This is a genomic window from Ruegeria sp. BHSC223 (assembly GCF_059613025.1).
On the sequence record NZ_JBXWRR010000001.1, the window covers coordinates 109,184 to 332,235 of the forward strand.

Below are 223,052 nucleotides of genomic sequence, written 5' to 3' on the forward strand. Positions count from 1 at the left end.
GAGGTGCCTTTGACATGTTCGCCGTTGATATAGTGGGTCAGTTCCTGCATGGGATCTCCTCCGGATTGGCTGGCGGCACTTTAGGCTTGCGAAAATCCCGAGAAAAGAGGCAAGATTTCAAAAGCGTTTTGCAAGAATGCAACGACGAGGGCGGGATGGATCCACATTGGGACGATATGAAGGTGTTTCTGGCGGTTGCGCGCGAGGAGAGCCTGTCGGGCGCGGGGCGTCAGCTGAAACTGGATCCCGCCACCGTCGGGCGCCGCATCGCCCGGCTGGAGGCCGCCTATGACACGCCGCTTTTTGCCAAATCGCCGCAGGGTTACACGCTGACCGCGGCGGGTGAGCGGCTGCTGTCGCACGGCGAACAGGCCGAGGCGGCGATGCGCAGCGCCTCCGAGGCGCTGGCTGGCACCACCGAGGGGCTGACCGGTCAGATCCGCATCGGTGCGCCCGATGGCAGCGCCAACTACCTTTTGCCGCAGGTCTGCGCCCAGATCAGTGACGAGAATCCGGATCTGGATATCCAGATCCTCGCCCTGCCGCGTGTCATCAACCTGTCGCGGCGCGAAGCGGACATGGCCGTCACCGTCAGCGCGCCCACGGCGGGGCATCTGCTGGTGCAGAAGATCACCGATTACCGGCTGCATATGGTGGCCTCGCGCCGCTACCTGCGCACGCATCCCCCCATCGAGACGCTGGCCGATCTGCGCGGCCACCGGATGATCGGCTATATCCCCGACATGATCTTTGACCGCGAGCTGGATTACCTCAACGATATCGGCATCGAGCGGGTGGCGCTGGCCTCGAACTCGGTCTCGGTGCAGCTGCGCCAGGCCGGACACGGAACGGGCATCTGCGTGGCGCATGATTTCACCCTGCCGTTCCATGGCAATCTGCGGCGCATCCTGACCGATCAGGTCAGTCTGACGCGCTCTTTCTATCTGGTCCGGCATCAGGGCGACCAGCGCAGCGAGCGGCTTAACCGCTTTGCCGAGGCGCTGACGCAGGGGATCCGCGACGAGGTAGCACGGCTCGAGGCTGACGCCACGTCTTGACAGGGCGACGCAATGGCGCAACGCTTTTGAATATGAAGAGATATTTCGGAGGTGTTGCATATGCTCGTTCAGGCCATTCTCAAGTCCAAGGCCAGTGACGGGGTCGTGACCGTCAGCGCCGCGGCCACCGTGGCTGAGGCCGCCGCGATTCTGGCAGAGAAGCGTATCGGCACCGTGGTCGTCTCGGACGATGGCGAGACGGCGCTGGGGATCCTCTCCGAGCGTGATATCGTGCGCGAACTGGCCGCCAGTGGCAGCGGTTGTATGAGCGAAACGGTCAGCGCCTACATGACCAAGGATCTGGTGACATGTGGCCGTGATTCCAAGGTGCAGGATGTGCTGACCCAGATGACCGAGCGCCGCTTCCGCCACATGCCCGTGGTCGAGGAGGGCAAGCTGGTCGGCCTGGTCACCCTGGGCGACGTCGTCAAGGCGCAACTGGCTGAACTGGCGATGGAGAAGAACGCCCTCGAAGGCATGATCATGGGCCACTAATCGCAAACAACGCTTTGCCGCAGGTTGGAATGCTTGCACCTGCGGCAGAGATATGTTTGCTTGCGCAGCAAGATTGTTGCGCAGGAGGCCCAGATGAGAGTGGCTTTGTATCCCGGTACCTTTGATCCGATCACCCTGGGTCACGTCGATATCATCCGTCGCGCCGCTGCGCTGGTGGACAAACTGGTGATCGGGGTCGCGATCAACCGCGACAAGGGGCCGCTGTTCACGCTTGAAGAACGGGTCGCGATGATCGAGGCGGAATGCGCCGCGCTCAGCGCCGAGACCGGGACCGAGATCGTGGCGCATCCGTTCGAGAATCTGCTGATCGACTGCGCCCGCGACGTGGGCGCCCAGATCATCGTGCGCGGCCTGCGCGCGGTGGCGGATTTCGAATATGAATTCCAGATGGTCGGCATGAACCGCGCGCTGGATGACAGTGTCGAGACCGTGTTCCTGATGGCCGATGCCCGCCGCCAGGCGATTGCATCAAAGCTGGTGAAGGAAATCGCGCGGCTGGGTGGGGATGTGTCGAAATTCGTGCCTCCGCGGGTCAATGATGCCCTCAAGGAGCGGCTGGGCAGGGCGTAGGCGTTCCGCGCATTTCCACTTTGTCCTGATGATTTGAAGCGAAACGGCTGCAACCGGGCCAAACGGGCATCCGGATCGCAAAGCGGTTCGGCGCGCGCCCTATCGCCAGAAGGCCAGCCATTCGAGCAAATCGAAAAGCTTCTTGCCCAGAAACAGCATATGTTCGGTTCCGAACATGGCGAAATCCAGCATGACCGTGCCCAGCAGGATGACACCCAGCCATATGGAGATCTGATTTGTCATGATGTCCCGGCTCCGACAGAAACGCCCGCCCAGATAACCTGAGCGGGCGTCTTGTCTCAAGAGGGTCAGCGGAAATCAGCCCAGACGGCCCATCGCCACCGCCACATCGGCCATGCGCACCGAGAAACCCCACTCGTTGTCATACCAGGCCAGTACGCGCACCATGCGGTTTTCCACCACACGGGTCTGGTCGGGGGCAAAGATCGAGCTTTCGGGGGTGTGGTTGAAATCGGTTGAGACCAGCGGCGCGGGCTCGTATCCCAGCACGCCCTTCATCGGGCCACTGGCGGCGGCCTGAACGGCGGCGTTCACCTCGTCGGCGGTCACGTCGCGCCCCGCGCGGAAGGTCAGGTCGACAGCCGAGACATTGGGCGTGGGCACCCGGATCGCCGATCCGTCCAGCCGCCCCTTGAGGTTCGGCAGCACCTCACCCAGTGCCTTGGCGGCGCCGGTCGAGGTGGGGATCATCGACATCGCGGCGGCACGGGCGCGATAGAGGTCCTTGTGGCGGCGGTCCAGCGTCGGTTGGTCGCCGGTATAGGCGTGGATCGTGGTCATGATGCCGTGTTCGATGCCAAAGGCCTCGTCCAGCACCTTGGCCAGCGGCGCCAGGCAGTTGGTGGTGCAGGACCCGTTCGAGATCATGGTGTCGGCGGCGGTCAACTGGTCGTCGTTGACGCCGAACACGATGGTCTTGTCCACGTTCTTGCCGGGGGCGGACAGCAGCACCTTCTTGGCGCCGCGCTCCAGATGCACCTTGGCCTTGGCGCCATCGTTGAACTTGCCGGTGCATTCCAGCACCACGTCGCAGCCCGACCAGTCCAGCTCGTTCAGGTCATAGGTCGAGAACATCTGCATGTCGCCCCGGCCCAGGTTCATGGTGCCGTCGCCGATGGTGACCTCACCCGGAAAACGACCATGCACGCTGTCATACTTGATCAGGTGGGCAGCGGTTTCCAGCGGACCGGTGGCGTTGACCTTGATCACCTCGATATCGTCGCGGCCCGAGGCTGCGATATGCGACAGGGTGCACCGACCGATACGGCCAAATCCGTTGATACCAACCTTGATGGTCATTCCGAAACTCCGACAGACGTGATTTTGACCCGCCATATAGACGGCACTGTCCGAGGCAGAAAGGGTAAAACCGATTTATTTTGAGTGTGTTAGCGCAAACTTGGTCCGGTTGCGCTAACGCTTGCGGCCAACGGGCGATAAGATAGGGTGACCAGAACGCGGGCAGGATGAAAGGATGCAGGCATGAGCGGATTGCTGGCCCTTCTCGATGATGTGGCGGGAATTGCCAAGGTCGCGGCGGCCTCGGTCGACGATGTGGCGGCACAGGCGGCCAAGGCGGGCGCCAAGGCGGCGGGCGCGGTGATTGACGATGCGGCGGTGACGCCGAAATACGTGCACGGCTTTGCGCCGGCGCGGGAATTGCCGATCATCTGGAAGATCGCGCGCGGATCGATCCGCAACAAGTTGCTGATCCTGCTGCCTGCGGCGCTGATCCTCGCGAATTTCGCCCCCTGGCTGATCGCGCCGCTGTTGATGCTGGGCGGGGCCTATCTGTGTTTCGAGGGGGCGGAAAAGGTCTATCACCTGCTGGTGCCGCATGACACCAGCCATGTGTTCAAGGAGGACGAACCGGGCGACCCGCTGCATCTGGAAGAGGAAAAGGCCGCCGGGGCCATCAAGACCGATTTCATCCTGTCGGCCGAGATCATGACCATCATCCTCGCCGCCATTCCCGAAAGCGGTTTCTGGATGGAGGCGGCGACGCTTGCTGTGGCCGGGATCGGCATCACCGTGGCGGTCTATGGCTCGGTGGCACTGATCGTCAAGGCGGATGATGTCGGGCTTTATCTGGCTGAAAACGGACGGCTTGGCCCCACCCGCGCCTTTGGTCGGGGGCTGGTACGGGGGATGCCGGGCTTCATGCATCTGCTGACGGTGGTGGGCACGGCGGCGATGCTGTGGGTGGGCGGTTCCATCGTCATCCACGGGATGGAGGAACTGGGCTTTGGCTGGCTCGGCCACCATATCCATGACCTCGCCTATGCTGCCGGACATGCGGTGCCCGCAGGCTGGACCGGCGCGGTGGAATGGACCACCAAGGCGGCGCTGGACGGCATCTTTGGCCTGGCGCTTGGCTTTGTGCTGATCCCTCTGGCAACGCGTCTGATCGCGCCGCTTTGGCGCGTGGTCACCGGCAAGGGAGTGGATGCCAAGGGGCACTGAGTGCCCCTTGGACAGGGTTCAGGCCATATCCTCGCCTGCCATGATCCGGGCATAGATCTCGGGGTCGGTAATCCCTTCGGAACCGATCAGCAGCACGCGGGCGCTTTCATCCAGTCCGAGCGCGGCGCTGAGCGATGCATCGCTGCGCGCGGCGATGAGCGCAGCCAGCCCGGCGACGGCGCTTTCCCCGGCTTCGACCGCAGGGTCGTTCCCCAGCGGATGCGCCAGCAGCCGCACGGTCGGCGCCACCAGCGTATCGGGGATGGTCAGGTAATCGCGGGCCTCTTCGGCTAGGATCGCCCAAGCCAGCGGCGAGGGTTCGCCGCAGGACAGGCCCGCCATGATGGTCTCTTCGGCGATTTCGACGGCAGTGGCCGCCCCGGCGCGCGCACTTTCATAAAGACAGGCGGCGCGGTCGGGTTCGACAACAACGACACGCGGCGCCGCCTCGCCCCAATGCTGCACCAGCGCGGCGGTCACCCCGGCGGCCAGCCCGCCGACACCGCCTTGAAGAAAGACATGGGTGGGCGCCCGGTCCATCTCGCGGCAGATCTCGCGCACCATCACGCCATAGCCCGCCATCACGTCGCGCGGCGGATCGGTATAGCCGGGCCACGAGGTGTCGGAGACCACGAACCAGCCATGCGCCTCGGCCTCGTCCTTGGCCATGCGCACCGATGCGTCGTAATCGCCGTCGATGCGGATCACCTCGGCGCCCAGATCGCGCATCGCCTGGGCGCGGCCCTCGCTGACCTCGGCATGGATATAGATGCGACAGGGCGCGCCAAAGCGCTGACAGCCCCAGGCCAGCGAGCGGCCGTGGTTGCCATCGGTGGCGGAAACCAGCGTGATCCCGGCCACCGCGTCGCGATGCTTGCCCGCGCGGATGTCGGCCAGTTCGACCTGCGCGCCGGTGCGGCGGGCAATCTCGCGTTGCAACACGCCCAGGGCCGCATAGGCACCGCCAAGCGCCTTGAAACTGCCCAGGCCAAAGCGCGGGCCTTCGTGCTTGTAGCGGATCTCATCGACGCCGATCGCCTCGGCCAAGGCCGACAGCGCCACCAGCGGGGTCGGGGCGTAACCGTCCCATTGGGTGATCTCACCCTCGGCGGCGTCGAAATCCTGTGGCGACAGCACCCGGTGGGCGGCATCGCCCCGGGCGGGCGAACAAGAGACATGGCCCAGATGGGCGGCGGGCAGAAGGTCTTTCATTTTCAGTCCTTTCTTTGCGGCAGCCGGTCCCGCACTAGTGCCGCCCAGAAGGCGGCCCCGATCGGCAGCAGCGCGTCGTTGAAATCGTAATCCGAGGCATGCAGGGGCTGGGCAAGGGCGCCCTCGGTCCCATTGCCCATCAGCAGGAAGCAGCCGGGTACGGCGGCGGTGAAATGGGCGAAATCCTCGGAGAAACTCATCGGCTCACGGTTCCCCTCGGCCTCCAGCCCCGCCGCGCGGGCGGCGCGGCAGACCGCCTGAGCTGGTTCTGGCGCATTCATCGTCTCGACGAACTGGGTGTCGAAGGTGACCGCGACGCGAACCCCATGCGCCGCCGCCACGCCGCGCGCGATCTGCTCCATGAAACGCTGGATCTCGGCGCGATCCTGGGGCGCGCGGGCGCGAAAATCGCCCTTGAGCGTGGCATGACCCGGCAGCACGTTGCGCTGGCCATCGGTCAGGAATTCGGTCACCGAGATCACCGCGCCCGAGGCGGGCGCCAGCTTGCGCGCGACCACGGTTTGCAGCGCGGTCACCATCTCGGCCCCCACGGTGATCGCATCGACCCCGGCCTGCGGCATCGAGGCATGGCCGCCCTGTCCGGTGATGTCGATCTGAAACAGCGTCTCGCTGTTGCAGATCAGGCCCGGCCGGGTCGAGACATGGCCAAGCGGGGCGCCGGGCAGGTTGTGGATGGCATAGACCTCGTCGATGGGAAACCGCTCCAGAACGCCCTCGTCGATCATCGCGCGCGCGCCCAGCCCGTGCTCTTCGGCGGGCTGGAACAGGAACACCACGGTGCCGTCGAAATCGGCGGCGCGCGCAAGCTCCTCGGCGGCGCCCAGCAACATGGTCATATGCCCGTCATGGCCGCAGGCATGCATCACGCCGGGAGTGGTCGAGACATGGTCATGGCTGGCGGTCTCGGTGATCGGCAGCGCGTCCATGTCGGCGCGCAGCCCGATGGCGCGATTGCCGCTGCCCGCACGCAGCACGCCGACCACGCCCGCACCCTCGTACACCTCGATCCCGAGATCGCGCAGATGCGCGGCCACCACCGCCTTGGTCCGGGTCTCGGCCAGGCCAAGCTCGGGGTGGCGGTGCAGGTCGTGCCTGAGTTGCGTCAGCCGCGCGGCGAAATCCATCCTGTCGACTCCGGTTGGGGTTCTGACGCAGGATAGGCGGAATTTTTGCGTGTGTTACATCGTGCTTCGCAGGTTGCTGCTAAATTTTTTGCGCATATTGGCTGATGGTGATCTGGTTTTTGCGTTTTCAGATCCGCGAGAGCAGGTCACGCAGGACCGCGCCATAGCGGCGGGCGATTGCGTCCTCTGCCACATGCCGACCCGCGCGCACCTGATGGCGGCCCGCCGACCAGAGATCGGTCACCACCCGGTCGCCAGCGGCAAAGATCAGCCCGTCCAGCAACTGGCCCGGTTCCAGCCCGCAGAGCGCTGGCGCATTGCTGTCGATGGCGACCAGATCGGCCAGCGCGCCGGGCGCGATCTCTCCGGCCCCGCGGTCCAGCGCGCGGGCACCGCCGCGCACGGCCCCCAGATAGAGCGCCGCGCCCGTAGAGCCTTCGGCACCGGCCAGCACGTTGCGTTCGCGGTCGCGAAGCCGCTGGGAGTATTCCAGAAGCCGCAACTCTTCGGTAAGGGAAATCAATACGTTGGAATCCGATCCTACGCCAAATGCGCCGCCCGTTTCGAAATAGGGCACCCCGTTGAAGATGCCGTCACCCAGATTGGCCTCGGTGATCGGGCACAGGCCCGCAACCGCGCCGGTGGCCGCCATGGCGCGGGTCTCGGCATCGGTCATGTGGGTGGCGTGGATCAGGCACCAGCGCGGCCCGACCGCCGCGTTGTTAAGCAGCCAGTCGACCGGGCGGGCGTCATAGGCGGCCTCGATCTCTTCGACCTCGCGGGTCTGTTCGGCGATGTGGATATGCACCGGCCCGTCCGGGTGGCGTGCCGCGACCTCGGCCAGATCGGCGGCGGATACCGCGCGCAGCGAATGCGGCGCGATGCCGACACGGGCATCGGCGGGCAGGGTGCCTGCATGGGCGCGGACGCCTTCGACAAGGGTGCAATAGGCGTCAAGCTCGTTGCCGAAACGTAATTGCCCACCTGCCAGCGCGCGCCCGTCGGCGCCGCCATGGGTATAGAGGACCGGGAGCAAGGTCAGGCCGATGCCGGTTTCCGCCGCTGCCTGCACGATCCGGGCCGACATCTCGGCCCTGTCGTCATAGGGCCCGCCGCCGGGGCGGTGATGCAGGTAATGGAACTCGCCCACCGCCGCATAACCCGCCTTTTGCATCTCGACAAAGGTCTGGGCGGCAATCGCCGCCACATGCTCGGGCGTCAGCCGGTCGAGAAACCGGTACATCAGCTCGCGCCAGGTCCAGAAGCTTTCCCGGCCCCGGCTGCGATACTCGGTCATCCCCGCCATCGCCCGCTGAAAGCTATGGCTGTGCAGGTTGCCCGGCGCGGGCAACAGCGTGTCGACCCGTACATCGCCGGGTTTGGGCGCGCTGCCCGGCTCGACCGAGGCGATATGCAGCCCGTCAAACGTGACGCGGGCGTCCGACAGCCAGCCCTTGGGGCCAAGCAGGCGATTGGCGAAAACAGTCATCCGCGCGCGCCCTAATTACCCAGGATGCCCGGCAGGCGCAGGCCATGTTGGCGAGCGCAGTCGAGCGCGGTCTCATAGCCCGCATCGGCATGGCGCCAGACGCCGCTGGCCGGATCGTTCCACAGCACCCGTTCCAGCCGGCGGGCCGCCTCGGGCGTGCCATCGGCGCAGATCACCACGCCCGCATGTTGAGAAAAGCCCATGCCGACGCCGCCGCCGTGATGCAGGCTGACCCAAGTGGCGCCCGAGGCGGTGTTGACCAGCGCGTTCAACAGCGGCCAGTCGCTGACCGCGTCCGAGCCGTCGCGCATCGCTTCGGTCTCGCGGTTGGGCGAGGCGACCGAGCCGCTGTCGAGGTGGTCGCGCCCGATCACCACCGGTGCCTTCAACTCGCCACTGGCCACCATCTCGTTAAAGGCAAGGCCCGCCTTGTGCCGGTCGCCAAGGCCGATCCAGCAGATGCGCGCGGGCAGGCCCTGAAAGGCGATGCGCTCCTGTGCCATGTCCAGCCAGTTGTGCAGATGGGTGTTGTCGGGAAACAGTTCCTTCATCTTGGCGTCGGTCTTCAGGATATCCTCGGGGTCGCCCGACAGGGCGCACCAGCGGAACGGGCCGATCCCCTTGCAGAACAAGGGCCGGATATAGGCGGGGACAAAACCGGGAAAGGCAAAGGCATTTTCCAGCCCCTCATCCTGCGCCACCTGGCGGATGTTGTTGCCGTAGTCCAGCGTCGGCACGCCTGCGTTCCAGAAATCGACCATCGCGGCCACATGCTGTTTCATCGAGGCGCGGGCGGCTTTCTCCACCGCCTTGGGGTCGCTCTCGCGCTTGTCCTTCCACTGGGCCATGGTCCAGCCCAGCGGCAGGTAGCCGTTGATCGGGTCATGGGCGCTGGTCTGGTCGGTGACGATGTCGGGGCGCAGACCACCCGCCTGCATGCGGGCATGGATCTCGGGGAAAATCTCGGCGGCATTGCCCAAGAGCCCCACCGATTTCGCCTCGCCCGCCTGGGTCCAGCGATCGATCATGGCCAGCGCCTCGTCCAGCGTTTCGGCCTTTTCATCCAGGTACCTGGTGCGCAGGCGGAAATCGATGCTGTCGGGGTTGCATTCGACCGCCAGGCAGCAGGCACCCGCAAAGACGGCGGCCAGCGGCTGGGCCCCGCCCATGCCGCCCAGACCGCCGGTCAGGATCCAGCGGCCGGTCAGGTCGCCGCCGTAATGCTGGCGCCCGGCCTCGGCAAAGGTCTCATACGTGCCCTGAACGATGCCCTGGGTGCCGATATAGATCCAGGACCCGGCGGTCATCTGGCCGTACATCATCAGGCCCTTCTTATCGAGCGCGTTGAAGTGATCCCAGTTGGCCCAATGCGGCACCAGGTTGGAATTGGCGATCAGCACGCGGGGCGCGTCGGCATGGGTGCGCACCACCGCGACCGGCTTGCCGGATTGCACCACCAGCGTCTCGTCGGATTCGAGGTCTTTCAGCGTGGCGACGATGGTGTCGAAATCGCTCCATGTGCGGGCCGCGCGGCCGATGCCGCCATAAACCACCAGCTCATGCGGGTTCTCGGCCACATCCGGGTGCAGGTTGTTCATCAGCATCCGCATCGCGGCCTCGGTCTGCCAGCTCTTTGCGGTCCGCTCAGGTCCGGTGGGCGGATAGACGTCGCGGGTGTTCTTGCGGTCAAGCATGATCAGGCTCCTCTGGGGCTGCTCAGGCGCCCGGACAGCGCCAGTGTTTCGAGTTGGGTCAGGATTTCGGCCAGCACCGGGCGCAGGCGGTCGGCGCGCTCGGTCCGATAGGTCCAGGGCGCGGCCTCGTCCATATAGGCGCGCTGCGCGGTTTCCATCTGGATGGCATGTTGGCCGGTCTCGGGCTGCCCGTAATGGCGGGTGGTCCAGCCGCCCTTGAAGCGGCCGTTCAGAACGGTCTGATCCGGGTCGGCGGCGCGGCAGGTTTCAAGCGTCGCCACCTCGATCTCGGGGGCGCAGGTGGTGCCATTGTTGGTGCCGATATTGAATATCGGCAGGGTGCCCGCAAACAGGAACGGAATGTCGGACCGGATCGAATGGCAATCATAGAGCACCGCCACCCCGTGCCGGTCGCGAGCGCGCTCCAGCGCCTCGGCCAGCGCGGCGTGATAGGGGGCATGATAGGTGGCGCGGCGCTCTGCGATCTCGTCGGCCTCGGGCGCTTGCCCCGGCAGCCAGATGTCATGCCCGTCGAAATCGGTGGTGGGGCAGAGCGTGGTGGTGTTCTGTCCGGGATAGAGCGAGACGCCAGCGGGGTCGCGATTGGCGTCGATCACATAGCGATGCACGGTCGATTTGACGATGGTCTCGCCGGGCAGCAGACCGGCATAGAGCCGGTCGATATGCCAGTCGGTATCGCTCAGCCCCTGGCCGCGCGGGTTCAGCCGGGCGCGGATCGCATCGGGCACAAAGGTGCCACCATGCGGCATGCCCAGCACCACCGGGCCGTCGCCCCGGATCACCTCGACCGGCGTCATGGCCGCAGCCCGCCCATGTCGATCCCCACCGCATCGAGGAGCGTACCGACGCCGACCAGCCGCGCCGCGGTTTCGATCTCGGGCGCCATGTAACGGTCTTCCTCCAGACGGGGCACCTCGGCGCGCAGCCGCGCGACCGCAGCTTGCAGCGCGGTGCTGGTCTGCAAGGGCGCACGGAACTCGATGCCTTGCGCGGCGCAAAGCAGCTCGACGCCCAAGATGTAATGCAGGTTGTCGACCATCCGGCCCAGCCGCACCGCCCCATGCGCCGCCATGGAGACGTGATCCTCCTGATTGGCGCTGGTGGGGGTGCTGTCGGTGACGCAGGGATTGGCCAGATGCTTGTTCTCGCTCATCAGCGCGGCGGTGGTGACTTCGGCAATCATCAGGCCGGAATTCAGCCCCGGTTTCGGGGTCAGGAAAGGCGGCAGATCGAAACTCAGCGTCGGATCCACCATCAGAGCCACCCGGCGTTGCGCGATGGCGCCGATCTCGGACACCGCCAGTGCGATCAGATCGGCGGCAAAGCCCACCGGCTCGGCGTGGAAATTGCCGCCCGAGACGATCATGTCCGCCTCGGCCAGCACCAGCGGGTTGTCGGTGGCGGCATTGGCCTCGATCTCCAGCGTCTGGGCGGCCTGGCGCAGCACGTCCATGGCCGCACCGGTCACCTGCGGCTGGCAGCGGATGCAATAGGGGTCCTGCACCCGGGTGTCGCCCTCGCGATGGCTTTCGCGGATCTCCGAGCCGTCGAGCAGCGCCCGCATCCGGGCGGCGGCGTCGATCTGGCCGCGATGGCCGCGCAGCGCGTGGATTTCGGGTTGCAGGGGCGCGGTCGAGCCCATGATCGCATCGGTGGACAGCGCCGCCGTCACCAGCGAGGAAGTCGCCGCGCGCCAGGCACCGAACAGGCCCGCCAGCGCGAATGCGGTGGAAAACTGGGTGCCGTTGATAAAGGCCAGCCCCTCCTTTGGCCCCAGCGGAATGGGGGTCAGGCCGGCACGTGCCAATGCCTCGGCGCCGGGCAGGCGTTCGCCCTGGTATTCGGCCTCGCCTGCGCCGATGATCACCGCCGTCATATGGGCCAGCGGCGCCAGATCGCCCGAGGCCCCGACCGAGCCCTGCACCGGGATCACCGGGGTGACATCGCGCGCCAGCATCTCCTGAAGCAGCGTGATCAGCTCCCACCGCACGCCCGAGGCGCCACGCCCCAGCGACAGCAGCTTCAGCACCATCATCAGCCGGGCCATGCGGCGCGGGATCGGGGCGCCGACGCCGCAGCAATGGGACAGGATCAGGTTGCGTTGCAGAGTGGCGGTGTCCTGCGGTGCGACCTTGAGGCTGGCCAGTTTGCCAAATCCCGTATTCACGCCATAGACCGGCGCATCGCCCGCTGCCGCCGCCTGAATGCGCGCCGCCGCTGCCTCGACCGCCGGTCGGCAGGCGGGGTCGAGCCGCGCCGGGCTTTCGTCGAAATAGATCTGCGCCAGTTGCTCGAGCGTGGCAGAGCCGGGGGTGAGGGTGAGGGCGGTCACAAGGTGCCTCCGATGATGCGTTTGTAAAGCGGGTTGAACCCGATGCGATAGGCGAGTTCCGCCGGGTGGGCCACGTCCCAGACCGCCAGATCGGCGCGCTGGCCCGGGGCCAGCGTGCCCCGGTCGGTCATTCCCAGCGCGCGCGCGGCATTGCGGGTGGTGCCGACCAGCGCCTCTTCGGGCGTCAGGCGAAACAGGGTGCAGGCCATGTTCATCGCCAACAGTAGCGATGTCATCGGCGAGGAACCGGGATTGGCATCGGTCGAAACCGCCATCGGCACGCCATGTTCGCGCAACAGCGCAACGGGCGGCTTTTGCGTTTCGTTCAGGGTATAGAACGCGCCCGGCAAGATCACCGCCGTCATCCCGGCCCGTGCCATGGCCACCACGCCCTCCTCGTCGAGATACTCGATATGGTCGGCCGAGAGCGCGCCGTAAGAGGCGGCGAGCTTGGTCCCGCCCAGGTTGGACAGCTGTTCGGCATGCAGCTTTACCGGCAGGCCAAGATCGCGGGCCACGTCAAAGACGCGGGCGATCTGAGCAGGGTCAAAGGCGATGCCCTCACAGAACCCGTCCACCGCGTCCACCAGCCCCTCGGCATGGGCGGCGCGCAGGGCGGGGATTGCCACGGTGTCGATATAGGCATCCGCCCGTCCGGCATAGTCCGCAGGCACCGCATGGGCGCCGAGAAAGCTGGTGCGGATGGTCACGTCACGGTGCTGGCCGATCGCGCGGGCGGCGCGCAGCATGCGCAGTTCGGTCTCGGTGTCCAGCCCATAGCCGGATTTCACCTCGATCACCGCCACGCCCTCGGCGATCATCGCATCGACACGGGGCAGGGCGCTGGCGACCAGCTCCGCCTCGCTGGCATCCCGCGTGGCCGTCACGGTCGAGACGATGCCGCCGCCCGCGCGCGCGACCTCTTCATAGGTGGCCCCTTGCAGCCGCATTTCGAATTCCGAGGCCCGGTTGCCGCCATGCACGATATGGGTGTGACAGTCGATCAACGCGGGCGTCATCAGCCGCCCGCCCAGATCATGCGCGGGCAGGGCGGCGAACCGCGCGGGCAGGTCGGCACGTGGCCCTGCCCACAGGATATGCCCGGCCTCGGCCACCAGCGCGGCGTCGTGGATCAGCCCATAGGGCGCGGAGTCGCCCGCCATGGTCGCGAGGGTACAGTTCTGAAACAGGGCGATTGACATTGGGGCAGCCTGGTTGGTTTGTCCCCCTCACATGTATGAGTAATAGTTTTTTATGTCCAGTCATAATATGAGGCGCGAGCGCGCTTCTCACCCTTTTTGCGCTGTTCAGCACGCGCGCCAATTTGTATACGTAAATTCCTAATTGCGCAGATTTATAAGGGCGGGGCGATGGGCGAGGAGACGCGGGTCAGCTATCAGGAGATCAAAGCCCGCGTCCTGGCGGCGATCCGCGACAATACCTGGCCGCCGGGCGCGATGCTGCCGGGCGAGGTGGCGCTGGCCGAGGAATATGGCTGCGCGCGTGCGACCGTCAACCGGGCCATGCGCGAACTGGCCGAAGAGGGGATCGTCGAGCGCAAGCGCAAGGCGGGCACGCGGGTCAAGCTGGCTCCGGTCCGGCAGGCGCGTTTCGCGATCCCGGTGGTGCGCGAAGAGATCGAGAGCACAGGTGCCACCTATCGCTATGCGCTGGTCAGCCGCTCCGAAGAGGCCGCGCCGAACTGGCTCTGCGCGCAGTTGGGGCTGTCCGCACAGGACCGGGTCTTGCAACTGGTCTGCATGCACTACGCCGACGAGCGTCCCTTTCAGCTGGAACAGCGCTGGATCAACCTGAGTACGGTGCCGCAGGCAGAGCACAAGGATTTCTCGCAGACCGGACCCAATGAATGGCTGGTCAGCGAGGTGCCGTTCACCGATATCCGGCTCAGTTTCTCGGCCTGTCGGGGCAACCGCGAAACGGCCGAGTTTCTGGGCGGCAACGAGACCGACGCCCATTTCACGGTGGAGCGGGTGACCTGGTTGGGCGAGCGGCCGGTGACCTATGCCCGGCTGCTGTTCCATTCGGGCTATCGCATGACCACGATGTTATGACACGATACGACGATGGGATCTCGTCGGATTTCGTGCTAGCCGGAAGGCCGATGCCGCAATTCGATCAGAAAGCCGGACTGCCATGTCTCATCCCCTGGACGCCGCCGACCTGACCATACTGCGCAGCCTGCAAGAGGATTGCCGGCTGGGGCTGGAAGAGCTGGCGCATCGCTGCGCGCTGTCGGTGCCTTCGGTGCAGCGTCGGTTGAAGCGGCTGCGTGAGGCAGGCTTGATCGAAAAGGAAATCGCCGTTCTCGATCCGGCGGGGTTCGATTGGAAGATGACCTTTGTGGTGATGGTCGAACTGGAGCGGGAATCGCTTCAGCAGCTCGATCTGTTTCGCAAAAGGGCCAAGGTCGAGCCGCAGGTGCAGCAATGCTACTATGTCACCGGCGAGGCGGATTTCATCCTGATCTGCACCGCACGTGACATGCAGGATTTCGAGGCGCTGACCCATCGGTTGTTCTTCGAGGATTCGAATGTCCGGCGTTTCCGCACCTCGGTGGCGATGGACCGGACCAAGGTTTCGCTCAGCCTGCCGATCTGAGCGGCGCCGTTTTCTTGCAAAGAAAACGGGACGGAAAACAGATGTTTTCCGGGCCGGAATTTCCGCGAAATTCCGGCGGCGTTGCTCTACGAAAAAGGGGCGCGGTCACCCGCGCCCCTTCTGTCTTTTCCGGATCAGCCTCAGCCCAGCAGGTCCTTGACCTTCGCGACAGTTGCAGCGGCGGTGATGCCGAACTTCTCATAGAGCTCTTCGGCCGGGGCCGAGGCGCCAAAGCCGGTCATGCCGACAAAGCCCGCCTTGGCCTCGCGTCCGCGCTCGCCCAGCAGCCAGCGGTCCCAGCCGCCTGCACGAACCGCGGCCTCGATGCCGACGCGGACCGGGCCTGCGGGCAGGACGCGCTTGCGATAGGCTTCGTCCTGCTCGGCAAAAAGTTCCATGCAGGGCATCGACACCACGCGGGTGCCAATCCCTTCGGCCTCGAGCGCTGCGCGGGCCTGCATGGCGATCTCGACCTCGGAGCCAGTGGCGATCAGGATCACCTGACGCTTGCCCGCGCTTGCATCGGCCAGCACATAGGCGCCCTGCGCGCTGAGGTTCTTGGTCTTGTGCTCGGTGCGCAGTGTCGGCAGGTTCTGGCGCGTCAGCGACAGGACCGAGGGGCTCTGCTGGAAGGTTAGTGCAAGTTCCCAGGCCTCGGCGGTTTCCACCGTGTCGGCGGGGCGGAACACATAGGTGTTGGGGGTTGCGCGGCTGATCGCCAGATGCTCCACCGGCTGGTGGGTTGGACCATCCTCGCCCAGGCCGATCGAGTCATGCGTCATCACAAAGACCGACGGGATCTTCATCAGCGCGGCCAGGCGCATCGCCGGGCGGGCATAGTCGGTAAAGCACATGAAGGTACCGCCATAGGGGCGGATTCCACCATGCAGCGCCATGCCGTTCATCGCCGCCGCCATGCCATGTTCGCGAATACCCCAGTGGATATAGCGGCCCTTGCGGTTTTCCGGCAGGAAGATGCCCAGATCGGCGGTCTTGGTGTTGTTCGAGCCGGTCAGGTCGGCCGAGCCGCCGACAGTTTCGGTCATGATCGGGTTGACGACCTTCAGCACCTCTTCCGAGCTTTTGCGGGTGGCCCATTTGGGTTGCTCTTCGGACACCTGCTTTTTCAGGGCACGGATGGCGCCCGACAGTTTCTTGGGCGCCTCGAACGCATAGGCGCGGGTAAATTCGGCCTGCTTGCGCTCGCTCAGCTCGGCAAAGCGGGCCTGCCAGGCGGCGCGCTCGGCGGCGCCCCGGCTGCCGATGGCCTCCCAGGCGGATTTAACGTCCGCGGGCACCTCGAAGGGTCCATGCGCCCAGCCATAGGCCTCTTTCGCGGCCAGAAGCTGGCCCTGGTCGGTCAGCGCGCCATGACCCTTGGGGGTGTCCTGTGCCGCGTGGCCGAGCGCGATATGGGTCTTGCAGGCGATCATCGTGGGCTTTTTCGAACCCTTGGCCTGGGTCAGGGCAGCATCGATGGCGGCCGGGTCGTGACCGTCGATCTCGATCACATGCCAGCCCGAGGCGGCAAAGCGGCGGACCTGGTCGGTGCGGTCGGCGATATCGACGGTACCGTCGATGGTGATGTTGTTGTTGTCCCACAGGACGACCAGCTTGCTCAGCTCCAGACGCCCGGCAAGGCCGATGGCCTCCTGGCTGACGCCCTCCATCAGGCAGCCGTCACCGGCGATCACATAGGTGTAATGGTCGACGACCTTCTTGCCGTATTGCGCGCGCTGGATTTCCTCGGCGATGGCAAAGCCCACGGCGTTCGAGATGCCCTGACCCAGAGGGCCGGTGGTGGTTTCGATTCCCTTGGCCAGGAAATTCTCGGGGTGACCGGCGGTCTTGGCACCCATCTGGCGGAAGTTCTTGATCTCGTCCAGCGTGATCTCAGGATTGCCGGTGAGATAGAGCAGCGAATAGAGCAGCATCGAACCATGGCCCGCCGACAGGATGAACCGGTCGCGGTCGGGCCAGGTGGGGTTGGCGGCGTCGAATTTCAGGTGCTTTTCGAACAGCACGGTGGCGACATCGGCCATGCCCATCGGCATGCCGGAATGGCCGGAATTCGCCGCCGCGATGGCATCCAGCGTCAGGGCGCGGATGGCGGTGGCCTTGGTCCAGTGGTCGGGGTTCGCAGTGCGCAGCGCAATCAGGTCCACGAGGCTTTGTCCTTTGGGTTTCGGGCGGGTTTTGCGCTCAATACCACTCACCCCTCAAAGTTCAAGCCAAACAGGTTTTTTGTCGGAGACGCTACATCAGAAGCCGCCGACAAGTCGTTGAAAGCAAAGATGGGGGTATTTTCCCCGTCATTTGGTTAGACTACTGCTATCCATTCCGGCATCCGATTCGGTCGGCATCATTGCCGCGCCGTTCCGGGTCCGGAAAAGAGAAGCAAGAACAACACGCGCATCACGAGGGTGAGGGCATGAGCCAGATCGAGGAACTGCACAGCCGCATTTCGGTCGCGATGGAGCGGATCGGAGCCGGGGTCGAAGCCCTGGCGATGCCGCAAGAGGCAGCGCCGCCATCGGAATCCGTCGAAGCCGATAATGATCTGATCGCTGCGCTGGAAGACGAACGGCTCGCTAATGCGCAGTTGCAAGAGCGACTGAAGGCGATCAAGTCCAAATATGAGGTCGAAATCCAGGCGCTGCAAGCTGAGGCCGCAGCAGCGCCGATGCCCGTCGAGGATGAAGGCGAGCTTGACAGGCTGCGAGCGGATCTGGCCGAGGCCACCGCCAAGCTGGTGGCGGCCGAGGCGGCCCGGGCAGAGCTGGCCGAGGCCAAGGCGGCGCTGGAGGCCGAAGACCAGAGCACGCTGTTGCGCGCAGAGATCGACGCGCTCAAGGCCGAGCTCGACGCGGTCGAGGATGTTGAGGCGCTCAAGGCCGAGATCGAGGATCTGCGCTCCCAGGCCGGCAACAGCGCGGTCGAGGATGAACTGCGCACCGAGATCGAGGCTCTGAAATCCGAACTGGGCCAGTCCGAACGAGTCTCGGAGTTGAGCTCCGAGTTGGAGATGCTGCGCGCCGAACGGGTCAGCCATGGTGCGGCAATGTCGCGACTGGATGGCGATCTGCAACGGCTGCGCAAGGCCAATGATCAGCTGCGCAAGGCACTGTCGGATCTGCGCGCCGCCAACGAGGCCGGGGTGGGCGAGCCGCACCTGATCAATGCGGCGATGCTGGCCGAACTGGAGGCTCTGCGCGCTCAACGTGCCACCGATGCGGCCGAGGTTCAGGCGGTGCTGAGCAAACTGGGGCCGCTGCTGACGTCGGCGAACCTGGCGGAAGGAGAGGATGAATAATGCCCGAAGTGACAATTCATATCGGCGGCCGCGCCTTCGAGGTTTCCTGTCAGGAAGGCGAGGAGAGCTTTCTGCATTCGGCTGCCAAGATGCTGGATGACGAGGCGCAGGTGCTGTCGGACCAGATCGGGAGGATGCCCGAGGCTCGGATGCTGCTGATGGCCGGGCTGATGCTGGCCGACAAGACTGCCGCAGTCGAAGACAAGATCGGCGTAGTCGAAGCCCGGTTGGCCGAGCGCGAGGCCGAACTGGAAGCGCTGAAATCCGCACCCGCACCCGCGCCCGAGCGGGTTGAGGTGGCAGTGATCCCGCCCTCGGTCACCGATACTTTGGCGGAACTGGCGGCCCGCGCCGAGGCGCTGGCCGACCGGATCGAAGAAAAGACGGCGGGCTGAGGCCGGGCCAAGATATCGCGGATATCTTGTAAAAAGCGCCCCTTGGGGCGCTTTTTTGACAGGATTTCAGGGGAAATCCTGTTGGCAAAGTCTTTCCAAGACTTTGCTAGCGATTGCCGCAAGCGCGCTCAGGCGTTGGCGGCGCGAATCTTGTCGGCGGCGTCCTTGTCATAGGCGACACCGTTCTCTTCCAACAGCGTGTCCAGCTCGCCCGACAGGGTCATCTCGGTGATGATGTCGCAGCCGCCCACGAACTCGCCTTTGACATAAAGCTGCGGGATGGTCGGCCAGTCGGAATAATCCTTGATGCCCTGGCGGATCTCGTCATCGGCCAGCACGTTCACATCCTGATAGGCCACGCCCATGTAGTTGAGCACGCCGGCCACGCGGCTGGAAAACCCGCATTGCGGCATTTCCTTGGTGCCCTTCATGTAGAGCACCACATCGTTGGCTTTGACGGTTTCGTCGATACGGGTCTTTGCGTCGGTCATTGATGCGTTTCCTTCTGCGCCACGCGGGGTGGCAGAACTGTCTGTTTCCGGCGCCCAGCGCCTATTCGGGCGCCTTGGTGGTCAGGGCCAGCGCGTGCAGCTTGCCGCTGTCGATTTCGGGCTTCACCGCCGCGTTGACGGCACGCTGTTGCTGGATCCGGCTCTGGCCGCGAAAGCTTTCGTCCACCACTTCGGCGGCCCAGTGATTGCCGTCGCCTGCTAGGTCGGTGATGGTGATTTTTGCCTTGGGGAAGTTGGCGCGGATCAGCGCCTCGATTTCATGGGCTTCCATGGCCATGTTATATACTCCAGATGTCTTGCCCCCAGATGTAGAGCGCCGGACCGGGGCGCGCAAGTCACCCCCGCAGTTGCCACAGGAAAAGCGCGCCCCGGAGGCGCGCGTTGGGGCCGGGGCGCTTCTCAGGCGACCACGGCTGCAAAGCTGGTGCGGAAGGTGGCGGCCAAGTCCGCCAGCGGTGCCTCGGAGCCGCCGATGCGCACGGTGTCGCCGGTGAAGCGGCCGACCGAAGTGACCGTCACGCCCGCCTGCGCCGCCGCCGACATCAGCGCCTCGGCCTGATCGAAATTGCAGGCGACCAGATAGCGGGCCTGATCTTCGCCGAACAGGAATTCGGTCGGGGCCTCGTCCAGGTGGACGCCGACGCCGGCCGTTTCGGCAAGTTCAAACGCTGCCAGTGCCAGGCCGCCATCACCCAGATCGGTGCAGGCCTTGATCAGCGCGCGGTTGGCGCGGATGAACTCTCCGTTGCGGCGCTCGGCCTCCAGATCCACGTGGGGCGCATCGCCATCCTCGCGGTTGAACACTTCGGCCAACAGTGCCGATTGGCCCAGATGGCCGGTGGTCTCGCCGATCACCAGCGCCACATGGCCCTCGCGGACCTCCTTGCCGATGATCTCGTCGGTCGAGGCCAAGAGGCCCACGGCGCCGATCGTTGGGGTGGGCAGGATCGCGGTGCCATCGGTCTCGTTATAGAGCGAGACGTTACCCGAGACGATGGGCATGTCGAGCGCGGCACAGGCGGCGCCGATCCCCTTGATGGCGCCGACGAACTGGCCCATGATCTCGGGCTTTTCGGGATTACCGAAATTCAGGTTGTCGGTGGTGGCCAGCGGCAGCGCGCCCACGGCGGTCAGGTTGCGATAGGCCTCGGCCACCGCCTGTTTGCCACCCTCGATGGGGTTGGCGCGCACATAGCGGGGCGTCACGTCGCTGGTAAAGGCCAGTGCCTTGTCGGTGCCATGCACGCGCACGATTCCGGCGCCCAGACCCGGCGTGCGGGCGCTGTCGGCCATGACCATGGTGTCATATTGCTCATAGACCCACTGCTTGCCGCCATAGTTGGGCGAGGCCAGCAGCGCGCGCAGCCCGTCGACCGGGTCGATCTGGGGTACTTCGGCCAGCGGCTCGGCGGCCGGGGTCGGCACCCAGGGGCGGTCGTATTCCGGGGCGGTCGAAGAGAGTTTCGACAGCACCAGATCGGCTTTAACCTCTCCGTGATGCATGATGAGGAAGCGGTCTTCGGCGATGGTTTCGCCCACGATGGCGAAATCCAGATCCCATTTCTCGAACACGGCGCGGGCCTCGGCCTCAAGCTCGGGCTTCAATACCATCAGCATCCGTTCCTGGGATTCCGACAGCATCATTTCGTAGGCGGTCATGTTCTCTTCGCGCTGGGGCACGTTTTCCAGGTCCAGACGCACGCCCAGACCGCCCTTGTCGCCCATTTCCACCGCCGAACAGGTGAGGCCCGCGGCGCCCATGTCCTGGATCGAGATCACGGCGCCGGTCTGCATCAGCTCCAGCGTCGCCTCCATCAGGCGTTTCTCGGTGAACGGGTCGCCCACCTGCACGGTGGGGCGCTTTTCCTCGATCGTGTCGTCGAACTCGGCGCTGGCCATGGTGGCGCCGCCGACGCCGTCGCGCCCGGTCTTGGCACCGAGGTAGACCACCGGCATGCCGACACCCGAGGCGGCGGAGTAGAAGATCTTGTCGCTGTCGGCCAGACCGGCGGCAAAGGCGTTCACAAGGCAGTTGCCGTTATAGGCAGGGTGAAAGCGCACCTCGCCGCCCACACAGGGAACCCCGAAACAGTTGCCATAGCCGCCGATGCCCTCGACCACGCCATTGACCAGTTGCCGGGTCTTGGGGTGCGCGGGCTCGCCAAAGGAAAGCGCGTTCATCGAGGCAATGGGGCGTGCACCCATGGTAAACACGTCACGCAGGATGCCGCCCACGCCGGTGGCCGCGCCCTGGTAGGGCTCGATATAGGAGGGGTGGTTGTGGCTCTCCATCTTGAAGACCACCGCCTGACCGTCGCCGATATCGACCACGCCCGCGTTCTCGCCCGGACCACAGATCACCTGCGGACCGCTGGTGGGCAGGGTGCGCAGCCATTTCTTGGAGGATTTGTAGGAACAATGCTCGTTCCACATGGCCGAGAAGATGCCCAGCTCGGTAAAGGTCGGTTCGCGCCCGATGATCTCGAGGATCATGTCGTATTCCTCGGGCTTCAGCCCGTGCGCGGCGATCAGGTCCGGAGTGATTGCGGGCTCTTGCATCTGGTGTCGTTCCCCCGTGAAAGTTGAGATGCCTTTAGCGGATATCCGAAGGAGGGGGAAGAGGGGGACGCCGGTCAGACCCGCGACCTGTTCGCGCCTGCTCAGCGGATGAGGCCAACAGGTTTCGAAACCGGAGCGACGGCGCGCGGATTGCACTTGCGCGCTGTTTTGCGGATTTTGCGAACAAGCACAGCGGGCGCGGAGGAAAACCGGTTCTGCACTCTAACCTGCCCGGGGCGGCGGGCGGCGCACAGGGCAATCGTCCGTCGCGATACAAGGGTTGCCGATTGAAAAACGCAAAAGGCGAAACCGAGGGGGCTCGCCCTTTTTGCTTGAGTATCAAGCGATTGAATGGCTCCGGCGGTAGGCGTGCCGGATGCATTCAACCTGCGTCTATCCCTTTGGAAAGTCACAAGAAACCGAAAGGGCGGCCTCACATGTATCCCCGAAGGTGCCCCGAATGAATCCCCTCCGGGACTTTGATGGTCAAGCGGCAATTACGGCTGATCATTCACCTTTGGCCCGAGAGAGCTATGCCTTGAAAGCCTTCCATTGAGGCGAGCTACCAAGCAATGCGCAACGCGAGGTAGATTGTCTTGTGAAGACGTCTGCCTGTCGCTACTGTCATGCCATTGTTTTGAATGAAAAAGTGGGTTCAGTATGGAATTGGAAGGACTTACGTTCGAAAGCCGATCAGGACATCTCTTTATTCATTTCGACGTTTCAGAGCACTACCTCAAGCTTGAAACCTTTGTCGAAACCGCACAACGCGCTCAGCGCATTGTCCAAGCACTGGACGAGACGTTTTTTCAGGGTCAGCTCGAGTATGACCTGATAGTTCTTCCACCTGAACCCGGCACATTTCTGACGCGTCTCGCCATCACCGTCTGGGGAGGTGCCACTTCAATATTCTTGTTCATAGAGACGGACATCGGCAAAGCATACATCGAGGGCCTGACGGGCCATGAACCCGCACACTGGTCCCGCGAAATTGGAGAAGGCCACAAAGAACTTCTTGAAGACCTACAAGAAGTTGGAAATGGAACCAGTGCTAAGCCCCCGGATCGAGATGACCTGCAATGCAAGGTTGGTGCAGAAATCCTCACGGAAATGACACGGGGCGTTCTCGAAAAGGATAGCGCCGACCTCGAGCGCCTCGGAATGGAAGTTGGAAGTCTTCCGGAGGCGGTAGAGGCTCGAAACGAATTTTACGAAGCAGTCATATCCGACCCCGACGTTATGGGCATCGGCTTCACTCCAGAAAATGATTTCCCAGTCCCGCGAAGCTCGTTCCCCGAGAGGGCTGTGAAGGTCCGCAGACGAGAAGACGACGAAGAAGAAGTGCCGTGGAACGTCGAGATCGCGAACATCTTTGTAACGTCACCGAACTGGGACAAGGATGATCAGATTTTTCGCCAGTGGAAGGGTAAGGAGGCTTCGACACGCCGGGACTGCTTCTTCGTCATCGAGGATGAAGAATTCTGGCTTCATGTTCGCAAAAGGGACTTGCATGTAGAGGTTCTCGACAACCTTAAAGTCCAGTGGGCATTCCAAGCTGTGGGTTTGCGGAAGAAGAACCGTCGGGTTCTCAGAGTTCTTGAATTCAACGGAGAGGGTCTGGCCAAACCACTTGGCCCGGAGGCAATCCGAGCTATCCTCGGCGACTTCAATGACGAGAGAAACGAAGGTCGGCAAGGATCGCTCTTCTAGCCCTAAGAAGACAGCAGTTCGGCAGAGCTTCTCCGGCAGCCCCCCAAACCAAATCTTCCTCATGCCAAAAATTTGTCTGGCTGAGATAGATATAGGGCGAAAGGCTTTTCCCCCCGTGGGGGGCCAGTTCAGCATGCCATGAAGCCGTTGCAGGAAGCGGTCTTACCTGTGATGGTTCTAGACCGCCCTTCGACTTCGCGACCAACTGAGCATTCCCGATAGAGCAAGGCCTACTGGAATGGGAGATGGGGCGTCTTAAGGTGGAGGAGGGGTAGAGGTGCTTGAGGTCAATGGGGATACGCCTGCTGTAGACAAGTTTCCCCTTGTTGATGACGACGTCCGGTAGCTTCATCAGCAGTGCCATGATTGGATGTATCCCCGATGTATCCAGTAAAGTAGCCCTCGGGGGCACTGCAAGTCCTTGCTTTCAAGGACTTCAATGGGATAGCTCGAAGAAATTGGCTCCGGCGGTAGGGATCGAACCTACGACCAATTGATTAACAGTCAACTGCTCTACCGCTGAGCTACGCCGGAACGGTTCGCGCCGTATAGCAATCCCGATTCAGCGCGTCCAGAGGGGGAGGAGAAAATTCGTCGAATTTTCTCACGCGCTCAGCCGGGGCGGTTTTCCAGGGTGGATTCAATCAGCTCGTCGAAATCTGCGGCGTCGCGGATGGCGCCGATCTGTTCGGCGGTGACGGTGATCCCCCAGTTGCGGGCCATGGCGCGATAGCGGGGCTGGCGATGGGCCAGCGCCTGGGCATAGGTCCAGCGGATAAAGGCGTCGGGGTCAACTTCGTCGGGCGCGCAATCGTTCTCGGCCAGATAGGCCTCCCACACCCGGGACAGGAATTCCGGCTGATAGGACATCGGTTTGGGCGCCTTGTCGAAACGGCGGATCAGCTCGGCGGTATGAGCCTCGGACCCTTCGATCCAGATCATCAGCGTGTGCTTGGACAGCTCGCTCAGCACCTGGTCGCGCGGATCCTCGGGGTCGACCCATTCACAGATCGAGCCACCAGTGTCGCAGATGAAATGCGGATAGCCATAGAGCCGCTGCGCCCGGTCGATGAAATACTCGGTGTCGAGTAGGGCATAGATCTCGGCATGGCGGAACTGGTCTTGACGGCGGCGGTATTCGGCGATCGGCAGGCCGCCCTTTGCGGGGGCGCCGGGTTTGCCCAGGTAGGTCGAGACCGGGGTCAGGTTTTCAAACGAGATGTTCGAGCCGATATAGATCGAATCCGACATCAGGAGATCGCGCAGGAAGGGCACCTTCATCGCCTCGGCCTTGGCGTTGTCGGTGATGAACTCGCCCATGTAGCGGGTGCCGATGCGGTAGTCGATCGAGTAGTGGAACCAGTCGCCGTTGTCGCGCAACCGGTTCGAGACATGGGTCTTGCCCAGGCCCGACATGCCGAAAAAGAGCACTTTCTTGCGGCTGGCCTCGCGCCAGTCCCGAGCCGAGCCGTAGATCATCCCGCCCTCATCCTTGCTGTTCTGGCCCTTGCTAATGGGCGCGGCGGGCGGGGTCAATCGTGGCGGCGCGGGCGGCGGTTCAGCACCATCAGGCCAAGGGCCAGCAGGGCAAGGCCGCCAAAGGCATTGGCCGGCAGCGCCTCGGATCGTATCCAGGCACCCAGGCCAATAGCCACCGGCGGGATTACCAGCGTGACCAGCATCAGGTTCCCCGCACCCGCCATCGCCAGAACCCGGTAATAAAGCAGATAGGCCCCCGCCGTGGCGACCAGCGCGTAATATCCGATCGCCGCCCAGGTCACCGGTTGCAGCGAAAGGGTGACCGGCCCGTCGATCAGCAGCGCGGCAGGCAACAGGACCAGGCTCGACCCGGTCAACATTCCGGCAGCGGCCAGTTGCGGCGGCAACCCGCCCAGCCGGGCGCGGGCCCAGGCCCCGGCCAGTGCATAGGAAAGCGTGCCCGCCAGCACCGCCAGCTGCGCGGTCGAGCGCGGGTCGAACCGGGTCAGATGCTCTGGCCCGATGGCCACCACGACGCCGGCAAAGCCGATGCTCACCCCCAGCAGGCGCCGGGGCGTCAACCGCTCGTCGGCAAAGACCGCTGCCGCGACCAGCACGCCAAAGATCGCGGTGCTGGCATTCAGGATCGAGGTCAGCCCGGTCTCGATATGCAACTGGCCCCAGGCCATCAGGCCAAAGGGGATCACGTTGTTCAAAAGCCCCATCACCAGAAAGGCGCCCCAGATGCGGGGATCGCGCGGCAGCGCGATGCGGCTGGCCCAGACGACCAGCCACAACAGCAGGGCAGCCCAGAACGTCCGGTGCAGCACTGCCGTGACCACCGGCACCTCGTCCAGCGCGATGCGGATCGCCAGGAAGGACGCGCCCCAGATCAGGCCAAGCAGCAACAGCTCGGCCCAGGCGCGGGGGGACAGGGTTTTCTGATCGCTCATGCCCCGTTGTGCCCGACCCCGCGCCCCCGCGCGACCCGATTCCTGCGCCTTGATCAGTTCAGCGCATAGGTGATCTGGAACCCGACGCTCCAGGCGCTGTTGCCGGTAAAGCGGGCGCCGTTGTTGGTGGTGGCATCGCCCAGATCGGTATAGCGCACGCCACCCGAAATCTTGGCCTTGTCCAGCGAATAGGTGCCGCCCAGTCCGACGCTCCAGAACCCGTCGGTGGGGCCGAGATCGGACAGGCTGTCGCCCGAGCGCCGCTCGTATCCCAAAGTCACCGCGCCCGAGAAGGCCTCGGAGAATTTCCGCCCTATGCCCAGCGAATAGGTCACCGTATCGCTGTCGTAGTCGACCAGGTTGCTAAGCGGCGGATAATTGGGCGGGTTATAGACCAGCGCGGTCCAGTCGACCCAGCGCACGCTGCCAAAGAGAAGCGTGTCGGCGGCGATGCCGGTCTGGAAATCGAGGTTCACCGATTGCGGCGTGCTGATCGTGCTGGTCGAGGGCAGGGTGGCCACGAAGCCCGGCGGTGCGGGCGGCGGCGGGTTCAGGCTCTCGCTTTGTTGCAGGGTATGGTCGATGGCCGAGTTATAGGTCAGCGCCACCCGGGCAGCGATATCGGGTCGCTCCCATGCGACGCCCACGACATAGCCGTAATCGACCGGGCTGTCGGTGGTCACGCTATATCCGGCAGCGGCGGGAACGGTGACGCTGGCCTCGGCCCGCTGGGCGCGCAGGCCACCGATCACGCTCAGCCCCCGGTCAAAGCGATAGCGGAACACGGCGGTCAATGCGTCGGTATCGGCCTTGGCCCTGAGCACATCGCGGCGCCCGCCCGGAACCGGGTTTTGCGATAGCGGATAGGCGGCGTCATAGGTGATGTCGGCGCCAAAGGGCTGGTCATAGATCAGCGCGAAATCCAGCCGGTCGGTCAGCGCTTTCTTATAGGCGAAATGCGGCAGGACAAAGCTGTTGGCCACATTGCCCGAGGGCACACCGCCCAGGCTGCCGCTGACGCGTGGGTCGGTCCAGCCGAGGCGAAACTGGACCGCATCGCCCTCTTCAAAGAGGATGTTGATGCCCTGGCCTGACCGGTCAAGGCCGCCCGCCTGTGCCGCCACCGTCAGGGTGCACAAAGCCAGCGCACCCGAAAGCGCGTATCTCATTGATCTCTCCCAGATATCTCCGTCCCGCGCAGGTGAGTGGCTGCGGGGATTTCCCATTGTGGTGAGATCAAGTTATGGGGGTGTACAGATCGGTCAACTATTGACGATGGGTCAGCTCGCGCCGGATTGAGAGAGCGTTACCGCGCCGTGTTCCGGGTCTCGGCAAGGATATTGAGGTAGTTGCCGGCAAAGATCACCGCGGCGCCGACGAAAACCCAGATATCCAGTGCCTCGCCATAGAGCAGCATGCCGACCACGGCGATGGTGGGCAGGCGGGCAAAATCGATGGGGACGACCACGGTGGCGGGGGCAATGGCCAGCGCGTTGGTGATGCAGAAATGCGCCAGAAGACCGGCTAGCCCCACCAGCACCAGATAGGGCGCGGTGCCGAGCGTGGGCAGTGCAATCTGACCGTCATGGCCCGAGGCCACCAGCCCCAGCACCGCCTGCATGATCGTCAGCCAGAACATGATGCAGCCGATACTGGCAAGCCGTGTGAGCTTTTTTGTGGAAATCGTTGTCATGGCAAAGAAAATCGCCGACAGCGCCGCCGTGACAATGCCGATATTGAGACTGCTGGCTCCGGGGCGGGCAACGATCAGGATCCCGATGAAGCCGATCACCGCCGCGGCCACGCGCACCCGTGTCATTCGTTCACCCAAAAGCAGCGGTGACAGCAGGATAACCCAGAGCGGCTGGGTGAATTCCAGCGCAAAGACTTGCGCCAGCGGGATCACGGTGACGGCAAAGAACCACAGGTTCTGGCCGGTGAAATGCACCGCATTGCGCAGCGCGTGCAGACCCAGCGCGCGGGTGCTGACCTGATGCCATTTACCGCTGAAGGTGAGCGCCAGAGACACCACCAGCACGCCCACAAAGCTGCGATACATCATGATTTCGAATGTATCATGCACGGCGCTCAACTCGCGCCCGGCCACCGCCATCGCCGAGAACGAGGCGATGGCACCGGTCATCCACAGCGCGGCGCGGGCGATGGGGCTCATGCCGCTATCGGGCAGGCCGCGTGGGGGTCATGGTCACTCCCACTCGATGGTTCCCGGAGGTTTCGAGGTGATGTCATAGGTGCAGCGGTTGATGCCCTTGACCTCGTTGATAATCCGGGTCGCCGTTTCGCCCAGGAATTCGTGGCTGAACGGGTAGTAATCGGCGGTCATGCCATCGACCGACGTCACCGCCCGCAGGGCGCAGGCATAATCATAGGTGCGCCCGTCGCCCATGACGCCGACGGTACGGACTGGAAGGATCGCAACAAAGGCCTGCCAGATCTCGTCATAGAGCCCGTGTTTGCGGATCTGGTCGATATAGATCGCGTCGGCCTCGCGCAGGATCTCCAGCTTTTCGCGGGTGATCTCGCCGGGGCAGCGGATGGCCAGGCCCGGCCCGGGGAAGGGGTGGCGGCCGATGAAGCTTTGCGGCAGGCCCAGTTCGCGGCCCAGCGCGCGGACCTCGTCCTTGAACAGCTCGCGCAGCGGCTCGACCAGTTTCAGACCCATCTTTTCCGGCAAGCCGCCCACGTTGTGGTGGCTCTTGATCGTCACCGAGGGGCCACCCGAGAAGCTGACCGATTCGATCACGTCGGGGTACAGCGTGCCCTGGGCGAGGAACTCGGCGCCTTCGATGGTGTCGGCATGTTTCTGGAACACGTCGATGAAGAGTTTGCCGATGATCTTGCGCTTGGTTTCCGGGTCGGACTGGCCGTCAAGCTCGCCCAGGAACAGGTCGGATTCGTCGGCATGGATGAGCTGGATGTTGTAGTTGTCGCGGAACATGCCGACGACCTCGGCCGCCTCGTTCTTGCGCAACAGCCCGTGATCGACAAAGACGCAGGTGAGCTGGTCGCCGATCGCCTCGTGAATGAGGATCGCGGCGACGGAACTGTCGACACCACCCGAGAGGCCGCAGATGACTTTCTTGTCGCCCACCTGCTCGCGGATCTTGCGGATCATCTCTTCGCGATAGGCGCCCATGGTCCAGTCGCCCTTGAAGCCCGCCAGACGCACGAAGTTTTCGTAGAGCTTTGCGCCGTTCGGGGTGTGGTGCACCTCGGGGTGGAACTGCACCGCATAGAAATGCCGGCTGGTGTCGGCGGTGATGGCAAAGGGCGCGCCGGGAGAAGTGCCGTAGACCTCGAACCCGGGGGCGATTTCGGCGACGTGGTCGCCATGGCTCATCCAGACCTGTTCGCGACCGTCGGCGAACCAGCCGTCGAGAATGTCGAGCGTGCCCTTGGGCGTGACATAGGCGCGGCCAAACTCGGCGGTGCCGTGGCCGGATTCGACGCGGCCGCCGAGCTGGGTCATCATCGTCTGCTGGCCATAGCAGATCCCCAGGATCGGCACGCCATAGTCGAAGATCTCCTGCGGTGCGCGGGGGCTGCCCTCGCGCGTGACGCTGTCGGGTCCGCCCGAGAAGATCACCGCCCGTGGCGCCATTTCGCGCACGAAGTCCATGGTGACGTTCTGATAAGGGTGGATTTCGCAATAGACGTTCAGCTCGCGCAGGCGGCGGGCGATCAGCTGCGTTACCTGGCTGCCGAAGTCGATGATCAGAAGGCGGTCGTGGGATGTCTGGCTCATGTCAGGCTCTTAGGGCGCGGTCTGGCGTTGCGCAAGAGGTGGCGCCGGAAAACGGCGCGTTTTCCGGGCCGTTTTCCATATGGAAAACGGTGCCGCGCCGGATCGGCGTCGCGCGCTGTCGCTCAAAGGCGCGTTACATGTCGCTTTTCCCCCCAGAGCGCCGCAATCCACGTTCGAAATCGGCAAGCGCCTGATAAAAGACAGTCCACGCTAACCAATCACCCAGGGGATCAACCATGGAAGAGGCAATGACCCGGCGACGCGCCCGGGGCGGCGGTGGTGCCGCCCGCCGTGCCGAACGCTCGGCGGTTGTGATCGAGACCGCCAAATACATCGAACGTAACATCCCCAATTTCGAGGTGCTCAACGAAGAGGCGCTCGAAATCATCGAGGCGAATGCCGAGACGGTGCTGGCCGAGATCGGTGTCAACTTCGTCAACAACCCCGCAGCACTGGAGCGTTGGCGCGCGGCCGGGGCCGAGGTCGAGGATGAGCGGGTGCGCATCCCCCGCGGGCTGGCGCGCAAGCTTTGCTCCACCGCCCCCAGCCAGTTCACCCAGCATGCCCGTAATCCCGAGAAATCGGTGGTTATCGGCGGTCGCAATCTGGTTCTCGCACCGGTTTATGGCCCGCCCTTCGTGCGTGACGCACAAGGTGGGCGCCGCTATGCGACCATGGCCGATTTCGAGAAGTTCGTGAAGCTGGCCTATATGTCGAAATGGCTGCACCATTCCGGCGGCACCGTGTGCGAACCCACCGACATTCCGGTGAACAAGCGTCACCTGGACATGCTGATGGCGCATATGACGCTGAGCGACAAGCCGTTCATGGGGTCTGTCACCGCGCCGGAGCGGGCGCAGGATTCGGTCGAGATGTGCGAGATCCTGTTCGGCAAGGAATTCGTGCGCGACAACACGGTGATGACCTCGCTGGTCAACATCAACTCGCCGATGACCTTCGACGACATCATGATGGGCGCGCTCGAGGTCTATGCGGCCAGCAACCAGGCTTGCATCATCTCTCCGTTCATCGTCGGCGGCGCAATGGCTCCGGTGTCGGTGGCGGGTACGCTGACCCAGGTGCTGGCCGAGGTTCTGGCCGGTGTCGCCTATAGCCAGTTGATCCGCCCCGGCGCGCCGGTGATCTTTGGTGCCTTCGTGTCGTCGATCGACATGAATTCGGGCGCGCCCACCTTTGGAACGCCCGAGGCAAGCCTCGTCACCTATGGCGCCGGTCAGCTGGCGCGGCGTCTGGGCCTGCCGTTCCGCTCGGCGGGGTCGTTCTGCGGCTCGAAACTGCCTGATGCGCAGGCGGCCTATGAAACCGCCAACTCGCTCAACATGGGGTTGCTCTCGGGCGTGAACTTCATGCTGCATGCCTGCGGCTGGCTCGAAGGTGGCCTGGTGGCGGATTTCGAGAAATTCGTCATGGATGCCGATCAGTTGGGCGCATTGCACGGGTTGGCCAAGGGCGTTCCCGTCGATGCCGAGCATCAGGCGATGGGCGCAATCCGCGAGGTGGGGCCGGGCGGCCACTACCTTGGCTGTGCCCATACCCAGGCCAATTTCAAATCCGCCTTCTGGAAATCCGAACTGCTCGACTACAAGCCGTTCGAAACCTGGGAGGAAGAGGGCGCGCGCGACACCTATGCGCTGGCCTCGGGCCGGGTCGAGAAACTGTTGGGCGCCTATCAGCAGCCCGCACTCGACCCCGAGATCGCCGGTGCGCTGGCGGCCTATGTGGCCGAGAAGAAGGCCTCGATGCCCGACGCCTTCATGTAAGTTACGCGTCTTGCGGGGCGTGGCTGGTCTGCACCAGCTGCGCCTCGCCCATCATGGCGATCAGCAGGTCCACGTGCCGGGGCAGCGAATATCCCGCATCCTCTGCGCGCCGCTGCTCGTCCAGAACCCTTTCCAGCTCCAACAGCCGCATCAGCGCCGCCGCCGGGCGCGGCAGCTTGCCGTATCCAAGGATACGTTGCAGGTGGCGGTCGCGGTTGTATTCCGCCTGGCCAAAGCGTGCGGCGCGGATCAGCAGGCGCGGGCGGCGCAGTTGCGATACCATGGACATCAGGTCCTGCATGACATTTCCTTTCCCTAAACGATGTTCGCCACATTTCTGCCACAACCATTGCGGGTGTTGCTTTCATTTGGAAACTACCGTGCGCTGACTTCAGAACTGTTTATTCTTTCGAAACAATGATGGGCTGGTCAGCAGATATCTTAACGAACAAGTAACCAATGCAACCATAAGGTGTGTGCGCAACTCGGGGGATAACTGCTGGATAAAAGGGTCAGTCAATTTGCCTTTGAGGGTAGGACACGATGGGTAACTGGGCAGAAAACGCCGTCCCCGGCTGGGTTCCCGAAAGCGCGCAGCGCTATCTGGCACATACCGAGGCGGGGTTCTCGATCCGGGATCTGGCACGCGGGGCGGGGTGTCATGCCTCGACCGTGCTGCGCCAGATCCGGCGGGTTGAAATGCGGCGGGACGATCCCCTGGTGGACGCGGCGCTCGAAGCATTGGCGGCCACTCATTTCCCGCCGCTGAAACTCAGCAGATCGCCGGTTTCGCGCGGTGGCGACAAGCCAGAGGATACCGCCCCGATGACGAAGCCCGCCCAACAGATCGAGGAGACCCCAGACGCCGCCACCTTTGACCTCGAGGCCACGCGTATCCTGCGGCGGCTGTGCGAAAGCGGCGCGGTGCTGGCGGTGGCCGAGGATATGGACAAGGCCGTGGTGGTGCGCGACGACGGCAAGGGCGGCAATACCCGCACCGCCGTGGTCAGCTGCGCCATGGCGCAGGCGCTGGCGCTCAAGGACTGGATCGCCTGCGACAAGCCGGGCCGGATCAGCCGCTATTACCTGACCACCGCCGGGCGTGGCGCCCTGGGCCGGCTGCTGGCCGAGGCCGAGAACCGCGCCCGCGCCGCGCAGGACGGGTTCGCCGAGGCGCAAAGCCCCTTTGCGGCGCAACACCGGGTGATGGGGGAAAAAACCGTGGCGGGCGAGGCCGGTGAACGGCCGCGCCGGGTGCGCTACAACATGGCGGAAAGTCCCCTGATCGCGCTGGCCCGGCGCAAGGATCGTGATGGTCAGCCCTTTCTGGACGACACGCTGGTGCGCGCGGGCGAGCGGCTGCGCGAGGATTTCGAACTGGCGCAGATGGGGCCCAACATCGCGCAGAACTGGGACCGGTTCCTGACCGGCGGCGCGCGGGGCGGTTTCCAACCCGACAGCGGTGTCGGTCACGGCCCCGACGCTGCCCGCGACCGCGTGGCGCGCGCGCTGTCCGATCTGGGGCCAGGGCTGAGCGATGTGGCGCTGCGCTGCTGCTGCTACCTCGAAGGGCTGGAACTGGCCGAAAAACGCATGGGCTGGTCGGCGCGCTCGGGCAAGATCGTGCTGCGCATCGCCCTGCAACGGCTCAAGCGGCATTACGAGGAACAGAGCGGGCGCGACCGGCTGATCGGATAATCCCGGGTTGTTGCCGGGGGTGATTGCGATATGTTTCGCCTATGAGCTTCACCCTCCGGCAACTCCATTATTTCAAGGCCCTGGTCGAGCAGCGCAACTTTGGTCGCGCGGCCGAGGCCTGCCATGTCTCGCAACCCGCGCTGTCGGTTCAGATCCGCGCACTCGAAGAGGTTCTGGGCGGACCGCTGGTCGAGCGGCGCGCTCGCGACGTGGTGCTGACGCCGCTGGGGCGCAGCGTGCTGCCACTTGTCGATCAGGCGCTGGCCAGTGCCGACCGGCTTGACCGGTTCGCCCGCGATCAGGCGGGCGCGGCAAGCCTGTCTCTGGGCCTCATTCCCACCATGGCACCCTATCTGCTGCCCGGCGTGCTGGCGGAACTGAGGGCGCAGAACCTGTCCTTGCGGGTGCATGTGCGCGAGGCGCGCACCGAACAACTGTTGCAGGCGCTGCACAAGGGAGAGCTGGACGCGGCGGTGCTTGCCCTGCCGGTGTCGCAGGCGGGGCTGACATCGGTCGAGCTGTTTCGCGACCGGTTCCTGCTGGCCGGGTCCGAGGCCCGTCTGGCGCGTCTGGCTCAGGGGGCCGAGGCGCCGCGCCCCACCGATCTGCAACCCGCGCAGTTGATGCTGCTTGAGGATGGCCATTGCCTGACCGATCAGGCGCTCGAGGTCTGTGGCCATGACCGGGCGGCGGCCGGGATCAACATGGGCGCCTCGTCGTTGGCCACGCTGTCAAGACTGGTGGCCGAGGGATTCGGTCTCACCCTGATGCCGGAGCTGGCAGCGCGCTCGGAACTGGCCGCCGTGCCGGGGCTGCGGCTGCATCGGTTCCCGGCGCCGGAACCGGCCCGTACCGTTGGGCTGGTGCGGCGCAGCTCGACCTATCGGGCGCGCTGGTTCGACGATCTGGAGCGGATCATCCGGCAGGTGGGCGAGGGGATCGTGACCGAAGCGCGCAAGGCCCCTCCGCCGCAACCGGCGGAAGCGCTGGGTGCCGCGGGCTAGGCGCGTGTCAGCCCGTTCTTGTGCAGGATGCCAGCCAGAGCGCCACCCGCCAGCGGCGCAACCAGGAACAGCCACAGCTGCGCCAATGCCGCGCCGTCGAACAGGTTGCTGGCTATGGACCGGGCCGGATTGACCGAGACACCGGTGATGGCGATGCCCGCGATATGGATCAAGGTCAGGGTCAGGCCGATGGCCAGCCCGGCCACCGGGGTCGCATGCCCGTCCTGGGTCGCGCCAAGGATCACGGTCACAAAGAGGAAGGTCGCCACCACCTCGAAAATCAGTGCCGCCGCCAGGCCCTGCGGGCCGATCATGTTCTTGGCCATGGCCGGATCGCCGCTCATCGCGAGAATGACAAAGGCCGCCGCCAGCCCGCCCACGACCTGCGCCACCCAGTAGCCGATCATCTCGGGCATCGACATCCGCCCGGCCATGAAGGCGCCGATGCTGACCGCCGGGTTCAGATGCGCGCCCGAGATCGGGCCGATCCCATAGGCCATGGCCACCACCGCCAGACCAAAGGACAGGCTGATGCCCAGCGCGCCCACCTGATCGGCCATGAAGGTAATGGTCGAAAAACTCATGAAGACCAGCGTGAACGTGCCGATCACTTCTGCAATATTCTTTTTCATGTTCCCTCCCGTGGGGGTATTCCCCTGAATTGATATGCCGGCAGTTGCCGTGTCTTTTTGCCTTGTGAAAAAAATCTAACTCACCAGACGGGAAAAAAGTCAAAAAAATACCCGCGCAAGTCGCGCGGGTATCGAAAAATGTGTCGGGCCAGGGGTCAGGCGGCGATTTCGCTGTTTGTCGCGACAAGCCAATTCAGCACCGTTTCAGGCGACGAGACGCCATAGGGGTCCTCGGGGCAGTTGTCCATCAGACCGGGTTCTTCGAACCAGGCCTCGATCTTGCCGTCATTGACAATGGCCGCATAGCGCCATGAGCGCATGCCGAAACCCAGATTGTCCTTGTCCACCAGCATGCCCATCTTGCGGGTGAACTCGCCCGAGCCATCGGGGATCACGGTGACGTTCTTCAGCCCCTGCGCCTCGGCCCATTTGTTCATGACAAAGCTGTCATTCACGGACATGCAACAGATCGCGTCGATGCCCTGAGCCTGGAAATCAGCAAAGCCGTTTTCGAAACCCGGCAGCTGGTAGGTCGAGCAGGTGGGGGTGAAGGCGCCGGGCAGCGAAAAGAGCACCACGCGCTTGCCCGCGAAATAGTCGGCGGTGGTCATGTCCTGCCAGCGATAGGGGTTCGGGCCGCCGACGGCCTCGTCGCGCACGCGGGTGCGGAAGGTGACATTGGGAAGGGATGCTCCGGTCTTCATCAGACGATCTCCTTGGAATTTCAATAGGTCGGGCGACGGTTAGAGCGATTCCAAACCGGCTTCAACCGGGGAAATGCTGCGTGTGCAGCATCACGCCGTCCCGAGAATGCATGGCGGTCATGCAGCAGTGGCCTTACTTGTGACGCCGCGTTATGTTAGAGGGTGCCGCAACCGTTCCAGCCAAGGGAAACCGACCCGTGCGTGACCTGAAGATCCCCGAGCAGCGCCACCCTGAAAAGGCGCATCGCCCCGATCAGTCGCAACCCAAGAAACCGGACTGGATCCGGGTCAAGGCGCCGGGGGGCAAGGGCTATGCCGATACCCGCCGGATCATGCGCGACAACAACCTGGTCACCGTGTGTGAAGAGGCCGGATGCCCCAATGTCGGCGAATGCTGGAGCCAGGGCCACGCCACCATGATGATCATGGGCGAGATCTGTACGCGCGGCTGCACCTTTTGCAACATCGCCACCGGGCGCCCCGATGCGCTGGACGCGTTCGAACCGGGCCGGGTGGCGCATGCGGTCGAGAAACTGGGCCTGAACCATGTGGTGATCACCAGCGTCGACCGCGACGACCTGGACGATGGCGGGGCCGAGCATTTTGCCCAGACCATTCGTGCCATCCGGCATCGCAGCCCCTCGACCACGATCGAGATCCTGACACCCGATTTCCTGAAATGCGCGCCCGAAGTGCTGGAGGTTGTGGTTGCGGCGAAACCGGATGTGTTCAACCACAACCTGGAAACCGTGCCGGGCCTCTACCCCGAGGTGCGCCCCGGCGCGCGTTATTTCCATTCGCTGCGCCTGCTCCAGCGGGTCAAGGAACTGGACCCGTCGATCTTTACCAAATCCGGCATCATGGTCGGCCTGGGAGAGACCGAACAGCAGGTGCGCCAGGTGATGGACGACATGCGCGCCGCCGATATCGATTTCCTGACCATCGGCCAGTATCTGCAACCGACGCCGAAACACCACCGGGTCGACCGTTTCGTCACGCCCGAAGAATTCGCCTCTTATGAAAAGGCCGCCTATGGCAAGGGCTTCCTGATGGTTTCGGCAACGCCGCTGACGCGCTCGTCCTATCATGCGGGCGACGATTTTGCGCGGCTGCGGGATGCGCGGCAGAAAAAGCTCGGCCTGGCCTGACATCCGATGCGCCAGTCCTGACCGGCGCGGGCGCGGTCAGTTTGCGGGTAGCGCCTTGAGATAGGCGGCAATGGCCGCACGGTCCTCGGGCGGCAGTTGTGCGGTGTTCTGGATCACATCCGCCATGGCGCCGCCGGCGCTGTCGTAATCGGGGGTAAACCCGGTTTCCAGGTAATAGGCGATGTCCTCGGCGCTCCACTTCAGCGTCCCCGGCGTCAGGTCGGGAAACCGGCCCTTGCTGCCGGGAATCGGTCCGCCGGTCAGCCATTTGTCGCGCTGCAATCCGCCCAGCGCATCGCGCGGCGTGTGGCATTCGCCGCAATGTCCCAGCGCCTCGACCAGATAGCGCCCGCGTGCGATCTGGTCGTCGGCCGGGTCGGTCATCACCCAGCCCTTGCCCGTGTTGAGCTGTTTCCACATCCCCAGGCCCCGCCGGATGTTGAAGGGAAAGCCCACGTCATGCGCCCGGCTGGGCGTATCCGAGACGGGCAGGGTGATCAGATAGGCATAGAGATCGGCGATATCGCCCAGTTCCGCGTTGGCGTAGGAGACGAAAGGAAAGGCGGGGTAATAATGCTGCCCCTCGGGCGAGGTGCCGTGCATCATGGCATTGACCAGGTCCAGCAGGCTCCAGCCGCCGATCCCGTGTTCGGGTGAGGGCGAGATATTGGGTGCGTAGAACGTGCCGAAGGGGCTGGCAAAGCCTTCTCCCCCGGCCAGAACCAGCTTGGTTTCACCCTCGGCACCCGGCGCCGCATGGCACGAGGCGCAACCGGCAGCGGCAAAGACCAGCGCGCCACGCTGTGCATCGCCCGCGACACCTTCCAAACCGCCCTGAGCCAGGCGTTCGGGCCGGGTGAGCAGCCAGAACACCGCAAGGCCGGCAAGCGCCAGCACCGCACCGATGCGCAAGAGCTTCATCCGCGCCTCCGTCAGAAACAAGGAACCGGTCCCAGTCTAGCCGGGACCGGCGCGCGCGTCACTCTTCGGCGCGGAAGGGCTTGTGACACCCGCCGCAAGAGGCGCCAACCGGGCCGATGGCCCCGCGCAGCGCCTCGAGGTCGGTCCCGGCGGCGGCCTGCAGGGCCGCGACCGCTTCACCCATCGCCTGCGACTTGGCGCCGATATCCGAATCGGCGGCCCAGATTGCGGGAAGGGCGCGGGTCCCCTCGACCGAGGCATTGTCAGACCCGGCGGGCCAGGCGGTGGGCATCCAGATCGACTTGGCGGCGGCCAGGTTGTTGGCGGCCTGCGCGGCGGCTTCGGCGTCATATTCGGCTTCGCCCTTGGCCATGGCGCCAAGAATGCCCAGGTTGAAGGCATAGAGCGTCATCTGCGCCTGGCGGGCCTTGATTTCACGCGCGAATTCGCCCTGTGCGTGGCTACCGGCAAGGGCCAGCCCCCCCACGGCACACAGCGTGGCGGCGGCGATGGCGGTCTTGGTCTTTGCAAACATGTCCCGTCTCCGTTGCGAAAAAGATAATGACAACATCTCCAAGTGTACTTGTGTTAATCTTAGCGGATAGTCTGCATTTCTGGTTAAAGGGTCTTAAATCTTGCACAGATTGAACTGGGACGACCTGCAATTTGTCTTGGCGGTGGTCGAGGCGGGCAGTGTGGCGGGGGCGTCCCGGCAGATGGGGGTCAATCACGCCACCGTTCTGCGCCGGATCGCCGCCTTTGAGGAGAGTGTCGGCACCCAGGTGTTCGACCGGACCCCGCGTGGCTATGTTCTGAGACCCGATCGGTTGCGCCTGATCGCGGCAGCGCGCGAGGTGGGGCAGGCGGTGCAGTCGGTGCACCAGCTGGCGCAGGGGCTGGACGCGCCCCTGGCCGGTCACGTGCGGGTGACCTCGACCGATACGCTGTGCCAGAGCCTGCTGCCCGAGATCCTCGCCGATCTGCACCAGAGTGCGGGGGAATTGCGGCTGTCGCTTATCTCGACCAACAGCCATCTGAACCTGTCGCGGCTCGAGGCCGAATTGACCCTGCGCCCCGCGCCGGTGCTGCCCGAGGGTTTGGTTGGCGAAAGCCCGGTCAGCATGGCCTTTGCAGCCTATGTGGCACCGGGTTGCAATAACGCGGGCTGGCTCGGCTTTGACGGAGCGATGCGGAGGTCGCGACCCTGGGCCTGGCTGGAACCGCAACTGGAACCTGGCGCGGCAATCGGATCGGCCGACAGTTTCCTGGTGCTGCGCGAGATGGTGGCGCAGGGGCTGGGCCGGGCCTTGCTGCCCTGTTTCATCGCCCGCAACGATCCCCGATTGGTGCGGCTTGATGTCGGACTGCCACCCGAGACCGCAACCCCGATCTGGGTCGCCTGTCACGAGGAACTTGCGGATGTGCCGCGCCTGATCCGGGTCCGTGGCCTGCTCTGCCAGGCGCTGCGTGACCGGGCGGCGCAACTCGGCCCGTGAGCCGGGACCAAGAAAATTCGACGAATTTTCTTGGCCTGCGCCGCGCGCGAAGCGGGCCGTTTCAGCCTTCGGTAAAGCGCACCTTGCCGATGAAGGGCAGGTTGCGGTTGCGTTGGGCAAAGTCGATGCCATAGCCCACGACGAATTCATCGGGTATCTCGAAGCCGATCCAGTCGGAGCGGAAATCCACCTCGCGCCGGCTGGGTTTGTCCAGCAGGGCGATGGATTTCAGGCGTTTGGGCTGACGGCTGAGCAACAGATGCGTAACATGGTTCAGCGTGTGGCCGGTATCGACGATATCCTCGACCACCAGCACGTCGCGCCCCTCGATCGGGCTGCGCAGATCCTTGAGGATGCGCACCTCGCGGCTCGATTCCATCGCGTCGCCATAAGAGGAGGCTTCGAGGAAATCGACCTCGATCGGCAGGTCCAGTTCGCGCACCAGATCGGCGATGAACACGAAACTGCCGCGCAAAAGGCCCACCACGACCAGCTTGTCGGTATCGGCGAACTCGGTCTGGATCTCACGGCACAGCGCCTCGATCCGCGCCGCGATGGCCTTGGCCGAGATCATCTCGTCAATCACATAAGCGCGGTCAGTCATCGCAGCCCCCTTGATCTTTGGCGCGCAACATACGAAATCACGCGCCATTGTCACCAACAAATACCCAAGGACAGATGCCCACACATTCGGAAACACGTCGCCTGCCCTATACCGCCCAGCAGATGTACGATCTGGTTGCCGATGTGGCGAAATATCCGCAATTCCTGCCCTGGTGCGCCGCGGCCCGGATCCGCAGCATCACGCCGCAGGGTGCGGCGCAGGTGATGGAGGCCGATCTGGTGATCTCGTTCAAGGTTTTCCGCGAACGGTTCGGCAGCCGGGTGACCCTGTTTCCAAAGGATATGCGGATCGACACCCAATACCTGGACGGGCCGTTCAAATACCTGAAATCCGACTGGGCCTTTGCCGATGCACCCGAGGGGGGCTGCGACGTCTCCTTTCACGTGGATTTCGAGTTCAGGAACGCCATCCTGCAAGGGGTGATCGGTCTCGTGTTCAACGAGGCGATGCACCGGATCGTGCGCGCCTTCGAGGAACGGGCTCGGGCGCTTTACGGCTGAGCGATGCCCTCTTTACGCGGGTCCGTCCGGCGCTAGACTGCGCGTCATGCCAAATTTGACACGCGCCCTTGCCGATTTCGCCACCGGTTCCATCACCACGACGCCCGCCGCCCGGCTGGTCACGTCGCTGTCCGCGCTTGACTGGATCGCGGTCGGTCGGGCCGGGGTCGAGGAGCCGGTCTCGCGCATCCTGCGCGAGATGGTGCTGGAAGAAGGCGGAACCGGGCGCGCGCATCTGTTCGGTGGCGGCGCGGCCCCCCTGCGCGGCGCGGCGCTGGTCAACGGCACCGTGTCCCATGCGCTGGATTACGACGACACTCATTTCGCCCATATCGGCCACCCGTCGGTGGCGGTGTTTCCCGCCGTGCTGGCCATGGCGGAGGCGCGCGATGCCGCGATCGTTGAACTGTTGGAGGCGGCGCTGGTGGGTATGGAGCTCTCGGTGCGCGTGGGACTCTGGCTGGGGCGCGGGCATTATCAGGCAGGGTTTCATCAGACCGCCACCGCGGGCGCCTTTGGTGCCGCCGCCGCTGCCGGGCGGCTGGCCGGGCTGACGCCGGAGCGGATGGCGCTGGCGCTGGGGCTGACCGCCACCCGCGCCGCCGGTCTCAAGGCGCAGTTCGGCACCATGGGCAAACCCTATAACGCGGGTCTGGCGGCCGCGGCCGGGATCGAGGCAGTGGAACTGGTGCGGCGCGGCTTTGTCGCCAATCCGCAAGCGATGGAGGGTGAATACGGCTTTGGCGCCACCCATCACGGCGCGGGTGAGATGTCGGCGCTGGAGGGGCTGGGCGAAAGCTGGCTGTTCGAGCAGGTCAGCCACAAGTTCCATGCCTGCTGCCACGGGCTGCATGCGGCGCTGGAGGCGGCGCGCAGCCTGGATATCGCCGCGCCCGAGGTGGCCACATTGACGGTTCGCACCCATCCGCGCTGGCTGAACGTGTGCAACCAGCCCGCGCCCACCACCGGGCTGGGGGCCAAGTTCTCTTATGGCACCGTGCTGGCGATGCGGGCGCTGGGGCATGATACCGCGCGGCTTGACAGCTATAGCGATGCCATTTGCGCCGATCCCCGGCTGATCCAGCTGCGCGACAGGGTGGAGGTCATCGGCGACGAAAGCCTGAGCGAGACCCAGGCGCATCTGTCGCTCTTGCGCCGTGACGGTCAGCGACAGGAGGTGAGCCATGACCTGATGGCGCCACTGACGCTTGCCGAGCGCGAGGAACGCGTGCGCGCCAAGGCGGCCAAGCTGATCGGGGGCGGTGCCGCCGACGAGATCTGGGCCTTGCTGCGCACCGGCGGCGGGGCGGCTGATCTGGCGTCGCGTTTGACCGCTGGCTGAGGCGGTATCGCGCGTGCCGCGCGATGCCTCCGGCGGGGATATTTACAGCAAGAGGAAAAAGGGGGTCTTCAAGGGGAGAGGTTGAGGTACCGCCCAGAGAAAAGGCGGACCCCTTTTCAGAGATCCGCCTGAGCCCTTGAAGGGCGTCGGAACAGCCGAGGTGGGCTCAGCTGCTCATGTCATAGGCCCGCTCCCCATGCACGGAGAGGTCGAGCCCGTTTGTCTCGGTCTCGGCATCTACGCGAAGCGGAGTGATGAGCGCAACCACCTTGATCAACACGATGGTGACAACTGCCGTGAAGACACCCACGATGACCAGCCCGCCCAGCTGCGCGGCCCAGCTGCCGGCGCCGAGCACGGCGATCATGAGCGTGCCAAAGATGCCGCCGACCCCGTGCACGGCAAAGACGTCGAGCGTATCGTCGATCTTGAGCGTGTTGCGCACCAGGTTCACCGCCTCTTGACAGAGGATCCCCGCGACGGCGCCAATGAGCAGTGCTGCGGCCGGGCCGACAAAACCGCTGGCGGGCGTGATCGAGGCAAGACCTGCGATGGTGCCGGTGACGAGGCCGACCAGCGAGGCCTTGCCGTATTTGATCCGCTCCCACAGCGCCCAGCTGAGCGAGGCGGTGGCGGCCGAGATATGGGTGACGGTCAGCGCCATGGCGGCACCGCCATCGGCGGCCAGTTGCGAACCGCCGTTGAAACCGAACCAGCCCACCCACAGCATCGCCGCACCGATCATCACGAAACCGGGATTATGCGGCGGGGTGGTGCGGTTCCGACGCGGCCCCAGCACGACCGCGATGATCAGTGCGGCCAGACCGGCGGTTTCATGCACCACGATGCCGCCGGCGAAATCCTTGACGCCCGTCTCGCCAAAGATGCCGCCATCGGCCAGCATGCCGCCGCCCCAGATCCAATGCACCACCGGCGCATAACAAAGCAGCATCCAGAGGCCCGAGAAGGTGAGGACAAAGCCGAAGCCCACGCGCTCGACATAGGCGCCGACGATCAGGGCGGGGGTGATGATGGCGAATGTCATCTGGAAGGCAAAGAACAGGATCTCGGGCAGGGTGCCGCTAAGGCTGTCGGCAGTGACACCGGTCAGCATCACTTTGTCCAGCCCGCCCCAGAACCCCGATGAACCGCCGCCAAAGGCGATGGAGTAGCCAGCCACCAGCCAGAGCACGCTCATCAGACAGGCAATGGCGAAACAGTGCATGAAGACGCTCAGCACGTTGCGGGCGCGCACGAGGCCGCCATAGAACAGGGCCAGCCCCGGCAATGTCATGAAGAGGACCAGGGCCGTGGCCACGATGATCCAGGCGGTATCGGCTCCGTTCATGGGCCGCTCTCCTTTGCTGCGAATGCGAGTGGTGAGAGCGGTTGTGCGGATTTCAGGCGCGGGAAAAAGAGGCGGCCCGCCGGAAACCTGCCTGTTTTTGCCGCTTTTTTTCAAGTGATTAAAAAAGCGGCGCTTTGACCCCGGCTTTGCCGGTTCAGGCGGCGATCAGGGAAAGGCCGCGATCCAGCAACGCCAGGGCATGGTCGCGGGCGGCCGCGCGCACCTGGGCACGGCCCAACGCGCCGAATTCGACCGTTTCGCTGCTGGTGGCGATGCCATCGCCCGCCAGCGCGAAACAGACCCGACCCTCGGGCTTGAACTCGGACCCGCCGGGCCCTGCGATGCCGGTGATCGACACCGCCAGCGTGGCGCGAGAATGATCCAGCGCGCCCTCGGCCATTTCGCGCGCGACCTGTTCGGACACCGCGCCATGCGCGTCGATCGTGGCCTTGCGCACGCCCAGCATCTCTTGCTTGGCGCTGTTGGAATAGGTGACGAACCCGCGTTCGACCACGTCGGAACTGCCGGGAATGTCGGTCAGGGCGGCGATCACCATGCCGCCGGTGCAGCTTTCGGCGGTGGCGATCCTGGTGCCCTGTTTTCGGGCACGTTCCAGCAGGTCGGCAACAGTCATAGGCCCAATACTCCATGTGAAAACCCCGCCAGCAGCGCGGTGCCGATGGCGGCGAAAAGACCGGCGATGATATCGTCCAGCATCACCCCCGTCGGGTCGCCCCGGCGGTCGGCCCAGCCGACCGGGCCGGGTTTGGTGATGTCGAACAGGCGAAACAGGACAAAGGCCGCGATCCAGCCGGGCCAGAGTGCCGACATGTCGAGCCCGTGCAGCCAGGCGGGCAGGGACAGCGCCCAGAGCGCCAGGAACTGGCCCGCCACTTCGTCGATGACGATTTCCGAGGGGTCGTGATCGGCCTTACCCGCGGTCATTACCCGCGTTGCCCAGAGCCCGGCGAGATAGGCGCCCGCGGTGGCCAGCGCCAGCAGGGGAAAGCCGCCCAGCTGATGCAGGACCCAGGCCAGCGGCAGCGCGGCAAGCGACCCCCAGGTGCCCGGCGCGGGGCGCAGATAGCCGACGCCGCCGACGGTACCGATCAGCGATGCAACGCTCATGGTTTCACCAGACAGGCGGTGGCCAGCGCGGCGATCCCTTCTCCCCGGCCGGTGAAACCCAGCCGTTCGGATGTGGTGGCCTTGACCGAGATACGGGTTGCCTCCAGCCCCATGATGCGGGACATTTCCCGTTGCATTGCAAAGGCATGCGGGCCGATCTTTGGGTATTCGCAAACCAGCGTGCAGTCGATGTTCGAGACGGTGAAACCGCGCGCGCGCACCAGGTCGACCGCGTGACGCAGAAAGATCTCGCTGGCCGCGCCCTTCCATTGCGGGTCCGAAGGCGGAAAATGGCGGCCGATATCGCCCTCGGCCAGCGCGCCATAGAGGGCGTCGGTGACCGCATGCATGCCCACATCGGCATCGGAATGGCCCTGCAAACCCCGGTCGTGCGGCACCTTGATCCCGCAAAGGATTACGTGATCGCCCGGTCCGAACCGGTGCACGTCATATCCATTGCCAAGCCTTACATCCATGTCCTGCCTCAATATCCGTTCGGCGCGGGCGAAATCCTCGGCCCGCGTGATTTTCAGGTTGTCGGGGTCGCCCGGCACGATGGCCACGGTCAACCCGGCGGCGCGCGCCACCTCGACGTCATCCGCCGCAGCGCCCGGGTGGGCGGCATGGGCCGCGACGATGGCGTCATAGCGAAAGCCCTGCGGCGTCTGCGCGGCAAACAGCCCGTCACGGTCGCGGGTACCGGTCACCAGGCCCTCGGCCCCGGTCCAGAGCGCATCGGTCACCGCCAGTCCGGGCGCCGCGCCGGGATGGTTGTCGAGCGCATCGAGAACGGCGCTGATGGTGCTGGCGGAGACACAGGGCCGCGCCACGTCATGGATCAGCACCTTGGTGATACCCAGACCGTCCAGCGCCGCCAGCCCGTTCTGAACCGAGCCCGCACGATCGTCTCCGCCCGGCGCCAGGATCAGCGGGGTCTGCGCGAATTCCTTCCACGCATCGCGGTCATCGGGATGCAGCACCAGAACCACGTGACCGATCTGCGGGGCGGCAAAGCGTTCCAGCGTCCAGTCGGCCACCCGGCGCCCGGCCAGCGGGCGCCATTGTTTCGGCACGCCACCGCCCGCGCGGGTGCCGCGCCCGGCGGCAACGATGATGGCAGCTGTGGTCATGGCGGTCCTCGGGGCGCGGGTAGGCGGGTATTGCCCGATCTTTATGGGGTGACGCCTTCGCTGGCAATGACCCGTGGTGTAGCGATTAAAAATTAGGCAGATGCGTAATTGATGACCCTTGATTGGGTGCGATTCATTGTGCAATGGCCTTGGCTTCATTACCAAGACCTCAATTGCACAAGGATTAGGCACAGGTGACGCTGCATCTCGGAGACAAGACCCTGACCCCGCCGGTGATCCTGGCGCCGATGGCCGGAATCACCGACCGGCCCTTTCGTGACCTGGTGATGGAATTCGGCGCCGGCATGGTGGTGAGCGAGATGGTTGCCAGCCAGGAGATGGTTCAGGCCAAACCGGGCGTGCGCGAGCGGGCGGAACTGTCGGCGGATGTGGAAAACACCGCCGTGCAGCTTGCCGGGCGCGACACCCATTGGATCGCCGAGGCTGCCCGTCAGGTTGCCGACCGGGGCGCGCGGGTGATCGACATCAACATGGGGTGTCCGGCCAAGAAGGTGACCAACGGCTATTCCGGCTCGGCCCTGCTCAAGACCCCCGATCACGCATTGCGCCTGATCGAGGCGGTCGTGGGGGCCGTCGAGGTGCCGGTGACGCTCAAGACCCGGCTGGGCTGGGACGATACGCTGATGAACGCGCCTGATGTGGCGCGGCGCGCGGCGGATGCGGGGGTGCGCATGGTGACGATCCATGGCCGAACCCGTTGCCAGTTCTACAAGGGACGCGCCGATTGGGCGGCGATTGCGGCAGTGCGCGCGGCGGTCGATGTGCCGCTGATCGCCAATGGCGACATCACCTGCGCCGAGACGGCCCGGCAGGCGCTGGAGCGGTCTGGCGCCGACGGGGTCATGGTGGGGCGCGGTGCGCAAGGGCGACCCTGGCTGCTGGCGCAGATTTCCCATGCGCTCTATGGCACGCCCGCGCCCGAGGTGCCGCAGGGTGCGGCGCTCGCCGACATGGTGGCGCGCCACTATCAGGCGATGCTGGATTTCTATGGGCGTGACCTGGGCCTGCGCGTGGCGCGCAAGCATCTGGGATGGTACATGGACGAGGCCGCCACCCCGGCACCGCTGCGCAAACAGGTGCTGACGGCGCGCGACCCCGAGGCCGTGTTGCGCCTGCTGCCCGAGGTGCTGAGCGGCACGGCGGAGGCGGCGGCATGAGCGCTGAAAACGCCATCTGGGCCTCGCTGCCGGTGCCCGCCTTCCTGATCGACGCCGGCGACCGGATCGTCGACGTGAACTCTGCCGCCGAAGGGTTCCTGAACCTGTCGCGCAAGGCGGTGCTGGGCCAGCCGGTCTGGGATCAACTGGCCATCGACGCGCCGATCGAACCTGCGTTCGAGCGCGCCCGAGCCCAGGGTACACCGCTGTTCGTCAACGATATCGATGTCGGCTCGGGCAATCGGGCTCCGTTGCAATGCGCCATCCAGATCGCCCCCCTGATCGGCAGTCCCGGTGTGATGATGATGCTGCTCAGCCCGCGCGAACTGGCCGGGCGGATGACGCAGAGCCATTCGGTGAAATCGGCAGCGCAATCAGCCATCGGCATGGCCGAGATGCTGGCGCACGAGATCAAGAACCCGCTGGCGGGCATCACCGGCGCGGCGCAGCTTCTGAGCATGAACCTCGCGGCCGAAGACCTTGAACTCACGGATCTTATCGTGGCCGAAAGTCGCCGTATCGTAAAACTGCTGGAGCAGGTCGAACAATTCGGCAATCTCAGCGTGCCCGATTTCAAGCCGGTCAATATTCACGACGTGCTGGACCGGGCCCGCCGCTCGGCGCTGCTTGGCTTTGGCGCGCATATGAAGATCATCGAGGATTACGACCCCTCGCTGCCGCTGGCCTATGGCGACCCCGACCAGCTGTTGCAGGTGGTGTTGAACCTGCTGAAAAACGCCTCCGAGGCGGCGCCGGGTGGCGGCACCATCCGGCTGCATACCTATTTCGAACATTCCTTCCGTCTGCGCCGCAATGACGGCTCGGGCCATTCCCTGCCGCTTCAGGTCGAGGTGATCGACGACGGTCCGGGCCTGCCCGCAGAGATCCGCGCCGATATCTTCGATCCCTTTGTCTCGGGGCGCGAGAACGGCACCGGGCTGGGCCTGGCGCTGGTGAGCAAGATCATTTCCGACCATGACGGCTGGATCGCCGTCGATTCGGTCCCGGGCCGCACGGTGTTCCGCCTGTCGCTGCCCCGGGTGCCGAAGCAAAGCGGCGAAAAGGAGAGCAACTGATGGATGGCACGGTTCTGGTGGCCGACGACGACCGCACGATCCGCACGGTGCTGACCCAGGCGCTGACGCGGGCGGGGTGCAAGGTGCATGCGACCTCAAGCCTGACCACGCTGATGCGCTGGGTGGCCGAGGGCAAGGGCGATGTGGTGATCTCGGATGTGATCATGCCCGATGGCAACGGGCTGGAGATGCTCCCCAAGATCTCGCAGGACAGGCCCGGCCTGCCGGTGATCGTGATCTCGGCCCAGAACACGATCATGACCGCGATCCAGGCCGCCGAGGCCGAGGCCTATGACTATCTGCCCAAACCCTTTGACCTGCCCGACCTGATGAAACGCACCGCGCGTGCGCTGGAGCAGAAGCGGCGCAGCGCGCCCTCTGAGCCGCGCGACGAGGTCGCCGAGCGGCCCGACGAGTTGCCGCTGGTGGGGCGCACCCCGGCGATGCAGGCGCTCTATCGACTGGTGGCCAAGGTGATGAACACCGATCTGCCGGTTATGATCTCGGGCGAGAGCGGCACAGGCAAGTCGCTGATCGCGCGCACAATCCACGATTTCTCGGACCGCCGCACCTTGCCCTTTGTCTCGGTCACCGCCGCAGACCTGATGGAACTCGAAGGGCCGGCGCGGGTGCTGGCGCGGGTCAAGGGCGGTACGCTGCTGATCGACGAAATCGCCGATATCAGTGACGAGATTCAGGGCCGGATCGTACGGATGATGGATGCGCCCGGCGATTACGTGCCGCGGTTCATGGCCACCAGCCAGGGCGATCCGGCCCGCGCGATGGAGGCGGGCAAGCTGCGGCGCGACCTTTACTACCGGCTGTGCGGGGCGCCCATACATGTGCCCGCCCTGCGCGAGCGGGTGGACGATATTCCGCTGTTGACCGAGTATTTCATGGCCAAGGCCGAACGCGAAGGGGCGCCAAAGCGCTGGTTGGGCACTGGCGCGGCCGAACTGTTCCGCCTCTATTCCTGGCCGGGCAATGTGCGGCAGTTGGAGAACGCGGTGCGCCGCTTGTCGCTGATCAGCCGGGCCGAGGAAATCTCGCGCACCGAGGTCGAGCAGGTGCTGGGCAATCAGCCCGAACTGGAACCCGCGCTTGGCGGACGCGGCGATGCCGAAAAGCTTTCTGCCTCGGTCGCGCGGCATCTGCGGCGCTATTTTGACCTGCACGGCAGTGTTCTGCCGCCGCCGGGCCTGTACCAACGCATCCTGCGCGAAGTCGAGGCGCCGCTGATCGAAATCGCGCTCGAAGCATCGGGCGGCAATCAGGCCAAATGCGCCGATCTTCTGGGGATCAACCGGAATACGCTGCGCAAGAAGATCACCGACCTCGATATAGAGGTGACACGGCGCCGTAAGCTGATGTAATATCGCCACACAAAGCGTGGCATCCGGGCCTCAACCCGGCAGAGACCACGAGATATGGCGGTAAGCCGCTTTGGCGGCACATCAGGATGAGGGCAGCAGGTGACAACCCGGTCACAGAACGGGCCGTTCATTTCTCTCAGCGAATGGCGCAAGACACGAAAAGCGCGCAATATCGGGACCTTGGGGCTGGTTGTTCTGGGCCCGGTTTTGACCGTTGCGACCTATCTGGTGACCGGACCCTTCGATCTGGGGGCTGGCTCCACCACGTTGCGACTCATCCTGCTTGCAGACCTTGTCTATATTCTGGTTCTAGCGGCGCTGGTGCTGTCGCAGGTGGGGCGGCTGGTGGCCGCCCGGCGCGAGAAATCGGCGGGATCCCGCCTGCACCTGCGCCTGATCGGGGTGTTTACCCTGTTAGCGCTTATCCCGACGATCACGGTGGCGATCTTTGCCGGGCTGACGCTCAATATCGGGCTCGAAGGCTGGTTCTCGGACCGGGTGCGCAACGTCGTGGGCAGCTCGCTCGCGGCGGCCGAGGCCTATGAGCTGGAACACCGCGAGGGGCTGACCCAGGATGCCCGCGCATTGGCCCGCTATCTGGATCAGGCCCGTTCGCTCAACTTCTTCATCTCGGATGCCGAGCTGCGCGGTGTGTTGGCCCAGGGTCAGGGCCAGATTCAGCGCGGCCTGCGCGAGGCTTATGTGGTGGATGGCAGCGGCGAGATCAGGGCGCGTGGCGACCGGTCCTATCAGTTCGACTATGAACAGCCCGAGCCCGACCAGTTCCGCGCCGCCCAGACCAACGGTCATGTGATCATCCAGGATTGGGACAACAGCGAATTTCGGGCGCTGGTGATGCTTCAGGCCTATCCTGACCGGTATCTCTATGTCAGCCGAGAGGTTGATGGCGAGATCCTCAACCTGCTCGACGATACCAAGGAAACGGTGCATCTGTATCAGCAGCTCGAGAACGAGCGCGGGCGGGTATTGTTCGAATTCGGCCTGCTTTATTTGGGCTTTGCGGTGATCCTGATCCTGGCTGCGGTCTGGTTGGGCCTTTGGTTTGCCGAACGTCTGTCGCGCCCTGTCGGGCGGCTGACAACCGCGGCTCAGCGCGTCGGTGGCGGTGATCTGGGCGTGCAGGTGCCCGAGGAACAGGGCGATGACGAGATCGCCATGCTGGGGCGCTATTTCAACCAGATGACCCGCCAGTTGAAGGGGCAGCGCGACACGCTTTTGGAAAACACCCATCAGATCGAACGCCGCCGACGGCTGTTCGATTCGGTGCTCAGCTCGGTCACCTCGGGTGTGGTGGGGTTGGATGCACAGGGGCGGGTGACATTCGTCAACCGCTCGGCCGAACGGCTGCTGGACTGGTCAGGCGACGAGCAGAGCCTCGATCTGGCGGTGGCCGTGCCGGAGTTCGTGCCCTTGTTCGAGAGCCTTGTCGGGACCGCGCAGGAAACCGTGCAGGCCGAGATCAAGGTGACCCGCAAGGGGCAGCTGGAAAACCTGCTGGTCCGCATGTCCACCCGGCGCGGCGAGGATGACACGCTGGAGGGGTACGTGGTCGCCTTTGACGATGTCACCGACCTGGTCAGCGCCCAGCGAATGGCGGCCTGGGGCGATGTGGCCCGGCGCATCGCACATGAGATCAAGAACCCGCTGACCCCCATCCAGCTGAGCGCCGAGCGCATCAAGCGCAAGTTCTCGCGCAAGCTGGACGAGGCCGATTGCGACAGCCTGGAATCGATGACCGATGTGATCGTGCGTCAGACCAACGACCTGCGCCGCATCGTCGACGAATTCTCGAAATTCGCCCGCATGCCCGAACCCGACCGGCATGAGGAGGATCTGACCCGCCTGGTGCGCGACGCGGTGCTGCTGCAACAAACGGGCCAGCCAGACGTGGCGGTCCAGGCGGATCTGCCCGACGCGCCTCTGATGGGCAATGTGGATGCTACCATGCTTAGTCAGGCGCTGATAAACCTGATCAAGAACGCGGGCGAAGCGATTGAAACATTGGTGAAAAAGGGTGCGCCTGAAGGGCTGAAACCGGAAATCCGGGTGACCCTGACCGGCGACGCCGAGGGCAGCCAGATCACCATTGCCGACAACGGGATCGGCCTGCCCGAGGACCGGGCGCGCCTCTTTGAGCCCTATGTCACCACCCGCGACGAGGGCACCGGCCTGGGCTTGCCCATCGTCAAGAAGATCATCGAGGAACATGGCGGGACGCTGCATCTGGAGGATGCGCCCGTCTTCGACGGCCAGGACCATTTCGGCGCCATGGCTGTCATCCGATTGCCGGGCTACGACCCGGCCTCCAGATCCGCCATGCAGAGACAGGCGGCCAGAAACAAGGCGAAAGCAGGACCGACATGAGTGATATTTTGATCGTTGACGACGAGCGCGACATTCGGGAACTGGTCTCGGATATTCTTGAGGACGAAGGCTATACCACCCGTCTAGCGGGCACGTCCGACGAATGCATGGCCGAAATCAATGCCGAACCACCGGGGCTTCTTATCCTCGATATCTGGCTGAAGGACAGCCGGATGGACGGGATCGACATCCTCAAGACGGTGAAGCGTGACAACCCGGATGTGCCGGTGGTGATCATCTCTGGGCACGGCAATATCGAGATCGCGGTAGCCGCGATCAAGCAGGGCGCATACGATTTCATCGAGAAACCGTTCAACATCGACCAGTTGATGGTGGTGATCCGCCGCGCGATGGAAACCTCGCGCCTGCGTCGCGAGAATGCGCAACTGAAGCGCCGCGAAGTGACCAGCGCAGAGATGATCGGCCAGTCGACGGCATTCCGCGCCATGATCGGCCAGCTCGACAAGGTAACCAAGTCCAATGGCCGCGTGATGCTGCGCGGACCGGCAGGAGCGGGCAAGGAGATTGCCGCGCGTTATATCCATGCCCATTCCAACCGTGCCAACGCGCCTTTTGTGACCGTCAACTGTGCCGGGGTCGAGCCGGAGCGGATGGAAGAGATGCTGTTCGGTCGTGAAAGCCAGGAGCGTGGTGTCGAACCCGGTCTGCTGGAACAGGCCCATGGTGGTGTGGTGTTCTTTGACGAGGTGGCGGACATGCCGTCCGGAACCCAGTCGAAAATCCTGCGGGTGCTGGTGGATCAGCAATTCCAGCGGGTCGGCGGCACCGACAAGGTGCGGGTTGATCTGCGGGTAATCTCCTCCACCAACCGCGATCTCGAGGCCGAGATCCAGGCCGAACGCTTCCGCCAGGAGCTGTATCACCGTCTGAACGTGGTGCCGATCGCGGTGCCCTCGCTCGAGGATCGGCGCGAGGATATTCCGGTTCTGGCCGGCTATTTCATCGAACAGTGTCATCAGAGCCAAGGCCTGCCGCTGCGCGAGTTGAGTGACGAGGCGGTCGCGCTGATGCAGACCATGTCCTGGCCGGGCAATGTGCGCCAGCTCAAGAACCTGATCGAGCGGGTGCTGATCCTGGGCGAGGGTACCGGTTCAATCGAGGCGCGCGAACTGCCCAGCGACGAGGGCAAGGCCGCCGAAGAGGGCCGGGTGGTGCTGTCGGGCGCGCTGGCGACCCTGCCGTTGCGCGAGGCGCGCGAGGCGTTCGAACGCGAATACCTGCTGACCCAGATCAACCGGTTTGGCGGCAATATCAGCCGCACCGCCAGCTTTGTCGGGATGGAGCGCAGCGCGCTGCACCGCAAGCTGAAATCGCTGGGTGTGGTCACCTCCAGCAAGTCGGGTGCCCGCGTGGCGCATATGGACGAAGAGGTGGAGGCCGCCGAGTAAGGGGAGCTGTCGCGCCCCTAGCCCGCGGGCCGGGGCGTGACCACCTGATACGAGCCGTCCTGATAGGTCACCACGCAGGAATTCGGCCCCAGCGCCGGTAATTTGGCGCCGCGCACCGGCTGTACCTGGGCAGCCACCGCCTCGCTGCATCGGGGCAGTTCGACCGGAGCATAGCCCTTGGCGGCCATGCATTGCTGTTCGACACGGGCGCGCAGGCCGGAATTGGCGTCGACGGTATAGACATTGCCCGGCACCCAGTTGCCCGGCGTGGTGTAACACTGGCCGGCAGAGTTGCAGACGGTGCGCCCCGGATAAAAGATTGGCGGGCTTTGCCGGACCTGATTGGCCACCGGCGCATCGCGCAGCGCCTTGACCTCGCAATCGAGCGTATCCGACTGTTGCCGTGTAACGCTGACGCCCTCGCGGTAATAGATCGAAAGCGGGCCGCAACCCGTTAGAATCACTGTGGCGGCAAGGGGCAGGGTCCAGAGTTTCATGCATGGCAGAGTGGCACTGAATTCGGCGTCTGACAATTGAATTGACCCTGTCCCGGCCTTCTGTCATTCAAAAACCCTCAGGCAAAAGGGGCCAGGGAATGAAGGTCATCATCTGTGGGGCCGGGCAGGTCGGATGGCAGATCGCGCGGCATCTGTCGGGCGAACTGAACGACGTGACCGTGGTGGACAACAACCCCGATCTGGTGCGCCGCGCGACCGAAACGCTGGACGTGCAGGGCATTGCCGGTTTCGCCTCGTATCCCGATGTGCTGGAACGCGCGGGCGCGCGCGACGCGGACATGATCATCGCGGCCACCTATTCGGACGAGGTCAACATGGTCACCTGCCAAGTGGCCCATTCGGTGTTCGGCATCCAGCGCAAGATCGCCCGCCTGCGCTCGAAATCCTATCTCAACGCCATTTATTCCGACCTGTATCGGCGTGAGCATCTGCCCATCGACGTGGTGATCAGCCCCGAACGCGAGGTGGCCGCCGCCGCCATGCGGCGCCTGTCGGCGCCCTCGGCATTTGATACCGAAACCTTCATGGACGGTCAGGCTCAGTTGGTCGGCCTGTCGGTGGACGAGGAAAGCCCGGTCATCAATACGCCGCTGCGCCAGCTGACCGACCTGTTTTCAACCCTGCGCGCCATCGTTGTCGGGATCCGGCGCGAAGGCACGCTGTTTGCCCCCGAACCCGGAGACCAGATCTTCGCAGGCGACGAATGCTATGTCTTCTGTCATGTGGATGACGTGAACAGAACGATGGAAGTCTTTGGTAAGACATATAAAAAGCAGGATCGTGTTGTGATTGTAGGCGGCGGGAACGTGGGCCTCGAAGTGGCCCGCGCGCTGGAGGAGCACAAGACGCGCATTCATGCCAAGGTGATCGAGCGCGACCGCCGCAATGCCGAGCGCGCCGCCGAGGCGCTGGAGCGTACCATCGTGCTGCATGGCGACGGGCTGGATGCGGGCCTGTTGGCCGAGGCCGGGATCGCGCGCGCCGATGCGATGCTGGCGGTGACCGACGATGACCGCACCAACATGCTGGCCGCCGTGCGGGCCAAGGCCGAGGGCTGCCGGCTGGCGATTGCGCTGATCAACGACCCGACCCTGGTGGCGCTGATGCCGCCCCTGGGCATCGACGCCTATATCAACCCACGCGCCACCACCGTCAGCTCGATCCTGCGTCATATCCGGCACGGGCGGGTGCGGCAGGTCTATTCCATTGGTGATGCCGAGGCCGAGGTGATCGAGGCCGAGGTGCTGTCGACTTCGCCCATGGCCGGCCAACGGCTGCGTGACATCGACTTTCCCGAGGGCGTTCTGGTGGGTGCGGTGCGCAAACAGGGCAAGGTGGTGCGCCCGACCGGCGAATTGCGCATCGAAGAGGGCGATGTGATCGCCATCTTCGCCATGGCAGACGACGTCCCTGAGGTCGAGCGGCTGATGCAGGTCTCGATCGACTTCTTCTGATGACGCGCCGTAGAAAAACAGAAGAGTCGGGCCTGTTGCGGCAACTTCCGCTGGCATTGCTGATTTGGGGTCTGTTCTCGGTGATGATGTGGGTACCGGCGGCCTATGCGTTGACGTTGAACGATCACCCCACCTCGCGCTCGTTTTTCTATTCCGGCATTCTGGGGCTGGTGACCGTCACCACCATCGTGCTGGCACGGGCCGGGCGGCCGTCGCGCCATGGGGTGCTGGGGCAGTTGGCGGCATTGTTGTCCACCTTTGCGTTGTTGCCGTTGTTTCTGGCGGTGCCGTTTCACGACGCGCTGAAGACCACGAGCTTCCTGAACTCTTATTTCGAGATGGTCAGCGCGATCACCACAACCGGGGCCGAGATGTTCCCCGACCCCGGTCGCCTGAGCGCGCCGCTGCATCTGTGGCGGGCGCAGGTGGGTTGGCTTGGCGGGCTGGTGATGTGGATTGCAGCCTCTGCCATCCTGGCGCCGTTGTCGCTGGGCGGTTTCGAAGTGACGGCCCAGGGACAGCCGGGCCGGGTGCTGGTCGGGCAGGGGGAAAGCGTCGATCCCCGTGGACGGCTGATCCGCATCGCGGCGACGCTGGCGCCGGTCTATGCGGGCCTGACGCTGGTTGTTGCGCTCCTGCTGCTGGCGGCGGGCGATCCAGGTCTGGTGGCGATCTGTCATGCGATGTCGGTGATGGCGACTTCGGGCATCTCGCCGGTGGGCGGACTGTCGGGCAGCGCTTCGGGCCTGACGGGCGAAGCGATCCTGTTCCTGTTCATGTTCTTTGCGCTGTCGCGGCTCACCTTCTCATCGGACACCGCCATGCGCGGCCATGCCCGGCTGGATGAGGATCCCGAGTTTCGCATTGGCCTGCTGATCCTGCTAGGGGTTCCCGCGCTGCTCTTCCTGCGCCACTGGTCGGGCGCGTTCGAGATCGCCTCGGGCGAGAACGTGACACTGGCGCTCAGGGCCCTGTGGGGCAGCCTGTTCACGGTGATGTCCTTTCTGACCACGACAGGGTTCGAATCCACCGATTGGGCCGAGGCGCGGCAATGGTCGGGGCTGGGTACGCCGGGGATGATCCTGCTGGGCCTTTCGGTGATCGGCGGCGGCGTTGCCACCACTGCCGGCGGGGTCAAGCTGTTGCGGGTTTACGCGCTTTACCTGAACGGTATGCGGGAAATGCAGCGGTTGGTTCACCCGTCGTCGGTCAGTTCCGCCACCGGGCGCAACCTTCGTATCCAACGTGACGGGGCGTTCATTGCCTGGGTGTTCTTCATGCTGTTTGCCATTTCACTGGCGGCGATTGCACTGGCGTTAGCGGCGGCGGGATCGGATTTCGAAACCGCCATGGTGCTTAGCATTGCCACGCTCAGCACCACCGGTCCGCTGATCGAGGTTGGCGCTGAGTTGCCGATCCGCCTGATCGAGATGCCCAACGCCGCAAAGGTGATTCTGAGCGGTGCGATGATCATCGGACGGCTGGAAACGCTGGCCTTTATCGCGCTGATCACCCCCGCGCTGTGGCGGAATTGAGCGTCGGACGCTGCCGGGGCTTTCGCAGATAAGCTCTATTTTCGGCTGGCATATCCCAAATTGGCGCGACATACTCCGCCTGAGGGAGCGCGTTGGTCCGCAGCGCGTTGCAAGAACAAAGGCGAGATTGAACAAAAATGGCTTCGGACAGACAAAATCTGCAGGACGCATTCCTGAATCACGTCAGAAAGACCAAGGTTCCGGTCACGATTTTCCTGATCAACGGTGTGAAATTGCAGGGTGTGATCACCTGGTTCGACAATTTCTGCGTGCTGCTGCGCCGCGACGGACAGTCGCAGCTGGTTTACAAGCATGCGATCTCGACGATCATGCCTGCCCAGCCGATCAGCCTGTATGAGGGCGAAGACGCCAATTGATGGAACATGATCGGGCGCGCACCCGGGCCTGGGTGCTGCACCCCGAACTCAAATCCGATCTTGATCGCCGTGACCCGGTTCCGGCGCTGGAAGAAGCCGTGGCTTTGGCCGCGGCCTTGCCGGATCTCGAGGTTGTCGGATCTGGCATCGTGCGATTGGCCAAGCCGCAGCCCGGACACCTGTTCGGATCGGGCAAGGTCGAGGAACTGGCCACGCTGTTGCATGACAACGAGGTCGAGCTGGTGCTGATCGACGGGCCGCTTTCCCCGGTGCAGCAGCGCAATCTGGAAAAGGCATGGAAGGTCAAGATACTCGACCGGACCGGCCTGATCCTGGAAATCTTCAGCGACCGCGCCCGCACCCGCGAAGGCGTTTTGCAGGTCGAGATGGCGGCACTCAGCTATCAGCGGACCCGGCTGGTGCGCGCCTGGACTCACCTGGAGCGTCAGCGCGGCGGTCTGGGCTTTGTCGGCGGTCCGGGGGAAACCCAGATCGAGGCCGACCGGCGGGCCATTGACGAACAGCTGGTGCGGCTCAAGCGGCAGCTCGACAAGGTGGTCAAGACCCGCGAGCTGCATCGCAAGGCGCGCGCCAAGGTACCCTATCCGATCGTGGCGCTGGTGGGATATACCAACGCGGGCAAATCGACCCTGTTCAACCGGCTGACCGGGGCCGAGGTGATGGCCAAGGACATGCTGTTCGCCACGCTCGATCCGACCATGCGGCGGGTGGTGCTGCCCGACGGGCCCGAAGTGATCCTGAGTGATACCGTGGGCTTCATCTCGGATCTGCCGACCGAGCTGGTGGCCGCCTTCCGCGCCACGCTCGAAGAGGTGCTGGCCGCCGATCTCATTGTTCACGTGCGCGATATCAGTCATGCCGCGACCGAGGAACAGGCCAGCGATGTCGAGGCCATTCTGGCCTCGCTCGGGGTGGACGAGGGGCGGCCGAAATTCGAGGTCTGGAACAAGGTCGATCTGCTCGACCCCGACAAGCGCGCGGCGCTGCGCGACCGGACCGCGCGCGATACGTCGCTCTTTGCGGTGTCGGCAGTGACGGGCGAGGGGCTGGAGCCTTTGCTGTCGGCCATTGCCCAGGCGCTGGCCGAGACCCGCAGCGAGGCGGTGCTGACCCTGGGCTTTGCCGATGGCAAGCGGCGCGCCTGGTTGTTCGAGCAGGACGTGGTGCAGGCCGAGGAACAGACCGAGGACGGGTTCCGCCTGACCGTTCTTTGGACGCCGCGTCAGGCGGCGCGCTACGCTGCGCTCTGATCACCGTTGTCGCTGACACGGCGCAAGGCATAGGCGGCGGCAAGCGGTCCGGCCAATTCGAACACCACCGTGGCGCCGATGGCGAGCGCGGTGATCATGTCCGCAAATTGCGGAAACAGATCGCCCGCGATCAGCGCCATGCCGATGGCAACCCCGGCCTGTGGCAACAGGGCCGGGCCGTACCACGGGCGTTCGGCTTGCGCGGTTCCGGCCAGCTTCGCTCCGGCCCAGCCGCCCAGCACCCGGCCCAGCACGCGCAGTGCCACATAGCCCATCAGCAGGGGACCGACCGCCCAGAGCGCGCCGAGATCCAGCGTGGCGCCTGCCAGGATGAAGAACACGATCATGAAGGGCCATTCAAAATGCTCGATCTCGCGAAAGGCCCGCTTGTGATGATGGGCGAGGTTCACGATCACCGCCCCCGCCGTCATCCCCGCGATCAGATAGGAGAGATCCAGCCAGAGCGACAGGCCCGCGGTCAGGAACACCAGCCCCAGCGCCTCGATCCTGAGCGGCTCGCCCCCTGACAGGCGCCCGGTCAGATAGGCGCCGGGCAGACCGACGGCCAGGCCCAGGGCAACCGATCCCGCGATCTCGACCAGCGCCCCACCCAACAGGCCGGGGCCGGACCCGTTCCCTTCGACCGCTCCGGCCAGTACCGCCACCAGTGCAAAGAGCAACACGCCCCAGGCGTCGTCGATGGCAACGATACCCTTGAGCCTGCGGGGGAAATCGCCGGTCGCTTGGCCCTGCCGGATCACGTCGAGCGTCGCCGCCGGATCGGTGGCGGTGGCCAGCGCCCCCACGATCAGCGCCGCCGCCAGCGGCATGCCGATCATCGCCAGCCCGGCCGAAACGGTCAGCTGCGTCACCACCACCACCATCAGCGAGATCACCACGATGGCGCGGCCATGGGCGCTGAGCGTGCGCAGCGACAGTTCTCCCCCCAAGAGGAACGCGACCATGCTGAGCGCGATGACCGACACGATGGGATAGACGGCGGCGAGGCTCTCGGGGATCAGGTCAAACCCCGCCGAACCGGCCATCAGCCCGCAGAACAACAGCAGCGTCACCCGCGGCAACCGGCTGCGCGCGCCCAGTTGATCGGCGGCCAGACCCGCCAGGAACAACAGCCCCAGCGCGATCAGATCGGCGGCATAGCCCTCCATCCTCATTCGGGCGCGGGCAGCAGCAGGGTCACCCCCACTGCCGCCGCGCGTGCCAGGTCGGCATCCAGCGACATCGGGATATATTCGCCACGCCGCCACAGCTGTGCCTGATCGTCGTAATAGCGGGACAGGAAATGCCCCGATTGCCCGGTCGAGATGACAAAGACCGAGCTGTCGGGATCGGCGAAATCATAGACCCCGCGATAGCCCGCGCCATGCACGTTGCGGAACGGGTCCGGGTCCTCGCCCGAAGTGCGTCCCCGTTGCAGCGTGTGGTCGCCGCCGCTGGTCGATTGCCGGATATTCACGAAATAGCGCAGCACCGGCACCTCGCCCAGGACCGGGTGATCATGGGTGGCCTGATGCGCGTCGCCCCAGCGCAGGCTTTCCAGCGCGGTGCCATACCGCTCGCCGATCCAGACCAGCGCATCGTCCAGCGCCAGCCGGGCGATCTCGGTGCAGCTTTCCCTGGGCGCGCTCTGGCGGATGTCGCACCAGACCGCTGCGCCGTCGATGTCGCGGAACACCCGCTCGATGAACAGCGGCTCGACATGTTTGAATTCAGCGGCCAACGGCCCCAGCTCGTCGGTGATCAGCCGCTTTTGCAGGGCGCGCAGCCAGGCGGCATAGATCAACGGCTCGGGCAGGTGTTCGTTCATCTCGCCGTTCCATTCGGCAAGAATGGTCAGGGCGATCTGGCGCTGGCGCTCGGGTGTGCCCTCGGGCGCGGCCTCGCCGGTGAACCACAGATCGGCGCCAATGAGCGGCAGCAGGGTGCGCGCCGCCGGGCTGACCGGGTCCTGCTGCGCCTCGATGAAACTGTCGCGGGTATGCACCTCGCGCGATTGCATCAGCCTCTGCCAGCGGGTCACCCGCTGGGTATCGCCCCACACAAACGAGACATGGTTGGGAAAGGGACGTTCCAGCAGCTTGTTGTTGGTATTGCCCAGAATACCGCCCACTGGGCCGACGAATTCCGGGTTCGAGGCATAGGGCATCCGGCCCTGCCAGCGGTTCTCGGCCCGCCAGCCCTGTGCAGGCAGGCGTCCCTGGCTTTGATGGCGCGAGTCACGGCGGGGCACCGCGCCCACCATCTTGAGCGCCACGGTCTCGCGGTCGGCCAGCGTCAGGTTCTGAGAGGGACCGATATAGGTTTCGGTCGCGCGGATTGCCTCGTGCACCGTGCCGGCATTGACCAGCGCCAGCGCCGCCGACATCGAGGTGTCGCGCGGGTTCAGCATGGTCCAGCCCAGCGACATCACATGACCGGGCGGGGTGATGGTGTCCAGATCGTAGACGCTGCCGGGAAGGACCGGCCCGTTCTCGGTCCAACGCAGGGTCAGCGTGATCGGGGCCGCGCCCTTGATCTCGATGATCGAGGGACGGCTTTCAAAGGCCTTGTAGCCGTCCGGGGTCAGGTATTCCTCGGGGTTCTCGGGGTTCAGCTTTTCCACGAACAGGTCCTGATCGTCCATGTAGGACGAGGTCAGGCCCCAGCCCAACCGTTCGCTGCGTCCCAGCAGCAGCGCGGGCATGCCGGGAATGGTGCCGCCGATGACGCCGCCATTGGCCAGCTCCAGCCGCGCCAGGTACCAGGTCGAGGGCGCGGCAAAGCCCAGATGCGGGTCGTTGGCCAGCAGGGTGCCACCGCTGGCAGAGCGCGAGGGCGCTGCGGCCCAGGCATTCGACGCCCCGGCCAGACCCCGGCGCGGCAAGGGCGACAGCGGATCGCGCGGCGTTTCGCGCCCGGCGGCATAGCGGGGCAGGTCCGGGAACAGTTCGGCATATTCCGGCAGCGCGGCAGTGCCGGTACCAGGTGCGTCGGGCAGGATATCAAGCAGCCGCGCGGGATCGCTCAGCATCAGCGAGGTGCGCGCGCGCAGCACCTCCTCCTCCAGATGGCCCGAGAGTTGCAGACCCATCAGCTTGATGATGGCCAGGCTGTCGGCAGGTTGCCAGGGGGCGACCGGAGCGTTGAAGAGGAACATCTCGGGCGCGCCACGGCCCAGCGCCTCGTCGTTGATCTCGGCCAGGCGGGCGTTGACGCCAGCGGCATAGGCCTTGAGCGCGGCTGTGGCATAGGCGTCCTGCGCGCCGACCGACTGCTGTGCCAGCCGGTAGAGGTCGAGCCGACGCAAGAGGCGGTCGATGCCGACGGTGCGCGGGCCGAACACCTCGGACAGACGGCCCTGCACGGTGCGGCGCAGCATGGTCATCTGCCACAGCCGGTCCTGCGCATGGGCATAGCCGAGACCAAAGAACACGTCCGGGTCCGAGCTGCCGAAGATATGCGGCACATTATGGGTGTCGCGCACGATCTCGACCGGCGCGGTCAGCCCGGCAACCTCTTGGGTCTGGTTGTATTCAGGCAACGATTGGCCAGCCAGATAATAGACCAGCACCACAGCCGCGACAGCAAGTGCGATCAGACCGGCGGCAAGGCGAAGTAGCCAGCGAAAGAGCAGACCCATGAGCGACCCGTGATTTCCCCGAACTCGGATTTCCCGAGCGACACTAGGGGATTGGCAGAGAAAACGAAAGGGCGGCTCGGTGGCCGCCCCTGCGATGGATCAGAGCCCGGTCGTGACCACGTCGCGCCGGTGTGAGTGCGCCGATCAGGGAATGATGCGGGTATATTTGGTGCCTTCCAAGGTCGCGCCCACGCGCAGGCCGGCCCGGCCGAACACTGCCGCCAGAATCGGCGAGCGCAGCGTATTGGTATCGGCGGCCAGAGAGTCTCCCTGATCGCTGACCACATATTCCAGATCGGCCCCCGCTGCCCAGCCACTGGACCGGCGGAATTCACTGAGCGCGGCCTGGGTCATGAAGAACAGGACATGGGCATATTGCTGGGCGCCCACCTGCAAGCCGGCGCTGCCCTTGACGGCCGAGTAATAATCCACCGTCACACCGTCGATGCGCAGGGCGCCACGCCCATAGCCGCCGCCAAAGACGAAACCGGCCTCGGTCAGAAGCGGCATCACCAGCAAGCCGGCTGCCTTTTGCGAGATCTCGACCGTGTTGGGGAACTGGGCGTACATCTCGGTCAGTGTGGCATTGACGCGGGCGTCGATTTGCGAAGCGTTGGAATTGCCGACGCCATTGCCGCAGGCCGCGGTTACGGTCAAGCCTGCAATGCCAAAGGCAAAGCCGCGACGGGTCAGTCGGGGGTGGTGGATACTGCTCATATCTCTCGATCTCTGTAATGTTGCCTGACAAGCCGGGTTTTCCCGGTCTTGACGGCGACAATACGCCGAACCGGCCGTGCTGTCACCAAACAACTGCCTCGGTTCGGCGAGTTATCGCCCGCGGCGCTTGCGTACGCGGTCAGCCTTGCAGGATTCGGGCTACCTCGGGGGCGAAATAGGTCAGGATGCCGTCGCATCCGGCGCGCTTGAAGGCCAGCAGGCTTTCCAGCATCACCTTGTCGCCGTCGATCCAGCCGTTCTGCGCCGCCGCCCGGATCATCGCGTATTCGCCCGAGACCTGATAGGCATAGGTGGGCGCGCCAAAGCTCTGTTTCACCCGGTGGCAGATGTCCAGATAGGCCAGCCCCGGCTTGATCATCACCATATCGGCGCCCTCAGACAGGTCGCGCTGGATCAGGCGCAGCGCCTCGTCCGTGTTGCCCGGATCCATCTGATAGGTCTTCTTGTCGCCGGTCAGCGCGCCCGAGGCGCCGACCGCGTCGCGGAACGGCCCGTAAAAGGCGCTGGCATATTTGGCGGCATAGCTCAGGATCAGCACATTGCGATGCCCGGCCGCCTCAAGCGCCTGTCGCATGGCGCCGATGCGCCCGTCCATCATGTCCGAGGGGCCGATGATATCGGCGCCCGCCTCGGCCTGGGCCAGCGTCATCCTGACCAGTGCCTCGACGGTTTCGTCATTGACGATCTCACCCTCGACCACATAGCCGTCATGGCCGTTGATGTTGTAGGGGTCGAGCGCCACATCGGTCATCACCGCAATGTCGGGGGCGGCGGCCTTGATGGCGCGGATGGCGCGGTTGGACAGGTTGTCGGGGCTCCAGGCCTCGGCGCAGTCCTCGGTCTTCAGCGCGGCATCGGTATAGGGAAACAGGCAGATGGCCGGAATGCCCAGCGCCTGCGCCTCGACCGCGGCCTGCGCGATCTTGTCGACCGAGCGGCGCATCACGCCGGGCATCGAGGGCACCGGTTCCTCGATCCCTTCGCCCTCGCGCACGAAAACCGGCCAGATCAGATCGTCGACGCCAAGGGTATTCTCGCGCACGAGGGCACGCAGCGCAGGCGATTTGCGGGCGCGCCGGAAACGGGCGGCGGGAAAGGCGGCGACGGTCGGTGTCATGCATGGCTCTCCTTGCACATTTGTGCATTGGGTGGCATGGAATTGATCCGGTCACAAGGGTACCAATGGCCGCGCAGGCGGGATAGAAGGCCGCGATGACGGCCAGAGGGAAGGGCAGAGCGTTTGGATTGGTATTCCTCGATCTTCGAACTTATCGACATGCGCAGCTTTTCGAACCTGTGGTTCTGGATCGCGCTGGCAGTGGTCTGGTCCTCGGCCAGCCACTGGGTTCTGGGCGTGCCATATGACATGGTGACCCGCGCCCGTCGGGTCGGCGGGCAGGCGGCGCAGGATCTGGACGATATCGCACGGGTCAACGTGAATCGCATGCTCTATATCGTCGACACCGCCGGATTGTGGATCTTTGCCTTTTGCTGTTTCACGCTGTCGGCGCTGGCGATGCTTGGGTTCTTCTATGGAATGGAATTCGCGCAGGCAGTGTTCCTACTGGCCTTTCCGATGTCGCTGGTGGCGCTGTTGAACCTGTCCACGGCGCGGCGGGTGCGGGCGCAGGCGCTGACGGGAGAGGAACTGGCGCGCGCCATCGGGCGCTGCCGGATCTACACCCAGATCATCGGCATGGTGTCGATCTTCTTCACCTCGCTCTGGGGGATGTATCAGAACCTGTCGATCGGGGTTCTGGGCTAGACAGACGGAAACGGACAGGGACACGTCACGATGAAGGCACCGAACCATGTGCTGGTGGGCGGCGCGCCCGAGGGCTTTGACGCCCGGCTTATCCTGAACGAGGTCGCCCGCGCGGGAGGCCCGGTGCTGCATGTGGCCCGCGACGACAAGCGGCTGGAGGCGATGCGGGCGGCGCTGGCCTTTTTCGCGCCCGACCTGCCGGTTTTCGTGTTCCCAAGCTGGGATTGCCTGCCTTACGACCGGGTCTCGCCCAATGCCGATGTTTCGGCCGCGCGGATGGCGACGCTGGCAGCGCTGGTGCACCAGATGCCGGACCGTTTCGTGTTGCTGACCACGCTCAACGCCGCGACCCAGCGGGTGCCCGCGCGCGACCTGCTGCGCGAGGCGGCATTCAGCGCCCAAGTCGGGCGGCGGGTGGATGAACAGGCGCTGAGACAGTTCCTTGTCCGCATGGGGTTCAGCCAGAGCCCCACGGTTATGGAACCCGGCGATTACGCGATCCGGGGCGGTATCATCGACATCTATCCGCCCGGTGACAGCGGGCCGGTGCGGCTCGACTTCTTTGGCGACGTGCTGGATGGCGCCCGCCGCTTCGACCCCGCCACCCAGCGCACCACCGAGAAGCTGGACCTGATCGAACTGGCCCCGGTCAGCGAGGTCATTCTGGACGAGGCGGCGATCACCCGGTTCCGCCAGAACTATCGCATCGAGTTCGGCGCCGCCGGAAGTGACGATCCGCTCTACGAGGCGGTGAGCGCCGGGCGCAAGCATCAGGGCGTCGAACACTGGCTGCCCTTCTTTCATGAGCAGCTTGAAACCCTGTTCGACTATCTGCCCGGTGCCACCGTGACGCTGGACGATCAGGTGACGCCCACCCGCCTGGCGCGTTGGGACAGTATCCAGGACCAGTACGAGACCCGCCGCCTGGCCATGTCGGACCGGTCCCGGATGGACAGTGTCTATAAACCCCTGCCGCCGAGGCTGCTGTATCTTGACGATGGCGATTGGTCGGCGCTGCTGGCGGATCGGCGGGTGATGCAGTTCAACCCGTTGCCGCAGGCCAGCGGCCCCGGTGTGATCGACGCGGGCGGCCGGATCGGGCGCAATTTCTCGCCCGAGCGCGCACTGGAAAACGTCAGCCTGTTCGGGGCCTTGGCCGATCACCTTAAGGCCCGTTTGGCGGATGGTCCGGTGCTGATCGCCTCCTATTCCGAAGGCGCGCGCGAGCGCCTCACCGGCCTGATCGAGGATGAGGGCCTGGCCGAGGCGATCCCGGTGGCAAACGGCACCCGCATCGGCAAGCGCGGCCTGCACCTGGCCGTCTGGGCGCTGGAACACGGGTTCGAGGCGCCCGGCCTGACCGTGATCTCGGAACAGGATGTGCTGGGCGACCGGCTGATCCGCCAGCCCAAGAAGCGCCGCAAGGCCGAGAATTTCCTGACCGAAACCCAATCGCTGACCCCCGGCGATCTGGTGGTGCATGTGGATCACGGCATCGGGCGCTATCGCGGGCTTGAGGTGATCACCGCCGCCGGTGCCGCGCATGAGTGCATCGCGCTCGACTATGCCGAGGAGGCGCGGCTGTACCTGCCGGTCGAAAATATCGAGCTCTTGTCGAAATACGGCCATGAAGAAGGGTTGCTCGACCGTCTTGGTGGCGGCGCCTGGCAGGCCAAGAAGGCCAAGCTGAAGGAACGCATTCGAGAGATGGCCGACCGGCTGATCCGGGTGGCCGCCGAGCGCGCTCTGCGCAAGGCGCCGGTGATGGACCCGCCGCCGCATGCCTGGGAGGATTTCAGCGCCCGCTTTCCCTATCAGGAGACCGACGACCAGCTGCGCGCCATTGGTGACGTGATGGACGATCTGCATTCGGGCATGCCTATGGATCGGCTGATCTGCGGCGATGTCGGCTTTGGCAAGACCGAGGTGGCGATGCGCGCGGCCTTTGTCGCGGCCATGTCCGGGCTGCAGGTGGCGGTGATTGCACCCACCACGCTGCTTGCGCGCCAGCACGCGGCCAGCTTCCGCGACCGGTTCCGGGGCTTTCCGCTGGAGGTGCGGCAACTCAGTCGCTTTGTCTCGGCCAAGGAGGCGCAGCAGACCCGCGAGGGTCTGGCGCGCGGCACGGTGGATATCGTGATCGGCACCCATGCGCTGTTGGCCAAGGGCATCCGGTTCCAGAATCTCGGCTTGCTCATCATCGACGAGGAACAGCATTTCGGCGTCGGTCACAAGGAGCGGCTGAAACAGCTGCGCTCGGACGTGCATGTGCTGACGCTGACGGCAACGCCGATCCCGCGCACCCTGCAACTGAGCCTGACCGGCGTGCGGGATCTCTCGATCATCGGTACGCCGCCGATCGACCGGCTGGCGATCCGCACCTATGTCAGCGAATTCGACGCGGTCACCATCCGCGAGGCGCTGTTGCGCGAGCATTACAGGGGCGGGCAGAGTTTTTACGTGGTGCCTCGCATCACCGATCTGCCGGATATCGAGACCTTCCTGAAGGAACAGCTGCCCGAACTGACCTATGTGGTGGCGCATGGACAGATGGCGGCGGGTGAGCTCGACGACCGGATGAACGCGTTCTACGACGGCAAATATGATGTGCTGCTGGCGACGACCATCGTCGAAAGCGGGCTGGACATCCCCACCGCCAACACGATGGTGGTGCATCGGGCCGATATGTTCGGACTGGCGCAGCTTTACCAGATCCGGGGCCGCGTGGGACGATCCAAAGCGCGCGCCTATGCCTATCTGACCACCAAACCGAGGGTACGCCTGACCCCTGCCGCAGAAAAGCGGCTGCGGGTGCTGGCCTCGCTCGACACACTGGGGGCAGGCTTTTCACTGGCGAGCCAGGATCTGGATATTCGCGGCGCGGGCAACCTGTTGGGCGAAGAGCAGTCGGGCCAGATGCCCGATGTGGGCTATGAGCTTTACCAGTCGATGCTGGAAGAGGCGATCGCCAAGATCCGCAGCGGCCAGATGGAGGGGCTGAGCGAGGCCGACGACCAATGGGCGCCCCAGATCAACCTGGGCGTACCGGTGCTGATCCCCGAAGACTATGTGCCCGATCTGGACGTGCGGCTGGGCCTTTATCGGCGGCTCTCGTCGCTCACCACCAAGGTTGAACTGGAAGGGTTCGCGGCCGAACTGATCGACCGCTTCGGCAAGCTGCCCAAAGAGGTGAACACGCTGCTTCTGGTGGTGCGGATCAAGGCGATGTGCAAACGCGCTGGCATCGCAAAACTGGATGGCGGGCCAAAAGGCGCGACCATCCAGTTCCACAACGACAAGTTCGCCTCGCCAGCGGGGCTGGTCGAGTTCATTCAGGCGCAAAAGGGCCTGGCCAAGATCAAGGACAACAAGATCGTGGTGCGCCGCGACTGGCGATCGGATGCGGACAAGATCAAGGGCGCCTTTGCGGTGGCCCGGGATCTGGCCGAAAAGGTCGCGGCGGAGAAGAAGAGCAAGGCGTAGCACGCAGATTTTCAAGTGAAAATCTGCTCACAAAATCTTCGCCGAAGATTTTGTCCCCCCCGCGCGGTCAGCGCCCGCTGGCGAAGGTGCAGAGGTGCCAAGGGCCTTCGGACGATTGCACAAGCGCCGCGCGGGGGCCGGACATCGGTGTCAGGTAATCGCGATGCAGATAGCCGCGTGTGCTGTCTGACAGGATCACCGCCCGATACTCGGCCTCGGGGTCGAACCCGGCGGCAAGTACCACCTCGAAACTGACCCGCGTCAGGATATCCCCGCTCCGGTCCGGGGCTTGGCGCAGGTTCACATTCTCGCCGTTGACAAAAAAGGCTTGCGCGGGGTCGATCCGGGCTGGCAGCTGGATGCGCCAATGATAGGGCATCCAGAATTCCCCCTCGGCATCGAAATAGCCCGGGGCGGCCAGCGCCTCGGCCAGCATCTGCCAGCGGCCTTCGACCGCGCTTTCGGAGTTCGTCTCCGAAACGGTCAGCATCTGGCGCAGCTCTTCCGGCCCGCCCGGGCCGTCATCGCTGAGGCTCAGATCGGGGCAGGTGGCGGCACTCACGCCATCCAGATCGCGCGCGGCCACTGCCGCGCGCAGCGTGTCGCGCGCGGCAAGAACGGCCGGATTGTCCGCGGCCTCGTCCCTGGGGGGGAAGCTCTGGCGTTCGGCCAGCACCGGTTGGGCGAGGCTCAGCAGAAGCGGCAAAAGGACCGCGCGCATGCTCATCCCGCCGCCCGCATTGCCGCCTGGGCGCAGAAGCACGAGGCCCCGACCGCCCGGTCGGCACGTGCCAGCGTCAGATCCAGCCGCTGGCGGATCTGGACGATCTCGACCGCCTCGCCGCGCGCTTTCAGACAGTCGTGCAAGCCCTTGAGGCTCCAAACGTTATCGGGGTGAACGGCGGCGCGGCTGAGTTGACCACCCAAGCCAAGATCGGCACGATAGACCGCCTCGGCCTCGTCCACGTGACCCTGTTCGAACAGCAGAGCGCCCAGGGCGTGGCGCGTGGGCTGCATCCAGCCCCAGGGCTCATCATAAGGCAGATTGTCGTCCAATTCGACCGAGCGACGCAGATGGGCATAGGCCAGATCATAGTTACCCTTCCGGTATTCGATCTCACCACGCAGCATTTCCTTTGCGATCTCAAGCAGGTCGACGACGCGGTTGTTGTGAAGCAGCCGGCTTTCGGGCACCCGGGCGGCGGCGGTCAGGAACACCTGTTCCTCGGCCTCCGCCTCGGCCACCCGACCGGTGGCGGCAAAGGCGACGGCACGGGCGTAATGCACGGTTGCGGTCAGGCAGCGGTACAGGTCGGGATCGGCGGGCGGCTCCAGCGCGATGGCCCTGTCCCATTGGCCGAAGCGGATCAGGATATGCGGTTCCATCGCCATGTAGCTTTCGAAGTAATCCGCCATGGGCGGGCTTTCCATGCGCAGCATCTCTTCGGGGACCGAGGCCCAGAGATCGCGATTGGCCTCCAGCGCGGGCTGCATCTGGCCCAGAAACAGGGCGCCATAGATGGCGAAATGGCAATTGTGGATGCGATAGCCGGTGTAGATGTTGAACGCGCCCTCGCGATCGAGATATTTCCAGTCGGCCAGCGTGGCGCGGCGGTTCCAGCGCACCACATCGTGATACTGGCCGCAAAGCACGTCGATATGGGTGGGCATATGCACCAGGTGACCGGCATCGGGCACCAATGTGCGCAGCACATCCGCCGCCTTCAGCGCCTTTTCGGGGGTGGGCGACATCTCCATCAGATGCACATAGAGGTGCAGAAGGCCCGGATGGCGCATCGCGCCCGGGGCCTTGCCAAGGGCGGTTTCAAGCACTTCCTGCGCCTCGCGGGTGGCGGCCCCGGGGGCGGGCTGGCCGGTGGCCAGATCCCACATCTTCCACGGGGTCAGGTTCAGCAGGCTTTCGGCATAGATCGCGCGCAGGTCGAGGTGACCGGGATGCGCGGCAAAGGCGGCGCGCATGGCATCGGCGAAATCATGGTCCCAGCGGTGCATGTCTGCGTCCAGTTCCCGCTGCGGATAGCGCGCGGGCAGGGCGCGGATCAGCGCCTGTTCGACCGGGGTACAGCCCGCGACCCGCGCCAGCGCGGCCTGGGACGCGTCAAAAGATGTGGCCAGCGCCTCGGCCCGGGTGGCGCTGTCCCAGCGCTCCCACGGCATGTTGTAATTGGGGCCGCTGGCATAGGCGAGGCCCCAATGGGCCATGGCGCAGTCCGGGTCATGTTCAAGCGCGCGGCGGAAACAGGCGGCGGCCTCGGCATGGTTATAGCCATAGGTCCAGATCAGGCCCCGGTCGAACCACAGCTGCGCCTCGGGCGCGGCGGTGGTCACCGGGCAGCTGTATTGACCCAGGTCATAGCCGTAGTCGGTCATGGTCACCTCCCTGTGCTTTCAGCCCGAGACTAGAGCAGGTGACACGACAGGAAAAGGTCAGGCGATCACCCGCTCCTCGATCCGGCCCATATGCAGCATCAGGGCAAAGCCCAGCGCGCACATGAACAGGATGCCGGTGGTCAGCGGCGCCATCGAGCCATCAAACAGCAGGCCGACAGGGGCGGCGATGGCGGCGGCCAGCACCGTTGACACCGCCCCGATGACCGAGGCCGCCATACCCGCGATATGGCCCATCGGCTCCATCGCGATGGCGTTGAGGTTGCCCAGCGTGGTGCCGGCCATGAAGAAAACCGCCGTCTGCCAGGCCACGAACAGGCCGAACCGCGCGTCGGGAGACATCTCGACCCAGCCGCTGGCGATCATGCAAGCGGTGAATACGATCTGCGCGCCCAGTGACCAGGTCACCATCCGGCGCATGCCCAGCCGCACCACCAGCGCCGCGTTGAGAAGGCTGGCCGAGCCCGACATCAGCGCCACCAGCGCGAACCAGAAGGGAAAGCTGTCGGCGCGGTCGTGGATCACGTCATAAACCGGCTGCACCATGGTCAGCATGGTAAACAGTGTGCCCATGCACAGTGTCTGCACCATGATCGACAGGCGCACGGTGGGATGGGCGAACATCTGGCGCACCGCATCGGCCAATAGCGGGCCGCGAAACGGGCGGCGGTTCTCGACCGGCAGCGATTCCGGCAGGCGCAGCCCCATCCACAGCACAACAATGGTAGAGAACAGGATGAACGAGAGGAATATGCCGCGCCAGCCGACCAGCGCGATCACGCCCGCGCCCAACAGTGGTGCCACCGCCGGCACCAGGGTAAAGATCAGCATCGCAATCGACACGATCCGTGCCATCTGGCGCCCGGCATAAAGGTCGCGCACCACGGCCATGGCCACCACGCGCGGCCCGGCAGCGCCCAGACCCTGGGCGACACGGGCGGCCAGCACCAGCTCGAGCGACGAGCTGAACAAGGCCACCGCGCTGGCCAGGATATAAAGCGCCGCACCGCCATAGATCACCGGTTTGCGGCCAAAGGCATCCGACAGCGGACCGGTAAAGAACGTGCCTATGCCCATGCCCAACACGAACGAGGTCAGGATCAGCTGCGCCCGGTTCACCGCATCGGGGCTCAGTTCCTGCCCGATCTCGGGCAGGGCGGGCAGCATCGAGTCGATGGAAAAGGCGATGGTTGCGAACATCATCGCGATCAGCGCGATGAACTCGGCCTTGGACATCCGGTCTGCCATCTGGGGGTCTCCTCTGCTTTGGCGCTAACATGGGCGGGCAGAGGGGACCAGTTCAGAACCGCACAGATATCTGTGCGTTCATGCGGAGGTGGTCTCGATCTGAGACATGATTTCGCGGATCACCTGTTCCCACAGCTCCGGCGGTTGCGCGCCCGGAACTGCGTGCTGGTTGGCGACGATGAAGGTCGGGACCGAGCTGACCCCCATCTCGCGCGAATGGCTGTCGCGCTTGGCGATATCGTCGCGGTCGGCATCAGATTTCAGCAGTTTCAGGACCACGGCGGCATCCATGCCGATACTGTCGGCGATATCGGCCAGCACCTCGGCGTCACCGATATCGCGGCCCTCGGTGAAATAGGCGGCAAAGAGGGCATCGACGGCCTCTGTCTGCTTGCCCTCGACCCCGGCCCAGTGGATCAGGCGATGGGCGTCCAGCGTGTTCGGGGTGCGCTGCATCGCCTCGAAGTCGATGGCCAGCCCGGCCTTTTCGGCATGTTCCACCACCGGCGCATAGGCGCGCACCGCGCCCTCCTTGCCGCCGAACTTGCGCTCCAGATACTCGCGCCGGTCCATGCCCTCGGGGGCCATGTCGGGGTTGAGCTGGAAGGGGTGCCATTCGATCACGAATGGATGGTCCGGGATCGCCGCCAGCGCCTTGTCCAGCTGGGTCTTGCCGATATAGCACCAGGGGCAGATCGGATCGGACAGGATGTCGAGCTTGACGGTCTGGGTCATGGTTGCGGGGCCTTGAAATAGGCCGGGAGTGCCCGGCGCAGGAGTTTGCCATTGCCACCCGTGGGCAGCGCCGGAAGATGCACAAAGGCGCGCGGCTGCTTGTAGCGGGCCAGATTGGCCTCGACATAGGTGCTCAGCGCGCCCGCGTCCAGTTCGGCGGGGCCGGTATAGAAGGCGGCGATGATATAGGTGTCGGGTTTCACCTCGACGGCGGCGGCGCCGACCTGTTCGATGCCGGGAAAGCGGATCAGCGCGGCCTCGACCTCGACCGGCGAGACGCGATAGCCGCCTGCATTCATCATGTCATCGTCGCGGCCCAGATAGGTGATCTGCCCGTCGATGGCCATGGCACCCTGATCGCCGGTCAGGAACCAGTCGCCCTGCATCCGGGCGGCAGCTTCGTCGGGCGCGTTCAGATAACCCAGCATCAGGCCGGGGTCGCCCCGATGCACCGCGATTGTGCCGGGCTGGCCCTGCGGCACCGGCCCGTCGGGGCCGAGGATGGCGACGCGGCGGCCCACCTGCGGCTGTCCCAGAGCGTCACCACGCGCCGGATGGGCGGGGCTGGAAGAGATGAAGGTCGAGCATTCGGACATGCCGAAGGCCTCGTACAACTCGGTCCCGGTGGCGCGGGTCCAGCTTTCGTGCAAGGCGCGCGGCAGTTTTTCGCCCGCGCACAGGCCATGGCGCAAAGCGGGCAGGTCGAGCGCGCCCGCCCCTTGCAGCATCTTGCGAAACACACCGGGCGCTGCGGCAAAGAGTGTGGCGCCATGGGCGGCCAGCAGGGAGGGCAGGGCGGCGATATCGGTGCCGGGTTCGGGGATCAGCGCGGTGGCGCCGATGGCCCAGGGGTCCATCAGCCCGGTGCCAAGCGTATAGGTCCAGTTGAAGGCACCCGCATGGCACAGCCGGTCTTCGGGCGTCAGACCGTACCAGCCCTCGACCATCATCTGCCGTGCCCAGATGGCGCGATGGGCATGGGCCACGGCGCGCGGCTTGCCCGAGGTGCCCGAGGTATAGACCGCATAGGCCAGCCGCTCGGGGTCGCCCAGCGCATAGTTGGCGGGCGGCAGGGCATGCATGGCGTTCAGCGCCTCGATGCCGATCTGTTTGCGATGCGGGGCACAGGCCACATCGGGCGCGCGCAGGATGGCGGCGGGCGCCAGGTCGGCGATCATGCGCGCGGTCTCGGGCTCGGTCAGTTGCGACGAGGTCGGCACCGGCACGATCCCCGCCGCGATGGCGCCCAGATAGGCGATCGGAAACTCGACCGTGTTTCCCAGCCGCATCAGCACGATGTCGCCGGGCGCAAGACCCGCCTGCAACAGCCCCGTCGCGGTGCCCAGAATGGCCTGTTCCAGGCGGGCATAGCGCCACTCCTCGGCGCCATCGGGACGCAGCACCGACAGCGCTACCTTGTCGGGCTGGCGGCGGGCGTGGCGCATTACATGGGCGGCCAGGTTGAACGGGGCGGGGCAGGGCGGCGGCGGCCCTTGGTCAAAGATCGACAGCATGGCCCTTGGCTAGCCCGACACCGCGCCCGTTGCAAGCGGGCGCGGCTGCGCCTATAGACCGGTCATGACCAAGCGCGACCCGTCATCCCTGATCCGTATCGCCCGCGAAAACGGCGCCGAGGCCGAAGCCGAACCGCTGGATCTGGGCGCGCGCGTGCGCGAGTTGCGCAAGGCGCGCGACTGGACGCTGGAACAGGCGGCCAGTCAGGCCGGTCTTGCCCGCTCGACGCTGAGCAAGATCGAGAACGGCCAGATGTCGCCCACCTATGAGGCGCTGAAGAAGCTGGCGGTGGGGCTGCAAATCTCGGTGCCCCAGCTGTTCACCCCACCGCAAAAAGGGCAGGTGAACGGGCGCATGACGGTGACAAAATCCGGCTCCGGCTCGGGCCACGCCACCGCCACCTATGAACACGAACTGCTTGCCGACAGCCTGACCAAGAAACAGATGCTGCCCTATCGCGCCCGCGTCCGCGCCCGCACGATGGAGGAGTTCGACGGCTGGGTCCGCCATGACGGCGAAGAATTCCTGTATGTGCTGACCGGGGTGATCCGGCTTTACACCGAATTCTATGAGCCGATCGAGATGCGCCGGGGCGACAGCGCCTATTACGATGCCTCGATGGGCCATAACGTGGTGTCGGTCAGCGACGAGGACGCCACCATCCTTTGGGTCACATCGCTGACCTGAGGCAATGCCTAGTCATCAAGTTCGCGGCTGAGCGTTTCGACATAGAGAAAATCCTCCAGCTCCTCGCGCGCTTCTGACAGGGTCAGGTTGTGGCGGGCGGCCAGATAGGCTTCGAATCGGCCGCGGTCGAGCTTCAGGAAAGGCATGTCACCATCATCCAGATTGGGAAACCGCCGCTTTGCACGTGCAAAGGAGCTTGCCCAATCCTGTGTCAGGTCGGTCCAGGTCAACATCGCTGAGCATTCCTTCGTGGGTGGTTGACGGAAACGCTCCTCCCCTGCCTCAGCCTAGAAATGTAACAGCTTTGCAAGCACCGGGCAAAACGCCGCACGACATTTGGGCGAATATTTGCTGGCGTCACAGCTTTAGCGTGTTGCGAAGGTCAGTCCTGGTACCACCAGACATCCGGCATGTATTGAGGCCCGTCGCCATAGATCGGTGGATTGGGCGGAAAGCGCAGCTGCCTGATATGGGCGATGCGTCCCACATCGAAGCGCCATATCGGGATCACATAGCGTCCGGCGGTCAATACCCGATCCAGCGCGCGGGTTGCCTCGGTCATTTCCTCCTGTGTGGTGGCCGCCAGCATGGCGTCGATCATGGCGTCGATGGCGGGCGAAGCCGCGCCCATCAGGTTGCGGCTGCCCGGCTGGCCCGCGCTGTGCGAGCCCCAATAGAGCCATTGTTCGTTACCGGGCGATAGCGACAGGTCGCGGCGGAACGGGGTCAGGTCGAAATCCAGATCGGCCACGCGGGCGGTATATTGGGCGTTGTCCACCTTTTCGATCCGCGCCGCGATGCCCAGCCGTTCCAGCGCGCGGGTATAGATCTCGAGCACCGTCTGCATGTCGCTGTCGCCCTGGCGCAGCAGAAACCGCAGCACCAGCGGGGTGCCTTCGGAATCCAGCAGCTGGCCCTGCTCGATACGGAACCCGGCCTGTTCCAGCATTTGCGCGGCGCGGCGCAGATTGGCGCGGTTGCGCGCGGTGCCATCGCCCCGGGGCAGGGCATAGCCTTCGAGCGTTCCGGGCGGCAGGTCGGCGGCAAAGGGGGCCAGCAACTCGGCCTCGCGCCCGCTGGCGGGGCCAGGCCGATAGGCCAGATCGGTGCCCGAGAAATACGAGGTGATGCGCGGCATCACCCCGCCGGTCACCGTGTCGTTGATGAACTCGAAATTGAAGGCCAACAGCAGCGCCTCGCGCAGGCGCCAGTCATCGAAGGGTGCGCGCAGGGTGTTGATCACGAAACCAGTCATCCCCGAAGGCTTTCCATGGGCGATCTCGGTCTTGATCACATCGCCCCGCTGGGCGGCCGGGAAGTCATAGGCGCTGTCCCATTTCTGGGCATTGAACTCGCGAATGGCGCTCAACTCGCCGGCTTTGAACGCCTCCATCAGCACCGCACCATCGCCGAAAAAGTCGATCCGCATCTCGTCGAAGTTCATGGTGCCGCGGCGAAAGCCCAGATGGGCGCCCCAATAGTCGGGATTTCGGGCAAAGCTCACGTAGCGCCCCGGCTCATAGGCCGAGACCACATAGGGACCGGTGCCGATGGGGATGTCGTGTATGCTGCCTTCGGCCAGGCTGCGCCCCTCCCATTGCGCCTTTTGCAGGATCGGGCGCAGGCCCGCCAGCATGGCCAGTTCGCGGTCGTCATCGGCGAAAGTGATGCGCACGCTGCGTGGCCCCGTCGCCTCGATACTGGCGATGCGCGACCAGAAACCGCGATAGCGCAGATGCCCCTCGGTGCCCAAAGTCCGGTAGGACCAGATCACATCCTCGACCGTGACCGGGCTGCCATCCGAGAATCGGGCCTCCTTGCGCAGGGTGAATTCGACCCAGGAGCGGTCCGGCGGCGTCTCGACCGATTCGGCCAAAAGACCGTAAAGCGTGAACGGCTCATCCCAGGATCGGCCCATCAGGCTCTCGTAGGACCAGAACGGCATCTGCCATGGATAGGTGCCTTTTTGGGCAAATGGATTGAGGCTGTCGAAGCCGCCGGTATTGCCGAACACGATCCGACCGCCCTTGGGCGCGTCGGGGTTGGCATAGGGCAGGGACACAAAATCCGGTGGCAGGGCGGGCTCACCATACATAGCTATGGCGTGACGTGATTCTGCATGGGCTAAACTGGTGCCCAATACAAAGGCGATTCCCGCCGTCAGCAGGCGGAACTGTCGGAAATAATCTAGTCGCACTTGCGCAACAATCCTGCTCGGGCCTTATTTTCTTGACCCTCACTCTAACGATGGTTTCACGTCTTTTCAAACTTTTAGCTTGGATGCGGGCGCGGAATTGCTTATAAAGGGGTCACTGCTCGATAGGTTTCTTGCCTGTATGAAACCTGCCTCAATAACTTAACGCCCGCCTTGTGCGGGCGTTTTTTTTTGGCAGCGCGGATAGCGCAGCAGCAGAAACCCGCACAGCCATGCGCGCTTCATTCCGCCCGAAATACTCCGGGGGAGGCGACAAAATTCTGCGAATTTTGTGCAGGGGGGCTGCGCCCCCTTTCTGCCAATGACCCCCGGAAATACCCGTTTTCTTTGCAGGTGCAGCATGGCAGGGTGTTGCGCGACAGAACCTGTTGCAGAGAGGGAAAGACATGTCGCTAAACGGCAAGACCGCCATCGTTACCGGATCGAATTCGGGCATCGGACTGGGCATCGCGCGCGAATTGGCCCGGGCGGGCGCCGATGTGGTTCTGAATTCCTTCACCGACCGCGACGAGGATCATGCACTGGCCACAGCGCTGGCCGACGAGTTCGGGGTGAGCGCCCGCTATGTCAAGGCTGACATGTCCAGGGGAGCGGAGTGCCGGGCGCTGATCGCGCAGGCCGGGCGTTGCGATATCCTGGTCAACAATGCCGGTATCCAGCATGTGGCGCCGATCGACGAATTCCCGCAGGAGAAGTGGGATGCGATCATCGCCATCAACATGAACTCGGCCTTTCACACCATGGCCGCCGCGCTGCCGATGATGCGGGCGGCGGGCTGGGGCCGGATCGTCAACATCGCCTCGGCTCATGGTCTGACCGCCTCGCCTTTCAAGGCGGCCTATGTGGCCGCCAAGCATGGGGTGGTCGGCATGACCAAGACCGTGGCGCTGGAAACCGCGCAGGAACCGATCACCTGCAACGCCATCTGCCCCGGCTATGTGCTGACCCCGCTGGTCGAGGCGCAGATCCCCGACACGATGGAGAAATACGGGATGAGCCGCGAGGACGTGATCAAGAAGGTCATGCTGGAACGTCAGCCCTCCAAGGAATTTGCTACTGTTGAACAATTGGGCGGCACCGCCGTGTTCCTGTGTTCCGATGCGGCGGCCCAGATCACCGGCACCACGATCAGTGTCGATGGCGGCTGGACCGCACTTTGAGCCGAGGGCGGAGGGGGGGCTCTGCCCCCCGGCACAAAATTCGCAGAATTTTGTCGCCTCCCCCCGGAGTATTTTTAGCGAAATGAAGGGGGGATGGCGGTGCGTCGGATCAATCTTGCCTTGCAGGGCGGTGGCGCGCATGGCGCTTTCACCTGGGGCGTGCTCGACCGCTTGCTGGACGAGACGGATGTCGAGGTGGCGGCGATCACCGGCACTTCGGCCGGGGCGCTGAACGGGGCCGCCTTCAAGGCCGGCATGGTGGCCGGAGGGCGCGCGGGCGCTCGCGCCGCGCTGGACCGGGTCTGGCGGCGCATGGGCGCGGTCAATGACGACCGGATCAGTGGCTGGCTGGGGGCCGGGGATCCGGCGCAGCTGGCCCGGATGCTTGAATATTCCGCCCCCTTTGCCCTGGCCGAAACATGGTCGCGTCTCGTCTCGCCCTATGCCTATGGGCCATTCTACGGCAATCCCCTGCGCCCTGTGGTCGAGGCGCTGGATTTCGCCAATGTCTGCGCCCATGAGGGGCCAAAGCTCTATATCTGCGCCACAAGGGTGCGCACCGGCAAGATCCGGGTCTTTGCCGAGGAGGAGATCAGCACCGACGCCATCCTCGCCTCGGCCTGTCTGCCGACCCTGTTCCAGGCGATCGAGATCGACGACCCCGAGACCGGGCGGCGCGAAGCCTATTGGGATGGTGGCTATACCGGCAATCCGGCGCTGTTCCCGCTGTTCAACCGCGACCTGCCCGACGATGTGGTGATCGTCAACATCAACCCGCTGGAGCGTGATGCGCTGCCGGTCACGCCGCAGCAGATCCAGAACCGGATCAACGAGATCAGCTTCAACTCGTCCCTGTTGCGCGAGTTGCGGGCGATCCGCTTCGTGCAGCGGCTGTTGGAGGATGGCACACTGGAGCGGGGGCGGATGAGCCGGGTCCTGGTTCATATGATCGCCGATGACGCGCTGATGAACAGCCTGTCGGTGGCAACCAAGGTGGTTCCGCTGCCCCAGATCCTGGATCGGCTGAAACAGGCGGGCCGGGCGGCGGCGGACGGTTTCCTGAAGGCCCACAAGGACGATCTGGGTCAGCGCTCCACTGTCGATATGGAGGCCATGTTCGGCTAGGCCCCGGCCTCGATCTGGAACACATGGTTCAGATAGGCGTTCTCGTTCAGCCGGAAATGGGTGTCGCCCACATGGGCAAATCCACGCGCGCGGTAGAACCGCAACGCACGGTCATTCTCGGAACTGGCCATGAGCCAGGCAAGCGTGCCGGGAGCCAACCCCGCCAGCCCGGCCCGCAACAGCGCGCGGCCCAGCCCGGCGGCCTGATGGCGCGGCTGCACATAAAGCTTGTCGATCTCGACCCGGGCATGGCCCGCCGGGGCCGGGCTGTCATTCCTGAGATGCAGATAACCGCCGATCCCCTCGGCGCAATCGGCCACCAGCACCGTGCTGGCAGGGGCTGCGATCAGCGCCTCCATGGCGGCAGGGGTAAAGCTGGTCAGGACATAGTCGGCATAATCCGCCCGCACACCGTGTTTGACATAGGTGGCGAGCCAGACCTCGATCGAGAGCGCGGCCAGCGGGGCGGCGTCTTCGGACCGGGCGGCGCGAATGACGCTCACTCGTCGCTCTTCTGCTTGTCGTTGGGATAGACAAGGCCCGCCGAGATCACCAGCTTGGCCGCGTCCTCGACCGACATGTCGAGGATGATCACGTCCTCTTCGGGGAAATAGAGCAGAAAGCCCGAGGTCGGGTTGGGCGTGGTGGGGACAAACACGCTCATCAACCGGCCGCCGGTCTCGGCCTTGTCGGCGATCTCGCCCTTGGCGGTGGTCGAGACAAAGCCGATGGCCCAGATGCCCCGGCGCGGATACTGGATCAGGCAGGCCTGTTCGAAGCTGCGTTCGGTCTGGGCAAACACCGTTTCCGAGATCTGCTTGATCCCGGAATAGACCGAGCGCACCACCGGCATCCGGTCGACCAGCCCTTCGGCATACTGGATCAGCGAGCGGCCGATGATGCCCTTGGCGATCCAGCCCACAAGGATGGTGAAGACCAGCAGGAAGATGACCCCGACACCGCGCAGGTTGATGCCGATATACTGTTCGGGGCGGAATTGATGCGGCACCAGCGGCAGAACGAAGCTGTCGACCCAGCCGACCACGGACCAGAACAGCCAGATGGTCAGGCTGACCGGCGCGATCACCACGATGCCGGTCAGGAACGAGGCGCGCAGCCCGGCGAACCGGCGGGGTTTCACATGGTGGGGTTCTTCGTCAAAGGGTGTGTTCATCGGGTCCGTCCGCGCGTTTCTGGGCGAACGTAGTCATTCCGCCGCGCGCCCGCAATGGGGGGCTTGGGAAACGCCCGTCAGCCCCCCAGCGCGATCAGATCCCGGGCGATTTTCGCAGCCAGCCGCGCATTATTGCGCACCAGCGCGATATTGGCCGTCAGCGAGCGGCCCCCGGTCGCCTCGAAAATCGCCTGTAGCAGGAAGGGCGTCACCGCCTTGCCCGCAATCCCCTGCGCATCGGCCTGGGCCTGCGCCTGGGCGATGACGGGGGCCAGATCCTCGGCGGCGATCTGGTCGGCGGTCGGGATCGGGTTGGCGACCAGCTGGCCGCCCGGCAGGCCCAGCGCGCGTCGGGCGGCATGGGCGCGGGCGATGCTGGCGCTGTCATCCATCCTGAGCGGCGCGGGCAGGTCAGAGGTGGCCGACCAGAAGGCGGGAAAGCTGTCCTGCCCATAGGCGATGACCGGCACGCCCAGGGTTTCCAGCACCTCAAGGGTCTTGGGCAGGTCGAGAATGGCCTTGGCCCCGGCAGCGACCACGGTGACCGGGGTCTGGGCCAGTTCGTGCAGGTCTGCCGAGATGTCAAAGCTCTGTTCGGCCCCCTTGTGCACCCCGCCGATGCCGCCGGTGGCAAATACCTCGATCCCGGCAAAGCGGGCGGCGATCATGGTGGCGGCCACGGTTGTGGCGCCGGTGCCGCCGGTGGCGATACAGGCGGCCATGTCGGCGCGCGAGAGTTTCGCCACCCCCTGCGCCTGTCCCAGCGCATCAAGCTGATCGGGTTCCAGTCCCACATGCAGCCGCCCCTCGATCACCGCGATGGTGGCGGGCACGGCGCCGGCGTCGCGGATGTCCTGTTCGACTGCGCGGGCGGTCTCGACATTCTGCGGGTAAGGCATGCCATGGGTGATGATGGTGCTTTCCAGCGCCACGATGGGGGTGCCCGCGACACGGGCGGCGTGAACCTCGGCGGACAGGTGCAGGTCGATCACAGGGGGGTCTCTCCGGATACATAGGTTGCGGCGGCGTGCAGCGCGCGCGACAGGGCTTGGTCGCGGTCGGCGCCCTGCGCCTCGGCGGCGATATGGGCCGCCATGAATGTGTCGCCCGCGCCGGTCACGCGGGTGACCAGAACAGCGGGCGGGGTCTGGGTGATCAGGCGATTGGCGTCACCCTCGCTGGCCGAGCGTCCGCCATCGGTGACCAGCACCCGCTGGGCGCCGCGCTCCAGCAGGGTTTGGGCGGCGCTGGCGGAGTCGGTGAACTCGGTCTGGCAGAGCAGGCCCGCCTCCTCGAGATTGACATAAAGCGTGGCGCGGCCCTGACGCACGAAGGGCAAGAGCCGCTCGGCCTTGCCGGGCGAGGCCGGGGCCACCCGCAGGTCGGCGCGGGCAAAGGCGGGGCTGTGCGCGATCTCTTCGAGCAGCGCCAGAGTCAGGTTGCCATCCAGCGCCACCGGCCCGGCATGGGGTGCGGCGGCACTGCCCAGCGGCCCGTCCAGCACCGGGCGCAGGATCTTGGCACCCGCCGCCTCGAGCGAATGGGCATCGGCGATGGCGGCGATCAGCCCGTTGGCGCCCTCGACCGCCATATAGCGGTCGGTCGGCAGGTCCTCCGAGCGATAGACATGATCGGTGTTCATGCCCATCTGGGCGCAGGCGCGGATCAACTCGTCGCCTTCGGCATCGCGGCCGATGGCGGTGAGCAGGGTGGGGCGCATGCCAAAGCGCGCCAGCGTCATGGCGATGTTCATGGCGACGCCGCCGGGCAGGCGGGTGATCCGGCCCGGCACGTCCGAACCCTGCCGCATATGGCTGGCCGAGCGTCCGATCACGTCCCACAGGACCGAGCCGATACAGAGGATATCCGAGGTTTGGGTCATCCTGCCCTCATGCCGCAGGGCGCGGGCGGGTGCAAGCGGGCATGCATATCCCGCTCAGGCGGATACGAGGCCAAGTGCCGCGTCCGAGGCAGTGCCATCATATTTTTCGCGCGGAGGCCACGGCCGTGACCGCCAGTCCGGTTCGAAGGCGAAACTTGACACCGTGCGCCCATCGACCAGCGCGCCGTTCCCGGCGCCAAGCGCGTAATCGTAGTAAAGCTTTACGATCTCTTCCTCGCTCACCTGACCGGTGGCGGGGTGTGCCATGCAGGCCGTGCGCCAGGCACGAACCCGGTCATAGGCCGGATCGTCGGGCAGCGCGAAATCCTCATAATAATCCAGGAACCAGAACCTTTTGAAGATCGGCGTGTAAACCGCCTCGGCCAGTCCGAACGCGTCGAACAACCATGTACCAGTGGGATTGTGTTCGACAAGAAAATCGTCGAGGCCGCGATAGAGGCCCAGCAGCCTGTCCAGATGCGCCGCGCGCTGTGATCGGTCCTGGTTCATCACGTAGAGATAACCCGCGGTGACAAACGCGCCCTCTTTGGCGATCAGCATGGATTCGATCGCATGTTCCGCCGGGTCGCTGCGCCGCACCGCGCCGCCGGGCAGAACCTCGTCGAGATAGCGCAGAATGACGAGGCTTTCCTTGATGATCCTGCCGTCCGGCGTTTCCAGCACGGGCAGGGCCGTGGTTCCACGGGTCTTGGCCAACAACTCCGGATCGCGTGGCCGGGTGATGTCGACAACGCGGAACTCGACCGCATCGGTCAGACCGCGCAGCGCCAGAAGTATCTCGATCCGTTGTGAAAAGGGGCAGACTGGAATGTGGTAGATGATGAATTTGCCGGACAAGGTGTTTGCTCCTGGTTCGTGTTGTCAAAAACGGATCAGTCCAATCTTCTGATGCCGAGCATGCAAAGCGACCAGAGTGGTGCAAGCTTGGAGACAGTTTCAGCGCACGGGCACCGCAAAGCTGAGCCCGGCCCAGAGCGATTGCCAGACAGCGCGTTCCCCCTCGGGCGCAGGGCGCAGGACCACCGCATCGAGCAGATAATCATATCCCGGCAAGACGGGCAAGGTGGCGTGCCCCGTCGCATCGGTGCGGGCGAGATGCACGGTGACAGCGCCATCGGGCGCGCGCGCGAATATCTCGACCTGCGCATCCGGTCGCGGCTGACCCTGATACAGCAGCAGCACCCGCATGCCGCCCGACAGATCGTCGGTGTAAGGGTTGGTGAGCGCGACGAATTCGGTCTCCATCCCGGTTTCGTCATCTTGGCCCTCTGCCGCGCCGACCCCGATCAGTGCCTTGACGTGGCGGGTATAGGTCTCGAAGAAATCCTGCCGGGGAAGCCCGCGCGCGGCGTGCCAGGCCTCGATATCGGGAATGTCCTTGTGGGCGGCGAAATCCGCGAATTTCTGCCATTCCTTGTATTTCACGCTGCTGGGGCTGGTTTCATGCACCAGCACCCACAGTCCGGGCGTGTCGGCCACCAGCCGGATCGCCGGAACATCGCCCATTCGCCCTGAATAGGGTCTGATTTCGCCTGCGACACGGATCTCGGATCGCGGTGCGCGGTCGGGAAAAAACACTTGCGCGGCACCCTCGAACCGCTCTCCCACGCGCAGATCGGCCACCAGTTCGGCACCGGTTTCCACTTGAAATTCATGGGGTTCGATCCAAAACTCATGAGCAAGCCCTGGCGAGGCAGAAAACATGAGGCAAAGGAGCGGGACAAGGATGCGGAACATGGGCGGAGCCTTTTTGGCGGTGCTGTTCAAGCTGGCGTTTGTGGCGCTGCTGTCAAGCCCGCTGACAGGGGTGGCCAGCGCCCATGAGGTCACGCCCACGGTTGCCGATCTGCGGGTCGAAAACGAAACCGTCATCCTTGATCTGCGTCTGAACGTCGAAGCCTTTGTGGCCGGGATCGACCTGGATGGGCTGGGCGATACCGACGATTCTGATGGGTCGGACAGTTATGACCAGCTGCGTGCCATGGGCGCGGCCGAGTTGGAGCCGAAGGTGCGGGATTTCGCCGTCGCCTGGAAGGAACAGCTGAGTCTCAACGCCGGTGGCGTGCCGTTGGAACTGTCCTATGAAGGTGCGCGCATTCCGGTCGTCGGCAATCCCGACCTGCCACGTGTCTCGCACCTGCTGCTCACCGCATATCTGCCCGCTGGCGCGGCCAGCCTGACACTGACCTGGCCCAGTGGAGCGGGCGCGCTGGTGTTGCGCCAACAAGGGGTCGACGATCCCTATACCGGCTACCTTCAGGGCGGTGAAAGCAGCCCGCCCATCCCGCTGGCAGGCGGCGCGGCGCTGGGGCCGCTCGAGACCTTTCAGGCCTACATTCCGGTGGGCTTCACCCATATCCTGCCCAAGGGGCTGGATCATATCCTGTTCGTCTTGGGCCTGTTTTTCCTGTCGCCGCGACTACGGCCGCTGCTGTGGCAGATCAGCGCCTTTACGCTGGCCCATACGCTGACGCTGGCGCTGGGGGCGACGGGGACGGTCCGGGTCGATCCGGCGATTGTCGAGCCGCTGATCGCCGCCTCGATCACATTTGTCGCGCTGGAAAACATCCTGGTGCGCCGCCTGCATGCCTGGCGTCCGGTGATGGTCTTTGGCTTCGGTCTGCTGCACGGGCTGGGTTTTGCCGGCGTGCTGGAGGAATTCGGCCTGCCCGCCGGTCAGTTCCTGCCGGCACTCTTGGGCTTCAACATCGGGGTCGAGCTGGGCCAGCTGGCGGTGATCGCCGCCGCGTTCCTGAGCGTCGGCCTGTGGTTTCGCAACCGGCGCTGGTACCGGGGCCGCATCGCGATCCCGGCCTCGATGCTGATCGCGATGATCGGCGCCTATTGGGTGGTGGAACGGACGCTGCTGGCCTAAGCCCGCATGTCAGCCCATCGCCGCCGTCAGTGTCTTGAGCGCGGCGAGCGGATCCTCAGCGCCCCAGATCTCGTCGCCGATACCGAAGAAATCGGTCTGCGCGGCCAGACTGCGCACCATCTCGGGCGTCAGCCCGCCCTCGGCCACCACCGGAACCTCGATCACCGCTGACCACCATTCAAAGAGTTCGGGGTCGACCACACTGCCGTCATCGAGCCCATGCGCGCCCACCGGGCCAAAGGCCACATAATCGGCCCCGGCCTCGCCCGCGTTCATCCCGTCATGCCGCGAGGTGCCGCAGAAACTGCCGACGATGGCATCGGCCCCCAGTTCCTTGCGGGCGCTGCGGACCGAGCGGGCGGCATCGGACAGATGCACCCCATCCAGCCCCAGCCGCTGGGCCAGCAGCACGTGATCGGCAATCACCAGCGCGATATCACGCGCATGGGCAACCTCGCGGCAGGCATCCGCTGCGCGCGACAGCAGATCCTCGTCCCGGCTGGCCAGGGCCAGTCGGATGCAGGCGATCTCGGCCCCGTCGAGCACCCGCGCCAACTGGTTGGGAAAGAGGTCGAGGTCGATGCTGGGCGGGGTGATCAGGTAAAGCTGCGGCTGTTCGGGGGTTTCCATGGCGGGACCTCTGGTCTGGAGTTGCTGCCGTTTAGCCGATCGGACGGCGAATGGGAATATGGCGAAGGGGCTTCTGGTCAAGGGCTGGTTTCCGGGGGCTCCGCCCCCGGGGCGAACAAAATTCGTCGAATTTTGTTCTGTCCCCCGGAGTATTTGGTGCGGAATGAAGGGCAGGGGCGGTCTTGTCCATCAGGCCTCCGGGCGCTAGAGCGGGCACAACATTCGGAGGTGAGACATGCCCAGCGACAAGGCGCAGCCCGCAATCGTGCTTGTGCGGCCGCAGATGGGAGAGAATATCGGCGCCGCCGCGCGGGCGATGTGGAATTTCGGCCTGGACCGGATGCGCATCGTGGCCCCGCGCGATGGCTGGCCCAACAGCCGGGCGGCGGCCATGTCCTCGGGCGCGGGACGGCTTTTGGACGAGGCGCAGCTCCATGACGATCTGCCGGGTGCGTTGGCGGATTGCACCTATGTCTTTGCCACCACCGCGCGCCCGCGCGAGATGACCAAGCCGGTCTACAGCCCCGAACGCGCCATGCAGCTGGCCGCCGAGAAACTGGCGGCGGGCGAGAAGGTGGCGGTGCTGTTCGGGCCGGAGCGGGCCGGGCTGGAAAACGATGATATTTCGCGCGCCAATGCGATCATCACCGTGCCGGTGAACCCCGATTATGCCTCGTTGAACCTTGGTCAATGTGTATTGCTTGTGGCCTATGAGTGGATGCGTCAGACCGGGGATGTGGTGCATGAGGCCGACGCGCCCGGTCCCAAGGGCGACTGGGCCACGGGGCTCGAGATCGAGAAGCTGGCCGAGCATTACGAGCAGCGGCTGGACGAGGCGGGCTTCTTCTTTCCGCCGGAAAAGGCCGAGGGCATGCAGCAGAACCTGCGCAACCTGTGGAGCCGGATGCGGCTGACCCGCGCGGATGTGCAGATGCTGCACGGGATCATGCGGCAGATGGTCCGCTGGAAGGAACGCGGCTGAGCCGGGTGCTGGACCTTGGCGCGCCCGAGGCCTAGCTTGCAGTCAAAGCGACAGGAATGAGGATGGCATGAGCGGCAAGCGCGGCATCTTTGAAGAGGTCTCGGACGGAACGCGGGCGGCGGCGGCACAGCCCGGCATGATCGACCGGGGACGGGGCGGCGCGCGCGGCGCGATCCGGGCCTGGCTGGCGGTGCTCTTTGCGCTGGTGGTGGCGATGATCGTGGTGGGCGGGCTGACCCGGCTGACCGACAGCGGTCTCTCGATCACCGAATGGCGCCCGGTCACGGGGGCGGTCCCGCCGCTCAGCGAGGCCGACTGGCAGGCGGAATTCGACAAGTACAAGCAGATCGACCAGTGGCGCTTGCAGAACCAGTGGATGGAGCTTGCGGATTTCAAGTCGATCTATTGGTGGGAATGGGGCCACCGCCAGCTGGGCCGAGTGATCGGGCTGGTCTGGGCGCTGGGGTTCTTCGGGCTCCTGATCGCGCGGAAGATACCCGCTGGCTGGACCGGACGGCTGATCCTGCCCGGTCTGCTGGGCGGGGTGCAGGGTGCGGTCGGCTGGTGGATGGTCGCCTCGGGCGTGACCCAGGGCGAGGGTATGACCTCGGTCGCGTCCTACCGGCTGGCCACGCATCTGGGCCTGGCCTTTGTCATTCTGGGCCTATTGACCTGGTACATCCTGCAACTGGGGCGCAGCGAGCGCGACCTGATGCAGGCCCGCCGCGCCAAGGAGGCGCGGCTGTTCGGTCTGGCGACGGGCTGGCTGCATCTGGCATTCCTGCAAATTCTGATCGGCGCGCTGGTGGCGGGCCTTGATGCCGGGCGCAACTATGTCGACTGGCCGCTGATGGCGGGGCAGGTGATCCCGCCCGACCCGCTGGAGCTGAGCCCGGTCTGGCGCAACTTCTTTGAAAACCCCGGACTGGTGCAGTTCATCCACCGTATCGTCGGCTATCTGCTGCTGGCCTATGGGGTGATGGCCTGGCTGCGCGGGCGCCGCAGCGCGCATGCGCATACCCGATTTGCCTTCAACGCAGGCTTTGCGGCGTTGAGCCTACAGGTGGTGCTGGGCATCGTCACCGTCCTATATGCCGCGCCCTGGCAAATCGCCATCCTGCACCAGTTGCTGGCGGTTGGGGTGTTTGTGCTGATCCTGCGGGCGCGGTTCCTCTGCGCCTATCCGATTGCAACCTCTATCCGGGGATAAGACATCATGAGTGCTTTCGAACAGTTGATGACGCATGCCCGCGAAACGGCGGCGCTGGACCAGATCGCCGGGCGGCTGGGCTGGGATCAGGAAACCATGATGCCGCGCGGCGCGGCGCCGCAACGGGCCGAGGAAAGCGCCGCCATCGCCGGTGTGCTGCATGCCCGTCGCACCGACCCGCAGGTGGGCGACTGGCTGGCGGCGGCCGCGGCGCCGGACGAGGCCGGTGCCGCGCAGCTGCGCGAGATCCGGCGCAGCTTCGATCGGACCGCGCGCGTGCCCGCCGATCTGGCCCGTGCGCTGGCCCGCACCACGGCACGGGCGCAAGGCATCTGGGCCGAGGCGCGGGCGACCGAGGACGTGGCGGCGTTTCTGCCCGTGCTGAAGGAGGTCGTTGCGCTGCGCCGCGAAGAGGGGCAGGCGCTGGCCCAGGGCGGCGATCTCTATGACGCGCTGCTGGAGGAATACGAGCCCGCCACCAGTGCGGCCCAGATCGCCGAGACCTTTGACACCATGCGCCCGCGCCTGGTGGCGCTGCGTTCTGCGGTGCTGGACCGCCCGATGCCACAACGGCTGGAAGGGCAGTTCGACGAAAACGCCCAGATGAAGCTCAGCCGGCAATTGGCGCGCAGCTTTGGCTATGACATGGCGCATGGCCGGGTCGACAAGGCGGTGCATCCGTTCAGCTCCGGTTCCGGTCTCGATGTGCGGATCACCACGCGGACCAATCCGGCCGATCCGTTCAACTGTTTCTACTCGACCATTCACGAGGTGGGCCACGCGGCCTATGAACAGAATATCGACCGCGCCTATCTGCTGACCCCGCTGGGACGCGGCGTGTCGATGGGCGTGCATGAAAGCCAGAGCCGGATTTACGAGAACCAGCTGGGCCGCAGCCGCGCCTATACCGGTTGGCTGTTTGGCCAGATGCGCGAGGCGTTTGGCGATTTCGGGATTGCGGATCAGGACGCGTTCTATGCCGCCGTCAACACGGTGCATCGCGGCTATATCCGCACCGAGGCGGACGAGGTACAGTATAACCTGCATATCATGTTGCGCTTCGATCTTGAGCGGGCGCTGATGGCGGGAGATCTGACGGTCGACGATCTGGAGGCCGCCTGGAACGACCGCTTTGCCGCCGATTTCGGCTATCAGGTGGACAAGCCCTCGAACGGGTGTTTGCAGGATGTGCACTGGTCGGTTGGCCTGTTCGGCTATTTTCCGACCTATGCGTTGGGCAATGTCTATGCCGGCTGTCTCTATCAGGCGCTGCGTCAGGCGGTTCCGGGGCTGGAGACGGACCTGGCACAGGGCGAGACGACGGCTGCGACCGGCTGGCTGGCAGATCGGGTGCAGCGTCATGGCGGGCTTTATGCACCGCGCGAGGTGATCGCGCGGGCCAGCGGTATGGAGCCGGGGCCCGAGCCTCTGCTCGACTATCTCGAGGCCAAATTCAGCGCGCTTTACGGGCTTTGAGTCCGTGTTTGGACGGCGCCGTTTTCCGTCGCGGAAAACGGCCCGGAAAACGAATGTTTTCCGAGCCGGAAATCTACGATTTCCGGTCTGCGCTCAAAGCAGCGCCATGCGCTCGGCTCGCTCGGGGTCCGGGAAGGGGCGGTAGAGGCCAAAGTCGGACCGCGCGATCAACGCGCTGACCGCGCCATAGAGGCGCTCGACCTCTTCATCATGCTCGCCCAGCACCCGAAAGGCACGATCGAGCTGGCTAATGTCGTCAAACTCGATCTCGAGCAGGAAATCGCGGCAGCTGTCGGCGGCCAGGTTCAGCTTGCGCCGCAACAGCCGCCAGTCGCGCACCACACCGCGTGCCTTGAGATACTGCATCCAATGGTCAAGTGCCGCGGCAAAGGCCAGTGCCTTGGCCTCGTGTTTGAGGTCGATTGCGCAATGGTAGAGGTTCATGGCCGGAACGTCCTATGTGACCGTTCGGGCCAGATTGCCGCATAAGCAATTGCCAACAGGTTAAAAGGCAAAAGAAAAGGCGCGGTTTCCCGCGCCCTTTTCCATCTCGCCCGGCGTGGTTATTCCGCGCCGTCCTCTTCTTCGTCGTCGCGCTCGGCGATCCAGGCGACGCTGACGACCTCTTCACCCTTGCCGGTGTTGAAGACCCGGACACCACCGGCACCGCGCGAGCGGAAAGAGATGCCTTTGACCGGACAGCGGATCGACTGGCCCTTGGAGGTGGCCAACATGATCTGGTCCTCAAGCTCGACCGGGAAGGTGGCGACAATGGCGCCGCCCCGCATCGCGCCGACCCCCTGGCCACCGCGCCCGCTGACGCGATAATCATGGGCCGAGGTCAGATTGCCGATGCCCGCGCGGTTGATGGTCACCAGCAGATCGTTGGCGGCCAGCATTTCTTGATAGCGTTCCTCGGACAGGGTGCCTTCGGCGACTTCGCCCTCGGCGTCATCGCTGGCGTCGTCTTCGGTCACATCATTGCCCAGTTCACCCCGGAACCGTTTGATGAAGGCATTGCGCTCCCACGGTTCGGCGCTGAAGTGGCGGATGACGGACATGGAAACGACCTCATCGCCTTCATTCACCAGCTTGATGCCGCGCACACCGGTGGATTCACGCGAGTTGAAAACGCGTACATCGGTGGACCGGAAGCGGATCGCCCGACCCGAGTTGGTCACCAGCAACACGTCATCGTCTTCGGAGCAGATGCGCGCATTGACCAGGCGAATGGACCCGTCTTCGGGCAATTTCATCGCGATCTTGCCATTGCGGCGCACATTGGTGAAATCCGACAGCCGGTTTCGGCGCACGTCTCCGCCAGTGGTTGCAAACACGATTTGCAGGTTTTCCCATTCCTCGTCCGGCACATCGACCGGCATGATCGCGGCGATTGAAACCCCGGTCGGGATCGGCAGGATGTTGACGATGGCCTTACCCTTGCCGGTGCGCCCCGACTGCGGCAGGCGCCAGGTCTTGAGCTTGTAGACCATGCCATCGGTGGTAAAGAACAAGAGCTGCGTATGCGTGTTGGCCACGAAGAGGGTGGTGACCACGTCCTCTTCCTTGGTCTGCATGCCGCTCAGACCCTTGCCACCGCGTTTCTGGGCACGGAAATCGGCCAGCGGGGTACGCTTGATATAGCCGCCCGAGGTCACGGTCACCACCATGTCCTCGCGCTCGATCAGGTCCTCGTCGTCCATATCGCCGGCCCAGTCGACGATCTCGGTGCGGCGGGGCACCGCGAATTGCTCGCGCACTTCGCGCAGCTCGTCGGCGATGATCCCCATGATCCGTTCGCGCGACCCCAGAATCTCAAGGTATTCCTTGATCTTGCCGGCAAGAACCTCAAGCTCGTCGGTGACTTCCTTGACCCCCAGTTGGGTCAGGCGCTGCAAGCGCAGGTCAAGGATGGCGCGGGCCTGCACCTCTGTCAGGTTATAGGTGCCGTCCTCGTTCATCTTGGACAGCGGATCGTCGATCAATCGCAGGTATCCGGCGATCTCGGCGGCGGGCCAGCGCCGCGTCATCAGTTTCTCGCGCGCGTCCGCGGCATCGGCAGACGAACGGATGGTGGCGACCACCTCGTCGACATTCGACACCGCAACCGCCAGGCCGCACAGGATATGGCTGCGTTCGCGCGCCTTGCGCAGCTCATAGGCGGTACGGCGGGCGACCACTTCCTCGCGGAAGTCGATGAAACAGGTGAGAAAGCGGCGCAGGGTCAGCTGCTCGGGCCGGCCGCCATTCAGCGCCAGCATGTTGCAGCCAAACGAGGTCTGCATCGGTGAAAAGCGATAGAGCTGGTTCAGAACCACCTCGGGCGTGGCGTCGCGCTTGAGTTCCACCACCACGCGCACGCCGTTGCGGTCGCTTTCGTCCTGCACATGGGCGACGCCTTCGATACGCTTTTCGCGCACCGCCTCGGCGATCTTTTCGATCATCGCGGCCTTGTTCACCTGATAGGGGATCTCGTCCACGATGATCGCATAACGGTCCTTGCGCAACTCTTCGACGCGGGTCTTGGCGCGGATGATGACGCTGCCGCGCCCCTCCAGATAGGCCTTGCGCGCACCCGAGCGGCCCAGCATCACACCGCCGGTGGGGAAATCGGGGCCGGGCACATAGTCGATCAGCTGCTCGCTGGTCAGGTCCGGGTCGTCGATCAGCGCCAGGGTGGCATCCACCACCTCGCCCAGGTTATGGGGCGGAATGTTGGTGGCCATGCCCACGGCGATGCCGCCGGCGCCATTGACCAGCATGTTGGGGAAGCGCGCCGGCAGCACCGTGGGTTCACGGTCCTTGCCGTCATAGTTGTCCTGGAAATCGACGGTTTCCTTGTCGATATCGCTCAGCAGAAAGGCGGCGGGCTTGTCCATCCGCACTTCGGTATAACGCATGGCGGCGGGGTTATCGCCGTCCATCGAGCCAAAGTTGCCCTGACCGTCCAGAAGCGGCAGCGACATCGAGAAATCCTGCGCCATCCGCACCAGCGCGTCATAGATCGCGCTGTCGCCATGGGGGTGATATTTACCCATGACATCACCCACCGGACGCGCCGATTTGCGATAGGGTTTGTCGTGGCTGTTGCCGGTCTCGTGCATGGCGTAGAGGATGCGCCGATGCACCGGTTTCAGCCCGTCGCGCAGGTCGGGGATGGCACGACTGACGATGACCGACATCGCGTAGTCGAGATACGAGGTGCGCATCTCGGATTCGATGGAAACGGTCGGCCCCACATAGGCGCTGCGCGCAATGGGGGTTTCGTCTTCGTTTTCAGGGGTTTCTGGCGTATCGCTCACGTAAACTGCCCGTTTCTTGTGCAGGTTCTATATATTGTGGGCGCATCTTAACAGACCCCGTACATGAGGTGCAATGCATAGAGCGAAATTAGGCTGGCAGCCACGGCGCTACAGTGCCAACATGCTGTTATTATGGATTTTTTATTAGAATCAGGCATCCTGATTGAACCGGGGGGCAACTGGAGGTTCAAATGGCTGCAACAGAAACCGAGCTGATGCTGAAGGGGTATGGGCTGACCACGGCAGAATTCTTCTATCACATGCCGGACCATATCCATGTGCTGAATACCTTTGTCTGGCAGGATTATGACCTTGCACCGGACCATCCCAGGCTGTTCGGCTTCATCGAATTCTGGCAGCGCGAGATCGACGGCCCGCTGCATTCGGTGCGGTTTACCCACCGCAAGATGATCTCGCCGGGTGAATGGCGCAATGTCGTGGGCGAGTTCCGGCTGCACTGAGCCGTGCCACCTCGGCGGCCTCAGACCGAGCAGCTGGCCCCGCCCAGCACGCAGAACTTGGCGCAATGGGGGTGGTTCAGCTGAACCGGGCGTTCCGCCTCGGCCAGCGTCTGGCCCAGTTCGAATTCGGGCGCATAGGGCAACAGGGTGCAGGCCAGCACCACGGGATGCGCCGCGCCCTTGCGTTTCACCACCATGCGCGAACTGGCGCACATGAGCGCGTCGGGGGATTTACCCAGAATGCCCCAGCACGCGGTGGTGATCTCGGGCACCTCGACCCGTTCGTCCATCTCAGGGAACAGCACGGTCTGGCCGGGATCTGTCGCGTCGATCGCAAACCCGTGTTCGGTATAAAACGCGGCATAACCCGCGCGCGCCTCGGCCTCGCTTTCACCCCAGACTGTGCGTCCGGCCACGGTCATTCGCGCGCCGCAATCGCGTAGCCAGGCCATCCCAGCAAGTGTCCGGGCAAAACTGCCGGTACCGCGTTCGGCGTCATGACAGGCGGCGCTGTGATGATCGACCGAAATGCGCAGGGTCAGCCTGTCACCGAATTCGCGCACCAGCGCCGCCAGCCCCTGCCGCATCGCCTTGCGCATCATCGGGCGCATGGCATTGGTCAGAATCAGCACCTCAAACCCACGCACCAGCGCCGCCCGCGCCATGCCGATGATCTGAGGATTCATGAAAGGTTCGCCACCAGTGAAGCCGATCTCGCGCACCGGCCAGCCGCGCGCCGCGATCTGATCCAGATACCCGCTGACTTCATCCTCGGTGATATAGACCAACGCGTCGTTTTTCGGGCTCGACAGGATATAGCAATTGGCACATTCGATATTGCACAGGGTGCCGGTGTTGAACCACAGCGTCTCAGGACGGGTCAGGGCCACGCTGGCCCGTTGCTGCCCGTCTGCTGTCACGAAACTGTCCTGAAACTTGCCGATATTGGCGGTCTGTTGCGCGTGATCCTTCATCTATCCTGCCTGTGCCTGCTTATGGGCTTGATCTAGCAGTAATCACACGGGAAAAGGAAGCGGGATCAGATGGTTTGACGGGCTTGTGATGCCGGGAGAGCTTGGAAATGTTTGCGCTAACAGTGGACAGAACCCCGGCAAGGCGATAAGGAGCAGCCATGGTATCGCGCGTCATTCCGGTGGAACCCTTCGATCTGGTCGTCTTTGGCGGTACCGGCGATCTGGCACGTCGCAAGATCCTGCCCGCGTTGTTCCGTCGCTCGGTCGCGGGCCAGATGCCCGATGGCAACCGCATCATCGGTGTCGCACGTCAGGACATGGGTGCCGAGGCGTATCGTGCCCTGATCGCTCAAGGCCTGCGCGAGCTGTGGCCCGAGGCGGTGCAGTCTCCCGATGCGCTCAACCGTTTCCTGTCGCGGCTCGATTACATGGCGCTGGATGCCACCCGGCCCGAGGGCTGGGACGGACTGGCCGCGGCGTTGGGGAGCGGCGTTCGCGCCTTTTACTTCTCGGTTGGACCGGGTCTATTCGGCGCGCTGGCCGAACGGCTGCATCAGCACGGGCTGGTCAGCCAGGATACCCGCATCGTGGTCGAGAAACCCTTTGGCCACGATCTGGCCAGCGCGCAGGCGTTGAACGCCACGTTGGCCGCGCATTTTCATGAACGCCAGATCTATAGGATCGACCATTACCTGGGCAAGGAGACGGTACAGAACCTAATGGCGGTCCGCTTTGGCAACATGCTGTTCGAACCGCTCTGGAACAGCCAGTATGTCGACCATATCCAGATCACCGTGGCCGAAACCGTGGGGGTCGGCGGCCGGGCCGATTACTATGACCGGGCCGGCGCGATGCGCGACATGATGCAGAATCATCTGATGCAGCTCTTGTGCCTGATCGCGATGGAGCCTCCGGCCAAGTTCGACCCCGACGCGGTGCGCGATGAAAAGCTCAAGGTGATCCGGGCACTGGACCCGGTCAAGCCGCATCATATCGTGCGCGGCCAATACGCGGTGCCGGTGGGCGGTGCCGGACAGGGCTATCGCGACGAGGTGGGCGATGCCCGCTCGATCACCGAAAGCTATATCGCGCTGCGCGCCCATATCAGCAACTGGCGATGGGCTGGCACGCCCTTTTACCTGCGCACGGGCAAGCGGCTGGTGGCGCGGTCCTCTGTCATCAACGTGATGTTCAAGGACGCGCCGCATTCGATTTTCGGCGAAGAGGCCGGGCGGCATGCCAACGTGTTGTCGATCCGGCTGCAACCCAACGAGGGCATCACGCTCAAGGTGACGATCAAGGAGCCGGGACCGGGCGGCATGCGCCTGGTCGAGGTGCCGCTGGACATGAGTTTCGCCAAGGCGCTGGGGCCCGAGAACCAGAACCCGCCCGATGCCTATGAACGGCTGATCATGGATGTGATCCGGGGCAACCAGACCCTGTTCATGCGCGGCGACGAGGTCGAGGCGGCCTGGGCCTGGACCGACCCGATCATCGCGGGCTGGCAGGCCCGTGGCGATGTGCCCAAACCCTATGATTGCGGCAGCACCGGCCCCGGCGACGCCGAGCTGCTTATGAGACGCGACGGTCGCCGCTGGCAGGGGATAAACCCATGAATATCCAAGACTATCCCGACCGAGAAATGCTCGCCATCGACCTCGCCAACCACCTGGCCGGAGAGTTGGAGGCGACACTGCTGACCCATGACCGCGCCACGCTGGCAGTGGCGGGCGGCACCACGCCCGGCCCGGTCTTCGACGTGCTCTGTGCCGCCGATCTTGACTGGCACCGGGTCATGGTGCTGCCGACCGACGAACGCTGCGTGCCGCAGGACCATCCGCGCGCCAATGCCCGGCTGATCACAGAGCAGTTGCTGGTCAACCGCGCCGCCAGCGCCAGCTATCTGCCGCTTTACCTGCCCGGCGCCGAACCCGAGGATTGTCTGGCCGAGGTTGAGACGCTGCTGACCCCGGCGCTGCCCCTGTCGGTGCTGGTGCTGGGCATGGGCGAGGACATGCACACCGCCTCGCTTTTCCCCGGCATGCCGGGGCTTGAGGCGGCGCTGGACGGGGACGCGCCGGTGCTGGCTGTCGCCCGGCCTGAAACCCAGCCCGAGGCCCGGATCACGCTGACCGCCCCGGTGCTGAACGGGGCGCTGTCAAAGCACCTGATCATCTATGGTGCCGCCAAACGCAAGGCGCTGGAACGGGCGATGTCCTTGCCCCCCGAAGAGGCGCCGGTGGCGGCGGTTCTGGACGGTATCACGGTCCATTGGGCGGAATAGGTTTCTTCCATGTTTCAAGATTTGCACGCGCTTCACACTGACCGGTCGGGCCGCCGCATCCTCGACCTTTTCGCCGCCGACCCTGGGAGGGCCGAACGGTTCTGCGCCGATCTGGGTGAGATGCGGCTGGATTACTCCAAGACCCTGATCGACGCGGATATCCGGGCCGCGCTGATCGCGCTCTGCGAGCAGGCCGGGTTGGCCGCGCGCCGCGAGGCGATGTTTTCGGGCGACGCGATCAACGAGACCGAGGGCCGCGCGGTGCTGCACACGGCGCTGCGCAATCTGGATGGCGGGCCGATTCTGGTCGAGGGCCGCGACGTGATGCCCGAGGTGCGCGCGACCCTTGCCCGGATGCGGGTCTTTGCCGATGCGGTGCGGACCGGCAGGCTGAGCGGGGCAGGCGGGGCCTTTACCGATGTGGTCAATATCGGCATCGGTGGCTCCGATCTGGGTCCGGCCATGGCCACGCTGGCGCTTGCGCCCTATCACGACGGGCCACGCTGCCATTTCGTGTCGAACGTGGATGGGGCCCATATCGCGGATACCCTGCGGGGGCTAGATCCGACGCGTACTCTGGTGATCGTCGCCTCCAAGACCTTCACCACCATCGAGACGATGACCAATGCCCGTACCGCCCGCGACTGGATGCAGCGCGGCGGCGGCGACCCGGCGCGGCAATTCGCGGCGCTCTCCAGCGCGACGGACAAGACCGCCGATTTCGGCATCCCGGACGCACATGTGTTTGGCTTCGCCGATTGGGTCGGCGGGCGATATTCCATGTGGGGTCCGATCGGGCTGAGCCTGATGATTGCCATCGGCCCCGACGATTTCGACGCCTTCCTGCGCGGCGGGCAGGCGATGGACGATCATTTCCGCAGCGCGCCCTGGGCCGAGAACATGCCCGTGATGCTGGCCCTGACCGGTATCTGGCATCATCAGGTCTGCGGCTATCCCAGCCGTGCGGTGCTGCCCTATGATCAGCGGCTTGCACGTCTGCCGGCCTATTTCCAGCAACTCGAAATGGAATCGAACGGCAAATCGGTTGCGATGGACGGCACCGCACTGGATCAGGCCGCCAGTCCCATCGTCTGGGGTGAGCCGGGCACCAATGGCCAGCATGCGTTCTATCAGCTGATCCATCAGGGCAAGCAGATCGTTCCCTGCGAATTCATGGTGGCCGCCCGCGGACACGAGCCGGAGCTGGACCACCACCACCGCCTCCTGCTGGCCAATTGCCTGGCCCAGTCCGAAGCGCTGATGCGGGGCCGGTCCCTGTCCGAGGCGCGCGCCATCGTCGCGGGCCGGGGTCATGACGATGCCGAGCTGGACCGACAGGCCCGTCATCGGGTGTTCGAGGGCAACCGCCCTTCGACCACGCTGATCTATCCGCAACTGACGCCCGACATGCTGGGACGGATCGTGGCGCTCTACGAACACCGGGTGTTTGTCGAAGGCGTGATCCTTGGCATCAACTCGTTCGATCAATGGGGTGTCGAGCTGGGCAAGGAACTGGCGACCTCTCTGGGCCCTATTGTCGAGGGCACGCAACCCGCCACCGGCAAGGATGGGTCGACCGCCGCGCTGGTGGCCTATGCGCTGCGTCATCGTGACCACGGGCTGACGTAGGGTTCCGGTCCGTCACAGGGACACAAAGTTATTGTCACGCGGCCCGCTGATTGGCAGGGTCCGGCATTGGGCGGGGCCGCGTCGACGCGGCCACGAAGAGGAGACAAGTGACACCGCGCAGGGCGCGGCCGTCACCCGAAGAACAGGGAAGGAACCCAAGAATGCTGGGACAGATGATGTATCAGCCGCTGCTGATCTCGTCGCTGATCGACCATGCGGCGCGTTATCACGGCGAGGCGCCGATCTGGTCGGTCAGTACCGAAGGCGGGGTCGAGGAGACCAATTGGGCCGGGATCGCGGCCAATGCCCGTTGTCTCGGCTCGGCCCTGACCGGGGCCGGCCTTGCGCCACAGTCACGGGTGGCGACTCTCGCCTGGAACAACCGGCGGCATCTGGAGATCTATTACGGCGTGTCCGGCGCCGGCTTCGTGCTGCACACGATCAACCCGCGCCTGTTCCCCGAACAGCTGGTCTATATCCTCAACCATGCCGAGGATCGCATCCTGTTCTTCGATGCCACCTTTCTGCCGCTGGTCGAGGGGATTCGCCCGCATCTGACCACCGTCGAACGGCTGATCCTGATGGGGCCGCGCGACGAGGCAGCGGCGGCACGGATCGAGGGGCTGGAATTCTACGACGAGTTTGTCGCCACGGGCGATGCGGGTTTTGAATGGCCCGATCTGGACGAGCGCACGGCCTCGAGCCTGTGCTACACATCCGGGACCACGGGCAACCCCAAGGGGGTGCTCTATTCTCACCGTTCCACCGTGCTCCACAGTTTCGGGTCGAACACCCGCGATTGCATCGGCTTTTCGGCGCGCGACGTGGTGATGCCGGTGGTACCGATGTTCCATGTCAACGCCTGGGGCACGCCCTATGCCTGTGCGATGTCGGGCTCTTGCATGGTGCTGCCGGGGCCGGACCTGCATGGCGAGGCGCTGGTGGGTCTGATCGACCAATATGGCGTGACCATCGCGCTGGGTGTGCCGACCATCTGGCAGGGGTTGCTGACGACCGCCCGTGCCAAGGGCAGCAAGTTGGAGAGCCTAACACGCACGGTGATCGGCGGCGCGGCCTGTCCGCCCTCGATGATCGCCGAATTCCGCGACCGTTACGGCGTCGACACCGTGCATGCCTGGGGCATGTCCGAGATGAGCCCGCTGGGCACCACCAACCAGCCATTGGCGAAACATGCGGGGCTGCCGGTCGAGGCACAGCACAAGCTGCGTGAGAACCAGGGCCGTCCGCCCTATGGGGTCGAGCTGAAGATCGTCGATGACGACGGCAACCAGTTGCCCAATGACGGCCAGACCCAGGGCGACCTGATGGTGCGGGGCCATTGGGTGTTGGACAGTTATTTCCAGTTGCAGGACCAGCCGATCCTGTCGGATGGCTGGTTCGCCACCGGTGATGTGGCTACGCTGGACCGCGACGGATACATGACGATCCGGGACCGGTCCAAGGATATCATCAAGTCGGGCGGGGAATGGATCAGCTCTGTCGAGCTGGAGAATATCGCCGTGGCGCATCCGAAACTGGCCACCGCCGCGGTGATTGGCGTTCCGCATCCGAAATGGGACGAACGCCCGCTTCTGGTGGCGGTGAGCGCCGAGGGAGAGACGCCCGACGAGGCGGAGCTGCTGGCCTTCTTCGACGGCAAGATTGCCAAATGGCAGGTACCCGACCGTGTCGTCTTTGTGGACGCGCTGCCACTGAATGCTACCGGCAAGGTGCTGAAACGGACCCTTCGCGAACAGTTCAGGGATGTTCTGACCGGCTGAGCCGGGCGGAACCGGAAATCGGGGATTTCCGGCCCGGAAAACACATGTTTTCCGGGCTCTCCTTGTCTGTCGTCTGAGTTTCTCGGAAAGATGAGGTGGTTTCGTAGCGGAGGCTCTGGTTGGTTTCTGTCGGAGCCTATGCGGCAGCGGATTGGTGCTTTGTTTTGGCGTTTTCCGTTTGTCTGTGTTCTTTCGTCTCTTCTCAACTGCAGGATCCGCGCGCTGCGACCGTGGTAGACGTCGACAGCGGACGAGTTGTCAGGTGGGCGCTGACGCAAGACACCGCTTGATTAATATGCCCCGCTTCCAGGTCATGTTGATAAAACGCGCGGCGAACGGTGGATCGATGAAATGCCGATGAACCGAGGAAGCTCTCTGCGGTTTTATCGTAATTGTTGGTGCGCGACTGCCGTTTATCAGAGTGTTGAAGAGGCGCCCCCGGTGAACCACTTTTGTCAACAGGACCTAAACGGTCTCTGAACGAAAAAAACAACCCCTTCGCAACAAGCAAAAAAGCCCTCAAGTCTTTGAGACTTAAGGGCTTTTCATGGCTCCGGCGGTAGGGATCGAACCTACGACCAATTGATTAACAGTCAACTGCTCTACCGCTGAGCTACGCCGGAACGGTTCGCGCCGTATAGCAATCCCGATTCACATCGTCCAGAGGGCGAAAAGAAAATTCGCAGAATTTTCTCGAGGCTCAGGATAGTCGTTGAAACCGCGCCACAACCGAGAGTTTCTCCTCGGGCGCGACCCGGTTACGGCCAGTCAGATCGACCAGATGGGCGAACACGTTTCGTGTGGCGGCGGGCAGCAGCGCAGCGGGCGTTTCTGTGTAGATGCGCCGCGCCAGCGCCTCGGCCGTGGCGGGGCCATCAGCCAACGCTACCAGAATCGCCTCCTCGCGCCCCATCCGGTGCCCGATCAGCCAGTCGAGCCGCGCTCCGGGCGCGCTCACCGGTGCGCCGTGGCCCGGATGGAACAGCCTCCAGTCGCGGGCGCGCAGGTTGCGGCAGGCGGTCATGAAATCGGTCAGGTCGCCATCGGGGGGCGAGACCAGCGAACTGGCCCAGCCCATCACGTGATCGGCGGTAAAACACACATCCTGCCAGGCCAGCGCGATATGGTTGCCCAGATGCCCCGGTGTGTGGATTACCTCCAGCTGCCAGCCATCGCCCTCGATTCGCGCTCCATCGGCGACCGTGTGATCGGGCAGAAATCCGGTGTCGATACCCTCGCCACCCCCCGCCAGCCCCTGCGCTGCCAGATCGCGCATCACCGCGCTGCGCCCGGCCTCGGGCCCGCCAAAGGCCAGAACCGGCGCGCCGGTGCGCTTGGCCAGCGGACGGGCCAGAGGCGAGTGGTCCAGATGGGTATGGGTCACGACGATATGACTTATGCTCTCGCCCGGGCCAAGCGCGGCCAGAATCGCCTCCAGATGCGCCTCGCTCAGGGGGCCGGGGTCGATCACCGCCAGCTCTCTTGTGCCCACCAGATAGGTATTGGTGCCGCGATAGGTCATCGGCGAGGGGTTAGGCGCCACGATCCGCCGTATCCCGGGCTCCAACTCGATGGGGGTGCCGATGGGCGGGTCGAAATCGTCGGGCGGCTGGGTCATCTGTCTCTTTTTCTCGCTCTGGCACCGGGGTAGGTTTAGCCATGACATTCCGCTGGCTCAAACACTATATGCCGCGCAGCCTCTATGCCCGGGCGGCCATCATCATCGTCGTGCCGGTGGTGGCGGTGCAGATCGTGGTTTCGGTGGTCTTTCTGCAACGGCATCTGGAGGATGTGACCACCCAGATGACGCTGACCGCCGTGCGCGAGATCGAACTGATCATGGGCCAGGTCGCCGGCACCGAAACCCAGGCCCAGGTTCAGGCGCGGCTGCGGCCAGCTCTCGACGCCTTGCAGGTCAGTCTGCGATTCGTGAATGACGGCGACGTGCCCTCAGACGATCTGCGACCCTGGTATGACTATACCGGCCGACAGGTAGAACACGTTCTGCGCAGCAGGGTGCAGGATGTGATCGCGGTGGAACTGCCCGATACCCGGGTGGTGCGGCTCTATCTGGGCAGCGCGCTGGGTCCGGTCGAGCTGATCTTCGACCGCCGCCGCATGTCGCCCGCCGCGCCGCACCAGCTGATCGTGACGATGGTGGCCTTTGGTCTGTTGATGACCGTGATTGCCTTTCTCTACATGCGCAACCAGCTCAGGCCGGTCAAACGGCTGGCCGATGCGGCGCAGGCTTTTGGCCGGGGGCATACGGTTCCCTATTACCCCTCGGGCGCCATCGAGGTACGGGCAGCCGGCAGCGCCTTTCTGGACATGCGCGCGCGGATCGAACGGCAGATCGAACAGCGCACCCTGATGCTCTCGGGGGTCAGCCACGATCTGCGCACACCGCTGACCCGGTTGAAACTGGGACTGGCGATGATCGACGAAGAGGATGCCGCGCCCATGTTGCAGGACGTGGCCGAGATGCAGCAGATGCTGGACGCGTTCCTCGATTTTTCGCGTGGAGTGTCTGAAAGCACACCCGAAAAGGTCGATCCGGTCGCCTTGCTGATGCAGGTGGTGGAGGATGCCCGTCGCGCCGACCGCAATGTCGCGCTGGTGGCCTGCGAGGTGCCCGAGGGCGATACCGTCACCCTGCGGCCCACAGCGATCCGCCGCGCGGTCGAGAATCTGATTGCCAACGCCGTTCGCTATGGAACCAGGGTCGAGGTCAGTCTGGCGGTGACGCCAAAGTTCCTGCGCATCCGGGTCGAGGATGACGGCCCCGGTATTCCCGCCGACAAGCGCGCCGAGGCGGTGAAACCGTTCCAGCGGCTGGATGCGTCGCGTAACCAGAACCAGGGCGGCGGCGTGGGCCTGGGCCTTGCCATCGTTGCCGATATTGCCCGCGCCCATGGCGGCGCGCTCCGGCTGGGTGACAGTGAACGGTTGGGGGGCCTCTGCGCCGATATCGTGATCGGACGCTGACCCGACGAATGCGGAGAATATGGTAGGCCCGGCAGGATTTGAACCCGCAACCAAAGCGTTATGAGCGCTCTGCTCTAACCGTTGAGCTACAGGCCCGCCATGGGCCATGCCTAACACGATCCGCACCCGCGTCAAGCCTGACCGTTGCATGCAAGGGCGCAATGCACTAACTCCGCGCGCAAGCAATCGTGAGGATGAACCGATGACAGCGGGCAAGAACGGTATGACCTATGCCGAGGCGGGTGTGGATATCGACGCGGGCAACGCCCTGGTCGACCGGATCAAGCCGGCCGCCAAGCGCACCAATCGCCCCGGCGTGGCCAGCGGGTTGGGGGGCTTTGGTGCGCTCTTCGACCTCAAGGCGGCGGGGTATCAGGATCCGGTCCTGGTGGCCGCGACCGATGGGGTCGGAACCAAGCTGCGCATCGCGATCGACACCGGGCTGGTCGACGGCGTCGGCATCGACCTGGTTGCCATGTGCGTCAACGATCTGGTTTGCCAAGGCGCCGAGCCCTTGTTTTTCCTTGACTATTTCGCGACTGGCAAGCTTGAAACCGAAACCGCCGCCCGCATCATCGAAGGCATTGCCGAGGGCTGCGTTCAGTCCGGCTGCGCCCTGATCGGCGGCGAAACGGCTGAAATGCCCGGCATGTATCCGGCAGGCGATTTCGATCTGGCGGGGTTTGCCGTCGGCGCGATGGAGCGCGGCACCGCGCTGCCCGAAGGCGTGGCAGAGGGTGACGTGCTGCTGGGTCTCGCCTCGAACGGGGTGCATTCCAACGGCTATTCGCTGGTGCGCAAACTGGTAGAAATCTCGGGCAATACCTGGGAATCGGACTGCCCCTTTGGCCCCGGCAAGCTGGGTGAGGCGCTGCTGGCGCCGACCCGGCTTTATGTGACCCAGGTTCTGTCGGCAATCCGCGCCGGTGGCGTACATGCGCTGGCCCATATCACCGGCGGTGGCCTGACCGAGAACCTGCCGCGTGTCCTGCCCGAGGGCATGGGCGCCAGCATCGACCTCGACACCTGGGATCTGCCGCCGGTGTTCCGTTGGATGGCCGAGACCGGCGGCATCGCCGAGGGTGAAATGCTCAAGACCTTCAACTGCGGTATCGGCATGATCGTGGTCTGTGCCGCCGACCGGGCCAAGGCGCTGACCGAGCTGCTGAGGGCCGAGGGCGAAACTGTCGCCCGCATCGGCACCGTCACCCCCACGCCCGGCATTGCCTACACGGGCAAGCTGCTGTGAGCCCAAAGCGCGTCGCGATCCTGATCTCGGGCGGCGGGTCGAACATGGTCACGCTGGTCGACAGCATGACCGGCGACCATCCCGCGCGGCCCTGTCTGGTGCTGTCCAATGACGCAAACGCGGGCGGGCTGGCCAAGGCCGCTGCGCGCGGCGTGGCCACCGCAGTGGTCGATCACCGCCCCTATGGCAAGGACCGCGCCGCGTTCGAGGCCGAACTGATCAAGCCGATCCTCGACGCGGGGGCCGATATCGTCTGCCTTGCTGGTTTCATGCGGGTGCTGACCGCCGGTTTCACCGACCGCTTTCAGGGTCGGATGCTGAACATTCACCCCTCGCTGCTGCCCAAGTACAAGGGGCTGCATACCCATGCCCGTGCGCTGGCCGCGGGTGAAACCGAACATGGCTGCACGGTGCACGAGGTGACGTCCGAGCTGGATGACGGCCCGATCCTGGGTCAGGCCCGTGTCTCGATCGAACCGGATGACACAGCGGAAACGCTTGCCGCCCGTGTGCTGACCTGGGAACACAAACTCTATCCCGCGGTCCTGCGCCGCTTTGCCGGTGGCGACCGCCGCCCTGTCTGGCTGCCCTGACGCAGGGACGGGCGTTCCATAGGGGGTTTGCAGAGCAGGGGTGTTGGCCCTAAGGTGAGCGAAACCGACCCGTTCCGGGGGCACGGTCGGAACCAAGGAAAAGAACAAGATAAAAACCGTATGAAGACCCTGACAACCACTCAAGAACTGGCCGCGTTCTGTACGGCGGCCGCCAGCCAACCTTATGTGACCGTCGATACCGAGTTTCTTCGGGAACGGACCTATTACTCGAAACTCTGCCTGATTCAGCTGGCCTATCCCGGTGACGGCGACGACTGCGCCGTTCTGGTCGATCCGCTGGCCGAGGGGCTGGAGCTGGAACCGCTTTACACGCTGTTCCGCGATACCTCGGTGGTCAAGGTGTTCCATGCCGCCCGGCAGGATCTCGAGATTTTCTGGGTGGATGCGGGGGTGTTTCCCGAACCGCTGTTCGACACCCAGGTCGCGGCCATGGTCTGTGGCTTTGGCGAGCAGGTCGGATACGAAACGCTGGTACGCAAGATCTGTCGGCAGGGGCTGGACAAGACCTCGCGCTTTACCGACTGGTCGCGCCGTCCGCTGACAGATGCGCAGAAAACCTATGCCCTGGCCGATGTCACCCATCTGCGCCAGATCTATGAACATCTGGCCGCTGATCTGGCCAAGACCGGGCGCAGCCACTGGGTTGCCGAGGAATTGCGCACGCTGACCGACCCGGCAACCTATGACATTCGCCCCGAAGAGGCCTGGCGCCGCATCAAGACCCGCACCAACTCGGGCAAGTTCCTGGCGGTGGTGCGCGAACTGGCGCAGTTCCGCGAAAGCTATGCCCAGGACAACAACGTGCCACGCAACCGGGTGTTCAAGGATGACGCGCTGATCGAGCTGGCCTCGACCAAGCCGCGCACCCATGCCGATCTGGGTGGTTCGCGGCTCTTGTTGCGCGAGGCACGCAAGGGGGCGATCGCCGACGGTATTCTGGCGGCCGTGGGGCGCGGGATCGACTGCCCGCCCGAGCGGATGCCCAAGGTGAAGAACGGGCGCGAGAACCTGCAGGTGAACCCGGCGCTGGCCGATCTGTTGCGGGTGCTGCTGAAGGCCAAGACCGAGAATGTGGGCGTTGCCGCCAAGCTGATCGCCAACAGCGCCGAGCTGGACCTGATTGCGGCCGGTGAACGCGACGTGCCGTCGCTGACCGGTTGGCGGCTGGAAGTGTTTGGCGCCGATGCGCTGCGGTTGTGCCAAGGCGAGATCGCGCTGGCCGCCAAGGGACAGAATGTCGAGGTGGTGTCGCTGTAACGCCAGCGCCGCCCTTATCCGAACAATCGCTCTGCCCGAGACGCCGCCGCCGGGCCTTAGCGGCGCCGGGTTTCCAGAGCACCTTCCTTCGCCTCGACCCGGATCACCTTGATCCCGGCCAGATCCTGACGCGACACGCTGACCGCCTCGCGGATGGTGCGGGTCTGGACCGGACCCTGTGGTGTCGCGTCCTCGGGATAGACCACACGGAACGCATAGGCGAGGATGCCGGCCTCGGTATTCTCGGGCGTCACGATCGGGCGCAGTTCGGTATTGAACGCGCCCTGGCGATTGGCAACGCCGACGACCGAAATGATGGCCCCCGTGGTGGTGGGCTCGACTTTCAGCTCGGTCACCTGTGTGATCAGGATGCTGCGATCCTCGGGGTCGGGGCGTGCAAAAAGCCCCTTGCCGGAGCTTTTGGGGATCAGCGGGTTGACGTCCTCGGTCGCGGCGGCCTCGACCGGTGCCGGGGTCGAGGGGCCGAACCAGTTCGACGGATTGACCCGCGAGTCGCGCCAGCCGCCACAGGCCGTCAGCACCGATCCGGCGGTCACGAGAGCAATCAGTGGTTTCAGCATGGGGTGCCCCGCAAGTCCTTGGTGTTTTCCTGTCTATCGGTTAGCGCATCGCGGCACGCTTGAAAAGCCATGGCAGGTCTGGACAGCGGGTCGGACGGGGCTTAGGTCACTGCTGACCCGCATATGACCTGAGCAGGAGCGAGACATGGCCAGCCCCGCCTTTGAGGAGATTGTCGAGGATTTCGAGTTTCTCGACGATTGGGAAGACCGCTATCGCCATGTGATCGAGCAGGGCAAGGCGATGGACCCGCTGGATGAGGCGCTGAAAGTGCCCGCGACGCGGGTGCATGGCTGTGCCAGCCAGGTCTGGCTGCATCCGGTGATCGAGGATGGCGTGTTCCGCTTTGACGGGGACAGCGATGCGATGATCGTACGCGGGCTGATCGCGGTCTTGCGCGCGCTCTACAACGGGGTGCCGGTGGCCGAGGTGGCGCGGATCGATGCGCGCGCCGAGCTGGCCCGGCTGGGGTTGAACGACCATCTGTCTGCGCAGCGCTCGAACGGGCTGCGATCCATGATCGAGCGGATTCGCGAAACGGCTGCTGCCGCCGCCTGATCCGCGTCACGCAGGGTCGGGCAGGCAGGCCCGGTCCCGTTCGCGGAGTTTTTCGAGAAAGTCCCGCAACAGCGTCACCCGGCGCGGGCGAAAGCTTTCGCCGGTCTTTTGATAGCCTTCGATACGCGTGACGTGAAAGCTGCGAAAATCCTGTCGCTTGCAGCACCAGGCCAGCAGCATCACGCTGCGGTCATGATAGGACAGCGCCAGCGGATAGATACGTCGCCGGGTCCGGTCCTGTTTCAGATCGCGATAGCCGATGTCCAGCGCCTCTTCAGCCCACATTGCCTCGCGCAGCAGGGTCATGTCGATGGTGGGTGTCGCGGGGGTGATCAGGCGTTGCACCAAGTTGACCGCGTGCATGGCCTGACGTTGCTGGCGTTCGGGCAGGGTGGCCAGGATCTTGACCAGCGCGTCGCTCGCGGCCTGGGCCAGGTCGCTGTCTCCGCGCTGGGTCACATCGGCAAGCCCCAGTGTCAGCGCCTCGATCTCGATCTGGGTAAAGGTCTGCGGGGGCAGGGCGGGGTCCTCGACCATGGTATAGCCAAGCCCCGCCGCGCCCTCGATCCGGGCACCGGCCGCGCGCAGACTGTCGATGTCGCGATAGATCGTCCGCTCGGACACCTCCATCGCGGCGGCCAGCCGCGCGGCGGTCACCGGCGGGCGCAATCCCCGGATCAGGTGCAGCAGTCGGAACAGGCGGTCGGTCTTGGGCATGGCAGAGTATGGCCGGAAACATCCTGACAGGAACTGGCAAGAGGGTACGGGCACATGGGGGCATCATCAACCCGACATGTCAAAGGTCAAAAACATGCCAACGCTCTACTACTCGCCAAATACCCGTGCCTCGCGCGTGATCGCACAGCTGATGCTGATGGGAAAACTGGATCAGGTCGAGGTGGTCACTGTCGAGGTTCCGCGCTTTGACGGCAGCGGGCGACGCGACCCGCGCAATCCCCACCCCGAGGGCAAGGTTCCCTTTCTGGTCACCGATGACGGTGAAGAGGTGCGCGAAAGCGCGGCCATCATGATGTATCTGGACGAACTGTTCGGCCAGCCCCTGAGCCCCGCCATCGGCGCGCCGGGGCGCGGGGCCTACCTGAGCTGGATGGCTTACTCGGGCGGGGTGCTGGAGCCGGTTCTGGTGGCCGCCTTTTCCGGGCTGGATCACCCGGCGCTGACCGAGACCTTTCGCGGCATGGATGAGGTCTGCGCCGTGCTGGAGAGGGGGGTGAAGGATCGGCCGTTCCTGCTGGGCGACACGGTGAGTGTCGCGGATATCCTGCTGGCCTCGCCCTTTCAGTGGGCGCCGCACCTGATGCCTGACACTCCGGCGATCAAGGCCTGGGTCGAGCGCGTCGGCAACAGCCTGGATGGCGCGGCAATCGCCGCTTATGAGGCAAGCGCCATGGCACGTCTGGACACGCTGAAAGAGGCCTGAGCAAGGAGCGCGCGGCGCTAGTCGCTGCGCGCGACACCGCCCGCCCAATCGGCAAGCGTTGTTTCCAGATCGCCATAGCCCGTGAAACGACGCTCGAATGCAAGGCCTAGCCGTTCGGCGCAGGCGCGCGCCTTTTCGGTCAGGACCGGATCGTCGGTCTGGGCCTGATAGACCAGCTTGGTGTAATTGCCGAACATCATCGGGATTAGGTCCGGGTGGCGGTCGAACCCCATTGGTTTCCATACAAACGCGTCGAATTGCCGGACCAGGAAATCTGTCAGGTAAAAGGCGGTGATCTCGTCTTGCGAGACTTCGGCGAAGCGCGCGTTGCCTTCGAAGAAGGAATAGCAATGCGGCCCCTTGACCATCTCGACCCCCAGCCGCGCGCAGGCGGCCTCGAGCAGGCCGCCGGTGCCGCAATCGGCATAGACCACAAAAATCTGCTGATACGTGTCGCGGTGTCGCGCCACTGCCTCCTCGACCGCGGCGGTGATCCGTTCGGGATAGACATGCAGGATGGCGGGCAGGCAGGTCAGGTCCATATGGGTCCAGCCGTTGCGGTCGCGCAGCGCCAGGATCTCGCGGGCCAGCGCACCGCAGGCGATCAGCAGGATACGTGCGTCGCCGCTGCTCAGGCTGAGCCCGCTGCGGGTCAGTTGGGCGTCATCGGGGAGCATGGTCATGTCGGGACCGCCTTGTGCCGGTTGGTGTCAGGACAGAATGCCCAGTCCGGACCCGCAAAGGCAAGCGCGCTGGCGACGGGTGGTGTCAGGCGACCGACAGCAGCGCCTCGTGCTTGCGGATGGTGGGGCGGGCCAACGGTCCATAGGCGATCATGCCGTTTGCGGCCAGTTCGGGAAACAGCGCCAGGATTTCATCGCGCGCCTCTTTTTCAAGGCCAGTCCATCCCATCTGTCCGGGGTGGAAGCTTTCGGTCGGACACCCTTCGGCCCAGATGATTTCATGCCGGTCGAACAACAGGTGGATATAGGTAACCTCGCTTCCGGGGGCAAACCTGATGTCGCGATTGTTGACCAGATGCTTGGCGGCCACCAATGCCTGAGAATGACCGGTGACCAGCTCGGCCCGCCAACCCTGGATCAGCATCCGGTGCTGGGGCGATACGATCAGGTCGCGGCGATTGTCCAGCGCCCCGGCGCAGATCAGGACCGGCGCAAAGGCCCCGGTGGCGCGCACAGTGGTGCGCCCGATCCAGCGCAGCGGCTGGTTGCCATTGTCCAGCGTACGAATCTTGTCGCCCGCTTGTAGCTCCTCGATCAGGCGTGGCCCCTTGGGGGTTTCGATCATGGTGCCGGGGGTGAAACAGGTGACCAGCTGCCAGTCTTGCCGGTTAGCGGTCAGGCCCGAGAAATTGGCACCGCCCCCGGTCAGCCCGTCAAGCGTCAGCGACTGAATGATTCCCGCCTCAAGCGAAGATTGATCGGCATTGTCCGCAAATTCCGGCACCAGATAGGTATTGCCGTTCACGTCCTGGGCCAGCACCGCGGTAATGGTTGCCGTGCTGCCATCGGTATAGGTGATGGTGGCGTCATAGATGGCTGTGCCGTCAAAGGTTTGCGCCGGGCCGCCATCTACCGAGAATTGATCGGCCGGGCTGTTGTCCATGTCGAAGATACTGCCGGGATTGCCTACTGCGCTCCAGGTCACGGCGCTGTCGACCAGCGGGTTGGCAATCGTGCCAAAGGTCAAGCCAACCAAGGCACCGGCATTTTCGGCAGAATTGTTACCCTCGAACGTGTCGATATCGGCCAGATTACCGAGGAACAACGCTGTGAATGTTGTTGGCATGGGGCACCTGTCAGCAGCTTTGGGGCACTGACGAAAATTAGGCTCTGATGGTGGCCAAAGTCAGGGGGAATGTTGGCGGTTGTGTGACACTGGCATATTTCAGCCACCCCAAGAGGTGATCGCAAACAAAAAAGACCGCCCCGGAGGGCGGCCTTTGAACATTGCAAGTATGGCGGCTCAGCCGACCATGCGGTTATGCTTGCGACCGACGAAATCCTTGGCGGTTTCCACCGCAACGGCGGCATCGCGGCAATAGGCGTCGGCACCGATCGCCTTGCCGAATTCCTCGTTCAGCGGTGCGCCGCCGACCAGAACGATGTAGTCGTCGCGCTTGCCCTGTTCGACCAGCGTGTCGATCACCACCTTCATATAGGGCATGGTGGTGGTCAGCAGGGCGGACATGCCCAGAATGTCGGGCTGCTCGTTTTCAAGCGCTTCCAGATAGTTCTCGACCGGGTTGTTGATGCCAAGGTCGACCACCTCGAAACCGGCGCCTTCCATCATCATCGACACAAGGTTCTTGCCGATGTCGTGAATGTCGCCCTTGACGGTGCCGATCACCATCTTGCCCACGCGCGGTGCGCCGGTTTCGGCCAGCAGCGGTTTCAGGATGGCCATGCCGCCCTTCATCGCGTTGGCGGCCAGCAGCACTTCGGGAACGAAGAGGATACCGTCGCGGAAGTCGGCGCCGACGATGGTCATGCCGCCCACCAGAGCCTTGGTCAGAACGTCATAGGGCGCCCAGCCGCGTTCGATCAGGATGTTGACGCTTTCTTCGATCTCTTCCTTGAGACCGTCGTAGAGGTCGTCGAACATCTGCTGGACAAGTTCTTCGTCGTCGAGTTCCGACAGGATGATGTCTTCTTCTTCCGACATGGCGCAATTCCTCAATCTTGGGCGGGGCGGGCCCCGGGGGTGCCGTTTTTTTCCTTTTTGCCCGAAGGTCACTTTTCGACTGCGTTGATTGCGACATGGGCGGTGTTGCAACCGACCTATAGGATGAAAAATGCCCGAATGATAATGAGTATTGCGCAGCTAGATCATCAATGTCCTGCATATACCTGTTGCCGGACAGGTCGCTTGCGACCAGATCGGCGGCATCTTTTGCCTTGCTGGATGTTCGCCGAATGTTCTAGTTTTGGGCATGCAGACTCACCCCGTACCCCCCTTGATTTCGGCCCGGCCCGTCGGGCGTGGCGCGCGCAGCAACGATGCGGGCCGGTTCGAACCGCTGGATCGCGTGGCCGAACCTGATGGTTGGGATCGGGAGGAGGATCTGCCGCCGCTCAGGACCCAGGTCTCGGTTGAAACCGCGCGTAGCCTGATCAGCTATAACCGCTCGCCCGATCTGCCCTTTGATCGCTCGATCAACCCCTATCGGGGGTGTGAACATGGGTGTTCCTATTGTTTCGCGCGGCCCAGCCACGCCTATCTGGGCCTGTCGCCGGGGCTGGATTTCGAAACCCGGCTGGTGGCCCGGCCCAACGCGGCCGAAGTGCTGCGCGCCGAGTTGAGCGCGCGCCGCTACAAGGTGGCGCCCATCGCCATCGGCACCAATACCGACCCTTATCAGCCGCTGGAAAAGACACATGCGATCACCCGTGGCTGTTTGCAGGTGCTGGATGCGTTCAATCATCCGGTTGCCATCGTCACGCGCGGGGCGCTGATCGAACGCGATCTGGACATTCTGGCGCCGATGGCGGCGCGTGGGCTGGTGCGGGTGGGGATCTCGCTCACGACGCTGGATGCGGGGCTGGCCCGCCGGATGGAGCCGCGCGCGCCATCACCTGCGCGGCGTCTGGCGATGATCCGGGCGCTCAGCGGGGCAGGGGTGCCGGTGCGGGTGATGACCTCGCCGCTGATTCCCGGCCTGACCGATCACGAGCTTGAGGCGCTGCTCGCTGCCGGGGCCGAGGCGGGCGCCGATACCGCCAGCTGGATCATGCTGCGGCTGCCGCGCGAGGTGTCGCCGCTGTGGCAGGAGTGGCTGGCCGAACACGCGCCCGCCCGCGCGGCCAAGGTGATGGCCCGCCTGCGCGAGATGCATGGCGGGCGCGACTATGACCCGCGCTGGGGTCACCGGATGCGGGGCGAGGGCGAGTATGCCCAGATGATCGCGAAACGGTTCCGCGCCGCCTGCAAACGCATCGGGCTGGCGCAAGAGGCGCCAGCCCTGAGATGCGATCTGTTCCGGGTGCCCCCGCAGCCCGGCGATCAGCTGAGCCTGTTCTGAGCGGAACGGCATGAGCGGAACGGCATGTGCTGAACGAGAAAGGGGACCAAGAAAAACCCCGGCAGAACACTCTACCGGGGTTGAACAGGTCGGCTCCGACAGATCGGATCAGCGGTCTTCGATATCCACATAGTCGCGCGCGGTCGAGCCGAGGTACAGCTGACGTGGGCGGCCGATCTTGTGCTGCGGGTCGGCCAGCTGCTCTTTCCACTGGCTGACCCAGCCCACGGTCCGCGACACGGCGAAGATGGGCGTGAACATCGAGGTGGGGAAGCCCATCGCCTCGAGGATGATACCCGAATAGAAATCGACATTCGGGAACAGCTTTTTCTCGGCGAAATAGTCGTCGGCCAGCGCCGCGCGTTCCAGTTCCTTGGCGGTGGCCAGGATCGGGTTGTTTTCCACGCCCAGCAGATCCAGCACCTCGTCGGCGGACTGTTTCATCACCGTCGCGCGCGGGTCGAAGTTCTTGTAGACCCGGTGGCCAAAGCCCATCAGGCGGAACGGGTCGTTCTTGTCCTTGGCGCGGGCGATATATTCGGGGATGCGGTCGGGCGAGCCGATCTCCTTCAGCATCTCCAGACAGGCCTGGTTGGCGCCGCCATGGGCCGGGCCCCAGAGGCAGGCGATACCGGCGGCGATACAGGCAAACGGGTTCGCGCCCGAGGACGACGCCAGACGAACGGTCGAGGTCGAGGCGTTCTGCTCGTGATCGGCATGCAGGGTGAAAATCCGGTCCATGGCGCGGGCCAGGATCGGGTCGACATGGTAATGCTCGGCCGGCACGGCAAAGCACATTTGCAGGAAGTTGGCCGCGTAATCCAGATCGTTGCGCGGATACATGAACGGTTGACCGATCGAATACTTGTACGCCATCGCCGCGATGGTCGGCATCTTGGCGATCAGGCGGTGGCTGGCGATCTCGCGCTGATGCGGGTCGGCGATATCGGTCGAGTCGTGGTAGAAGGCCGACATCGCGCCGACCACGCCCACCATGGTTGCCATAGGATGCGCATCCCGGCGGAAGCCGCGGAAGAAATAGTGCATCTGCTCATGGATCATTGTGTGGCGGGTGATCGTAGTCTCGAACTTCTCCAGATCGGCTGCTGTCGGCAGTTCACCGTATAGCAGCAGATAGCAGACCTCGAGGTAATGCGATTTTGCCGCCAGCTGGTCGATTGGATAGCCCCGGTGCAGCAGCTCGCCCAGTTCGCCGTCGATATAGGTGATGGTGCTGTCGCAACTGGCGGTCGAGGTGAAACCGGGATCATAGGTGAACACGCCCGCCTGGCCATAGAGTTTGCGGATGTCGATCACATCCGGGCCTGTCGAGGGCGAAAGGATTGGCAAATCGTAGGATTGGCCGTTCAGGCTGAGCGTGGCGGTTTTCTTGTCTTCAGTCATCGATTTCCCTTCCTCATGGCAGGCACGGACACGGGCGGAGTCCCACGCATCGCATGCGTCAGGGCCTGCGCACAGCCGCGCAAGCCCAGGTCTTAACCGCGCAACATTGCCTGATCGTGAATGTCAGGCTGCGTTCGCCGCGTCCCGGAGACGGGCCAGACTTTCGTCCCGGCCCAGCACCAGCATCATGTCGAATACCGAAGGCGACACGGCCCGTCCGGCAAGCGCGGCCCGAAGGGGCGCGGCAAGCTTGCCGAACTTGGTTCCATGCGCCTCGGCAAAAGCGTTCAACGCTTCTTCCAGACACTCTCTCGTCCAGCTAGCATTTTGCAACTGCGGCGTCAATTCTGTCAGTATACCATCGGATACACTGGCCAGGGCCGCCGCTGCCTTCTCATCTGGCTCGATCGGGCGAGTGGCGAGGATAAATGAAGCCTTTTCAAGAAGTTCAGGGAAGGTACGTGCCCGGTCCTTGAGGCAATACATCGCACGTTCCAGATCACTGGATTGTGTGTCGGTAAGAGCTGGAAGATCTGCTGCCGCAAGATAGGCCTGAATCTCTTGCTGCAACGCAGCGTCATCTGAGGCGGCAATGTGCTGACCGCTCAGATTTTCCAGCTTTTTCAGGTCGAACCGGGCAGGGGATTTGCCGATTCCATCCAGATCGAACCATTCGCGCGCCTGCGCGTCGGTAAAGAACTCGTCGTCGCCATGGCTCCAGCCCAGCCGCGCCAGATAATTGCGCATGCCTGCGGCGGGATAGCCCATGGCCTGGTATTCCTGCGCCCCCAGGGCGCCGTGGCGCTTGGACAGTTTCTTGCCGTCGGGGCCGTGGATCAGCGGGATATGAGCCCAGACCGGAACGTCCCAGCCCATCGCCTGATAGATCATCATCTGGCGGGCGGCGTTGTTCAGATGGTCGTCGCCCCGGATCACATGGGTCACCCCCATGTCGTGGTCATCCACCACCACCGCCAGCATATAGACCGGTGTCCCGTCCGAGCGCAGCAGCACCATGTCGTCAAGCTGGTCGTTGCGGATGGTCACATCGCCCTGCACCCGGTCGCGGATCACGGTTTCGCCGCTCTCGGGCGCCTTGATCCGGATCACATAAGGTCGGTCGGGATGGGTCGCTGGATCGGCGTCGCGCCAGGGGCTGCGGAACAGGGTCGAGCGTTTCTCGGCCTGGGCGGCCTCGCGAAAGGTCTGGATCTCGTCCTGCGTCGAGAAGCACTTATAGGCCTTGCCCTGGGCCAGCAGCTCCAGCGCCACCTCGGCATGGCGCGGCGCGCGCTCGAACTGGCTGATCACCTCGCCGTCATGGTCCAGCCCCAGCCAGGCCATGCCCTGAAGGATCGCCGCCGTCGCCTCGGGGGTTGAGCGCGCCCGGTCGGTATCTTCGATCCGGAGCAGGAACTTGCCCCCGCGCCCCCGCGCGTAAAGCCAGTTGAACAGCGCCGTGCGGGCGCCGCCGATATGCAGGAAACCGGTGGGAGAAGGGGCAAAGCGGGTGACGACCTGATCCGGCATAAGGGCAATTTACCTTTTGGTAACCGTGTGGGGGCTAGGGTTCTGCGGTCTGTCTAACGAGCCGGACGAGTGGGAGCAAGCATGCGCGTTCTGCCACGGATCGAGGCCGCGCTGCTGGCGCAGCGGGGTTATCTGTTTCCCTGGGTGCCGGTCTGTCTGGCGCTGGGGATCGGCGGCTATTTCCTGCTGCGCGTCGAACCTGGCCTGATCCACTATGCTCTGATCGCCGGGATTGGCCTGTTGCAAGGCCTCTGGGCGCTGCTCCGTCCCGGTGCCTGGTCGCCGCTGGGCTGGGCGCTGGCGCTGATCGCGGCGGGGTTTGTTCTGGCGGGTGCGCGCGCGCATCAGGTCGCCGCCCCGGTGATCGAAGGGCGCTACTATGGTCCGGTCGAGGGCAGGGTGGTCGCGCTGGACCGGTCCGCCTCGGACAAGCTGAGGGTGACGCTGGATCAGGTGCGGCTGGATCGCTGGATGCCGGCAGGGTCGCCGCGCCATGTGCGTATCTCGCTGCACGGCGACGAGCGTGTGCCTGAACCCGGCAGCCGGATCATGACCACCGCGCATCTGTCACCACCGCAGGGGCCGGTCGAGCCGGGCGGGTTCGATTTCCGCCGCCATGCCTGGTTTCAGGGTCTGGGCGCCATCGGCTATACCCGCGTTCCGGTGCTGCTGGCGCGTCCGCCTCACCGGGCCGAGCGTGACATGAGCGTGTTCGCCCTGCGCATGGCGGCCTCGGTTCATATCCGCGAGCAACTGCCGGGCGATGTGGGCGGCTTTGCTGCCGCTGTCACCACCGGCGACCGTAGCGGCGTGAGCCAGGGCGCGCTTGATTCGCTGCGGGCCAGCAATCTGGCGCATCTTCTGGCGATCTCGGGCCTGCATATGGGGCTGCTCGCGGGGTTTGTCTTTACCGCGCTGCGGGTGGCACTTTCGCTGATCCCGCCTTTGGCGCTGCGCCTGCCGGTGCGCAAGCTGGCCGCGCTTGGCGCTTTGACAGTGGCAGCGGGCTATCTGGCGCTGTCGGGCGGCAATGTGGCGACCCAGCGTGCCTTTGTGATGGTGGCGGTGATGCTCTGCGCCATTCTGGTCGACCGGCGGGCGCTGTCGATGCGGGCGGTGGCAATGGCCGCGCTGATCGTGCTGGTCCTGCGGCCCGAGGCGTTGCTGGGCCCGGGCTTTCAGATGAGCTTTGCCGCCACTGTGGCGCTGGTCGCCGTGTTCGGCTGGCTGCGCGAGGCCGAGATCGGGTTGGGGCCGCGCTGGCTGAATCCGGTGGTGGGGGTGGTGATTTCCTCGGCGGTGGCGGGGCTGGCGACGGCGCCGATCGGGGCTGCGCATTTCAATACGCTGGCCCATTACGGGCTGGTGGCCAATCTGCTCTCGGTGCCGCTGATGGGGCTGGTGGTGATCCCGGCGGCGGTGCTGGCGCTGGTGCTGGCGCCGCTCGGGCTCGACTGGATCGGGCTCGAGGTGATGGGGCTGGGCCTGCGCTGGATCCTGGGCGTGGCCGATTGGGTTGCGGGGCTGGAGGGCGCGCGCGGCTACGTGATGCGGCCCGATTGGGTGGTGTTGCCGATATTGTCGCTGGGCGCGCTCTGGCTGGTGCTGTGGCGCGGGCGGGCACGGCTGGCGGGCGTGCCGGCGATGGCGGCGGCCTTCTGGCTCTGGTCCGGGGCAGAGCGGCCCGGCGTGCTGATCGCCGATACCGGTGGGCTGGTGGGGGTGATGACCGACACGGGCCGCGCGCTGAGCAAGCCGCGCGGGGCGGGCTTCATCGCCGGGGTATGGCTGGAAAACGATGGCGACGGCGCCGACCAGATGGCGGCGGCGGCGCGCTGGCCAGGAGAGGATATGCTGCGCAAGATACGTGTCGGCGAGGTCGAGATCGTGCATGTGACCGGCAAGCGCGCGGCGCGGGGGGTGCGCGGCTGTGACGGGACGCAACTGATCGTCTCGGCCGTCCCGCTTGCGGTGAGCGGACCATGCGAGGTCTATGACCCAAAGCGGCTGGCCCTGACCGGCGCGCTCAGCATCGGACCAGAGGGAATGGAAAGCGCCGCACGCCTGGCTGGGCGGCGCCTGTGGAACGACGCCGCGCATCGGACCGCAAACGCGGATCAGTAGGTGCGGATCAAACCGACCAGCCGGCCCTGTACCCGCACACGCTCCGAAGGCAGCACGCGGGTCTCATAAGCCGGGTTCGCCGCCTCGAGCGCAATACTGGCGCCACGGCGGTAGAAGCGTTTCAGCGTTGCCTCGCTGTCATCGACCAGCGCCACCACGATATCGCCATTGTCGGCGGTCGAGGTCTCGCGGATCACCACCACGTCGCCATCGTTGATCCCGGCCTCGATCATCGAATCGCCCTTGACCTCGAGCGCGTAATGTTCGCCCTGGCCGACCATGCTGCCGGGGACCGCCACCTGATGCGAGACCTGGCTGATCGCCTCGATCGGCACACCGGCGGCGATGCGGCCCATCACCGGCAGTTCCAGCGCGTGGATGGTCACCGGTTCGGCATTGGCGGGTCGGGGCCGGTCGGGCCGGTCGCCGTCGATCACGCGGGGCTGAAAGCCCACCGTGGGTTCTCCACCAAGGCTTTCAGGCAATTTCACGATCTCGATGGCGCGGGCGCGGTGGGCGAGACGGCGGATGAATCCACGCTCCTCCAGTGCGGTGATCAGCCGGTGAATGCCCGATTTCGAGCGCAAATCCAGCGCCAGCTTCATTTCGTCGAAACTGGGCGGCACGCCATCCGCTTGCAGTCTTTTGTGAATGAATTCCAGCAGATCGAGTTGCTTCTTTGTCAGCATTCCCCATACCTCTCCGGTCACGCGTTTACATTTGTTCTACGCATGTTCCTGTTTTGTGTCAACAATTGAGGGTAAGGGTTCAGATCGGGACGTATCGAACCCGCTCGCCGGCGGCGCGGGCCGGGTCCTCGGGCGGGCGCATCAGCAGCGCGTTGGCCTGGGCCAGGATCGACAACAGGGAACTGTCCTGATCACCAAAGGTGGCGATCTGCCCATCGTCCACCCGGGCACGCATGTAGTGTTCGCGCGGTCCATTGGGCCCGAGGGGTGCGCTCAGCACGGCCTCGCACAGGGTGATACCCGGATCAAGGTCGAGCATCCGGCGCAGCATGGGAAGGATGAAGATGTATCCGCAAACCATTGCAGAGACGGGATTACCGGGAAGGCCCACCATCGGCATGTCACCGATCCGGCCCGCCATCAGCGGTTTGCCGGGGCGCATCCGTACCTTGTAGAACGACCGTTCCATCCCGAGGTCTCCGGCCACATGCGCCACCAGATCGTGATCTCCGACCGACGCGCCGCCGATGGTGATCACCAGATCGGCGCCTTGGGCCAGATCAAAGGCGGTGGTCAGCGACGCGCGGGTATCGCGTGCGATGGGCAATACCCGGACCTGTGCGCCATTGGCCTCGAACAGGGCCTTGAGACCGAACGTGTTGGAGGCGATGATCTGATCGGGGCCGGGTGTTTCTCCGGGCATCACCAGTTCATCCCCGGTCGAGATCAGGGCGACCACCGGGCGCCGACGGACCGGCACGCGTGGGATGTTCATCGAGGCCAGCAGCGCCACATCCTCGGGCCGCAGAATACGCGGCGCAGCAAGGGTCTGTCCGACCCGAAAATCGACGCCAGCCGGGCGGATATTGGGCTTGTCGCCGGGCGCGTCCGTGATGGTGATCAGGTCGCCGGTGCGGCTCACATCTTCTTGAATCACAACGAAATCGGCGCCTGCTGGCACTGGCGCACCGGTAAAGATACGCACCGCCTGACCAGCGCCCAACACCCCGTCGAACCGATGCCCCGCCGCGGCCTCTCCGATCACCTTGAACATGGCGTGACGTTCGACCTCGGCGGATTTTACCGCATATCCGTCCATCGAGGCAGCGGCAAAGGGCGGTTGATCCCGTGTCGCGGCAACGTCGTGTGCCAGAACCCGTCCTGCCGCGCCCGCCAGCGGTGCCTCTTCGGCGCCGAGCGGTTCCACCAGGTCAAGCAGCAGCGCGCGGGCCTCTTCGACAGTGATCATGTCGCCTCGTAACGTCCTGATTTACCGCCGTCTTTCAACGCAACCCGGATGCCGCCAATCTGCATCGCCTTGTCCACCGCCTTGACCATGTCATAGACTGTGAGCGCGGCGGTCGAGACAGCCGTCAGCGCCTCCATCTCGACACCGGTCTGGCCGGTGGTGCGAACAGTGGCGGCGATGCGCACGCCGGGCAGATCGGGGTCCAGCGTCAGATCGACGGCGACCTTGGTCAGGGCCAGCGGATGGCAGAGCGGGATCAGATCGGGGGTTCGCTTTGCGCCCATGATGCCCGCAAGCCGCGCAACCGCCAGCACGTCCCCCTTTTTCGCGCGTCCCTCCGCCACGATATCAAAGGTTTGTTGTGCCATGCTGATGTGACCCTCGGCCACGGCCACGCGGTCGGTCACTGCCTTGTCGGTGACATCGACCATATGCGCATCACCCTTGGCGTCGAAATGGGTCAGGCTCATCACATCGCTCCGGGCATCAGCGGATCGGCCAGCAGGGTGCGGGTTGCCTCGGCCACATCGTCCTGGCGCATCAGGCTTTCGCCGATCAGGAAGCAGCGGGCGCCATAGCGCGCCATGTCGGACAGGTCGGCGGGCGTGTTCAGCCCGCTTTCACAGACGATGATCCGCTCTGGCGGCACCAGTTTCGACAGTTTGCGGGTGGTATCCAGCGTCGTTTCGAATGTCTTGAGATTGCGGTTGTTTATGCCGATCAGCGGGCTTTTCAGGCGCTCGGCACGTTCCAGTTCCTCGGCGTCATGCACCTCGATCAGGACATCCATGTTCCAGTCGAACGCGGTCTGTTCCAGTTCCTCGGCCTGGGCATCGTCGACCGAGGCCATGATGATCAGGATACAATCGGCCCCCAGTGCCCGCGCCTCGACCACCTGATAGGGGTCATACATGAAATCCTTGCGCAGCGCGGGCAGGTTGCAGGCGGCGCGCGCGGCGGTCAGATAGGATTTGGCGCCCTGGAAACTGGGCGTGTCGGTCAGCACCGACAGGCACGTCGCGCCGCCCTCGGCATAGGCACGCGCCAGCGCGGGCGGGTCGAAATCGGGGCGGATGAGGCCCTTGGACGGGCTGGCCTTCTTGATCTCGGCAATCAGGCCATAGCCCTGGCGCGTGGCCGCGATCAGCGCATCGGCAAAGCCGCGCACCGGATCCGCCTCGCGCGCCTCGGCCTCGACCGCCGCCAGCGGTTTGGCGGCCTTGTCGGCGGCGACCTCTTCCAGCTTGTAGGCCTTGATCTTGTCGAGAATCGTGTCGGTCATCTTGCGTCCTGTGTGATGCGGGAAAGGGCCTCGACCTTGGCGCGGGCCTGGCCGCTGTCGATGCTCTGGGCGGCGAGGGCGACACCCTCGCGCAGGTCGGCGGCGCGGTCGGCCACCACCAGCGCGGCGGCGGCGTTCAGCAGCACCGCGTCGCGATAGGCCGACGGCGCGCCATCCAGCAGCGCGCGAAACGCGGTGGCGTTTTCCTCGGGGGTGCCGCCGACGATCGTCTCGAACGGATGGACGGGCAGGCCCGCATCCTCGGGATGCAGCTCGACCTCCTTGACGGTACCGTCCTCGAGCGCGGCGACCCAGCTGACCCCGGTAATGGTCAGCTCGTCGGTGCCGTCCGAGCCATGCACCAGCCACGCGCGCTCCGAGCCCAAAAGGCCCAGCGTCTCGGCCATGGGCCGGATCAGCGCGCGACTGAAAGCGCCGGTCAGTTGCCGCTTGACCCCTGCCGGGTTGGTGAGCGGCCCGAGAATGTTGAAGATGGTTCGGGTGCCCAGTTCGGCCCGGGTGGGCATCACATGGGCGGTGGCCGGGTGATGCATGGGCGCCATCATGAAGCCGATCCCGGCCTCGTTCAGAGCCTTTTCAACCACTTGCGGGCCAACCATCACGTTGATGCCCATCTGGCTCTGCAAATCGGCGGTACCGGATTTCGAACTCAGGTTGCGGTTGCCGTGCTTGGCCACCACCACGCCGGCGCCGGCCACGACAAAGGCGGTGGCGGTCGAGATGTTCAGCGTGTTCTTGCCATCGCCGCCGGTGCCGACGATATCCATCGCGCCCTCGGGCGCGCGCACCGCGTTGCATTTGGCGCGCATCACGGCGGCGGCGGCGGCGTATTCGTCAACCGTTTCGCCGCGCGTGCGCAGCGCCATCAGCAGGCCGCCGATCTGGCTGGGCGTCGCCTCGCCATCGAACAGGATGGTAAAGGCCTGCTCGGCCTCGGCGCGGGTCAGCGAGCGGTCGGCAGCGGCACCGATCAGCGGTTTCAGCGCATCACTCATGCCGGTACCTTCATCACGTCGAGGAAATTGCGCAGCAATGCGTGCCCATGTTCCGAGGCGATGGATTCGGGGTGAAACTGTACCCCATGGATCGGCAATTCCTTGTGTTGCAGCCCCATGATGGTGCCATCCTCCAGCCAGGCGGTGACCTCGAGACAGTCGGGCAGGCTGTCGCGCTCGACCACCAGCGAGTGATAGCGGGTCGCCTCGAACGGCGAGGGTAGGCCGGCAAACAGACCTTTTGCGCTGTGATGCATCTGACCCATCTTGCCATGCACGATCTCGTGGCAGCGCACCACCTTGCCGCCAAAGGCCTGTCCGATGGTCTGATGGCCCAGGCACACGCCCAGCAATGGCGTGCGGGTCTCGGCGGCGGCCTCGGTCATTGCAAGGCAGATGCCCGCCTGATCAGGGTCGCAGGGGCCGGGGCTGAGCAGGATGCCCGCCGGGTTCAGCGCCATCGCCTCCTGCACATCCAGCGCATCGTTGCGGCGCACCTCGATCTCGGCGCCAAGCTCGCCCAGATAGTGCACGAGGTTGTAGGTGAAACTGTCGTAATTGTCGATCAAGAGCAGCATCTTGAGCCTTGTCCCGTCGGGTATTAGGGGCTGGTGGCACGGGGGCCAGCCAAGGTATAGTAATCGCGCCCCTACATGTTCAGTCTTGTGCGGCAGCGTCAAGGGCAGACGGGGCGAACGGGCAAAAAGTCGAAGCAGGACCAACAAGAGGCGTGAGGATATGGGCGGATTCATCGGAGGACTATTGGCCGGGGCGGTGCTGGTCTTGGCGGCGGCGGCCTGGCTGTCGCTGACGACACCTTTGCCGCAGCGTCCCGAGGTGGCGGCAACACCCGCGGCGGCGGAACCGGCGGCGGAACCTGCCGAGGACAGGGGAATCGCGGCCCCCGGTCGTGACGCCGATCTGGTGGAACTGGCGCCGCGCCAGCCCGAGGCGGCGCCCGGCGCCGAAACGCTTGGCGCTCTGGACGAGGCCGACCGCCAGCCCGCCGACAAACCGCAGGTGGGCGGCGCGACCGATGCCATCGACCGGCCCGAGGGCAGCGAAACCGCCGCCGTGCAGGTGCCGGGGACGGGTGCCGGTGTGACCCAGCCGCAACTGGCGAGCCCCGCCGCTCCGCAGGATCGCAGCGAACCCGAGGTGAATACCGAAGCACCCGCGCAACCCAACGTGCCCGCAACCGGTGTGACCGCCGAGGTGACCGCGCCCAGCCTGCCGGAGGCCGCACCAGAGCAACCCGTCGTCGCGACCGATCCGCAGGTGTCCCAGGAAGGGGGAAGCGTGACCGAGGCGCCCACGACCGACAGTGCACCAGCGCCGGATACCGCAACGGCGGCGCCCGCAGTGCCGCAGGAAGACGAGAAGCCGCGCATCGCCGCCCTGCCGCAGATCGGTGGGGCCGAAGAGGGCGCGACACCACGCGTCGGCACCCCTGTGGTGCCGCTGACCGAACGCGATAGTGGCACCGATGCCGCGGCCGAGGACGGCCCGCGCCCGATCGAGGCCTATGCGGCGGCATTCGAGAACCCCGAGGACAAGCCGCTGATGTCGATTGTCCTGATCGACGATGCCGAGGGGCTGGGCAGCGAGGCGCTGCGCGATTTTCCCTATCCGTTGACCTTTGCGCTGGATCCGGCGGACCCGCAGGCCGCCGAGAAAATGGCCCGCCACCGCGCCGCCGGGGTCGAGGTGATGGTGATCGCCGATCTGCCCGCCGCCGCCAGCGCGCAGGATGCCGAGGTCTCGATGGCGGTCTGGCTGAAGGCGCTGCCCGAAACGGTGGGCATCCTCGAGGGCACCGGCACCGGCATCCAGGGCAACCGGGCGCTGTCCGATCAGGTCACCGCCATTGTCGGTGGCAGCGGGCGCGGGCTGCTGACCCAGGATAACGGGCTGAACACGGTGCAGAAACTGGCCGCGCGCGACGGTGTGCCCTCGGCCGTGGTGTTCCGCGATTTCGACGGGGCCGGACAAAGCCCCACGGTGATGCGCCGCTTCCTTGACCAGGCGGCATTCCGCGCCGGGCAGGAGGGCGCGGTGGTGATGCTGGGCCGACTGCGGCCCGACACGATTTCGGCGCTGCTGCTGTGGGGGTTGCAGGATCGCGCCAGCCGGGTGGCGCTGGCGCCGGTCTCGGCAGTGCTGACACGCGATCCGGGCTGAGGCCGGGGGGTGTTGCCAAAAGGAGCGCCTGTGGCGCGCTCTTTTTCTTGTGCGCCTCCGGCGGGAGTATTTGCGGCGGAATGAAGGATCAGGTTTGGCGTGAGATCGCAACGCCAAGCGCCAGGGCGTCTTGGCCGAGCTTGAGGGGCGTCCCTCGGGCGAGCAGGACCTGGCCCGCGGCTATGGCGGTGGTTTGACAGCTTGCCGTGCCGCTGAGGAGATAGAGCGCGACTTCTTCTGGGGTGGCGGCAAGGGTGTGTGCCCCGGCATGAACGCTGACCGAGCCGGTTACCCGGCGGGGATCGAAGATCAGGTTCAGGTTGCGCACGGGACCGTCAGGCAATCGTCCGGTGACCGGGAGGTCGCCCGAGAAAGGCAGGGGGGCGCCAAGTTGGGCCCGCAAAACGCGCCCGTCGGTGTGCAGTTCCATTCCGCTGCCGTCGACCACGGTCAGAATACGCATCTGTCCGGGAAACAGGGAAAACGGACCCTCGGCGCTCACCTCGGCCAGGCTGAGCCGCCAGTGCCCGGGCTCTCCGGCGATCTCGCGCGTCACGCCGCCGCCGTTCTTCCAGGGAACCGGGGGCAGGCTGCGCGGATCGAGCAGGTGCATCAGCTGTTGCGCGAACCGGTGAACCGGGCCGCATCCGCCGCCGCGCGGCGGATGGCGTTGGATTTGTGCACCGTCTCCATGAACTCGGCCTCGGGGTCGCTGTCATAGACCACGCCGCCGCCGGCCTGGATATAGAGCTTGCGGTCCTTGACGATGGCGGTGCGCAGGGCGATGCACATGTCCATGTCGCCCCCGGCGCTGAAATAGCCGACACCGCCGCCATAGATGCCGCGTTTTTCCGGCTCCAGCTCGTCGATGATCTCCATCGCGCGCACCTTGGGGGCCCCGCTGACCGTACCGGCGGGCATGCCGGCAAAGAAGGCATCCAGCGCGTCCTTGTCCGGATCCAGCTCTCCGACCACGTTCGACACGATATGCATCACGTGAGAATAGCGCTCGATGATGAATTTCTCGGTCGGGCGCACGGTGCCGATCTTGCTGACCCGGCCCGCATCGTTGCGGCCGAGATCGAGCAGCATCAGATGTTCGGCAAGTTCCTTCTTATCGGCGAGCAGATCGGCCTCGTTGGCGCGGTCCTCTTCCGGGGTGGCGCCGCGCGGGCGGGTGCCCGCGATGGGGCGGATCGTCACCTCTTGCCCAAAGACGCGCACCAGGATCTCGGGGCTGGCGCCGACCACCTGAAAGCCGCCGAAGTTGAAATAGAACATGAAGGGCGACGGGTTGGTGCGCCGCAGCGAGCGGTAGAGCGCAAAGGGCGGCAGCGGAAATTCCTGCGTCCAGCGCTGTGCCGGGACCACCTGAAAGATGTCGCCCGCGCGGATGTAATCCTTGGCCTTTTCGACCGCCGCCTTATAGCCCTCGCGGGTGAAGTTCGACACCGGCGGCGCGACCTCATGCGCCTCGCCCAGATCGCGGGTCTCGGCGGGCATGGCGCGTTCCAGATCGCGCACCGCATCCATCACCCGCTCAGCCGCCTGGGCATAGGCGGCGCGCGCCGATTGGCCGTCGCTGACCCAGGCGGGCGAGACCACGGTGACCTCGCCCTTGACCCCGTCGAGCACCGCCACGACCGAGGGGCGCATCATCACAGCATCGGGCAGGCCCAGCGGATCGGGGTTCACATCGGGCAGATGTTCGACCAGCCGCACCATGTCATAGCCGAGATAACCGAACAGCCCGGCCGAGGCCTGCGGCAGATCCTCGGGCAGCGCGATGCGGCTTTCGGCCAGAAGCGCGCGCAGGTTGTCGAGCGGATTGCCCTCTTGCGGCCGGAACCCGTCGGGATCGAACCGCGCCTGCCGGTTCAGCGCAGATTGTTCGCCATGACAGCGCCAGATCAGGTCCGGCTTCATCCCGATGATCGAATAGCGCCCGCGCACCTCACCCCCGGTCACCGATTCGAGCATGAAGGCGTCTTTCTGCGCGCCCGTCAGCTTGAGCATCAGCGACACCGGCGTGTCGAGGTCGGCGGCCAGGCGGGTGTGGACGACCTGGTTCTCGCCCGCCTCATAGGCGCGGGCGAAGGTTTCGAAATCGGGTGTCAGCGCCATGGGGACCCCTTACTGAAAGCTGGCCTGCACTGCGTTCAGCGCGCGCTGGTCCAAGGTCGGCTGTGCCCGTGTCTGGGCGTCGCGGACATAGATGTCGAACAGGTTCTGTGCCAAGGCCTGGCTCATCTGTGCATTCAGCGCCCGCTTCATCTGGGTCAGCTCGTCGGTATCGGCGGGCGGCAGTTCCTCTTCCAGCCGCACGATGAACGCGGCCTCGTCGCCCGCGATCACCTTGAGGTCGCCGGGCCTCATGGCAAAGACCTGCTCCATGAAGTCAAACGGCGTGCCGTCGATGAAGGCGGTGCGGGTCAACCCGTTTTCCACCCGATGCGACAGGCCGGTGGCGGTGAAATCGCCATCGGTGGCGAGGCTTGTCACCACGCTGGCGGCCTTGTCCTGAAGCGCGCGGCGGGTGGCGTCGGCGGTCCAGGCGGCGACCACGCGCTCGCGGGCGCTGTCGAGCGGTTCGGGGCGTGGCTCCAGCTCTTCGTCCAGGCGCAGGGCAAAGACGGCGCCGTCTTCGAGAAAGCCGATTTCGGGGAAATCGCCCTCGGCCACCTCGGTCGCGGCCTCGCGGAACCCGGCATAGGCGGCGACCCCGTCCGAGCTGTCCTCGGTCCAGTCGATCTGACCCAGGTCCATGTCGGTGTCCTGCGCCAGCTCTTCCAGCGTGGCGCCACCGGCCAGCATGTCGTTGAGGGATTCGGCCTGTGCCTCGATCAGGCGGCGGGCGCGTTCGCCGGCAAGCTCGTCGCGCAGTTCGGCCTCGACGCTTTCAAAGGCGGTGATGCGGGCATCGAGCGTGCCGTTCACCCGGAACAGCGCGGGGCCCAGATCCGAGGGCAGGGGGCCGACCACATCACCGACCTCGGCGGCGAATACCGCCTCGGCGGCAGCGCCCAGATCCTGCGCGGTCAGGTCTCCCATGTCGACGTCGGTCAGCGAGAGACCGCGCCCCTCGACCAACTGTTCGAAGGTGGCGCCGCCAACTTCGACCTGGGCCATGGCGCTTTCGGCGCTGGCCTGATCGGCAAAGACCAGACGTTCGACCAGGCGGCGCTCGGGCTGCTGATAGTTGCTTTCGCGTTCCTCGAAGAGACGGCGCACCGCGCCCTCGTCCAGCTCGACCCGGTCGAGCAGCATTTCGGGTGTCAGCAGCGCATAGGTCAGCCGCTTGCTGCGCGGCAGCATGAACTGGTCCTGATTTTCGGCGTAATAGGCCTCGACCTCGGCCGCATCGGGGGTGGCAACCGGGGCATCCAGTGCACTGGTATCGACCGTGGCCATGGTAAAGCTGCGGCGTGCGCCCACGAACTGCGCCAGCGTGTCGGCATAGGTATCGGGCATGACCAGCCCTTCCATGATCGCGCCCTGCACCAGGGTACGCGCCGATTCGCGGCGCAGATCGGCCTCGAATTCGGCCTCGCTCAGCCCGGCATTGTCCAGCGCATAGCGATAACCCTCGGGGTCGAACTTGCCGTCGACACCCTGAAAGGCGGGGATCTGCACGATCTCGCGGCTCAGGTTCTCGTCGCCGATCGAGATACCCAGTCCGGCCACCTCGTTGTCGAGCGCGGCAATCGCCACAAGGCGTGCCAGCACGGCCTGGTCGATACCCAGATCGCGCACCTGGCTCATTTGCAGGGGTTGACCGGTCTGCGCCTCGATGGCGCGGATCTCGCGTTGCAGTTCGCGGGCATAGGCATCGACGCTGACCGTCTGCTCGCCCACCTGCGCCACGGTGCGTACCGTTCCGGTGAGGTTGACGGCGCCGAAGCCGGCAAGCCCCGCCATCAGCAGACCCATCAGGATCCAGACAAAGGTCTTTGATAAGCTTTTGACACCTGCGGCCATGTCGCCCCCTTGTTGCGGCTGGAATGCGGCGGTTTCGCCTTGCCCGTTCGTTTGCCGCCCTGTCTACGCCGGGCGTCCGGGCTGGGCAAGGTCAGAAGCGGAGCCCTTTGAGCCTGTCGAACAGCTGGCCGATCCCGGCGCGGTCGAGATTGGCAAAGGCCACCCGCAGCTGGCAGGCCCCGGCGGGGTCGCCCTCGGGCATGAACATGGTGCCGGGCAGCACCAGCACCCCGGCATCCCGCACCAGCCGTCGGGCCAACTCGTCCGAGGGGATATCGAAGGGATGTTCGAGATAGGCGAAATAGGCGCCCAGCCCCAGCAGTTTCCAGCCCTCGGCCGCGAGCGCGGGCATGCCCTCGGCAATGGCGGCGCGGCGGTCGAGGATCTCGTCCCGTTCACCGGCCACCCACTGGCCCAGATTGCGCATGCCCCACAGCGCGGCATGCTGGCCGATCTGGCCCGGGCAGATGGCGACGGTGTCGAGGAACTTCTCGATCTCGGCCAGAAGTCCGGTATCGCTGGCCAGCGCGCCGATCCGGTGTCCGGTCAGCCGGTAGGCCTTGGAAAACGAATAGAGATGCACCAGCGTCTTGTCCCAGTCGGGCCGGGTGAACAGATCATGCGGGGCACCGCTGCGGCTGTCGAAATCGCGATAGGTCTCGTCCAGCAGCAGGCGCAGCCCGTGTTCGGCGGCCAGATCGTAAAAGGCGCCGACCAGCTCGGCGGGGTATTCCACGCCGCCCGGATTGTTCGGCGTAACCAGCGCGATGGCGCGGGTGCGCGGCGTGATCAGGGCGCGCGCGGCCTCGACATCGGGCAGCAGATCGGGACCGGTGGTCAGCGGCACTGCCGTGACCCCTTCCATGTCGAGCCACATTTTATGGTTGAAATACCATGGCGTTGGCAGGATGACCTCATCCCCTTCGCCGGTTATGGCCGAGATGGTGGCGGCAAAGGCCTGATTGCAGCCCGAGGTGATCGCCACCTGTTCCGGCCTGACCGCGCCGCCATAGTGGCGGCTGATCTGGGCGGCCAGTTCGGCGCGCAGATCGGCGTTGCCCAGCACCGGACCATAGAGATGCGCGCTGTCCTCGGTCAGCGCGAAATCGGCCATCGCCTGACGCAGCGCCTGCGGCGGTGGGTCGACGGGCGCGGCCTGGCTGACATTGATCAGCGGCCGCTCGGGCGAAAAGCTGACGCCCTCCAGCCAGCGTCGCGCCTCCATCACCGGCGGCGCGAATGTGGTGGCGGTACGGGTCGGGGCCATCTTGGATACTCTGTTCAGGAGGTGGGGTCTTGGTGCAGAAAGCGCGCTCTTTCGGGCGCGCTGGCAGTTGGATCAGTCGGTGCCCCGATAGGGTTCGACATATTGCAGCGCCATGTCCCAGGGGAAGAAGATCCAGGTGTCCTGGCTGACCTCGGTGATGAAGGTATCGACCATCGGCCGGCCCTTGGGTTTGGCATAGACCGTGGCGAAATGGGCGTTGGGATACATTTCGCGCACCAGTTCCAGCGTCTTGCCGCTGTCGACCAGGTCGTCGATGACCAGAATACCGGTTCCGTCGCCCATCAGGGCTTCATCCGGCGCCTTCAGCACCTGTGCCTGTCCCTGGGCCTGATGGTGATAGGATTTCACGCTGATCGTGTCGACGGTACGAATATCCAGCTCGCGGCTGACGATCATCGCCGGGGCCATGCCGCCGCGGGTGATCGCCACCACGGCGCGCCAGGCGCCCTCGTCGGGGCCCTGGCCATCCAGCCGCCAGGCCAGCGCCCGGCTGTCGCGATGGATCTGGTCCCAGCTGATGTGAAAGCCCTTTTCATGGGGCAGGCGATGCGGATCCTTGGTGCTCATGCCGACTTACCCCCCGTTATCCCTTGTCGATGTCGGGGGCGTCGACCGCCTTCATCCCGACAATGTGATAGCCGCTGTCCACATGCAGGTTCTCGCCCGTGACGCCCGAGCTGAGATCCGAGAGCAGGTAGAGCGCCGACTTGCCCACATCGTCGATCGTGACATTGCGGCGCAGCGGCGAGTTATACTCGTTCCACTTCATGATATAGCGGAAATCGCCGATGCCGCTGGCGGCCAGCGTCTTGATCGGCCCGGCGCTGACCGAGTTGACGCGGATACCGTCCTTGCCCAGATCCTCTGCCAGGTACTTGACCGACGCCTCGAGCGCCGCCTTGGCCACACCCATCACATTATAGTGCGGCATCACCTGTTCGGCGCCGTAATAGGTGAGGGTGATGGCGCTGCCGCCCTCGGTCATCAGCTTTTCGGCCCGCTTCATCACCGCGGTGAAGGAAAACACCGAGATATCCATGGTCAGCTTGAAATTCGCCCGGCTGGTGTCGACGTAGCGACCGCGCAGCTCGTTCTTGTCGGAAAAGCCGATGGCGTGCACGACAAAGTCGAGCTTGCCCCATTTCTGTTCGAGCGCGTCGAACAGCGCGTCGATCGAGTCCTCGTCGCCCACGTCACAAGGCAGCACGATCTCGCTGCCCAGTTGCGCGGCCAGCGGGTCGACCCGCTTCTTCAGCGCATCGCCCTGATAGGAAAAGGCCAGCTCTGCGCCCGCATCCGCAAGCGCTCGGGCAATGCCCCAGGCGATGGATTTGTCATTGGCCAGTCCCATGATGAGGCCGCGTTTTCCGGCCATCAACTGATTTGACATGTTCGGTTCTCCGCCTGTCGTCGCGTCATGAGCTTGTGGTTTATGCTATAGAACATGTCCCTTCAAGGGCGCGCGCTCTTGCCCGTGTCGGGAAGAGGGCCTAGGCTCTGCCGCAGTTGTTCAAGGGGATGGACATGAGTGACAGGACTGGCATCTTCGCCGGTGATGACCCGTTTGCTATTGCGCGGGACTGGTTGGCCGAGGCAGAGCGGACGGAACCCAATGATCCGAACGCAATCGCGCTGGCGACGGTGGATGCCTCGGGGCTGCCGAATGTTCGGATGGTGCTGCTGAAAGAGATCGAACCGGCGGCCTTCGTTTTCTACACCAATTACGAAAGCGCCAAGGCGATCGAGCTGGAGCACGCTGGTAAGGCCGCCTTTGTGATGCATTGGAAATCGCTGCGCCGCCAGATCCGGGTGCGCGGCACGATCACCCGCGAAGCGGGGCCGCAGGCCGATGCCTATTATGCCTCGCGCTCGATCAAGAGCAGGCTGGGTGCCTGGGCCTCACGCCAGTCACGGCCGCTGTCGAGCCGCGCCGCGCTGATGGCCGAGGTTGCCAAGATCACCGCGGCCAAGGGACCGAACCCGCCGCGCCCGCCGTTCTGGGGCGGGTTTCGCCTGACACCTGTCGAGATCGAATTCTGGGCGGATGGCGCATTCCGACTGCACGACCGCTTTGTCTGGCGTCGGGCGAACCCAGGGGAAAGCTGGAATATCCAGCGTCTCAACCCCTGACATTCGCGGAACGTGAAATGCAAGTGTCAGAAATAGAAGAACTTTTTTTCCTTGTGTTTCCGGTGTAAAATCCGGCAAACCAAGGGGCTTACAGCAACGTCAAATCACGATGGATAGCAAGTGTCCGAAGAACTGAGCAGTGCATACAAAGTCCATGGACGAGTCAAATGGTTTGATCCGACCAAGGGATATGGTTTCGTGGTCTCCGACGAAGGCGGCCCGGATATCTTGCTGCATGTCAATGTACTTAGGAATTTCGGCCAGAGTTCGGTTGCCGATGGCTCTGCAATCGAGATTGTAACCCATCGTACCGATCGCGGTGTGCAGGCGGTCGAGGTTGTCAGCATCGTGCCGCCCGAACGGCCCGAGACGGTGCTGTTGTCGGATTTTGCCGAGATGGACCCGGATGCGATCCGGGCCGCGCCGCTGGAACCGGCCCGGGTCAAATGGTTCGACAAGGGCAAGGGTTTTGGCTTTGCCAATGTCTTCGGTCGAAACGAGGATGTTTTCCTGCACATCGAGGTACTGCGCCAATCGGGCCTCTCGGACTTGCAACCGGGCGAGGCGCTTGCGATGCGGGTAGTCGACGGTAAGCGCGGACGCATGGCCGCCGAGGTGTTGGCTTGGGAAGCGGCGCTGAATACATGAAGGCGCTGTCGTGATCCGCGCGAAGCTTGGTCTGCTGGTCTGGCTGGCTGGCGCCACCACGCTTTGGGCGGAGAACTGCCGGGATGGCGAGTTGCGCCTGCGCAGCGAAGGGGCCGAGCTGCGCTTCACAATCGAACTGGCGCAAACGCCAGCGGAGCGGTCACAAGGGCTGATGTTCCGCGAAAGCCTGCCGCGCGGTGCGGGTATGCTGTTCGTCTTCGAACGTCCACAGCGAGTTGCATTCTGGATGAAGAACACGCTGATCCCACTTGATTTGATCTTTGTCGATCAGGCTGGCATCGTAACCCACGTTCATCCCAACGCGATCCCGCATGACGAAACAGCGATCCTGGGCGGCGATGCGGTGTTTGCGGTGCTCGAGATCAATGGCGGGCTGGCTGAGCGTTACGGGATTGTACCGGGCACTCTGCTGCAGCATCAGGTTTTTTCGGACGGACCGGCCGCCTGGCCCTGTTAGGCCTTTTCAAATCGGATTTCGGCGGATAGGAAGGCGCACGGTCCGGGGCGTGGCGCAGTCTGGTAGCGCACCTGTTTTGGGTACAGGGGGTCGTGAGTTCGAATCTCGCCGCCCCGACCACTTTCTTCTCGTCTTCCTCGTGTTGTTCTGTTTGCGCGTTGTAGCTTAGGTTTGGAGAGCGCGATTCCCGGCACCTGCAATATGCAGGGATTCGGTCAAGATGACGGTCTGACCGCTACATCTAGTGTGCCTCCGGCCACAGTTTTCGTTGCAACAGATCCCCGAAAAGCCGGCGTTCAAGCGACTGCAATGGGTCGTCATTGGGGGGCGGTCCGTGATTTGGCTTGATTGCAGGCGTTGCCCGGGCAATCGGCCGCGACTTGTTAGATGCTGTGTTTTCTGCACGGCAGCATTGGTTCGATCCCAAAAGCGCCCGAGACATAAGGAAAAAATTTTTGCCCCTCTGGCATCGGCTACGGCAGGCGCTGGGGATGGCTTTGTGGAGGAATCGCGATCACGCCAAAAGGCACGCGGGTCAACAAAAAAGATTCGCGGAGAGGGGTAAAAATCACGTTGACCTACTATGCCTGGATACGCCAGATTGTATGAGCCGACCGGTTAGCCACAAAATCTGGTGGCTGCGCGAATTGAGCGGGCAGGTCGGGAAGGAGAAACCAAAGATCAAGAATTGTTGAGCGCGAGGCCTTGCTTCGCGCTGCTGTTAGAATTCGTTCTGCTGCACGAAAGTGCAATCGGTAGACATCGGAGAGCGCGCAGGCGTGCCACCACGCAGGCTGTGAAATCAAGAAACGACCAGGGGCTGGGGACATGAAGATCGAAAGAAAGTTCACGACGGCGGGACAGGATGCTTATGCGGATCTGGAGTTCCGATCCGCGACCTCCGAGATTCGCAATCCGGATGGCACCATCGTGTTCCGCCTCGACGATATCGAGGTTCCCACCAGCTGGAGCCAGGTCGCCAGCGACGTGATCGCACAGAAATATTTCCGCAAGGCGGGCGTGCCCAGCCGTCTCAAGAAGGTGCGCGAAAAGGGCGTGCCGGAATTCCTGTGGCGTTCGGTTCCCGATAGCGACGCCGAAATGGGCGTTGAGATCTCGTCCAAGCAGGTGTTTGACCGGCTGGCGGGCGCCTGGGCCTATTGGGGCTGGAAAGGTGGCTATTTCACCACCGAAGAGGATGCGCGCGCCTATTTCGACGAGATGCGCTATATGCTGGCCACCCAGCGCGCCGCGCCCAACAGCCCGCAATGGTTCAACACCGGCCTGCACTGGGCCTATGGCATCGACGGTCCGGCGCAGGGCCATCACTATGTCGACTACAAGACCGGCAAGCTGACCAAGTCGGACAGCGCCTATGAACATCCGCAACCGCATGCCTGTTTCATCCAGTCGGTCAGCGACGACCTGGTGAACGAGGGCGGCATCATGGATCTGTGGGTGCGCGAGGCGCGCCTGTTCAAATACGGGTCCGGCACCGGCACCAATTTCAGCCATCTGCGCGCCGAGGGCGAGAGCCTGTCGGGCGGTGGCAAATCCTCGGGCCTTATGGGCTTTCTCAAGATCGGCGACCGCGCCGCGGGCGCCATCAAATCGGGCGGGACAACCCGTCGGGCAGCTAAGATGGTGATCGTCGATGCCGATCACCCCGATATCGAGCAGTTCATCCAGTGGAAGGTGCTCGAAGAGCAGAAGGTCGCCAGCATCGTCGCCGGCTCGAAGATGCATGAAAAGATGCTGAACGGCATCTTTGCCGCGATCCGTGCCTGGGACGGCGCCGAGGTGGATGCCTATGACCCGGCGGTGAACGAGGGGCTCAAGGCCGCGATCCGCGAGGCCAAAAAGGTCGCGATCCCGGAAACCTATATCAAGCGGGTGCTGGATTACGCCAAGCAGGGCCATACCAGCATCGAGTTCCCCACCTATGACACCGATTGGGACAGCGAGGCCTATAACTCGGTTTCGGGCCAGAACTCGAACAACTCGATCCGGGTCACCAATGCGTTCCTCAAGGCGGTGGAAAAGGATGCCGATTGGGAGCTGATCAACCGCGTCAACGGAAAGGTCGCAAAGACCGTCAAGGCGCGCGAGCTATGGGAGAAGGTGGGCCATGCGGCCTGGGCCTGCGCCGATCCGGGCATCCAGTTCCACGACACGGTGAACGAGTGGCATACCTGCCCGGCAGACGGCCCGATCCGTGGCTCGAACCCCTGTTCGGAATACATGTTCCTCGACGATACCGCGTGTAACCTGGCGTCGATGAACCTGCTGACCTTCCTCAAGGATGGCGAGTTCCAGGCCGAGGATTACATCCACGCCACCCGCCTGTGGACCCTGACGCTGGAAATCAGCGTGATGATGGCGCAGTTCCCCTCCAAGGAGATCGCGCAGCTCAGCTATGATTTCCGCACGCTGGGTCTGGGCTATGCCAATATTGGCGGCCTGCTGATGAACATGGGCTACGGCTATGACAGCGACGAGGGCCGCGCGCTCTGCGGTGCGCTGACCGCGATCATGACCGGTGTCGCCTATGCCACCTCGGCCGAGATTGCCGGAGAGCTGGGGCCCTTTGCCGGGTATGAGCGCAACGCCGCCCATATGCTGCGGGTGATGCGCAACCACCGCACCGCTGCCCAGGGCAAGGCCAATGGCTATGAAAAGCTGAGCGTCAAGCCGGTGCCGCTGGATCATTCCAACTGCCCCGACCCGCGTCTGGTCGAACTGGCGATGGCCTCGTGGGACGAGGCGCTGAGCCTGGGCGAGAAGAACGGCTATCGCAACGCGCAGACCAGCGTGATCGCGCCCACCGGCACCATCGGCCTGGTGATGGATTGCGACACCACCGGGATCGAACCCGATTTTGCACTGGTCAAGTTCAAGAAGCTGGCGGGCGGCGGTTATTTCAAGATCATCAACCGCTCGGTCCCCGCCGCGCTGGAGAACCTGGGTTATTCCAGCGCCCAGATCGAAGAGATCGTGTCTTATGCGGTGGGTCATGGCACCATCGGCAATGCGCCGGGGATCAACCACACCTCGCTGACGGGCCACGGCTTTGGCCCCAACGAGCTGCGCAAGATCGACGCCGCGCTGGAAAGCGCCTTTGATATCCGCTTTGTCTTCAACCAGTGGACCCTGGGCGAGGATTTCTGCACCGGGGTTCTGGGTATCCCGGCGGCCAAGCTGAACGACCCCACCTTTGACCTGCTGCGGCATCTGGGCTTTACCAAGAAGGATATCGACGCGGCCAACGACCATGTCTGCGGAACGATGACGCTGGAAGGGGCGCCGCATCTGTCCGAGGAGCATTACGCGATCTTCGACTGTGCCAATCCCTGCGGCAAGAAGGGCAAGCGTTTCCTGTCGGTGGACAGCCACATCACCATGATGGCGGCAGCGCAGAGCTTTATCTCGGGGGCGATCAGCAAGACGATCAACATGCCCAACAACGCCACCATCGAGGATTGCCAGAAGGCCTATGAACTCAGCTGGTCGCTGGGGGTGAAGGCCAACGCGCTCTATCGGGATGGCTCCAAGCTGAGCCAGCCGCTGGCTGCCGCCCTTATCGAGGATGACGACGAGGCCGCCGAGGTGCTGGAAACCGGCACCCCGGCCGAAAAGGCCGCCGTGCTGGCCGAGAAGGTGATCGAGAAAGTGGTGGTCAAGGAGGTGATCCGCAGCCATCGCGAGAAACTGCCCCATCGCCGCAAGGGCTATACCCAGAAGGCGATCGTGGGCGGTCACAAGGTCTATCTGCGCACCGGTGAGTATCAGGACGGTTCGCTGGGCGAGATCTTCATTGACATGCATAAGGAAGGCGCCGGGTTCCGGGCGATGATGAACAACTTTGCCATCGCGGTCTCTGTCGGCCTGCAATACGGGGTGCCGCTGGAGGAGTTTGTCGATGCCTTCACCTTTACCAAGTTCGAACCGGCCGGCATGGTGCAGGGCAACGACTCGATCAAGAACGCGACCTCAATCCTGGACTATGTGTTCCGGGAACTGGCGGTCAGCTATCTCGACCGCACCGACCTGGCCCATGTGAAGCCCGAAGGTGCCACCTTTGACGATATCGGCAAGGGTGAGGAAGAGGGTGTGTCGAACGTTGCCACTGTCAGCGACAGCGCCGCATCGAAGTCGCTGGAGGTGCTGAAACAGATCAGCTCGACCGGCTATCTGCGCAAGCGCCTGCCGCAGGAGCTGGTGGTGCTGAATGGTGGTGCCAGTGTTGGCGCGGTGGCGCTGGACAGTGCCGGCGACCCCGTCGCGGCGCTGCAGACGCTGGTGCCCGAAACCGGACAGGCCGCCGTCGCCGCGACCGGCATGGATGCCCGCACCAAGGCCCGCATGCAGGGATACGAAGGCGAGGCCTGCGGCGAATGCGGCAACTACACGCTGGTGCGCAACGGCACCTGCATGAAGTGCAACACCTGTGGTGCGACGAGCGGCTGCTCGTAACCACAGGACGACAGATCGCGCCCCCTCCGGGGCGCGTAGGGGCCGGGGGCTTCCCTCGGAAATCCGGCCCCGACGAAATCCGGAACCGGCGGCGCGGCCCATCCGCGCCCGGCGTTCCAGCCGACAGCCCCAGCTGCTGGGGCTGCCGGGTCCCGGGTGGGGCGGGGTGACCAGCCCTCTCACTCGAACACGGGGCGGGTGCGCTCGCCCCCGACGCGTCCAGGCCGCAGGCAGAAAATACCGGGCGGTCAACGATTGAGCCTGGCACGCGAGACTCAATAGGGGGCTTCGGCCCCCTTTTTTTTGTCCGCGATTCGGGAGAAATCCGGCAGGCTCTTGCCGGATCGCCGCGACCCGCTCTGGGGACATCCGCCGATCTCGCCTGCGCGTGTGCTGCCGGGCGGCGGTTCGCCGACCGGATCAGCGGCAACCGGCGCCAGTCAGCGCGAATCCGCGCTGTTCGACGCAAGCCGATGACAACGCCCCGCGAAGGGTGGAGGGTGTGCCTGTCCGGACATGACAGAGACATAACCCACTTGAGGAGAGACTCAAATGACACCGAAACTGCTGGCCCTGCTGGGCGCCTTGGGTATGGCCCTGCCTGCAACCGCATGGGCGCAGAGCAGCGCGGATACAGATGGCGACGGCGTTTTGACCCTGACCGAGGTTCAGGCCGCAAATCCCGAGGTGGATCCCGAAACCTTTGTGCGGATGGATTCCAATGGCGATGCGGTCCTGGATGCCGAGGAAGTCGCCGAAGCACAGCAGGCAGGCTTGCTTCCCGCGAGCGATGGCTGATCGCCATCTGGAACGGCGGCCTTCGGGCCGCCGTTCACTTTCAATAGCTTACGGCGCCAAGTGAATGTTGAACTTCGCCCGAATCGCCGCATCTGTAACGGGATCGAAACGCGCCGCTGACCTCTCTGCCAGAATAGCCTCCTTGCGGGCCACGGCCTTGGCGATCAGGTCGGGCTTGTCCTTTTCCACCCATTCCTTGGGCGAGGTCCGGTCCCCCAGCGTGGGATAGACATAGTCCACCTGCATCCGGCCCAGCGTCTGGTCGGTGCCCAGATAATGGCCGCTGCCGCCCAGACAGACCTCGGCGATCTGATCCACCGCAAGCGTCTCGTCGGTCACTTCGATGCCGCGCACGCAGCGCAGCGCCTGGCCGATCAGGTCGTCGGACAGGATCAGGCTTTCATGGCAGAAGCCCAGCAGCGACGCATGCATGCCCGCCGCCTCGTAGACCATATTCAACCCCGACAGACCCGCCATGACGTTCGAGCACATCTGCTCCCACCCGGCCTGCATGTCCGGCAGTTTGCTGTCGGCGATCCCCGCCGCCGCGCCGCCAGGCAGATCGTAGAAGCGGTGCATCTGGGCGCAGCCCGCTGTCAGCAGCGCCTGTTCGCCCGACCCGCCGGTCATCGCGCCGGTGCGCAGGTCCAGGCCAAAGGGCCAGGTGCCAAAAATCGCGGGCGCGCCCGGCTTGACCGCGTTCACGTAAACCAGACCGGCCAGACATTCCGCCACCGCCTGAACGATGGCGCCCGCCACGGTCGAGGGCGCGGTGGCCCCGGCCATGCCCGCCGACAGCAACAGCACCGGCATGCCGTGCTTGATGCATTCCTCCATCACCAGGCAGGATTCGGTGGCGAACTTCATCGGCGGCACGACAAAGCAGTTGGAGTTCGACACGAAGGGCCGCTCGCGCCAGTTGGCCTCGCCTCCGGCGATCATGTGCAGCATTTCGATGGCGGGCGCCACATAGGACGGATCGGTAAAGGACACGCCGACATGCTTGTACGTGCCTGAGCAACAAGCATAAATCGTGTTCATATCCATTTCGAAATTGTCGCTGATATCGCGACAGACCATCGGGCGTTGCACGAAATGAATATTGTCGAGCCGTTCGCAGATCCGCGAGGCGTCGTGCAGATCCTGCACCGTCGAATCGCGGTATTCGCGGCCATCGACATCGACCATGTGAACCGCCGCGCCTGCGGTGCCGTAATGGACCCGCGTACCCGCAAGCTCGAGGTCGGTCTTGCCGTCGCGACTGTAGAGCGTCACCGAGCGGTTGGCGCGGGCCAGCGTGTCCTCGACCAGCGCGCGGGGAAAGCGGATGCGCTTGTCCTCGCCCAGGATACAGCCGGCGCCGACCAGATAGTCGATGCCGCTTTGCGGGGCATCGGCCAGGCCGATACGTTCCAGCGCGTCAAGGGCCGCGGCATGGATACGCTCCATGTCCTGTTGGCTCAGAAGGTTCAGCGCGCCACCGCTCATACCGGGGCGGATGGGGCGCAGATGGTCGGGAAGCGCGGCAGAGCGGGCGGCGCGACGGGCCGAACGCCCGCCCGCACGGGCAGTGCTACGAGTCTGATCGTTCATGCAGGTAGAATCCTGGTGAGTTTGGGAATGGAAAGGAAGAAAACGCGTCAGCGGTGGCCAGGCCGACCCCGTGCGGCACGCCCCCGGTCGGCACCGATGGTGCGGCTGACCAGGCAGATCTTGCTGCGTTCCTCTTGCATGCTTGCGCTCCTCATCCTGTGGCAGAATGCCATCCCGATCCGACCTGATCTGTCCTGTTTGCGACCTGCGTGTCGCAGCGCTCGTGCGCGGGATTCCGCGACGCTTTAGCCCCCCTGTGGCGGGTTCCGGCCCAGCCTGCAGGGCCGTGGCTCTGGCGGCTTGAAGCAAGTAACGACAAGGCGCATCTGTCTGGTGGCGACAGGAGAGCGGCGCTGAAAAAGATATTGGTGACAATATCTTGCCGGGTTTCTCTTGTCCCGTGGCAAGGAGTAGAACAATGAAGCATTTGGTTCCCGCGCTGGTCGCGGTATCTATGGCCGCCGCCCCGGCAATCGCAGGTGACTGGAGCGGCGCCTATCTGGGGCTGGGTGTCGGTTATGGCGATGTCGATGGCCCCGGCGCGCGCGATGGCGAGGCCGCCACCTTTGGCGGCCATATCGGCTACAACTTTGATCTGGGCAACCGGTTCGTCATGGGCGGTGAACTGGAATATGACCGGGTCAACAACGATCTGGGCGGCGGGGGCGGCACGCTGGACGAGATCGGGCGGCTCAAGGTCAAGGCCGGTTACGACTTTGGTCCGGTGCTGGGCTATGGCGTGCTGGGGGCGGCGCGCGCCACCTCGACATTCGGCAATGAAAACGGCTTGGTCTATGGTTTGGGTCTGGCGATGCCGGTGACCGACTATTTGTCGGTCAGTGGCGAGGTTCTGCGCCACCAGTTCAAGGATTTTGGCGGCGCCGGAAGCGATTTCGACGTCAACACCTTCAACCTGCGGGCATCGCTGCGGTTCTGAGTGCGGGCAGGCGGCGCGCAACGCAGTGCGCCGCCGACCTGCCCGGGCATCCGGTCACACAAGAGGTCCGCAGCCCGGTTCAAGCGGACCTCGTTCCCCGCGCCCGGTTGCCACCGCGGTCACGGTTTCTCGACGCATGCCGGCGACGGCTCCCCTGCGGCGTGCGGTTTCAAGGCTTGGATCAGCGAACAAGCCGTGTTATGGCTCTGCCATGACCCGCACCATTCGCATCATTATCTGCTGCATTACCCGCTGATCCATTCGCGGGCTGGTCATTCGTCGTTTTCTTCGCAAAGACAAGTTGCTAAGCCCGCGCTGACAAGCGCCTGCCGCATGCTGTTTAGGAACAAGACACGATGACGACGATCAAGCTGCACAACACAAGGACGCGGACAAAGGAAGAGTTTGTCCCGATCGACCCCCGGAACGTGCGCATGTATGTCTGCGGTCCCACGGTCTATGACCGGGCGCATCTGGGCAACGCGCGACCCGTGGTGGTGTTCGACGTGCTCTACCGGCTGCTGCGCCATGTCTATGGCGCGGATCATGTGACCTATGTGCGCAACTTCACCGACGTCGACGACAAGATCAACGCGCGCGCGGCCGAAAGCGGGCGGCCCATCGGCGACATCACCGCCGAGACGACCCAGTGGTTTCTGGACGACATGGGCGCGTTGGGTGCGCTGGAACCCGACCACATGCCGCGCGCCACAGAGTACATCCCGCAGATGGTGGCGATGATCGAAAGCCTGATCGCCAAGGGCCATGCCTATGCGGCCGAGGGCCATGTGCTGTTCGCGGTGGATTCGTGGAAAGAGCATTACGGCAAGCTCTCGGGCCGCTCGGTCGATGACATGATCGCGGGCGCCCGGGTCGAGGTGGCGCCCTACAAGAAGAACCCGATGGATTTCGTTCTGTGGAAACCCTCGACCCCCGATCTGCCCGGCTGGGACAGCCCCTGGGGCCGGGGGCGGCCGGGCTGGCATATCGAATGCTCGGCCATGAGTTACGAGCTCTTGGGCGAAAGCTTCGACATCCATGGCGGCGGCAACGACCTGATGTTCCCGCATCACGAGAACGAAATCGCGCAAAGCTGCTGCGCCCATCCCGAGGGTCGTTTTGCGAATGTCTGGCTGCATAACGAGATGTTGCAGGTCGAGGGCAAGAAGATGTCCAAGTCGCTGGGCAACTTCTTTACCGTGCGCGACCTGCTTGATCAGGGCATCCCGGGCGAGGTGATCCGCTTCGTGTTCCTGAGCACGCATTACCGCAAGCCGATGGACTGGACCGAGAAGAAGGCGAAAGAGGCCGAGACAACCCTGCGCAAGTGGCGCGCGCTGACGGCGGGTATCGAACCCGCCGCCAGCGCGGCGCCCACAGTGATCGAGGCACTGGCCGATGACCTGAACACGGCGGGCGCCCTTACCGAGCTGCATCGCCTGGCCGCCGAAGGAGAGCCGCCGGAACTACTCGCCTCTGCCCAACTCATGGGGCTTTTGAGTGATGAACTCTCGGGTTGGGATGGTGCCTCTGTCGATCTGACGGGGTTCGAGGCGCAACTCGCCGCCGCCCGAAGCGTCGCGATGGAGAGCAAGGATTTCTCCGAAGTGGACCGGCTCAAGGCGGCCTTTGTCGCTGCCGGGCTTGAGGTGCGGATGAGCAAGGAGGGCGTCTCGCTGCTGCCCTCGGCCGGGTTCGAGCCCGCCAAGCTGGAGGCCCTGAAATGACCCTCCATCGCGAATGCCCCGCCCGGGCTTGCCCAGGCCGCGCCCGACCCGCCCCCATGGGCGGGCGCCATGCGCCCACCCCGGGCCGGGCGCTGCCCTGTCGAGGAGACTCCGCATGACCCGCGACCGCCTCTACCTTTACGATACCACCCTGCGCGATGGTCAGCAGACCCAGGGCGTACAATTCTCGACCCCGGAAAAGCTGCGCATCGCCAGTGCGCTCGACAGTCTGGGTATCGACTATATCGAGGGCGGCTGGCCCGGGGCCAACCCCACCGACAGCGCGTTTTTCGAGGCCGCGCCAGCGACCCGCGCGCGGCTTACCGCCTTTGGCATGACCAAGCGGTCGGGCCGTTCGGCCGAGAACGACGATGTGTTGGCCGCCGTGATGAACGCGGGCACCGGCACCGTCTGTCTGGTCGGCAAGGCGCATGACTACCACGTGACCCATGCGCTGGGGATCGAGCTGGCCGAGAATACCGGGAACATCCGCGCCTCGATGGCCCATATCGTGGCGCAGGGGCGCGAGGCGCTGTTTGATGCCGAGCATTTCTTTGACGGCTATCGCGACAATCCCGCCTATGCGCTGGAAGTCTGCCGGGCCGCGCTGGAGGCAGGCGCGCGCTGGATCGTGCTGTGCGACACCAATGGCGGCGCCATGCCCGCCGATGTGGCCCGCGTGGTAGGAGAGGTGATCGCCGCCGGTATCCCCGGCGACCGTCTGGGCATCCATTGCCACAACGACACCGATCAGGCGGTGGCCTGTTCTCTGGCCGCCGTGATGGCGGGCGCGCGCCAGATCCAGGGCACGCTGAACGGGCTGGGCGAGCGCTGTGGCAATGCCAACCTGACCTCGTTGATCCCGACGCTGTTGTTGAAGGAACCCTATGCCAGCCGGTTCGAAACCGGTGTCAGCGCGGGGGCGCTGGCCGACCTGACCCGGATCAGCCGGATGCTCGACGACATCCTGAACCGGGTGCCGGTGAAACAGGCGCCCTATGTCGGCTCCTCGGCCTTTGCGCACAAGGCCGGGCTGCATGCCAGCGCCATCCTCAAGGACCCTTCGACCTATGAACATATCGACCCCGCGCTGGTGGGCAACGAGCGCATCATCCCGATGTCGAACCAGGCGGGCCAGTCGAACCTGCGCAAGCGGCTGACCGATGCGGGGCTGAGCGTGCCGCCGGGCGACCCGGCGCTGGGACATATCCTGGAGCGGATCAAGGCGCGCGAGGACGAGGGCTATTCCTATGACACCGCGCAGGCCAGTTTCGAGCTGCTGGCGCGGCGCGAACTGGGCCAGATGCCCGCGTTCTTCGAGGTCAAGCGCTACAAGGTCACGGTCGAGCGGCGCAAGAACAAGTATGACCGCATGGTCAGCCTCTCCGAGGCGGTTGTTGTGGTCAAGGTGGATGGCGAAAAGCTGCTTTCGGTCAGCGAGTCGCTGGACGAGACCGGCAGCGACCGCGGCCCGGTCAACGCGCTCTACAAGGCGCTGGCCAAGGATCTGGGGCGCTATTCGGCGATCCTCAGCGACATGCGGCTGGTGGATTTCAAGGTGCGCATCACCCAGGGCGGCACCGAGGCGGTGACCCGTGTCATCATCGACAGCGAGGATGGCAAGGGGCGGCGCTGGTCTACCGTGGGCGTCAGCGCCAACATAGTCGACGCCTCGTTCGAGGCGCTTCTGGACGCGATCAACTGGAAACTGCTGCGCGATTGCGCGGGGCAAGGGGTGGCGGCGGAGTGAGCGACGTCTTCGACGCCGATCTGACCGCCTGCGCCGAGCTGGTGCAGCGCGCCGACCCGGACCGGTTCGCGGCGGCGATGGCGGCCCCGGTGGCGGCGCGCCGGGTGCTGTTTCCGCTCTACGCGCTGGCGGTCGAGGTGGCGCGCGCGCCCTGGGCCTCGGCCGAGCCGATGATTGCCGAGATGCGGCTGCAATGGTGGCGCGACGCGCTGGAAGAACTGGCCGTCGGCAAGCCGCCGCGCCGGCATCCGGTGGTGACGCCGCTGGCGGGTATCCTCAGCCCGCAGATGGCGGCGCGGCTCGATGGATTCGTGGCGGTGCGGCGCTGGGACATCTATCGCGATCCGTTCGAGGATGAAACTCACCTGACCCGCTATGTCGAAGAGAGCAGCGGCACCCTGCTATGCGCCGCGGCAGCCGCACTGGGGCAGGCCGACGAGGGCGTCTTGCGCGACTACGGCTATGCAATGGGGCTGGCCAACTGGTTCCGCGCCATCCCGGAACTGGAGGCGCGCGGGCGCATCCCGCTGCTCGACGGTACCCCCGCAGGTATCCGGCAACTGGCCGAGGAGGGGCTTGACCGGCTGTCTCGGGCGCGCGCGAAACGCGCCATGATCTCACCTGCTGCGCGGCCCGCGCTGCTGGCGGGTTGGCAGAGCGGTGCGCTGCTACGTCAGGCACGCAAGGAACCCGCACGCGTGGCGGCGGGCCAGCTTGGACTCAGCCCCTTTGCGCGCAACCTGCGACTTGGTCTCCAGGTTTCCACTGGCCGCTGGTGACGGTTTTGCGAGGCTCCGCCTCGCGCTCCGGAGTATTTGCAGCGGAATGAAGAAGCGCTGTCGCTCTTTCCTCTTGCTGCAAATATCCCGGGGGAGTCGCCGCCAGGCGACGGGGGCAGCGCCCCCGCTCAGGCCTCCTTGGGGCGCAGCATGAGCCAGATCAGCGCGCCGCCCGCCAGGGTCAGGAAGGGCACCATCGCCAGGTTGACAGCGGTCCAACCCTCGACCGGCGAACCGCCCGAGCAGTTCATCAGCCCGCCCGAGGCCAGCGAGGCCATGGTGACACCGCCAAAGACCAGGAGGTCGTTCAACCCTTGCATCCGGCCGCGCTCATGCGGCTCATGGGCGCCTGCCAGCATGGTGGTGGCGCCGATGAAGCCGAAGTTCCAGCCCAGACCCAAGAGGATCAGCGCGATGAAGAAGTTGTTGAGATCCACGCCTTGCAGAGCCACCACACCGGCTGCGGCCAGCACGACCAGACCGGCGGCCACGACCTTCTCCACCCCGAACCGGGCGATCAGGTGGCCGGTAAAGAAGCTGGGCACATACATGGCCAGCACATGGCTGGTCACCACATCCGCCGCATCACCCTGATCGTAACCGCAGCCCACCACCGCCAGCGGGGTCGAGGTCATCACCAGGTTCATCAGCGCATAAGAGACCATGGCGCAGATCACCGCTACCGCGATGCGTGGGGTCTTGAGAAGTTCCATCCGGCTGCGTCCGCGCGGGCTGTCGGCAGCGGGCGGGGTCGGGCGCGGGATGTCGAGGAAAAAGAACAGGAGCGCACCCAGCAAGTTGACCCCAATCACCGCGTAATAGGTGCCCAGAAACGGGATGACATAGGCGTCCGAGGTGGCCTTCACCAGTTGCGGCCCGATGATCGCGGCGGCCAGACCGCCGGCCATGACATAAGAGATCGCCTTGGGACGGAACGTGTCCGAGGCGGTATCGGCAGCGGCAAAACGATAGAAGCCATGGGCGCTCATATAGACGCCGGTCAGCAGGCTGCCCGCCAGAAAGACAGGGAAAGACGAAAGGTAAAGCCCATAGGCCCCGACAGCCCCGCCCAGTGCGCCTGCCAGTGCCCCCAGCAGGAACCCGGCGCGGCGTCCCCATTTCTGCATGATGGCCGAAATCGGTGTCGCCGACAGCATCGACCCCAGCACGATGAGCGAGATCGGCAGCGTCGCAAGGCAGACATTGCTGGCCAGCGACTGGCCGGCCAACCCGCCAATGGTAAAGATCATCGGCATCTGCGCGCCCAGAATGGCCTGGGCGGCGACGAGAACGGCGACGTTGCGCTTTGCGCGGCTGTCGTTGGTGTGGCTATCGGCGAGCGTCATGGACGCATGCGTATCGGCGAATGCAGGTGGCGGCAAGCCGGTTGAAACCAATTGTGAACAGATTAACCTTTGCGCGATCTGGAATCGCATCGCTGGGGGATGAAATGACTGTTGGGCGCATCATCGAAACCCCCGATTGTGTGGCCGAAGGGGCGGCCTGGCTGGCCGAGAGCTGTCCGCGCATGGCCCATGCGATGACGCTGACCGGGCCTTTGCCCCTGCGCCGGCGGCCGGATGGCTTTGCCGAACTGCTCAGCGCCATTGTCAGCCAGCAGGTCAGCGTTGCCTCGGCCAACGCGATCTGGGGGCGGATGCAGGCGGCGGGGCTGACCGGCCCGCGCAAGATCCTCTGGGCCAGCGACGACGACCTGCGCGCCGTGGGGCTGAGCCGACAGAAGATCCGCTATGCCCGCGAGCTTGCCAGGGCGCGCATTGATTTCAAAGGCTTGCGCACTGCTCTTGATGCGGATGTGGTCGCCGAGCTGACCCGGGTACCCGGCATCGGGGTCTGGACGGCCGAGATATACGCGATGTTCAGCCTGGGCCGCGCCGATGTGTTCGCGCCCGGCGATCTGGCCCTGCAAGAGGCCGCGCGCGCCCTCTATGATCTGCCCGAGCGCCCCAGTGAACGCGCCCTGCGACAGATGGCGCTGGCCTGGTCGCCCTGGCGCTCGGTTGCGGCGCGCGTGCTCTGGGCCTATTACCGGGTGGCAAAGGACAGGGAAGGGATCAGATGACACGTGTTCTGAGGGCCGAGCGCAAGGCGCCGGTATCGGGCGACACCCGCTCGGCGGTGGTATTCGTGCATGGCTATGGCGCCAATGGGGCCGATCTGTTGGGGCTGGCCGATGTTCTGGGCGAACATCTGCCGGACACGCTTTTTGTGGCGCCCGACGCGCCCGAGACGATCCCGGGCATGCCCTTCGGGTTCCAGTGGTTCCCGATCCCCTGGCTCGACGGATCCTCGGAAGAGGAGGCGCGGCGCGGGATGGAGGCGGCAGTGACCGATTTCAACGCCTTCCTCGACGCGCTGATGGTGGACGAGGATCTGCTGCCCGAACAGGTGGTGCTGTTCGGTTTCAGCCAGGGCACGATGATGAGCCTGCACGTCGCGCCAAGGCGCGAGGATCCGGTGGCGGGCGTCGTCGCCTTTTCGGGCCGCCTGCTGGAGCCGGACCTGTTGTCCGATGAGGTGGCCAGCCGGATGCCGGTGCTGCTGGTGCACGGCGATGTCGATGACGTGGTGCCGCCGCAATCGCTGCCGCAGGCGGCAGAGGCCTTGCAGGGCGCCGGTTTCAAAGAAGTCTATGCCCATGTGATGAAGGGGACCGGCCACGGCATCGCGCCCGATGGGCTGAGCGTGGCGCTGGCCTTCATGCGCGACAAGCTGAGCCTCTGAGCTGTGCTGCGCCGCGCGATCAGCGGCGCGGGCGCCCTTTTGGGGGGGCGGATCGGGCGGCGGGCATCGGCAGGCTTTGCCATTCGCCCGGCGCCAAACCGTCCAGCGTCCACTCACCGATCCGCGCCCGGATCAGGCGCAGGGTCGGGTGGCCGACCGCGGCGGTCATCCTGCGGACCTGCCGGTTGCGGCCTTCGCGAATGGTCAGCTCGATCCAGCTGTCTGGCACCGATTTGCGCTCTCTTATCGGGGGATTGCGCGGCCAGAGGTTCGCCGGCTCTGCTATGGCGCGGGCACGGGCAGGTCGGGTCAGCCCGTCCTTCAGCTCAACCCCCTCGCTCAGCGCCTTGAGAGCGGCCGCATCTGGCACGCCTTCGACCTGCACCCAATAGGTCTTGGCCAGCTTGTGCCTGGGATCGGCGATGCGCGCCTGCAACCGGCCATCGTCGGTCAGCAGCATCAGCCCCTCGCTGTCGCGATCCAGCCGCCCGGCGGGGTAAACGCCCGGCAGGTCGATATGGTCGGACAGGGTCGCGCGCGGGCTGTCGGCGCTGCCGCGATCGGTGAATTGCGACAGCACGTCATAGGGTTTGTTGAAGCGGATGAACCAGGCCATGGGCGTTGCCAATAGCGCGCGCCGCGCGTTGCGGCAAGCCTGTGGATAACCGTCACGACCCTGTTACTTGCACAAGCTAGTGCAGTGCCGACATGTAGTGGAAAATCAAGGCTTGCCAGCGACCGGACACGATATATAGTTGGTTCGAAGCCGGGGCGGGTGCTCCCCGCTCTGGACAGGTCTTACGGCAATCCGGGGCGAGGAGAGAATCCGGGATGGATGGCGATTTCAGGACTGATTTTGTGCGCGAACCGGGTGCGTTGAAACATCACCCGGCGCTGGTGCTCAATGCCGATTACCGCCCGCTCTCCTATTATCCGCTGTCGCTGTGGCCCTGGCAGGAGGCGATCAAGGCGGCCTGGCTGGACCGGGTCGATATCATCGCCGAATATGACGAGGTGGTGCGCAGCCCCAGCGTGGTGCTCCGAATACCCTCGGTCGTGGTGCTGAAAGACTATGTGAAACCTCAGAAGCGCGTGGCCTTCACGCGCTTCAATTTGTTTCTGAGGGACGAATTCCGCTGCCAGTATTGCGGTGGCAAGGGGGATCTGACCTTTGACCATGTGGTGCCGCGCGCCGCTGGGGGCGTGACCAGCTGGGAAAACGTGGTCGCCGCCTGCGCGCCCTGCAACCTGCGCAAGGGGTCGAAATCGCTGCGCCAGGCCAACATGTCGCTGCGCCGCCCGCCGCGCCGCCCGCAGGCCGAGGAATTGCAGAATGTGGGCCGCAAGTTCCCGCCCAACCACCTGCATGAAAGCTGGATGGACTTCCTCTATTGGGATGCCGAACTGGACGCGTGACCGCTGCCTGAACCTCAGTCGGCGGCCTTCTTCACAAATTGCGATTTCAACCCCATCGGGCCGATGCCGGGGATCTTGCAGTCGATGTCGTGATCGCCACCGACCAGGCGGATATTGCGCACCTTGGTGCCCACCTTGACCACGGCCGAGGATCCCTTGACCTTGAGATCCTTGATCACGGTCACCGTATCGCCATCGGCCAGCAGATTGCCGACACTGTCGCGGATGCCCGGCTCGGCTTCTTCTGTCGCCTGCCATTCATGGCCGCATTCGGGACAGTTCAGCAGCGCATCCACCTGATAGGTGAAGGTAGAGGCGCAATCGGGGCAGGGGGGCAGGGTATCGCTCATGCCCCCGCCATACTGATCCGCTCGCCCGCTGGCAAGGCAGCTGTTCGCGCGTGCCGCGCGATGCCTCCGGCGGGGATATTTGCAGCAAGAGGAAAGACAGGGGTCCACTCCTTCATTTCGCTGCAAATACTCCGGAGCGCGAGGCAGCGCCTCGCATGCCTTTACCCCGCCGCAGGCGCCGCCCGCTGCAGCATGCCGAACAGGTCGCGCGGGTCGTCGGGGTCGGCCAGCAGGTCGAGCGCGTGATAGAGGCCGGTCTCCTGCAACCGGTCGCGCACATAGCGCAGGGCCGAGAAATCCTCGATGGCGAAGCCCACGCTGTCAAACAGGGTGATCTGGCGGTCAGAGGTACGGCCGGGCGCCTTGCCGGTGATCACCTGCCACATCTCGATCACCGGATGGTCGGGGGCCAGTTGCTGGATCTCGCCCTCGATCCGGGTCTGCGGCGGGTATTCGACGAAGATGTCCGAGCGGTGCAGGATCGCCTCGGCCAGTTCGGTCTTGCCCGGGCAGTCGCCGCCGATGGCGTTGATATGCACGCCCGAACCCACCATGTTGTCGGTCAGGATGGTGGCATATTGCTTGTCGGCGGTGCAGGTCGTCAGGATCTGCGCGCCTTCGATCGCCTCTTCGGGGCTGGTGCAACTCACCACCTCGATCCCCTGACCAGACAGGTTACGGGCGGCCTTGGCGGTGGCGGCCGGGTCGGTGTCATATAGACGTACGGATTTCAGGCCGCAGATCGCCTTCATCGCCAGGGTCTGGAACTCAGACTGGGCGCCATTGCCGATCATCGCCATCGTATGCGCGCCCTTGGGGGCAAGGTACCTGGCCACCAGGGCCGAGGTTGCGGCGGTGCGCAGCGCGGTCAGCAGGGTCATCTCGCTCAGCAGCACCGGATAACCCGTTTCGACCGAGGCCAGCAGGCCAAAGGCGGTGACGGTCTGCAACCCTTCCTTGGTGTTCTTGGGGTGGCCGTTCACGTATTTGAAGCCGTAAAGCTCGCCATCCGAGGTCGGCATCAACTCGATCACGCCGACCGGCGAGTGACTGGCCACGCGCGGGGTCTTGTCAAAGCTTTCCCAGCGGCGGAAATCGGCCTCGATATATTCGGCGATGCCGCGCATCATCTCTTCGGCACCGATATGGTGCACCAGCTGCATCATGTGATCGACCGAGACGAAGGGCACCAGCGCCTTGTCCGAGGGGATGGTGGTGGCGGTCATGCGGCGATCCTTTCCGGGCGGCGTGTCAGGTGGATGCCGGCGATCATGCAGCGAACGGACCCGCCGGCGGTTTCGATGGTGGGGATCGCGAGCGGCAGCAGTTGTGCCGAGCGTTCGATGACGGCGATCTGATCGGGGGTCAGCGCCCTGTGGGCGCGGGCCGACAGGGCCAGCAGGCGGCGGTGACCGGTCAGTTCGATGGCGTTTCCGGCAAACTCGCCGATCTGCTCCGGCGTCAGGTCGATGACGGTGCGTCCGTTTTCGGCCAGACGTTCGGCGACGGTCCGGCGCCGTTTGGGGTCCGGGATCATCGACAGGCAGATCAGCGCATAGTCGGTGCCGATCCCCATCAGCACGTTTGTGTGATAAACCGGGCACCCCTGTGCGTCGACCGCATCGAAACAAACGGGTTCATAGTTGAAATGGGCGCAGAAGCGTTCCAGCAGCACCGGGTCGGCCCGGTGCGAGCGGGCGACATAGGCGATGCGGCCGATATGGTCGAGCACCATGGCGCCAGTGCCTTCGAGCGCCAGGCCGTCCTGTTCCAGCCCGCTGTAGTCGACTACGTCCGAGACGCGATATTCGCGTTTCAACAGCTCGATCACGTCCGGGCGGCGTTCGCGGCGTCGGTTCTCTGTATACATCGGATAAAGCGCCACATGGCCGCCGGTATGGGTGGAAAACCAGTTGTTGGGAAAGACGCTGTCGGGCGTGTCCTGAGTGCCGGTGTCATCGAACACATGCACCCGGACGCCCGCCGCGCGCAGGGTGGCGACGGCGGCGTCAAACTCGGCCAGGGCGCGCGGCGCGGTGTCACCCGTGGCGCTGTCGGTCTGGAACGCGTTGTCGGCGCGGGTTTCCGGGTTCGAGCGGAAGGCATGCGGGCGGATCATCACAACCGCCATAGGGGCCTGGATCGTGGTCATGAAAAGCTCCGCGTCGGGCGGTCGAAGACGCGGCGGCCCAGCGCCGAGGCGGCCAGATCGACCATCAGTTGGGCGGTGCGGCCGCGTTCGTCGAGGAAGGGGTTGAGCTCGACCAGATCGAGCGAGGTCATCAGACCGCTGTCGCAGATCATCTCCATCACCAGGTGGCCCTCGCGAATGGTGGCGCCACCGGGCACGGTGGTGCCGACGGCGGGTGCGATCGACGGGTCGAGAAAGTCGACATCAAGCGAGACATGCAGCATGCCGTTCTCCTTGGCCACGGTATCCAGAAAGGCCTGCAGGGGGCGGGCGATTCCGGTCTCGTCGATCTGGCGCATGTCGTGAAAGCGGATCTTGGTCTGTTGCAGCGCCTCGCGCTCGGCGCGGTCGACCGAGCGCAGGCCGAGGATGCAGATATTGCGTTGCTTCACCGGGTTGGTGATCACCGGGAAACCGGCAAAGCCACCGCGCCCGGTCACATAGCCCAGGGGCGTGCCGTGCAGGTTGCCCGAGGCGGAGGTTTCCGGCGTGTGATAGTCGCTATGGGCGTCGAGCCAGAGCACGAATTGCGGGCGGCCGACGCGGGCGGCGTGGTTGGTCACGCCCGCCACGCTGCCGAGCGCCAGCGCGTGATCGCCGCCCAGAAAGATCGGCAGCCCGCGCGGCATCGCCTGTTCGGCGGCGCGGATCAGGCGGTTGGTCCAGCCGATGGTGCGGTTGGGTTGATGCAGATGGGTGTCGTTCGGCTCGGGCGCGTGTTCGGCGGGCGAGAGATTGCCCAGGTCCTCGACGATATGGCCGAGATCGGAGAGCGCCTCGGCCAGGCCGGCAGTACGATAGGAATCGGGGCCCATCAGGCAGCCGGTGCGGCGCTTGCCGCTGTCGACCGGGGCGCCGATCAAAATGCAGCGTTTGGCAGTCATAGGATGCAGTCTCTTTGCGTTTTTGTCAGATTCTGATCGAAACGTGTTGAATTCCAGTGGTGATTTTGCTCAGTAGGAAGGGGGATTGTGCAAATCGGAAATCATCATGGACAAAACGGACGAGCGCCTGATTGCCGCACTCAGACATGACGCGCGGGCGTCGCTGTCGGATCTGGCGCTGCAACTGAACCTGTCGCGCACCACCGTGCGGGCGCGAATCGAGCGGTTGATGCAGCGTGGCGATATCCTGGGTTTCACGGTCACGTTGAAAGAGGACGTGTTGAACGATCCGGTGCGCGGGCTGATGATGATCGAGATCGAGGGGCGCGGTGCCGCCCGTATCACGCGGCAGTTGCAGGGGCTGAAACAGGTGCGGGCGATCCACTCGACCAACGGCCGCTGGGACCTGATCGTTGAACTGGGGACCGAGACGCTGGAAGATCTCGATCACGCATTAGCGCGGATCCGCCTGTTCGAAGGCGTGCAGGCCAGCGAAACCAGCCTGCTGTTGTCGACCAAGAAAGCCACCTGAAGGGGGAGGGGGCGCTGCCCCCGTCGCCCCGGGGGCGACTCCCCCGGAGTATTTTCAGCGAAATGAAGGGGCTGGGCGGGTGCGTCGCCGCGAGAGCGCGGTCAGGCCCGCCGGGTCGCGGCCAGCAGCCAGACCAGCGCCAGTCCGAGCGAGACCAGCCCGTTCCAGCCCGCCATCGAGATGCCGAACAGATCCCACGGGATCTCGTCGCAGCGCACCAGCGGCGCCTCCATGATTTGCGCGATCAGCTGTTCGGCGCTAAGACCGCCGATCGGGCCGGAGGTGCAGGTTGTGGGACCCTCCCACCAACCCTGTTCGACACCCGCGTGATAAAGGCCGATGCCAGCTGTGGTCAGGGCCGCCAAGGCGCCGGCCCAAGGCAGAATGCGCCAGCCGGTTGCCAGCGTCACCGCCCCGATGAGCACTGCCGCCCCATGCGGATAGCGTTGCCAGATGCACAGTTTGCAAGGCGCCATGCCGCCCAGATATTGAAATCCCCAGGCCGCCAGCAGCAGCGCCGCCGAGCCGCCCGCGGCCAGGAGAACCAAGCGGTTACGTGTCATCACAGATACCTCACCAGAAAGAAGCCGCCGATCAGCAACGCCATGAAGACGGTCATCACCAGCCCGAGACGCTTTTCGATGAAATCGCGCACCGGGGCCCCGAATTTCCAGAGCAACGCGGCCACCAGGAAGAAGCGCAGCGCCCGCGCCAGGATCGAGGTGGCGATGAAGGTGCCCAGCGGCATGCCCGTCCAGCCCGACATGATGGTGATCACCTTGTAGGGGAAGGGGGTCACACCCGCCGTCAGCACCGCCCAGAAGCCGAAATCGTTGAAGCGGGTGTTGAAGGCCTCCATCGCCTCAGCCTTGCCCATCGCCTCGAGGATCGGCGCACCGATACTGTCATAGAAGAAAGCGCCGATGGCATAGCCCAGCAGACCACCCAGCACAGAGGCCACCAGTGCCACCAGCGCGATCAGCCAGGCCCGCGAGGGGCGGGCGAGAATCATCGGGATCATCAGAAGGTCGGGAGGGATCGGAAAGACCGAGCTTTCCAGAAACGCGACCAGCGCCAGCGCCCAGAGTGCGTGACGGTGATCGGCAAGCGCCATGGTCCTGTGATAGAGCGATGTCAGCATGCCGCCCGTGCCTGCCCTGTGATTGAAGTTGCAGGTTGCAAACCATGCGGCGCGGTTGGGGTCAACCGTCTTGCCAATCTCGTTTTTGCCTCTGGACCTTCGCCGCGGCTGCGGCTAATCCATGTCCTCAGGTGGCCCAAGTGGCGGAATGGTAGACGCAGGGGATTCAAAATCCCCCGCCTTTACGGGCGTGAGAGTTCGAGTCTCTCCTTGGGCACCAAACAATCTTGCAGGGCAGGTACAATTGGATCGGGCTGAACGGGATGGATCCTGAGGGCGCTTTCCGTTTGGGGAACCTGCGCGTGAACCCGGCGAAAGAAATGCGGTCTAAGCCGACCGGGAAACAGGCTCACCAAGCGTCGGAGTATTCTGAAGGAATGGAAGCCCGAGAGAAGACTGGTGCCGCTGAAGGGACTCGAACCCCCGACCCCATCATTACGAATGACGTGCTCTACCAGCTGAGCTACAGCGGCACTCTTCTCTTTGTGCGGGCCGAACGCTGGCCACCACCATCAACACCGCGCCGCATCAAAGCGGCTTGAACTGCCCGGATTCTCGGGCAATCCGGCCGAAGGAAAGGCGCACATCCTGACGCTCCGGCGTTGCGCTCGCCGTTTAAACGCAACGGCCAGACCACGCAAGGCCAAATCGGAGAGCCGCGGCCGCGTGAGTGGGGCCAACGCCGCCGCGCAAAGGATGGACAGGCGCGCGCGTCTGCTGTTGGTTGCGGCGGGCACAACGGGATCGGACCATGCGGATCAGACCGGCTTGTATCAGCGATATCGACGCCCTGATGACGATCCGAGCGGCGGTGAGTGAAAACCGACTTTCGGATCCGGCGCGCGTCCCGCGTTCGGACTATCTGGACTTTCACCGGAACTCGACCCTCTGGATATGTGAAACCGGCGGGCAGGTGGTCGGTTTTTCCGCCTGCGATCCACGCAATGGGAGTATCTGGGCGCTGTTCGTGGCCCCGGGCCGCGAAGGGAGCGGCTGTGGTCGCACGCTCCTGGCGCGGGCCTGCGCCGATCTGCGGCGCGCAGGCTGGAGCAAGGCGTGGCTTATGACCGGGGCAGGGACGCGGGCCGAGCGGTTCTATCGCCGCGCCGGTTGGTAGGTCTTTTGCGAGATGTCGGATGGCGACCTGCTGCTTTGGCGCAGTCTGCGGTAACGGGCGGGCAAGCGCGGGGGGAAAAATTGCGACGTCGGTTCACATCTGGCGATTTCGCCAACCGGTTCACCCCTGCGGGTTGACAAGTCCAAATCCCGGGTGGAACCCTTGAACCATCGGGAGCCGCGCCCCCCCGCGCCCTGTCGGGTTGCAGCCCGCCCCTGCGCTTCGTATGGGCGATGGTCGGCGGAGGCAGTCCCGAATCTATCTCTCGGGCGTTTCTGCCCGCGTATAATAACTAACGGGAGTTACAGCATGAATCGGAACAGCAAGCTTGGTCTTGGCGCATTGGTCACGGCGGCCTTCATGGCGCCCGCGGCAATGGCCGAAGAGTTCATCACCATCGGTACCGGCGGTGTGACCGGCGTCTATTACCCGACCGGCGGTGCCATCTGCCGTCTGGTGAACAAGGGGCGCAAGGAACATGGCGTGCGCTGTTCGGTCGAATCCACCGGCGGTTCGGTCTATAACATCAACACCATCCGCGAGGGCGAGCTGGAATTCGGTGTGGCGCAGTCGGACTGGCAGTACCATGCCTATAACGGCACCTCGAAATTCGAAGAGGCGGGCAAGTTCGAAGGCCTGCGCGCGGTCTTCTCGATCCATCCCGAACCCTTTACCGTGGTTGCCCGCGCCGATGCCGGCATCAAGAGCTTTGACGATCTCAAGGGCAAGCGGGTGAATATCGGCAACCCCGGTTCGGGTCAGCGCGGCACCATGGACGTGGTGCTCGAGGCCAAGGGCTGGACCACCGGCGACTTTGCCCTGGCCAGCGAGCTGAAGGCGGCGGAACAGTCGGCGGCGCTCTGCGACAACCAGCTCGACGCGATGATCTATACCGTCGGCCACCCGTCGGGCTCGATCCAGGAGGCCACCACCGCCTGTGACTCCGTGCTGGTGAGCGTCGATGGTGACGCCATCGACAAGCTGATCGCCGACAACAGCTTCTATCGCAAGGCCACCATTCCCGGCGGCATGTATCGCGGCAATGACGGTGACACCACCACCTTTGGTGTGGGCGCCACGCTGGTGACCTCGGCCGATGTGTCCGAGGACGCGGTTTATGCGCTGGTGCAGGCGGTGTTCGACAATTTCGAAGACTTCAAGAAGCTGCACCCGGCCTTTGCCAACCTCAAGGAAGAGGAAATGATCAAGGACGGTCTGTCGGCGCCGCTGCATGCGGGGGCCGAGAAGTATTACCGCGAGCGCGGCTGGATCAACTGATCCGCGACGCGATGATTTCGGGCGGGGCGCGATGGCGCGCCCCGCTCACTCCCGGCGGGGGCCGGGCAATGGATAAATGACGCCACCAGCCAAAGCAGCACGGCGTGACAGGGAGAGATTTTCATGACCTCTGAGATTCAGGGCAAGCGGCCGCTATCCGAAGAAGAACTTCAGGACCTTGTCGCCTCGTCCGATGCGGGCGCGCGCGATCCGGCTGGCAGTATCGGGCTGTTCCTGGCCATCGTCGCGGTGATCTGGTCCGTGTTTCAGTTGATCCTGGCCTCGCCGATGTCGAACATGATCCTGCCCGGCAGTATCGTGAACAACTCGCGCCAGGTGCATCTGGCCTTTGCCCTGTTTCTGGCCTTTGCCGCCTATCCGGCGCTGAAATCCAGCCCGCGCGACCGCATTCCCGCCCAGGACTGGGTGATGGCGGTGCTGGGCGCTGGCATCGCGCTCTATGGCTATATCTTTTATGACAAGCTGGTGAATTCGGGCGGTCTGGCCGACGATACCGACAAATGGGTCGCGCTGGTCGGTCTGATCCTGCTGTTCGAGGCCGCGCGCCGCGCGCTGGGGCCGGCCATGGCAATCATTGCCACCATATTCCTGGCCTATGTGTTCTGGGGCGCCTCGGAATGGGTGCCCGAGGTGATCCGCTGGAAGGGCGCCAGCCTGAAAAAGGCGATGAGCCATATGTGGATCACCTCCGAGGGCGTGTTCGGCATCGCGCTGGGGGTCTCGACCAAATTCGTGTTTCTCTTCGTGCTGTTCGGCGCGCTTTTGGACAAGGCGGGCGCGGGCAACTACTTCATCAAGATGGCGTTCGGCGCGCTGGGGCACCTGCGCGGCGGCCCGGCCAAGGCCGCTGTTGTCGGTTCGGCCGCGACCGGCCTGATCTCGGGCTCGTCCATCGCCAACGTGGTCACCACCGGCACCTTTACCATCCCGCTGATGAAGCGGGTGGGCTTTACCAGCGAACAGGCCGGCTCGGTCGAGGTGGCCAGCTCGGTCAACGGCCAGATCATGCCGCCGGTGATGGGGGCCGCTGCCTTTCTGATGGTGGAATATGTGGGCATTTCTTATGTCGAGGTGATCACCCATGCCTTCCTGCCTGCCGCGATCAGCTATATCGCGCTGATCTATATCGTGCATCTCGAGGCGGTGAAGCGGAACATGCCGACGTTGGGCGACCGCGAGGTGCATCTGATCCGCACCGTGGCGGGCATGCTCAGCTTCTTCGTGATCTTTGCCGGGCTGTGTTATGCAACCCAGTTCCCGGCGCAGGCGATTGCCGCATGGGCGCCCAGTTCCGCCGGGCTGATCATGGGGTTGATCGTGACAGCGATCTATATCGTGCTGGTGTGGTTCGCCGCGCAGGTGCCCGATCTGGAACCCGACGACCCCAATGCCGAGGTGGTCGAACTGCCCGATATCGCGCAGATCTACAAGGCGGGGCTGCATTACCTGCTGCCTATCGTGGTGCTGGTCTATTTCCTGATGATCGAGCAGAAATCGCCCGGCCTGTCCGCCTTTTGGGCGACCGCGCTGCTGTTCGTGATCCTGCTGACGCAAAAGCCGCTGAAATCGCTGTTCCGGGGTGAATCCGAGATGGCGACCAGCTTCATGTCCGGGGTTGCCGACCTGTGGCAGGGGCTGATCGACGGCGCCCGTAACATGATCGGTATCGCGCTGGCGACCGGCACGGCGGGCGTGATCGTGGGCACCGTCACCCTGACCGGGGTGGGGCAGGTGATGGCCGATCTGGTCGAGTTCCTGTCGGGCGGCAATCTGGTGCTGATGCTGGTGATGGTGGGTCTGCTGAGCCTGGTTCTGGGCATGGGCCTGCCGACCACAGCCAACTATATCGTGGTCAGTTCACTAATGGCCGGCGTGGTGGTTCAACTGGGCGCACAATCGGGGCTGATCGTGCCGCTGATCGCGGTGCATCTCTTCGTCTTCTATTTCGGCATCATGGCGGATGTGACGCCACCGGTGGGGCTGGCCAGTTTCGCCGCCGCCGCGGTGTCGGGGGGCGATGCGATCAAGACCGGTTTCACCGCTTTCTTCTATTCCCTGCGTACCGTGGCGCTGCCGTTTGTGTTCATCTTCAACACCGACATGCTGCTGATCGACGTGGGCTGGGTGGGCGGCATCTTGGTGGCCATATCCGCAACCATCGCGGTGCTGGTCTTTACTGCCGGTACCATGGGCTTTTTCCTGACCCGCAGCCGCATCTATGAAAGCGTGGCGCTGATCCTGGTGGCTTTCGTGCTGTTCCGGCCCGATTATGTGATGAACCGGATCGCGCCGCCGTTCGAGCTGTTCGAACCCGCCCGCCTGGAACAGGCGGTGGGCGATGCCGCGCCGGGCGACGTGCTGCGGGTCATCGTGTCTGGGCCCGATTTCGACAGTGGCGAGATGAAGGACCTGAGCCTGGAGCTGACCGTGGGCAACGAGGCCGACGGCGCCGCCCGGGTCGAGGCGATGGGCTTTCTCCCGTTCGAGGAGGACGGGCTGATCAAGCTCGAAGAGCCGCTCTTTGGCACGCCGATCGCTGAATCGATGCAGGATTTCGACTTTTACGGTGACGAGGCGGTACGTGTCGTCACCGTCAAGGCCCCGGCCAATCAGCCGCCCAAGGAGCTGGTGTTCATCCCGGCGCTGCTGCTGCTTGGTCTTGTCGCCTTTCTCCAACGCGGCCGCGCCGCCAGACAGGGAGTCCCCGCATGAGCAGCTCTGTTCTTTGTGCCGTCGATATCAGCAATCCCGACAGCGACGCCCCGATCCTGAAACAGGCCGCGCGCCTGGCCGATCTGGACGGGGCGCGGCTGGACGTGGTGACCGTACTGCCCGATTTCGGCGAGACCTGGGTTTCGGGTTTCTTCGAGGCGGGCCATCACGACAAGGCGGTCAAGGCCGCTCATGACACGCTGGTGCAGTTGTGTACTCAGACACTGGGGGCCGAGCGCAATGCCGATATCCGCCATGTGGTGGCCACCGGCACCGCCTATAAGGAGATCCTGAAAACCGCTGAAAGCGCGGGCAGCGATCTGATCGTGGTGGGGGCGCACAAGCCCGATCTGGCCGATTACCTGCTGGGCCCCAATGCCGCCCGCGTGGTGCGCCATGCACCGGTCTCGGTCTATGTGGTGCGCGCGGGCTGACCCCGCCTGCCGCATCTGGATTTTTCAACCATCCGTGGTAGCCTTGGCTGCCGGCGATATTTCGCCGGCAGTTTCTTTGAAGGATAATTTGACATGACGGATATTCGCGCCGATCTGGGCGAGGCGCCGATCTTGGCCAATGAGGACGAGATCATCGCCGACATCATTCAGGCGAATCTCAAGATGATGGAGGTCGAGGAGAACGGCTTCAAATGGCGTGCCCAGCATCCCAAGGGGCATGGCGCCATTCCGGCCCGCTTCATCGTCGGCCCTGACGTGCCGCAAGCCCATCGCGTGGGGCTGTTTGCGCAACCCGGTGAGTATGCGGCGCTGATCCGGTTTTCCAACGGTACCGAACGGCGCGATGATCCCAAGGGTGGCGATGCCCATGGCATGGCGATCAAGCTTTTCGGCGTGCCGGGCGCGCGGGTCGAGGGAGCGGCGGATGCCAAGGGCACGCTCGATTTTGTGCTGGTCGACAACGAGACCTTTTTCGAAGGCGATCTGAACGAGTATTCCGCCTTCAACGATCTGGTTTCTGAGGTTCTGAATTTCAAACGCAACGGGGATGAGGCGCTTGCCGCAATCGTGAACGGTATCTACCTGAAATTCCTCAAGAAATATTTCAGCCACGATATCTATGCGGTGGCCCAGAAATTCGGCGATCAGCATCCGACCTCGCCCCTGCGGTCGATTTATTGGAGCACGACACCGTTTCTGCATGGCGATATCGCGGTCAAGCATCGCGTGGTGCCCGATCCCGCGCCCGCGCCGGGAGAGTTGCGCGACGGGGTCGAGGGTGCGGACGGGCTGACCGAGCAATTGCTCGACGGGTTGACGGGCAAGGCAGCGGCCTTTGATTTCTATATCCAGCCGCAAGAGGACGTGGCCGCGCATCCGATCGAGGATCCCAACGTGAACTGGACCGAGAATGGGGCGGGCTGGGTGAAACTGGCGCGGATCGAGATCCCGGCGCTTGACGCGGGCGATGCGGTGGCGCGCGCGGCTCGGGTCGCGGCGGGGGACAGGATGGCCTTCAACCCGTGGAACACGCTGCCCGAACACCGCCCGCTGGGTGCTGTGAACCGGGTGCGCAACAAGGTCTACAAGGAGCTTGCCCGCGCCCGCAACGCCGAAGGGGTATAGGCCAGAAAGCAGAAGGTCGTGCCCGTCCTGCAAGTTCGAGCGCGACCCAGCCTTACTCGGCCCCGTAGCCGGTCATTTCCAGATAACCGCGCCCGGCATGGCTGCCGCTGACGCGCACCGGCCCTTCCCAATAGGCAAAAGACGTGCCCATCCAGGCCTTCGGGTTCAGCGCCTCGACCGTCACGTCCAGCCCCCGCGCCGGGATCGCCAGCCGCCAGCGTACCGGCACCTTGGGGCCGTTGCCACTCGATGCGGTGGCTCGTGGTTCAGCCTGGATACTGCCATCGGGCAGGGCGGTCGCGTGCCCATCGGCTCCAATCCATGTTCCGGATGTGAAATCCGTGTCGCCGCGCAAGCGAAAGGCCATGACGCGGCTGCCGTCGTCCAGCACCAGCGAGAACCAGTCCCAGCCGCTCTGATCCTCGGCCAGCGGTTGCGAGGACCATTCCCGGTCGATCCAGGCCTGTCCGGTCACAGGCATCTCTCCCTCGGGCAGGGTCAGGCTGCCCGAAACCTCCAGAAACGGTTGTGAATAGTAATAGCTGGCCTGACCGGCCGCGGATTTGACCGAATAGCCCCCTTCGCCATGCAGGACCAGCGGCCCCTTGGCGCGCATGGTCAGATGATAGGCGAAATCGCGTCCCCCGGCGCGCAGGACCATGTCGCCCCCCATGTCGCCCGCCATCTCCCATTCGTCGATCCAGGCGCGAAAGGGGGTGGCTTGGGCGCCTGCCTGTCCAATGCCGCCCCGCGACAGCCGCTCGGCAAAGAGGTGGCTGTCGGGCGTGGTCACGGCGGCATGTCCCATCCACAGTTGCGGGCTGTGCCATCCCGGTGCCTCGCCCGGTTTCAGGGCCGAACGGAACAGGGTCCATTGCAGGCCATACTCGCGCCCGTCCGCCCCGGTCAACGTGGCGGTCAGGTACCACCATTCGATACGGAAATCGGGATGCGGCCCGTGATCGGCGGGAAAGACCGGGCTGTGCCCGCGCTCTGGCACCGCAAAACCGTCGGCCTCGGTTCCCAGCCCGGCAAAGCCCTGCGCCAGCGCCGCCCAGGGCCAGAACAGCAGAAAGACAAGCAGCCTAACGTTCATTGGCAAAGACCCTCAGCAGGTGGGCGGGCGGCAGGCGATACAGGCGGAGCGCGGGCAGGGCGGCGGCCAGCGCGCCGGTGGCCAGCGCCAGCCCGATCAGCCGCAGCCAGTCGAGCGGGAACAGGTACATCGGCAGCCGCCAGCCAAAGGCCGCCACGTTGATGACTGCCAGCAGAAGCCAGGCCAGCACCAGCCCCAGCGGCAGCGCCAGCACTGCCGTCATCGCCGCCAGCGCCACCGCGCGCGCCAGTTCCAGCCGTGCCAGTCGCGCACGGGTCAGCCCCAGAGCCCAGACCGGTGCCAGCTGCGGCAGGCGTTGTGTCCACAGGGTCAGCAGGCTGGTGAGGATGGCAAACCCCGCCACCCCCAATGTCAGGATGTTGAGCGCGCCGGTCACCAGGAATGTCTTTTCAAAGATCGCGCGTGAGCGGGCCTTGAGCGTCTCCTGACGGATCACCGAGCCGGCGGGCAGGTCGAATGTGGCGTCGATCTCATCGGCCAGTCCCTCGGCCCGCTCAGGCGCCAGATGTACGCCGAACCTTGTATTCGGCGTGCCGGGGTAGCGTTCCAGCAATCGCTCCAGCGCCACGATGGCCTGACCGGTCGGGTTGCCGTAATCGGAATAGACGGCGGCGACAGGCAGGGTCCAGCCGGGGGCCAGCTCGACCCTGTCGCCGGGCCATAGCCCTTCGCGCCGCGCCATCTGTTCGTTGATCAGCGCCGCCTCTCCGCGCATTACCCGGTCCCAGTCCTGCGCGCTGCGCGCGATCAGCGGCCAGTGGGTGCGATAGCTCGGGTGATCGACGATGCCATAGACGAACAGCGGCGTGCCTGCGCGGTCGATCTCGGTCGAGCGGATCGGCAGCACTGCAACGGCGCGCGGTTCCAGCCAGTCCGCCAGCGCGGCGCCCTGCGCATCGTCGCGGGCGGTGACATAAAGGGTCGAGGTCAGTCGCTGGTCAAGCCAGCCGTCGAAGGTGAGGCGAAAGCTCGCCACCATGGTGCCGACGCCGATATTGGCGGCCAGTGCGAGCAGCAGCGCCATCAGCGCAAGTGACAGGCCGGGCAGCTGTGCCCGCATGTCGGACCACAGCCATTCTGCAACCGGGCCACGCGCCCGCGCAGCGCCGATCGTCAGCAGAACCGAGAGGGTCGGCGGCAGCGCCAGCGCGGCGGCCATCAGCACTGCGCCCAACAGGACAAAACCGCCGATCAGCCCGCCGCTCAGCGCAAAGCCCGCCAGTCCACCCAGCAACAGCGCCAGCGCCAGCAGCAGCTGGGTCCGGGCGCGCGGGCGCCCGCTGCCCCAGGCGCGCTGCCCGGGAGCGGCCAGGATCGGCATGCGCGCCAGGCGCCACAGCGCCTGGGCGCTGGCCAGCAGGGTTCCGGCGACTGCCATGCCAAGGCCCGACAACAGCCAGACCGGCCTGAGTTCCAGCGCGCCCGAGACCGGCGCGCCGTAGAGACCGCGCAGGGTGGCGGCCACGTCCGGCAGCAGGCCGGCGGCCACCAGATAGCCCAGCACCAGCCCCGCCGCGCCGCCCAGCAGCGCCAGCAGGCACAGCTCGGCCAGCAAGAGCCGGGTCAACAGCCGTAGCGGCAGGCCCAGCGCGCGCAGCGTGCGGATGAGGCCGCGCCGCTGTTCAAACGCCAGCCCGACCGCGCCATGCACGATGAACAGGCCCACCACGAAGGAGAGCAGCCCAAAGGCGGTGAGGTTGAGGTGGAAACTGTCCGTCAGCCGCGCGATGTCCTGCGCGCCGGATGCGGGCTGGCGGATCAGGTCGGGCGCGATCTCAGCCAGAGGGGGGCGGACCAGCGGTTGGCCGGGCAGGACCAGCAGATGCGAGATCTGGCCGGGACGGTTCAACAGCGCTTCCGCGGTGCCGATATCGGTCAGCACCGTATCGGGCGGCAAGGCGGTGGTCGCGACCACGGGTGGCAGGCCGGGTTCACCCTGCAAGGTCAGCGCCAGCGCTGGCGCGGCAAACAGGCGTCCGGGCGCGGTCAGCGCCTCGACCGGGGCGATTTCGGCGGCGGCGGCGCTTTCGGCGATGGCGGGCAGGTCGGGATAGGCCAGAAGGTCGATGCCGGTTACCGCCACCGCACGCAGGCCCAGCCGCATCTCGCCTTCGAGAACCGCCGCCACCTGCCAGCCCGCCCGTCGCAGCGCAAGATAGTCATCAAGCGTCAGTGTCGCCCCATCCGCGCGGCGCAGGCGGTCCAGTCCGCCAGCGCCGATCTGGTTGGCGGCCTGTGCGTAAGAGGCGCGCGCCTCACCGTTGATGGCCTGCACCGCCGACCACAGACCGGTGGCCAGCGCCACGCCCAGAAGCAGCGTCACCAGTTGCACCGGATGGCGCCGCCAATGCGACCCCAGCGCCAGAAGCGCGGCGCCGATCACGCCGCCACCCGCCCGCCGGTCAGATGCGCGCGCCGGTCCAGCCGGGCGGCGATGGCCTGCGAATGGGTGACCAGCAGCAGCGCCGTGCCGCTGTCGCGCACCAGGTCCAGCATCAGGTCCAGCACGGTGCCGGCGGCGGTCTCGTCGAGGTTGCCGGTCGGCTCGTCCGCCAGCAGCAGTTTCGGGCGCCCTGCCATGGCCCGCCCGATGGCGACCCGCTGTTGCTGCCCGCCCGACAGCTGCTCGGGATAGCGTTCGGTCAGATCGCCCAGCCCCAGCCGCGCGGTGATCTCTTTCAGCCAATCGGCATCCAGCCGACCGGCCAGCCGCGCCTGGAACGAGAGGTTCTGTGCCACGGTCAGCGCCGGGATCAGGTTGAACTGCTGGAACACCAGCGCAACCCGGTCGCGCCGCAGCGCCGCCCGGCCCGCATCGTCAAGCCGCGACAACGCCACCCCGTCCAGAATGATCTCGCCGCTGTCGAACCCGTCCAGCGCGCCGGTCAGGTTCAAGAGCGTGCTCTTGCCGCTGCCACTTTCGCCGGTCAGCGCCAGGCTCTGCCCCCGATCCAGCGTGATCGAGGCGCCGCGCAGCACCGGGCGCCCCCCCGGATAGGTCTTGGTCACGGTATCGACGGTCAGAAGCATGGGCGCGCGGCCTCCGGGCAGTTATGGGTCAGAGAATGGTCCGTCCACCGCCGCTGTCCAGCCCCAAGCCGCGATGGCCACCTTTCGCCGCAGGACACGGGTCGCGATTGCAATCGGTCGCACGCGGCCCCATGTGCAGAGGGTCAGGAGCCGTTTCATGTTCAGAACTACCCTTTTGCTTGCTGTCCTCGCCGCCGCGCCCGCCTTGGCACAGGACCGCGCCGCCCTTTGCCATGAGAGAGCGCTGAAACAGGCGGGTATCCGTCACACCGAATGGTCGCAGGGGCGCACGACGCTGCGCCTTGGAGGGTCGGTGGGCGTGGGGGTGTCGCGCTCCTCGGGGCCCGCGACGCAGGGGGCGCCGGCCTATGCCGGGTCGGCTGCGTCGGAGCGATTCGAGGAAAAGCGGCGCAAGAAGATCTACACCCGGACCTATGACGACTGCATGGCGCAGACGCGCTGAGCGTGACGCCGCGGCCTGAGGGGGCGGCGGGGTTGCACCCACTGGCCAGCACCGTCATCCTGCGCCCGGAGCGAACAGGCGCAAAGGCGGGGAACCGATGACACTCTTGCAACAGATCATGTGGGGCAGCCTGTATTTGGGTCTGTGTTTCGTGGTCGAGGTTCTGCTGCTGGTCTGGTGTACCTTGCTGCTCGTGCGGCTTGCGGCGCGGCTGCGGCATCTGTCGCAGGCGATGCGGACGGCGGCGGTGATGTCGGTCTCTCTGGTCTTTATCGTGATGGCCCATACCTTGCAGGTCTGGCTCTGGGCCGGGGTCTGGATCTGGAGCGATGTTCTGGCCGACTGGAACGAGGCGCTCTATTTCTCGCTCGTTACCTATACCACGCTGGGCTATGGCGACATCGTGCTGGGCCCGGGGCTGCGCATCTTTGCGGCCTTTGCGGCGGTGGCGGGGCTGCTGACCTTTGGCTTGTCGACCGCCTATCTGGTGGCGCTGATGACCCGTGTCTTTGAAGGGCGGTTGCCGCGCTAGAGGATCGGGGCAAACAGCCGTGCCAGCGGCGCGCCATAGCGGATGAACGCCGGCTGCGCCTCCAGGCTGCGCGTCAGCTCAGTACTGCTGGCAAAATCATGCTCCAGCATGGCCGCCACCTGCGCGGCCACGGTTGCGTCAAAGAACAGCGCCATCGCCTCGAAATTCAGGCGGAAGGACCGGTTGTCCAGGTTGGTTGTGCCCACGGCGGCGATGGTGTCATCGACCACGAACACCTTTTGATGCAGGAAGCCGTCGGTATAGCGCATCACGCGCACCCCGGCCTCGCGCACCTCGTCGAAATAGGCGAAGGCCGCCAGCCAGGGAATGGTGTGATCGGCCTCGTCCGGCACCAGCAGGCGCACATCGACCCCGCGCAAGGCGGCGTGTTTCAGTGCCGCCAGAATGTCGAGATCGGGCACGAAATAGGGCGAAGCGATCCAGAACCGGCGCTGTGCCGCGGTGATCGCGGCAAAGAACATCATGGCGCCGCTCTCGGTCCGGTCACCGGGGCCGGTGGCGACGATCAGGGCATTTGCATCCTGCTGGGCAAGTCGGGTATCCCAAAGGAGAAGATCGAGCAGGTCCTCGCCCCGCGCCCAGTGCCAGTCCTCGGCAAAGACCAACTGGAGTTGCAGGACAGAAGGACCGGTGATTTCCACATGAGTATCACGCCAACGGCCCATCGCCGGGTCCTGGCCCAGATATTCGACGCCCACATTGTGGCCGCCGATATAGCCGGTATGCCCATCCACCACGACCGTCTTGCGATGGTTGCGATAGTTGACCTGAAACCGGGTATTGGGACCGCGCTGCTTGCGCGGGTCGGCGATGTCGATCCCGGCGGCGCGCAGATCCTCGACATAGCTGTCGGACAAACGGTAGCTGCCGATCGCGTCGGTGAGGAACCGCACCTTGACGCCACGCCGGGCCGCCGCGATCAGCCGGTCGCGCAGTTCCAGCCCCAGATCGTCGTCGCGCACGATATAGAACTGGATCAGCACATAGTGGCGCGCGGCATCGATGGCGGCAAAGAGCGCGGCAAATGTGGCCTCGCCATCGACCAGCAGCCGGGCGCCATTGCCCCGGCTCACCGCCATATGGGCGATCTTTTCAAAAGGGCGGGTGTTGACCAGAACCCGGTCGGGATCGGGGGCGGTGGCATCGGCATGTGCGCGTAGCCCGGCCACCACCCGCTCACTCTCGCGCCGCGCGATGCGGTAGCCGCGAAACCGATGATGGCCAAGGAACAGGTAGAGCGGCACCGAGGCCCAGGGCAGGGTGAGCAGGAACACCACCCAGCCGACCGCACCCTGCGGCGTGCGCGCGGTGCGCGCCGCCTGCACCGCGCAGACGATCGACGCCCCGTAGAGGCAGAAGACGATCAGCGACAGAAGAGCGGTCCACATGTCAAAGCCTTAGCAGGCGCACGCGCGATGGCATAGCCCCGGATGCCGGTTCAGACCTCGGCCCGCATCCTCTGTTCCAGCCGGGACAGGTCCGCGCGCAGCTCAGACCGGATCGGGCCGGGGCGCGGCGTGTCGGCCAGCGTGGTGAACCAGGTCTCGGGGCGGGGCGCGTGGCGCTGCCGCTGCCACGTGAGGTCGCGCAGCACCGCCTCGGCCTCGGGGGGCAGGCGGTCGGGGATCTCGGCGCCGCTGAGCGTGGCCCAGACCCCGGTCCAGGCGCGCGCCACGCTCCAGGGGTTGTAGCCGCCGCCGCCCAGCACCAGCAGGCGCGGGCAGAGTGCCGCCAAAGCCCGCACCGTGTCCCGGTGCGCGCAGTTGGACAGCGCCAGCCGCGACAGCGGGTCCTCGGCCACCGCATCGGCGCCGCATTGCAACACAACCGCGTCGGGGCGGAAACCGGAGACCGCAGGCAGGATCAAGTGATCTAGGATCAGCGCGAACTCGCTGTCATTGAGATTGCGCCCCACCGGCAGGTTCAGCGCCGCGCCGCCCGCGTCCTCCTCGAGCGCGCCGGTAAAGGGCCAGCGCCGCGCCTCGTGGACCGAGATCATGCGCACCGTCTGCGACCCCTGAAAGGCCGAAGCGACCCCGTCGCAATGATGCGCGTCGATATCGACATAGGCGACGCGGGTGCAGCCCAGCCGTTGCAGCGCCAGGATCGCCAGCACCGGGTCATTGAGATAGCAGAAGCCGCCCGCGCGGTCGGCAAAGCCGTGATGCGTGCCGCCGCCGGGGTTGAACACGCGATGGCCCTGCGCCACCAGTTCGGCCCCCAAGAGCGAGCCGCCCGCTGCCGTGGCCGGGCGTCGGAACATCTCGGCAAAGACAGGGTTGGGCAGGGTGCCCAACCCGTGGCGGGCGCGGGTCTCCTCGCTCACCGCCTGTTCGGCCTCGGCGCGTTGCAGCGCGGCGATATAGTCGGCTGTGTGAAACGCGGTGAGCGCGGCGGGCCGCGCGCGCGGGCTGGTGCGGTATTGGCCGGGTGCGAACCAGTCCAGCGCCCGGCATAGATCGATTACCGTTGACACGCGCGGGATCGCCAGCGGATGCACCGCGCCATAGGTCGAGCGACGATAGATCTCGGATCCGATGAACAGGGCCTCGGGCAGGGGGGCTGTCACGCGTTTGGGCCCTGCGCCTCGGGGTGGCCGTCCTTGGACATCAGCACCGCCACCGGCCGCAGCGCGGGAACATGGCGGAACACGATCAGCATGCAGACCGTGAGTGGCACGCTGAGAAAGGCACCGATCAGCCCCCAGACCGCCGTCCAGAAGGTCAGCGCCAGGATTACCATGAAGGTGGACATGTTCAGCGACCGCCCCAACAGCGCCGGGTCGAGGAAATTGCCGATCAGGAATTGCACCGTGCCGCAAAAGAAAACGATGACCAGAAAGGGCGTGATGGTGTCGAACTGCACCAGCGAGGCAAGCGCCGGAAAGATCACCGCCACGATAGACCCGATCGAGGGAATGAAGTTCAGTGCGAAAGTCAGCACTGCCCAGGTCTCGGCAAACTCCAGCCCCAGCAGGGTGAACACGGCATAGCTGATGCCGGCGGTCAGCAGGCTGACGAATGTCTTGACGCCCAGATAGCTTTGCAGATTGTGCGAGATCGCCTCCATCACCTGACTCATGTCCCGGCCCAGTTGGGGGTCACGGGCGGCCAGCAGCAGCTTGATGCCAAGCACCCGCCGCTCGGCCAGCAGGAACGCCACATAGAGCGAGACCAGCAGGAAAGTGTTGAGCAGCGAGGTAGCGCCGCCCAGCGCGGTCCGTGTCAGGGCAGACAGATCGATGCGGATCAGGTTGTCGCGCACGAACGCGGTGACCTCTTCGCCCAAGAGTGCCGCAACCCGGGTCACCGCCTCGTCAAAGGCATTCTCGTAACTTGCGATGGCGCGGGCGAATTGCGTGGCCTGCCCCCCGATCACCGCGATCATGACGAAGAGACCCGCCAGCACCACCGTGATCCCCGCCAGCGTGGTCAGCCATTCGGGCGCGCCGGTGGCGGCATGTACCCGGTCGCTGATCGCGGTTACAAGAACATAGACCAGAAAGGCCAGCGCCAGCGGGATCAGAAACCCCGCCCCGGCATAAAGCGCCAGCACGGCCAGCGCCAACACGATGGCAATGTCGCGCAGCTGGGCCAGCTGCGGGTAGGAAGAGGGCGCGGGATCGGACGGTGTTTGTTGCATATCCGGGCTATGTTGCACCGGGCGCGCCGCGGCTGCAATCGTTGCCGTTTTGGAGACACAGAGAATATGCAAAAGAGCATTGACAACCGTTGGTTGTTTTTGGTTTTTTGCCGCCAGCAGTGAGTACGTAGTTGGTTAGTGTTGGAGTTGAACTGAATGAGACCCGCGTTCTATTTGTTGTCAGGTTCCGCGATTGCCCTAATGGTACTCTCCTCACTTCTCTTCCTCTTCACATCTGATTTCGACAAGTTCGCCAGAGCAACGATCAGAGAGCTGGGGCACAATTCCGACCCGCAACAGGTGACTGACGCTGTCCTTCGCTACTTGGAGCAAAAGCGGATTGATGATCCGATCGCATTTTTCGGCGAAAACATGGACGAAACCATTGTTCTTAAGGCGGACGATCCGAAACTGGCGGATGAACAGAGAAGATTGGTTGCCCGGGCAGACGCAAAGATGTTGACCTCGTTCAGCAGCAAGTATTTCCGAAGGCCGCTGGCCAATTACGAATTGCAGGTTCGCGTGTGGGACCTGTATTCGGGTGATCGCGAGATAACGACCCAGATCTATCTGAACGCGCCCTAGCTGGAACCCCGCTCGGCAAACCGCTAGGTTACCGTTATGATGCGTTCTGCAATTCCCTCGCTCTCCCTTCCGCTGCGCGCGGTCTGGCTGGCGCTCAGCCGGTTTCAGGCCAAAAGCGGTTTCGTCATGAGCAGCCATGTCGCGATGTCGATGATGATGGCGCTGTTTCCTTTCATCCTCTTCACCGTGGCGCTGGCGGGCAGTCTCAGCCAGAATCTCGTGACAGACGACCTGATCCAGCTGATCTTTGGCACCTGGCCCGAACAGGTTGCCACCCCCATCGTGGCCGAGCTGAACGCGGTGCTGGAGGGAGCGAATTCGCGCGTCATGACGCTGGGTGGCGTGCTGGCGGTCTATTTTGCCTCGAACGGGGTGGATGCGGTGCGCGAAGCGATGTCGCGGGCCTATCACGACGCGGAAACGCGGCCCTTCTGGAAGACCCGGCTCCTGTGCATAGGGATCGTGGTGGGCGGCGGCGCCATCGTGCTGGCGGTGGCCGCGGTCGAGGTGGTGATGCCGATCTATACGCGGCTGGTCACCGAGGCCCTGCCGGGCGAGGCGCCGGACTGGCTGTCGGTCGAACGGCTAAGCTGGATTTTCGTGGTTGCGATGCCGGCGGGCGCGGTTCTGGCCTGCCATGCGCTCTTGCCCGCGCGGCGGCATCCGCTCAGGCGGATCCTTCCGGGGGTGGTGCTGACGCTGGTGCTCTGGGCCGGTTGCGGCTGGGGTTTCTCGCTCTATATCGCCAATTTCGCCAGCTATTCAGCGACCTATGCCGGGCTGGCAGGGGCGATGGCGGCGCTGATCTTTCTGTATCTGAATGCCGCGATCCTGATCCTGGGGGCCGAGTTCAACGGCGCCTTGATAGACTTGGCGGGCGAGTAGGCTGAGAGCCGACTGCCTCGAAGCGGCCCCGATTGTGCCATCGGATCGGCAGATCCTCGTGGCAGGCTGACAGTTCATCGGCCAGAAGGCCCCTGCTGCCGGAGAAATCGGATGCCAGTTCTTTGCGACGGAGGCAGACATGCCCGCCTGTTCATGTTCTTGGATCAGCAAGGCCGGGCCGAGGCGATGGGCGCGCGGCTTTTCGCGCAATCGTTGAACGCCGGCGATGCGCTATGCCTGCTGTCGCGTGCCACGGCATCGTTTCAGTCACAACGGCTTGGGTGTCCAGATATGCTTGAGACCGGAGCCGGAAAACAAGTGTTTTCCGAGCCGTTTTCCGCGACGGAAAACGGCGCCCGCCTAGCCGCGAAAGCCGGTGGCCACCACAAACTTTTCGGAACTGTCCGACCGTGAGGCGGGCGGCTTCACGTTGGCGACCTTGGTGAATTTCTGCTTGAGCAGTTTTTGCAGGTCGCCCTCGGCCCCCCCGGCCAGTACCTTGGCCACAAAGGTTCCGCCCTCTTCGAGCACGTCAAAGGCCAGATAGGCCGCCGCCTCGCACAGCGCGATGATTCGCAGGTGATCGGTCTGCTTGTGGCCCGAAGACGAGGCCGCCATGTCCGACATCACCACATCCGCCTTGCCGCCCAGCCACTCCTTGATCCGGTCATCCGCACCGTCGTCGAGGAAATCGAGCTGATGGATCTCGGCCCCCGCGATCGGTTCGACCTCTTGCAGGTCGATGCCCAGCACCCGGCCCACGCGCTTGTCGCTGCGCTCGCCCAGCGCGTTGACACGTTTGACCGCCACCTGACACCAGCCGCCGGGGGCGCAACCCAGATCGACCACCCGCGCTCCCGGCACCAGAAAGCGGAACTTGTCGTCCAGTTCGAGGATCTTGAACGCCGCGCGCCCGCGATAGCCTTCGGCCTGCGCCCGCTTGACATAGGGGTCGTTCAACTGGCGTTGCAGCCAGCGGGTCGAGCTGAGCTTGCGCCCGCGGGCGGTCTTGACCTTGACCTTGAGGTCACGCTGTCCGCGTCCGGATGTGTTCTTTGCCATGTCGTCTGGCCTCTCTTTCGCTCAGGGCGATACGGCGATTGGCCGTCGGATTCAAGCCGCACGCGCTTAGAACGGTCCGTCCTCCAGCACCCCGTCGGCGCTCATCTGCGCGTATAGCAAGCCTTCGCGCAGGCCCCGGTCTGCCACCGACAGCCGGTCGGTGGGCCAGCATCTGAGCAGCGCCTGCAGGATCGCCGAGCCCGACATGATCAGCGCATGGCGATCCTCGCCGATGCGCGGGTCGCGACGGCGGCCCTGTGGGCCCAGCTCCAGATAGCCCCGGATTACCTTGTCGATCTGCTCGCTGGTCATGCGCAGCCCGTCGACCTTGGTCCGGTCATACCGTTTCAGCCCCAGGTGGCTGGCCGCCACCGTGGTCACGGTGCCGCTTGTGCCGACGATCTGGAACCGGTCACGGCCCAGCTGGCTGCTATAGGGAACGAAATCGGCCAACTGCTCTTCGAAGAACCAGCTCATCAGCGCAAAGCGCGCGGAATCGTCTTCGACATCGTTGAACTGGTCGCGCAGGGTCGCGACCCCCAGCGGCACGCTGATCCAGTCCACCACCTTGGCGGCGGGAAAGGGGCTCTCGGGCGGGTGGAACCCCGCGTGCAGCCGCATGATGGCCGAGGGTCGGTCACGGCGCGGAACCGAAGTCAGGTCGATCCAGACCAGCTCGGTCGAGCCACCGCCGATATCCACCACCAACAGCTGCTCCGAGCGGGTCGAGACCAGCGGCGCGCAGGAGATCACCGCCAGCCGGGCCTCTTCCTCGGGCTGGATGATCTCCAGTGTCAGGCCGGTCTCGCGCTTCACATCGCGGATGAACTCGCGCGCGTTCTTGGCCCGGCGGCAGGCCTCGGTCGCGACCAGCCGCATCCGGTGCACCTTGTTGCGCTTGATCTTCTGCTGACAGATGCGCAGCGCCTGGATGGTGCGCGCCATCGACGAGCGCGACAGCCGACCTGTCCGTTCCAGCCCGGCACCGAGCTGGACCGATTTCGAGAAGCTGTCGACCACATGGAACCCGCTGCCCTTGGGCTGGGCGATCAGCATGCGGCAACTGTTTGTACCAAGATCGAGCGCCGCATAGAGGGCGTCCGGATCCGGCCGGTTCGGCGCGGGGCTTTCGACCGCTTTCGGGAACGCGCCCGCACCTTTGGGACGCTTGGGCGCCATGTTTCACGCCCTCCGATTTCGTGTTAGGTTGAACCTAGGATCCGATCCGGCGCGGCGCAAGAGATTTCCCTGCGATCAGGGGCAGAACCGTCACACAGGTTTAACACTCCCATGCGACAGCATCCGCGATCGCCGGCCCTCGTGCCGGTCCGGATTCTGCTGGCAAGCCATGGAGCACGCTGTGAAAAACGACGCTACCCTGACATTCGACGAATTTGACGAGGCGGTGAACCCGCGCCCAGAGGACTGCGGTTTCGACCATGTGGTCGAAGAGGCGCTGTCGCGCCGCGGCTTCCTGGGCGGGGTGCTGGCGATGGGCGGGTTCGCGGCCCTTGGCGGTGCGGTTCTGCCGCGCGGGGCCGAAGCCGCGACCAACCGCTTTGCCTTCGAGGCGGTGGCGGCCTCTACCGCTGACGAGATCGTCGTGCCCAAGGGGTTCAAGGCCGAGATTCTGGTGCGCTGGGCCGACCCGCTGTGGTCCGATGGGGTGGCCTTCGATCAGGCGACGCGCGGCACCGCCGCCAGCCAGGCGCGCGCCTTTGGCGACAATACCGACGGGATGGAGGTGTTCCATCACCAGGGCCGCACGCTGCTGGTGGTGAACAACGAATACACCAACCGCGAGATCATCTGGGGCAACCGCGCCGACGGCAAGGCCGAGACCGATGACGACGTGGAAAAGGGCCTGCTGGCCCATGGCGTCACCGTGGTCGAACTGGCCCATGACGGCAGCCATTGGCAGGTGGTCACCGACAGCCCCTATAACCGCCGCATCACGCCGCGTACCGAGATGGCGCTGACCGGCCCCGCCGCAGGCCACGACCTGATGAAGACCGACACCGATCCGACCGGTACGGTGACCTTCGGCACCTGGAACAACTGTGGTTCGGGCAAGACCCCATGGGGCACCTATCTGGCCTGCGAAGAGAATTTCAACGGTTACTTCTCCGCCGCTGACGAGGCGCATGAGGTCTCGGCGGAATTGGCGCGGTACGGCGTTTCGGCCAAGGACTGGGGCTATGGCTGGGCGCGGGTGGATGAGCGCTTTGACGTCGCAAAGAACCCCAACGAGCCCAACCGCGCAGGCTACGTCGTCGAGATCGACCCGCGTGACCCGAATTCGACCCCCAAGAAGCGCACCGCGCTGGGCCGGTTCAAGCACGAGAATGCCGAATGTGTCGTCAATCGCGACGGGCGACTGGTGATCTATATGGGCGACGACGAGCGGGGCGAATTCCTGTACCGCTATGTCTCGGACGGGGTCTATGCCGCCGGTGTCGATACCGACGCGCTGATGGAAAACGGCACGCTTTACGCGGCCAGGTTCGACGCCTCGGGCAAGGGCATGTGGCTGGCGCTGACGCCCGAAGCCACCGGTATGAGCCAGGCCGAGATCTGTATCCATACCCGGATCGCGGCCTCGAAACTGGGCGCCACCACCATGGACCGCCCCGAATGGGTCACGGCCAATCCGAACGCGGACGAGGTCTATTGCGCGCTGACCAACAACAAGAACCGCGGCGTCAAACCGAACAAGGGTGGCGACGACACCCCGGCCGAGGGGCCCAATCCGCGCGAAAATAACAACTATGGCCAGATCGTGCGCTGGCGCCCCGAAGGCGGCGACCACACCGCCGAAGGGTTCGATTGGGATCTCTTCGTGCTGGCGGGCAACCCGACGGTGCATTCCGACGCTTACGCCGGGTCGGAAAACGTCAACGAGGGCAACATGTTCAACTCGCCCGACGGGCTGGCATTCGACAGCAACGGGCTGCTCTGGATCCAGACCGACGGCAAATACTCGAACGAGGGCGACTTTGCCGGTCAGGGCAACAACCAGATGCTGGCGGGCGATCCGGTGACCGGTGAGATCCGCCGCTTTCTGGTCGGCCCGCGCGAGGCCGAGATCACCGGCCTGTGCTGGTCGGGCGACCGCCGCACCATGTTCGTGGGCGTACAGCATCCGGGCGAGGATGGCGACAGCCACTGGCCCGATGGAGGTGACAGCGTGCCGCGCTCGGCAATCATCGCCGTCACGCGCGAGGATGGCGGCCTGGTTGGCTGACACGCCTCACTTTGCAAACCAGAGCCCCGGGCGCCGCAAGGCCCCGGGGTTTTTCGTGACATGATCATGGCTCATCATCTTGCTGAAGAATTCGGGCGGGCGCGGGCGCGCAATTCGCGTTAAGCCGTGTTGCGCGGAAGGTCCGAAAACGACAAAGGTCGCTGCACATCGCGCACGTGTCGAAATCGGACCGACCCCGCCCCATATTGACCGCTAGAACCGGCTCACCGGATCAGGAGGAATCGACTGCATGCCCGAGGTTACCATCGTCTACTGGCGGGACATCCCGGCTCAGGTCATCGTCGGCAAGGGCCGCCGCGGCGCGAAGCGTCAGCTGGAGGAACGGTTCGAGCAGGCCATCGACCGCGCCGCGATGAAAGTGGGCGCGCAGGACACCGATGCCTATCTGGCCGAGTGGCGCAAGGCCGAACCTTACGAGGTCGCCGGTGACCCGGCGGATATCGTCGAGGCCGAGGCCCAGCGTCTGGAACGGGAATACGATCGCGACCGGATCAAGGCGCTGATCGCAAACGACGGTTGGGCATGAGCCCGCAGAGCATATGGGAGGCCGTGATGGCTTTGCTGAACTTCAAGAAACGCGAGACGGTCGAAAACGGCCCCGTGAACCCCACCGTCGAGGCCTTTCTCAAGGATTACTCGATCGAGGTGATGCCGCGCACCGCGGAAAAGGTCGAGGATTTCCGCGCCCTGCTGCCCGAGGGCACCCGCGTCTATATCGCCCATATCGAGGGCACACCGATCGAGGACATGGTGGCTACCGCCAAGCGGCTGGCTGCCGAGGGCTATCCGGTGATGCCGCATTTCCCGGCGCGTATCATCAAGGATGCCAAGACGCTGGAAAACTGGATCGCCATGTACCAGGGCGAGGCCGGGGTCGAGCAGGCGCTGCTGCTGGCCGGGGGCGTGGCAGAGCCGCATGGCGACTTCCACTGCTCGATGCAACTGATGGAAACCGGCCTTTTTGACAAGGCAGGGTTCAAGCGTCTGCACGTTGCGGGCCACCCCGAGGGCAATAAGGATATCGACCCTAAGGGCGGCGATGCCAATGTGATGGACGCGCTGCGCTGGAAGCAGAAGTTCAGCGAGACCACCGATGCCCAGATGGCACTGGCCACCCAGTTCTGTTTCGAGGCCAAGCCGATCATCGCCTGGGCCAACGGGCTCAAGGATGCCGGCATCGACCTGCCGATCCATATCGGCATCGCCGGTCCGGCCAAGCTGCAGACCCTGATCAAATTCGCCATCGCCTGCGGCGTCGGCCCCTCGCTGAAAGTGCTGCAAAAGCGCGCGATGGACGTGTCCAAGCTGCTGCTGCCCTATGAACCCAATGATGTCGTGACCGAACTGGCCGCCCACAAGGCCGCCAACCCCGATTTCAACATCACCAATGTCCACTTCTTCCCGCTGGGCGGCATCAAGACCAATGCCACCTGGGCGATCAATAATGGCGGTGCCAGCACCCGCCCCGTAAACCCGACCTGAAAGGCCAGACATGACCCGCACCATTGTTGAAAGCAAAACAAAAACCGCGATCATCGGCTTTGACCAGCCGTTCTGCGTGATCGGCGAGCGGATCAACCCCACGGGCCGCAAGAAACTGGCCGCCGAGCTGGAAGCGGGCGATTTCTCGACCGTGGAAAAGGACGCCATCGCCCAGGTTGCGGCCGGGGCCACCGTTCTCGATATCAACGCGGGTGTTGTCTATAACTCCAACCCCAACCCCAACGAGACCGAACCGCCGCTGATGCGCAAGATCGTCGAACTGGTGCAGGGGCTGGTCGATGTGCCGCTCTGCATCGACAGCTCGGTGCCCGGCGCGCTCGAGGCCGGTCTGGCGGCGGCCGAGGGCCGTCCGCTGCTGAACTCGGTCACGGGTGAAGAGGAGCGGCTGGAGCAGATCCTGCCGCTGGTCAAGAAATACAACGTGCCGGTGGTTGCGATCTCGAACGACGATACCGGCATCTCCGAAGACCCGGACGTGCGCTTTGCCGTCGCCAAGAAGATCGTGCAGCGTGCCGCCGATTTCGGCATCCCGGCCCATGACATCGTGGTCGACCCGCTGGTCATGCCGATCGGCGCCATGGCAACCGCTGGCCAGCAGGTCTTTGCCCTGGTGCGTCGCCTGCGCGAGGAACTGGGCGTGAACACCACCTGCGGTGCCTCCAACATCTCGTTCGGCCTGCCCAACCGGCATGGCATCAACAACGCCTTCCTGCCGATGGCAATGGGTGCGGGCATGACCAGCGCGATCATGAACCCGGTGGCGCTGCCGGTGACGCAAAAGGCCATTGCTGAAAAGCGTGAGGCCGTGGCCGCTGCCGGCATCATCCTGCCCGAGGGCATGGATGACGAGACCTTTGTGACCATGTTCGGTCTGGGCTCGACCCTGCCGCGCGCGGGCAAGGAAATGGAGGCCATTCGCGCCGCCAACCTGCTGACCAATAACGACCCTCACGGCGCCGAATGGATCCGCTCCAACAAAGCGCCCGCGGCCGAGGGGGACGAAGGCCGGGGCCGGGGTGGCCGCGCCGGTGGCCGTCGCCGCCGCGCCTGAGTCTACGAGTAAATGAAGTTAAAGGGCCGGGCCATGTGCCCGGCCTTTTGGTGTCTGGGTTAGGCTCAGGACCCATTCATCCTGCATCACTGGTTTGACAGATTTGCTGTCTGACGACGTCCAATGCCGCAGGAATAGTGGTACTCTTTCAAGGCATTGAAAGGACGTCAGGCGGCAAATCTGTCAAATCCGAAGGACGCCAAATCCACTTCATCTCAGCGTCTTGGCGCGCTTGGGAATAGCCGGAGGGGATGGGTCTGGCGTCCAACCTTCTCCACGTCCTAATGCATTGTTTTAATTGATATGGGTGATGGTTTAGATGGTCATTTGGTTCAATCGCGACGAGCAGCGAAATGCGCCCGCAACATCGCGATCGAGTAGACCAACAGGCGAGCAAGGGCCCAGTCGCACCCCGAGCCCGAGTTTGACGACGACGATCCGCCGTCCCGGGCGCCTTTGGCCTTCCCTGAGAAGGGTGCCAAAATGTAGGCGAGCCTCATCACGTTGACATAGTGAATTTTTTTAAACGTCGCAGTGGAGCCCGGCAAGATGAAGTCGACCTTATGTGGTGCTCCAAGCAAGGGGTCGAACCGAGCTTCCTCATCCGAGACGCCGACACCAAGTTCAGCGCCTGCTTCGATATCGTCTGGGCATCGGAAGGTGCCAGGGTCATCCAGATCCCGCACAGAGCACCGGACGACAACGCCTTCGCTGAGTCCTTCATCGGTACCATCAAGCGCGAATGTCTGGATTTTTTCGTCTGCTTCAGCCGGTCGCAGCTCGACTACATCCTCCGCACTTGGGTGCGCCATTACAACACCGAGCGCCCGCATCGTGGACGGGGTATCGGTAACAATGTGCTGCAAGTCTATTTTCGGCCCGTGCGCGACGGCCCGATCCGGCGCAATCGTAAGCTTGGCGGTATTGTCACATCCTACACCCGCGAGGTGGCATGAGTGCCATCGCCGAGCGAAACCAATCCCAAAGATGGACAGCGACGGTTTCGTCGTGTCGGATTTCACCACGGCCCATGTCGTTTCGCGATGACAATACATCAGGCCTTGCATGCATTCTGACACCTGAGAGCGCCCTTTTTTCGGAGCGGCCGGAACGTGAGCTCTGCCGCCGAGGAAGCACCAAGTCAGGGAGCTTTCATTGATTTTCTCTGTTATCGACTCAGCGACGTGTTGGACTAGATAGACAAGTCATGTCCGCAGTTGCTGTGCTGCGTAGGACCCATAGGTGATTTATGTCGATAGTGCGCCGCTCCTTTATTTTTGGCTCTCTTGCACTGGGCGCATGCGCGCGCGTGCCGACCTCGCCCGAAGGGCCGCGCGATCCGATCACACTCGATCAAGCGTTCTCGGGAAAGGCGACCGGCGCAGGTGTCTTCAGAGTTGACCTGACAGACAATGAGCGAAGGTTCACGGCGCGCCTTGACGGTCGATTGGACGGCGATCGCCTGACGGTCGTGGAAGATTTCTTCTATGACGATGGAGAGCAAAATCGCCTGACATGGGTGTTTGACCGAGCAGGGCCTGGCAAGTGGACGGGACGGCGGGAAGACACAGTAGGGGTGGCGAATGTCGTGGAGACTGGAAACGAGATCCGGCTTTCCTATTTGGCCGATTTCCGGTCAGAAGACCAAGTGACCAGACTGGGCTTCGAGGATGTCATCTATTTCGATCCCGATGGTAGGGTAATCAACGATGCGATCGTGACACGTTTTGGCATTCCGATCGGGCGCGTGCGCTTTGAAATGCAACGGCTTTGAGGGCGTACGGGCCGATGAACGGGGCCAAGTAAATGCCATTACGCTGTGCAGAAGTAGGTACGAAAGGCAGGCGTGCAAATGCGGCGATGCAGCGATTTGGCCTGGCAAAACAGCATGGTTTGGGTCATGCATTTGAAACGAGGCCGCCCGTTGATTGCGCACTGCACCAGTCGAACGGTACACAACATATGTCGCTATGGGCTCGTTGCCTTCATCCGGGTGTTTTCATCGAATTTCTACTCCTTGCCAGTGAGCAGATGTTGCTGCCTCGGCGTCCCAGGTACCGCTTGCAACAATACACGTCCCCCCAAACATTTCCCTTCCGGGGCGTCCGGCAAGCCTCGCAGGTTTTCGGAAGGACTGTAGGGCGGCCCCGGTCGGGCCGGCCCGGTCCTGTGATCCGGCGTGGCTCAGGCAGTCATCACCGCGTCGGCGACGTCCAGCCTGGCGCGCAGTCGGGCGACGCGGGCCTCGTGGTCGGCCTTGAGCCGGGCCTTCTGCGCCGCGAGCGTCTGGCGCGTCTTCTTCGAGGCGTCCTCGATGCGAGCGTCGATCGCGTCGAGCCGGGCGTCGAGATCGGCGTTCATCTGGTCGATGCGGGCGTCGATCCTTGCGTTGTTCGCCTCGATCTTTGCCTTGGTTGCATCGCTCCGGGCCTTGATGGCGGCCTTGTTGTCGGAATGCGCCTGGAGCAGATGCGCTTCCAGCGCGCGGGCCTCGGCCTCGTAATGGGCATCGGCCACCGAGTAGCGCGGCTTGTGGATCACGGTGCCGCCGAGCGCCTGCATCCGGGTGTCGATCGGCGCGGTCCAGGTCTCGTCCACCGCGGCGACCAGGCAGGTCTGGCCCGCCTCGAGCCCGCGCTGGACCTCGTTGAAGGCCGCGAAATCGACCTCGGAGGTGTCGACGTCATAGACGACGCCCATGGCGCTACCGGTCATGCCGCCCAGCAGGGCGCCGCCCGCGCCCCGCTCACCGTTGCCGAGGTCGAGTCCCCAATCATCAACTCGCCCTTAGAGGAACCGAAGTGTCACTGGAAGATCGAGAAGGCGAAGCCCCCCTACAAGGCTGATGGCCGCCGCCGGGCGAGCTACTTCTATCGCGTGCCGGAACACACCGGGCGTGGACGTCGTAGAGAAACACGCCCCCAACGCATACAAGGCGATGGATCAAGGCGTTGAAATGCAAAGCCTTCTGTCGCGCTACGACAAGGCAATCGCCGGAGTCCATTCCAGCTTCTACAACCCGACCGTCGCGGCGCAGGCCGAAACGCACGTCGCGGTAGCGTAGCCATGAACCAAGCCCAAACCGATATCGGTGACGACCGCCAACGCGACCTGTCGATTGCCGCAATGCGCGCCCATGCTCCCGCCGAAGCTGACCGCCTGTTGGTCGCCGATCAGGTTCGCGAAGAAGCCGAACGGGTTGAAAGCGGCCTGTCGAAAATCAAGCCCGCGTTCTACGCCGAAGCGATTGCCGGTCAGATGAACACCCATGTTGACGTTGACGCGCCGTTTGCGACCGGCCCGACCGTCACCGCAGCCGAATAAATTTCCGTAGGGCCAAGACTCGGAACAACTGCCCCGGCTTCGGTCGGGGCTTTTTTATTCTTTGAACTGCAAAGGTTTCGCGTACTCAGAGTCAAAGACTTCGTGCGCCCGCTTCAAAACCATTGAGACAGTAAGGAGGAAATGTGTGTAGACCGCAATAAGTATTGCGGCCTCCAGTCTGTTGGAAATGGACGCCGAGAAAAACACAAGAAATATCGTGACTGCCATGCATGAAAGTAGAATTAGATAGGAAACATTCGCATTTATCTCACGAAGTAGTTTTCTGGTTTCTTCTACTAATTTTTTCTCTTCACCATCTAAGATTCTGTCGCCTGTTGCCTTCCGGTCTGAACGAAAGACGCCATACATGGCGACCTGAACGCTAAAAAGAAGTGCGGAGAAGATTGCGAAAACAGAGATTGAAGCTGAAAATACATCTTCGGAAAGATTGACGCATAGAAACCAGCTAGCAAGTCCAAAGGCGATAGGTACACCGAAGAATACAAACAAATCCAAACGGCTGATGCGCTCTTCGTTGAGGTTCTTAAGCGTACCAAAATGTGCTCGAAATATTGCAAGAGGACTGACTTTCATCACCTCATCCCATACTGATCGCGAAAGTTCTCAATTACCTCCGCCGAAACATCTGAAACGGACTGAAAAGTTGGGTGCTGATCTGCACCAAATTCGACATCATCCGAAATGTCGATAACGCCAGCATTGTTTGAGGGGCCTACTATACCAACTTTCATGTAAGAGTTTCCGATTGCGACCATCGCGCTAGCCTCGTCAAACTCTATTCCATCGAACACAAAAGCTGCACCTCCCCGCGCGTCGCGAATTTGCGGGGCGACATCGGAGAAAACTCCAAACCGTCCATTTCTTCTCACGGAGAAGGAAAGTTCGACATTCAATTCATCCGGCGGGAGGTTTCTCAGAATCTCAGCCCGATCCTTTGGAACGCGCTTTTTTGACAGTATGAGTTTTTTGACCTGAGCATTGCGATATACTTCATCGGCTGCGGGCATCACCTTTCTTGTGGTGAGGCGAATATGGTCGTACCTGCGGTTGAATTCGCTGGCAAGTTCTCCAAGAACTTGACGAACGCAAGAACGGTCCCTGAACGACTGTAGCGTCGCAAAGCCAAAGTTGCCTGCGTCGGGAACCCAGAAGCGATAATAGAGCGGGATTTCTTCAACGTCAGTCGCGTTTCTATTGTAGAGAACTGCGTTATCGTCTGGATTGATGATGTTTGAGCTATAACCGTAGGTGCCATAACGCACGATTCCATGTCTGCTCCGGCCTTGGTCCTGCGCTGGTTCCAGTCTCCAACTGCGTTCGATGTTGTTGTTTTGCAACGCGGCAACCTTCCCCCGAACGAACTGCGGAAGGAACTCGTAGAGTTCCGAACCTATACCGGCGTTCGCTAGCGGAATTTGTTGGTAGTTGTGCGCGTCGGAGAGGCAAAGCTGATAGACGTAAAGACCGATTTTGCTCATTTGTTTTCCGAAATTGCTTTTGTAGCTCAGAGCCTAATATTCTCGCGACTACAGTTCAACTTCGACGTGAACAGGTAAGAACAATCCTAATAGGCGCGACAAGACGCAGCCTTCACGCTCCCGTGACCATCAACGCTTGTAACCCTTGTGGGCACCCCAAATCAACCGCGTGAAAACTGTCACTAGATCGGCAATAGATTTCCCTGATCGGGAAATTATTCAATGATTTCAAGGATGCATGGCGGAGAGACAGGGATTCGAACCCTGGGTGGGCTTGCACCCACAACGGTTTTCGAGACCGCCCCGTTCGACCACTCCGGCACCTCTCCGCGGGGGTCTGTGAGGGGGGGATTTAGTGAGGTTCGCGCGGGGGTGCAAGCGGAAAGTGACAAGTTTTTGCACCGGCCCGAATTTCCATTGCCCGTGCGGGCAAATGGCTTAGGCTTGGCATATGACACGACTGTTTCGCGGCGCCTTGCCCCTTCTTTTCGGCTTTCTGCTTCTTGGTTTCGCGCTTGCGCAGCCGCTCAGGGCGGCGGACCGGGCGCGGATCGAGGCGTTTCTCGTCACCACCGGTTTCGACGTGGCGCTGGATTCGATTGCCCAGGCTTCTGCCTCGGCGCCGGGGATGCTGGGGCTGGAGGCCGAGAGTTTCGGCAGCCAGTGGACCACATTGACCCGCGAGGTGTTCGACACCAAGGGAATGCGCGTACAGGCGCTGGATATTCTGGAACAGACGCTGAGCGATGCGGCGCTTGATCATGCGGTCGACTTCTATGCCTCGGACCTGGGTCAGCGGCTGGTGGTGGCCGAGAACGACGCGCATATGGCCGATGACGATCTGAAGGAAGAGGCGGGCGAGGCCATCGTGTCCGAACTGGTCCGGCATGGCTCGGGCCGGGTCGAGAGTCTGAAGCGGATGAACCGGGCCATCGATTCCTCGGGCACCGCGCTGCGCGCCTTGCAGGAGATCCAGCTGCGGTTCCTGCTGGCGGCCAGTGCCGCCGGGGTGATCGATCTGCAAATGGAGGTCGACGATCTGCGCGAGCTTTTGCGCGGCAACGAGACCGAGATGCGCAATGCGCTCCAGCTCTCGGCGCTGGCCTCGGCGGCTTATACCTATCAGGCCTTTTCCGATGACGAGGTGGACGCCTATACAGAGGCGCTGGAACAGCCGCTGATGCAGGAGGTCTACGAATTGCTGAACGCGGTGCAATACTCGATCATGGCCGACCGGTTCGAGGTGCTGGCGGTTCGCATGGCGGAGCTTCAGCCGGTGCAGGAGTTGTGATGCGGCGCGTCTGGGCGGTTCTGTGTCTGTGGCTGGTGACGCCGGTAGCGGCCGAACCCGCGTATGACGATCTGGCGCGGGCAATGCGGTTGACCGAGGTGGTCGAGATCCTGCGCGAAGAAGGGCTGCGTTACGGCGCGACACTCGATACCGAATTGCTTGAAGGGGCGGGGGGTGCGTTCTTTGCCGCTCAGGTGGCGCGGATCTATGCGCCGGATCGGATGCATGCGGCGCTGCGTAATGCTTTGTCAGATCATCTGGACCCTGAGCAGGCTGCGGCCGCCACCGCGTTCTTCAGCACCGCGACCGGCCAGACCATTCTGACGCTGGAAAATTCGGCCCGGCGTGCCTTTGCCGATGATGGCATCGAGGAGATGGCGCTGGATCGGGCCGAAGAGGCGGGCGAGGGCGATCCGCGTCTGGGTCAGGTGGCCGCCTATGTGGCGGCCAATGACCTGATCGGCCAGAATGTCAAAGGGGCGATCAGCGCCGATTTCCAGTTCTATCGCGGTCTCAGCGACGGGCAGGGAACCGCGCGCGATGATGGCGCGGTGCTGGCCAGCTTGCTTGAGGCGCGCGACGAGACCGAGGCCGAAACGCGGCGCTGGGTGATGGGGTTTCTCTACTTTGCCTATACGCCGCTGGAAGATGACCAGATGCAGGCCAATATCGCGTTTTCTCAAAGCGCCGCCGGAAAGGCGCTCAATGCGGCGCTGTTTGAGGGTTTCGACCGGCTTTATGGTGAGATATCCTATGACCTGGGCCGGGCGACAGGATTTGCTCTCAAGGCGTCTGATATCTGAGCGCGCCACTGACGGACGTGTATTCAGACGGTCTTCCCGATGCCCCGTTTTTTTGCGGTTGACAATACGTTCCATGGCATGGATAAGCCCGCATCCCGGCCCGGATTCCGCGCCGGGTTTCGTTATCGTTTGGCCTGCCCGGAAACGGAAGGGCCGTTAATCCGCCCGAAACAGGGCGCGCTGTTCGCAGGTGGCCGCCGTGATGGGGCCGAAACGCCCGGGGCTCTGGGGACCGAAGAACGCGGTGACAAGAAGGAAAGACGCATGTTTGCGGTCCTCAAGACTGGCGGCAAGCAGTACAAGGTTCAGGCGGGCGATGTGCTCCGCGTTGAAAAGCTGGCTGCCGACGCAGGTGAAAAAGTTCAATTCAACGACGTGCTGATGCTGGGCGGCGACGCGCCGGTCGTGGGCGCGCCTCTGGTTGACGGCGCCGCCGTTCAGGCCGAGGTGATCGACCAGGTCAAGGGCGAAAAGCTGATCCATTTCGTCAAGCGCCGTCGTAAGCACAGCTCGCAGCGCACCAAGGGCCACCGTCAGAAGCTGACCCTGGTCAAGATCACCGAGATCCTGACCTCGGGCGCAGACAAGACCGGTGTCAAAGCCGCAACCGGCCAGGCCCCCAAGGGCGCCGCTGCGCCCGCGGCCGCTGCTGCCGCAGGTTCGGACGATCTGACCAAGATCACCGGTGTCGGCCCCGCAGCCGCCAAGAAGCTGGCTGAAGCGGGCATTGGCAGCTTTGCCGCGCTGGCCGCCTTGTCGGACGAGCAGATTGCTGCTATCGACGCGGTCAAGGTAAAGCCCGAATGGGTTGAGCAGGCCAAAGAGCTGGCTCAAGGCTAAGGAGAGAAAGAATGGCACATAAAAAAGCTGGCGGTTCCTCCCGTAACGGCCGCGACTCCATCGGTCGCCGTCTTGGCGTCAAGAAATACGGCGGCGAAGCTGTTGGCGCTGGCAATATCCTCGTGCGTCAGCGCGGCACCAAGTTCTGGCCGGGCGAAGGCGTTGGCATGGGCAAGGATCACACGATCTTTGCAACCGTCGACGGCGCCGTGAAGTTCCACAAGGGGCTGAAAAAGCGCACCTTCATTTCGGTCCTGCCGGTGGCGGAGGCCGCAGAGTAAGCCGAAACCCAGAAGGTTTAGAAAAAATTCATGGGGGACCGGCAAGGATTGCCGGTCCCCTTTCTCGTTTTTCACCGAAGTTTCACCGGACGCCCAATGGCCGTTGCCACGACCAGCTTTCTGCTCTTTGCCGCCACGCAGGTGGGCACGCCGGGCCCGGCCAACATGGCCCTGCTGGCCACCGGTGCGCGTTATGGCTTTCGCGCGGCGCTGCCCTTTGTCGCCGGGGTGGCGTTGGGCAAGCAACTGGTGATCTGGCCGGTGGGGTTTGGCCTGATGGAACTGGCCGAGCGGGTGCCGCTGCTGTTTCAGGCACTCAAATATCTTTGCGTGGCCTATATTTGCTGGCTGGCCTGGAAGATTGCCAACCTGCGCCTTGCCCCCGGTAAAGGCGGGGGCGGGGCCGCGCCGGGGTTTGGCGCCGGTCTCTTGGTTCATCCGCTCAATCCCAAGGCCTGGGCGATGATCGTCACCGGATTTGCCGGTTTCGTGGCGCCGGGCACCGCGCCGTTTCAGGCGACGCTGGTCGTGGCACTGGGGCTGTTGGTCTGTCAGGCGGTTTTCCACCCGCTCTGGACCTTTGCCGGCGATCGCATTGCCGCGGTGGTTGCAGGACGGCCTGGCGAGAAATACCTGATGTGGATGCTGGCGGGGCTGACCGTTGCATCCGTGATTTTTGGTGTGTTCGGAGGAGGAGCACAGGAATGAAGTTTGATACGATCATAAACCAGCCGGTCATTGAAACCGAACGGTTCGACCTGCGCCCGCTGCGCAAGTCGGATATGGGCCTGATCGAGCATTACGCCCGCGACGAGCGGGTGGCGCGCATGACCACCTCTCTCCCGCATCCGCTGCCGCCGGGCATGGCCGAGGCCTTTGTCGCCCGCGCGATGAGCGAGGAGCGGACCGAGGATGTCTGGGCGATGGATGCCACCCGCGATGGCGGGCCCGAGCTGATGGGCCTCATTTCGCTGGAACGGATGGATCGCAACCAGTCCGAGATCGGATATTGGGTCGCGCCCGTGTTCTGGAATACCGGCATCGCCTCGATGGCGGTCGAGGCGCTGGTGAATGCCAACCCGCTGGGCAACGCCACCATGTTCGCCAGCGTGTTTCAGGACAATCCGGCCTCGGCCAGGGTCTTGACCCATTGCGGGTTTCAGTATCTTGGAGATGCCGAGAGTTATTCGGTGGCGCGCGACGCCGCCGTCCCCACCTGGACCTATAGCCGCAAACTGTGACTTGGCCCGCCCGGGCCTTTGCAGTAGGGAGCACATATGAAATTTCTCGATCTTGCAAAGGTCTATATCCGCTCGGGTTCCGGTGGGAATGGATGCGTCAGTTTTCGGCGCGAAAAATTCATTGAATATGGCGGCCCCGACGGGGGCGATGGCGGCAAGGGCGGTTCGGTCTGGGCCGAGGCGGTGGATGGGCTGAACACGCTCATCGACTTTCGCTATCAACAGCATTTCTTTGCCCAGAACGGGGTGCCCGGCAAGGGTCAGCAGCGGTCTGGCAAGGATGGCGACGATATCGTGCTGCGGGTTCCCGTGGGGACCGAGATCCTGGACGAGGACGAGGAAACCGTTCTGGCCGACCTGACCGAGGTGGGCCAGCGCGTATTGCTGGCCAAGGGCGGCAATGGCGGTTTCGGCAACCTGCATTTCAAATCGGCCACCAACCAGGCGCCGCGCCGGGCCAATCCGGGCCAGCCGGGGGTGGATCGCACCATCTGGCTGCGGCTCAAACTGATCGCCGATGTGGGTCTTTTGGGGCTGCCGAATGCGGGCAAGTCGACCTTTCTGGCGGCCACGTCGAACGCGCGGCCCAAGATCGCCGATTACCCCTTTACCACGCTGCATCCCAATCTGGGCGTTGTGGGTGTCGATAATGTGGAATTCGTGATCGCCGACATTCCCGGTCTGATTGCGGGCGCGCATGAGGGGCGCGGCATCGGCGACCGGTTCCTGGGCCATGTGGAACGCTGCGCGGTGTTGTTGCATCTGGTCGATGGCACCTCGGGCGATCTGGTCGAGGATTACCACACCATCATTGGCGAGCTTGAGGCCTATGGCGGCGATCTGGCGGACAAACCCCGCGTGACCGTGCTGAACAAGATCGACACGCTGGACGCCGAAGAACGCGCCTTTCTGGTCGAAGAGCTGGAAGAGGCCTCGGGCGGGCCGGTGATGATGATGTCAGGCGCCTCGCGCGAGGGGGTGACCGAGGTTCTGCGCGCCCTGCGGGCCCGCATCGACGCCAACCGCCTGCGCGAAAAGCCTGTGGAGGAGTCGCAGCCTTGGCAACCCTGACGACAGCCCGGCGGCTGGTGGTCAAGATCGGCTCGGCCCTGCTGGTTGACCGCAACTCGGGCGATCTGCGGGCTGAATGGCTGCATTCCCTGGCCGCTGACGTGGCCTGGCTCAAGGGGCTGGGCATGGATGTGATCCTGGTCTCGTCCGGCTCGATCGCGTTGGGGCGGGGCGTGTTGGGCCTGCCGCGCACGGCGCTGCCGCTGGAACAGTCGCAGGCCGCCGCCGCCGTGGGCCAGATCCGTCTGGCCCGCGCCTATGAAGAGGCGCTGGCCCCGCACAAGATCACCACCGCGCAGGTTCTGGTCACGCTTGAGGATAGCGAGGATCGCCGCCGCTATCTGAACTCGCGCGCGACGCTGGAAACGCTGCTGGGCCTTGGGGCGGTGCCCATCGTCAACGAGAATGACACTGTAGCGACCGACGAGATCCGCTATGGCGACAATGACCGGCTGGCCGCACAGATCGCGGTCACCGTGGGCGCCGATCAGCTGATCCTGCTGTCGGATGTGGACGGGTTCTATACCGGCAACCCCAGTGACGACCCCGGCGCCACCCGGTTCGACGTGATCGATCGGATCACGCCCGAGATCGTGGCCATGGCCGGCGATGCGGGTTCGGGCCTGTCCAAGGGCGGGATGAAGACCAAGCTGATGGCGGCGCAGATGGCCACCGCCGGCGGTTGCGCCATGGCGATTACCGAAGGATCGCCCCTGAACCCACTGAAAACGCTTGAAAATGGCGCCAATTGCACCTGGTTCACCGCGACGCTTGACCCGCAAGCGGCGCGCAAGCGCTGGATCGCGGCGATGAAACCGCGCGGCGAAATCACTGTCGATGCGGGGGCCGCGCGCGCGCTGGAGGGCGGCAAGAGCCTGCTGCCTGCGGGCGTCACCTCGGTCACCGGCGATTTCGGACGCGGCGATCCGGTGGCCATCCTCGGGCCCGACGGGCGGCGCCTGGGGCAGGGGCTGTGCCGCTATACCGGGGACGAAGCGCGCGCCATTCGCGGGCGGCACTCTTCGGATATCGAGGCGACGCTGGGTTACCCAGGCCGCGCCGCGCTGATCCACCGGGACGACATGGCGCTTTGACCTGTCGCCCCGCAGACGCTACCCATTGATCCGACCGCAGCCCAGGGGCCCGACATGAAAGACATCGCCGACATCTCTGCCACCATGACCGACCTGGGCAAACGTGCCCGTGCCGCAGCCGCCCAGCTGGCCTTTGCCAGCGCCGAGGCCAAGCGCGCGGCGCTGATAAGTGCCGCCGATGCGGTCTGGGCCCGGCGCGAGGAGATCATCGCAGCCAATGCGCGCGATCTGGAGTTTGGCCGCGACAAGGGGCTGAGCCCGGCGATGATGGACCGGCTGATGCTGGACGAGGCGCGCATTCAGGGCATCGTCGACGGGTTGCGCACCGTGGCCGAACAGGGTGATCCGGTGGGCGAGATTCTGGCGGAATGGGACATGCCCTCGGGCCTCCATATCCAGCGGGTGCGCACGCCGCTGGGGGTGATCGGGGTGATCTATGAAAGCCGCCCCAACGTGACCGCCGATGCCGGGGCGCTATGCCTGAAATCGGGCAATGCGGTGATCCTGCGCGGCGGGTCCGAGAGTTTCCACTCTTCGGGCGCGATCCATGCCTGTCTGGTCGAGGGGCTGCGCGCCGCGAACCTGCCCGAGGATGCGATCCAACTGGTGCCGACCCGCGACCGGGCGGCTGTGTCCGAACTCTTGACCATGACCGATTATGTCGACGTGATCGTACCGCGTGGCGGCAAGGGGCTGGTGGGTCTGGTACAGCGCGAGGCGCGGGTGCCGGTCTTTGCCCATCTCGAAGGCATCGTGCATATCTATATCGACAAGGCCGCCGACCCCGAAAAGGCGTTGCGCGTGGTCCTGAATGCCAAGACCCGCCGTACCGGGATTTGCGGTGCCGCGGAATGTCTGTTGATTCACAAGGATATAGCGGACAATCTTGGTGCCGATCTGGTGCGCGCGCTGATCGAGGTCGGGGTCGAGGTGCGGGCCGAGGGGCTGTCCGGCTCGCTTCCCGCAACCGAAGCCGATTGGGGCAAGGAGCATCTCGACATGATCATCTCGGCCAGGGTGGTCGAGGATGTGGACGCGGCCATCGCCCATATCCGGCACTATGGCTCGAACCACACCGATTGCGTGATCACCGAGGATGACGCGGTTGCCGAGCGCTTTTTCGAACGGCTCGACAGCGCCATCCTGATGCACAATGCCTCGACCCAGTTCGCCGATGGCGGCGAGTTCGGCATGGGTGCCGAGATCGGCATTGCCACCGGCAAGATGCATGCGCGCGGCCCGGTGGGGGCGGCGCAGCTGACCAGTTTCAAATACTTGGTGCGCGGGAACGGAACGACCCGGGCCTGATCAGAAGCGGATCACCAGTTGGCGGTCGCTGGTTTCCACCGTGACCCGCCGACCGGCATCTTCGACCACCGCGGGCAAGAGGGCGAATTGCACCTGCGCCGGTGTCACCTGTTTCAGGGCGGCTGGGTTGCTCAACCCCTCCCACAGGGCAGGATCGACCGACAGTTTCTCGGCCTCGGCGGTGACGATCCAGCGGTCGCCCTGCCGGTCCATCCGCACGCTGCCGCCAAAGGGCAGGGCGGTTTCACAGCATTGCAGCGCCAGAAAGGCCATCCGCACCTCGGCCCGCGCGACCGGTTCCGTCGGTGACCAGTTGGCCTTGGCCCGGGCGCTGCGGTTCAGGTCGTCGAGCAGGCCCACCAGCTCGGCCCGGCCCAGCATCTGGTCGCTCGACGCGCCATAGGCGATGCGAAAGAATCGGATACGTGCCCCTGCATTGCCAACGCTGTCGGCAATCAGTTCCATCTCGGGCCCCTCGACCGAACCGGTCATGTCGAGCAGCTCCAGCCCGTTGGTAATGGCGCCGATCGGGCTGATCAGATCGTGACAGATGCGCGAGCCGATCAGGCTGGCCAGGTTGACGCCGCTTTGGGCCATGGGATACCTCCGTTGTCAGACCCGCACATCCATCAGCCAGGGCCCGGATATGACCGATCTCAATGCCATTCTTGCACCGGGCATGTTCGTGCGCCACCCCGACTACCCCGACTGGGGTGTCGGGCAGGTCCAGTCCAGCATCGCCGGCAAGATCACCGTGAATTTCCCCGATCAGGGCAAGGTGGTGATCGACGGCACACGCATCGCCCTGCTTGTGGTCTTTGATCCGTGATTTGCGTTACCGAAAGGTTAACACCGGGGCAGGACCGCGCCTTTGTGTTGCAAAGCCTGCGCAAGCCGCGCTATCTGCGCGCAACCTGAACGCATCCGCCGGAGACCCATGCCAGACCGCGGCCCCGCCTTTACCGTCAAGATGGCCGAGACCGAGGCCGAACTGCACGCGGCCCAGCGCCTGCGCTATGACGTGTTCGTGCGCGAATTGGGCGGCGGCGGTGCGCTGGTCGATCATCAGGTCGGGCTGGAGCGGGACCGCTTTGACCCGTATTTCGATCACATGCTGTGTATCGACGATGAAAGCGGACAGGTGGTGGGCGTCTATCGCCTGTTGCGGGGCGAGCAGGCGCAGGCGGTGGGGCAGTTCTATTCCGAGGACGAATATGATCTGGGCGTGCTGAAACGCTCGGGGCGGCGGTTGCTGGAACTGGGGCGCTCGTGCCTGCATCCCGATTATCGCGGTGGCATGGCCATGTATCACCTGTGGAACGGGTTGGCCGATTATGTCGACCGGCACGGGATAGAGGTTCTGTTCGGGGTAGCGAGCTTTCACGGCACCGATGTCGAGGCGCTGGCCCAGCCGCTGTCGATGCTCTACCACAACCACCTCGCGCCCGAGGATCTGCGGGTGCGCACCCAGCCCGCCCATTATGTCGACATGAACCGGGTCGCGCCCGAGGCGCTGGACCGCCGCCGCGCGATGCTCGAGGTGCCCGCGCTGATCAAGGCCTATCTGCGGCTGGGTGGTTTCGTGGGCGATGGCGCCTATATCGACCATGCGTTCAACACCACCGATGTCTGTCTGATCCTGGATACCGCGCGGATGAACGCGCGTCAGCGGCGCATCTATGGCGGGGGCTAGCGATGGATCCGCTCTGGAACAGTGAGGACGACCCCGATCCGATCGAGATCGGCCTGATCGGCTGGCTTCTGGTGCTGGTGCGCGGGGTGCCGCTGGCGCTGCTTGTCTTTGGCGGGTTGATCGTGCTGTTGCTGGTGCGGCTGGTCGAGCGGCCGCTGTGCGGCCTGCACCGGCCCGTCACGCCGCATATCACCCAGTTTGTTTGCCGCAACGCCTTTCGCATTCTCGGCATCGGTTTCGAGAGCAGCGGAGAGCTGATGCGCGAGCATGGGGCGGTGGTGGCCAACCATACCTCGTGGCTGGACATCTTCGCGCTCAACGCACGCAAGCGGGTCTATTTCGTGTCCAAGGCTGAAGTGGCGAAATGGCCCGGCATCGGGTGGTTGGCGCGGGCCACCGGCACCGTGTTCATCGAACGCAACCCCAAGCAAGCGCGCCAACAGACCCGCGTTTTCACCGAGCGGCTGGCGGTGGGGCACAAACTGTTGTTCTTTCCCGAAGGCACCTCGACCGACGGGCTGAGGGTTCTGCCGTTCAAGACAACGCTGTTTGCAGCGTTTTTCGCGCCCGAACTGCGGCCGATCATGTATGTGCAGCCGGTCTCGGTCGTGTTTCACGCGCCCAAGGGTCAGCCTGCGCGATTCTATGGCTGGTGGGGCGACATGGAATTCGGCCCCCATCTGCTCAAGACGCTGGCGGCGCGGCGGCAGGGCCGGGTCGAGCTGATCTACCACGCCCCTGCCCGGGTGAGCGATTTTGACAACCGTAAGGAGCTGGCCGCCCATTGCGAAGAAGCGGTGCGCCACGCGCACAGCCTGGCTCGGCTCACAAAATAAGGGCGATTGGCCCTTGCGTCGTCTGGCAACCTGCCGTATACGCGCGCCATTCAAAACCCGCAGGCGGGGTTTTGGTCCGTTTGGGGGAGACATCCCTATTCGAACCGCCGGTTGGAGCATCCGCTTCTTCTCCCCCGCCAAGGCGCAAACCGGAAAAAGGAAATACCGCATGGCTCTTCCCGAGTTCTCCATGCGTCAGCTGCTGGAAGCTGGCGTTCACTTCGGCCACCAGACCCAACGTTGGAACCCGCGCATGTCGCCGTTCATCTACGGCGCCCGCAACGGCATCCACATCCTCGACCTGACCCAGACCGTTCCGATGCTGGACCAGGCGCTGAAAGCCGTGCGCGACACCGTCGCCAAGGGCGGTCGCGTTCTGTTCGTGGGCACCAAGCGTCAGGCCTCGGGCCCGATCGCCGAAGCCGCCGAGAAGTCGGCCCAGTACTACATGAACCACCGCTGGCTGGGCGGCACCCTGACCAACTGGAAGACTGTGTCGCAGTCGATCCAGCGCCTGCGCATGATCGACGAGAAGATGGAAGGCGGCGCCGAAGGCCTGACCAAGAAAGAGCGTCTGGGCATGGAACGCGACCAGGCCAAGCTGCAAGCTTCGCTGGGCGGGATCCGCGAAATGGGCGGCGTGCCGGACCTGCTGTTCGTCATCGACGTCAAGAAAGAAGCGCTGGCAATCGCCGAAGCCAACAAGCTGGGCATCCCGGTTGTGGCCGTGGTCGACACCAACTGCTCGCCCGATGGTGTGGATTACATCATCCCCGGCAACGATGACGCCGCACGCGCCATCGCGCTGTATTGCGACCTGGCCGCACGCGCCGCGCTGGATGGCATGTCGGCACAGCTGGGCGCCGCAGGCGTCGACCTGGGCGAGCTGGAAGAGGCCCCCGCCGAAGAGGCGCTGGCCGAAGAGGCAACCGCCGAGGCCTGATCGGCCCCGTCATCCGAATGACATATGGGGCAGGGTATGACCTGCCCCAAATCCGTTTTGAATTGAGGAGAGCCAAGATGGCAATCACAGCAGCACTCGTTAAGGAACTGCGCGACGCAACCGGCGCCGGCATGATGGACGCCAAGAAGGCGCTGACCGAAACCGATGGCGACATGGAAGCCGCCGTTGACTGGCTGCGCACCAAGGGCCTGGCGAAAGCCGCCAAGAAATCGGGCCGCACCGCCGCCGAAGGTCTGGTCGCCGTTGTCGTCGACGGTGGCAAGGGTGTCGCGGTCGAGGTGAACTCGGAAACCGACTTCGTTGCCAAGAACGGCGAATTCCAGGACATGGTCGGCAAGATCGCATCGGCCGCTCTGGCCGTTGACGATGTCGACGCGCTGCTGGCCGCCGATCTGGGTGGCAAGAACGTGGCCGACACCCTGACCGACAAGATCGCCACCATCGGCGAGAACATGTCGGTGCGCCGCCTGGCCAAGATCGAAGGCGAAACCGTTGTGACCTATGTGCACAACGCCGCCACCGCCGGCATGGGCAAGATCGGCGTTCTGGTCGCAATGAAAGGTGGCGACGAGGCACTGGGCAAGCAGGTCGCGATGCATATCGCAGCCGTGAACCCCGCCGCGCTGAGCGAAGCCGAGCTGGACCCGGCCGTGGTCGAGAAGGAAAAGCAGGTGCAGATGGATATCGCCCGCGAATCCGGCAAGCCCGAAGCGGTGATCGAAAAGATGATCGAAGGCCGGATGAAGAAATTCGTCGCCGAATCGACCCTGCTGAGCCAGCAGTTCGTGGTGAACCCCGACGTGACCGTCGGCGCCGCCGCTGCCGAGGCCGGAGCCGAAATCACCGGCTTTGTTCGTCTCGAAGTGGGCGAGGGCATCGTGGTCGAGAAAGAGGATTTCGCCGCCGAGGTCGCAAAGGCCGCACAGGGCTGATCCTGTTTCCAACCGGCGTTTTGCCGGAAGCTTCAAGTCAACCGGTCGCGCGACTTTCGCGCGGCCGGTTTTTGTTTATGGCTATGCCATCAAAATTGACAGGACCCTGGGTCTTACAGACGAAAGGGCGATACCGGTTCGTGCCGATATCGCCCTTGTATGAGGTGAGGGACCCCAGATGATGGGGATGGTAGGGGTCCCTCATGTTCTCCGGCGTTGAAACCGATCAATAGGCCAACAACGCCGGACAGGTCAGAGAGCCTTGGTATTGCAAGGGTCTTTTCCCGAAGTTCCCAGGCCAAAGCCACCACTCACGGAACAAGAGTATAATGTAGGATGTAGTCTCAGATCGAAAGTCGGGGATTCCTTACCTAAGGTAAGCTCCAGGACGGTCACGTCGACGCAGTGAGTTTTGCGGCGACTGGAAAACACATAGGTCGCACTGCGAGGCGATCAAAAGAAATGGCTTAGAATGAATTGTTAGTTATAGATTCTTCACGTTGGCCCTAAGCCTCCATGATGAACATCTGATTGTGCAGCGCGGCCTTCAGCACAGCTTGTGCCGTGGTTTCGACCGACAACGCCTCGCGCGCCAAACGCAGGTGCTTTTCCACCGTGGCCGTCGTCAGACCCATCAGGATCGCGATGTCCTGAGTGGTCTTGCCGTCACCCACCCATTGCAGCGCCTCGCGTTGGCGCCGGGTCAGCGACCGGTTCGGCGCGACATAGGGCAAAGTCATGATCTTGAGATGGGCGACATTGTTCATCAACAGGATGTCTTGGCCATGCTCTTGCCAGAGTGTATCGACCTCTTCCTGGTTCATCCCCTTGCGGGCACAGAGCGAGATAGCACCCTTGGTCCGGGCAGAGACCGAGGTGAAGCTGATCGTGTAGCCGGCGGTCACCTCGTGCTCGGCATTGAACGCGTAGACGCGCCGCTCTTGCGGTGTCATCGTTTCGCTGTTCAGCATGTCCGAGATCATCCGCCAACTGCCCGCGCCCTCGTTTTCCAGCGCCCAATGCAGCATAGGGGCATGGAAATAGAGTCCCTCACTTAGGAATCCGTCGATATAGGATTGGTCGTGATTGGTGAGGATCACGAAGTCCTCGGGATCGCCCAGCGAGGTGGCCGTGCGATAGTTGGTGTACCCATAGAGCAGCCGGTCAAACCCGTATTCCGCCATCTGGCGAGTATGCCCATCCCACAGCTCTTCCAGCGTTCGGACATAGCTGAGTTTTTCCAGATAGGCGCGCAACTTCATTACGCATTCCTAGCCGCTAAGTGTTCCGCAAGCGCGTCGAGCGCTAGAAGATATCCTTGGGCGCCGAAACCGCAGATCTGGCCCAGAGCGACCGGCGCGATATGCGAAACGTGGCGGAACGACTCTCGCGCGTGGATGTTGGACAGATGCACCTCGACCACCGGCAGTTCGACCGAAGAAAGCGCGTCGCGCAGCGCGATCGAGGTATGGGTATAGGCGCCGGCATTCAGAACGATCCCGACATGCACCCCTTTTGCCGCGTGGATGGCATCGACCAGCGCACCCTCGTGGTTCGATTGCAGGCAGACAACCGACAGGCCGCGAGACTGGCCATGCGCGACACAGGCGCTGTTGACCATCTCCAGCGTTGTTGTGCCGTAAACCTCGGGTTGCCGGGTGCCCAGCAAATTGAGATTCGGGCCGTGCAAGACCAGAATACTGTTCATCACATTAAATCCCCATTCAGGAATCTCTTAGACAGGAATAGGCCGAACTGTCCACCTTGCAGTCACCCAAACCAGTGACAGCGCGGAATTTTCCTTGGATCAGTTGGCTTTGGGCAACGCCTGTTCGAACAGGCTGAGGGTCAGCCATTCGGCGGCCAGGGCCGGGGTCTCGCTGCCTTCGATCTCGACCGAGAGCGCGTATTTGCGCAGCAGTTCGGTGGCGCTCCGCGGACGTGCCTCAAGCAGGCGGAAATGCCCGCGCAGCCGTGCGCCGGCGGGCACCGGGGCCAGAAACCGCAGCTTGTCAAAGCCGTAGTTGATCCCCATCGCCTGTCCCGGCAGGGGGGTCAGCACGTCATAGACAAAGCGGCTGCCCAGAGAGAGGGTCAGGAATCCATGTGCGATGGTGCCGCCAAACGGGGTCTCGGCGGCTGCGCGGGCGGGGTCAACATGGATCCACTGGTCATCCATCGTCACTTCGGCAAAGCGGTCGATCATCGCCTGATCGACGGTGATCCAGTCCGAGTGGCCGATATCCTGGCCGATCCTGGCCTGTTCCTGGTGAAGAGCCTGTTCAAGCGGCGTCATGGTGGCGGTCCTTTCCATGTGGTCTCAGCGCCCGCCGAACGCGGGCTTGCGTTTCTCGGCAAAGGCGCGGGCGCCTTCGCGGTGGTCGTCGCTGAGCAGGGTGCGGATCATGCGGTCGGCCTCGATATCCAGCGCCTGGCGCAGATCGGTATCGCCGGCGCGGTCGATGTTTTCCTTCATGTAGCGCAGCGCCATCGGGGCATGGCCCGCGATCTGGGCGGCCAGCGCCTGCGTCTCGCCCAAAACATCCGCATCCGCGACCACCCGGTTCACGAGACCCAGCGCCTGCGCCTCGTCAGACATGATACGGCGGTTGGTGAAATAAACCTCCTTGGCGCGGGCGGGGCCGATCAGCCGGGTCAGCAGCCAGCTGCCGCCGAAATCGCCCGACAGACCGATACCGCCAAAGGCGGGCAGCAAATAGCCGCTCTGCCCGCTGATACGCAGGTCGCAGGCCAGCGCCAGCGACATGCCCGCCCCGGCGGCGGCACCGGGCAGGGCGGCGATGCTGGGCTTGCTCAGCCGGGCGAGGCGCAGTGCGATATCGTCTTGCGCCTGTCTCAGCCGCCGGGTCATGGCATCGGGGTCGGGCTGCGCGCCATCCCCCAGCGCCGCGCCCATGCTGGAGATATCGCCGCCTGCGCAAAAGGCGCCGCCCGCGCCGGTCAGAACCAGCACGCGGGCGCGAGGGTCGTCGTCGAGCAGGGCCAGCATACGGCCCAATGCCTGGGGCAGGTCACCCGACAGCGCGTTGCGCCGCTCGGGATTGTTCAGCGTCAGGGTGGCCACGCCATCGGCGAGGTTGCACAAGAGCAGCTTCGATCCGGTGTCGATCTCGTTTTGGGTCATTGCATCGTTTCCCCGGTCCGGGACAGGATGCGCGCAGTAAAGCCTGCGAGGATCCGATGACCCGGGAATACCGTCAAACCGTCTATGCGCCGCCCGCCGGGGCGGTCGATCTGTTGTTGATCCGTCATGGCGAAAGCCAGCCCGCCCGTCCGGGCGAGCCGTTTGCGCATGTGAACGGACAGGGCGATCCGGCGCTTCATCCCGAGGGCGAGGCCCAGGCCCGCGCGGTGGGCGCGCGGTTGAAGAATGAACCGCTTGCGGCGATCTATGTCACCACTTTGCGCCGTACCCACCAGACCGCCGCGCCGCTGGTCGCGCATCTGGGGTTGGCGCCGCAGGTGGAACCCGACCTGCGCGAGGTGTTTCTGGGCGACTGGGACCGGGGCGAATACCGCATCCGCGCCGCCAATGACGATCCGGCCTTCATTCGCGCCAAGGAGAGGCAGGAATGGGGTGAGATCCCGGGCGCCGAAACCACAGCCCAATTGCACGCGCGGGTGCGGGCCGGTTTGCTGCGTATCGCGGCACGTCATCCTGACCAGCGGGTCGCCGCCTTTGTCCATGGCGGCGTCATCGGTGCCGCCATGGCGATGGCCTGCGGGTCCGAACCCTTTGCCTTTCACGGGGCGGCCAATGGCTCGATTAGCCGGTTGGTGATCCTGGGCGAGCGGATGGTTGTGCGGGGGTTCAACGATGTGGCGCATCTGTCTTAGACCCGGTCAGGGTGTAATCACCACTTTGCCCAGCACCTTGCGGTCCTGCATCATCTCAAGCGCCGCGCCCGCCTGATCCAGCGGGAAACGCGCGCAGACCTGCGGCTTGATCCGGCCCTCGGCATAGAGGCGGAACAGGTCGGCCACGTTTTCCGCATGGCCCTTGGGGTCACGGAACACCGAGGCCCCCCAGAACACGCCGACGATCTGACAGCCCTTGAGCAGGGTCAGGTTCAGCGGGATGCTGGGGATGCCCGCCGGGAACCCGACGACCAGATAGCGCCCCTGCCAGGCCATCGCGCGCAGGCAGGGTTCGGCATAGGCGCCGCCCACCGCGTCATAGACCACATTGACCCCGTCACCCCCGGCGAGTTTCTTGATCTCGGCCGACAGCGCCTTTTGCCCGTCGCGGTCCAGTTCGCGCGGATAGATCAGAGTCTCGTCGGCGCCGATCTGGCGGCAGAACTCGGCCTTCTCCTGCGATGAGACGGCGGCGATGACTCGCGCGCCAGCGGCCTTGCCCAGCTCGATCGCGGCGGCGCCAACGCCCCCGGCGGCGCCCAGGATCAGCAGCGTCTCGCCCGGTTGCAGCGCCGCGCGGTCCTTGAGCGCGTGATGCGAGGTGCCATAGGTGAAGATGAAACAGGCAGCCTCGTCATAGGGCATGGCGTCGGGGATCTTGACCGCGACATTGGCCTTGACCGTCAGATGGGTGGCAAAGCCGCCATGACCGGTGAGTGCCAGCACCCGGTCACCGGGCGCATAGCCGCTGACACCTTCGCCCACGGCCAGAACCTCTCCGGCGATCTCGCCGCCGGGGGCAAAGGGGCGGGGCGGTTTCATCTGGTAGAGGTCGCGGATTATCAGCGTGTCGGGAAAGTTCACCCCCGCCGCATGCACCCGTACCAGCAGCTCTCCCTTGCCGGGTGTAGGGTCCGGCAGTTCGGTCAACTCCAGCGTTTCGGGGCCGCCCGCGGCGGTGCTCAGCATGGCTTTCATATCGGTCTTTCTCCCTGTTGCGGACGCGTGCGTACCGCGATTTGACGTCAAGTCTTTGGCCCGCCCCCTTGGTTGTCAACCGGATATCGAAATGCAATTCTGCTCTGCAAAACAGATATCGGTATATGGGGAGGAGACATGGCCGAAGAGGATGGGGCGCTGGCCGCCTTCCGCGACGAGCTGCGCAGCTGGCTGGAGGCGAATTGCCCCGCAGACATGCGCGATGGCCGCAATGACGAAGCTAGCATCTGTTGGGGCGGAAAGAACTGGAACTTTACGTCAGAAGCCCAGCGTACCTGGCTGCAACGTTGCGTCAGCAAGGGGTATACGGTGCCGACCTGGCCCGTCGAATACGGCGGCGCCGGGCTGAACCGCGATCAGGAGAAGGTGTTCCACCAGGAAATGCGCCGCCTGAACGCGCGCTATCCGCTGCAAAGCTTTGGCATCTGGATGCTGGGACCGGCGCTTTTGCATTTCGGCACGCATGAGCAGAAGCTGCATTACCTGCCGCCCATCGCGCGCGGTGAAATCCGCTGGTGTCAGGGGTATTCCGAGCCGGGCGCCGGGTCCGATCTGGCAAATGTGCAAAGCCGGGCCGAGGACAAGGGCGATCACTGGCTGGTCAACGGGCAGAAGATCTGGACCTCTTACGCCGATCAGGCCGACTGGATCTTTGCGCTGCTGCGCACCGACCGCGAGGCGCCCAAGCACAAGGGGATCTCCTTCATCCTGCTCGACATGACCAGCCCGGGCGTGACCACGCGGCCCATCAAGCTGATCTCGGGCGCCTCGCCGTTTTGCGAGACCTTCTTTGACAATGTCGAGGTGCCGCGCGAACAGGTTGTGGGCGAGGTCAATCGCGGCTGGGACGTCGCCAAATACCTGCTGACGCATGAGCGCGAGATGATCTCGGCCGCTGGCGGCACCATGGGCTCGGGCCGGGCGCTGGGGGCGGTACTGGCCGACAGCGGCAGCACCGACACGGTGCTGCGCGCCGATGCGATGCGGGCGGAGGTCGACGGGCTGGCCGTGGCGCTGACACTGGAGCGCTACAAGGATCAGGCCGAGGCCGGGCAGGGCGCGGGCGATGCCTCGGCCATGCTGAAATACATGGGAACCGAGCTGAACAAGCGCAATCTGGAACTGGTGATGGCGGCGGGCGGCTCTGACGCGCTGGTCTGGGGGGATGGGCGCGCGCCCAACTGGCTGAGGACCAAGGCCAACTCGATCGAGGGCGGCACCTCCGAGGTGATGCTGTCGATCATTTCCAAACGTGTTCTTGGGCTTCCGGGGTAGGGCAGATGGCAAAACTGGTACGTACAGAAGAAGAGGTCATGCTGGCCGATGCCGCGCGCGGCTTCCTGGATCAGGCAGCCCCGGTGGCGCATCTGCGCGGGCTGCGGGACGCGGGGCAGACGCAGGACCGGGTGCTCTGGTCGGAAATGGCCGCCATGGGCTGGGCCGGGGTGCTGGTGCCCGAAGAGGCCGGGGGCAGCGATATGGGTCACGCCGCCGCCTGCGCGCTGGCGGGCGAGATGGGCAAGACCTTGGTTGCCTCTCCCTTTCTCTCGACCGCGGTGATTGCGGCAACCGCGCTGCGGCAGGTCTCGGACGCGCGTGCGGCCGAGGCGCTGGCCCGGATCGCCAGCGGCGAGGTCACCTATGCGCTGGCGATTGATGAGGGCGCCAAATTCGCGCCCGAGGCAACGCAGATGCAGGCGCGGGCCGATGGCAACGGGTTCCGCCTGAACGGCGAAAAACGGTTTGTGGTGGACGGGGCCAATGCCGACCGCTTGCTGGTGCTGGCGCGGACCGATGCGGGGCTGACCCTGTTCGACCTGCCCGCTGACCGCGACGGCATCACCCGCGAGGGACAGGCGATGATCGACAGCCGCGACGCGGCGCGGATCGAATTCTCCGATGTGGCGGCAACGGGCGAGGATGTGCTGGGCCAGGTCGATGACGCGATGACCGTTCTGGCCCCCGCGCTGCGGGCCGGTCAGGCGGCGCTGGCGGCCGAGATGGCCGGGCTGGCCGCTGGCGCCTTTGGCATGACCGTCGAATATCTCAAGGAACGCAAGCAGTTCGGGGTGCCGATTGGCGCGTTTCAGGCGCTGCAACATCGCGCCGCGCATCTGTGGTGTGAATGCGAGGTGACCGCCTCGGCCATCCTGAACGCGGGCCGGATGCTGGACGAAGACCCCGAGAACGCGGCGCTGGCCGTGTCGCTGGCCAAGGCGCGCGCCACCGACACCGCACAGCGTGCGGTGCAGGAAGGGGTGCAGATGCATGGCGGCATCGGGATGACCGACGCATTCGACATGGGCTTCTACATGAAACGCGCCCGCGTCGGGGCCGAATGGCTGGGCGATTACGGATATCACGCAAACATCGTTGCGCAAGCGCGCGGATTTTAAGGATTTATCATGACACCTGAGATTTTGTTTTCGCTGCATGGCAAGACTGCGCTGGTTACCGGCGGCGCCACCGGCATCGGGCGCATGGCAGCCGAGGCGCTGGTACGAGCGGGCGCGCGCGTGCTGATCGCCTCGCGCAAGGGTGAGGCCTGTGAAGCGGTCGCTGCCGAGTTGAACGCGCTGGATGCCCCGGGCAGCGCCGAGGGGTTCGCGGGCGACGTGGGCAGCAAGGATGGCATCGACGCGCTGGTCGCCGAGGTGAAGAGCCGCACCGAAACCCTTGATATCCTGATGAACAATTCAGGCGTCACCTGGGGCGCGCCGATGGGTCAGTTCCCGCATGAGGCCTGGGAAAAGGTGATGTCCGTCAATGTGGCCGGTGTCTTTGACCTGACCCAGAAGCTGTTGCCGATGCTGATGAAAAGCGGCACCATCGATGACCCTGCTCGCGTGGTCAACGTCGGCTCGGTCATGGGCGAGGTGCCGATGGGCGACGGCGCCTATAGCTATGCGGCCTCCAAGGCGGCGGTGATCCACCTGACCAAGATCATGGCCAAGGAACTGTCGCCCTATGCGGTGACGGTCAACGCCTTGGCGCCGGGGCCTTTCGTGTCGCGGATGACGGCCTTTGCCACCGCTGACGAGGAGAAACGCGCCAAGGTCGGCAGCGACGTGCCGCTGGGCCGGGTCGGCCGGGACGAGGATATCGCCGGTTGCATGCTGTTCCTTTGCGGGCGGGGCGGGGCCTATGTCACCGGCGCGGTGATCCCGGTCTCGGGCGGCATCAACGTAATGTCCGGCCGCAACATCTTTGAAAAGGCGCTGTAAGGGGGCGGGTATGGACATTCGTTTCGACGGACGGGTGGCGATTGTCACCGGATCGGGCGCGGGTCTGGGCCGTGCCCATGCGCTGGGACTGGCCGCGCGCGGCGCCAGGGTGGTGATCAACGATCTGGGGGCGGCGACCGATGGCACCGGTGCCTCGTCCGACGCCGCGCAGGCGGTGGTCGATGAGATCCGCGTCATGGGCGGCGAGGCCATCGCGCACGGGGCCGATGTGGCGGACGAGGCGCAGGTAGCGGACATGGTTGCCCAGACCATGTCCCAATGGGGTCGCGTCGATATCGTGGTCAACAACGCCGGCATCCTGCGCGACAAGAGCTTTGCCAAGATGAGCATGGGCGACTTCCGCAAGGTGATCGACGTGCATCTGATCGGCAGCGCCAATGTGGCCCATGCCTGTTGGCCGATCATGCGCGAACAGGGCTATGGCCGGGTGGTCTTCACCTCCTCCGCCTCGGGGCTTTACGGCAATTTCGGGCAGGCCAACTATGGCGCGGCCAAGGCCGCCATGATGGGCCTGATGAACGTGCTGCATCTCGAAGGCGCGCGCGACAATATCCGTGTCAACTGTCTGGCGCCGACCGCCGCGACCCGGATGACCGAGGCGCTGATCCCCGAACAGGCGCTGGCGCTGCTGGCGCCGGAAACGATCACGCCTGGCCTTCTGTATCTGGTGAGCGAGGACGCGCCCTCGCGCGTGATCCTCTGCGCCGGGGCGGGCTGTTACGCGCAGACCCGCATATTCGAGACCGAGGGCATCCTGCTGGAAGGCAGCGCCAACTCGCCCGAGGAAATTGCCGCCCGTTTTGCATCGGTGCAGGACGAAGAGGGCAAGCGCGAGCTGACTGACGCGTTCAGCCAGACCCGCAAATACGCCCGCAAGGCGGCGGATGCGCGTGGCATCGACCTGCCCTGGGGAGCATGAGAAAGTGAAAGACATGACCTGGACCCGTGACGAAAACCACCTGCCGCCCGCCCTGCGCGGCCTGCGCATTCCGCTGATCGGCTCGCCGCTTTTCATCATCTCGGTGCCCGATCTGGTGATCGCGCAATGCAAAGCGGGGATCGTGGGATCCTTTCCGGCGCTCAACGCGCGCGAGGGTGAGGGCGAGCCGCCGCTGCTCGAGGCCTGGCTGAAACGCATCACCGAGGAACTGGACCGCCACAACCAGGACAACCCCGACCGCCCGGCGGCGCCCTTTGCGGTGAACCAGATCGTGCACCGCTCGAACGGGCGGCTGGAGCGGGATCTGGAGATCTGTGCGCGCTGGAACGTGCCGATCTGGATCACCTCGCTGGGTGCCCGGGTCGAGGTGAACGAGGCCGCCCATAGCTGTGGTGGCGTTGTATTGCATGACGTGATCAACAACACATTCGCCAAGAAGGCGATCGACAAGGGCGCTGACGGGCTGATCGCCGTGGCCGCAGGCGCCGGGGGCCATGCCGGCCAGCAATCGCCGCTGGCGCTCATCCGCGAAATCCGGTCGTGGTTCGACGGGCCGCTGGCCCTGTCTGGCGCCATCGCCTGTGGCGAAAGCCTGCTGGCCGCCCGCGCCATGGGGGCCGATTTCGGCTATATGGGCTCGCCCTTCATCGCCACGAATGAGGCCAATGCGCAGCCCGAATACAAGCAGATGATCGTCGACAGCACCGCCGAGGATATCGTTTATTCCTCGCTCTTTACCGGCGTGCACGGCAATTACCTGAAGAAATCGGTGGAACGCGCCGGGATGGACCCCGACAACCTGCCTTCGGCCGATGCCAGCTCGATGAATTTCAGCCAGGGCTCCTCCAAGCCCAAGGCGTGGAAAGAGATCTGGGGGTCGGGCCAGGGCGTGGGCGATGTACACCAGATCGTCCCGGTGGGTGATCTGGTCGACCGGATCGACCGCGAGTATCGCGCGGCGGGCGCCCGGCTGGCCGCCGAGTTCACCGGCTGAACCATGGCGGAACTGATTGTCATCCGCCACGCGCAGGCCTCGTTCGGGTCGGACGATTATGACCGGCTGAGCGAGCTGGGTTATCGCCAGTCAGCGCTGGTAGGTGCCGCGCTGCGAGAGATGGGCTGGGTGCCCGACCGGCTGGTCACAGGCACGCTGGCGCGACAGAAAGAGACCCTGCGCGGCATGGGCTTCACGGACGTGCCCGAGGAACACGCGGGCTGGAACGAATACGATTTCCACGACCTGTTGCGGGTGAAATTCGGCGGCACCATCCCCGAACTGGTGCAGCATGACCGCAAGACGCATTTCCGCACCCTGCGGGATGTCTTGCGCGAATGGCAGGGCGGCGGTGTCGAGGGCGCGCGCGAAAGCTGGGCCCAGTTCACCGCCCGGATCGAGGCGGCACGCCAGCAGGCTACCCGCGAGGGTGCCGAACGGGTGCTGGTGATCAGTTCGGGCGGGGTCATCGGGCAACTGACCGCCGCCGCGCTGAGCGCGCCGTCCGAGCAGATGATCGCGCTGAACCTGCAAGTGAAGAACACCGCCATGTCGCGCTTCATCTTTACCCAACGCGCCTTCTTTTTGCATGAATTCAACGCAACCCCGCATTTTGCCCAACCGGCCCATGCGGATATGCTGAGCTATAGTTGAGGGACCGGATATGAGCGACACGACCCAAAGCCTCGACCTGAGCGCCGTCGATGCCTATCTGCGCGACCACCTGCCGGGCTATGCCGGGCCGCTGGATGCGCACAAGTTCGACGTTGGCCAATCGAACCCGACCTTTCTGCTGAAGACACCCGCGCGCAACTATGTGCTGCGGCGCAAGCCACCGGGAGTCTTGCTCAAATCCGCCCATGCAGTGGATCGCGAGTTCCGGGTGCAAAGCGCGCTGGCGGGCACGGATGTGCCGGTGCCGCGCATGCTTCTGCTCTGCGAGGATGACACCGTGATCGGTTCGGCCTTTTACGTGATGGAGCATCTGGACGGGCGCAATTTCTACGAACCGACGATGGAGGGCGAGACCAATGCCACCCGCACTGCCGTCATCGACGAGATGAACCGGGTGCTGGCGGCGCTGCATTCGGTCGATATCGACGCGGTCGGCCTGTCCGACTATGGCCCGCCGGGCAATTACTTCGAGCGCCAGCTTTCGCGCTGGACCAAGCAATATCGGGCCTCGGAAACGGACACGATCCCGGACATGGATGCGCTGATCGAGGCGCTGGGGCAGGAGATGCCTGCGGATGACGGCCAGCGCACGCTGGTGCATGGCGATTACCGGATCGACAACATGATGTTTGAAAAGGGCGGCACCCGCTGTCTGGGCGTGCTCGACTGGGAACTCTCGACCATCGGCCACCCCTATGCCGATCTGGCCGCCGTGATCATGCAATGGCAGATGCCGCCGGGCAAAGAGGGGCGCGGGCTGGCCGGGGTCGACCGTGCCGCGCTGGGTCTGCCCACGGATGCCGAGTTCATCGCCGCCTATTGCGCGCGGCGCGGCATCGGCGGGATCGACCGTTTCGGCTTCTACCTTGCCTTCAACTTCTTCCGCATGGCGGCGATCATCCAAGGCGTCTATAAACGCGCGCTGGATGGCAATGCGTCAAACCCCGAACGCGCCCGGAGGCTGGGCCAATATGTGGGCGTATTCGCGCAAAACGGGCTGAGGGCGCTGCGCGGGTGAGCGGGCAGGGCGGCGATATGGACGGGCTGGCCGAGGGCAAGGACCGCAACTTTGTCACCGCGCTGGCGCGGGGGCTGGATGTGTTGCGCAGCTTTCGCCCCGGCGAGGTGCTGCTGACCAATACCGACCTGTCCGAGCGGACCGGCCTGCCCAAACCCACCGTCTCGCGCTTGACCCATACGCTGTGCCAGCTGGGCTATCTGGTGCAGGACCGCCAAAGCGGCGCCTATCGGTTGGGCGTGGGCGTGCTGCAACTGGGCATGGGCGTGTTGGCGGGCATGGATATCTGTGACCGCGCGGCTGAGGTGCTGCGCGGCCTGCGCACCGGCGCCAACCCCTATATCACCGCCGCCCTGGGCGAGGTGCACCGGGCCGAGGTGATCTATGTCGCGGTGTCGCGCTCGCGCGAGAATGTCTCGCTCAGCATGCATGTGGGTTCGCGCCTGCCGCTGTTCCGCTCGGCCATCGGGCGGGCGATCCTGGTGGGGATGGAGGCGGAAGAGCGTGAGGCCGCCATCGCCACCGGACTGCGCGACCTGGGGGCGTCCGAGGCAGAGCTGCGCGCCCAGATCGACCGCGCCGTCGAGGAATACGCAGCGCGCGGATACTGTACGGGATATGGCGACTGGCGGGCGGATGTGAACGGTATCGCGGTGCCGGTGCTGTCGCTTGGCGGTGCCCGCTTGCACGGGCTCAATCTGGGCGGGCCCAGTTTCCACGTCACCCAAGAAGAGCTGGAGCGCGTTTATGCGCCGCTCTTGATCGAAGCCGGGCGCAGCCTGGGCATGGTGCCATGAGGGGGTGGCGCGCTCTCTCGACAAGGGTCCGTATTCCTACGTACTTTCCTTGGCGCTGGGGCCGGGTGACACTCTGTCAAGCCGCGACAGCAGGAGGATAGCGCGATGCCCGACCCCGGTTACAGGACACTCGACACCGGCCGGTTGGGCCGGATCGCGGGCTGGATGCAGGGCTATGTCGACCGGCGCCGCTATGCGGGCAGTTCGGTGCTGGTCAGTCAGGGCGGGCAAGCGGTGTTTTTCCACGCCGCCGGGCAGCGCAGCATCGAGCGACAGTTGCCCTTTACCCGTGACACGCTGGTGCGGATCTATTCGATGACCAAGCCGGTCACCTCGCTGGCGGTGATGATGCTGGCCGAACGAGGGCTGTTCCACCTCGATGCGCCGGTGTCGAACTTTCTGCCGTGCTTCTCGGACATGCAGGCACTGGTGCCCGGAGCAAGCGCCATCGACCAGACCGAGCCGGCGCCCTCGCCAACGCTGCACCAGCTGCTGACCCATACCGCCGGGCTGAGCTATCCGTTCAATCCCGGCGTTCTGGCGCGCGCGATGGAGGAGCAGGATCTGCTGTTCAAACCGGGTCAGGGCGCGTTGGCCGACATGGTCGACAAGGTTGCGGCATTGCCACTTGCATTCCAGCCTGGAAGCCGTTGGGAATACTCGGTTTCCATCGACATTCTGGGGCGCGTGGTCGAGGTGGTCTCGGGCCGGACGCTGGCGCAGTTTTTTCAGGACGAGATTTTTGCCCCACTGGGGATGTCCGAGACGGGGTTCAGCGTGCCCCAGGGCGCGGGCGACCGTTTCGCTTCGCTCTATACGCCGCTGGCCGGGGATGCGATGGCGCTGAACGATGCCCATTCCGGCGGCGACACATTGCGCCTGTTCGACGAGGCGGGCAAATCGCCCTTCGAGACTGCCAGCATGTATTCCGGCGGCGGCGGTCTGGTCAGCACCATCGACGATTACCGCCGCTTTGCCGAGATGCTGCGCCGGGGGGGCGAGGTCGACGGTCATCGCCTGATCGGCCCGGCGACGCTCGATTTCATGATGCGTAACCATCTGCCGGGCGATATCGCCTCGATGGGGCCGCAGAGCTTTGCCGAACAGCCGATGGAGGGGATGGGCTTTGGCCTGGGCGGCGCCGTGGTGCTGGACCCGGCCCGCGCCCGCACCCCCGGTTCGGTCGGCGATTTCAGCTGGGGCGGAATGGCCTCGACCTTTTTCTGGCTGGACCGCGTCAATGAGATGACGGTGGTGTTCTTCACCCAATTGTCGCCCTCCAGCGCCTATCCCTCGCGGTCGGAACTCAAGGCGCTGATCCATGGAGCATTATGCGAATGACAGATCCCCGGCCCATTCTCTGGACCCCAAGCAAGGCCCGCGCCGAGCAAAGCCGCATGGCGGCGTTTCAGCGTTGGTTGGCAGAGGAGCGCGGGCTGGAATTTGACGACTACAATGCCCTCTGGGACTGGAGCGTTACGGATCTGGATGGGTTCTGGACCGCGATCCGCGATTTCGCGGGCCTGCCGTTTCAGGGCGGTGACGGTCGGGTGCTGGCCGAGCGGCGGATGCCAGGTGCGGTCTGGTTTCCCGGTGTCACCACCAATTTCGCCCGCCACATGCTGCGCCATGCCGAGAGCCGCCCCGAGGCGCCCGCGCTGATCCTGCGCTCCGAGGGGGCCGGCCGCAAGGAGGTCAGCTGGGCGCAACTGGCGCAACAGGTGGCCAATGTGGCCGCGCATCTGCGCGCCATGGGCGTGGGGCAGGGCGACCGGGTGGTCGCGATCCTGCCCAATACCGATAGTGCCGTGGTCGCATTCCTTGCCGCCGCCAGTATCGGCGCGATCTGGTCGCTGTGCGCCCCGGATATGGGTCATGTGGCGATCCTGGACCGGTTCCGCCAGATCGAGCCCAAGGTGCTGATCGCGCAAGACGGTTATGTTCACGCGGGGCGTATGATCGACCGGCGCCCGGTGCTGGAGGAGATCCGCGCGCATCTGCCCAGCCTGACCCACACGGTTCTGGTGCCGATGATGGGGGATGTGGCGCCGGGGATGACCCCTTGGGACGAGATGACCCAAGGCACGGCCACAGCGGAATTTGCCGATCTGCCCTTCGATCATCCGCTGTGGATCGTCTATTCCTCGGGCACCACTGGTAACCCGAAACCCATCGTGCATGGTCATGGCGGTATCCTACTGGAGGGCGCCAAACAGGCGCTGCATCAGGATCTGGGCGGCGACGATCGCTTTCTCTGGCTCACCTCGTCGGGCTGGATCATGTGGAACGCGCAATTTGTCGCCACGGGGCAGGGTGCCACCGTGGTGCTGTTCGACGGGGCCGCCAACCACCCCGACATGCTGGCGGTCTGGCGTGTGGTGGCCGAAGAGCGGGTGACCAGTTTCGGCGTCGGCGCGGCTTATGTCACTCAATGCCTGAAATCGGGGATCCGTCCGGGCGACGTGCTGGATCTGTCGGCGCTCAAATCGCTGGGCACCACCGGATCACCGCTGACGGCCGAGGGCTATGACTGGGTCTATGATGCGGTGGACCCGGATATCTGGCTGGCGCCGATCTCGGGCGGGACAGACCTGTGCGGCGCCTTTGTCGGCGGCAACGTGATGCTGCCGGTGCGTGCAGGCGAGATGCAATGCCGCTATCTGGGCAACGCCGTGCGCAGCTTTGATCCCGAAGGCGCTGAGATCATTGGTGAAGTCGGCGAGCTGGTTTGCACGGAACCGCTCCCCTCGATGCCGCTTGGGTTCTGGGGCGACAGCGATGGCAGCCGCCTGCATGAAAGCTATTTCGACACCTATCCCGGTATCTGGCGGCATGGTGACTGGATCGAGATCACGCCCGAGGGTGGTTCGGTGATCTATGGCCGCTCGGACGCAACGATCAACCGCAAGGGGCTGCGGCTCGGCTCGTCCGAGATCTATCGCGCGGTCGAGGCGCTGCCCGAGGTGCTGGACAGCCTAGTGGTCGATCTGGAGTTTCTGGGCCGCGACAGTTTCATGCCGCTATTCGTGGTGCCGGCGCCGGGGCAGGTGCTGGACGAGGCCCTGCGCGACCGCATCAACACGGCCATCCGCGCAACGCTGTCGCCGCGCTTTGTCCCCAACGACATCGTTCAGATTGCCGAGGTGCCGCGCACCTTGTCGGGAAAGAAGCTGGAAGTTCCCGTCAAGAAACTGCTACTGGGGGGCGACCCGGTGCAGGTGGTGAACCGGGACTCGATGGCGAACCCGGAAAGTTTCGATTTCTTCGTGACTTATGCCGCCGGGCGACGCTGACGCCGGAGGATGCGACATGACCGATGCGGAACGCCAGCTGCTCGACCTGCTCGATATCGAGCGGTTGGAAGTGGATCTGTTTCGTGGCACCGGATCGGGGGGCGAAACGCCGACCCGCATCTATGGAGGTCAGGTCATCGCACAGGCGCTGGCCGCTGCCTATCGCACGGTCGAGGGCCGGTTGTGCCATTCGCTGCACGCCTATTTCATTCGACCGGGCGACCCGTCTATTCCCGTTATCTATCAGGTGGATAGAGCGCGGGATGGAGGTTCTTTCACAACCCGTCGGGTGGTGGCCATTCAACATGGCCGCCAGATCCTGAACCTCTCGGCCTCGTTCCATGCGGGCGATGAAGGCTGGGACCATCAACACCCGGTGCCGGATATTTCCGGCCCCGAAACCCATCCCACGCGGCAGGCTTTGCAAGAGCGCTTCATCGACCGTATCCCGCAGAAATACCGCGCCGAATTCACCCGCGCGCGTCCCATCGAAATCCGCGAGGTCGAGCCGCGCGACATGTTCGAGCCGATCCCGACCGACGACCGTCATTACCTGTGGTTCCGTATGGGCGCGGCAGCCGGGGCAGGGCCGGAAATGCAGCATCTGCTGCTTGCCTATGCGTCAGACATGGGGTTGCTGGGCTCGGGCCTGCGGCCGCACGGGCTCAGCTGGTATACGCGTCAGGTCAACGGGGCCAGCCTGGATCATGCCATGTGGTTTCACGCGCCGATCCGGTTCGAAAACTGGCATCTTTACGCGATGGACAGCCCCTGGACCGGTGCCGGGCGCAGTTTCAACCGGGGCAAGATCTATGCCGAAGACGGCACGCTGGTGGCCAGCGTGGCGCAGGAAGGGCTGATGCGGCGTCTGAAATCCGAAGGTTAAAGCTTGCCGCCGAATTGCCGGTTCAGCTTTCGCATGCCGCCCAGCCAACGGTCGTAATCCGCTGTTTTCATTCGGATATAGTCCAGAACCTGCGGATGCGGCAGCACTAGGAACTGCCCGGCGCGGATGGCCTGAACGCAAGCCTCGGCCACGTCTGAGGGTTCCAGCATTCCGTCCAGCGCCGCGACCGACTCCTCATGCCCACGCGTCATTTCCGAGCGGACCGCCTGCGGACACAGAACCGACACGCCGATCCCGTCATCGCCATAGGTCATCGCCAGCCACTCGGCCAGACCAACCGAGGCGTGCTTGGTCACCCCATAAGGTGCCGCACCAACCTGGTTCAACAGGCCCGCTGCGGACGCGGTGTTCAGCAAATAGCCACCGCCGCGCGCGATCATGCGCGGCACCACATGGCGCGCTGCCCAGACCTGTGACATCACGTTGATATCCCAGATACGTTGCCAGTCCGCATCCGGCGTCTCGATACCACCGATGGTCAGGATGCCGGCATTGGAGCAAAAGAGGTCAATGGGACCGATCTGGGTTTCTACATGCTCGATCAGGGCAGCGATATCGGCCTCGCGGCTCACATCGCAGCGCAGGGCAACGCCACCAACCGCTTGCGCGACGTCCTCGGCGCCTTGCAGGTTCAGGTCCGCGCAAACAACGCATTTCGCGCCCTCGGCGGCGAAGCGTTCGGCCAAGCCGCGCCCGATACCGCTGGCTGCACCGGTCACGACAACAATCCTGTCTTTCAGTTCCACGGCGGTCTCCATTGTTGCGCATTGGTCGAAGCGACGTCAGATCAGGGAGTTACGGGAGCACCCTCAGAGATCGCCATTGTTTGAGAAGGCTTGGTTGCCCAAGACTTCCTTCAACGCTAGCGCAAGCGCGGGGCGGTGCCAATCCGGGCCAATAGCGTGACGTTCCGGCATCTGGGTGTACGTTTAATACACATAATACCGATTATAAGAAATACATATCAAGCAGATTGGGTGTTCTTCGACCTGAGCGCAGCAAAGGCATCGTATTGCGACAGGAACACCCGCCCTGTCAGATCCTCAAGAAAATGACTGCGGGCCAGCCGGTCCATCACCGGGCCTTTGACCTCGGACAGATGCAGTTTGACTCCCAGATCGCCCAACCGCCTGTTGATCGCTTCAAGCGATTCCAGCGCGCTGAAATCGACCTCGTTCACCGCCGAACACATCAGGATCACATGGCGCAAAGTATCGCGGTCGCGCAGGACCCGGTTCAGGATCAGGTCCTCCATCCGGCGGGCATTGGCGAAATAGAGGCTCTCGTCTATGCGCAGCGTCACCACGCCGGGATCGGTTTCCACCTTGTGACGCAGGATGTTACGGAAATGCTGGCTGCCGGGCACCTGCCCCACCTCGGCCACATGCGGGCGCGAGGTTTTCCAGACGAACAGCAGCAGAGAGATCAGTACGCCGCTAGCGACACCTATTTCAACACCCGCCAACAAAGTCAGCGCGATGGTGGCAAAGACGGCGGCGAAATCGGCGCGTGAATAGGACCAGGCCCGAGACAGGATCGACAGATCGACCAGCGACAGCACCGCCACGATGATGGTGGCGGCTAGCGTCGCCTTGGGCAGGAAATACAAAAGCGGCGTCAGGAACAGCGCCGCCACCAGCAGGCCCACGGCGGTAAAGGCGCCCGCAGCGGGCGTTTCGGCCCCGGCATCGAAATTCACCACGGACCGCGCGAAACCTCCTGTCACCGGATAGCCCCCGGACAGCGAAGACGAGATATTGGCGGCCCCCAGCGCGATCAGTTCCTGATTTGGGTCGATGCGCTGTTTGCGTTTGGCGGCAAGGGTTTGCGCGACGGAAACGCTTTCGACATACCCGATGATCGAGAGGAGCGCGGCCGGGCCGATCAGTGCCGGTATGAGGCCCCAATCGACGCCAGACAGGCCTAGGGGTGGCAGGCCGGTGGGGACTTCGCCCACCACCGCCACGCCCAGAGAAGGCAGGTTCAGCGCCCAGGCCGCCAGCGTGGTGCCGATCACCGCAAAGATCGGCCCGACCCGTGCCAAAGTCGCGGCCAGCGGTTTCGCCAGACCCAGTTGCGCATGAAGAACCTGCGCCAGACCCTTGCGAACCCAGAACAAAAAGGCAAGCGCGACAATCCCCGTCACCAGCGTTGCCAGATTGACCTGCCCCAGATGCCGCGCCAGATCGAGCAGGATTTCGGGCAGCGTATGCCCATGCACCGGCACACCCAGGATATGCTTCAACTGGCTTGCCGCAATCAGCAGGCCCGAGGCGGTTATGAAACCCGCGATCACCGGATGGCTGAGGAAATTGGCCACGACACCCAGCTTGAGCGCGCCCATCGCCAGCAGCATCGCGCCCGACAACAGCGCCAGCATCCCCGCAGCCGCCACGTATTCGGGAACGCTCGACAGGTTCAGCGGTGCCAGCGCCGAGGCGGTCATCAGCGAGATCACCGCCACCGGCCCCACCGCCAGCGCCCGGCTGGTACCAAACAGCGCATAGGCGACCAGAGGCAGGATCGAGGCGTATAGCCCCACCTCGGCCGGCAGACCCGCCAGCAACGCATAGGCCAGCGATTGCGGGATCAGCATCACGGTCACGATGACCGCGGCGATCAGGTCACCGCTCAACTCGGCCCGCCCATAGCTGCGGCCCCAGTTCAGGATCGGCAGATAGGTCCGGGCCAGCCCGCGTATCCGTTGATTCATCCCTGTCCCCTGCCCGATGCGTGTCAGCAATACATATTCACATTGCCTTATATGAAGGAAACACGGCGAATGTGAAGGGGGCGAGATGAAAAAACGCGAGGCCTGAGCCCCGCGCCTTTGGTTTCAAAACCCGAGGGAGGGTCAGAAGAATGCCTGCAAACCGGTCTGTGCCCGGCCCAGGATCAGGGCGTGCACATCATGGGTGCCCTCATAGGTGTTCACTGTCTCCAGGTTCACCATGTGGCGGATCACCTGGAACTCCAGGCTGATGCCGTTGCCGCCATGCATGTCGCGGGCGTGGCGGGCGATTTCCAGCGCCTTGCCGCAGTTGTTGCGCTTGACGATCGAGATCATCTCGGGCGCGGCATTGGCCTCGTCCATCAGACGGCCGACGCGCAGGCTGGCTTGCAGGCCCAGCGCGATCTCGGTCTGCATATTGGCCAGTTTCAACTGGAACAGCTGGGTCTGGGCCAGCGGGCGGTTGAACTGTTTGCGGTCCAGACCATACTGCCGCGCACCGTGCCAGCAGGCCTCGGCGGCGCCCATCACGCCCCAGCTGATGCCATAGCGGGCGCGGTTCAGACAGCCGAACGGGCCTTTCAGGCCCGAGACATGCGGCAACAGCGCCTCTTCGCCCACCTCGACACCGTCCATGACGATCTCGCCGGTGATCGAGGCGCGCAGCGACATCTTGTTCTCGATCTTGGGCGCGCTCAGCCCCTTCATGCCCTTTTCCAGCACAAAGCCGCGGATCTTGCCGTCATGCGCGTCCGACTTGGCCCAGACAACAAAAACATCGGCGATCGGCGCGTTCGAAATCCACATCTTGGTCCCGGTAAGCCGATACCCGCCCTCGGTCTTGACGGCGCGGGTCTTCATGCTGGCCGGGTCCGACCCGGCATCGGGTTCGGTCAGGCCAAAACAGCCGATCCATTCGCCGCTGGCCAGTTTCGGCAGGTATTTCATCCGCTGCTCTTCGCTGCCATAGGCATAGATCGGGTACATCACCAGCGAGCTTTGCACCGACATCATCGAGCGATAGCCGCTGTCGACCCGCTCGACCTCGCGCGCCACCAGGCCATAGGTCACATAGCCCGCGCCGATGCCGCCATATTGTTCAGGGATGGTGGTGCCCAGCAGGCCCATTTCACCCATCTCGCGAAAGATCTCGGGGTCGGTATGTTCGGTCTGGAAGGCTTGCGTGACGCGCGGTTGCAGCTTTTCCTGCGCATAGGCGCGGGCGGCGTCGGCGATCATGCGTTCGTCTTCGCTCAACTGGTCGGCCAGGCGGAACGGATCCTCCCAGTCGAAACCGCCCAGATCGGGCTTGTCCTTGTCACGCAGGGCGGGCTTGGCGGCGATATCCATCGGAAAAACTCCTGAAATCCTGATTGGCCGCAAGATATCTTTCCCGAACCGCAAAATACAGCAAGACTTTTGCGGGTTTTCATGAGTAAAACGCATACATGCTGACCTCACGCAAGTTCTTTCCGTCGATCTCCTCGCTGCGCGCGCTTGAGGCGCTGGACCGGCTCGGTTCGGCCTCGGCGGTGGCCGAGGAACTGGCGCTGACGCAAAGCGCGGTCAGCCGTCAGTTGCAGACGCTTGAGGGGCAGATGGGGGTGGAGTTGATCCGGCGCGACCGCAAGCGGCTGTCGCTGACACCGGCGGCGCAGGATTACGTGACCGAGATCCGCGAGGCGCTGAACCGGATCGCGCAAGCCTCTCTCAGGCTACAGGTGGCACCAGCGGGCGGCACCGTCAATCTGGCGATCCTGCCCACGTTCGGGATGCGCTGGCTGATGCCGCGCCTGCCCGAGTTCTCGCGCCTGCATCCGGATATCACCATCAACATGACCACCCGGCTGCGCCCGTTCAACTTTGCCACAGAACCCTTTGATGCTGCGCTTCATTTTGGTGAACCGGATTGGCCAGGCACCGACCGGCTGCTGCTCAAGTCCGAGCGGGTGCTGCCGGTCTGTGCGCCCGGCCTTCTGCCACATGGCGCGCCGAAATCACCCGGCGACCTGCTGCGCCTGCCGCTGTTGCACATTCAGACCCGCCCGCGCGCCTGGCAGGATTGGTTTGCCCAGATGGGGGTCGCCTGCCCCGAAACGTTGCCCGGCACGCTTTATGACCAGTTCGCCACCATCGGACAGGCGGCGCTGCACGGGCTGGGGGTGGCGCTTTTGCCGAATTACGTGGTCGAACAGGATCTGGCCACCGGACGACTGGTTGCCGCTTATCCCGACGCGGTCGAAACCTTGGGCGCCTATTACCTGGTCTGGCCGCGCGCGCGCGGCAACGACCCGTCGCTGCGTGCCTTTCGCCACTGGCTGGCGGCGCAGGCCGAGCCCGAGGAGGGCTTGCCGCGCTAGACGCCCCCTGCCCGCCTCAGCCCAGCGCGTAACCCGCGCCGCGCACCGTGCGCACCGGATCGTCTCCGCCATGCTGGGTCAGCGCCTTGCGCAGCCGTCCGATATGCACGTCGACCGTGCGGGTATCGACATAGATGTCGCGCCCCCAGACCCGGTCCAGCAGTTGTTCGCGGCTCCAGACCCGGCCCGGTTTCTCCATGAAGGTCGACAGCAGCCGAAACTCGGTCGGGCCCAGCTTCAGCGGCTGGTCCGAGCGGCTGACCTTGTGGGTCTCGGCGTCCAGAACGATATCCTCGTATTCCAGCCTGAGGCCCACGGTCGAGGGGCGGACCCGGCGCAGCTGGCTGCGCACGCGGGCCATCAGCTCGACCACCGAATAGGGTTTGACCACGTAATCGTCGGCCCCGGTTTCCAGCCCGCGCACCTTGTCCACCTCTTCGCTGCGTGCCGACAGCATGATGATGGGGATGCTGCGGGTCTCGGGCCGGGTCTTAAGCCGCCGACAGACCTCGATACCGCTCAGGTTAGGCATCATCCAGTCCAGCACGATGATATCGGGCGTGTCCTCGTCCACCAGCAGCATCGCCTCTTCGCCGTTCTCGGCGCGGATCACGCGAAACCCCTCGGCCTCGAGATTATAGGCCAGCACCTCGCGCTGGGCCATTTCATCCTCGACCACCAGAACGCTGGGTTGATCGGCTGACATCTGTCCCGTGCCTCCTTATGCGGTGGTCGAGGTCACATCGCCCTTGGGGCGCATCTCGTCGGGGCGATTGCCGGTGACGAGATAGACGACCTGCTCGGCGATCGAGGTGACATGGTCGCCCATGCGCTCGACATTCTTGGCGATGAAATGCAGATGCATGCAGGGGGTGATGTTGCGCGGGTCCTCGGCCATGAAGGTCAGGAACTGGCGGAACAGCGCGTTGTACATCTGGTCCACCTCGTGGTCGCGCTCGATCACATCCGCGCCCAGTTCGGCGTCGCGCTGGATATAGGCATCCAGCGCATCCTTGAGCATCAGCTCGACCTCGCGCGCCATCCGGCGCAGGGCCGCGGCGCTGTCGCCCACCTGCGGCTGATCGACCAGAACCGTGGTGCGCTTGGCAATGTTCTTGGCATAATCCCCGATCCGCTCCAGGTTCGAGGCGATTTTGAGCACCGTCAGCACCAGCCGCAAGTCGCCCGCCGTGGGCGCGCGCAGCGCGATCAGGCGCGCGGTTTCCTGGTTGATCAGCTCTTCGAGCGCGTCGATGGCCTTGTCGCCCGCGCGCACCTCGTTTGCCAGATCCGCGTCGCGGGTTTCCAGCGAGCGGGCCGAGGCCATGATCGCCGCCTCGACCAGGCCGCCCATCTTCATGATATGGGCCTGGATCGCCTCCAGATCCCGGTCATAGACCGAGGTGATGTGTTGTTGAGCCATGTGTCCTGCTCCTGTCCTCAGCCGATCCGGCCGGTGATATAGCTTTCGGTCCGGGGGTCTTCGGGATTGGTGAAGATCTGACCGGTTTCGCCGAATTCCACCAATTGGCCGAGGTGGAAAAAGGCGGTTTTCTGGCTGACCCGCGCGGCCTGCTGCATCGAGTGGGTGACGATCACCACCGAATAGTTCTGCCGCAGCTCGTCGATCAGCTCCTCGACCTGGGCGGTGGCGATGGGGTCGAGCGCCGAACAGGGCTCGTCCATCAGCAGCACCTCGGGTTCGGTGGCGATGGCGCGGGCGATGCACAGGCGCTGTTGCTGGCCGCCCGACAGGCCGGTGCCCGGCGCGTCCAGCCGGTCCTTGACCTCGTCCCAGATGGCGCCGCGACGCAGCGCCTTTTCGACGATCTCGTCCATCTCGGCCCGGTTGCGGGCCAGACCGTGGATGCGCGGGCCATAGGCGACGTTGTCATAGATCGACTTGGGGAACGGGTTGGGTTTCTGGAACACCATGCCGACCTTGGCGCGCAACTGCACCGGATCGACCCGCTTGTCATAGATATCCTCGCCGTCCAGCATGAACGAGCCCTCGACCCGCGCCCCGGCGATGGTGTCGTTCATCCGGTTCAGACAGCGCAGGAAAGTCGACTTGCCGCAGCCCGAGGGACCGATAAAGGCGGTCACGGTCTTGTCCTCGATATCGACATTCACGTTCTTGATGGCGTGGGTGTCGCCGTAATAGACGTGGCAGTCCCGGCACTCCATCTTGGTTTGCTTGATTTCCACGGCTCTCTCCACTCGGGACATATCGTTCATTGTCTGCCTCCTTCTACCAGCGGCGTTCAAAGCGGCGGCGCAGGATCACGGCCAGCGTATTCATGGTGACGAGGAACACCAAGAGGATGATGATGCCCCCCCAGGCGCGTTCGTAAAAGGCCGGGTCGGCCCGTTTGGCCCATTCATAGATCTGGGCGGGCATGGCCGAGTTCGGCGACAGCAAGCCCGCGGCGATCCCTTCGGGCGGGTTCGAGGCGATGAAGCCCACCATGCCGATCAGCAGGAGCGGCGCGGTTTCCCCCAGCGCCTGCGCCAGGCCGATGATGGTGCCGGTCAGGATGCCGGGCGCGGCCAGCGGCAGCACGTGGTGGAAAACCGCCTGCATCTTCGAGGCCCCGACCCCCAGCGCCGCATCGCGGATCGAGGGCGGCACCGATTTCAGCGAGGCGCGGGTCGAGATGATGATGGTGGGCAGGGTCATCAGCGTCAGCACCAGACCGCCCACCAGCGGCGCCGACATGGGCAGGTGCATGTAGTTGATGAAGACCGCCAGACCCAGGATACCGAACACGATCGAGGGCACCGCGGCCAGGTTCGAGATATTCACCTCGATCACGTCGGTCAGCCAGTTCTTGGGCGCAAATTCCTCAAGATAGATCGAGGCGGCCACACCGATGGGCAGCGCCAGCACCAGCACCACCAGCATCATGAACAGCGAGCCGACCATCGACACGCCCATGCCGGCGGCCTCGGGCCGCTGATCCGAGGCGTCCGAGCCTAGGATGAAATCGAGGTTGAAGGTCTTCCTGATCATGCCCGCCGCGATCAGCTGATCGACGAAATCCAGCTGCTCGGCGCTGATCGACTTGTCATTGGCGATGCTCTCGCGGGTGACGCGCCCCTTCAAGTAGCCATCAACCCGCGAATTGGCCAGAAAGCGAAAGCTGACGGTCTGGCCGATCCGGTCAGGATCGGCAATGACATAGTCGCGCAGCTGCGCAGCAGCGCTTTTGGACAGGATGGCGGCCTGATCCTTGGGCTTCAGCGCGGTTTCGATCCCGGCCTTTTGCGCGGCGGTTTCAAAGGCCGCGTTGATCAGCGGCGTATAGCCGAAGGTCGAGACCTTCTTGATCGCCTCGATATCGCGGGTGCCTTTCTTGTCGAGCTTGTTCTCCAGCAGCTCCACATCCAGCGTCACAAAGGTCTGGGTATAGGCGCCGGTGCCGCGCGAGACGATGGTAACGACCAGAACCACCAGCATCAGAAGGCCGATCAGGATGGCGCCGATGCCATAGGCGCGGAACCGGGCCTCGGCACGGTTGCGGCGGCGGGTGCGTGCGTCCAGCGTCAGCAGCGACCCGCCATGGCGGCGGCCGGGGGCGGCGTCGGGGGTAAGGTCGGTCATTCGTACTGCTCCCGGTATTTGCGCACGATATAAAGCGCCAGGACATTGAGCCCCAGCGTCAGGACAAACAGGGTCAGGCCCAGGGCAAAGGCCACCAGCGTCTCGGGGCTGGCGAAATCCGTGTCTCCGGTCAACTGACTGACGATGCGGGTGGTGATGGTGGTCATCGATTCCAGCGGGTTGAGCGAGAATTTGGCAATCGCCCCCGCCCCCATCACCACGATCATGGTCTCACCGATGGCACGCGAGGCGGCCAGCAGGATGGCGCCCACGATGCCCGGCAGCGCGGCAGGCAACACCACGCTGCGCACGGTCTCGGACCGGGTCGCGCCCAGCCCCAGCGAGCCGTCGCGCATGGATTGCGGCACCGCGTTGATGATATCGTCGCTCAGCGAACTGACAAAGGGGATCAGCATGATGCCCATCACCACACCGGCGGTCAGCACCGAGGTGGCACCGGCCATCCAGTCGACCCCCAGCGCGCCGCCCTTGCCAAAGATATCGGCCAGCATCGGCCCCACGGTGAGCAGCGCGAACAGGCCATAGACGATGGTCGGGATACCGGCGAGGATTTCAAGCAGCGGCTTGGCGAAGCTGCGGGTCGCCTTGCCGGCATATTCCGACAGATAGATCGCCGCGAACAGGCCGATCGGCACCGAAACCAGCAGCGCGATCAGAGAGATATATAGAGTGCCCCACAACAGCGGCAGGATCGACAACTCGCTGTCGCCGCGAAAGTTGGGCGCCCAGGTGCTGCCAAAGAAGAAGTCGCGCCAGTCGTGCAGTCCAAAGAAATTGGCGGTTTCGAACAGCATCGACAGCACGATGCCGATGGTGGTCAGGATGGCCAGCGAGGCGGCAAGGATCAGCAGCGCCAGAACCCCGCGTTCGACCACGTTGCGGGCGCGGTAATCGCGGTGGGTACGGGTATAGGACCAGGCCAGACCGGCCAGTGACAGGCCCGCAACCACGGCTGCCATTACCAGCGTGCCCGTATGGCTGAGCGCGCGATAACTGCGTGCCGCCGCCAGGACTTCGGGGCGCACATCCGAACCCAGCGCCACACCGACCTCGCCCAGCCGGGCGCGGATGTCGGAACTTCCGGCCTTCAGCGCACCGACCTCGGCCTCGCTCAGCGCGCCCTGCCCTACGGCGATATCCAGACCCTCGGCCACGCGGCGCACATCGGACATGACCAGATCGCGGGTCAAGTCGGCGGGAATGCTGTCCTCGGGGAGCAGCGAGGACACGCGGGTGTCGATCAGCATCGGCTGCGCCAGAAGCCAGACCGCCAGAACGCCAAGCGCCGGAACCAGCCCGCTGAGGGCCACGTTCAACCCGTAATAGACCGGCAGCGAATGCAGCTTGCGGGGGTCGCCACCGGCGGATTTCAACGCCCGTGCGCGACCGGCGAAAAATCCAAGGGTGGAAAGCAGGAGGAGGAACAGCACCAGCCAGAGGGTCGGCATTACCAAGCGTCCGTCATCTGAGGATCAAAAGCCGGGGCGAACATTGTCGCCCCGGCGGGTATCACGATCTGGGTCAACCCTTAGGAGTTGCCGCCCATGACCTTTTCGTCAGCCACGGCTTCCTGAGTCTCGACCAGTTCCGGGTCCGAGACCAGGCCATATTCGGCCAGCGGGCCATCGGGGCCTGCGATCTCGTCGGCGATGAAGAATTCGGCATATTCCTTGAGGCCGGGGATCACGCCGATATGCGCCTTCTTGACGTAGAAGTAGAGCGGGCGCGACACCGGGTATTCACCGGTTGCGATGCTCTCGGTCGAGGGGACGACGCCCGACATGGTCGCCACTTGCAGCTTGTCGGTGTTGTTCTCGTAGAAGGCCAGGCCAAAGACGCCGATGCCGTCCTTGTTCGATTCGATGCGGGCCAGCGTTTCGGTATAGTCGCCGTCGATATCAACCGACACACCGTCGGTGCGCAGCGCGATACAAGCTTTCTCGGCGGCTTTCTTGTCGTCGCCATTGGCGGCCTTGAAGGCTTCGAAGGCACCTGTTTCCTCGCAACCTGCCAGGATCACCTTTTCTTCGAACACTTCGCGGGTGCCGTGCTTGGTGCCCGGGATGAAGGCCTGGATCGGCTGCGCCGGGAAGGCGGCGTTCACGTCGGCCCAGGTGCTGTTGGGGTTGTCGACCAGCTGGCCGTCGACCAGGATCTTGTCGGACAGGGCCAGGAACCAGTCGGCCGGAGTGAATTCGAACCCGTTGCCGGCGATGTCGCTGGCAAACACGATGCCGTCATAGCCGATGCGGACCTCGATGATGTCGGTCACGCCGTTCTCGGCACAGGCGGCGATTTCCTTGTCCTTGATCTTGCGCGAGGCATTGGCCACGTCGATGGTGTTTTCGCCCACACCCTCGCAGAAGCGCTTGAGGCCAGCGGACGAGCCGCCCGATTCCACAACCGGAGTCGGGAAGTCGAAGTTTTCGCCAAAGGCTTCGGCGACGATCGAGGCGTAGGGCAGAACGGTCGAAGACCCGGCCACCTGGACCTGATCACGTGCAGCGGCAGCGGTGGCCGAAACAGCAGCAATTGCCAGGGCCGAAGCGGACAGTTTCACAAAGGACATTGCAGTCTCCTTGACAGCGGTAATCTAGCGATCATCCCCATGATGACCTTGGCCGACTTCTAGGGGTCGCGCATGAGGCTTTTGTGACGGCTATGTAACAGGGATATGACAAAGCCCGGATTTGTGACGGCAAGTTTGCATGACAGCCATGTAAAGGCCGCATGACAGCCGCGGGCTATCGGCGATGACCGTCCCGGCGCCTGGATTGGCGCTATTTCGGCAGAATCACGGTAAAGGTGGTACCGCTGCCAAGCGTGCTTTCCACCCGCATCCGGCCACGATGGCGGTTGACGATATGCTTGACGATGGCCAGCCCCAGCCCGGTGCCGCCCTTCTGCCGCGAGCGGTGGCTGTCGGCGCGATAGAAGCGCTCGGTCAGGCGCGGCAGGTGGACCGGATCGATACCTGCGCCTTTGTCCGACACCTGGATACGGGCGGCGGGGCCGCGCACCGCGGGATCACGCTCGGCCTCGCTGAGGGTAACGCGCACCTCGCCACCGCTGCCGCCATATTTGATCGCGTTCTCGATCAGGTTGGTCAGGACCTGGCGGATCTGGTCCTCGTCCCCGGTCACGTTGACCGGCGTTTCAGGGCCGGTGCTGTGCAGTTCGACCCCTGCCTCGGTTGCCAGCGGGCGCAGCGAATTGAGGGTCGAGGCGATCTGCGCCGTTAGATCCACC

General features: G+C 64.4%; 212 protein-coding genes and 7 tRNA genes (2 of these 219 running past the window's edge). 107 read left to right on the top strand and 112 right to left on the bottom strand.

What is annotated here, in order from left to right:
- Nucleotides 1–50: the start of a CoA-acylating methylmalonate-semialdehyde dehydrogenase gene (locus tag AC2FNY_RS00570; RefSeq protein ID WP_234136926.1), read on the bottom strand. The gene continues 1,450 nt to the left of window position 1, outside the view; 50 of the gene's 1,500 nt are visible here — the first part of the coding sequence; it begins with the start codon at nt 48–50; its stop codon lies off the left edge, out of view.
- Nucleotides 51–155: 105 nt separating this feature from the next.
- On the opposite strand from AC2FNY_RS00570, the gene AC2FNY_RS00575 reads away from it, so the two are divergent.
- The 3 genes from AC2FNY_RS00575 (at nt 156) to coaD (ending at nt 2,144) form a co-directional block, all read left to right on the top strand.
- Nucleotides 156–1,058 carry a LysR family transcriptional regulator gene (locus AC2FNY_RS00575; RefSeq protein ID WP_496801309.1) on the top strand — a complete coding sequence of 301 codons (903 nt, stop codon included), beginning with the start codon at nt 156–158 and terminating at the stop codon, nt 1,056–1,058.
- A 60-nt stretch (nt 1,059–1,118) separates the two neighbouring features.
- Nucleotides 1,119–1,553 carry a CBS domain-containing protein gene (locus AC2FNY_RS00580; protein WP_496801310.1) on the top strand — a complete coding sequence of 145 codons (435 nt, stop codon included), beginning with the start codon at nt 1,119–1,121 and terminating at the stop codon, nt 1,551–1,553.
- A gap of 93 nt (nt 1,554–1,646) precedes the next feature.
- Nucleotides 1,647–2,144 carry a pantetheine-phosphate adenylyltransferase gene (gene coaD, locus AC2FNY_RS00585; RefSeq protein ID WP_011047922.1) on the top strand — a complete coding sequence of 166 codons (498 nt, stop codon included), beginning with the start codon at nt 1,647–1,649 and terminating at the stop codon, nt 2,142–2,144.
- Between the two features lie 99 nt (nt 2,145–2,243).
- Here the strand turns inward: coaD and AC2FNY_RS00590 are convergent, their stop codons facing one another.
- Nucleotides 2,244–2,387: a hypothetical protein gene (locus AC2FNY_RS00590; protein WP_234166440.1), complete on the bottom strand. Its 144-nt coding sequence runs from the start codon at nt 2,385–2,387 to the stop codon at nt 2,244–2,246.
- A 75-nt stretch (nt 2,388–2,462) separates the two neighbouring features.
- A complete protein-coding gene (gene gap, locus AC2FNY_RS00595) occupies nt 2,463–3,464 on the bottom strand; it encodes a type I glyceraldehyde-3-phosphate dehydrogenase (RefSeq protein ID WP_234136922.1) in 1,002 nt (333 codons plus the stop codon).
- A gap of 183 nt (nt 3,465–3,647) precedes the next feature.
- Between gap and AC2FNY_RS00600 the strand changes: the two genes are divergently transcribed.
- Nucleotides 3,648–4,628, top strand: a complete 981-nt coding sequence (locus AC2FNY_RS00600) for a DUF808 domain-containing protein (protein ID WP_496801311.1) — start codon at nt 3,648–3,650, stop codon at nt 4,626–4,628.
- Nucleotides 4,629–4,646: 18 nt separating this feature from the next.
- Here the strand turns inward: AC2FNY_RS00600 and AC2FNY_RS00605 are convergent, their stop codons facing one another.
- The 7 genes from AC2FNY_RS00605 to hutI all read right to left on the bottom strand — a co-directional run bounded on the left by AC2FNY_RS00605 (nt 4,647) and on the right by hutI (nt 13,723).
- Nucleotides 4,647–5,840 carry a diaminopropionate ammonia-lyase gene (locus AC2FNY_RS00605; protein ID WP_496801312.1) on the bottom strand — a complete coding sequence of 398 codons (1,194 nt, stop codon included), beginning with the start codon at nt 5,838–5,840 and terminating at the stop codon, nt 4,647–4,649.
- 2 nt (nt 5,841–5,842) lie between these two features.
- A complete protein-coding gene (locus AC2FNY_RS00610; RefSeq protein ID WP_496801313.1) occupies nt 5,843–6,985 on the bottom strand; it encodes an amidohydrolase in 1,143 nt (380 codons plus the stop codon).
- Nucleotides 6,986–7,112: 127 nt separating this feature from the next.
- Nucleotides 7,113–8,474, bottom strand: a complete 1,362-nt coding sequence (locus tag AC2FNY_RS00615) for a formimidoylglutamate deiminase (protein ID WP_496801314.1) — start codon at nt 8,472–8,474, stop codon at nt 7,113–7,115.
- An 11-nt stretch (nt 8,475–8,485) separates the two neighbouring features.
- Complete coding sequence (gene hutU, locus AC2FNY_RS00620) at nt 8,486–10,168, bottom strand: urocanate hydratase (protein WP_496801315.1); 1,683 nt, start codon at nt 10,166–10,168, stop codon at nt 8,486–8,488.
- 2 nt (nt 10,169–10,170) lie between these two features.
- On the bottom strand, nt 10,171–10,986 hold the full coding sequence (hutG, locus tag AC2FNY_RS00625; protein WP_496801316.1) for an N-formylglutamate deformylase: 816 nt from the start codon (nt 10,984–10,986) through the stop codon (nt 10,171–10,173).
- Nucleotides 10,983–12,521 (bottom strand): histidine ammonia-lyase, encoded by a 1,539-nt coding sequence (gene hutH / locus AC2FNY_RS00630; protein ID WP_496801317.1) that lies wholly within the window; start codon nt 12,519–12,521, stop codon nt 10,983–10,985. The genes hutG and hutH overlap by 4 nt, the downstream gene beginning before the upstream one ends.
- Nucleotides 12,518–13,723, bottom strand: coding sequence for an imidazolonepropionase (gene hutI / locus AC2FNY_RS00635; RefSeq protein WP_496801318.1), 1,206 nt, complete (start codon nt 13,721–13,723; stop codon nt 12,518–12,520). Before hutI ends, hutH begins: the two co-directional genes overlap by 4 nt.
- Before the next feature lie 168 nt (nt 13,724–13,891).
- Here hutI and hutC point away from each other — a divergent pair, with 168 nt between their 5' ends.
- On the top strand, nt 13,892–14,593 hold the full coding sequence (hutC, locus tag AC2FNY_RS00640) for a histidine utilization transcriptional repressor HutC (RefSeq protein ID WP_234136912.1): 702 nt from the start codon (nt 13,892–13,894) through the stop codon (nt 14,591–14,593).
- Between the two features lie 82 nt (nt 14,594–14,675).
- A complete protein-coding gene (locus AC2FNY_RS00645; RefSeq protein ID WP_496801319.1) occupies nt 14,676–15,140 on the top strand; it encodes an Lrp/AsnC family transcriptional regulator in 465 nt (154 codons plus the stop codon).
- A gap of 140 nt (nt 15,141–15,280) precedes the next feature.
- On the opposite strand, the gene tkt is transcribed toward AC2FNY_RS00645, so the two are convergent.
- Nucleotides 15,281–17,305, bottom strand: coding sequence for a transketolase (gene tkt / locus AC2FNY_RS00650; protein WP_496801320.1), 2,025 nt, complete (start codon nt 17,303–17,305; stop codon nt 15,281–15,283).
- Between the two features lie 266 nt (nt 17,306–17,571).
- Between tkt and AC2FNY_RS00655 the strand changes: the two genes are divergently transcribed.
- Both AC2FNY_RS00655 and AC2FNY_RS00660 read left to right on the top strand, forming a co-directional pair.
- Nucleotides 17,572–18,453: a hypothetical protein gene (locus tag AC2FNY_RS00655; protein ID WP_238903930.1), complete on the top strand. Its 882-nt coding sequence runs from the start codon at nt 17,572–17,574 to the stop codon at nt 18,451–18,453.
- A complete protein-coding gene (locus AC2FNY_RS00660) occupies nt 18,453–18,848 on the top strand; it encodes a cell division protein ZapA (protein WP_496801321.1) in 396 nt (131 codons plus the stop codon). Before AC2FNY_RS00655 ends, AC2FNY_RS00660 begins: the two co-directional genes overlap by 1 nt.
- Nucleotides 18,849–18,976: 128 nt before the next feature.
- On the opposite strand, the gene grxD is transcribed toward AC2FNY_RS00660, so the two are convergent.
- The 3 genes from grxD to purL form a co-directional block, all read right to left on the bottom strand.
- The gene (gene grxD, locus AC2FNY_RS00665) at nt 18,977–19,339 is read right to left on the bottom strand and encodes a Grx4 family monothiol glutaredoxin (RefSeq protein WP_234136905.1); all 363 of its coding nucleotides are present in this window, start codon (nt 19,337–19,339) and stop codon (nt 18,977–18,979) included.
- A 61-nt stretch (nt 19,340–19,400) separates the two neighbouring features.
- Nucleotides 19,401–19,637, bottom strand: coding sequence for a BolA/IbaG family iron-sulfur metabolism protein (locus AC2FNY_RS00670; protein WP_234136903.1), 237 nt, complete (start codon nt 19,635–19,637; stop codon nt 19,401–19,403).
- 122 nt (nt 19,638–19,759) lie between these two features.
- Nucleotides 19,760–21,919, bottom strand: coding sequence for a phosphoribosylformylglycinamidine synthase subunit PurL (gene purL / locus AC2FNY_RS00675; protein WP_238903928.1), 2,160 nt, complete (start codon nt 21,917–21,919; stop codon nt 19,760–19,762).
- Between the two features lie 660 nt (nt 21,920–22,579).
- Here purL and AC2FNY_RS00680 point away from each other — a divergent pair.
- A complete protein-coding gene (locus AC2FNY_RS00680) occupies nt 22,580–23,629 on the top strand; it encodes a hypothetical protein (RefSeq protein ID WP_496801322.1) in 1,050 nt (349 codons plus the stop codon).
- Between the two features lie 459 nt (nt 23,630–24,088).
- Here the strand turns inward: AC2FNY_RS00680 and AC2FNY_RS00685 are convergent.
- The 6 genes from AC2FNY_RS00685 to guaA form a co-directional block, all read right to left on the bottom strand.
- Nucleotides 24,089–24,163 (bottom strand) — tRNA-Asn (locus tag AC2FNY_RS00685).
- A gap of 78 nt (nt 24,164–24,241) precedes the next feature.
- A complete protein-coding gene (locus AC2FNY_RS00690) occupies nt 24,242–25,108 on the bottom strand; it encodes an ATPase (RefSeq protein WP_234136901.1) in 867 nt (288 codons plus the stop codon).
- Between the two features lie 53 nt (nt 25,109–25,161).
- Entirely contained in the window at nt 25,162–26,061 is a 900-nt protein-coding gene (locus tag AC2FNY_RS00695; RefSeq protein WP_496801323.1) for a DMT family transporter, read from the bottom strand.
- Between the two features lie 53 nt (nt 26,062–26,114).
- Nucleotides 26,115–27,230 (bottom strand): OmpP1/FadL family transporter, encoded by a 1,116-nt coding sequence (locus AC2FNY_RS00700; RefSeq protein WP_496801324.1) that lies wholly within the window; start codon nt 27,228–27,230, stop codon nt 26,115–26,117.
- Between the two features lie 137 nt (nt 27,231–27,367).
- Nucleotides 27,368–28,234: a DMT family transporter gene (locus tag AC2FNY_RS00705; protein ID WP_234136897.1), complete on the bottom strand. Its 867-nt coding sequence runs from the start codon at nt 28,232–28,234 to the stop codon at nt 27,368–27,370.
- 33 nt (nt 28,235–28,267) lie between these two features.
- Nucleotides 28,268–29,827 carry a glutamine-hydrolyzing GMP synthase gene (gene guaA / locus AC2FNY_RS00710; protein WP_234183552.1) on the bottom strand — a complete coding sequence of 520 codons (1,560 nt, stop codon included), beginning with the start codon at nt 29,825–29,827 and terminating at the stop codon, nt 28,268–28,270.
- A 236-nt stretch (nt 29,828–30,063) separates the two neighbouring features.
- Here guaA and AC2FNY_RS00715 point away from each other — a divergent pair, with 236 nt between their 5' ends.
- A complete protein-coding gene (locus AC2FNY_RS00715) occupies nt 30,064–31,608 on the top strand; it encodes a trimethylamine methyltransferase family protein (RefSeq protein WP_234136895.1) in 1,545 nt (514 codons plus the stop codon).
- Between the two features lies 1 nt (nt 31,609).
- Here the strand turns inward: AC2FNY_RS00715 and AC2FNY_RS00720 are convergent, their stop codons facing one another.
- The gene (locus tag AC2FNY_RS00720; protein WP_234136894.1) at nt 31,610–31,909 is read right to left on the bottom strand and encodes a DUF6477 family protein; all 300 of its coding nucleotides are present in this window, start codon (nt 31,907–31,909) and stop codon (nt 31,610–31,612) included.
- 242 nt (nt 31,910–32,151) lie between these two features.
- On the opposite strand from AC2FNY_RS00720, the gene AC2FNY_RS00725 reads away from it, so the two are divergent.
- Both AC2FNY_RS00725 and AC2FNY_RS00730 read left to right on the top strand, forming a co-directional pair.
- Complete coding sequence (locus tag AC2FNY_RS00725; protein ID WP_496801325.1) at nt 32,152–33,306, top strand: DUF6456 domain-containing protein; 1,155 nt, start codon at nt 32,152–32,154, stop codon at nt 33,304–33,306.
- Nucleotides 33,307–33,347: 41 nt separating this feature from the next.
- Complete coding sequence (locus AC2FNY_RS00730; protein ID WP_496801326.1) at nt 33,348–34,310, top strand: hydrogen peroxide-inducible genes activator; 963 nt, start codon at nt 33,348–33,350, stop codon at nt 34,308–34,310.
- On the opposite strand, the gene AC2FNY_RS00735 is transcribed toward AC2FNY_RS00730, so the two are convergent.
- Nucleotides 34,307–34,942, bottom strand: coding sequence for an aquaporin (locus AC2FNY_RS00735; RefSeq protein WP_234136890.1), 636 nt, complete (start codon nt 34,940–34,942; stop codon nt 34,307–34,309). The genes AC2FNY_RS00730 and AC2FNY_RS00735 overlap by 4 nt on opposite strands.
- Before the next feature lie 155 nt (nt 34,943–35,097).
- The gene (locus AC2FNY_RS00740) at nt 35,098–35,646 is read right to left on the bottom strand and encodes a peroxiredoxin (RefSeq protein ID WP_496801327.1); all 549 of its coding nucleotides are present in this window, start codon (nt 35,644–35,646) and stop codon (nt 35,098–35,100) included.
- Nucleotides 35,647–35,843: 197 nt separating this feature from the next.
- Between AC2FNY_RS00740 and lipA the strand changes: the two genes are divergently transcribed.
- The gene (lipA, locus tag AC2FNY_RS00745; RefSeq protein ID WP_234136888.1) at nt 35,844–36,794 is read left to right on the top strand and encodes a lipoyl synthase; all 951 of its coding nucleotides are present in this window, start codon (nt 35,844–35,846) and stop codon (nt 36,792–36,794) included.
- A gap of 36 nt (nt 36,795–36,830) precedes the next feature.
- On the opposite strand, the gene AC2FNY_RS00750 is transcribed toward lipA, so the two are convergent.
- Nucleotides 36,831–37,715, bottom strand: a complete 885-nt coding sequence (locus AC2FNY_RS00750) for a c-type cytochrome (protein WP_496801328.1) — start codon at nt 37,713–37,715, stop codon at nt 36,831–36,833.
- A 58-nt stretch (nt 37,716–37,773) separates the two neighbouring features.
- Entirely contained in the window at nt 37,774–38,250 is a 477-nt protein-coding gene (locus AC2FNY_RS00755) for a c-type cytochrome (RefSeq protein ID WP_234136886.1), read from the bottom strand.
- Nucleotides 38,251–38,350: 100 nt separating this feature from the next.
- Here AC2FNY_RS00755 and AC2FNY_RS00760 point away from each other — a divergent pair, with 100 nt between their 5' ends.
- On the top strand, nt 38,351–39,211 hold the full coding sequence (locus AC2FNY_RS00760) for a LysR family transcriptional regulator (RefSeq protein WP_234166462.1): 861 nt from the start codon (nt 38,351–38,353) through the stop codon (nt 39,209–39,211).
- Between the two features lie 61 nt (nt 39,212–39,272).
- Here AC2FNY_RS00760 and hpt read toward each other — a convergent pair whose 3' ends face one another.
- The gene (hpt, locus tag AC2FNY_RS00765) at nt 39,273–39,815 is read right to left on the bottom strand and encodes a hypoxanthine phosphoribosyltransferase (RefSeq protein ID WP_234136884.1); all 543 of its coding nucleotides are present in this window, start codon (nt 39,813–39,815) and stop codon (nt 39,273–39,275) included.
- Nucleotides 39,816–39,889: 74 nt separating this feature from the next.
- Between hpt and AC2FNY_RS00770 the strand changes: the two genes are divergently transcribed.
- A complete protein-coding gene (locus tag AC2FNY_RS00770; RefSeq protein WP_496801329.1) occupies nt 39,890–40,336 on the top strand; it encodes a type II toxin-antitoxin system RatA family toxin in 447 nt (148 codons plus the stop codon).
- Nucleotides 40,337–40,382: 46 nt separating this feature from the next.
- Nucleotides 40,383–41,678: an MmgE/PrpD family protein gene (locus AC2FNY_RS00775; RefSeq protein ID WP_496801330.1), complete on the top strand. Its 1,296-nt coding sequence runs from the start codon at nt 40,383–40,385 to the stop codon at nt 41,676–41,678.
- 166 nt (nt 41,679–41,844) lie between these two features.
- On the opposite strand, the gene AC2FNY_RS00780 is transcribed toward AC2FNY_RS00775, so the two are convergent.
- The 4 genes from AC2FNY_RS00780 to AC2FNY_RS00795 all read right to left on the bottom strand — a co-directional run bounded on the left by AC2FNY_RS00780 (nt 41,845) and on the right by AC2FNY_RS00795 (nt 45,284).
- Entirely contained in the window at nt 41,845–43,026 is a 1,182-nt protein-coding gene (locus tag AC2FNY_RS00780) for an ammonium transporter (RefSeq protein ID WP_496801331.1), read from the bottom strand.
- A 154-nt stretch (nt 43,027–43,180) separates the two neighbouring features.
- Complete coding sequence (locus tag AC2FNY_RS00785) at nt 43,181–43,660, bottom strand: CinA family protein (protein ID WP_496801332.1); 480 nt, start codon at nt 43,658–43,660, stop codon at nt 43,181–43,183.
- The gene (locus AC2FNY_RS00790) at nt 43,657–44,154 is read right to left on the bottom strand and encodes a phosphatidylglycerophosphatase A family protein (RefSeq protein ID WP_496801333.1); all 498 of its coding nucleotides are present in this window, start codon (nt 44,152–44,154) and stop codon (nt 43,657–43,659) included. The genes AC2FNY_RS00785 and AC2FNY_RS00790 overlap by 4 nt, the downstream gene beginning before the upstream one ends.
- Entirely contained in the window at nt 44,151–45,284 is a 1,134-nt protein-coding gene (locus AC2FNY_RS00795; RefSeq protein WP_496801334.1) for a bifunctional 2-C-methyl-D-erythritol 4-phosphate cytidylyltransferase/2-C-methyl-D-erythritol 2,4-cyclodiphosphate synthase, read from the bottom strand. Before AC2FNY_RS00795 ends, AC2FNY_RS00790 begins: the two co-directional genes overlap by 4 nt.
- Before the next feature lie 194 nt (nt 45,285–45,478).
- On the opposite strand from AC2FNY_RS00795, the gene dusB reads away from it, so the two are divergent.
- From dusB to ntrX, 5 genes are all read left to right on the top strand, one after another.
- The gene (gene dusB, locus AC2FNY_RS00800) at nt 45,479–46,462 is read left to right on the top strand and encodes a tRNA dihydrouridine synthase DusB (RefSeq protein WP_496801335.1); all 984 of its coding nucleotides are present in this window, start codon (nt 45,479–45,481) and stop codon (nt 46,460–46,462) included.
- Nucleotides 46,459–47,538 carry a two-component system sensor histidine kinase NtrB gene (locus tag AC2FNY_RS00805; protein ID WP_496801336.1) on the top strand — a complete coding sequence of 360 codons (1,080 nt, stop codon included), beginning with the start codon at nt 46,459–46,461 and terminating at the stop codon, nt 47,536–47,538. Before dusB ends, AC2FNY_RS00805 begins: the two co-directional genes overlap by 4 nt.
- On the top strand, nt 47,538–48,911 hold the full coding sequence (locus AC2FNY_RS00810) for a response regulator (RefSeq protein ID WP_234136875.1): 1,374 nt from the start codon (nt 47,538–47,540) through the stop codon (nt 48,909–48,911). Before AC2FNY_RS00805 ends, AC2FNY_RS00810 begins: the two co-directional genes overlap by 1 nt.
- A 99-nt stretch (nt 48,912–49,010) precedes the next feature.
- Nucleotides 49,011–51,296 (top strand): sensor histidine kinase NtrY-like, encoded by a 2,286-nt coding sequence (locus AC2FNY_RS00815; protein WP_496801337.1) that lies wholly within the window; start codon nt 49,011–49,013, stop codon nt 51,294–51,296.
- Nucleotides 51,293–52,705, top strand: a complete 1,413-nt coding sequence (ntrX, locus tag AC2FNY_RS00820; protein WP_234136873.1) for a nitrogen assimilation response regulator NtrX — start codon at nt 51,293–51,295, stop codon at nt 52,703–52,705. The genes AC2FNY_RS00815 and ntrX overlap by 4 nt, the downstream gene beginning before the upstream one ends.
- Nucleotides 52,706–52,722: 17 nt before the next feature.
- Here ntrX and AC2FNY_RS00825 read toward each other — a convergent pair whose 3' ends face one another.
- Entirely contained in the window at nt 52,723–53,202 is a 480-nt protein-coding gene (locus AC2FNY_RS00825; protein ID WP_234166471.1) for a hypothetical protein, read from the bottom strand.
- A 98-nt stretch (nt 53,203–53,300) separates the two neighbouring features.
- Between AC2FNY_RS00825 and trkA the strand changes: the two genes are divergently transcribed.
- The 4 genes from trkA (at nt 53,301) to hflX (ending at nt 57,860) form a co-directional block, all read left to right on the top strand.
- A complete protein-coding gene (gene trkA, locus AC2FNY_RS00830) occupies nt 53,301–54,677 on the top strand; it encodes a Trk system potassium transporter TrkA (RefSeq protein WP_234162611.1) in 1,377 nt (458 codons plus the stop codon).
- On the top strand, nt 54,677–56,212 hold the full coding sequence (locus tag AC2FNY_RS00835; RefSeq protein ID WP_496801338.1) for a TrkH family potassium uptake protein: 1,536 nt from the start codon (nt 54,677–54,679) through the stop codon (nt 56,210–56,212). Before trkA ends, AC2FNY_RS00835 begins: the two co-directional genes overlap by 1 nt.
- Before the next feature lie 137 nt (nt 56,213–56,349).
- A complete protein-coding gene (hfq, locus tag AC2FNY_RS00840; RefSeq protein ID WP_011047807.1) occupies nt 56,350–56,589 on the top strand; it encodes an RNA chaperone Hfq in 240 nt (79 codons plus the stop codon).
- Nucleotides 56,589–57,860 (top strand): GTPase HflX, encoded by a 1,272-nt coding sequence (gene hflX / locus AC2FNY_RS00845; protein ID WP_496801339.1) that lies wholly within the window; start codon nt 56,589–56,591, stop codon nt 57,858–57,860. The genes hfq and hflX overlap by 1 nt, the downstream gene beginning before the upstream one ends.
- Here hflX and AC2FNY_RS00850 read toward each other — a convergent pair.
- The 4 genes from AC2FNY_RS00850 to hemB form a co-directional block, all read right to left on the bottom strand.
- A complete protein-coding gene (locus AC2FNY_RS00850; protein ID WP_496801340.1) occupies nt 57,845–59,029 on the bottom strand; it encodes a cation:proton antiporter in 1,185 nt (394 codons plus the stop codon). The two genes, hflX and AC2FNY_RS00850, sit on opposite strands and share 16 nt — an antisense overlap.
- A gap of 2 nt (nt 59,030–59,031) precedes the next feature.
- Entirely contained in the window at nt 59,032–61,500 is a 2,469-nt protein-coding gene (locus AC2FNY_RS00855; RefSeq protein ID WP_496801341.1) for a penicillin acylase family protein, read from the bottom strand.
- A 144-nt stretch (nt 61,501–61,644) separates the two neighbouring features.
- Nucleotides 61,645–62,217, bottom strand: a complete 573-nt coding sequence (locus AC2FNY_RS00860; RefSeq protein ID WP_234166477.1) for a YSC84-related protein — start codon at nt 62,215–62,217, stop codon at nt 61,645–61,647.
- Nucleotides 62,218–62,356: 139 nt separating this feature from the next.
- Entirely contained in the window at nt 62,357–63,355 is a 999-nt protein-coding gene (hemB, locus tag AC2FNY_RS00865; protein ID WP_496801342.1) for a porphobilinogen synthase, read from the bottom strand.
- Nucleotides 63,356–63,478: 123 nt separating this feature from the next.
- On the opposite strand from hemB, the gene AC2FNY_RS00870 reads away from it, so the two are divergent.
- Complete coding sequence (locus AC2FNY_RS00870) at nt 63,479–64,003, top strand: component of SufBCD complex (protein WP_496801343.1); 525 nt, start codon at nt 63,479–63,481, stop codon at nt 64,001–64,003.
- Nucleotides 64,004–64,033: 30 nt separating this feature from the next.
- Complete coding sequence (gene mfd / locus AC2FNY_RS00875) at nt 64,034–67,486, top strand: transcription-repair coupling factor (protein ID WP_496801344.1); 3,453 nt, start codon at nt 64,034–64,036, stop codon at nt 67,484–67,486.
- A 67-nt stretch (nt 67,487–67,553) separates the two neighbouring features.
- Here the strand turns inward: mfd and AC2FNY_RS00880 are convergent, their stop codons facing one another.
- The 5 genes from AC2FNY_RS00880 to AC2FNY_RS00900 all read right to left on the bottom strand — a co-directional run bounded on the left by AC2FNY_RS00880 (nt 67,554) and on the right by AC2FNY_RS00900 (nt 73,392).
- Complete coding sequence (locus AC2FNY_RS00880; RefSeq protein WP_496801345.1) at nt 67,554–68,207, bottom strand: SH3 domain-containing protein; 654 nt, start codon at nt 68,205–68,207, stop codon at nt 67,554–67,556.
- A 2-nt stretch (nt 68,208–68,209) separates the two neighbouring features.
- The gene (locus AC2FNY_RS00885) at nt 68,210–69,877 is read right to left on the bottom strand and encodes a tetratricopeptide repeat protein (RefSeq protein WP_496801346.1); all 1,668 of its coding nucleotides are present in this window, start codon (nt 69,875–69,877) and stop codon (nt 68,210–68,212) included.
- Between the two features lie 57 nt (nt 69,878–69,934).
- Nucleotides 69,935–71,143 carry a multidrug effflux MFS transporter gene (locus AC2FNY_RS00890; RefSeq protein WP_496801347.1) on the bottom strand — a complete coding sequence of 403 codons (1,209 nt, stop codon included), beginning with the start codon at nt 71,141–71,143 and terminating at the stop codon, nt 69,935–69,937.
- 78 nt (nt 71,144–71,221) lie between these two features.
- Nucleotides 71,222–71,878 (bottom strand): DsbA family oxidoreductase, encoded by a 657-nt coding sequence (locus AC2FNY_RS00895; RefSeq protein WP_011047796.1) that lies wholly within the window; start codon nt 71,876–71,878, stop codon nt 71,222–71,224.
- Nucleotides 71,875–73,392, bottom strand: a complete 1,518-nt coding sequence (locus tag AC2FNY_RS00900) for a class I adenylate-forming enzyme family protein (RefSeq protein ID WP_496801348.1) — start codon at nt 73,390–73,392, stop codon at nt 71,875–71,877. The genes AC2FNY_RS00895 and AC2FNY_RS00900 overlap by 4 nt, the downstream gene beginning before the upstream one ends.
- 64 nt (nt 73,393–73,456) lie before the next feature.
- Here AC2FNY_RS00900 and AC2FNY_RS00905 point away from each other — a divergent pair, with 64 nt between their 5' ends.
- Complete coding sequence (locus AC2FNY_RS00905) at nt 73,457–74,080, top strand: helix-turn-helix domain-containing protein (RefSeq protein WP_234136858.1); 624 nt, start codon at nt 73,457–73,459, stop codon at nt 74,078–74,080.
- 8 nt (nt 74,081–74,088) lie between these two features.
- Here AC2FNY_RS00905 and AC2FNY_RS00910 read toward each other — a convergent pair whose 3' ends face one another.
- On the bottom strand, nt 74,089–74,313 hold the full coding sequence (locus AC2FNY_RS00910) for a hypothetical protein (protein ID WP_234136857.1): 225 nt from the start codon (nt 74,311–74,313) through the stop codon (nt 74,089–74,091).
- 149 nt (nt 74,314–74,462) lie between these two features.
- Nucleotides 74,463–76,277 (bottom strand): extracellular solute-binding protein, encoded by a 1,815-nt coding sequence (locus AC2FNY_RS00915; RefSeq protein WP_496801349.1) that lies wholly within the window; start codon nt 76,275–76,277, stop codon nt 74,463–74,465.
- Between the two features lie 404 nt (nt 76,278–76,681).
- Between AC2FNY_RS00915 and AC2FNY_RS00920 the strand changes: the two genes are divergently transcribed.
- Together AC2FNY_RS00920 and AC2FNY_RS00925 are read left to right on the top strand one after the other, a co-directional pair.
- Nucleotides 76,682–77,455 carry a 3-hydroxybutyrate dehydrogenase gene (locus tag AC2FNY_RS00920; RefSeq protein ID WP_496801350.1) on the top strand — a complete coding sequence of 258 codons (774 nt, stop codon included), beginning with the start codon at nt 76,682–76,684 and terminating at the stop codon, nt 77,453–77,455.
- Between the two features lie 93 nt (nt 77,456–77,548).
- On the top strand, nt 77,549–78,580 hold the full coding sequence (locus AC2FNY_RS00925) for a patatin-like phospholipase family protein (RefSeq protein ID WP_496801351.1): 1,032 nt from the start codon (nt 77,549–77,551) through the stop codon (nt 78,578–78,580).
- Here the strand turns inward: AC2FNY_RS00925 and AC2FNY_RS00930 are convergent.
- The 6 genes from AC2FNY_RS00930 to AC2FNY_RS00955 all read right to left on the bottom strand — a co-directional run bounded on the left by AC2FNY_RS00930 (nt 78,577) and on the right by AC2FNY_RS00955 (nt 83,394).
- Nucleotides 78,577–79,083 (bottom strand): GNAT family N-acetyltransferase, encoded by a 507-nt coding sequence (locus tag AC2FNY_RS00930; RefSeq protein WP_234175625.1) that lies wholly within the window; start codon nt 79,081–79,083, stop codon nt 78,577–78,579. The genes AC2FNY_RS00925 and AC2FNY_RS00930 overlap by 4 nt on opposite strands.
- On the bottom strand, nt 79,080–79,754 hold the full coding sequence (locus AC2FNY_RS00935; protein WP_234136852.1) for a DUF502 domain-containing protein: 675 nt from the start codon (nt 79,752–79,754) through the stop codon (nt 79,080–79,082). The genes AC2FNY_RS00930 and AC2FNY_RS00935 overlap by 4 nt, the downstream gene beginning before the upstream one ends.
- 77 nt (nt 79,755–79,831) lie before the next feature.
- A complete protein-coding gene (locus AC2FNY_RS00940; protein WP_496801352.1) occupies nt 79,832–80,746 on the bottom strand; it encodes a pseudouridine-5'-phosphate glycosidase in 915 nt (304 codons plus the stop codon).
- Complete coding sequence (locus AC2FNY_RS00945; protein ID WP_496801353.1) at nt 80,743–81,636, bottom strand: PfkB family carbohydrate kinase; 894 nt, start codon at nt 81,634–81,636, stop codon at nt 80,743–80,745. The genes AC2FNY_RS00940 and AC2FNY_RS00945 overlap by 4 nt, the downstream gene beginning before the upstream one ends.
- 54 nt (nt 81,637–81,690) lie before the next feature.
- Entirely contained in the window at nt 81,691–82,494 is an 804-nt protein-coding gene (locus tag AC2FNY_RS00950; RefSeq protein ID WP_496801354.1) for a glutathione S-transferase family protein, read from the bottom strand.
- A gap of 99 nt (nt 82,495–82,593) precedes the next feature.
- Entirely contained in the window at nt 82,594–83,394 is an 801-nt protein-coding gene (locus AC2FNY_RS00955; RefSeq protein WP_496801355.1) for a DUF4198 domain-containing protein, read from the bottom strand.
- Between AC2FNY_RS00955 and AC2FNY_RS00960 the strand changes: the two genes are divergently transcribed.
- The gene (locus tag AC2FNY_RS00960) at nt 83,393–84,532 is read left to right on the top strand and encodes a HupE/UreJ family protein (protein WP_234166492.1); all 1,140 of its coding nucleotides are present in this window, start codon (nt 83,393–83,395) and stop codon (nt 84,530–84,532) included. The genes AC2FNY_RS00955 and AC2FNY_RS00960 overlap by 2 nt on opposite strands.
- Before the next feature lie 9 nt (nt 84,533–84,541).
- On the opposite strand, the gene AC2FNY_RS00965 is transcribed toward AC2FNY_RS00960, so the two are convergent.
- Nucleotides 84,542–85,162: a thiamine phosphate synthase gene (locus AC2FNY_RS00965; protein ID WP_496801356.1), complete on the bottom strand. Its 621-nt coding sequence runs from the start codon at nt 85,160–85,162 to the stop codon at nt 84,542–84,544.
- Between the two features lie 235 nt (nt 85,163–85,397).
- Here AC2FNY_RS00965 and AC2FNY_RS00970 point away from each other — a divergent pair, with 235 nt between their 5' ends.
- From AC2FNY_RS00970 to AC2FNY_RS00980, 3 genes are all read left to right on the top strand, one after another.
- Complete coding sequence (locus tag AC2FNY_RS00970; protein ID WP_496801357.1) at nt 85,398–86,144, top strand: RNA methyltransferase; 747 nt, start codon at nt 85,398–85,400, stop codon at nt 86,142–86,144.
- A gap of 67 nt (nt 86,145–86,211) precedes the next feature.
- On the top strand, nt 86,212–87,354 hold the full coding sequence (gene ctaA / locus AC2FNY_RS00975) for a heme A synthase (protein ID WP_496801358.1): 1,143 nt from the start codon (nt 86,212–86,214) through the stop codon (nt 87,352–87,354).
- A 6-nt stretch (nt 87,355–87,360) separates the two neighbouring features.
- A complete protein-coding gene (locus tag AC2FNY_RS00980) occupies nt 87,361–88,830 on the top strand; it encodes a carboxypeptidase M32 (RefSeq protein WP_496801359.1) in 1,470 nt (489 codons plus the stop codon).
- A gap of 93 nt (nt 88,831–88,923) precedes the next feature.
- Here the strand turns inward: AC2FNY_RS00980 and AC2FNY_RS00985 are convergent, their stop codons facing one another.
- Nucleotides 88,924–89,274, bottom strand: coding sequence for a DUF6614 family protein (locus tag AC2FNY_RS00985; RefSeq protein WP_496801360.1), 351 nt, complete (start codon nt 89,272–89,274; stop codon nt 88,924–88,926).
- A gap of 119 nt (nt 89,275–89,393) precedes the next feature.
- Nucleotides 89,394–92,132, bottom strand: a complete 2,739-nt coding sequence (gene gyrA / locus AC2FNY_RS00990) for a DNA gyrase subunit A (RefSeq protein ID WP_234162607.1) — start codon at nt 92,130–92,132, stop codon at nt 89,394–89,396.
- 191 nt (nt 92,133–92,323) lie between these two features.
- Here gyrA and AC2FNY_RS00995 point away from each other — a divergent pair, with 191 nt between their 5' ends.
- Complete coding sequence (locus AC2FNY_RS00995) at nt 92,324–92,593, top strand: usg protein (protein WP_234136840.1); 270 nt, start codon at nt 92,324–92,326, stop codon at nt 92,591–92,593.
- A 20-nt stretch (nt 92,594–92,613) separates the two neighbouring features.
- Here the strand turns inward: AC2FNY_RS00995 and AC2FNY_RS01000 are convergent, their stop codons facing one another.
- The gene (locus AC2FNY_RS01000) at nt 92,614–93,567 is read right to left on the bottom strand and encodes a radical SAM protein (RefSeq protein ID WP_496801361.1); all 954 of its coding nucleotides are present in this window, start codon (nt 93,565–93,567) and stop codon (nt 92,614–92,616) included.
- 158 nt (nt 93,568–93,725) lie between these two features.
- Between AC2FNY_RS01000 and zwf the strand changes: the two genes are divergently transcribed.
- The 4 genes from zwf (at nt 93,726) to dmdB (ending at nt 99,261) form a co-directional block, all read left to right on the top strand.
- Nucleotides 93,726–95,183, top strand: a complete 1,458-nt coding sequence (zwf, locus tag AC2FNY_RS01005) for a glucose-6-phosphate dehydrogenase (RefSeq protein WP_496801362.1) — start codon at nt 93,726–93,728, stop codon at nt 95,181–95,183.
- Nucleotides 95,180–95,851: a 6-phosphogluconolactonase gene (pgl, locus tag AC2FNY_RS01010; protein ID WP_234136837.1), complete on the top strand. Its 672-nt coding sequence runs from the start codon at nt 95,180–95,182 to the stop codon at nt 95,849–95,851. Before zwf ends, pgl begins: the two co-directional genes overlap by 4 nt.
- A gap of 9 nt (nt 95,852–95,860) precedes the next feature.
- Entirely contained in the window at nt 95,861–97,480 is a 1,620-nt protein-coding gene (pgi, locus tag AC2FNY_RS01015) for a glucose-6-phosphate isomerase (protein ID WP_496801363.1), read from the top strand.
- Between the two features lie 161 nt (nt 97,481–97,641).
- A complete protein-coding gene (gene dmdB, locus AC2FNY_RS01020; RefSeq protein WP_234145598.1) occupies nt 97,642–99,261 on the top strand; it encodes a 3-methylmercaptopropionyl-CoA ligase in 1,620 nt (539 codons plus the stop codon).
- Between the two features lie 548 nt (nt 99,262–99,809).
- On the opposite strand, the gene AC2FNY_RS01025 is transcribed toward dmdB, so the two are convergent.
- Nucleotides 99,810–99,884, bottom strand: a tRNA-Asn gene (locus AC2FNY_RS01025).
- A gap of 77 nt (nt 99,885–99,961) precedes the next feature.
- The gene (locus AC2FNY_RS01030; RefSeq protein WP_234215626.1) at nt 99,962–100,879 is read right to left on the bottom strand and encodes an MBL fold metallo-hydrolase; all 918 of its coding nucleotides are present in this window, start codon (nt 100,877–100,879) and stop codon (nt 99,962–99,964) included.
- 41 nt (nt 100,880–100,920) lie between these two features.
- On the opposite strand from AC2FNY_RS01030, the gene AC2FNY_RS01035 reads away from it, so the two are divergent.
- Nucleotides 100,921–102,246: an ATP-binding protein gene (locus AC2FNY_RS01035; protein ID WP_496801364.1), complete on the top strand. Its 1,326-nt coding sequence runs from the start codon at nt 100,921–100,923 to the stop codon at nt 102,244–102,246.
- Nucleotides 102,247–102,266: 20 nt separating this feature from the next.
- Here AC2FNY_RS01035 and AC2FNY_RS01040 read toward each other — a convergent pair.
- Nucleotides 102,267–102,342 (bottom strand) — tRNA-Ile (locus AC2FNY_RS01040).
- Between the two features lie 106 nt (nt 102,343–102,448).
- Between AC2FNY_RS01040 and purM the strand changes: the two genes are divergently transcribed.
- The 3 genes from purM (at nt 102,449) to rnd (ending at nt 105,366) form a co-directional block, all read left to right on the top strand.
- Complete coding sequence (gene purM / locus AC2FNY_RS01045; protein ID WP_496801365.1) at nt 102,449–103,495, top strand: phosphoribosylformylglycinamidine cyclo-ligase; 1,047 nt, start codon at nt 102,449–102,451, stop codon at nt 103,493–103,495.
- On the top strand, nt 103,492–104,088 hold the full coding sequence (gene purN, locus AC2FNY_RS01050) for a phosphoribosylglycinamide formyltransferase (protein ID WP_496801366.1): 597 nt from the start codon (nt 103,492–103,494) through the stop codon (nt 104,086–104,088). The genes purM and purN overlap by 4 nt, the downstream gene beginning before the upstream one ends.
- Before the next feature lie 120 nt (nt 104,089–104,208).
- On the top strand, nt 104,209–105,366 hold the full coding sequence (gene rnd, locus AC2FNY_RS01055; protein ID WP_234136830.1) for a ribonuclease D: 1,158 nt from the start codon (nt 104,209–104,211) through the stop codon (nt 105,364–105,366).
- 56 nt (nt 105,367–105,422) lie between these two features.
- Here the strand turns inward: rnd and AC2FNY_RS01060 are convergent, their stop codons facing one another.
- On the bottom strand, nt 105,423–105,947 hold the full coding sequence (locus AC2FNY_RS01060; protein ID WP_234170218.1) for a hypothetical protein: 525 nt from the start codon (nt 105,945–105,947) through the stop codon (nt 105,423–105,425).
- Nucleotides 105,948–106,092: 145 nt separating this feature from the next.
- Between AC2FNY_RS01060 and AC2FNY_RS01065 the strand changes: the two genes are divergently transcribed.
- Nucleotides 106,093–106,503: a SufE family protein gene (locus AC2FNY_RS01065; protein WP_234136828.1), complete on the top strand. Its 411-nt coding sequence runs from the start codon at nt 106,093–106,095 to the stop codon at nt 106,501–106,503.
- Between the two features lie 6 nt (nt 106,504–106,509).
- On the opposite strand, the gene AC2FNY_RS01070 is transcribed toward AC2FNY_RS01065, so the two are convergent.
- Nucleotides 106,510–107,220, bottom strand: coding sequence for a helix-turn-helix transcriptional regulator (locus AC2FNY_RS01070; RefSeq protein WP_234136827.1), 711 nt, complete (start codon nt 107,218–107,220; stop codon nt 106,510–106,512).
- 94 nt (nt 107,221–107,314) lie between these two features.
- Here AC2FNY_RS01070 and AC2FNY_RS01075 point away from each other — a divergent pair, with 94 nt between their 5' ends.
- Nucleotides 107,315–107,944, top strand: a complete 630-nt coding sequence (locus tag AC2FNY_RS01075) for a glutathione S-transferase family protein (protein WP_238903852.1) — start codon at nt 107,315–107,317, stop codon at nt 107,942–107,944.
- Between the two features lie 17 nt (nt 107,945–107,961).
- Here the strand turns inward: AC2FNY_RS01075 and AC2FNY_RS01080 are convergent, their stop codons facing one another.
- The 3 genes from AC2FNY_RS01080 to AC2FNY_RS01090 form a co-directional block, all read right to left on the bottom strand.
- Nucleotides 107,962–108,627 carry a DUF1638 domain-containing protein gene (locus tag AC2FNY_RS01080; protein ID WP_496801367.1) on the bottom strand — a complete coding sequence of 222 codons (666 nt, stop codon included), beginning with the start codon at nt 108,625–108,627 and terminating at the stop codon, nt 107,962–107,964.
- A gap of 85 nt (nt 108,628–108,712) precedes the next feature.
- Nucleotides 108,713–109,753, bottom strand: a complete 1,041-nt coding sequence (locus AC2FNY_RS01085) for a Hint domain-containing protein (RefSeq protein ID WP_234162600.1) — start codon at nt 109,751–109,753, stop codon at nt 108,713–108,715.
- Nucleotides 109,754–109,930: 177 nt separating this feature from the next.
- Nucleotides 109,931–110,629 (bottom strand): cobalamin B12-binding domain-containing protein, encoded by a 699-nt coding sequence (locus AC2FNY_RS01090; protein ID WP_234136823.1) that lies wholly within the window; start codon nt 110,627–110,629, stop codon nt 109,931–109,933.
- A gap of 268 nt (nt 110,630–110,897) precedes the next feature.
- On the opposite strand from AC2FNY_RS01090, the gene AC2FNY_RS01095 reads away from it, so the two are divergent.
- Nucleotides 110,898–111,986, top strand: coding sequence for a PA0069 family radical SAM protein (locus AC2FNY_RS01095; RefSeq protein WP_496801368.1), 1,089 nt, complete (start codon nt 110,898–110,900; stop codon nt 111,984–111,986).
- A gap of 108 nt (nt 111,987–112,094) precedes the next feature.
- Here AC2FNY_RS01095 and AC2FNY_RS01100 read toward each other — a convergent pair whose 3' ends face one another.
- Both AC2FNY_RS01100 and gltX read right to left on the bottom strand, forming a co-directional pair.
- Complete coding sequence (locus AC2FNY_RS01100) at nt 112,095–113,390, bottom strand: citrate synthase (RefSeq protein ID WP_234136820.1); 1,296 nt, start codon at nt 113,388–113,390, stop codon at nt 112,095–112,097.
- A 123-nt stretch (nt 113,391–113,513) separates the two neighbouring features.
- Nucleotides 113,514–114,920 (bottom strand): glutamate--tRNA ligase, encoded by a 1,407-nt coding sequence (gene gltX / locus AC2FNY_RS01105; protein ID WP_496801369.1) that lies wholly within the window; start codon nt 114,918–114,920, stop codon nt 113,514–113,516.
- 81 nt (nt 114,921–115,001) lie between these two features.
- On the opposite strand from gltX, the gene AC2FNY_RS01110 reads away from it, so the two are divergent.
- Nucleotides 115,002–117,044 (top strand): ComEC/Rec2 family competence protein, encoded by a 2,043-nt coding sequence (locus AC2FNY_RS01110; RefSeq protein ID WP_496801370.1) that lies wholly within the window; start codon nt 115,002–115,004, stop codon nt 117,042–117,044.
- On the opposite strand, the gene lexA is transcribed toward AC2FNY_RS01110, so the two are convergent.
- The 6 genes from lexA to AC2FNY_RS01140 all read right to left on the bottom strand — a co-directional run bounded on the left by lexA (nt 117,038) and on the right by AC2FNY_RS01140 (nt 121,858).
- Nucleotides 117,038–117,733: a transcriptional repressor LexA gene (gene lexA / locus AC2FNY_RS01115; protein ID WP_234136817.1), complete on the bottom strand. Its 696-nt coding sequence runs from the start codon at nt 117,731–117,733 to the stop codon at nt 117,038–117,040. The two genes, AC2FNY_RS01110 and lexA, sit on opposite strands and share 7 nt — an antisense overlap.
- Before the next feature lie 79 nt (nt 117,734–117,812).
- Nucleotides 117,813–118,982, bottom strand: coding sequence for a molybdopterin molybdotransferase MoeA (locus tag AC2FNY_RS01120; protein ID WP_496801371.1), 1,170 nt, complete (start codon nt 118,980–118,982; stop codon nt 117,813–117,815).
- Nucleotides 118,979–119,452, bottom strand: a complete 474-nt coding sequence (moaC, locus tag AC2FNY_RS01125) for a cyclic pyranopterin monophosphate synthase MoaC (protein ID WP_234170207.1) — start codon at nt 119,450–119,452, stop codon at nt 118,979–118,981. Before moaC ends, AC2FNY_RS01120 begins: the two co-directional genes overlap by 4 nt.
- On the bottom strand, nt 119,452–120,264 hold the full coding sequence (trpC, locus tag AC2FNY_RS01130; RefSeq protein ID WP_496801372.1) for an indole-3-glycerol phosphate synthase TrpC: 813 nt from the start codon (nt 120,262–120,264) through the stop codon (nt 119,452–119,454). Before trpC ends, moaC begins: the two co-directional genes overlap by 1 nt.
- On the bottom strand, nt 120,261–121,280 hold the full coding sequence (gene trpD / locus AC2FNY_RS01135) for an anthranilate phosphoribosyltransferase (protein ID WP_234136813.1): 1,020 nt from the start codon (nt 121,278–121,280) through the stop codon (nt 120,261–120,263). Before trpD ends, trpC begins: the two co-directional genes overlap by 4 nt.
- Nucleotides 121,277–121,858, bottom strand: coding sequence for an anthranilate synthase component II (locus tag AC2FNY_RS01140; protein ID WP_496801373.1), 582 nt, complete (start codon nt 121,856–121,858; stop codon nt 121,277–121,279). The genes trpD and AC2FNY_RS01140 overlap by 4 nt, the downstream gene beginning before the upstream one ends.
- Before the next feature lie 160 nt (nt 121,859–122,018).
- On the opposite strand from AC2FNY_RS01140, the gene AC2FNY_RS01145 reads away from it, so the two are divergent.
- Complete coding sequence (locus AC2FNY_RS01145) at nt 122,019–123,461, top strand: divergent polysaccharide deacetylase family protein (protein WP_496801374.1); 1,443 nt, start codon at nt 122,019–122,021, stop codon at nt 123,459–123,461.
- Nucleotides 123,462–123,549: 88 nt separating this feature from the next.
- Here the strand turns inward: AC2FNY_RS01145 and AC2FNY_RS01150 are convergent, their stop codons facing one another.
- From AC2FNY_RS01150 to fabI, 6 genes are all read right to left on the bottom strand, one after another.
- Nucleotides 123,550–124,074 carry a HutD/Ves family protein gene (locus AC2FNY_RS01150; RefSeq protein WP_496801375.1) on the bottom strand — a complete coding sequence of 175 codons (525 nt, stop codon included), beginning with the start codon at nt 124,072–124,074 and terminating at the stop codon, nt 123,550–123,552.
- Nucleotides 124,074–125,585 carry an anthranilate synthase component I gene (trpE, locus tag AC2FNY_RS01155; RefSeq protein WP_496801376.1) on the bottom strand — a complete coding sequence of 504 codons (1,512 nt, stop codon included), beginning with the start codon at nt 125,583–125,585 and terminating at the stop codon, nt 124,074–124,076. The genes AC2FNY_RS01150 and trpE overlap by 1 nt, the downstream gene beginning before the upstream one ends.
- Before the next feature lie 9 nt (nt 125,586–125,594).
- Nucleotides 125,595–127,439 carry a peptidylprolyl isomerase gene (locus tag AC2FNY_RS01160; RefSeq protein WP_496801377.1) on the bottom strand — a complete coding sequence of 615 codons (1,845 nt, stop codon included), beginning with the start codon at nt 127,437–127,439 and terminating at the stop codon, nt 125,595–125,597.
- 91 nt (nt 127,440–127,530) lie between these two features.
- Nucleotides 127,531–128,706 carry an aminotransferase gene (locus AC2FNY_RS01165; RefSeq protein WP_496801378.1) on the bottom strand — a complete coding sequence of 392 codons (1,176 nt, stop codon included), beginning with the start codon at nt 128,704–128,706 and terminating at the stop codon, nt 127,531–127,533.
- A gap of 72 nt (nt 128,707–128,778) precedes the next feature.
- Complete coding sequence (gene gpt / locus AC2FNY_RS01170; RefSeq protein ID WP_234136806.1) at nt 128,779–129,294, bottom strand: xanthine phosphoribosyltransferase; 516 nt, start codon at nt 129,292–129,294, stop codon at nt 128,779–128,781.
- Nucleotides 129,295–129,310: 16 nt separating this feature from the next.
- A complete protein-coding gene (gene fabI, locus AC2FNY_RS01175) occupies nt 129,311–130,117 on the bottom strand; it encodes an enoyl-ACP reductase FabI (RefSeq protein WP_234136805.1) in 807 nt (268 codons plus the stop codon).
- Nucleotides 130,118–130,251: 134 nt separating this feature from the next.
- On the opposite strand from fabI, the gene pdxH reads away from it, so the two are divergent.
- The 6 genes from pdxH to AC2FNY_RS01205 all read left to right on the top strand — a co-directional run bounded on the left by pdxH (nt 130,252) and on the right by AC2FNY_RS01205 (nt 137,254).
- A complete protein-coding gene (gene pdxH, locus AC2FNY_RS01180) occupies nt 130,252–130,857 on the top strand; it encodes a pyridoxamine 5'-phosphate oxidase (protein ID WP_496801379.1) in 606 nt (201 codons plus the stop codon).
- Nucleotides 130,858–130,977: 120 nt separating this feature from the next.
- Nucleotides 130,978–131,505: a cold-shock protein gene (locus AC2FNY_RS01185; RefSeq protein ID WP_496801380.1), complete on the top strand. Its 528-nt coding sequence runs from the start codon at nt 130,978–130,980 to the stop codon at nt 131,503–131,505.
- Between the two features lie 10 nt (nt 131,506–131,515).
- The gene (locus tag AC2FNY_RS01190; RefSeq protein ID WP_234136802.1) at nt 131,516–131,983 is read left to right on the top strand and encodes a DUF192 domain-containing protein; all 468 of its coding nucleotides are present in this window, start codon (nt 131,516–131,518) and stop codon (nt 131,981–131,983) included.
- 43 nt (nt 131,984–132,026) lie between these two features.
- Nucleotides 132,027–132,103: transfer RNA gene (locus AC2FNY_RS01195), tRNA-Pro, on the top strand.
- A 708-nt stretch (nt 132,104–132,811) separates the two neighbouring features.
- Entirely contained in the window at nt 132,812–136,456 is a 3,645-nt protein-coding gene (locus AC2FNY_RS01200) for a vitamin B12-dependent ribonucleotide reductase (RefSeq protein WP_496801381.1), read from the top strand.
- Nucleotides 136,457–137,008: 552 nt separating this feature from the next.
- Nucleotides 137,009–137,254 carry an EF-hand domain-containing protein gene (locus AC2FNY_RS01205; RefSeq protein WP_234162588.1) on the top strand — a complete coding sequence of 82 codons (246 nt, stop codon included), beginning with the start codon at nt 137,009–137,011 and terminating at the stop codon, nt 137,252–137,254.
- Between the two features lie 48 nt (nt 137,255–137,302).
- On the opposite strand, the gene AC2FNY_RS01210 is transcribed toward AC2FNY_RS01205, so the two are convergent.
- Nucleotides 137,303–138,847: a trimethylamine methyltransferase family protein gene (locus AC2FNY_RS01210; RefSeq protein ID WP_234136799.1), complete on the bottom strand. Its 1,545-nt coding sequence runs from the start codon at nt 138,845–138,847 to the stop codon at nt 137,303–137,305.
- Between the two features lie 418 nt (nt 138,848–139,265).
- Between AC2FNY_RS01210 and AC2FNY_RS01215 the strand changes: the two genes are divergently transcribed.
- The 4 genes from AC2FNY_RS01215 to AC2FNY_RS01230 all read left to right on the top strand — a co-directional run bounded on the left by AC2FNY_RS01215 (nt 139,266) and on the right by AC2FNY_RS01230 (nt 144,040).
- Complete coding sequence (locus AC2FNY_RS01215) at nt 139,266–139,784, top strand: outer membrane beta-barrel protein (RefSeq protein WP_234170026.1); 519 nt, start codon at nt 139,266–139,268, stop codon at nt 139,782–139,784.
- Between the two features lie 356 nt (nt 139,785–140,140).
- Nucleotides 140,141–141,511: a cysteine--tRNA ligase gene (gene cysS / locus AC2FNY_RS01220; RefSeq protein WP_496801382.1), complete on the top strand. Its 1,371-nt coding sequence runs from the start codon at nt 140,141–140,143 to the stop codon at nt 141,509–141,511.
- Between the two features lie 115 nt (nt 141,512–141,626).
- Nucleotides 141,627–143,261, top strand: coding sequence for a citramalate synthase (gene cimA, locus AC2FNY_RS01225; protein WP_496801383.1), 1,635 nt, complete (start codon nt 141,627–141,629; stop codon nt 143,259–143,261).
- On the top strand, nt 143,258–144,040 hold the full coding sequence (locus AC2FNY_RS01230; protein WP_496801384.1) for a squalene/phytoene synthase family protein: 783 nt from the start codon (nt 143,258–143,260) through the stop codon (nt 144,038–144,040). Before cimA ends, AC2FNY_RS01230 begins: the two co-directional genes overlap by 4 nt.
- A gap of 128 nt (nt 144,041–144,168) precedes the next feature.
- Here AC2FNY_RS01230 and AC2FNY_RS01235 read toward each other — a convergent pair whose 3' ends face one another.
- Nucleotides 144,169–145,386 (bottom strand): MFS transporter, encoded by a 1,218-nt coding sequence (locus tag AC2FNY_RS01235; protein WP_496801385.1) that lies wholly within the window; start codon nt 145,384–145,386, stop codon nt 144,169–144,171.
- 104 nt (nt 145,387–145,490) lie between these two features.
- Between AC2FNY_RS01235 and AC2FNY_RS01240 the strand changes: the two genes are divergently transcribed.
- Both AC2FNY_RS01240 and AC2FNY_RS01245 read left to right on the top strand, forming a co-directional pair.
- Nucleotides 145,491–146,123, top strand: a complete 633-nt coding sequence (locus AC2FNY_RS01240) for a DNA-3-methyladenine glycosylase family protein (RefSeq protein WP_496801386.1) — start codon at nt 145,491–145,493, stop codon at nt 146,121–146,123.
- Nucleotides 146,120–146,785: an alpha/beta hydrolase gene (locus AC2FNY_RS01245; protein ID WP_496801387.1), complete on the top strand. Its 666-nt coding sequence runs from the start codon at nt 146,120–146,122 to the stop codon at nt 146,783–146,785. The genes AC2FNY_RS01240 and AC2FNY_RS01245 overlap by 4 nt, the downstream gene beginning before the upstream one ends.
- 19 nt (nt 146,786–146,804) lie before the next feature.
- Here AC2FNY_RS01245 and AC2FNY_RS01250 read toward each other — a convergent pair whose 3' ends face one another.
- Entirely contained in the window at nt 146,805–147,401 is a 597-nt protein-coding gene (locus tag AC2FNY_RS01250) for an rRNA large subunit pseudouridine synthase E (protein WP_234136791.1), read from the bottom strand.
- 215 nt (nt 147,402–147,616) lie between these two features.
- Here AC2FNY_RS01250 and AC2FNY_RS01255 point away from each other — a divergent pair, with 215 nt between their 5' ends.
- On the top strand, nt 147,617–148,201 hold the full coding sequence (locus AC2FNY_RS01255; protein WP_011047847.1) for an HNH endonuclease: 585 nt from the start codon (nt 147,617–147,619) through the stop codon (nt 148,199–148,201).
- Between the two features lie 14 nt (nt 148,202–148,215).
- On the opposite strand, the gene AC2FNY_RS01260 is transcribed toward AC2FNY_RS01255, so the two are convergent.
- The 4 genes from AC2FNY_RS01260 to rocF form a co-directional block, all read right to left on the bottom strand.
- Nucleotides 148,216–148,551, bottom strand: a complete 336-nt coding sequence (locus AC2FNY_RS01260; RefSeq protein WP_496801388.1) for a zinc ribbon domain-containing protein YjdM — start codon at nt 148,549–148,551, stop codon at nt 148,216–148,218.
- Nucleotides 148,552–148,712: 161 nt separating this feature from the next.
- Nucleotides 148,713–149,777 (bottom strand): ornithine cyclodeaminase, encoded by a 1,065-nt coding sequence (gene ocd / locus AC2FNY_RS01265; protein ID WP_496801389.1) that lies wholly within the window; start codon nt 149,775–149,777, stop codon nt 148,713–148,715.
- Nucleotides 149,774–150,703 carry a citrulline utilization hydrolase CtlX gene (gene ctlX, locus AC2FNY_RS01270; protein ID WP_496801390.1) on the bottom strand — a complete coding sequence of 310 codons (930 nt, stop codon included), beginning with the start codon at nt 150,701–150,703 and terminating at the stop codon, nt 149,774–149,776. The genes ocd and ctlX overlap by 4 nt, the downstream gene beginning before the upstream one ends.
- The gene (rocF, locus tag AC2FNY_RS01275; protein WP_234136787.1) at nt 150,700–151,626 is read right to left on the bottom strand and encodes an arginase; all 927 of its coding nucleotides are present in this window, start codon (nt 151,624–151,626) and stop codon (nt 150,700–150,702) included. The genes ctlX and rocF overlap by 4 nt, the downstream gene beginning before the upstream one ends.
- Before the next feature lie 106 nt (nt 151,627–151,732).
- Here rocF and AC2FNY_RS01280 point away from each other — a divergent pair, with 106 nt between their 5' ends.
- Nucleotides 151,733–152,158 (top strand): Lrp/AsnC family transcriptional regulator, encoded by a 426-nt coding sequence (locus AC2FNY_RS01280; protein WP_234136786.1) that lies wholly within the window; start codon nt 151,733–151,735, stop codon nt 152,156–152,158.
- A gap of 101 nt (nt 152,159–152,259) precedes the next feature.
- Here the strand turns inward: AC2FNY_RS01280 and AC2FNY_RS01285 are convergent, their stop codons facing one another.
- Both AC2FNY_RS01285 and AC2FNY_RS01290 read right to left on the bottom strand, forming a co-directional pair.
- Complete coding sequence (locus tag AC2FNY_RS01285; RefSeq protein ID WP_496801391.1) at nt 152,260–152,721, bottom strand: disulfide bond formation protein B; 462 nt, start codon at nt 152,719–152,721, stop codon at nt 152,260–152,262.
- Nucleotides 152,721–153,299, bottom strand: a complete 579-nt coding sequence (locus tag AC2FNY_RS01290) for a YqaA family protein (protein WP_234145154.1) — start codon at nt 153,297–153,299, stop codon at nt 152,721–152,723. The genes AC2FNY_RS01285 and AC2FNY_RS01290 overlap by 1 nt, the downstream gene beginning before the upstream one ends.
- Before the next feature lie 134 nt (nt 153,300–153,433).
- Here AC2FNY_RS01290 and AC2FNY_RS01295 point away from each other — a divergent pair.
- Nucleotides 153,434–153,519: transfer RNA gene (locus AC2FNY_RS01295), tRNA-Leu, on the top strand.
- Nucleotides 153,520–153,696: 177 nt separating this feature from the next.
- On the opposite strand, the gene AC2FNY_RS01300 is transcribed toward AC2FNY_RS01295, so the two are convergent.
- Nucleotides 153,697–153,772, bottom strand: a tRNA-Thr gene (locus tag AC2FNY_RS01300).
- Between the two features lie 278 nt (nt 153,773–154,050).
- Here AC2FNY_RS01300 and AC2FNY_RS01305 point away from each other — a divergent pair.
- From AC2FNY_RS01305 to AC2FNY_RS01325, 5 genes are all read left to right on the top strand, one after another.
- Nucleotides 154,051–154,416 (top strand): GNAT family N-acetyltransferase, encoded by a 366-nt coding sequence (locus tag AC2FNY_RS01305; RefSeq protein ID WP_496801392.1) that lies wholly within the window; start codon nt 154,051–154,053, stop codon nt 154,414–154,416.
- A gap of 309 nt (nt 154,417–154,725) precedes the next feature.
- On the top strand, nt 154,726–155,694 hold the full coding sequence (locus AC2FNY_RS01310) for a TAXI family TRAP transporter solute-binding subunit (RefSeq protein WP_234136782.1): 969 nt from the start codon (nt 154,726–154,728) through the stop codon (nt 155,692–155,694).
- Between the two features lie 123 nt (nt 155,695–155,817).
- Entirely contained in the window at nt 155,818–158,427 is a 2,610-nt protein-coding gene (locus AC2FNY_RS01315) for a TRAP transporter permease (protein WP_496801393.1), read from the top strand.
- Nucleotides 158,424–158,861 carry a universal stress protein gene (locus AC2FNY_RS01320; RefSeq protein WP_234183614.1) on the top strand — a complete coding sequence of 146 codons (438 nt, stop codon included), beginning with the start codon at nt 158,424–158,426 and terminating at the stop codon, nt 158,859–158,861. The genes AC2FNY_RS01315 and AC2FNY_RS01320 overlap by 4 nt, the downstream gene beginning before the upstream one ends.
- A gap of 93 nt (nt 158,862–158,954) precedes the next feature.
- Entirely contained in the window at nt 158,955–160,007 is a 1,053-nt protein-coding gene (locus AC2FNY_RS01325) for a catalase family protein (protein ID WP_496801394.1), read from the top strand.
- A 52-nt stretch (nt 160,008–160,059) separates the two neighbouring features.
- Here AC2FNY_RS01325 and AC2FNY_RS01330 read toward each other — a convergent pair whose 3' ends face one another.
- Genes AC2FNY_RS01330 through AC2FNY_RS01340 form a run of 3 tightly spaced genes read right to left on the bottom strand, consistent with a single transcriptional unit; the run spans nt 160,060 to nt 164,154 of the window.
- Complete coding sequence (locus AC2FNY_RS01330) at nt 160,060–161,103, bottom strand: lipocalin-like domain-containing protein (RefSeq protein ID WP_496801395.1); 1,044 nt, start codon at nt 161,101–161,103, stop codon at nt 160,060–160,062.
- Nucleotides 161,093–163,507 (bottom strand): FtsX-like permease family protein, encoded by a 2,415-nt coding sequence (locus AC2FNY_RS01335; RefSeq protein WP_496801396.1) that lies wholly within the window; start codon nt 163,505–163,507, stop codon nt 161,093–161,095. Before AC2FNY_RS01335 ends, AC2FNY_RS01330 begins: the two co-directional genes overlap by 11 nt.
- A complete protein-coding gene (locus AC2FNY_RS01340; RefSeq protein WP_234136776.1) occupies nt 163,504–164,154 on the bottom strand; it encodes an ABC transporter ATP-binding protein in 651 nt (216 codons plus the stop codon). The genes AC2FNY_RS01335 and AC2FNY_RS01340 overlap by 4 nt, the downstream gene beginning before the upstream one ends.
- 157 nt (nt 164,155–164,311) lie before the next feature.
- Here AC2FNY_RS01340 and AC2FNY_RS01345 point away from each other — a divergent pair, with 157 nt between their 5' ends.
- The gene (locus AC2FNY_RS01345) at nt 164,312–164,617 is read left to right on the top strand and encodes a hypothetical protein (RefSeq protein ID WP_234136775.1); all 306 of its coding nucleotides are present in this window, start codon (nt 164,312–164,314) and stop codon (nt 164,615–164,617) included.
- Between the two features lie 97 nt (nt 164,618–164,714).
- Complete coding sequence (locus AC2FNY_RS01350) at nt 164,715–165,149, top strand: potassium channel family protein (RefSeq protein WP_496801397.1); 435 nt, start codon at nt 164,715–164,717, stop codon at nt 165,147–165,149.
- Here AC2FNY_RS01350 and cls read toward each other — a convergent pair.
- From cls to AC2FNY_RS01365, 3 genes are read right to left on the bottom strand one after another with little or no spacing between them, the layout of a single operon-like run.
- Entirely contained in the window at nt 165,146–166,558 is a 1,413-nt protein-coding gene (gene cls, locus AC2FNY_RS01355; protein WP_496801398.1) for a cardiolipin synthase, read from the bottom strand. The two genes, AC2FNY_RS01350 and cls, sit on opposite strands and share 4 nt — an antisense overlap.
- Nucleotides 166,559–166,608: 50 nt before the next feature.
- Complete coding sequence (locus tag AC2FNY_RS01360; protein WP_496801399.1) at nt 166,609–167,739, bottom strand: acetoin utilization protein AcuC; 1,131 nt, start codon at nt 167,737–167,739, stop codon at nt 166,609–166,611.
- Entirely contained in the window at nt 167,736–168,812 is a 1,077-nt protein-coding gene (locus tag AC2FNY_RS01365; RefSeq protein WP_496801400.1) for an AI-2E family transporter, read from the bottom strand. The genes AC2FNY_RS01360 and AC2FNY_RS01365 overlap by 4 nt, the downstream gene beginning before the upstream one ends.
- Before the next feature lie 156 nt (nt 168,813–168,968).
- Between AC2FNY_RS01365 and AC2FNY_RS01370 the strand changes: the two genes are divergently transcribed.
- Nucleotides 168,969–169,397: a hypothetical protein gene (locus AC2FNY_RS01370; protein WP_496801401.1), complete on the top strand. Its 429-nt coding sequence runs from the start codon at nt 168,969–168,971 to the stop codon at nt 169,395–169,397.
- Nucleotides 169,398–169,433: 36 nt separating this feature from the next.
- Entirely contained in the window at nt 169,434–170,282 is an 849-nt protein-coding gene (locus AC2FNY_RS01375) for a YihY/virulence factor BrkB family protein (RefSeq protein WP_234136769.1), read from the top strand.
- A gap of 360 nt (nt 170,283–170,642) precedes the next feature.
- On the opposite strand, the gene AC2FNY_RS01380 is transcribed toward AC2FNY_RS01375, so the two are convergent.
- Both AC2FNY_RS01380 and AC2FNY_RS01385 read right to left on the bottom strand, forming a co-directional pair.
- Complete coding sequence (locus AC2FNY_RS01380; protein ID WP_234145165.1) at nt 170,643–171,344, bottom strand: RlmE family RNA methyltransferase; 702 nt, start codon at nt 171,342–171,344, stop codon at nt 170,643–170,645.
- Between the two features lie 66 nt (nt 171,345–171,410).
- Nucleotides 171,411–172,523 carry a Ppx/GppA phosphatase family protein gene (locus AC2FNY_RS01385; RefSeq protein WP_496801402.1) on the bottom strand — a complete coding sequence of 371 codons (1,113 nt, stop codon included), beginning with the start codon at nt 172,521–172,523 and terminating at the stop codon, nt 171,411–171,413.
- A gap of 169 nt (nt 172,524–172,692) precedes the next feature.
- Here AC2FNY_RS01385 and AC2FNY_RS01390 point away from each other — a divergent pair, with 169 nt between their 5' ends.
- The 6 genes from AC2FNY_RS01390 to AC2FNY_RS01415 all read left to right on the top strand — a co-directional run bounded on the left by AC2FNY_RS01390 (nt 172,693) and on the right by AC2FNY_RS01415 (nt 178,937).
- A complete protein-coding gene (locus tag AC2FNY_RS01390) occupies nt 172,693–174,588 on the top strand; it encodes a PhoX family protein (protein WP_496801403.1) in 1,896 nt (631 codons plus the stop codon).
- A 250-nt stretch (nt 174,589–174,838) separates the two neighbouring features.
- Nucleotides 174,839–175,135, top strand: a complete 297-nt coding sequence (locus AC2FNY_RS01395) for a virulence factor (RefSeq protein ID WP_011047594.1) — start codon at nt 174,839–174,841, stop codon at nt 175,133–175,135.
- Nucleotides 175,136–175,161: 26 nt separating this feature from the next.
- Nucleotides 175,162–176,091, top strand: coding sequence for a methylenetetrahydrofolate reductase (locus AC2FNY_RS01400; RefSeq protein WP_496801404.1), 930 nt, complete (start codon nt 175,162–175,164; stop codon nt 176,089–176,091).
- A 10-nt stretch (nt 176,092–176,101) separates the two neighbouring features.
- Nucleotides 176,102–177,163, top strand: a complete 1,062-nt coding sequence (locus AC2FNY_RS01405) for a methyltetrahydrofolate cobalamin methyltransferase (RefSeq protein WP_234136763.1) — start codon at nt 176,102–176,104, stop codon at nt 177,161–177,163.
- A gap of 563 nt (nt 177,164–177,726) precedes the next feature.
- A complete protein-coding gene (locus AC2FNY_RS01410; protein ID WP_496801405.1) occupies nt 177,727–178,119 on the top strand; it encodes an integrase core domain-containing protein in 393 nt (130 codons plus the stop codon).
- A 293-nt stretch (nt 178,120–178,412) separates the two neighbouring features.
- Nucleotides 178,413–178,937 carry a DUF3833 family protein gene (locus tag AC2FNY_RS01415; protein WP_496801406.1) on the top strand — a complete coding sequence of 175 codons (525 nt, stop codon included), beginning with the start codon at nt 178,413–178,415 and terminating at the stop codon, nt 178,935–178,937.
- 410 nt (nt 178,938–179,347) lie between these two features.
- On the opposite strand, the gene AC2FNY_RS01420 is transcribed toward AC2FNY_RS01415, so the two are convergent.
- Complete coding sequence (locus AC2FNY_RS01420; RefSeq protein WP_496801407.1) at nt 179,348–179,863, bottom strand: hypothetical protein; 516 nt, start codon at nt 179,861–179,863, stop codon at nt 179,348–179,350.
- A gap of 196 nt (nt 179,864–180,059) precedes the next feature.
- Here AC2FNY_RS01420 and AC2FNY_RS01425 point away from each other — a divergent pair, with 196 nt between their 5' ends.
- A complete protein-coding gene (locus AC2FNY_RS01425) occupies nt 180,060–180,227 on the top strand; it encodes a hypothetical protein (protein ID WP_496801408.1) in 168 nt (55 codons plus the stop codon).
- Between the two features lie 2 nt (nt 180,228–180,229).
- Nucleotides 180,230–180,487: a hypothetical protein gene (locus AC2FNY_RS01430; RefSeq protein WP_496801409.1), complete on the top strand. Its 258-nt coding sequence runs from the start codon at nt 180,230–180,232 to the stop codon at nt 180,485–180,487.
- Nucleotides 180,488–180,541: 54 nt separating this feature from the next.
- Here the strand turns inward: AC2FNY_RS01430 and AC2FNY_RS01435 are convergent, their stop codons facing one another.
- The 3 genes from AC2FNY_RS01435 to AC2FNY_RS01445 form a co-directional block, all read right to left on the bottom strand.
- Nucleotides 180,542–181,081, bottom strand: coding sequence for a hypothetical protein (locus AC2FNY_RS01435; RefSeq protein ID WP_496801410.1), 540 nt, complete (start codon nt 181,079–181,081; stop codon nt 180,542–180,544).
- Entirely contained in the window at nt 181,081–181,986 is a 906-nt protein-coding gene (locus AC2FNY_RS01440) for a hypothetical protein (protein ID WP_496801411.1), read from the bottom strand. The genes AC2FNY_RS01435 and AC2FNY_RS01440 overlap by 1 nt, the downstream gene beginning before the upstream one ends.
- A gap of 239 nt (nt 181,987–182,225) precedes the next feature.
- A tRNA-Ser gene (locus AC2FNY_RS01445) sits at nt 182,226–182,315 on the bottom strand.
- A gap of 122 nt (nt 182,316–182,437) precedes the next feature.
- Between AC2FNY_RS01445 and AC2FNY_RS01450 the strand changes: the two genes are divergently transcribed.
- The 9 genes from AC2FNY_RS01450 to AC2FNY_RS01490 all read left to right on the top strand — a co-directional run bounded on the left by AC2FNY_RS01450 (nt 182,438) and on the right by AC2FNY_RS01490 (nt 189,915).
- Complete coding sequence (locus tag AC2FNY_RS01450) at nt 182,438–183,277, top strand: DUF2059 domain-containing protein (RefSeq protein ID WP_496801412.1); 840 nt, start codon at nt 182,438–182,440, stop codon at nt 183,275–183,277.
- Complete coding sequence (locus AC2FNY_RS01455) at nt 183,277–184,080, top strand: DUF2059 domain-containing protein (protein ID WP_496801413.1); 804 nt, start codon at nt 183,277–183,279, stop codon at nt 184,078–184,080. The genes AC2FNY_RS01450 and AC2FNY_RS01455 overlap by 1 nt, the downstream gene beginning before the upstream one ends.
- Before the next feature lie 264 nt (nt 184,081–184,344).
- Nucleotides 184,345–184,920 carry a 50S ribosomal protein L21 gene (locus tag AC2FNY_RS01460; protein ID WP_234162574.1) on the top strand — a complete coding sequence of 192 codons (576 nt, stop codon included), beginning with the start codon at nt 184,345–184,347 and terminating at the stop codon, nt 184,918–184,920.
- A gap of 11 nt (nt 184,921–184,931) precedes the next feature.
- The gene (gene rpmA, locus AC2FNY_RS01465) at nt 184,932–185,201 is read left to right on the top strand and encodes a 50S ribosomal protein L27 (RefSeq protein ID WP_011047720.1); all 270 of its coding nucleotides are present in this window, start codon (nt 184,932–184,934) and stop codon (nt 185,199–185,201) included.
- Nucleotides 185,202–185,297: 96 nt separating this feature from the next.
- Complete coding sequence (locus AC2FNY_RS01470; RefSeq protein WP_496801414.1) at nt 185,298–185,909, top strand: LysE family translocator; 612 nt, start codon at nt 185,298–185,300, stop codon at nt 185,907–185,909.
- Nucleotides 185,906–186,442, top strand: coding sequence for a GNAT family N-acetyltransferase (locus tag AC2FNY_RS01475; RefSeq protein WP_234136753.1), 537 nt, complete (start codon nt 185,906–185,908; stop codon nt 186,440–186,442). The genes AC2FNY_RS01470 and AC2FNY_RS01475 overlap by 4 nt, the downstream gene beginning before the upstream one ends.
- A 36-nt stretch (nt 186,443–186,478) precedes the next feature.
- A complete protein-coding gene (gene obgE / locus AC2FNY_RS01480; protein WP_234170424.1) occupies nt 186,479–187,513 on the top strand; it encodes a GTPase ObgE in 1,035 nt (344 codons plus the stop codon).
- Entirely contained in the window at nt 187,501–188,607 is a 1,107-nt protein-coding gene (gene proB, locus AC2FNY_RS01485) for a glutamate 5-kinase (protein WP_496801415.1), read from the top strand. Before obgE ends, proB begins: the two co-directional genes overlap by 13 nt.
- A gap of 54 nt (nt 188,608–188,661) precedes the next feature.
- Nucleotides 188,662–189,915 carry a glutamate-5-semialdehyde dehydrogenase gene (locus AC2FNY_RS01490; protein ID WP_496801416.1) on the top strand — a complete coding sequence of 418 codons (1,254 nt, stop codon included), beginning with the start codon at nt 188,662–188,664 and terminating at the stop codon, nt 189,913–189,915.
- Here AC2FNY_RS01490 and AC2FNY_RS01495 read toward each other — a convergent pair whose 3' ends face one another.
- Nucleotides 189,916–190,512, bottom strand: coding sequence for a histidine phosphotransferase family protein (locus AC2FNY_RS01495; RefSeq protein WP_496801417.1), 597 nt, complete (start codon nt 190,510–190,512; stop codon nt 189,916–189,918).
- A gap of 49 nt (nt 190,513–190,561) precedes the next feature.
- On the opposite strand from AC2FNY_RS01495, the gene AC2FNY_RS01500 reads away from it, so the two are divergent.
- The 5 genes from AC2FNY_RS01500 (at nt 190,562) to tsf (ending at nt 194,340) form a co-directional block, all read left to right on the top strand.
- Nucleotides 190,562–190,744 (top strand): DUF3553 domain-containing protein, encoded by a 183-nt coding sequence (locus tag AC2FNY_RS01500; RefSeq protein ID WP_234136748.1) that lies wholly within the window; start codon nt 190,562–190,564, stop codon nt 190,742–190,744.
- Nucleotides 190,745–190,852: 108 nt separating this feature from the next.
- Complete coding sequence (gene olsB / locus AC2FNY_RS01505; protein WP_496801418.1) at nt 190,853–191,608, top strand: L-ornithine N(alpha)-acyltransferase; 756 nt, start codon at nt 190,853–190,855, stop codon at nt 191,606–191,608.
- Nucleotides 191,609–191,610: 2 nt separating this feature from the next.
- A complete protein-coding gene (olsA, locus tag AC2FNY_RS01510) occupies nt 191,611–192,444 on the top strand; it encodes a lyso-ornithine lipid O-acyltransferase (protein ID WP_496801419.1) in 834 nt (277 codons plus the stop codon).
- Between the two features lie 169 nt (nt 192,445–192,613).
- On the top strand, nt 192,614–193,387 hold the full coding sequence (gene rpsB / locus AC2FNY_RS01515) for a 30S ribosomal protein S2 (protein ID WP_496801420.1): 774 nt from the start codon (nt 192,614–192,616) through the stop codon (nt 193,385–193,387).
- Between the two features lie 77 nt (nt 193,388–193,464).
- Nucleotides 193,465–194,340 (top strand): translation elongation factor Ts, encoded by an 876-nt coding sequence (tsf, locus tag AC2FNY_RS01520; RefSeq protein ID WP_234144218.1) that lies wholly within the window; start codon nt 193,465–193,467, stop codon nt 194,338–194,340.
- Nucleotides 194,341–194,846: 506 nt separating this feature from the next.
- On the opposite strand, the gene AC2FNY_RS01525 is transcribed toward tsf, so the two are convergent.
- From AC2FNY_RS01525 to AC2FNY_RS01540, 4 genes are all read right to left on the bottom strand, one after another.
- Nucleotides 194,847–195,602 carry an autoinducer binding domain-containing protein gene (locus AC2FNY_RS01525; RefSeq protein WP_234162567.1) on the bottom strand — a complete coding sequence of 252 codons (756 nt, stop codon included), beginning with the start codon at nt 195,600–195,602 and terminating at the stop codon, nt 194,847–194,849.
- Nucleotides 195,602–196,048: a type II 3-dehydroquinate dehydratase gene (gene aroQ, locus AC2FNY_RS01530; RefSeq protein WP_234136742.1), complete on the bottom strand. Its 447-nt coding sequence runs from the start codon at nt 196,046–196,048 to the stop codon at nt 195,602–195,604. The genes AC2FNY_RS01525 and aroQ overlap by 1 nt, the downstream gene beginning before the upstream one ends.
- Nucleotides 196,049–196,147: 99 nt before the next feature.
- Complete coding sequence (locus AC2FNY_RS01535; protein ID WP_496801421.1) at nt 196,148–196,654, bottom strand: MaoC family dehydratase; 507 nt, start codon at nt 196,652–196,654, stop codon at nt 196,148–196,150.
- A gap of 6 nt (nt 196,655–196,660) precedes the next feature.
- Nucleotides 196,661–197,485: an enoyl-CoA hydratase gene (locus tag AC2FNY_RS01540; RefSeq protein WP_496801422.1), complete on the bottom strand. Its 825-nt coding sequence runs from the start codon at nt 197,483–197,485 to the stop codon at nt 196,661–196,663.
- Nucleotides 197,486–197,541: 56 nt separating this feature from the next.
- Between AC2FNY_RS01540 and AC2FNY_RS01545 the strand changes: the two genes are divergently transcribed.
- Nucleotides 197,542–198,198: a histidine phosphatase family protein gene (locus AC2FNY_RS01545; RefSeq protein WP_238903762.1), complete on the top strand. Its 657-nt coding sequence runs from the start codon at nt 197,542–197,544 to the stop codon at nt 198,196–198,198.
- 6 nt (nt 198,199–198,204) lie between these two features.
- On the opposite strand, the gene AC2FNY_RS01550 is transcribed toward AC2FNY_RS01545, so the two are convergent.
- Nucleotides 198,205–199,197: an NADPH:quinone oxidoreductase family protein gene (locus tag AC2FNY_RS01550; protein WP_496801423.1), complete on the bottom strand. Its 993-nt coding sequence runs from the start codon at nt 199,195–199,197 to the stop codon at nt 198,205–198,207.
- A 138-nt stretch (nt 199,198–199,335) separates the two neighbouring features.
- Between AC2FNY_RS01550 and AC2FNY_RS01555 the strand changes: the two genes are divergently transcribed.
- From AC2FNY_RS01555 to AC2FNY_RS01605, 11 genes are all read left to right on the top strand, one after another.
- Nucleotides 199,336–200,493 carry an acyl-CoA dehydrogenase family protein gene (locus AC2FNY_RS01555; RefSeq protein WP_496801424.1) on the top strand — a complete coding sequence of 386 codons (1,158 nt, stop codon included), beginning with the start codon at nt 199,336–199,338 and terminating at the stop codon, nt 200,491–200,493.
- 5 nt (nt 200,494–200,498) lie between these two features.
- Nucleotides 200,499–201,614, top strand: coding sequence for an acyl-CoA dehydrogenase family protein (locus tag AC2FNY_RS01560; RefSeq protein ID WP_496801425.1), 1,116 nt, complete (start codon nt 200,499–200,501; stop codon nt 201,612–201,614).
- Between the two features lie 9 nt (nt 201,615–201,623).
- A complete protein-coding gene (locus tag AC2FNY_RS01565; protein WP_496801426.1) occupies nt 201,624–202,442 on the top strand; it encodes an SDR family NAD(P)-dependent oxidoreductase in 819 nt (272 codons plus the stop codon).
- A 10-nt stretch (nt 202,443–202,452) separates the two neighbouring features.
- Nucleotides 202,453–203,382, top strand: coding sequence for an SDR family NAD(P)-dependent oxidoreductase (locus AC2FNY_RS01570; RefSeq protein WP_496801427.1), 930 nt, complete (start codon nt 202,453–202,455; stop codon nt 203,380–203,382).
- 13 nt (nt 203,383–203,395) lie between these two features.
- Nucleotides 203,396–204,397, top strand: a complete 1,002-nt coding sequence (locus tag AC2FNY_RS01575) for an NAD(P)H-dependent flavin oxidoreductase (protein ID WP_496801428.1) — start codon at nt 203,396–203,398, stop codon at nt 204,395–204,397.
- 3 nt (nt 204,398–204,400) lie between these two features.
- A complete protein-coding gene (locus tag AC2FNY_RS01580) occupies nt 204,401–205,051 on the top strand; it encodes a histidine phosphatase family protein (RefSeq protein ID WP_496801429.1) in 651 nt (216 codons plus the stop codon).
- A gap of 10 nt (nt 205,052–205,061) precedes the next feature.
- Nucleotides 205,062–206,090 (top strand): phosphotransferase, encoded by a 1,029-nt coding sequence (locus AC2FNY_RS01585; protein ID WP_496801430.1) that lies wholly within the window; start codon nt 205,062–205,064, stop codon nt 206,088–206,090.
- Nucleotides 206,091–206,107: 17 nt separating this feature from the next.
- Entirely contained in the window at nt 206,108–206,887 is a 780-nt protein-coding gene (locus AC2FNY_RS01590) for an IclR family transcriptional regulator (RefSeq protein WP_234170485.1), read from the top strand.
- 105 nt (nt 206,888–206,992) lie between these two features.
- Nucleotides 206,993–208,228, top strand: a complete 1,236-nt coding sequence (locus AC2FNY_RS01595; RefSeq protein ID WP_496801431.1) for a serine hydrolase domain-containing protein — start codon at nt 206,993–206,995, stop codon at nt 208,226–208,228.
- Nucleotides 208,219–210,180 carry an acetoacetate--CoA ligase gene (locus AC2FNY_RS01600; RefSeq protein ID WP_496801432.1) on the top strand — a complete coding sequence of 654 codons (1,962 nt, stop codon included), beginning with the start codon at nt 208,219–208,221 and terminating at the stop codon, nt 210,178–210,180. The genes AC2FNY_RS01595 and AC2FNY_RS01600 overlap by 10 nt, the downstream gene beginning before the upstream one ends.
- A gap of 16 nt (nt 210,181–210,196) precedes the next feature.
- Nucleotides 210,197–211,066 (top strand): acyl-CoA thioesterase, encoded by an 870-nt coding sequence (locus tag AC2FNY_RS01605; RefSeq protein WP_496801433.1) that lies wholly within the window; start codon nt 210,197–210,199, stop codon nt 211,064–211,066.
- Here the strand turns inward: AC2FNY_RS01605 and AC2FNY_RS01610 are convergent.
- From AC2FNY_RS01610 to AC2FNY_RS01620, 3 genes are all read right to left on the bottom strand, one after another.
- Nucleotides 211,063–211,833 carry an SDR family oxidoreductase gene (locus AC2FNY_RS01610; protein WP_496801434.1) on the bottom strand — a complete coding sequence of 257 codons (771 nt, stop codon included), beginning with the start codon at nt 211,831–211,833 and terminating at the stop codon, nt 211,063–211,065. The genes AC2FNY_RS01605 and AC2FNY_RS01610 overlap by 4 nt on opposite strands.
- Nucleotides 211,834–212,051: 218 nt before the next feature.
- Nucleotides 212,052–213,800 carry a SulP family inorganic anion transporter gene (locus AC2FNY_RS01615; RefSeq protein WP_496801435.1) on the bottom strand — a complete coding sequence of 583 codons (1,749 nt, stop codon included), beginning with the start codon at nt 213,798–213,800 and terminating at the stop codon, nt 212,052–212,054.
- Between the two features lie 141 nt (nt 213,801–213,941).
- Nucleotides 213,942–215,168 (bottom strand): acyl-CoA dehydrogenase, encoded by a 1,227-nt coding sequence (locus AC2FNY_RS01620; RefSeq protein ID WP_234136725.1) that lies wholly within the window; start codon nt 215,166–215,168, stop codon nt 213,942–213,944.
- Nucleotides 215,169–215,266: 98 nt separating this feature from the next.
- Between AC2FNY_RS01620 and AC2FNY_RS01625 the strand changes: the two genes are divergently transcribed.
- Entirely contained in the window at nt 215,267–216,178 is a 912-nt protein-coding gene (locus tag AC2FNY_RS01625) for a LysR family transcriptional regulator (RefSeq protein WP_234136724.1), read from the top strand.
- A 16-nt stretch (nt 216,179–216,194) separates the two neighbouring features.
- On the opposite strand, the gene phoB is transcribed toward AC2FNY_RS01625, so the two are convergent.
- The 7 genes from phoB to AC2FNY_RS01660 all read right to left on the bottom strand — a co-directional run.
- A complete protein-coding gene (phoB, locus tag AC2FNY_RS01630) occupies nt 216,195–216,884 on the bottom strand; it encodes a phosphate regulon transcriptional regulator PhoB (RefSeq protein ID WP_234175733.1) in 690 nt (229 codons plus the stop codon).
- Between the two features lie 15 nt (nt 216,885–216,899).
- Nucleotides 216,900–217,601 carry a phosphate signaling complex protein PhoU gene (gene phoU / locus AC2FNY_RS01635; protein ID WP_234136722.1) on the bottom strand — a complete coding sequence of 234 codons (702 nt, stop codon included), beginning with the start codon at nt 217,599–217,601 and terminating at the stop codon, nt 216,900–216,902.
- Nucleotides 217,602–217,618: 17 nt separating this feature from the next.
- Nucleotides 217,619–218,416: a phosphate ABC transporter ATP-binding protein PstB gene (pstB, locus tag AC2FNY_RS01640; protein ID WP_234136721.1), complete on the bottom strand. Its 798-nt coding sequence runs from the start codon at nt 218,414–218,416 to the stop codon at nt 217,619–217,621.
- A gap of 13 nt (nt 218,417–218,429) precedes the next feature.
- Nucleotides 218,430–219,782: a phosphate ABC transporter permease PstA gene (gene pstA, locus AC2FNY_RS01645; RefSeq protein ID WP_496801436.1), complete on the bottom strand. Its 1,353-nt coding sequence runs from the start codon at nt 219,780–219,782 to the stop codon at nt 218,430–218,432.
- Entirely contained in the window at nt 219,779–221,251 is a 1,473-nt protein-coding gene (pstC, locus tag AC2FNY_RS01650; RefSeq protein ID WP_496801437.1) for a phosphate ABC transporter permease subunit PstC, read from the bottom strand. The genes pstA and pstC overlap by 4 nt, the downstream gene beginning before the upstream one ends.
- 80 nt (nt 221,252–221,331) lie before the next feature.
- Nucleotides 221,332–222,372 (bottom strand): substrate-binding domain-containing protein, encoded by a 1,041-nt coding sequence (locus tag AC2FNY_RS01655; protein WP_496801438.1) that lies wholly within the window; start codon nt 222,370–222,372, stop codon nt 221,332–221,334.
- Between the two features lie 211 nt (nt 222,373–222,583).
- Nucleotides 222,584–223,052, bottom strand: partial view of a sensor histidine kinase gene (locus AC2FNY_RS01660; RefSeq protein ID WP_496801439.1) — the final stretch only. Its footprint extends 578 nt past the window's final position; 469 of the gene's 1,047 nt are visible here — the last part of the coding sequence; the start codon falls outside the window, past its right edge; its stop codon occupies nt 222,584–222,586.

Bases quoted from the DNA above. Each gene is read 5' to 3' on its own strand.
- AC2FNY_RS00575 (WP_496801309.1), top strand. From the start codon at position 156: ATGGATCCACATTGGGACGATATGAAGGTGTTTCTGGCGGTTGCGCGC.
- AC2FNY_RS00580 (WP_496801310.1), top strand. From the start codon at position 1,119: ATGCTCGTTCAGGCCATTCTCAAGTCCAAGGCCAGTGACGGGGTCGTG.
- coaD (WP_011047922.1), top strand. From the start codon at position 1,647: ATGAGAGTGGCTTTGTATCCCGGTACCTTTGATCCGATCACCCTGGGT.
- AC2FNY_RS00590 (WP_234166440.1), bottom strand. From the start codon at position 2,387: ATGACAAATCAGATCTCCATATGGCTGGGTGTCATCCTGCTGGGCACG.
- gap (WP_234136922.1), bottom strand. From the start codon at position 3,464: ATGACCATCAAGGTTGGTATCAACGGATTTGGCCGTATCGGTCGGTGC.
- AC2FNY_RS00600 (WP_496801311.1), top strand. From the start codon at position 3,648: ATGAGCGGATTGCTGGCCCTTCTCGATGATGTGGCGGGAATTGCCAAG.
- AC2FNY_RS00605 (WP_496801312.1), bottom strand. From the start codon at position 5,840: ATGAAAGACCTTCTGCCCGCCGCCCATCTGGGCCATGTCTCTTGTTCG.
- AC2FNY_RS00610 (WP_496801313.1), bottom strand. From the start codon at position 6,985: ATGGATTTCGCCGCGCGGCTGACGCAACTCAGGCACGACCTGCACCGC.
- AC2FNY_RS00615 (WP_496801314.1), bottom strand. From the start codon at position 8,474: ATGACTGTTTTCGCCAATCGCCTGCTTGGCCCCAAGGGCTGGCTGTCG.
- hutU (WP_496801315.1), bottom strand. From the start codon at position 10,168: ATGCTTGACCGCAAGAACACCCGCGACGTCTATCCGCCCACCGGACCT.
- hutG (WP_496801316.1), bottom strand. From the start codon at position 10,986: ATGACGCCGGTCGAGGTGATCCGGGGCGACGGCCCGGTGGTGCTGGGC.
- hutI (WP_496801318.1), bottom strand. From the start codon at position 13,723: ATGTCAATCGCCCTGTTTCAGAACTGTACCCTCGCGACCATGGCGGGC.
- hutC (WP_234136912.1), top strand. From the start codon at position 13,892: ATGGGCGAGGAGACGCGGGTCAGCTATCAGGAGATCAAAGCCCGCGTC.
- AC2FNY_RS00645 (WP_496801319.1), top strand. From the start codon at position 14,676: ATGTCTCATCCCCTGGACGCCGCCGACCTGACCATACTGCGCAGCCTG.
- AC2FNY_RS00655 (WP_238903930.1), top strand. From the start codon at position 17,572: ATGAGCCAGATCGAGGAACTGCACAGCCGCATTTCGGTCGCGATGGAG.
- AC2FNY_RS00660 (WP_496801321.1), top strand. From the start codon at position 18,453: ATGCCCGAAGTGACAATTCATATCGGCGGCCGCGCCTTCGAGGTTTCC.
- grxD (WP_234136905.1), bottom strand. From the start codon at position 19,339: ATGACCGACGCAAAGACCCGTATCGACGAAACCGTCAAAGCCAACGAT.
- AC2FNY_RS00670 (WP_234136903.1), bottom strand. From the start codon at position 19,637: ATGGCCATGGAAGCCCATGAAATCGAGGCGCTGATCCGCGCCAACTTC.
- purL (WP_238903928.1), bottom strand. From the start codon at position 21,919: ATGCAAGAGCCCGCAATCACTCCGGACCTGATCGCCGCGCACGGGCTG.
- AC2FNY_RS00680 (WP_496801322.1), top strand. From the start codon at position 22,580: ATGGAATTGGAAGGACTTACGTTCGAAAGCCGATCAGGACATCTCTTT.
- AC2FNY_RS00690 (WP_234136901.1), bottom strand. From the start codon at position 25,108: ATGATCTACGGCTCGGCTCGGGACTGGCGCGAGGCCAGCCGCAAGAAA.
- AC2FNY_RS00695 (WP_496801323.1), bottom strand. From the start codon at position 26,061: ATGAGCGATCAGAAAACCCTGTCCCCCCGCGCCTGGGCCGAGCTGTTG.
- AC2FNY_RS00700 (WP_496801324.1), bottom strand. From the start codon at position 27,230: ATGAGATACGCGCTTTCGGGTGCGCTGGCTTTGTGCACCCTGACGGTG.
- AC2FNY_RS00705 (WP_234136897.1), bottom strand. From the start codon at position 28,234: ATGAGCCCCATCGCCCGCGCCGCGCTGTGGATGACCGGTGCCATCGCC.
- guaA (WP_234183552.1), bottom strand. From the start codon at position 29,827: ATGAGCCAGACATCCCACGACCGCCTTCTGATCATCGACTTCGGCAGC.
- AC2FNY_RS00715 (WP_234136895.1), top strand. From the start codon at position 30,064: ATGGAAGAGGCAATGACCCGGCGACGCGCCCGGGGCGGCGGTGGTGCC.
- AC2FNY_RS00720 (WP_234136894.1), bottom strand. From the start codon at position 31,909: ATGCAGGACCTGATGTCCATGGTATCGCAACTGCGCCGCCCGCGCCTG.
- AC2FNY_RS00725 (WP_496801325.1), top strand. From the start codon at position 32,152: ATGGGTAACTGGGCAGAAAACGCCGTCCCCGGCTGGGTTCCCGAAAGC.
- AC2FNY_RS00730 (WP_496801326.1), top strand. From the start codon at position 33,348: ATGAGCTTCACCCTCCGGCAACTCCATTATTTCAAGGCCCTGGTCGAG.
- AC2FNY_RS00735 (WP_234136890.1), bottom strand. From the start codon at position 34,942: ATGAAAAAGAATATTGCAGAAGTGATCGGCACGTTCACGCTGGTCTTC.
- AC2FNY_RS00740 (WP_496801327.1), bottom strand. From the start codon at position 35,646: ATGAAGACCGGAGCATCCCTTCCCAATGTCACCTTCCGCACCCGCGTG.
- AC2FNY_RS00750 (WP_496801328.1), bottom strand. From the start codon at position 37,715: ATGAAGCTCTTGCGCATCGGTGCGGTGCTGGCGCTTGCCGGCCTTGCG.
- AC2FNY_RS00755 (WP_234136886.1), bottom strand. From the start codon at position 38,250: ATGTTTGCAAAGACCAAGACCGCCATCGCCGCCGCCACGCTGTGTGCC.
- hpt (WP_234136884.1), bottom strand. From the start codon at position 39,815: ATGACTGACCGCGCTTATGTGATTGACGAGATGATCTCGGCCAAGGCC.
- AC2FNY_RS00770 (WP_496801329.1), top strand. From the start codon at position 39,890: ATGCCCACACATTCGGAAACACGTCGCCTGCCCTATACCGCCCAGCAG.
- AC2FNY_RS00775 (WP_496801330.1), top strand. From the start codon at position 40,383: ATGCCAAATTTGACACGCGCCCTTGCCGATTTCGCCACCGGTTCCATC.
- AC2FNY_RS00780 (WP_496801331.1), bottom strand. From the start codon at position 43,026: ATGAACGGAGCCGATACCGCCTGGATCATCGTGGCCACGGCCCTGGTC.
- AC2FNY_RS00785 (WP_496801332.1), bottom strand. From the start codon at position 43,660: ATGACTGTTGCCGACCTGCTGGAACGTGCCCGAAAACAGGGCACCAGG.
- AC2FNY_RS00790 (WP_496801333.1), bottom strand. From the start codon at position 44,154: ATGAGCGTTGCATCGCTGATCGGTACCGTCGGCGGCGTCGGCTATCTG.
- AC2FNY_RS00795 (WP_496801334.1), bottom strand. From the start codon at position 45,284: ATGACCACAGCTGCCATCATCGTTGCCGCCGGGCGCGGCACCCGCGCG.
- AC2FNY_RS00805 (WP_496801336.1), top strand. From the start codon at position 46,459: ATGAGCGCTGAAAACGCCATCTGGGCCTCGCTGCCGGTGCCCGCCTTC.
- AC2FNY_RS00810 (WP_234136875.1), top strand. From the start codon at position 47,538: ATGGATGGCACGGTTCTGGTGGCCGACGACGACCGCACGATCCGCACG.
- ntrX (WP_234136873.1), top strand. From the start codon at position 51,293: ATGAGTGATATTTTGATCGTTGACGACGAGCGCGACATTCGGGAACTG.
- AC2FNY_RS00825 (WP_234166471.1), bottom strand. From the start codon at position 53,202: ATGAAACTCTGGACCCTGCCCCTTGCCGCCACAGTGATTCTAACGGGT.
- trkA (WP_234162611.1), top strand. From the start codon at position 53,301: ATGAAGGTCATCATCTGTGGGGCCGGGCAGGTCGGATGGCAGATCGCG.
- AC2FNY_RS00835 (WP_496801338.1), top strand. From the start codon at position 54,677: ATGACGCGCCGTAGAAAAACAGAAGAGTCGGGCCTGTTGCGGCAACTT.
- hfq (WP_011047807.1), top strand. From the start codon at position 56,350: ATGGCTTCGGACAGACAAAATCTGCAGGACGCATTCCTGAATCACGTC.
- hflX (WP_496801339.1), top strand. From the start codon at position 56,589: ATGGAACATGATCGGGCGCGCACCCGGGCCTGGGTGCTGCACCCCGAA.
- AC2FNY_RS00850 (WP_496801340.1), bottom strand. From the start codon at position 59,029: ATGGAGGGCTATGCCGCCGATCTGATCGCGCTGGGGCTGTTGTTCCTG.
- AC2FNY_RS00855 (WP_496801341.1), bottom strand. From the start codon at position 61,500: ATGGGTCTGCTCTTTCGCTGGCTACTTCGCCTTGCCGCCGGTCTGATC.
- AC2FNY_RS00860 (WP_234166477.1), bottom strand. From the start codon at position 62,217: ATGAGCAGTATCCACCACCCCCGACTGACCCGTCGCGGCTTTGCCTTT.
- hemB (WP_496801342.1), bottom strand. From the start codon at position 63,355: ATGACACCGACCGTCGCCGCCTTTCCCGCCGCCCGTTTCCGGCGCGCC.
- mfd (WP_496801344.1), top strand. From the start codon at position 64,034: ATGAAGGCACCGAACCATGTGCTGGTGGGCGGCGCGCCCGAGGGCTTT.
- AC2FNY_RS00880 (WP_496801345.1), bottom strand. From the start codon at position 68,207: ATGCGCGCGGTCCTTTTGCCGCTTCTGCTGAGCCTCGCCCAACCGGTG.
- AC2FNY_RS00885 (WP_496801346.1), bottom strand. From the start codon at position 69,877: ATGACCGACTACGGCTATGACCTGGGTCAATACAGCTGCCCGGTGACC.
- AC2FNY_RS00890 (WP_496801347.1), bottom strand. From the start codon at position 71,143: ATGGCAGACCGGATGTCCAAGGCCGAGTTCATCGCGCTGATCGCGATG.
- AC2FNY_RS00895 (WP_011047796.1), bottom strand. From the start codon at position 71,878: ATGACCCAGACCGTCAAGCTCGACATCCTGTCCGATCCGATCTGCCCC.
- AC2FNY_RS00900 (WP_496801348.1), bottom strand. From the start codon at position 73,392: ATGCTGTCGATCTTTGACCAAGGGCCGCCGCCGCCCTGCCCCGCCCCG.
- AC2FNY_RS00905 (WP_234136858.1), top strand. From the start codon at position 73,457: ATGACCAAGCGCGACCCGTCATCCCTGATCCGTATCGCCCGCGAAAAC.
- AC2FNY_RS00910 (WP_234136857.1), bottom strand. From the start codon at position 74,313: ATGTTGACCTGGACCGACCTGACACAGGATTGGGCAAGCTCCTTTGCA.
- AC2FNY_RS00920 (WP_496801350.1), top strand. From the start codon at position 76,682: ATGTCGCTAAACGGCAAGACCGCCATCGTTACCGGATCGAATTCGGGC.
- AC2FNY_RS00925 (WP_496801351.1), top strand. From the start codon at position 77,549: ATGGCGGTGCGTCGGATCAATCTTGCCTTGCAGGGCGGTGGCGCGCAT.
- AC2FNY_RS00935 (WP_234136852.1), bottom strand. From the start codon at position 79,754: ATGAACACACCCTTTGACGAAGAACCCCACCATGTGAAACCCCGCCGG.
- AC2FNY_RS00945 (WP_496801353.1), bottom strand. From the start codon at position 81,636: ATGACCCAAACCTCGGATATCCTCTGTATCGGCTCGGTCCTGTGGGAC.
- AC2FNY_RS00960 (WP_234166492.1), top strand. From the start codon at position 83,393: ATGGGCGGAGCCTTTTTGGCGGTGCTGTTCAAGCTGGCGTTTGTGGCG.
- AC2FNY_RS00955 (WP_496801355.1), bottom strand. From the start codon at position 83,394: ATGTTCCGCATCCTTGTCCCGCTCCTTTGCCTCATGTTTTCTGCCTCG.
- AC2FNY_RS00965 (WP_496801356.1), bottom strand. From the start codon at position 85,162: ATGGAAACCCCCGAACAGCCGCAGCTTTACCTGATCACCCCGCCCAGC.
- AC2FNY_RS00970 (WP_496801357.1), top strand. From the start codon at position 85,398: ATGCCCAGCGACAAGGCGCAGCCCGCAATCGTGCTTGTGCGGCCGCAG.
- ctaA (WP_496801358.1), top strand. From the start codon at position 86,212: ATGAGCGGCAAGCGCGGCATCTTTGAAGAGGTCTCGGACGGAACGCGG.
- AC2FNY_RS00980 (WP_496801359.1), top strand. From the start codon at position 87,361: ATGAGTGCTTTCGAACAGTTGATGACGCATGCCCGCGAAACGGCGGCG.
- AC2FNY_RS00985 (WP_496801360.1), bottom strand. From the start codon at position 89,274: ATGAACCTCTACCATTGCGCAATCGACCTCAAACACGAGGCCAAGGCA.
- AC2FNY_RS00995 (WP_234136840.1), top strand. From the start codon at position 92,324: ATGGCTGCAACAGAAACCGAGCTGATGCTGAAGGGGTATGGGCTGACC.
- AC2FNY_RS01000 (WP_496801361.1), bottom strand. From the start codon at position 93,567: ATGAAGGATCACGCGCAACAGACCGCCAATATCGGCAAGTTTCAGGAC.
- zwf (WP_496801362.1), top strand. From the start codon at position 93,726: ATGGTATCGCGCGTCATTCCGGTGGAACCCTTCGATCTGGTCGTCTTT.
- pgl (WP_234136837.1), top strand. From the start codon at position 95,180: ATGAATATCCAAGACTATCCCGACCGAGAAATGCTCGCCATCGACCTC.
- pgi (WP_496801363.1), top strand. From the start codon at position 95,861: ATGTTTCAAGATTTGCACGCGCTTCACACTGACCGGTCGGGCCGCCGC.
- dmdB (WP_234145598.1), top strand. From the start codon at position 97,642: ATGCTGGGACAGATGATGTATCAGCCGCTGCTGATCTCGTCGCTGATC.
- AC2FNY_RS01030 (WP_234215626.1), bottom strand. From the start codon at position 100,879: ATGACCCAGCCGCCCGACGATTTCGACCCGCCCATCGGCACCCCCATC.
- AC2FNY_RS01035 (WP_496801364.1), top strand. From the start codon at position 100,921: ATGACATTCCGCTGGCTCAAACACTATATGCCGCGCAGCCTCTATGCC.
- purM (WP_496801365.1), top strand. From the start codon at position 102,449: ATGACAGCGGGCAAGAACGGTATGACCTATGCCGAGGCGGGTGTGGAT.
- rnd (WP_234136830.1), top strand. From the start codon at position 104,209: ATGAAGACCCTGACAACCACTCAAGAACTGGCCGCGTTCTGTACGGCG.
- AC2FNY_RS01060 (WP_234170218.1), bottom strand. From the start codon at position 105,947: ATGCTGAAACCACTGATTGCTCTCGTGACCGCCGGATCGGTGCTGACG.
- AC2FNY_RS01065 (WP_234136828.1), top strand. From the start codon at position 106,093: ATGGCCAGCCCCGCCTTTGAGGAGATTGTCGAGGATTTCGAGTTTCTC.
- AC2FNY_RS01070 (WP_234136827.1), bottom strand. From the start codon at position 107,220: ATGCCCAAGACCGACCGCCTGTTCCGACTGCTGCACCTGATCCGGGGA.
- AC2FNY_RS01075 (WP_238903852.1), top strand. From the start codon at position 107,315: ATGCCAACGCTCTACTACTCGCCAAATACCCGTGCCTCGCGCGTGATC.
- AC2FNY_RS01080 (WP_496801367.1), bottom strand. From the start codon at position 108,627: ATGACCATGCTCCCCGATGACGCCCAACTGACCCGCAGCGGGCTCAGC.
- AC2FNY_RS01085 (WP_234162600.1), bottom strand. From the start codon at position 109,753: ATGCCAACAACATTCACAGCGTTGTTCCTCGGTAATCTGGCCGATATC.
- AC2FNY_RS01090 (WP_234136823.1), bottom strand. From the start codon at position 110,629: ATGTCGGAAGAAGAAGACATCATCCTGTCGGAACTCGACGACGAAGAA.
- AC2FNY_RS01095 (WP_496801368.1), top strand. From the start codon at position 110,898: ATGCAGACTCACCCCGTACCCCCCTTGATTTCGGCCCGGCCCGTCGGG.
- AC2FNY_RS01100 (WP_234136820.1), bottom strand. From the start codon at position 113,390: ATGACTGAAGACAAGAAAACCGCCACGCTCAGCCTGAACGGCCAATCC.
- gltX (WP_496801369.1), bottom strand. From the start codon at position 114,920: ATGCCGGATCAGGTCGTCACCCGCTTTGCCCCTTCTCCCACCGGTTTC.
- AC2FNY_RS01110 (WP_496801370.1), top strand. From the start codon at position 115,002: ATGCGCGTTCTGCCACGGATCGAGGCCGCGCTGCTGGCGCAGCGGGGT.
- lexA (WP_234136817.1), bottom strand. From the start codon at position 117,733: ATGCTGACAAAGAAGCAACTCGATCTGCTGGAATTCATTCACAAAAGA.
- AC2FNY_RS01120 (WP_496801371.1), bottom strand. From the start codon at position 118,982: ATGATCACTGTCGAAGAGGCCCGCGCGCTGCTGCTTGACCTGGTGGAA.
- moaC (WP_234170207.1), bottom strand. From the start codon at position 119,452: ATGAGCCTGACCCATTTCGACGCCAAGGGTGATGCGCATATGGTCGAT.
- trpC (WP_496801372.1), bottom strand. From the start codon at position 120,264: ATGACCGACACGATTCTCGACAAGATCAAGGCCTACAAGCTGGAAGAG.
- trpD (WP_234136813.1), bottom strand. From the start codon at position 121,280: ATGAGTGATGCGCTGAAACCGCTGATCGGTGCCGCTGCCGACCGCTCG.
- AC2FNY_RS01140 (WP_496801373.1), bottom strand. From the start codon at position 121,858: ATGCTGCTCTTGATCGACAATTACGACAGTTTCACCTACAACCTCGTG.
- AC2FNY_RS01145 (WP_496801374.1), top strand. From the start codon at position 122,019: ATGGGCGGATTCATCGGAGGACTATTGGCCGGGGCGGTGCTGGTCTTG.
- AC2FNY_RS01150 (WP_496801375.1), bottom strand. From the start codon at position 124,074: ATGCACCTGCTCGATCCGCGCAGCCTGCCCCCGGTTCCCTGGAAGAAC.
- trpE (WP_496801376.1), bottom strand. From the start codon at position 125,585: ATGGCGCTGACACCCGATTTCGAAACCTTCGCCCGCGCCTATGAGGCG.
- AC2FNY_RS01160 (WP_496801377.1), bottom strand. From the start codon at position 127,439: ATGGCCGCAGGTGTCAAAAGCTTATCAAAGACCTTTGTCTGGATCCTG.
- AC2FNY_RS01165 (WP_496801378.1), bottom strand. From the start codon at position 128,706: ATGGCCCCGACCCGTACCGCCACCACATTCGCGCCGCCGGTGATGGAG.
- gpt (WP_234136806.1), bottom strand. From the start codon at position 129,294: ATGAGCACCAAGGATCCGCATCGCCTGCCCCATGAAAAGGGCTTTCAC.
- fabI (WP_234136805.1), bottom strand. From the start codon at position 130,117: ATGTCAAATCAGTTGATGGCCGGAAAACGCGGCCTCATCATGGGACTG.
- pdxH (WP_496801379.1), top strand. From the start codon at position 130,252: ATGAGTGACAGGACTGGCATCTTCGCCGGTGATGACCCGTTTGCTATT.
- AC2FNY_RS01200 (WP_496801381.1), top strand. From the start codon at position 132,812: ATGAAGATCGAAAGAAAGTTCACGACGGCGGGACAGGATGCTTATGCG.
- AC2FNY_RS01205 (WP_234162588.1), top strand. From the start codon at position 137,009: ATGACACCGAAACTGCTGGCCCTGCTGGGCGCCTTGGGTATGGCCCTG.
- AC2FNY_RS01210 (WP_234136799.1), bottom strand. From the start codon at position 138,847: ATGAACGATCAGACTCGTAGCACTGCCCGTGCGGGCGGGCGTTCGGCC.
- AC2FNY_RS01215 (WP_234170026.1), top strand. From the start codon at position 139,266: ATGAAGCATTTGGTTCCCGCGCTGGTCGCGGTATCTATGGCCGCCGCC.
- cysS (WP_496801382.1), top strand. From the start codon at position 140,141: ATGACGACGATCAAGCTGCACAACACAAGGACGCGGACAAAGGAAGAG.
- cimA (WP_496801383.1), top strand. From the start codon at position 141,627: ATGACCCGCGACCGCCTCTACCTTTACGATACCACCCTGCGCGATGGT.
- AC2FNY_RS01235 (WP_496801385.1), bottom strand. From the start codon at position 145,386: ATGACGCTCGCCGATAGCCACACCAACGACAGCCGCGCAAAGCGCAAC.
- AC2FNY_RS01240 (WP_496801386.1), top strand. From the start codon at position 145,491: ATGACTGTTGGGCGCATCATCGAAACCCCCGATTGTGTGGCCGAAGGG.
- AC2FNY_RS01245 (WP_496801387.1), top strand. From the start codon at position 146,120: ATGACACGTGTTCTGAGGGCCGAGCGCAAGGCGCCGGTATCGGGCGAC.
- AC2FNY_RS01250 (WP_234136791.1), bottom strand. From the start codon at position 147,401: ATGGCCTGGTTCATCCGCTTCAACAAACCCTATGACGTGCTGTCGCAA.
- AC2FNY_RS01255 (WP_011047847.1), top strand. From the start codon at position 147,617: ATGGATGGCGATTTCAGGACTGATTTTGTGCGCGAACCGGGTGCGTTG.
- AC2FNY_RS01260 (WP_496801388.1), bottom strand. From the start codon at position 148,551: ATGAGCGATACCCTGCCCCCCTGCCCCGATTGCGCCTCTACCTTCACC.
- ocd (WP_496801389.1), bottom strand. From the start codon at position 149,777: ATGACCGCCACCACCATCCCCTCGGACAAGGCGCTGGTGCCCTTCGTC.
- ctlX (WP_496801390.1), bottom strand. From the start codon at position 150,703: ATGACCACGATCCAGGCCCCTATGGCGGTTGTGATGATCCGCCCGCAT.
- rocF (WP_234136787.1), bottom strand. From the start codon at position 151,626: ATGACTGCCAAACGCTGCATTTTGATCGGCGCCCCGGTCGACAGCGGC.
- AC2FNY_RS01280 (WP_234136786.1), top strand. From the start codon at position 151,733: ATGGACAAAACGGACGAGCGCCTGATTGCCGCACTCAGACATGACGCG.
- AC2FNY_RS01285 (WP_496801391.1), bottom strand. From the start codon at position 152,721: ATGACACGTAACCGCTTGGTTCTCCTGGCCGCGGGCGGCTCGGCGGCG.
- AC2FNY_RS01290 (WP_234145154.1), bottom strand. From the start codon at position 153,299: ATGCTGACATCGCTCTATCACAGGACCATGGCGCTTGCCGATCACCGT.
- AC2FNY_RS01305 (WP_496801392.1), top strand. From the start codon at position 154,051: ATGCGGATCAGACCGGCTTGTATCAGCGATATCGACGCCCTGATGACG.
- AC2FNY_RS01310 (WP_234136782.1), top strand. From the start codon at position 154,726: ATGAATCGGAACAGCAAGCTTGGTCTTGGCGCATTGGTCACGGCGGCC.
- AC2FNY_RS01315 (WP_496801393.1), top strand. From the start codon at position 155,818: ATGACCTCTGAGATTCAGGGCAAGCGGCCGCTATCCGAAGAAGAACTT.
- AC2FNY_RS01320 (WP_234183614.1), top strand. From the start codon at position 158,424: ATGAGCAGCTCTGTTCTTTGTGCCGTCGATATCAGCAATCCCGACAGC.
- AC2FNY_RS01325 (WP_496801394.1), top strand. From the start codon at position 158,955: ATGACGGATATTCGCGCCGATCTGGGCGAGGCGCCGATCTTGGCCAAT.
- AC2FNY_RS01330 (WP_496801395.1), bottom strand. From the start codon at position 161,103: ATGAACGTTAGGCTGCTTGTCTTTCTGCTGTTCTGGCCCTGGGCGGCG.
- AC2FNY_RS01340 (WP_234136776.1), bottom strand. From the start codon at position 164,154: ATGCTTCTGACCGTCGATACCGTGACCAAGACCTATCCGGGGGGGCGC.
- AC2FNY_RS01345 (WP_234136775.1), top strand. From the start codon at position 164,312: ATGTTCAGAACTACCCTTTTGCTTGCTGTCCTCGCCGCCGCGCCCGCC.
- AC2FNY_RS01350 (WP_496801397.1), top strand. From the start codon at position 164,715: ATGACACTCTTGCAACAGATCATGTGGGGCAGCCTGTATTTGGGTCTG.
- cls (WP_496801398.1), bottom strand. From the start codon at position 166,558: ATGTGGACCGCTCTTCTGTCGCTGATCGTCTTCTGCCTCTACGGGGCG.
- AC2FNY_RS01365 (WP_496801400.1), bottom strand. From the start codon at position 168,812: ATGCAACAAACACCGTCCGATCCCGCGCCCTCTTCCTACCCGCAGCTG.
- AC2FNY_RS01370 (WP_496801401.1), top strand. From the start codon at position 168,969: ATGAGACCCGCGTTCTATTTGTTGTCAGGTTCCGCGATTGCCCTAATG.
- AC2FNY_RS01375 (WP_234136769.1), top strand. From the start codon at position 169,434: ATGATGCGTTCTGCAATTCCCTCGCTCTCCCTTCCGCTGCGCGCGGTC.
- AC2FNY_RS01380 (WP_234145165.1), bottom strand. From the start codon at position 171,344: ATGGCAAAGAACACATCCGGACGCGGACAGCGTGACCTCAAGGTCAAG.
- AC2FNY_RS01385 (WP_496801402.1), bottom strand. From the start codon at position 172,523: ATGGCGCCCAAGCGTCCCAAAGGTGCGGGCGCGTTCCCGAAAGCGGTC.
- AC2FNY_RS01390 (WP_496801403.1), top strand. From the start codon at position 172,693: ATGGAGCACGCTGTGAAAAACGACGCTACCCTGACATTCGACGAATTT.
- AC2FNY_RS01395 (WP_011047594.1), top strand. From the start codon at position 174,839: ATGCCCGAGGTTACCATCGTCTACTGGCGGGACATCCCGGCTCAGGTC.
- AC2FNY_RS01400 (WP_496801404.1), top strand. From the start codon at position 175,162: ATGGCTTTGCTGAACTTCAAGAAACGCGAGACGGTCGAAAACGGCCCC.
- AC2FNY_RS01405 (WP_234136763.1), top strand. From the start codon at position 176,102: ATGACCCGCACCATTGTTGAAAGCAAAACAAAAACCGCGATCATCGGC.
- AC2FNY_RS01410 (WP_496801405.1), top strand. From the start codon at position 177,727: ATGTGGTGCTCCAAGCAAGGGGTCGAACCGAGCTTCCTCATCCGAGAC.
- AC2FNY_RS01415 (WP_496801406.1), top strand. From the start codon at position 178,413: ATGTCGATAGTGCGCCGCTCCTTTATTTTTGGCTCTCTTGCACTGGGC.
- AC2FNY_RS01420 (WP_496801407.1), bottom strand. From the start codon at position 179,863: ATGGGCGTCGTCTATGACGTCGACACCTCCGAGGTCGATTTCGCGGCC.
- AC2FNY_RS01430 (WP_496801409.1), top strand. From the start codon at position 180,230: ATGAACCAAGCCCAAACCGATATCGGTGACGACCGCCAACGCGACCTG.
- AC2FNY_RS01435 (WP_496801410.1), bottom strand. From the start codon at position 181,081: ATGAAAGTCAGTCCTCTTGCAATATTTCGAGCACATTTTGGTACGCTT.
- AC2FNY_RS01440 (WP_496801411.1), bottom strand. From the start codon at position 181,986: ATGAGCAAAATCGGTCTTTACGTCTATCAGCTTTGCCTCTCCGACGCG.
- AC2FNY_RS01450 (WP_496801412.1), top strand. From the start codon at position 182,438: ATGACACGACTGTTTCGCGGCGCCTTGCCCCTTCTTTTCGGCTTTCTG.
- AC2FNY_RS01455 (WP_496801413.1), top strand. From the start codon at position 183,277: ATGCGGCGCGTCTGGGCGGTTCTGTGTCTGTGGCTGGTGACGCCGGTA.
- AC2FNY_RS01460 (WP_234162574.1), top strand. From the start codon at position 184,345: ATGTTTGCGGTCCTCAAGACTGGCGGCAAGCAGTACAAGGTTCAGGCG.
- rpmA (WP_011047720.1), top strand. From the start codon at position 184,932: ATGGCACATAAAAAAGCTGGCGGTTCCTCCCGTAACGGCCGCGACTCC.
- AC2FNY_RS01470 (WP_496801414.1), top strand. From the start codon at position 185,298: ATGGCCGTTGCCACGACCAGCTTTCTGCTCTTTGCCGCCACGCAGGTG.
- AC2FNY_RS01475 (WP_234136753.1), top strand. From the start codon at position 185,906: ATGAAGTTTGATACGATCATAAACCAGCCGGTCATTGAAACCGAACGG.
- obgE (WP_234170424.1), top strand. From the start codon at position 186,479: ATGAAATTTCTCGATCTTGCAAAGGTCTATATCCGCTCGGGTTCCGGT.
- AC2FNY_RS01490 (WP_496801416.1), top strand. From the start codon at position 188,662: ATGAAAGACATCGCCGACATCTCTGCCACCATGACCGACCTGGGCAAA.
- AC2FNY_RS01495 (WP_496801417.1), bottom strand. From the start codon at position 190,512: ATGGCCCAAAGCGGCGTCAACCTGGCCAGCCTGATCGGCTCGCGCATC.
- AC2FNY_RS01500 (WP_234136748.1), top strand. From the start codon at position 190,562: ATGACCGATCTCAATGCCATTCTTGCACCGGGCATGTTCGTGCGCCAC.
- olsB (WP_496801418.1), top strand. From the start codon at position 190,853: ATGCCAGACCGCGGCCCCGCCTTTACCGTCAAGATGGCCGAGACCGAG.
- olsA (WP_496801419.1), top strand. From the start codon at position 191,611: ATGGATCCGCTCTGGAACAGTGAGGACGACCCCGATCCGATCGAGATC.
- rpsB (WP_496801420.1), top strand. From the start codon at position 192,614: ATGGCTCTTCCCGAGTTCTCCATGCGTCAGCTGCTGGAAGCTGGCGTT.
- tsf (WP_234144218.1), top strand. From the start codon at position 193,465: ATGGCAATCACAGCAGCACTCGTTAAGGAACTGCGCGACGCAACCGGC.
- AC2FNY_RS01525 (WP_234162567.1), bottom strand. From the start codon at position 195,602: ATGAAGTTGCGCGCCTATCTGGAAAAACTCAGCTATGTCCGAACGCTG.
- aroQ (WP_234136742.1), bottom strand. From the start codon at position 196,048: ATGAACAGTATTCTGGTCTTGCACGGCCCGAATCTCAATTTGCTGGGC.
- AC2FNY_RS01535 (WP_496801421.1), bottom strand. From the start codon at position 196,654: ATGGAAAGGACCGCCACCATGACGCCGCTTGAACAGGCTCTTCACCAG.
- AC2FNY_RS01540 (WP_496801422.1), bottom strand. From the start codon at position 197,485: ATGACCCAAAACGAGATCGACACCGGATCGAAGCTGCTCTTGTGCAAC.
- AC2FNY_RS01545 (WP_238903762.1), top strand. From the start codon at position 197,542: ATGACCCGGGAATACCGTCAAACCGTCTATGCGCCGCCCGCCGGGGCG.
- AC2FNY_RS01550 (WP_496801423.1), bottom strand. From the start codon at position 199,197: ATGAAAGCCATGCTGAGCACCGCCGCGGGCGGCCCCGAAACGCTGGAG.
- AC2FNY_RS01555 (WP_496801424.1), top strand. From the start codon at position 199,336: ATGGCCGAAGAGGATGGGGCGCTGGCCGCCTTCCGCGACGAGCTGCGC.
- AC2FNY_RS01560 (WP_496801425.1), top strand. From the start codon at position 200,499: ATGGCAAAACTGGTACGTACAGAAGAAGAGGTCATGCTGGCCGATGCC.
- AC2FNY_RS01565 (WP_496801426.1), top strand. From the start codon at position 201,624: ATGACACCTGAGATTTTGTTTTCGCTGCATGGCAAGACTGCGCTGGTT.
- AC2FNY_RS01570 (WP_496801427.1), top strand. From the start codon at position 202,453: ATGGACATTCGTTTCGACGGACGGGTGGCGATTGTCACCGGATCGGGC.
- AC2FNY_RS01575 (WP_496801428.1), top strand. From the start codon at position 203,396: ATGACCTGGACCCGTGACGAAAACCACCTGCCGCCCGCCCTGCGCGGC.
- AC2FNY_RS01580 (WP_496801429.1), top strand. From the start codon at position 204,401: ATGGCGGAACTGATTGTCATCCGCCACGCGCAGGCCTCGTTCGGGTCG.
- AC2FNY_RS01585 (WP_496801430.1), top strand. From the start codon at position 205,062: ATGAGCGACACGACCCAAAGCCTCGACCTGAGCGCCGTCGATGCCTAT.
- AC2FNY_RS01590 (WP_234170485.1), top strand. From the start codon at position 206,108: ATGGACGGGCTGGCCGAGGGCAAGGACCGCAACTTTGTCACCGCGCTG.
- AC2FNY_RS01595 (WP_496801431.1), top strand. From the start codon at position 206,993: ATGCCCGACCCCGGTTACAGGACACTCGACACCGGCCGGTTGGGCCGG.
- AC2FNY_RS01600 (WP_496801432.1), top strand. From the start codon at position 208,219: ATGCGAATGACAGATCCCCGGCCCATTCTCTGGACCCCAAGCAAGGCC.
- AC2FNY_RS01605 (WP_496801433.1), top strand. From the start codon at position 210,197: ATGACCGATGCGGAACGCCAGCTGCTCGACCTGCTCGATATCGAGCGG.
- AC2FNY_RS01615 (WP_496801435.1), bottom strand. From the start codon at position 213,800: ATGAATCAACGGATACGCGGGCTGGCCCGGACCTATCTGCCGATCCTG.
- AC2FNY_RS01620 (WP_234136725.1), bottom strand. From the start codon at position 215,168: ATGGATATCGCCGCCAAGCCCGCCCTGCGTGACAAGGACAAGCCCGAT.
- AC2FNY_RS01625 (WP_234136724.1), top strand. From the start codon at position 215,267: ATGCTGACCTCACGCAAGTTCTTTCCGTCGATCTCCTCGCTGCGCGCG.
- phoB (WP_234175733.1), bottom strand. From the start codon at position 216,884: ATGTCAGCCGATCAACCCAGCGTTCTGGTGGTCGAGGATGAAATGGCC.
- phoU (WP_234136722.1), bottom strand. From the start codon at position 217,601: ATGGCTCAACAACACATCACCTCGGTCTATGACCGGGATCTGGAGGCG.
- pstB (WP_234136721.1), bottom strand. From the start codon at position 218,416: ATGAACGATATGTCCCGAGTGGAGAGAGCCGTGGAAATCAAGCAAACC.
- pstA (WP_496801436.1), bottom strand. From the start codon at position 219,782: ATGACCGACCTTACCCCCGACGCCGCCCCCGGCCGCCGCCATGGCGGG.
- pstC (WP_496801437.1), bottom strand. From the start codon at position 221,251: ATGCCGACCCTCTGGCTGGTGCTGTTCCTCCTCCTGCTTTCCACCCTT.
- AC2FNY_RS01655 (WP_496801438.1), bottom strand. From the start codon at position 222,372: ATGTCCTTTGTGAAACTGTCCGCTTCGGCCCTGGCAATTGCTGCTGTT.